The following is a 183,157-nucleotide window of genomic DNA, read 5'->3' as shown; positions in this document are numbered from 1 at the left end:
ATCTATATTCTCAGTTTTGGACCGGCCACCTTCGTTTTTGAAAGATTCGACGCAACGTTAGCGGTGCAAGAGTCAGCCCAGACATTTTACGCGCCGATTAGGTGGCTGCAAAAGCATACGGTTTTGAAACAACCACTCGAAAGCTATGCAGGGTGGTGGGTGAAATTGGCCGCAAAAAGTAACAAGAGAGAGCTCTGGCCGAGCGAAGAACCTGGGCGATAAAGCGCTTCACGTTGGCCGCTCCAATTACTCCCCAAACAACGGAACCCCCAGCTTCTTCGCCAGCCGCCTCGGCCTGCGCATCGCCTCCGTCATCCTCTGCGCCTCATCCGCACCCCGCAGATCCTTGCAGTCCGGATGCGCTTCAGGGGATTCAATAAGCCCGAGCTGGTGCAGCACATGCGCGGTACTGTGCTTGTAGGGTGAGGCGCTCATGCGGTCGTCCAGGCGGAAGACGAGATCTTCGAAGGACTGGAAGGCTTCGAAGAGTTTATAAACGCGTGTGTCAAAGCGGCCGGTGCCGGTCTTGAATTTCTTGTCGGCCACGCTGTCGAGCAGCCACATGTCGCGGGCAGCGCAGATGAGCGGGCAGGCGCTGACGCCCGCACCGATGAGCAGGGGCAGGCCGAGCTTGATGGCGGTGGCGATGCCGTAGTCATCGCCGCTGTGCGGGGAGAAGGGCAGGTTCAGCCCTTTGCACATGGCAGCCCAGTAGTGGAAGTGCGGCTCGTCGAGCGTGCTGACCTTGCCACCCACATAACTCGGGTGTAGCGCGATCTCATGGAACAGCCACGGATCAAACGGCGTGGCCCATGGCACAAAGGAAGGCTCCAGCGCATGCGCGAGGCCGGGGCGGATGAGATGCTCGGCGATCTGGAAGTAAGCATCGCGTCTCGGCTCGTTCTCCAGTGTGTTGAGCAGCTTGCTGGTCATGATCATCATCTCGCAGTTGTCATGCTCCTGCGCGATGTCGAGCAGCGGCCAGTAACGCTCCGCTTTGAATGCGGTGTCATTCTCCGCGCCGCGTGCCGTCACTCCCGCGATGAAGCGCTGCTCGGGAAACTCCGCGCGGAAACGCTTCAGCACCTCGGCATACAATTCATTGCTGAGGTCAAAGATGTACCCGGTGTCTGCGTTGAGCACAAAGACCATCTCCACGCCATAATGCGCGGCGCACTGCTGCATCCAGCGCACGCTTTTGGTGAAGCCGTCCCAGTCCGGTTTCTTGTCCTTGAATGGCAGCAGCGTGGCCACGCAGAGGCGCGCCTTCGTGGTGTGATCGACGAGTTCCTCCTCGCTCGTGTAGGCCCAGACTGTTTCGTTCCAGGCGGTGGAGGGCTGCAAGTCTGCGGGATTCGAAATGAGGGCGCGATGGTCTGCCATGCGGCCAGTAGAGCATGGCCATTCCAAGGGGCCAAGACGAATTGCGAATGCCCGGGATCGGAAATTCTGATTACCGGATGATCTTCAGCGTGCCCGCTTTGCCCGTAGGCCACGCCGCACCTTCCTTGACCCACTTCGTGAGGATCGCGTATTCATCTTTCGTCAAACGCTCGCCCACAGCTGGCATGACACTGGCATGTTGATGAGCGGTCTTTACATTGGCCACGAGCAGGCTGCTCTCCGGGTGACCCGGCACGATGTAGGCACCCAGCGCCCCTGAGCGCACCGCCTCCGTGCGGTTTTCGAGACTTCCATGGCCGGGCAGCGCTTCGCGGTTGTGGCACATCACACATTTCGCCTCCAGCACCGGCTTCACATGCGCCGTGAAATCGACGGGGCCGGTCTTGGCCGCATGGATCGCCTCCTTGCTCAGCACATTCTCACCCATCGGCTTGGTTTCCGAATCGGGGGGCGTGGAGCAGGATGCGAGGACCAGGACGCAGAGAAAAGAATACCAGTGGCGGTGCATGGGTGAAACAGAACTCAGGATGATGCGCATGCAATGGGGAGAACTGCTTATTTCTTGAAGGCTTTCTCCGCCTTGACGCCCTTGCCTTCGTTTTTGAGCTTCTCAGACCAGGCGGCGCGGTTGCCCAAATTGTTGGCGTCCAGCTTGCCACGCACGTTGAAGAGATAGGCGTCCTTGCCCTCGGGTTTGCCGGACATCTTGCTGTCACCGGTGACATTGCCGTGACCAGGGAAAATGCGGCCTTGCTGGGCGGGAGCAGGTGCGTTCACTCCCCGGTTCAGGGCACTTGCAGCCAGCGGCATCAGGTTGCTGCTGCTGCGAAAGACGGCGTAGCGGGAGTCACCTAGCTTCACAACGACGACGGCCTGCCCGTGGATGCCGGAGGCATTGAAGGCTCCGCGTGGATCAGTGCGGCCCTTCTGCGGTTGTGCGGCACCGCTGGTGTCATAGGCGGCGATGTCGGCATCGGCCACGTAGGCATTGCGCACGGTGTCGCGCACCTGCACGCGCACGGCCCCGTTCTCGGCGTCCTCGTGCACCTCCATGTCCAGAGTGGTGATCAGCACGAGGCTGCTGGTCATCTGTGAGTCGCCGCGGCAGATCACGAGGTAGGCACCCTCCTCCTTCAGCGGCAGTTCGATGCTGCGCTTTTTCCAGGCGTAATCCATGCCATCTCCCAAAGGCACCTTCATCTCTGCCTGCGGGGTGATGCCGGAGAGATTCACGCTGCCGACGCTATTGAGATCCTTCTGCCGCTCCTGCAGCTTCATCAAATCCACCCGGTAGATGAGCAGCGCAGCCTCCTTCACATTGCGGTGCTCCAGTTCGATCTTCACCGGTTCACCGGGCTTTGTCCGCGTGGCAAAGGGAAGCTTCACGGCTTTCTCCTGCAGCATGGTGATGGACTCGCGGGCGTCATCAAAGTCGTCCTTCACTTTTTCATACCAGTGCACTGCCTCGGCAAACTTGCCCTGCGCGTGATGGATCTGCGCGGTGATGTAGCGCGCATTGGGCGCGTCATCGCTGCTGCCTGCGGCCACCGGTGCAGCGGCGGCGAGGGCTTCGGGAAACTGATACTGCCAGAAGCGGCCCAGCGCCGTCATGTAGTGAAAGTTGTTCAGGAAGCTGCTTTTCGTAAACGTCGCCGCAGCATTGCCTGCCGTCTGCACCACGCTCTTGTAGTCCTTGAGATCAAAGAACACATTGGCCAGACTGAAGGCGGCATCGTCCGCCAGATCATCCTTGGCATAGAGTGTCAGGACACGACGCAGCAGATCCCGACTGCGCTCCAGCAGCTGGTTCTTTGCCCACTTTGCTGCTCCAGGGCGCAGTGGCACCGTGGTGGGATTGGCGGCAAATTCTTGAAAGCGCTGCGCCAGACTGAAGAAGGCCAGCAGGCTGTCCGCGCCGTCCGGGTATTCCATCCACAGACCGATCTGATGCTCCGCGCTGCCGGGGAAATCTCCCGCTGTTTCCATGGCCGCACTCACGCCTGCATCACTGACAAAGCTGCTCTCCATCGTGGCGCGATAGACCAGCCATGCCCGTTCAAATTCCCCCATCTGCCGGTAAGCGGCCGCCACTTTCAGAATCTTGTCGAAGGGAATGACAATGTCCGGATGCCTCTCGCTGAGTGCTTCGAACAACTCCACGATCTGCTTGGCATCCATGCCCTCGCGTGAGGTGTGAATCCACAGCAGCATGCGCGCGATATCGCGTTCGTGGTATTTCATCGCCTCGGCATCATTGCGCAGGAGTTCGAGGTGCGTGCGCGCTGTTTCCAGCTCGCCTTCAACAAACAGCAGCTCCGCCAGTTCCAGACGTTCGAAGCCGTTCATCACATGCGGATCGGTGGATGGCTGGCCCGGAGCGAGAATGGTCAGCTTGCCATCGGGGCCCGCGTTGAAGCGTTCGTGCTGGCAGGCATCACGCACGCGGGTGTGTGCGATGCGATAGCTGCCAGGGTGCAAGGCCATCAGCTCATAGCTGATCTGCGTGTCTGCGGTGAAGGTTCCCGGGATGAACCACAGCCGCAGCATGCCCGGGAGCTGTTCCAAACGGGCATGCTCTGCCTCCAGCGAACCGGGGACAAACATGCAGCCGCCTGGAAGCGGTTCATCAATGATGACGTAGCCGTTCTGCGCCTGCTTCGGTGCCTTCAATTCCAACCGCACACGCAGGCGCTGCCCATGCGCCGCCACGTTCACCGGCGAGCTGCTCTCTGCGTCCAAGGGCTTGTCATGATGCCGCAGGCCTTCATGCAGCCATGCACGTTTGGCCACCGTTGGCAATGAACCCACCGGGGCTGCTTTCGGATCAATGGCCTTCTCGTTGACGAAGGTCGAGATGATGATGGGAGTGGCCTTGTCGGTCTTGAAGTTCACGCTGACATTGAACTTGCCGTCCGCGCCTGCCTTGGGGGTGGGAATGCGAATGACTCCGCCAATGCCGGCTGTATGCTGCTCACCATTCAGCGTCAGCTTCAGTTCCTCCGCCTGAGGTGTCTGGTGCATGCCACTGCTGATGAAATGCTCCGCCAGTGCCGCTGTCCAAAGTCCCTGCATAGCTGAGTCAGCTCCCAGTGAAACGCCAAGCTGCTGCTGCAGCGCATCCGCCGCCTTCTTTGCCAAAGCAGAGCCGGGTTGGGTCTTCGCTACGGCGTAAAGCAGGATGGCAGTCGTGTCGTCTTTGCTGCTGAGCCGGGAGGTGGTTTTGCTGCCGGTCCAGGTGGGCTTGGCTTCGAGGGCCTTGAGCAGTTCCTTTGCTTCCTCGATTCGGTTCATCCGTTGAAATGCGGCTGCCAGCCATGCAAGTGCTGGGTCATTCAGCTTCACGCGGTCGCGGTACATGCGATTGGCCACGGAGAAGTCCGCCTCATTCACACAAGCGAGTGCATACAAGATGACGGCTGCTTTGTCCGGCTCATCTGGCGGAATGATCGCCAGCGCCTTCTTCAAATAAGCAGTCGCTTTTTTGATCGTGGAATCTTCGACATCAAAGCCAAGCGCTCTCGCCTCCACCAGTGCCCACAGCCCAAGACTCGTCACGACGCTGTCGTGCTGCCATTTGACATCCTGCCATGTCCAGCCGCCATCCTGCTGAGTGATCTGGAGCTCAGCGATGAGCAGTCGGATCGGGCTTTCATCCGCAGATTTGCCAGCACGTGCGGCCGACACATGGCTCAGCAATCTGCTGGCAGCCGTCTGTGAAGAGTGGCCCATGGATTGCAGCAGCGTCAGAGGCGATGAAAAAGCAGACACCAGAAGCTGCTGGGAAGGAACGAGCGTGAAGGCTGCTTCTCCAGGTGCGGAAACAATCTTCAGCGCATGACTGGTGCTTGATTCACCGAATGGCAGCACCATGAAGTTTGAGGATAGAGTGAGTGTGTCCTTTGCCGTCTTGATTAAGGCGGAGGAGATGCTCTGGCCCGGCATGTCGGGGACTTTGACTGGATCAAACACCACTTCAGTGGAACCTTGGGGTTTGAGGGTTGCGGAGCGCGTTTGCCCTTTCGGGACACCTGCGGTCTCAAAGCTGGCCTGAGCGGTCGTTTCGTTTTCGGGTGCACCGTGCAGCAGCAGGCATGGTGTGAAGGTGTCTCCTGAAACGAGAGTGGTGGGCATCCGCACTTCCGCCATGAATTCCCACTTTGTCGTCAACTCCTCCTCGGCCTGTCCTACACTCGTTGTCACTGTGCAGCCACGGCTCGTCAAACGCCATGCGCCTGCCATGGCCGGTGCCGTCAAAGTCACTTTCACTTTGCCGGAGGCATCGGTCACAAGCGGGCAGTGCCACTGTGCGTCAGGCGCATAGGGCTGGCCATTGGTTTGTCCACCTGCGCTCGGGAAGCCCGAGCCGAGTAACATATGAATGGTGGCGTTGTTGATGCTATAACCTCCGGATCGATTTCCGGCCGTTATCGGGCCGCCTCCGTATGGAAATGGAGCAGCCCCTGTCATTGAGTAAGCATTCGGCGAAGTGGGGTTGTTGAAGGCAGACAGATTGTCGATCATTGCGCCGCCCATGTTGCCAGTGACTATGCCGGATCCTTGCACACTGAGGGTGTTGTTGCCTCCGCCGTACGTGCTCGATCCACCGAGCACTAAAGTTCCGCCGTTGGCTACAAGCATGCCGCCGCTGCCGATGTTCAGCGAACGCCCCCCTTGTGACCCGTCATTTTCGGCCAGGTTGGAAGATCCGTTCATGTTCATAGGGCCCGATCGTAACCGCTGCTGTAAAGCCGCCTGCTCGTACCACACGCTCTGTTCCCTTTGCTCCATCTGACGCAGCAGATCGATGTGGGACTGCGCACCGTCTGCGATGGCGATGACATTGCCAGATTCATCCTTGGTGAGAAGCTGGGAAGAAGCGCGGTGCTGGAAGCTCGCGTTGCTGCCGATGCGCAGGCTGTTGTAACAACGCAGGCTACCGTGAAAATATTCGTCGATGTCTTCGGTGTCGTCAGAGTATTGCGCAAACAACGCCGCGCTGGCGAGCGCTAGGCTGAGCTCTGCGGACACAGGTTTGCCATTCGCGTCGGTGGTGGTGAGCGTGATCTCGGCGGCCTCACCGGGTTTGACGAGCTGGGCTGGCGTTTGGATCTCGATCTTGAGCGGGCGCTTCACCACAAAGCCGCTGTGCGCGCTGTGCAGTTTGTCGCCATCAAAAAAAGCCACGCTGACCTCAAACTGCGGCCAGTGTGCGGTTGCCACGGTGACAGGCAGTTCATTGTGACCGATGCCCAGTTTGATGATGCGATGCTCGATCATGTCTTCACCCGCGAGAGTGACGAGAGCCAGCGGTGTGGTGACGCGGCTGTGGGCATCGACTTTGAGCGTGCTGCCTTCGTTGACTTCGGTTTGGTCGCTGAAGAGGCGCACTTTCGTCGTATCCTCGGGGCCGGAGACATCGAAGTGAGCTTTGCTCTCGACGACGTTGCCGCGGGCGTCGGTGGTTTGAGCCATGAGTTGATGACGCATCGCGGACTGCACCACCACATTGGAGCTGCCCATCCCCGTCTTGGCATCTGTCTGCACCGTGAACTCCGCGATGCGTGCCGGTGCGCTGGCCGTGGGAATGTACACCAGCCCGGGCAGGCCGGAGAGCACCGGGTTCTGCGGCTGATTGTCGAGACGTGAGAGAGTGACCTTCACTGTGGCCGCCGTGGGTTTGCCGTGGTGATCCAGCGCCTTGATGCGAATGAGGGAAGGCTCTCCCGTGAGCGCGGGATCAGGCAGGCGATCCCACGCGAGCTGAATGCCGGAATGCAGCAGGCTCACCGCGTGATGTGCGCTGCGACGGCGCGCGGGCAGGTCGGTGTCAAAGCGGAGGAACTCACCCGGCTGAAATGCGGAGGTCTCCTGCGTGAATGTGAAGGCGCCTGCGGCATCGGTTTTACCCTCTAGCAGGCGTCCGTCGGGCATGCGCAGGCGCACGGGTTCGTCCACAAGCGGAGCTCCCCATGAGTAGTTCACGCGCAGGGTTCCTTCGATGCGGTCACCACGAAACACCGCATCTGGCTTCGTCTCGATCTCGGCGGTGATCTCCGCTATCTCAAACTCATGCACGTTGAACCAGGCTTCGTGTGTTTCATCTCCCTCCACGGCTTTTGCAGTGATGTGGTAGCTGCCCGTGGGAGCGGAGGCGGGCAGGGGAACGCTGTGGGTGAAGGTGCCGAACTCGCTGAGCTTTGATTTCATGCGGCGCAGGACACGCTTCCGTTCGTCGGTGATGCTGATCTCATACTCGCGGCCGACGGGAACGCTGTAAGCGCCGTCCTGCACATCCCGAATGATACCGCGGAAGTGGACGACGTCCCCCGCGCGGTAGGCGGATTTGTCGGTGTAGATGAAGCCGCGTCGTGAAAGCTCCACGGAAGTGCGGTCAGTATCTCCTCCGGTGATCTCCTGCGTCATGCCGCGCAGATTCAGACGCTGGATGGCCACGCCTGCGTCCGTGCGCACGTAGGCGCAGAGATCTGCCGCAGCGCGGATCATTTCGCCGCGCAGGCGGAACACACCATCTTTGCCCGTGCGGCCCTGGCCGAGGATTTCCTTGCCATTGCTGAGCAGCACCTCCGCATCCGCCACGGCGGTGCCTTTGATGCGGTCCTGCACAAACACCAGTGCCTCTGTCCATGCGGACTGCACGATGAGATCAATGTCACTGCGGATCACGATGGTGCTGGCCTGCCAGTCCTCGCCCTCGACGCGGATGAGGCACACGCCGGGCTTGGCGCCTTCAAACGGCACATCAATGGCCTGCTCGATGAGCTTGAGCCGGGTGTAGCCTTCGATGTTCACCTCCCATGTTTTGTCGGGTTGTATCAAATCGATGTCGAGGGAGCCGATGCCTGATTCACCATCAAGGCGATGACGGCTGCGGAAGAAATCTTCCAGATTAAGGATGTAGCGCGAGACCTTGAGCTTTTCGATGTTGCGCACGTTCACGCGCACCTGGGCGGTTTCATTGCTGCGGAAAGTGCGCGGTGTACGCAGCGCCAGCGAGCGCTGCGGCATCATGGCTGCGCGTTCGGCCGCGAGCTGTTTCCATCCGCCCCAGGTGAGTCTTTGGAAGGTGTTCAGCGCCTCTTCATGCCGGTCAAGGTGCTCGGCCTGAATGATGCCGCTACGGTAGAGCGCCAGGGAGGCCTCCTCGCTCTGCGGATGTTTGATGATCAAACGGGCCCACTCGGTGATGGCGTCTTCAAACAGCTTGGTCAGCTCAGGCGAGCGTGGCTTGCCGGCCTCCTTTTTGGATAGTTCCTGCGCTGCGGTGAAGTGCCATTGACCATTTAGAAACAGGAGCTGCGCACAGCGTGGGTCCAGCGGGTGTGCAGCAATGAAGGCATCGAATCGCTTGGCCGCCTCCTCGCGGTTGTTGGTGGCCACGGCATCGAGGCAGAGCTGAAACTCGGCCTCCATGATGCGCGCCTGCGCCTGCTGCCACAGGCTGCCGTCGGGATGTTTGGCGATGTAGGCGCGCCACTGCTCGATGGCCTGCGGATACTGCCGAGCGGCAAAGCGAAGGGCGCCGATATGGAAGAATGCCATCTGCCGCCATGATTCGAGGCGCTCGGCCGGTGTGCGTTTGTCCTCTTCATTCGCCGCAGGAGAAGGCCAGTCCGCGCGGTCATACAAGGCTTTGCAGGCTTCCAGGGCCTCATCGCTTTTGTTTTGTAAAGCCAGCACCTGGATCAATGCGAAGGCAGCTTCCGCCGATCTAGGGTGGGATGGATGCACCTGTAAAAACTGCCGCAGGCTGGCGATGTGCTTCGCAGGATCTGTAGATGGAATGGTGGTGACCTGCTCATTCTGCTGCACGACCTGGGTGCCTTGCTGCATGTCATTGTTGCTGTGCGGCAGTTGTGCTGAATGAACAGGTTGAACCATCAGCGCTCCATGGCTGCGACAGATCAGCCACTCGATGTCGCCTTGATCCGGTTTCGTTCCTGCAGCTGGAGCCTTGGTCTTCCACTGGGTCAAAACATCCTCCGCATAGCGGCGTGCGGCGGCGCTCCCACCTGTTTGCAACATACCTTCGATGAGCATCTGGCGCACCTCCCAGCGGTGGGTGCCGGTTTCCTTCGTGGCGGATGTCGGCGGTGGGCTGCCCATGAGGCCGCGCCAGTCGGGATCAAACTCACGCAAGTAGGCATCGCAGGCCTGTGGCAGTTCATTGCGTTGGTTCAAGTCGCGCACGCTCACCACGGTCTGAAAGAGGAGCTGTTCGCGCATCTTGGGGCCGGTCTCCAGTTCCTGTGCTTTTCTATAAAGAGCCAGCGCCTTGTTCTGTGCATCGCTGCCCACGCTTTGGCCTGGCACGGCCGGTTTGGTGATCTCCTGCGCCAAAGCAATGAGCGCCTCCGCCAGCTTTTCTTTGCGCGTCGTTGCAAACAGTCGTGTGGCTTCCGAACTGTAGATGGCTTCGGCTTCCTGATGGCGTTTCAGTTCAGCAAGGCACTGAGCTTTCAAAAACAACGCCTTGCGCTGCCAGACATGGCCTGCGGGAACGGCGTCACAGTCGGTGATGGCGGCTGTAGGCTGTTTAGATTCCGCACGGGCAACACCCCGCAGATAATGCGCATAGCCTGCGTCCGCAGAAGCTGTTATTACGGCATCGGTCAGCGTGGTGGCTGCTTCGGCATAGCGCTGGCGTTGCAGCAGCACCTCCGCGTCATCGACCGGTGTGGCTGTCAGGGTTTGAGCAAAGACAAGGAACAGGATGATGCGGTGATACATGGCGGTCTCCAATGATATTTCCTTATTATGCGCAGCCGGAAATGCCGATGGCAAGATGCATGAATGAGTGGCAGTCAATTTACGTTCCGTTTACAGACAAGCCGCATTACCTGCCAATCACCCATGAACCGTCGCCATTTCATTTTCTCCGCCGCCGCTCTGCCCTTTATCTCCGCCATCGCGGCAGAGAATCCCAAGCGTCTCATTCTGAGGTCCTCATGGCAGACGGTGAATATCGGTGACATCGCCCACACGCCGGGCGTGCTGGCGCTGCTGGAAACACACCTCCCAGACGTAGAGGTACGGTTGTGGCCGAGCAATCTGGACAACGGCGTCGGGGAGATGCTCGCGGCGCGTTTTCCCCAGGTGAAGGTCATTCGCGGTGAGGACGTGAAGAAGTCCTTCGAGGAATGCGACTTCCTGCTCCACGGCTCCGGCCCCTCGCTGGTGGCACAGGCAGATGTGGTGAAATGGAGCCAGGCCACGGGCAAGTCCTACGGTGTGTATGGCATCACTTTCTCAGGCCAGCAGAATCCGAAGGTCATCAAGGACAAGTCCGTCAAGCCGGTGCAAACCATCGACGTGCTCAGCGGTGCGAAGTTTGTCTATTTCCGCGACTCCGTGTCGCTGGAGCTGGCAAAGAAGATGGGCTGCAGCTGCCCGCGCATGGAGTTCGGCCCCGACGGTGCCTTTGCGGTGGACCTGAAGGACGACGCGAAGGCCGAAGCCTTCCTGAAGGCCAGCAATCTCGAAGAAGGGAAATTCCTCTGCTGCATCCCACGCCTGCGCAACACCCCCTACTGGACCCTGCCGGAAAAGAAAGCGGCGCTGGATGAGAAGAAGGACGCACGCAACAAAGCCATGATGGACCACGACGGCAAACCGCTGCTCGATGCCATTGTGAGTGTGATCAAAAACACCGATCTCAAAATACTGCTCTGCCCGGAAGACAAGACGCAGATGAAGATCGGCAAAGAGATGCTCTACGACAAGCTGCCGGCGGATGTGAAAGCACGCGTGGTGTGGCGCGAGAACTACTGGCTCACCAATGAGGCTATAAGCACCTACCGTCGCAGTGCCGGACTCTTTGGCCACGAGATGCACAGCCCCATCATGTGCATTGGCAACGGCATCCCCGCAATCGTCTGCCGCTGGGCCGAGCAGACGAGCAAAGGCTATATGTGGCGTGACATCGGCCTGAACGAATGGCTCTTCGACCTCGACAAGGAGGACGAACTCCAGCGCGTCGCCGCCACCGTGCTGGCGATGGCGAAAGACCCTGCTGGCTCCAAAGCAAAGGCAGAAAAAGCGCGTGAAGTGGTGATGGCAAAGTTTGCCGCCAGCATGGAAGTGCTGAAAGGCAATCTCCCGGCGTGACAAGGCCAGGGCTTTTCGGGTACAGTCGTTGATTAATTCAATCACGGCTGATCCCAACCATGAAGCCTGCTTTGCCATTTCTCATTGTTTGCGTCTGCACATGCGCCGTGCGGGGGGAGGATGTGACATTCTTTGAGTCCAAGATCCGCCCGGTGCTGGTGAAGCAGTGCTACGAGTGTCATTCGGTGGAGTCAGGAAAAACAAAGGGCGGGCTGACGCTGGACACGAAGCAAGGGATTCGCGCCGGGGGCGATACCGGGCCAGCGGTGGTGCCGGGTGATGCGGCGAAAAGCCTGCTGCTTGCGGCGATCAAGCACAGCGATCCGGATCTCGAAATGCCGCCGAAGAAGCCAAAGCTGCCGGACGCGGTCGTTGCGGACTTTGAAACCTGGATCAAGGCGGGTGCAGCGGATCCGCGTGAATCTGCGGTGAAAACAGAGGAACGTCCGCCGGTGGATGTGGAGTCGGGCAGGAAATTTTGGAGCTATCAAAAGCCGAAACAGGTCGCTGGTTCGATTGACGAATTCATTCGAGCGAAGTTGAAGGAGCAGGGGATTGAACCTGCCCCTGCAGCGGAGTCCGTGGTGATGCTGCGCAGATTGTATTTTGATCTCATCGGCCTGCCGCCGACACCTGAGCAGGCGGCGGCCTTTTCAATGGAGAAACTCGAGGCAACGGTGGATGAACTGCTGCGAAGCCCGCGCTTTGGCGAGCGCTGGGGCCGCCACTGGCTGGATGTGGCGCGCTATGCGGAATCCAACGGTCGTGAATCCAACCTGACCTTTCCGCATGCGTGGCGTTATCGTGATTACGTCATCGACGCGGTGAATGAGGATGTGTCCTTCGACCGCTTCATCACCGAGCAGATCGCGGGAGATCTGCTTCCTGCGAAGGGAGATGCGGAGCGCGCAAGGCTTCTCACTGCCACCGGATTTCTCGCTCTAGGTGCGAAAGGTCTCAATGAAATGAACCCGGCGCAGTTTGCGGCGGATGTGGCCGACGAGCAGCTCGATACCGTGACGCGGGCGGTGCTCGCCAGCTCCATCGCCTGCGCTCGCTGCCATGATCACAAGACCGAGCCCTTCAGCATGGAGGACTACTACGCACTGGCGGGCATTTTTAAAAGCACGCAGACCTTTTACGGCAACTGGATCGACTCCGAGAACAACAACCACGGCCATCTCATCCGCCTGCCGGAACTGCCGGGGCAGGTGATCCCAAATCGTGCCATGACGGCAGACCGTGTGAAGCAGCTCAAGAATGATCTGGCCAAGCTCAACGCCGAGGAGATTGCGCAGAACACATACATTGCCAAGGCGAAGCTGGAAGGCCGCGACATCAGCGCTGAAGCCAACAAGCTCCTGGGAAATGCGATCCGCATCCTCTGGACTCGCGGCGGCATTGAAGGACAGCTTGAAACCGTGGATGACCAGGGGCATGCGCTGCCCTTGTGCATGGGCGTGCAGGATGCAAAACGCATTCAGGACTCCCAGCTTTATGATCGTGGCGAGATCGCGCATCCGGTGAAGCCGGTATCGCGTGGCTTTCCTCTGGTCATGGGGATCATGTCTGTGCTGCCAAAGGCGCAAAGCGGACGGGTCGAGCTTGCGCAGTGGCTCGTCAGTCGTGACAATCCGCTCGCCGCCCGCGTGATGGCAAACCGTGTGTGGCGGCATCTCTTTGGCGCGGGAATCATCCGTACAGTCGATAACTTCGGCTTCAGTGGCGAGCGCCCCAGCCATCCGGAGCTGCTTGATCACCTCGCGCTTCGCTTCATGGACGGCGGCTGGTCGGTGAAAAAACTGATCAAGGAGATCGTGATGTCGGAAACCTACCGGCAGGCTTCCACGCATCGCAGTGAAGTCTTCAACAAAGACCCGGACAACCGCCTGCTCTGGCGTGCGAACAAACGCCGTCTCGATGCAGAAGTGATTCGTGATTCCATGCTTGCGGTCGCAGGTGTGCTCGATAGCTCGCGCAGGCCCGGATCACTCGTGGCGGAGCTTGACGGGCAGTCGGTGTCGCTCATCAGTTTTAACACCAAGTTGCCATCCGATCTCGATGGCTCGAAGCGTCTTTCGATCTATCTTCCAGTATTGCGGGATCACATGCCGGACGTGCTGGAGCAGTTTGACGTGGCCAATCCCAATCTCGTCACCGGCGACCGCGACGTGACTAATGTGCCGCTGCAGGCGCTCTACCTTCTCAATGGTCCCTTTGTGCAGGAACAGGCGGCGGCGCTGGCAAAACGGATTCAATCATCGCCCGACCGTGTGCAGGCGGCGTTTCAGTTTTGCTTCAATCGCAAGCCAGATGCCAGAGAGGTTGAGCTGGCCGAAAAATTCCTTCGTACCCGATCCGCAGACGATTTGAAATTGCTGACGGCATTCTGCCAGTCGCTGTTCGCGAGTGCTGAGTTTCGCTTCGTTGATTAATCACCATGAACACGATCCATACACGACGTGAGATGCTGACGACGCTGTCCTCAGGCATCGGCTGGCTGGCCTTTTCAGCGCTGGCGCAGGCGAAGAGCGGACTGGCCGCGCAGCAGCCGCATTTTCCTGCGCGTGCAAAGCGTGTGATCTTCCTCACCATGCGCGGTGGCCCTTCGCACGTGGATCTGTTTGATCACAAGCCGGAACTGATCAAACGCGATGGACAGACTGCGAGTTTGGGCCGCGATTCGTCGGGAGCCAAGTTGTTTGGCCCAGTGCATCCGCTGAAGCAGTTTGGGAAATCAGGGCAGTGGATGACAACACTTTACCCCAAACTGGCGCAGCACGCGGATGATCTGTGCATCATCAATTCCATGCACACCGATCTGCCGAATCATGCTCAGGCCTTCGGGCAGATGCACACCGGCAGCTTTCAGTTTGTGCGGCCTTCAATTGGCGCATGGACACTCTATGGCCTCGGTACGGAAAATGAAAATCTGCCAGGCTTCATCACGCTGAATCCTCCAGCGGACAATGGCGGCGCGCAGAACTATGGGAGTGCCTTTCTGCCGGCGATCTGCCAGGGCACGCGCATTGGGGGATCACAGCTGCCGGAGCTCTATGCCGCGCTGTTTAAAAAGGATGCAGCTCCCGGTCCACCAATGAAGAATATCACGAATGCCAATGTGCCGCGTGACCTTCAGCGGGCGCAGATCGATCTCATTCGCGGCCTGAACGAGCGCAAACTGAAGCGTGATGGGGTTCATCCTGACATCGAAGGCGCGATCGAATCCTTTGAGCTCGCCTTCCGCATGCAGAGCGAAGTTCCCGAAGTGCTCGATCTCCGCAGCGAACCGGAGCACATTCTTAAACTCTATGGCATCGGGCAGGGAAAAGATCAGTTCGCACGGCAATGCCTGCTGGCACGGCGCATGGCTGAGGCTGGAGTGCGTTTCATCGAAATCGCATCTCCTGGAAATTGGGATCATCACAATCGTTTGCGCGAATTGCTGGCCACGAACTGCGTCTCGACAGATCAGCCCATTGCCGCCCTGCTGACGGATTTGAAATCACGCGGCATGCTCAAGGACACCCTCGTCGTGTGGGCTGGAGAATTTGGTCGCACGCCGTACGCGCAGAGCGGCGATGGCCGCGATCACAATCACAAAGGCTACTCCATCTGGATGGCGGGTGGCGGTGTGAAAGGCGGCCTCACGTATGGCGCCACGGATGAGGTGGGCCACAAGGCCGAAGTGAACCCCATGCACATCCACGACTGGCATGCGACGATCCTTCACCTCCTTGGTCTGGATCACACCAAGCTCACGTATTCGTATGGCGGTCGAAACTTCCGTCTGACAAACGTCAGCGGCGAGGTGGCCTCGGGCATTCTAGCCTAAGATTAGGATTGCACCCGCCCCAGAGTGCGCGGTAATATCGAACCAATTCCCATGCAGGTTTGTCTGTGTGGATCAGACTGAATCAAACCCCGAAAATGCCATGAGCGACGGTTCCTCTGATGATCCTGCATCCTCTGCCAGGCGGCCCGCTGGATGGGGCAAGCTGTTCACAGGCCTTCTTTTGGGAGGAGTTCTTGGCGCCGGTGCTTTGTATGTGACGAAGGTGGATCCATCCTTGCTGGCAAAGGCGACACCGTCAGCGCAACCGCCCGCCGCTGCAGTTCCGGGCGAGGAAGTGGAAGTGCCGGTGAAGCATGAGGGGCTGCCACGCACTCCATTTGAGAAAGGCACGCTGCCGGCGGACGAGCCGGTGGAGTCGATCAAGATCACGCTGGGCGTTGGCACGGATGGTACCGCTTTGAGCGAACCTGTGGATGTGCACCTGGGCCTCGGCTTTCCGCTGCGCTTGTATCCGCTGGGTGGTGTGAAGCGGGAGCCGTCGTTTGCGGCATTTCCGCACAAGTCATCGCTGGAGGGCATGTCGGATGCCATTCAGCCGGGGCAGATGGCGACATTTGAATTTTCCGCAAAGGATGATGATGCCGGACTCGATGCCCTGCGCACTTCGCAGCAATTGCTGGCTGACGTGAAGTGCGGGGACCTGCAGCGCATTGGCTTTGCTTCGCAGGGGCGCAGCGACTGGGTGCTGGCGGGGTATCGCATCGAGGTGAATGGCAAGCTCTTTGCTGCGAACGGTCTGGTGGATGCGCGGGCGCAGGAGAAGCTGGCATCCAGCCGTGCCAGCCTCATGAAGCTGCTGCCGGACTATGAGGCGAAGACGAATGCGACGAATTTGAACGATCAGGAAAAAGCAGAGCTCAAGACCACGCATGCGCTGGTTCGCGCTCTCAGTGGACGCGTCGTGGGCGCGGTTCCATGGTTTGAAGAAAGCGATGAAGCTTTGAATGCTGCAAGACCGGCGGGCACCAAGGTGGAGAACCTGCGCATCACACTCACGGGCGGCAAAGGACCGCAGCAGGGCACACGCAATCCGGTGTATCTCGTGGCCGGTGCGCGGAAATTCCTGCTGTCTTCTGAGATGGATCCGCTGCGTGATGCCAACGAGCCACAGCTTTTTGACCTCGCGGCATTTGAGCTGGCGATGAATCCGCTCACCAAAGAAACTTTGACCACACCCGGCGTGGGCATCATCGGTAGCGGCGCTCCCACGAACAAAATTCCGGATCGTGCGCAATTGCAGAGCGTGAAGATCGAGGCCGACGGGCAGGTGGTTTATGACAGTGACAAGCAGCCTGAGGATCAGAAGACACTGCCTGCGCTCTGGCTCACTCCTGCTGCCTATTACAATGAAGCGGGAGATCTGATGCGGCCCCCGGCTGCAGCCACGGAGGTGCCGGTGTGGAAATCAGGCATGACGCTTCCTAGCCCTCCTCCTGCAGTGCCTTTGCCGCCTGAACCTCCACCATTGGTGGTAGTGCCCCCGATTCCTCCGCTCCCACCGCCACCGTTGCTGCCCCCCGTGCGCACTATTTTGCCAGGTGGCTTGCCGCCTCCGGGCGGTGGACTGTTCCCGCTGCTCAATGCACTGGCACAATTGCTCTTCCCTCTGCCACCGCCTGCAGCACCCCTGATCAGCGGCGTGCGCATTGCTCCTGCCACACCGATCGTGTGTGATGGCGATGCGGTGACGGTGACTTGGAACGTGGGCGGCAACACTTCCAGCATCGCCTCCTGGCGCGTCGATCTGTTTGCCGTGCTGCCACACAAAGCCGCGCCGGTGCTGATCACGCCCATGGCGACCAAGATCGGTGGTTTTCCCGGAGCCACCAGTGCGGTGATGCCGCCCATCAACCGTGCTGCCATCGCGGGTCTGCTGACGGCGGGTTCCGCCGAGGCGCTCTACCTCTATGTGCAGCCGCGTGTCACCGCGCTGGGCCCCTTGGGGAATGTGATCACTGCGGCCAATGGTTCGCTGCTGCCTTTGTTCCCGGCGGGTACGACGACGGCCAATGTGGGGCTGAAACGCGGAGGCATTCTGCCGCCCTTTGGAATCGGCAATGCACCCGCACCAAGCTTTCAGGTCACACCCACGGTAACGCCGCCATTTTTAAAATGGAAGGGCATGGCCTTGGCGGATCCGCTGGCCATTCGCAATGCCTGGAGCCTCACCGCCGAGCATGGCAGTCATTTTGGTCTGCTGTTTGCCAGTCATGAAAACATCCCCGGCGCGGTCACGCTGCCCGCGTGGAGCACGGCGGCCCGTCCCACTGGCAATGGCAGCGAGATGATCACCGTTCGGTTTGAGGGATTGGTGCCGCTTCCTGCTGCGGCCAATGGGCTGCGTGCCGTGGCGTACATCGCCTTTGTGGGTGGTTCTTCGCCTGCCACCAAAGCGCAGGTGCTCGCGCGTGCAGAGCTCAGCAGCGGACCCATCCGGCGCAATACTGCGGGCAATGTGATGCCTCTGCCCTTTGGTGCGCAGCCGTTCTTCACGCTGCAAACCACCAGTCTGGTGCCAGCGGTTCCCTTGGCCAAATCCCAGCCATTGCTGCTGGTGGACATGCCGCTGCGGTTTGACCGCATGGCGGCAAATAATTTCGTCGGCTACCCGCTCGATCCTGTGAATGGCGCCAGCTATTCTTTCGCGGGTCCGCCCGCCTTCAATCCGGCCGCCTACATCGCTCAGGCCGGCACCGGCACGATGTACGTCACGCTCACCTACATGGTCACGCTGAACACTGCGGATGCGACGGACGCCGTCGGTGTGCTCGGAGTCCGCCTTGTCCCTGACAACACGCCATGAAAACGCTCCTGCCTCTTTTCATACTCCTCGCTGCGCCGCTGCTGCATGCGGCGGATGGCAGTGTGCATGGTCGTGTTTACGGTCAGAATGAAAAGGGCGAAAACCTCGGCCCGGTGGCCCATGCGAAGATCGAATTGAAAAGTGAGGCGGGCGCCGCTTCCTCGACTGTGACGACCAACGAGTACGGCTACTACCAGATCGCCACGCTGGCGGCGGGGGCTTATCGATACAAAGTCTCCGCAGCTGGATTCCGTGATGAAGATGAAATGCGCGGCTTTGCCATGCCGCAGGACACACGTGAGTTTGTGCATGACTTCCTCCTCACGAGCGAGGCAAAACCCGGCAGCTCGCCGCCGCAGTCAAACATCGTCCAGCCTGCCGTCCATGGCCGGGTCTATGGTCAGACGGAAAAAGGCGACAACCTCGGTCCAGTTCCCGGAGCGAAAGTGGAACTGCTCTCCGGCGGCAAGGTTGTGGCGAATGCCACGGCCAGTTCACCCGGCGGTTATTATGAGATCAAGAATCTGCCGCCTGCGGACTACGCCTATCGCGTCACAGCAGCCGGCTTTGCACTGGAAGATGCCGGACGCGGGTTCACCGTGCCCCAAGGCACCCTCGAATACGTGCATGATTTCCTCCTGTCAAAGACGCCGCCTAAACGAGAGAAGTGCGATCTGGCCGTGCTCGTCGTGAAACGCATCAGCAGTGGCAATGACCGTTCGACTGATGCTCGTGTGCCGGTGGCGAATGCCAGGCTCGTGCTCCAGCCTGCGGGAAATCTTCCCACACCGCTCAATCAACCTTTCGTGACGGATGCGAAGGGCGAATACAGTGCGAAGGATCTCGCGGAGGGAAGATACACCGTCGCTATCGACGCCCCGGAGTGCGAGCCGTTCACCGGAGATTTGACGGTGAAGTGCGACAAGGATGGAAACGTCATCTTTGAACTCAAACCCTGCAATGAACTCCTCCATGGCTATGTGCGAGCCATCGTGAATGAAGGCTGGGGGCCGTCGCCACAAGCGAAAGCCGCAGCGGAGCGGGCCTATCAGCGTGCGATGAAGGCGGATGCCAAAGATGGAAGCGTGAACTACGCCCATGCGCTCGCCTTGCTCAGTGCGGGGGATTACACCGCAGCGCAACAGAGCCTCTCGGCAGCGATTGGCAAGAAAAGCGACAGCACCACCTGGGACCGTGCCTGTGAGGCACGGCTCTGGATGAACCTGTGCCTGCACCAGCCGGTGCAGGCTGCACGTGAGATGCGCTCACTGGCGCAGAATCATTATTCGACTCGTGCATCCACTCAGGCGGCGAAGGATACGGCGCATGTCTGCGGCATTGGGCTGGGTTTGATTCAGGGGCCGTGGAAAGATCTGGTGAGTGCTGGCGATGCCGTGCTGCTGGAGCGCGAATTGCTCGCGGCCTTCAAAGGCGACCTTCTGTCCGAATGCATGAAGGCGCGTGACCACGTGGCGGCTGAATACGGAAAGCTCAAAACTGCGGAAGATGCTGCGCGCAACACGCTGATGGCAGGCATTACGGAAAAGCGTAACGCGGAGATCGCACGCCTGGCGGAGCGGCAGACTGCAATCAGCAAGGAGGTTGCCGCGCTTGATCCCGACATTCAGACACTTCAGGCCACCGTGAACCAGTTTGACCAGCAGTACCGCATTCAGGTGGCCGGGTTCACGCAGCAGCAGCAGGCCAATGCGGTGCAACTGCAGGCGCTGAACGCAAGATTGCAGCAGATCAGCATCTGCATGGCGCAGGACCAGGTGCAGCTTCAGGGGGCTGCGCAGCAGCAGCAGATGCCGCAATCTCCCACGATGAAGCCGGGCATGCGCCCCGGCATGCAGCAGCCGGGCGCTGGCACGCAGGCCATCATGGTGGAAATCCAGCAGCATCAGGTGGAGATTCAGCAGATCCGCCAGCAGATGCAGGTCATTCAAAACCAGAATGTGCAGATGGGCGCAAACGTGGCGAATTTGCAGGCGCAATTCAATCGCAATGCCGGAGCGGCACAGACGGATCTGAATCTCAAGCTGCAGCGCCGGGGAGTGCTGACTCAGGAGTTTGAAACGCTCGACCGCCAGCGCACGGCGCCGTTTGATCCCAATGCTTTCAGTACGCCTGAGATTGATGATCTTGTCCGGCGCGGGCGCTCTCTGAAAACCTACCGCGATCTGCCTCTGGAGGTGCGCCGCGAGGAGCTGCTGGATCAGTTTGACTGCGGTGCGGCGAAGGAGCCAAAGCGTCTCGCGAACACAGCCAGTGCGGCTGAAATCAAGGAGCCAGCGTTCATCACCGCCAGATCTCCTGCCTCGAATGCACCAGCATCGGTGCCCTCTGTCATGCCCGCGCAGCCGGTTCCGGAAAACTCCGGCATGCCTCCGCTCAAACCGCTGCCGCCAGAGGCCACCGCCATCAAACCACCGCCTAACGCGGGTGATCCCGCCGAGGTCGTCATCACCAACAATCACACAGGGACGGTGCGTATCTTTGGTCTTTCCCCGGGCGCAGACAACGAACTCTTCGTACGCTCGCTGGAGGCGGGCGAAGAAGCCATGATTCCCGTCCGCATTGGCCAGACGTTGATCATGCGCCCCTCAGCCGGCGGGCGCGAACTGCAACGCCACAAGGTGGGCAAGAAGCTGGAAGTCTTGAAATTGGGCGGTGTGCCGCCGTAAAGCCGTCCAGTTGCGCCGCAACTGGAACCCCGTTGCGGCGCGACGGATCAACTCTACGCATGCCGCCCTTTAAAGGTGAGTTCGGCAATGCCCGATTTATCGAGTCCGCCTAGGCCCAGCGCGACCATCTTTTCATACTGCGCCTTGGTGGCGTCATTGAGCGGCAGATGCAGGCCGACGGTCTTCGCCACTTCGGCTGCAATCCCGCTGTCCTTGGCGGCATGCTCGGCGGAGAACCAGCAGTCGTGCTCGCGGGCCACCATGTCAGCGCTGTCGGTTTCCAGCACACGAGAATTCGCTCCGGTCTGGCTGAAGACTTCGCGGATCATGTTCAGATCGTGACCGAGCGCGGCGGCGAGTCCCAGACCCTCGGCCAGACCGGCGGTGTTGATGTTCATGACCATGTTGACGAGGGCCTTGACTTCGGCAGCGCTGCCTGGGCCTCCGACGAAACGGCGGTTCATGCTCATCTGCTCGATCATGGTCTGCACCCGCTGGTAGGTGGCTTCGTCACCGGCCAGCATGAGGTAGAGCTTCCCCTCACGCGCATGACTGATGGAGGAGGCCATGCAGGCTTCCAGACTGTGAGCACCGACAGCCGCAGCCGCAGCATACACTTCACGATGGATCGCTGGAGACAGCGTGGCGCAGTTGACGAAGATCTTGCCGCTTGCGTTGTTGAGCAGGCTGTCCCCGCTGCCAAGGAAGATGCCGCGCATCGCTGCATCATTGGTGACGACGGTAAAAATGACATCGGCGGCGGCGGTGACGTCCGCAAGCCGGGTGCAGGCCGTGCAGCCGAGCTCTGCGGCCAGATCGGCGGCGGCCTGGGTGTTCACATCGAGAACAGAAGTGATATTGTAACCACAATCTTTGAGGCGGCGGGCCATGTTGGCCCCCATTTTACCGACTCCGACGAAAGCAACGGTTTGGGACATGATGGGTTGGGCTAGTTGGGTTTACTTGAACTCAGGATAAAACGGATTGTGGGCTTTTTCTTCTCCGACGGTGGTCATGGGGCCGTGGCCGGGGCAGATCACCGTGTTGTCTGGCTGGGTGAAGATCTCCTTCCGGTTGGTGGCAAGGGCATCGGCATACGAAACCATGCCACCTCCCATGCTGGAGGCAAACAGGGCGTCTCCCACGATAGCGATGGGGTGCTTCAAACCGCTGACAAGATAAGTGATGCCGCCTTTCGAGTGGCCCCAGGTGCTGCGTGCCTCAATGCGCAGGCCGCCCGATTCCCATGCTTCGGTGTCGCTGAGCTGGAAGGTTTTCGCACCGGGGCAGGGTTCCTTCTCATGGGCAAAGACCGTGACTGCACCGTCAGCGGACAATTTGGCGAGGTCGAGAATGTGGTCCGGATGCGTGTGCGTGAGGAAAATGAGGCTGAGATTCAGCCCTTTCTTCTGGATGAAGTTGATCATGGGGGTGGCGTCCGCCCCAGTATCAAATGCCACCGCGTTTTTCGTTTCAGCGTCCCAAACGAGATACGCATTCACCGTCATGTCGTGGTACATGGTGTTGAACTGTTCCAGGCCGGACACGTTGACGGGGATTGGACGCCATTCATTGTGTGCCATGGCCACCAGCGACAAGCCTTCAAGCTGCAGGTGGGGGGCGATTTTGCGCAGAACAAGGTCATCCACCTTGCCGGATTTGGCAGCGGCGATGTCTTCGACACTGGCGCCGGAGCGGGCGGCGAGGTCGGCATCGGTAATGCCCAGTCCACGCATGGACTTGGCGATCACATCATTAAACAGGTCTTCGAGAGGGAGCAGCATGGGTGGCGAATTCAAGGCGTTCTGACGGCGAAGGCAAGGGCTATGTGCCGCCGACCCGGCACAAACCAAAGCGTCATCTGCCAGTGGCGAGCTCTTGCCACCCACAGAGTCACAGGTAACATCGGCCCGCTATGACAGATCTCGACATTCGTGAAATTCACTTTCTCCGCGGACCCAACATCTGGACGAACTATCCAGTCCTGGAAGCCTGGGTGGATTTGGGTGGCCTGAAGGACACGTCATCAGACATCGTGCCTGGTTTTTCCGAACAGCTCAAGACGTGGTTCCCCGGCATGATTGAGCACCGTTGCAGCATCGGCGAGCGCGGCGGCTTTTTTCAGCGGCTCGACACCGGCACCTGGCCGGGGCACATCCTTGAGCATGTGACCTTGGAACTCCAGACCCTGGCCGGACATACCGTCGGTTTTGGCAAGGCGCGGGAAACCTGCGTGGAGGGCCTGTACAAAGTGGTCATCGAGTATCTGGATGAGGTCGTGGCGGAGGCCTGCATGCGCGAGGCCCGCGAGATCCTCCTGGCCGGATATGCCGGCAGGGACTATGACATCGCTGACGCCGTGGCGCGCATGAAGCGCGTGGTGGACCGCAACGCGCTGGGTCCCAGCACGAACGCCATCATCGCCGCAGCAGAAAAACGCGGCATCCCATGGCGGCGGCTCCGTGAGGGCCGCAGTCTGGTACAGCTAGGGCAGGGGGTGAACCAGCGCCGTATCTGGACCGCAGAAACCGATCGCACAGGGGCGATTGCGGAGCACATCGTGCAGGACAAGGACCTGACGCGTACCTTGTTGAGTAAAGCAGGGGTTCCCGTCCCTGAAGGGCGGGTCGTTGCCAATCCTGACGACGCCTGGGAGGCGGCTGAGGACATCGGTACTCCCGTGGTGGTGAAACCGCAGGACGCTAACCACGGACGCGGCGTGTTCATCAACCTCACCACGCGTGAACAGGTGGAGAGCGCATTTCAAACCGCCTCGACCGAAGGGGACGGAGTCATGGTGGAGCGCTTCATTCCTGGCAATGACCATCGTCTGCTGGTCGTCGGTGGGGAGCTGATCGCAGCCAGCCGTGGCGATCACGCGGTCGTCATGGGCAACGGCACCGACACGATCAGCGTGCTGGTGGACACCCAGCTAAACACCAATCCGCTGCGCGGTGTGAGTGACTTCTGCCCATGGTCCAAGATCGACACGGAAGAGTGGGATCCTGCGATTCTCTCAGAGCTGGAGAAGCAGGATTACCAGCCGGACTCGATTCCCAATGCCGGAGAGCGTGTGCTGATCTCGCGTTTTGCCAACTGGTCCACCGAGGTCACGGGTCTGGTGCATCCACGCAATCGTGAACACGTCACCATCGCTGCGCAGGTGGCGGGTCTGGACATCTGCGGTGTGGATGTGGTTTGCACGGACATCGCCAAACCCCTCGAAGATCAGGGCGGTGCTGTGGTGGAGCTGAATGCCAGCCCGGGGCTCATCATGCACCTGCGCCCGGCCATGGGTGAGGTGCGGCCTGTGGGGGAGGCGATCATCAACATGCTGTTCCCTGCTGAAAAAAACGGCCGCATTCCTGTAATTGGAATTACTGGCACCCATGGCAAGACCACCACCGCCAGGCTCCTGGCGCACCTGTTGAAAGCCACTGGAAAGTTTCTCGGTGTGTGCCACAGCGGTGGATTACAGTTGGGAGAGCGCAGAGCTTGCACGAATAAAGGTGACCGCACCAGCGGCACGCACGGGATTTTGCTGCACCCATGGACTGAGATTGCCATTTGCGAGACCAGTGCTGAATCAATTCTGCTTGAGGGCCTCGGCTACGATCGCTGCCAGATCGGTGTGGTGCTCAATGTGGGCACCGAACACCTTGGGCTGGGTTACATCGACACCCTGGAGCAGATGACAAAGGTGAAGCGCTGCGTGGTGGATGTCGTGCTGCCAGAGGGGACTGCCGTTCTCAATGCTGATGATGCACTCGTGGCTGGCATGGCTGAGTCAGATTACTGCCGGTGCAGTGTTATGCTCTTCTCGCACGTGGCGGATAATCCTGGGGTCATTGCCCATCGCGCCAAAGGTGGGCGCGCAGCCTTCGTGCGGGACGATGCGGTTTATCTGGCCGAAGGAGACAATGAGCGCCGTCTGTGCGCACTGAGTGAGGTGGCCATGCCGCTCGCCGGTCATTTTACCTTCAATGTTCACAATGTTCTCGCCGCCGTGGGCGCCGCATGGTCCTATGGACTCGAGGATCAGGCGATCATTAAAGGTTTGGGCAGCTTCGAATAAATTCGTGGGCTTCACATCACCTCAAACCAAGGGGATCAGGATAATACCCTCCGTTGGCGCACCTGTTTCAACAAACCATGGCCTTATAGTCTGATGTAAATCTTGCGGCGGTACATCCACAACGCCACCAGCCAAAAAGCCACGAAGGTGCAGAATCCAATGGTGACCGGCCTGAGTTCCTGGCCAAAGACATCAAAGACGCGAGTGCCGAAGTGTTTCTGAAGAGTTTCGGAAAACCAAATGTCCAGTGTGTGGCGCATCACATAGAAGGCCAGCGAGTTCACGCCGACGACAAGGAAGGGGAAGGACCAGCGCCGCCATTGCCTGACATCGATGATTTGATACAGCGCTGCTAAAATCAGCAGGCAACCGCCGCCGCTGAAGAAGACCCAGGCCGGTGTCCACAAACGCTTCACAATCGGGCAGATGCCGCCGAAGTGCAGCACAAAACTGAAGGCCAGGCAGGCCACACTCGCCACCATGAGCTGCCTGGCCGGCTGGTCTCCTCGCTTGATCCAGGTGCCTGCCATCACTCCGAGGATCATGGTGGCGATGGTGGGAATGAAGTTCAGGGTCGTGTATCCTCCGAGATAGCCCACGTAGGGGCGCTCACGCGGGAACTCGTTGAGCAGCCAGCGGTCAAAGCTCCAGCCCACATTGCGGTTGTGATTCCAGTGGGCAAAAAAGCCGGTGAAATCATGCTGCCAGCCTTCCGGGGTGTTGAAGTCCATCGGATTGGCATGCGGCGGCATGATGGGATAGCAGGCATACATCAGCCATGAGGCGGTCAGGATGAGGCCAAACCAGATCCACCGTGTCCGTGTGCTGCAGTAAGCCAAAGCATACACCGCCATGTAACCCAGACCAGTCTGGGTCAAAGTCTCGTCAAAGGTCCAGTGCGTCATGTCACGGTCCACACTGCGCAGGAAAATCCCCAGGAATATCAGCGCCACTGACCGCCACAGCGCATGCAGTGTCATGTGCCACTGCGACTGGCCTTTTCGCGAACGTGCCGAAACAGAGAACACCAGCGACGCCCCGGTCAAAAAGGCAAACGACGGGTGGATCAGGTCGTTCAGTGAACAGCCCACCCATGGAATGTGGGAGGAATGATGACCGAGAAACTGCCAGATCGCGCTGTCGGGAAAGAGCACCGATACGTCATCCAGTTGCAGCAGACGCAGACCAAGCAGAAACATCACGATGCCTCGATAGACATCGAGCGAGCCGATACGTGGAGGCGTGGCGGGCGGGGTGTTAACGGAGTTCAAGGTCAGTAGTAGTGCTCCAGCTTGCGTTTGCTGATGCGGTCCAATCTGGCGACATTGGGTATGAGATAGCGCGTGTTCCCCCGGTCCACAACGACCAGACGACCATGGCCGAGAGGCTGAATGCTTTCATCCGTCTCCACTTCAAAGCTGGTGTCGCCCCGATCCGTGGTGACATGCCATTCGTGACCATTCGCCAGACGCACGATGCGGTGGATCACCTGAATGATGGGGACGAAGTCGCGCCGGGCCAGTGCCTCCAGCAGCAGGGTGCGCGAAGGTTCGGACAGGCTTTGCGGATCCTCGATGCACAGAATCTCACGCGCGCCTTCGGACTGGATGGAGATCCAGTGGTCCTTCTCAGTCAGCGGGAAAAGTTTGACGGGATGCACATTCGTATGCCGGATGCCGTTGCTGTCCACCAGTGCCAGCCGGCCCTGGCTTTCCTTGGCAAATTCAATATTCAGTGGCTGTGGCGTGCTCATGCGTGATTCACCTCCAACATGGCCTGATGCAGGCGCGCATAGGTGCCGCTGCTCTCCAGCAGTTGCTCATGAGACCCAATTTCCTTGATGCGGCCTTCCTCGATCACCACCAGCCGGCTCGCCTTGCGCAGGGTGCCCAGGCGATGCGCAATGGCAATGGTGGTGCGTCCTTTGACAAGATGATCCAGCGCCGCCTGGATTTCACGCTCGGTCTCAGTGTCCACGGATGAGGTGGCCTCATCCAGGATCAAAATGGCCGGATCCACGAGCAGCGCACGCGCGATGCTGATGCGCTGCCGCTCACCGCCAGAAAGCTGCTGGCCGCGCTCTCCCACCAGCGAATCGTAAGCATCCGCCAGCCGCATGATGAAGTCATGCGCACGTGCCGCACGCGCCGCGGCGACGATCTCCGCACGTGTCGCATTCGGTTTCCCATACGCGATGTTTTCCGCGATCGTGCCATAGAAAAGATACGGCTCCTGCAGCACCAGCCCGAGGTTTCTGCGGTAGTCCATCACATCGACGTCACTCAGATTGTAGCCGTCCACCAGCACCGCGCCTTCGCTCACCTCGAAGAAGCGGCATGCCAGGTTGACCAGCGTCGTTTTGCCGGCGCCGCTTGGCCCCACAAATCCCACCATCTCACCCGGGGCGATTTTCAAACTGATGCCTCGAATGATTTCACGTGATCCGTAGCGGAATTTCACATCGCGGAACTCGATCTCGCCACGCAGGCGGCCCACCTTGATCGCATTGCGCTGCACGGGCACGTCAGGTTTCACATCCAGCACATCAAAAACGCGGTGCGCACTGGCGGCTGCCCGCTGCATGGAGGCGGTGAAGCGGCTCATCGAGTCCATGCGTTCGTAGAAGCTGCTGATGTAAAGCACGAAGCCGGTCAGCACCCCCACCGTGATGCTGTCATGTGCCACACTCCAGGCACCTACCGCCCACACGATCAGCAGGCCCAGGTCCGTCAGCAGCTTGATCATCGGTGTGAAGAACGACCAGGTCTTGTTCACGCGGTCATTGGTGTCAAAGATGTGCTTGTCCGCCACGCGGAAGCGTTCGATCTCACGCTGCTCCTGGGCAAACGCCTTGACTACGCGCACGCCGGGGATCGTGTCCGCCAGCACGCTGGTGAGCTGGCTTCCCGCACGGCTGGCGGCGGCAAACCCGCCGCGCAGATGCTCACGCACGCGCTGCACCAGCCAGGCAACGATGGGCACTGGTCCCAGTGCGGCCACGGCCAGGATGGGATTGATGCTGAACAAGATGACCGCCGTGAAAATGAACTGCAGCACGTCACAGAAAAAGTCGATGAAGTTCACCGAGATGAACAGGGAGAGATGCTCCGTGTCCGAACCAATGCGTGAAATGAGGTCGCCGGTGCGCTTGCGGTTGAAGTAGGTGAGGGAGAGCCGCTGCAGGTGCTCAAACGTCTCCCTCCGCATGCGGCTGGTCACATGCTCGGCTATGCGCGCCACCACGAAAGTTTTCCCCCAATTCAGGGCCCAGGTCAGCAGCGCAGCCAGAGCCAGTTCGGTGATGAATACATAGACCTTCCGCACATGCACCAGTTCAGTCTGGCTTTGCAGCGGGATGAGCACGTCATCCACCAGAGACATGGTGAGCCAGGGCGCTATCATTTGCGCCCCGGTACTTGCCATCGTCAGCACCAGTCCGAGAAACAGCAGCCGGTACCATGGACGGGCAAAACTCAGCAGTCGCAGCAGCGGCTTCCCTGGCGGTATGTACCCTTCGGCATCTTCAGCGGCAAAGATCTCCTCCTCATCGTCCTCTTTTTCATTGCCGCCATTTTCGGAACCAGCAGCATCACCGCTCAGCGTCCGGCATTGATCACGGAACCGGGCCAGAAATGCTTCTGCCTGGCGCAGGCAGCCGGACGTCACCCGCCACTGGCCGAGGAGCGTTCCGTTTCCCATGAGGTGCAGCGCAATGGTCGCGCCCATTTCCTCCAGCTGAAATTCCTGCAGATCTGCCAGCTTCCAGGCGACGAAGCGCGGCTGGCTCGTACCCTCATCCTCAAAATGCAGCAGGCGGGTGTTGGTTAGCACGATCAGTCCATGCCTGAAATGCAGCCCTGCATCCAAATCCGTCATCAGACGGGCGATCGTGCGTTCACCGGATGCCAGTTTGGACTCGGCATGCTGAAGCAGAAATTCGGGAAGATCTTGGAAAAGTGGACGCGGCAAAATGGAGGCGGATCGTGGAACCCGCCGAAAGTCCGATGTTACCGTAGCTTGTCAAACTGGGGCGGTTATTTCCCCTAACGCGGCGCAGGAATGCCCATTCCATCTCATTTCATGCCGATGTTTCCCTTGACCTCCCGCAGGCATGTGGACAATTCCGCGCTTTCCTTTCCTTTCCTTGCTTGCCTAACACTGCCCCATCCAGCGAACTCCGCTCCACCATTGTTCGCAAAATCCTTGCGCTGCGCGGCCCGAATCTCTGGGCGCGTGAGACGGTTCTGGAATGCAAGGTGGAGTTTCCCGAGATGACCGACCACGTCGCAAACTGGCGTTCCTGGCTTCTTTCCTGGCTGCCGACTTTGGAGCCGCAGCTTAGCGAAACCAGCATCACTCCGCAGGCGGAGTCCCTGGCGGCCCTGCTGCAGTCAATCACCCTGCATTTGCAAAGTCGCTCCGATCTTCAGGTCAGTTTTGGCAAGGTGATGCCCACCTCCCAGCCTCTGACGTATCGTATCATCACCCAGTTTGATGATGAATCCATCGCCCGCGCAGCCTTCGAACTCGCCCGGCGTTTGATCGAAGCCGCGCTCTTTGGCCAGACCATGGACGTCAATGCGGCCATCACAGAACTGAGCGAGCTTGCTCAGGAAGTATGCCTCGGGCCCAGCACCCGGGCCATGGTGGATGCCGCACGTCTGCGAGGCATCCCGGTGCTTCGGCTCACCGAAGGCAGCCTGGTTCAGCTTGGCTGGGGTTCGAAACAAAAGAAAATCCTCGCCGCTGCCACCAGTCAGACGAGCGCGATCGCTGAAGACATCGTGCAGGACAAAGACTTCACCCTGCGAATGCTCAATGAGATCGGTCTGCCGGTGCCGCAGGGCCGGCCTGTGAAAAACGCTGACGATGCGTGGGCTGCCGCCAACGAAATTGGCCTGCCGGTCGTCGTGAAACCTCTGGACGGGAACCAGGGGCGTGGCGTCGCCTTGAATTTATACACCCGCGAGCAGGTGGCCACCGCCTACGCTGCAGCTCGTGAGGAAAGCCGGTCGGTCATTGTGGAGCAGTTCGCCGAGGGGGAGGACTACCGCGTGCTCGTCATCGGACGTGAACTCATCGCCGCCTCCCGTCGTTACCCTGCGCATGTCATCGGCGACGGTGAGCACACCATTCAGGAGCTCGTTGCCGAAAAGAACCGCGATCCCCGCCGTGCTGCCGATCACGCCGCCGCCCTGAGCCGCATTCGCATTGATGCCGTCGCCATGGCCGTGCTTGCCGAGCAGGGCGTCACTCCTGAATCGGTCCCCGAAAAAGACCGGATGATTCTCATTCGCCGCAATGCCAACCTCAGCACCGGCGGTACCGCCGTGGACTGCACCGCCGAGGTTCATCCCACGATCTGTGCTGCCGCTGTCGAAGCTGCCCAGATGGTCGGCCTCGATATCTGCGGTCTCGACATGATCGCGCCCGACATCACGCAGCCCCTGAGCGCGCGCAATGGCGTCATCATTGAACTCAATGCGCGTCCGGGACTGCGCATGCACCTGTATCCTTCGGAAGGCGAGCCGCGTCCTGTGGGCAAGGCGGTCATCGACACCATGTTTGCTCCCGGCTGCCGTGGTCGCATTCCCATCGTCGCCGTGACTGGGGTGAATGGCAAAACTACCACCACACGCTTCATTGCGCATCTGCTGACTCAAAACCAATGGCGCGTGGGCATGACAAGCACGGACGGTGTTTTCGTCGGTTCGCGAATGATCGACAGCGGCGACTGCAGCGGCCCCAAGAGCGCCCGCAGCGTGTTGTCTTACCCGCTGTGTGATGCCGCTGTGCTGGAAACCGCCCGTGGCGGCATTTTGCGCGAAGGTCTGGCTTTTGACCACTGTGACGTCGCTGTTGTCACGAACATCGGTGCTGGTGACCACCTTGGCATCAATGACATCGACACTCCGGAGCAGCTGGCCGAGGTGAAGCAGTGCATCGTCGCCGCCGTGCCTGCAGACGGTACCGCCGTGCTGAATGCCGCTGATCCGCTCGTCGTGAAAATGGCGGACACTTATCCTCGCAAGACCATCTTTTTTGCTCTGGATGCGGAAAATGCCATCATCGTCCGCCATCGCATTCAGGGAGAGCGCGCCATTTATGTGCGGGATGGGAACATCGTGCGCGCCACGGGTCCGAATGAGGATGTGTTCATGCCGTTGAGCGAAATCCCTCTCACCCATGGCGGGCGCATTGGCTTTCAGGTGGAAAACACCCTCGCCGCCGTGGCGGCGGCATGGGCGCTTGGCGTGGATGATGACCTCATTCGCCAAGGGGCGCGTAACTTTGTCCCCAGCCTCGATCAAAATGCCGGTCGTTTTAATGTGCTCGACCTGAAAGGCATCACCGTCATCGTTGATTACGGCCACAATGTGGATGCTCTTCGCGCCCTGCTCGACGGTTTGCGCCAGTTTGACAATGCACGTCGCATCGTCGTTTACAGCTCCGCTGGAGATCGCAGGGACAGCGACATCATTGAGCAAGGCAGAATGCTGGGCGCAGAATTTGATGAAGCCTGGCTGTATGAAGGCGACTATGTGCGCGGCCGAGAATCGGGCGAGATTATGAAGCTGCTTGCCGCTGGCTTGGAAAACGCCAAACGCACTCGTCGCGTCGAGTCCATTATCGGCCATCTCAAGTCGGTTGATCTCGCCCTCGAATCCGCACAGGCGGGGGATTTGGTGATGATTCAGGCGGATACGGCGGATGAAACTGTGCAGTATCTCAAAGAAAAGTACGGCGCAAAATGACATCCGGCAGTTTCGGCCTGATGAAATGCTTGCCAGAGCAGGCTGAATTCGGCTACTAGGAGCCTGATCAAGCCATGACCACAACCACCGCCACACTCCTCAGCATCGCCTGCGGCTATCTTTGCGGCTCAGTGCCCTTTGGCTATCTTGCAGGGCGCTTGAAAGGCATCGACATCCGCCAGCACGGCAGCGGCAATATCGGCGCCACCAATGCCATCCGCGTGCTGGGGAAGGGGATTGGTATCCCTGTCTTCATCCTCGATATGGTCAAAGGCTGGTTGCCTGTGTGGCTGGCTGCTGGCTGGATCGCGCAGACGGGCACTGCGGTTGAAATGGTCTCGGCCGGCAAGGTGCTGACTGGTTTTGCCGCCGTAATCGGCCACATGTTCACCTTCTGGCTCGGCTTCAAAGGCGGCAAGGGCATCGCCACCACCGGCGGCGTGCTGCTCGGCATTTCACGGGCGGGAATGCTTGGCGGCTGGATTGGTTTTCTCTCCTTTCTCTTCGCTTTCCGTTATGTTTCGCTCGGCTCGCTGGCAGCGGCCATCGGAGTACCCACCGCCATGGCCGTGCAGATGTGGCGTGAGGGCCGCTGGGATTTTGTGACTCTGGGCTTTGGTATCGTGGTGATGATTCTGGTGTTCATCCGGCATCGCTCCAACATTCAGCGCCTGATCGCAGGCACGGAGAGCAAGGCCTTCACCAAAAAGAAGCCGCAGCCATGATTCAGTCCGCCACAGTCATCGGTGCCGGCAGCTGGGGCACCGCACTTGCTGCAGTGTTGTCCTGGCGCGGGCTGAGCGTTCAGTTCTGGGGGCGCGATGCCGAACTCATGGCGCAGATTCGCGACACCCGCCGCAATGTCCGTTACCTGCCTGATCTGGAACTCCCTTCCCAGATCACCGTCACCTCTAATCTGGATGCTCTGCAACCTGCGGACATGCTCGTCTTCGTGATTCCTTCCAAGGCCATGCGTGGCACGGCGGAACTCGTCGCACAAAGCCAGGCGTCCTCCAAGGCGCGGGTGCTGGTGTCCTGTTCCAAAGGCATCGAACTCGAAACCGGCCACCGCATGAGCCAGTTGATCGGTGAATCCATCCCCGGTGTTCCGCTGGCGGTGCTGACCGGTCCGAATCACGCTGAAGAGGTGGCGCGTCAGCTTGCCACCGCTGCCGTCGTGGCCTGCGCAGATGATGAAATTGCCAAGGCGGTGCAGGCCTGCTTCACGCTGCCGTTCTTCCGCACCTACACCACCGACGACATCATCGGCGCCGAGTGGGCCGGTGCGATGAAGAACCCCTATGCCATCGCCTCGGGCATTGCCCATGGCTTGAAACTCGGAGACAACACCCTAGCCGCGCTTGTCACGCGTGCGCTGGCTGAGATGGTGCGCCTCGGTGTTGCCGAAGGCGGCAAGGTGGAGACTTTTTATGGCCTCAGTGGCGTGGGAGATCTCGTGGGCACCTGCTACTCAACGCACAGCCGCAATCACCGCGTCGGTGTCATGCTCGGTCAGGGCCGCCCTCTGGATGAAATCATCGCCAGCACGCGCATGGTCGCCGAAGGTGTGCCAAACACCGCCAGCATGCACCGTGCAGCCCAGACTCGGGGGGTGCGCATGCCGTTGCTCGACGAGATCAACGCCGTCCTTCATCAGGGCAAATCCCCCAAGGAGGGAATGAAGGCCCTGCTTTCACGCGACCCACGGCCCGAGGCCGACTAAATTTCCCATGTCTGATTCAAACGGTTACGAACTTCTCGACAGCGGCTCATTTCAGAAGCTGGAGCGCTTCGGCAGCGTCGTGCTCTCACGGCCCTGCGCGCAGGCGGTCTGGCAGCAGACCCTGCCCAAGGCCGACTGGCAGAAAGTGACCGCCACTTTCTTCCGCGACGGCGGCAATCAATGGCGCGGTCGCGACAAGCTCCCCGAGACATGGGCCATTGAGGTCGATGGCACCAAGTTCCAGCTCAGCTCCACCGATTTCGGCCACCTCGGCATCTTTCCTGAGCAGCGTGACCAATGGCGGCGCATCCGCGAAGTCTGCACGGAATATGCCAAGCACTACAACCGCCCGGCACGGGTGCTCAATCTCTTCGCCTACTCCGGTGGCAGCACGCTTGCAGCAGCTCATGCTGGAGCGGAGGTGTGCCACGTGGACGCCTCCAAGGGCATGGTTGACTGGGCACGCAAAAATGCCGCCATCAATGGACTCGAAGAAAAACCGATCCGCTGGATCGTGGATGACGTGACCAAATTTCTGGAACGCGAACTCCGGCGTGACCGGCAGTACGACCTGCTCATCCTCGATCCGCCGAGCTACGGCCGTGGAGCCAAGGGGGAGGTCTTCAAAATCGAAAACGACCTGCCTCCTCTGCTCTCACTGCTCGGCAAACTCATGTCTCCTGAACCTCTCGGCGTGCTGCTTTCCTGCCACACGCCGGAACTCACGCCCATTTCTCTGCATCACCTCCTCCAGCAGCAGTTTGGCCGCAAGAGTGGCAAAGTGGAGCATGGCGAAATGCAGCTTCGCGGCGCGGCCGGTGTTTTGCCCGTGCCCAGCGGCAGCTTTGCATGGTGGCTGGCGTGATTGAGCATTCGACATTCCGCCTTCGTCGTTCGACATTTCCGCGATGTTTCCGTTCCTCCTCCGCCGCGCCTTCAGCAGCGTGATCGTGATCTTCTGCGTGATCTCGATCACGTTCGTGCTCGCACGGATCACGAAAGGCGGCCCCTTTGACAAGGAGAAGGAACCTCCGCCACACATCAAGGAAGCACTCCTCACGCGTTACAAGCTCAACGGCACCGTTTGGGACCAATACACCGCCTATGTCGGTTCTCTCGTACGTTTTGACCTCGGCCTCTCCACCCGCTATCGCGACTGGCGTGTCTCAGAATTGCTGCGGCAAAAGATGCCGAATTCATTCGCGTTGGGAACCCTTTCCTTCCTGATCGCGAGTTGTGCCGGGGTGTTCCTTGGCAGCCTGGCCGCAATGAAGAAAGACACTTGGATCGACCGCTCGGCCATGTTCGGCGCACTGCTCTCCATTTCCATTCCTTCCTTCATCAGCGGGCCATTCCTGATTGCGGTCTTCGCGCTGTGGCTCGGCTGGCTCCCAGTCGGCGGTTGGGGCACGGTGTCGCAGATGATCCTTCCTGCGGTTTGCCTTGCCGCTCCCTACATCGCCTACGTCGCACGCTTGATGCGCAACAGCCTGCTGGATGTGCTGAAAAGCGATTTCTTGCGTACCGCACGTGCCAAGGGCCTGACCGAAACACAGGCCGTGGCCCGGCATGCCATCAAAGTGGCCATCCTGCCCGTCATCACCTTCCTCGGCCCGCTCGCGGCGCATCTGCTCACCGGCTCGATGATTGTCGAAAGCGTCTTCAACATCTCCGGTGCCGGCATGATCTTCGTAAACTCGATCCAGAACCGCGATGTTTTCCTGCTTGGCGGTGCCGTCATCGTTTACTGCGTGCTGCTTGTTCTCTTCAACCTGTTCGTGGACGTGATCTACACCCTGCTGGACAAACGCATCAAACTCTATGCCTGAAGCCGCCGCTCCAGCATCCATCGCACGGCCAGACGGCTGGCAGGTATTGAAGCGCAACCGCGCGGCGCTCATTGCGCTCGGTTTTCTCGTGGGCCTGTCGCTCATCGCCATCGTCGTGCCGCTGCTGCTGCCGGATGAACTGAAATCCACCAGCAGCGCCTCGTTTGTGCCCCCCATGCAGCATGCCGCAGAAACCCATGCCACCCATGTTCTCGGCACGGATGTGAACGGACAGGACATGCTCTACCGCCTGCTCTCCGGTGCCCGCGTGTCACTGGGCGTGGGATTGGTCGGCGCACTGATCAGTCTCTGCATCGGCACGCTCTATGGCATGATCAGCGGCTACGCAGGTGGTCGGATCGATGGCGTGATGATGCGCACGGTCGAGGTCCTCCAGTCCGTACCGCGTATCCTCTTCATCATGATCCTCATCGCCGCACTCGATGACTATGTGAAGGAATGGATCGACGGCTGGCGTCTCGCCGCGCAGGCGCGCAATTGGACGGATCTGGCTGCCAACATCAGCGAGGTAAAGGCCTACTCCAAGGTGCTGGTGATGATCGTATCGCTTGGTCTTGTCGAATGGCTCACCATGGCGCGCATCGTTCGCGGTCAGGTGCTCGTGCTGCGGGAGATGACCTTTGTCACCGCCTCGCGCGCCATGGGCCAGAGCCCCGTGGGCGTGCTGCGCCGGCATCTGCTGCCGAACCTCAGCACCATCATCCTCACCTACCTCACCCTCACCATTCCCGCCGTCATCCTCGACGAATCCTTCCTCAGCTTCCTCGGCCTCGGCATCGAAGACCCTGCCGCCAGCTGGGGCTCCTTGCTCAAGGACGGCGCGCAGGTCATCAACCCGCTCGAAAGCAAATGGTGGCTCCTCGTTTTTCCCGCCCTCCTCATGTCCGCCAGCCTCCTCGCCCTCAACTTCCTTGGCGATGGCTTGCGTGATGCGTTTGATCCAAAGAGCGGGGATTAGTTCAATGCGCCTGCAGCCAGTTTAGCCCCGTTCCTGCCTCAACCTCCACAGGCACACCCTCGAGGAGCAGCGCATTCTTCATCGCATCAAGAATAATCGTCCGCGCCTGCTCGACTTCGCTCTCGGGCATTTCAAACAGCAATTCATCGTGAACCTGCAGCAGCATGCGGGTTTGCAAACCAGCTTTGGTTAGTGCGGCATCGACGTTGATCATCGCGAGCTTGATCATGTCTGCTGCAGTGCCCTGGATGGGAGTATTCATGGCAACACGCTCTGCCGCACCGCGCACCGTGGCGTTGCCGCTGGTGATGTCGCGGATGGTGCGACGGCGGCCGGTGAGGGTTTTGACATATCCGCATTCTTTGGCCTCGACGATGATTTGCTCCATGAAACGCTTCACGCCAGGGAACTGCTTGAAGTAGTTTTCGATGATGGTGGCCGCCTCGCCGCGCGGAATGCCCAGACGCTGACTCAGTCCGAAGGCTGAAATGCCGTAGATGATGCCGAAGTTGACCATCTTGGCGGTGCGACGCATCTCGGGCAGCACGCCGTCGAGTTCGACGCCATAAACGCGGGCGGCGGTGGCTTGATGAATGTCGAGCCCATTGGCAAAGGCTTCGATCATGGCCTTGTCACCGCTGAGTGCCGCCATGACGCGGAGTTCGATCTGCGAGTAGTCGGCACTCATCAGCACCCAGCCTTCCTCTCCAGGGACGAAGGCCTTTCGAATTTCGCGCCCGAGGTCGCTCCGAATCGGGATGTTTTGCAGGTTCGGATTGCTCGATGCCATGCGGCCGGTGGCGGCCATCAACTGATGAAACGTCGTGTGAATGCGGCCGGTCACGCGTGAAACGGCATGCGGCAGTGCTTCGACATAGGTGTTGTTCAGCTTGGTCACCTCACGGTAGTCGAGGATGTCCTGAATGATGGGGTGCAGGCCCATGAGAGACTGCAGCACCTGCTCGTTCGTCTGATATTGGCCTGTGGCGGTTTTCTTCGGCTTCTCAATGAGCTTGAGGCGATCAAACAACACTTCACCGAGCTGTTTGGGACTGTTGAGGTTGAAAGGCCCGCCTGCGTTTTCCTGAATGCGTTTTTGCAGCTCGGCGGCTTTCCTGTCGAGTTCGACGCCGTATTCACGCAGCGCCTGAACGTCGATCTTCACACCGTAGTTTTCCATCTTGGTGAGCACGGGCAGCAGCGGGCACTCCACCTTGTCGAACACATACTGCTGCTCCTTCAATTCCGTGCGCATCTTCGCGGCAAGCTGCCACGTCACATCCGCATCCTCAGCAGCATAGTCGGCCACCTTGCGGGCATCTTCTGCCGCGACATCGGCCATGGTGGCCTGGCTGAAAAGATCGTTCTTTTCCGTGCCGATGAGCGCGGTGATCGGCACCGGCGTGTAGTGCAGATACGACTCCGCAAGGTAATCCATGCCGTGGCGCTGATCCGGATCGATCAGTGAATGCGCCAGCATGGAATCGAAAAACGGTCCGCGAACTTCAACGCCATGCGCAAGCAGCACGCTGAGGTCGAATTTGAGATTGTGGCCGATCTTCTCGACACCTTCTTGCGTGAGCAAGGTGCGGAATTCCTCCAGCACGGCCTTCGCGGCCGCCTTCTCGCGCGGGAAAAGCACGAACCAGCCTTCATGCATCTGCCAAGAAAAGGCGATGCCAACGATCTGCGTATCGCGTGGATCGAGCCCGGTGGTTTCGAGATCGAAGCAAAAAGATTTTAGCTCAGCGAGCTGTGCGATGATTTTCTGCCGCTCCTCAGCTGTCTCCACGAGATGATAAACGTGCGGAGTGTCTTCAATGGTGCTGAGCTTGGCGGGAGCAGGAAGAGCAGGAGGTGCAAAGAGATCCTCCGGGGAGGACGATGCTTCAGTCGACTGGCTGGCAGCCTGTTCCATTTTCCGACCGCGACCGGCTTTGAATTCCTCACCGTAAAGACGGCGGCCCAGGGCGTTGAATTCGAACTCTGTGAAGAAGGCTTTCAGCGCCTCGTCGTTGTGAGGCTTGATCACAAGATCAGCCACTTGAGCTTCATAAGGCACGTCCACAAAAATGGTGGCCAGCTTCTTGGAGAGCAGCGCGTCCTCCTTGCTGGCTTCGAGTTTTTCCTTCTGCTTGCCCTTGAGCTGATCGATGTTGGCGAGCAGGTTTTCGACGCTGCCGAACTGCTGGATGAGTGTTGTGGCAGTTTTTTCACCAAAGCCTTTCACGCCTGGGATGTTGTCCACGGCGTCGCCCATGAGCGCGAGAATGTCGATGACCTGCTCTGGGCGTTCGATGCCCCAGCGTTCACAGACCTCCTTCACACCAAGGATTTCCACATCAGCCCCGGAGCGGCCCGGCTTGTAGATTTTGACGTGCTCCGAGACGAGCTGGCCGAAGTCCTTGTCCGGTGTGACCATGAAGGTCTCGATGCCCTCCTTCTCAGCACGCTTGGCCATGATGCCGATGATGTCGTCAGCCTCGTAGCCATCACGCACGAGGATGGGCACGTTCATGGCCTCCATCAGGCGTTTGATTTGCGGGATGGCCATGCTGATGTCCTCCGGCATCTCTTCGCGCTGCGCCTTGTAAGCCGGGAACATCTCATGGCGTGGCGTCGGCGCGGAAGTGTCCAATGCCACGGCGAGATGCGTAGGCTGCTGGTTCTTGAGGATGTCGAGCAGCGTGTTGGCAAAGCCGTAGAGCGCTGACGTGTTCAGGCCGTCACTGGTACGGATGGGTGCTTTGATGAAGGCGAAGTGCGCGCGGTAAAGCAGCGCCATGCCGTCGAGGAGGAAGAGGCGTTGGGACATTTGCCCTCAGACTAGGCGGCATGAGGGCCTGCGCAAATGATGCTCAGGCTCCCTGCAAAGTGATCGCCGCATCTTCCATGGCCCGGCTGGCCTCGGTTTCGTCGTTGACGACCTGCGTGGCACCCAGACGCTTCAGACGCTCGACATCGGAGCTGAAGCGTGCACGGGCCAGTACCGAGATGTCCGGGCGATGCTCACGGATCATGGCCAGAGCCTGGGCATTGACCGTGGCATCAGGGAAGGTCAGTGCCACCATGCGTGCATGCTTCAATTGGGTAAGCTCCCAGGTTTCCTCGTGGCTGGCATCCGCAAACAGCACGGCCTGGCCCTGGCGCTTGAGTTTTTGCACAGTTTCGGCATTAAGCTCCACCACGAGTGTGCGCACGCCTGAGTCGAGCAGCGCCCTGTTGAGCTTTTCGCCCACAGGGCCATGTCCGCAGATGATGGCGTGGTCGGTCAGGCCGCTGATGCGCTGGCGCAGGTTGCCGGCATCAGCTTTGACGGGCTTGCCCCTGCCCCAGCCGCGTTTCACCAGCCATTCGCCGAGCGGTATGCCAAACTTCAGCAGGGCAGGAAGGAGGCCCATGGAAAGCGCGCTCGCGGCCAGGAGCGTCTGCTGGATGTCATTGCTCCAAAGATGGGCGCTGCTGGCGTTCTGCAGCAGCACGAGTGAAAATTCCCCCGCACTGCAAAGGCCGATGCCTGCCATCAGCGCCTGCTTGTGAGCCAGGCCCAGACGACGGGCGATGATGGTGATGAGGCCTGCTTTGGCGAGCATCAGTGCCGCTGTAAGCATGCAAATCGGCATCCACAAAACCATGGCAGCCTTTACGTCGATCATGAGTCCGACGGACACAAAGAAAAGCGTGAGGAAGAGATCCTTCAGCGGCATCACATCCGCCAGAATGCGGTGCTTGAAGATGGACTCGCTGACAGCCAGTCCTGCGACAAACGCGCCCAGTGCCAGCCCCAGCCCCAGCAAACCACCGACAAAGGCCAGGCCGACACAACTGCCGATGACCGAGAGTGTGAAGAGTTCACGGCTGCGCGTGCGCGTTACAGCGTTCAGCAGCCAAGGGATGACCCATCTTGCGGCCACGCCCGCCAGAATCACAAAGGCACCACCTCGCAAGGCCAGCGAGCCAAGGCGTGGCATCAGCGCCGTGGCAACACCTTCATGAGGCAGGAGCAGAGGCAGGAACAAGAAAAAGACGATGATGAAGAGGTCCTGAAAAATCGCCACGGCCAGCGCCATGCGCGCACCAGGGCTGGCTTCGAGACCGAGATCTTGAAAGCTCTTCAAGCTGACCGCTGTGGAGCTCATGGCAAGCGCGACGGAGACAAGCACGGCTCCCTGCCACGACGTGGAAACCAACCCTGCCGAAGCAGCAGCAGCCACCGCCATGCAAAGCCCCATCTGCCAGCCGCCGCCCGCAAACGCGAGCCGGCGCAGAAAGCGCAGTTCGCCTAGCGAGAACTCCAGCCCCAGCGTGAACATGAGCAGCACCACGCCAAACTCAGCCATCTGGGATACCTGCTCGTGTGACTCACCACCGCCGAGCAGCGCCAGCACGCCGGAATTGGCGATCAGCACGCCGCAGATGAAATACCCCGCCAGCATCGACTGCCGCAAACGCAGCAGCAGCAGTGAAACCATGACCACTCCAGCAAGCATCAGGGCCAGCAGCGCAAACAGCGGCGGGATGGAGGCAGATGCGATGGTAAATCCTTGGATCATGCAAGAAATCTCCTTCGCAGTTCAGGCGCGGCAGATCAAGTTCTGATGCAGGCATTCGCCTCAAACGTATGAATGCGCTGCGGTAAAGAGATTGCTTGCCAGGCGCATAAAAACATCGGACCACTCATGGCATGCCGCTCCTCGGCTGGCTCCTTCATACTCCTTGCGATGTTATGCCGGAGCCGCCTTGGTGGATGATATGAACATTCAGGTTTCCCGCCGTTCATCAGAACTGAACTGTAGTTTATACAGATTCTGATACACCGGATTGCGGCCCAGCAGTTCGGCATGCGTGCCGCGATCTAGGATTCGGCCCTGGTCCATGACGATGATCTGATCTGCTTCGAGAATGGTCGAAAGCCGATGCGCGATGGCGACGACCGTTTTACCAGCAGACAGAGTGTGAATGGCGTCCTGAATGATTTTTTCGCTCTCGGTGTCGAGAGCGGAGGTGGCTTCATCGAGCAGCAGGACCGGTGCATCGCGCAAAATCGCGCGGGCGATGGAAATGCGCTGCTTCTGGCCGCCGGAGAGATTGCACCCGCCTTCGCCGACGATGGCATCGTAGCCATTGCTGATCTGCTCGATGAATTCATGTGCATGAGCTTTTTTCGCAGCCGCGATGATTTCTGACTCGCCGGCATCAAGACGACCATAACGGATGTTTTCACGGATGGTGTCGTGAAACAAAAAGGTGTCCTGATTGACGATGCCAATGTTGGAGCGCAGAGAATTTTGCGTCAATGAGCGGATGTCGTGTCCATCCAGCATGACAGAACCCTCGTCCGGATCGTAAAAGCGCAGCAGAAGAGAGAATAGCGAGCTTTTGCCGGCGCCGCTGCGACCGACAAGGGCGTAAAATTTGCCGGGATCGAGTTTGAGGTTGATGTTGGTTACGGCCGGGGCCTCCTTTTTCTCACCATTGGTTTCACGATAGTAAAGAGCGGTGTTTTGGAACTCGATTTCACCACGCGAACGTCCGATGTCTTTCGCATCTGCTGCGTCTACAATGTCAGGGGTTCGTTCAAGCAGTTCAAACACCATGCCTGCAGCCACGGTGGTTTTTTGCAGCATCATCTGCACACGGCTCAGTTCCTTCACGGGCGGATAGATCTGCGTGAGCGCCATGACGAGCAGGAAGAAGTTCTCCGCTTCAAGCCCGCGATCCCAAGCATAGACCAGGCCTGCGGCGATGCCCAAAGAGGCAATAGTTTCCACGCAGGGACCGACAAATTCGACAGCTTTGGCCCAGCGCACCATGTTGCGGGTCATGCTGGCGTTGGTGCGTTCGAAGCGCTGTTCGGCATGTTTTTCGCCGGCGTAGGCTTTGACCAGCCGGATGCCCGAAAACGATTCCTGCATGGCCACCATCAGCTCTCTGGAGTCATATTCCTCACGCGCACCTGATTTTCGCACCCGCTTGCCGATGCGAATGATAGGCAGGAGGCAGGCCGGGAAGACGACGAGTGACATCAGGGTGAAAAACCAATCCTGAGCAAAGAGGACAACAAGAATGGAGATGATGGTCAAGGGACGCTGCGCAAGAATCTGAATCAGCTGCATGGCATTGCGCTGGACCGTGGCGGTTTGGTTGGTCACCGTCTGCATCAGTTCGCCAGTTTTCGCGGAATTGAAAAAGACGGGTGACTGCCTCATCACGCAATGAAAGGCATCATTGCGAAGCTGAAAGGCCACCCTGCTTGTCACCCACGCCTGCATGTAGCTGGAAAGATAACCAAAAAAGCCGCGCAAAAAGATCAGAACTGGTATGAAAGAGCAGGCGATCATGACGCCCGTCAGACCAATCGGGGTGTCAGCGTCGAGTCCGAACATCTTTGCCAGATTGATTTCACCAATCAAAGGCAGTTCGGTCCCCTCTCCCAGGGTGCGTGTCTTGCCTTTCAAAACCAGTGAGAAGATCAGCTGGAAACCAATCAGCATGAATCCGTTGAAGACAGCGCTGAGCATTCCAAGCAGGACACTCAATGCGAAACGACCGCGATAAGGAAGGACATACTTCCAAATGGATGTGAGCGTCTTTTTTACCAAGGCTGCGAACTGTAGGTCTTCCGTAAGGTGCATGAACGATAATGTATCAGGGAGTGGGAAATGCCGGTGTCTTTGTTATACACTAGCCGGTGAAATGGCACCAGCACAAGGCTCAACGCTCACCGAGATGCTGCCGATAGATGGCATCCAGACGGTACAGCATCGTATCAAGACTGTGATGATTCACGATAAACTCCTGTCCGGCACGACACATGGCCTGGGTTCGGGGTTTTTCCTCCAGTGTTTCACGAATGGCGGATGCAAGCGCGGCGGCGTCATGAGGTGGTACGAGCCGGCCCGTTTCACCCTGCTTGATAATGCTGGGAATGCCACCGACGTCACTGGCTACGACTGGGACTCCAATGGCCAGGGCTTGCAACCCTGACTGGGGGATGGCTTCGTGGAATGAGGGAATGGCAATGATGTCGAGTGCCCGCATGATTTCGGGGACGTCTTCCCGATGGCCTAAAAACGTGAATTGATTCCCCACCGAGAATTGTTCAACCACGGATTTCACGTATTCAAGCGCCGGCCCCTCTCCGGCGATGATGCAGTGCACATGAATCCCGTATTGAGTTTTGAGCAGATGTGTGGCCTCTGCCAGGACCTGAATACCCTTGGCGGCGCGAATCACCGTGATCATGCCAATGAGCGGTGTCTGCGGGGACGGCAGGTAAGTGGAAAAATCTGCTTTTGGCCCCTCCGGCTTGAAGCGTTCGAGGTCGACCCCCGTAGGCAGGGTGGTGATTTCTCCCGCGTCCAGACCAAAGGTGGAAATCAGCGAACTGGTGATTTTAGGGCTGGTCGTAATGATGTGATGACTCCACTCTTTATACATCAGGCGGCTGAGCGATTTGTTCGGAATGGGGACGTCAAAATGGCGGCTGCGGATGATCAGCGGCACTCGTGCGATGCGTGCCGCGAGGGTCAGCATCCAGCCATCCCGTGAACTGTGCGGATTCACGATTTCGATGCGCTGGCGATGCAGCCACCACGCAAGTCGGAGGACGTGAAACGGCAGCAGGCAGCGCTGATTGAAACGCTGGGCCAGGACCTGCACCCCAGCCTGGCTGGCGCGTTGATAAATCTGGCTGTTCATGGGTGCGATCAGCCAGACCTCGCTGCCGCGACGGCGGAATCCGTTTATTTCCGCAAGAATTCGGTGTTCCTGTCCTCCCCAACCAAGGGAGGCTTCGGAGTGGGCAATGCGCCAGACGCGTTTGAGAGAAATTGAATCAGCCATGAAATCCACGCTGCTCTATTCCTCAAGCAGCATGGAGCCAACACCTTTTTTGGCGCGAAATTCCTTGCAAACACCGCCCCTGCTGGGGGACGGGGTGCTTTTACACTGCTTCTCTTTCAATATGGCGCGTGGATGTCATTGAGACAATCCAGCATGATGTCGAGGCTGTGCTGGTTTTTCCGCCAGTCGCTTCTGCGATGCGTGCGGCGAAGGCCACCGCATCGTCTGCTTTTTACTGGCGCAGCCGCATTGCTTGAAGCCGATCAATTCTGCCATGACACAGGTGTTCCAGACCTTCCCCCACCAAGGGAGGCTTCGGAGTGTAAAATACGACGCTGTTGGGACTGAGTCGCAAGCCATGGTTTTAAACTCTTGAAGAATAGTTTGTTGTGACGGCTGCCTAGTGAAAGATGTCCACGAATTAATATATCACCCTCATTGGTATAATAAATATTATACTTAATATTTGATTGCCAATAGAGTGTAATGCTGAGCATCGCAAAAAATCGACAACGCTTTTTATTCATTTCATGAGATCGCGAAAACTGTCATTAGAGAAACGATCCATTTCATATGTCATGGATGGCTCTTCATGAACTCGTTGGGCCCTCCTTTTTGGAAAAAAGTTCTCGCAAGCCCCCTGCCTTGCCTTCATATCCAGTTTTTCACATTTCTGATCTCTACATGACGTCATCAACCATCGGTATCATCGGCTTGGGCTATGTGGGCCTGCCTTTGAGCCTACAGTTTGCCCGGACAGGCAGTACAGTGCTGGGATTCGATATTGATCCCGCCAAAATCAAAGCCTTGGACGCAGGAGAGACCTACATCCTCCACATTTCCTCTGAAGCCGTGCGTGCTCAGCGGGATGCGGGGCGCTTTTCCGCCACCACGGATTTTTCTCGTATCTCCGAATGTGAGGCCATCATCATCTGCGTACCCACTCCGCTGGCGAAACATCGTGAACCAGACCTCACCTATGTGCTCGACACCGGTCGCTCCATCGCTCCCCATCTGCAGCCTGGCCAGTTGGTGGTACTGGAGTCCACCACTTACCCCGGGACAACGGACACCGAACTGCGTGCGGTGCTGGAAGCGGGTTCCAACCTCAAAGCCGGGGTGGATTTTCACCTCGCCTTCTCGCCAGAACGTGAGGATCCTGGCAATCCTCAGAGCGATGTTGCGGTGATTCCAAAAATTGTCGGCGGCTTCACTCCTGAATGCCAAAAGCATGCACTGAGTGTTTATGGCCGGGCGATCAAGACACTCGTTCCGGTGGAGTCCTGTCGTGTGGCGGAAGCGGTGAAACTGACAGAAAACATCTTCCGGGCTGTGAACATCGCCATGGTGAACGAACTCAAGGTCGTCTATGCCGCGATGGGTATCGACATCTGGGATGTGATCGAAGCGGCCAAGACAAAACCGTTTGGCTTCATGCCGTTTTATCCAGGCCCCGGGCTTGGCGGACATTGCATTCCGATCGATCCTTTCTACCTGACATGGAAGGCACGTGAATACGGCCAGGAGACGCGTTTCATCGAACTCGCTGGCGAGGTCAACACCGCCATGCCTGCCTACGTGATTCAGCGTGTGGGGGAGGCGCTGGCCTCGCTGCACCTGACCATCCGCGACAGCCGCATCCTCATGATTGGCATCGCTTACAAGTCCAACGTCGATGATGATCGTGAAAGCCCGGCCTATGTGCTGTGGGATCTGCTGGAACAGCAGGGCGCGGAAGTGGATTATCACGACCCACATGTGCCGGTGATCCGCCCCTCACGTGAGCATACTCATTTTGCCGGACGGCAGAGCGTCGCTCTGGCGGCAGGCACTCTGGCAGATTACGATCTCGTGCTGGTGGCTACCAATCACAAGGCGGTGGACGCAGCACTCATCGCAGAATATGCGCGGCTGGTGGTGGATTCACGCAATGCGCTCAGTACCCTGATGAAGGGCAAACCCAATTATTTTAAAGCATGAAGGCTCTCGTTACAGGTGGTGCAGGTTTTATTGGTTCTCACATTTCCGAGGCACTCTGTCGCAGAGGTGCTGAAGTCATTGTGCTGGACAATCTTTCTCTCGGCAATACAGCCAATCTTGATTGGAAAAAACCGGGGGACAAGATCGACCTCGTTGAGGGCGATATTCGCGATCAATCCCTGCTGGCAAAACTGATGCCTGGTATTGACTGGGTGTTTCATCAGGGTGCGCTTCCCTCGGTGCCGCGTTCAGTCGCTGAACCGCTTGAGAGCAATGCGCAAAACTTGGATGGCACGTTGAATGTGCTGCTCGCTGCCAGGGATGCCGGCGTGAAACGTTTGATGTTTGCGTCTTCGTCCTCGATCTACGGGAACGCAGACGTCCCAGAAAAACATGAAGGGCTGCCCGTGCAGCCGCTTTCCCCATACGCGCTGCAAAAGTACGGCGGCGAGCGCTACTGCCAGCTCTTTTATCAGCTCTATGGCTTTGAAGCAGTGGCGCTGCGCTACTTCAACATCTTTGGGCCGAGGCAGGCTTTTGATTCGCCTTACTCCGGTGTGATTGCAAAGTTCTGCACTTTCATGCTGGAGGGCAAGCCGCCGGTGATCTTTGGTGATGGCAGCCAGGCACGTGATTTCACCTTTGTGGACAACGCCGTCTCCGCGAACCTCCTCGCCGCCGAGGCACCTGCGGAGAAAGCCGCGGGCAGGGTCTTCAATGTGGCCGCCGGGCACTCCATTGACCTGCTCCGCCTCGTGAAAGACATCAACCAGCTGACTGGCCAGGAACTTCAGCCAACGTTCGAACCGGCACGTGCAGGAGACGTTCTGCATTCGCTGGCAGATATCAGTGCCGCCCAGAAAGCATTGGGCTACCATGTGACTGTCTCGTGGGAGGAAGGTCTGGCCCGCACCCTGGATTTCTACAGGGCAGCCCAAGCGTGAAGGAGCGCGACCTGATGGAGAAACAGAAAGCCAATCCGAAGATCCAATTAAAGTAGAACCAGATTAATGACCATCTTAGTTACAGGAGGTGCCGGTTTTATTGGAGCCAATCTGGTGCGTCAGCTGATTCTGGAAACAGATCACGAGATCGTTAATCTTGACAAGCTGACCTACGCGGGAAATCTAAGTTCGCTGGAGGGCGTGCTCGATCATTCCAGGCACCATTTTGTCAAAGCGGACATCAACAACGCTGACGCCGTGGAGGCGGTCTTCAAGAACTTTGGCATTAATGCGGTCATGCATCTGGCGGCTGAAAGCCATGTGGACCGTTCGATTGACGGCCCGCAGGAATTCATTCACACGAATGTGTTGGGCACGTACAACCTGCTTCAGTCTTCACTGCGCCACTGGCAGGCAAAGCAGGGCAATGAGCACACGGACTTCCGGTTTCTCCATGTTTCGACCGATGAGGTTTTCGGCTCGCTCAAACCCGAAGATCCCGGCTTCACGGAAACAACCCCGTACAAGCCGCATTCGCCCTACAGCGCCAGCAAAGCTGCATCGGATCATCTGGTCAGGGCCTGGCACGACACGTATGGTCTGCCTGTCGTGGTGACCAATTGCTCCAACAACTACGGCCCCTACCAGTTTCCCGAAAAGCTCATCCCCGTGGTCATACTCAAATGCCTGCGGCGCGAGCCGATCCCCGTCTACGGTAAAGGCGAGAATGTGCGCGACTGGCTGGCTGTGTCAGACCACTGCAGAGCACTGCGGCTGGTCCTCGAAAAGGGAAGGCTTGGAGAGACTTACAATGTGGGAGGAAACAACGAATGGAGCAATCTTGAGCTGGTCAGAAAGCTTTGCCAGCTCGTGGACGAATTGATCGAGCCTCCTTCCCCCAGTGAAAACCTCATCACCTTCGTCACTGACCGGCCCGGCCATGATCTGAGATATGCCATCGATTCGTCAAAAATTCGCTCGGAGCTTGGCTGGCAGCCCCTGGAGTCGAGAGAGGATGGGTTCCGTGAAACGGTGCGCTGGTATCTGAAACATCGTTCCTGGTGGGAGGATATTTTGATGAAAAAGAATCAGGGATTGCAACGAATCGGTGCTGCCGAAAAAAACATGGCCAACAAGCCCTCCTAAATCACCTATGAAAGGCATTCTCCTCGCCGGTGGCTCCGGATCTCGACTGCGCCCCGTGAGTCAGGCTGTCAGCAAACAATTGCTGCCGGTTTATGACAAGCCGATGATTTACTACCCTCTTTCCGTGCTGATGCTCGCCGGAATTCGCGAAATTCTGGTGATCTCAACTCCGGAAGACCTGCCCCTATACAAGCGACTGCTAGGCAACGGTTCACGTTTTGGCATTCAATTGAGCTTTGCAGAGCAGCCACGCCCAGAAGGTCTGGCGCAGGCCTTTCTCATCGGCGAAGACTTCATTGGCAGTGACGGTGTAGCGCTCGTGCTTGGAGATAATCTCTTCTATGGCCAGGGGTTCTCACCTAAACTTCACGCAGCGGCTGCACGGCGGAAAGGAGCAACCATTTTTGGTTATCAAGTGAACGACCCGGAACGTTTCGGCGTGGTGGAATTTGATTCGAATGGGGATGCCAGATCCATCGAAGAAAAACCCACCCGCCCCAAATCCAACTTCGCTGTCACCGGATTGTATTTTTACGACAACGATGTGGTGTCGATTGCTAAAACGGTCAAACCTTCAGCACGGGGCGAGCTTGAAATCACTTCCGTAAACCAGGAATACCTGTCGCGCGGGCAGTTGCATGTGGAGCGGCTTGGACGCGGTCACACCTGGCTGGACACCGGCACTTTTGATTCGCTGCTTGAGGCCGCTCAGTTTATTCGGACGATTCAAGAACACCAAGGATACTTGGTGGCCTGCCTGGAGGAGATCGCTTTTCAAGCTGGCTGGATCGACAAGGAAACCGTGCAGGCTACTGCCGCTGAGATGGGTGGAAACGCCTATTCGCAGTATCTGCTCAGACTCATCTTAACCCACTCACCGGCCTAAAAATGCGTCTCGCCGTCATGCAGCCCTATTTTCTGCCTTACATTGGTTATTTCCAACTGATGGCGGCTGCGGACCGGTTCGTATTTTTGGACGACGTCAATTATATCAATCGTGGCTGGATCAACCGCAACCGTCTGCGCACACCGCAAGGCCCCGCATGGTTCACCCTGCCTTTGATCGGAGCCAGCCAGAACCGGCTGATATGTGAGCTGGACATCAAGCCCGATGACGGCTGGAAGCGGTCTTTGGAGCGCACTATTTCGACGACCTATTCGAAGGCTCCCTGCTATGCTGAAGTCTTCCCGTTGTTTCAGGGTTTTTTGGCTGCCGCCTCCGGAAATCTGGCGCAGTTTTTGAGCCAAAATTTGCAGGAAGTTGCCGCATGGTTGGGACTGGCCACGCAGTTTGTGCCCTCATCAAGCATTTACCCCAAGGGGGAGTTGAAGGGCCAGCATCGCATCCTGGACATCTGCCTCCGTGAAGGCGTTGACACCTATGTCAATCCACCCGGTGGCCGTGAGCTGTATGACTCCCCCGTTTTTACCACTGCTGGGGTGGAACTGCAGTTCCTCAAACCGGAGCTGAAAAATCTGCAGCTTGGCTCAGTGGGGGACGACGGGCCGGTACTTTCTATCCTTGATTTGATGATGTACAACTCCCAAGAGTTGCTGCGTCAGGCCGCATGCACTTTCCAGGTGGAAACAGCCTGCCCGACTTCTCCTTTATCATGACTCTTGAAAAAATATTCGCCGAGGTGTTCGCCATCCCTGAGAGCAGTGTCGCAGACACGCTGGAGCTGCGACAGATCAGCAGCTGGGACTCCATGTCTCACATGTTCCTCATCACTCGTATTGAGGAGATTTTCGCCGTGCAGCTCACAGGTGATGAAATTGCCGACATGAAGAGCGTCGGTGATGCTCGTCGCGCGCTTCAAGCTCATGCCGTCGCTGTATGATCGTCCAAGAAAGTGCAGTTTTAATCACTGGCGGTGCTCGCGGCATCGGCCGGCATCTGGCCGAACGTTTTCTGGCTGACGGAGCCCGGGTGGGCGTGATTGATCGTGATGAAGCATCCTGCGCCGAACTGCGCGAGGCCAGCGGCGGCCAGATCCAGGCATGGGCCTGTGACCTCACGGATGCGGATGCCGTGGACGTCACCCTGCGGGCCATCTTCGATGCAGGGCTGGTCCCGGACCTTCTCGTCAACAACGCCGGTATCATTCACAGCGAGCCGCTCGTGAATATGCTCTCTCGTAGTGATCGCGTTCATTCGCGGGACGCCTGGCGTCGCGTCATGTCTGCGGATCTCGATTCTGTTTTCTACGTCACCAGCCGCACTGTGGACCTCTGGCTGGCCCGCCGGCACAAAGGAACGGTCGTTTCCATCAGCTCCATCTCCGCCCATGGCAACCCCGGCCAGTCCGCTTATTCCGCAGCCAAGGCGGGCGTCAACGCCCTGACCCAGACCTGGGCCAAAGAGCTGGGACCTCTCGGCTTCCGCTTTGCCGCCATCGCTCCCGGGTTCCTGGACACTCCTTCGACGCGCGCAGCCCTGAGCGAAGCCATCATCACCCGCCTTCAGCAGCAGATCCCACTGCGCAGGCTCGGCGGCGTGGAGCACATTTACCTGAGTGCTCGGCACATTTTGGAAAACGACTACCTCAATGGCCTGATCCTGGATGTGGACGGCGGACTGGTTCTTTAACCCTTGAATCGAATGGCCTTCATTTCGAATCTCCCCATCGCCTTTGCCGAGGTCATTCGCAACCAGCCAGAGCGCATCGCCCTGTGCTATCCTGCCACCGGTGAAAAGGTGACGTATGCCGAGCTCGCGACGAACGCTGAGGCCATCGCCGGAGTGCTGCATTCGCGTGGATTGCGGCAGGGAGATGTGGCGGCGTTTTTCCACGACAAAAGCCCCGCCGCCTATGCTGCCATGCTGGCCTGCCTGCGGCTCGGCATCATCTATACGAATCTGGATGCGGACAGCCCTTGGGAGCGGCTGCGGAAAATCTTGGGCAGTTGCGAGCCGCGCCTGATCATCAATGCGTTCGAGCAGCTCCCGCATGCGGAGGCTCTGAACCTCGCCGGCCATGCCGATGTGCTGCATCTGCGGCAGCACCCTTCGGGGCTGGCATCTGCGGAAACCCTGCCGGATGTGCGGGGGATCAGCGGTGCGTTTCCGGCCTACATCATGTTTACCTCGGGCTCGACCGGCATGCCGAAAGGGGCCGTCATGTCTCATGCCAATCTGCTGCTGTTTATCGCGTGGGGCAGGGACCGTTTTGGCATCACGAATGAGGACGTGCTCACGAACGCCAATCCCATCTATTTCGACAATTCGGTCTTCGACTTCTACACGGCCATCTTTTCCGGCGCCACCCTGGCTCCCATCACCAATGCGCAGGCTCGAGATGCCCGCCTGCTGGTCAAACTGATCAACACGGCGAACTGCACGGTGTGGTTTTCAGTGCCCTCCCTGCTGGTGTACCTGCTGACCACACGTGCGCTGGGCGCGGCGGATTTTCCCAGCATCCGGAAGATCATCTTTGGCGGGGAAGGCTTCCCCAAGCCGAAGCTCAAGCAGCTTTACGATCTTTTGGGGCACCGCTGCGATCTTGAAAACGTGTATGGTCCGACCGAGTGCACCTGCATTTGCTCCGCCCACACCATCACGGCGGCAGATTTCGAGGACATGCAAAACCTCGCGACTCTAGGTCCGCTGGCGCAGAACTTTGACCACGAAATCCTCCCGCTGGATGAGTCGGACCCACACTTCGGCGAGCTCTTCCTGCGCGGCCCCCAAGTCGGCCTGGGCTACTACCGCGATCCCGAGCGCACCGTCCGCGCCTTTGTGCAGAATCCGCGTCACCAAGATTACGCGGACATCGGCTACCGCACGGGGGATCTCGTGCGTCGGGACGAGCGCGGATGGTTCCACTTCAAAGGTCGTGCCGATTTCCAGATCAAGCATATGGGCTACCGCATCGAGCTGGAGGAGATCGAGGCTGCCTTGTCCACGCTGCCCGGAGTCCGCGAATGTGCGGTCATCTATCAGCGCCTGGGAGACGGCATGGGGCAGATCCTCGGCTACGCCGCCATGCCTGAGCAGCTGCCTACGGATGAGCTGGTGCGGCAGGTCGCGGCTATCGTGCCCCCTTACATGGTTCCACGCCGCATCACTGTGCTGGACACCTTGCCAAAGAACGCCAACGGTAAGATTGACCGCGTCGCCCTCTTGGCCCTCGCTTCATCCCCTTCATGAAACCGATCATTCTCTTTGGCACCGGCAAAATCGCCGAGATCATCCTGTACTTCCTGCGCAATGATAGCGACCGCACCGTGGTCGCCTGCACGGTGGACAGGGCCTACATGCCGGGCTCGGAGTGGCAGGGGCTGCCCGTGGTGCCGTTTGAAGAACTGGCCGCGACTTATCCTCCCGACCAATACGAAGTCCTTGTTGCCTTGGGCTATCAGGACATGAACGAACTGCGTGCCGGCAAATGTGCCGCGGCGCGCGCTCTCGGCTACACGCTGGCCTCCTACGTGCACCCCCAGTCCGGCGTGCCGAAAGATTTGGTGCATGGAGACAACTGCTTCATCATGAACCAGGTCATGATCCATCCCTGCGTGAAGCTCGGCAGCAATGTCTTCGTCTGGAGCGGAGCGATGATCGGCCACCACAGCACCATCGGAGACAATGTCTGGCTCACTTCCTGCGCAAATGTCTCAGGCGTGGTCACTGTGGGTGCCGGTACCTTCCTTGCTGTGAACAGCACCATCGGCCACGGCGTGAAAATCGGCCAGCGCTGCTTCATCGGCGCCAATGCCCTCGTGACTCAGGGCACGGAAGATGATCAGGTCTTCGTGAGCGCAAGCACCAAGCCATTCCGCCTGAGCAGCCAGCAGTTCATGCGCATGTCGCGCTTTTCCGATCTCTAAAACACGCTCCGTTTTGCCTATGAATCCTTCCGAACTCAAATTTTTCATCAGCCCGGTCACCAAGCTGCCTCTCACCTTGGATGCCTCCAAGAATTCGCTATCCACAACGGCGGGTGAGCAGTTTGGTTTCCTGGACGGCATCCCCGATTTCGTGCCGGACGAAGGGCTGGCAGCCAAAGCACGTCAGGCGCAGTCATTCTACGATGACCGGTCTGAAAACTACGACCAGTATCTTCATCTGACCTTTTACACCCACGGCGAGGATGAAGGCGTCGTGCGTAACCGGCTTGTGGACAATCTTGAATTGAAGCCAGATTCCAAGGTGCTCGAGATTGCTGCCGGCAGCGGCCGGGATTCGGTGATCATCGCTTCCCGCCTCAACGCCAGCGGGCTGCTCTGCCTTCAGGACATCTCCGCAGGCATGCTGGCCAAAGCGCGTGCCAAGCTCACCGACGTCGAGGTTCCCGTTTCTTACTCCCTTTCGGACGCCACCAGCCTGCCATACGCAGATAACAGTTTTGATGCTGTCTTTAGCTTCGGCGGCCTCGGTGAGTTCCCAGACATCGCCAAAGCTCTCGCTGAAATGGTTCGCGTGTGTCGTCCCGGCGGCAAGGTGGTTGTCGGCGACGAAAGCATCCCCGTGTGGCTGAGAAAAACAGAGTTTGCGAAAATCCTGACCACGACCAATCCGCAATTCATGGCGCCGCTGCCTCTTGAGCATCTGCCAGTTGAAGCACGGGAGGTCTGCGTGCGCTGGATCATCGGCGGCGTGTTTTATACGATCGACTTCCGTGTTGCAGAAGGGGAGCCGTCGGGAAATTTCGACTACCCTATTCCAGGTCCCCGTGGTGGCACCCTGCGTTCACGATATTTGGGCCAGCTGGAGGGAGTCAGCGTGGAGACCAAAGATCTTGCACACAAGGCCCGTCTGAAAAAAGGGCTCAGCATGCATGACTGGCTTGAGTCCGTTGTCCATGAGGCTGCAGTGCGAGATCTCCAAGAATGACGTCTTGAATTCATGAGCATCAATTCGACACCCTTGGAATGGCATAAAATCGGGCGCGTATTCGGTCCTGCGGAGGGGGCTCCGTGGATGAAAAGTCATGCCCAGGTCCCCACACCTCTCGTCATTGAGAAAGAGGGAGTCTTGCGTGTTTATTTTTCGTCCCGCCCAGATCGCGGAATGAGTTTGACCAGTTACGTGGATCTCGACCTGGCAGATTTCACGAAGATCGTGAACGTGAATCAGCAGCCATTGCTAGAACTTGGCCGACCTGGCACCTTTGATGAACACGGGATCATGCCGTCATGCGCTGTTCGCACCGGTGACCTTGTTTACCTGTATTATAGTGGCTGGAGCCGCGCTACTTCCGTTCCTTATACCAATTCCACCGGGTTGGCGATCAGTGAAGATGGCGGCAAAACTTTCCGTCGTGCTGGAGAAGGTCCTGTTCTCGCGAAATCGTTGCATGATCCCTGGTCAGCCACCTCTCCGTTTGTCATGAAAACCGGCGATCAGTGGCGAATGTGGTACTGCGCTGGCACAGGCTGGGTGCAGGTGGATGGAAAGTACGAGCATGTTTATGATATCAAAGAGGCTGTCTCTTCTGACGGTATAGCCTGGACCCCTCTTTGCCGCTCTTCCATTCCAGCGACGGAGGGTGAAGAGGCGCTGACCCGGCCATGGATCATGCCTTTCGGTGATTCGTGGCGCCTGTGGTACTGCCATCGTCGTTCCAAGGACTTCCGGGATGGGGCTGGTGCCTACCGCATCTCATCTGCAAGCTCGCCGGACTTGAATTCATGGACGCGCATCGGTCGTGACGGCCCGGTGGGAGCAGGGGAAAATACATGGGACTCTGCAACACAAGCCTACCCGGCTCTCTTTGAGTTTAACCAGAAGCTCCATATGCTTTACAATGGCAACGACTTTGGCGCGGATGGCTTTGGCATTTGTACAGCCCAACTGGCATCATAAAATGAAGATAGCATTAATTACAAATGCGGGTGGAGGGCAGTTGCAGACATGCCTTTTGGAAGAGAAATTTAGGTCTCGGATCCAGGCGGTCATCTCCGATAAAGACGACAAAAATTTGGAAATTGCAAAATCGCATGGCATTCAAAGCCTCGTCGCGAGAGGCGAGACCAGTTCTGAATTCAACGAGGCATTGTCGACTCTGATGAATGAGCACAAGTTCGATGCGCTGATCTCTTTCGGATTCACCCGGCTGTTTTCAGCCGCCTTTCTTGCCTCCTTCAAAGGGACTGTATTCAACTCTCACTTTTCGCTTCTTCCGTCGTTTCCAGGAAAGAGGGGGGCGGATTGGACGACAAATGTGCTGCCTCCCAAGGCCATTTTTGAACGTGCAATCCTGTATGGAGCACGGTTCATCGGAAACACGATTCACATTGTGGACCAGTCAATTGATGGCGGGCGGCCTGTGATGCAGTCCTGTCTCCCAGTTCCTTATGAATATAAGAAAAATGAGCTCAGGCACGAGTTGTTCATTCAGGAATGTCGATGCCTGATGCAATTCGCACTGTGGTTAAGTGACGGGCGGATTTTGATCTCCGAAAACGAGGCTGTTGTTGCCAATGCTTCATTCGATCAGGGGTGGTACTCTCCGGCGCTCGAAGAAGAATGGATCAAAAGCTTCACGCCCGTGAATCGGGCAGCTTAGAAGCTGTTATAAACAGCCTGTTATTAAATAGTTTATCAATAGAGTTCATGAGTTTCAATCAAGGCAATTCACTGTTTGTCGGAACGCCGAACATTGGAAACCAGGATGTCTTTCTTTCGCGCACGGTGGATGCTTTAAAGCGCCGCTGGCTCTCCAATAATGGAAAATATGCGCAAGAGTTTGAGGCGGCTGTATCCAAATTTCTGGGGGTGAAGCACTGCATTGCCATGTGCAATGCCACAGTCGGGCTGGAGATAGCCATTCGTGCGCTGGGGCTTTCTGGCGAAGTGATTGTGCCGTCATTCACATTCATTGCCACGGCGCATGCACTGCAATGGCAGGAGATCACCCCGGTGTTCTGCGACATTGACCCCGTGACGCACAATATTGACCCCGCAAAGGTTGAGGCGCTTATCACACCGAGAACAACGGCCATCATGGGGGTGCATCTCTGGGGTCGTGGTTGTGACGTGGAGGCACTGCAAAGGATAGCTGACAAGCACGGCCTGAAGCTTCTGTTTGATGCTGCTCACGCTTTTGGTTGTTCGCACAACGGGCAGATGACAGGTGGTTTTGGCAATGTTGAGGTTTTCAGCTTCCATGCCACCAAGTTCATCAACTCATTCGAGGGCGGCATGGTGACCACCAATGATGATGAGCTTGCGCTGCGCCTGCGGCGAGTGACCAACTTCGGATTCTCGGGCTATGATCAGGTGGACTGCATAGGCACCAATGGCAAAATGAACGAGATCTCTGCGGCCATGGGGTTGACTAACTTGGAGAGCATTGATGAGTTCATTGCCATTAATCGTGCCCATCATCGCCGGTATCAGGAGTTGCTGGACGGCCTGCCGGGTCTCTCGGTAATGCCCTACGGTGAAGCTGAACGCGGCAATTACCAATATGTGGTCATAGAAATCGAGTCTGATATCGCCGGTATCAGCCGCGATCTGCTGGTGTCACGCCTGCACGAACAGGGGGTTATTGCCCGACGGTATTTTTATCCGGGCTGCCATCGCATGGAACCTTATCGCACTTTGTATCCGCTCGCAGGGAATCATTTGCCGGAAACAGAGCGGCTTACGCAACGTCTTTTCTGTCTTCCTACAGGAAGTGCCCTCACTGAAAATGATGTGGAATCTGTATGTCACATCATCGGTAATATCATGTCTGAGGCTCGCAATGGACCGGGGAGTTGTGAGCCGTGAGATTTATGAGCTTTTAGCTTGGTGAGATTGCGTCTGGCCGCTGGTGGCGATGGGTTAATGCTGAAGTCTCGGGGCAAAATCCAAAGCACGTCACTGGCGGTTCATGGCTTCCTAACAGACAGCGACCAGTGTCATCATTCACATCTGGCCGCGCATTTCCAAGGGGAGTTCCCCGATCGCATGTTGAGGGGGCATCGGTGATATGAAAACTGAGTTCCGGTTGAGGGGGCTGATATTGGCCGCCGGTGTGTTCGCATCGGGCAAGTCACGAACATGCCTCCAAGGTGTTTGAAAACTGCCGCGGAATGAATTTATGGCCGATGGCTCATGGAAGGGGTGGATGCTTCCTGAAACAGCCAGCGTGAAGCCGGAAGTCATTGGACAAGTAAGCGGCATTGCTGCTTCTTTCGTTGCAGCAGGAAAACAAAAACACCACAAGAACATGAATCAGTTGGCGCCAATTGGCATATGTACTTACTCAAGACTGGATAAGTTGAAGCTGACGATTGATGCCCTGAAGCGTAACACTCTGGCAACTGATTCAGAGTTACACATTTTTTCAGATGGCCCCAGGCAAGGTGACGAGGAGAAGGTTGGAAAATTAAGGGGGTATCTTGAGACTGTGGATGGTTTCAAAAAGGTCGTTCTCAATCTTCCGACCGAGAACAATCAGTTCCAAAACACCCACATGGCCCATCGCAATTTAACGGAAATGTATGGGAAAAGCATCTTCATGGAGGATGATAATATCACGTCCCCGCATTTTCTTGAATACATGAACAAGGCCCTGGCATTCTATAAAGATAATCGCCGGGTTTTTTCCATAGGCGGGTACGCTCCTCATGGGGTCTTCGACAAGAAAGCCTCCGCAGATGTGTTTTTCTCAAGAATGTTTTGCCCCTGGGGGGTGGGTATTTGGGCGGAGAGTTTCCAGTTATTTGGCGACATTAACTGGGGCGAAGTGTTTGAGAGGGAAGCTGACAACCAAAGGCTGATCGCGGAATTGTCCTATCTCGGCAAGCATCTATCCAAGAGATTTAAAAGGTGGCGGGACAAAGGGATGAAGGCGGATCAATACCACCTTGCCGGGGATCTGCTCATGACGATAACGATGATTAAGAATCGGATGTTCACGGTAGTGCCTGCGAAATCGTTGGTGAAAAACATCGGTCTTGATGAGTCGGGCCTGCATAGCGGCGTTCATGATGTCCGCTTCGATGTTCCCGTAGATCCTAATTTTGTGCCCAAACAATTCACCGCAGAAGCGGTGGCTAGCAGAAGGCTCTGTGACGAGCAGTATATTCTGAACAGCTATTCAAAAAAGCAAAAAAGCGCCATCCGTTTTTACTATCTGCTGATTCGTGAGATTAAAATCCGTTTCAGCCGTTCGCTTGGATCATCAGATGCTTTTTTGAAGTCTCACTAGGACGCAAATTACAGCTGATTTCGCAATGCGCTTTTAAGCCTTAAAACCAGAGAGAAGATTGATTGGTGCGATGTTATTGAACATCCATTTGCTCACGCGGCGTTTCAAACGGGAGCTGGAGAGGGTGTTGAACTTTCGCATGCGCCGCTTGGCCGCTCCTTTGTAGTGCAGGGCCAGCGCGCGCACCCACTGGTTGCTCGTTAGAAATCGGAGGTAGGGGACGAGTTTGCCGCCTTCTTCGCGCCACTGCACGCGCTTCAGTTTTTTGGGGCCGGGCCAGCGTTCGTAGCCGTCGGCCTCAGACATGGTCTGCTCTAGAATGGCATCATCCCAGACCATCTGGCTGCTGACCTGCTCCGGGTGCAGGCGCCGGTGTTCACCCAGCCCCGTCATGTCGCAGAAGTACTGCCGCGCCGCAAGCCAGTCGGTTTTCACCCAGTCGCGATGGAGTTCGGAATCAAACAGGCCGGAGAGGGTGGCTGTGAGACCGGCGATTCCTTCTTTGCGAAACACCGCCACATGCGGGTTGCCACTCGTTCCGTAGTAGCACACCGCTGGCGGAGGCAGCAGCCTTTGGGTGAGGGCCTGCGCCGTGTCAAAGATCAGGCAGTCACTGTCGAGATGCAGCGCGGTGTCAGAGCCGCAGGCCAGCATGGCTTCTTTGAGCAGGAACCACCGGCTGAAGCAGAACCGCTCAAAGCCTTCCGGATTGCCGGAGGTGTGGACGTAGGACTTTTGAAAAGCCTCCAGCTCAGTTTGCGGCAGGTCCTTGATAGGGACGAGCGTGACCTCCAGCCGGTCAAACTGCGCATGTGAATGATCGCCGATCAGGAACAAGCGCACGTCAGGATTGAAGACCCGGGTGTTCTCCAGGGAGCAGAGGAGATAGCGTGGTATGGGGCCGCGATGGACGTAGTAGATGTCCGTCGGCGCGCTGTCCGTGGGGCTTGGCGTGGCAGAGCTCATGGGGCCAGGATGCTTTGATATAAACGGCTGTACTGCACGGCTTGAATTTCCGGCGCATGATTTGCATGCGCATAGGCCTGAGCCGCTGCGCCCATCTCCTGCAGGGGCCATAGGCCAGCGCGCGACTCATTGATCAGCCGGGCCAGTTCGGTCGGTTCCTGGCTGGGAAACAGCAGGCCGGTGAGGCCATGCTGGACGCGTTCAGGGATGCCGCCAATCCGACTCGCCAAGGGGGGCGTCCCTGAGGCCATCGATTCCAAAACGGTCAGCGGACCCGTGTCTCCCTTCGTTGGGCAGATGAAGAGATCCATGGCGGCATAGAGCGCTGCCATACGGGCCGGGTTGCTCACAGAGCCGAAGGTGCGCAGCGTCAGGCCCGGCAGGGAAGGGGACTCGGGCTCCTGCCCCCAGATGGCGAGACCGAGTCCCCTGCAGTCGATGCCGGTCAGAGCTCTCCAAAGCACGTCCATGCCTTTGCGGTTGTTGTTCCAGGTGGCGCCGACGCCGAGCCAGAACAGATCCTTGCTGAGGCCCAGCCCGGCACGGCTTGCTTCACGGGAGGGGGCGCTGAGAAACTCCGGCCGCACCACATGGGGAATCATCTCTTCTCGTGTTTTAAAGCGGGAAATCAGAGGGTGCATGACGCGGTTCACATAGTCCGAAGGCGCCACCAGCGTGAGGTTGCGGCGCTGCAGCAGCAGTTCATCGCGTGCCCGCAGCAGTGTGACTCTTTTTCTGCTGCCGATTTCATAGCGGTCTCGGAGGCCCGTGGTGTGCTCGATCCATGAGCAGGCATGGCCTTTGATGGGCCAGAGATCGTGGATGGTCCAGATCAGCGGGATGTGCGGCTCAATCTTCAAAAGGGAGCCGTGGTAGAGATCCGCCGAGTGGATGTTGTGCACATGGATCAAATCCGGGCGTGCTGTCTTGATGGCCTGGTATAAAGCCTGTTCATGCCGCTTGGTGCGCCAGCGTGCTGCGAGGGAGCGGGAGATATTCTTGACCAATCTCTCCAGGGGCGGTCGCTTCGCGGAAGATGCCAGTGAGCGCTCGGAGACCAGCCCTGTGAACAGCCCCGCTTTAGCAGGAGGTGAAAAATGCCAGCGTTCGATCTGATACTCGGCGCGCTGCGCGAGGTCATTGGCCAGCATGTTGGCCAGTGTGGCGGCTCCGCCATTGATGTGGTCGGAGAGCAGAACGATTTTCGGCTTTTTCATATCCCCATGAGATAAGACTTCCACAAGGGGTAGGTGCTCGTGGTGGAGTAGTGCGCTTCGAATGCCGCTCTGGCATGGCGGCCCAATGCCTCGCGCTTGGGGGCGTCAGTGACCAGGGAGGTCAGGCAGGCGTGCCACTCGGCGGGTGTTTTGGCGAAGGCAATCGCACCTGATTCGCGGTCCAGTTCCAATGCGCCAGCCTGCGGGGTTGCCACCGTGGGAATGCCGGCCGCCATGTACTGCAGCGCCTTGATAGGGGACTTGCCCTGAGAGAAGGCGTCCACGGGGAGCGGTAGCAGACCGATGTGGAACGTTTCGACCGCCGCAGACTCGCCGCCCTGGCGCCATGGCAGATGGATGTAGGGCGTGGCGGCAGAGAAGTCAGGCTTCTTGCCGCAAAACACGGCCAGCTCCACCTCGGGGTGCTCGCACATGATCTGAGCGAGCACTGGCTCCAGCGTCTCCAGGTAGCACAGATTCACCGGCGCACCTGACCAGCCGATGCGGATCCTGCCGGTGGATTCGGTGGCGGCAGGAGGCGGCCAGTCTGCCGGGTTCAGAGCCATGGGCAGCACCTGCACATTGGCCCCGAGTGCGGAGAGATGATGGGCGATGTAGTGATTGGCCACGAGGGCCACATCGGCTGCACGAACGATGCTCCGCAGCCGCCGGTTGGTGCGCCAGCGTGTCCACCAGCTATGCTTGCGCCCATGGGGGTGCCAGGTCGCGTCATCAATGTCGAACAGCAGCCTTTTCGCATGAGCCCTGAGGGTCCGCACTTGGGAGGTGGAGAACAGTTTTTTCTGCACCAGCACGGCGTCGTAGCCTGCGATCTCAGCAGACGGAGGAAGCGTGCCCGGAGGGGCCACATCATACCTGATGCCATCCGCCTTCAGCATTTCCAGATACTGGATCACCCGGTAGTGGGTGCTGGCGCAGGACGTATCGCCAAAGGGGAGGACGAGAATTTTCATGTGCGTTGATAAAGGGCGAGGGCGAGCACCTAACCACAGTCCGCCGCAGGCTCACAGCAATATCGCTCCGTGAAATCCTTAACGCCAAGTCTCCGGCCATCCCTTTCTGTTGACCAATACACAAGCCATGGCTGGGCAGTTTATGAAAGGAGATTCAGGTCCGTTGCTTTGTGGCGGAGAAGGCCGCTCTTCAGGGCTACAAATCCAGCTGGCAGGTATTGCGGCAGATGACGACGACGTAGGCGGAGTTCAGGGTCTTCGCGATGTAGGATTTGTAGCCGTTTTGCTCCAAATAGGAGCTGAGCAACTCCCACATGTAGACGTCCCGGAAAGCAATGTCCTCAATGATGACCACGCCGTCCGGCTTGATCATTCCCAAGCCGAATTTGAGGGTGAGAAGGTTGGCGTGGGCCATGTGGAACCCGTCATCAATCACGACGTCGAATTTCTCAGGTGACAGGCTTTTTTCCAGATCTTGGAAAGTCGACCACTTGGTTTGATCGACATAAAACGTTTTGATTCGATCTTCGGTAAAGAGGATCCGCTTGTCGATGTCGGCGCCATAAATACGCGCATTGGGCATGAAATCCCTGAAAGCTCTCAGGGAGGCTCCGGGCTTGCCCTTTTCGCCCATGTTGGAGAGAACATCGATGTTGTTGGTTCCCAGCCCGATCTCCAGCAGCCGTGTGTCAGGACTTGACCGGATCTTGGACAAAATGCGTCCATAAATTTGATGGTAATTGTGTTTGGTCGTTTTGTCGCTGCCATGCTTGCCCAGGAGGGCTCCCAGCTCAGCCACATCGACAGGCTCCGTGGCTTCCCGGGCGGAATAGTCAAGATGGCACGCGGGAGTGGGAGCTTTCTGGGAGATGAGGTCGAGAACACCTGCAAAATTTGTCAGCGTGTCTTGATGAATGGCCTGAATTTCTTCGTCGGTGAAATCCTTGTACCGGACGTCATAAATCATGGTCTTGACGAATTTGGCGAGCTTCGGCGGGTTGATCAAAAACCCGCTTAGTCTCTTAAAATTCATCGCCGATAATAGTAAATCCGTGCGTCCCATAGAAGGGGCAATAGTTACTGGATGAAGGGTTTGTCAACCTTTCAGAGCGGGTATTAGAGGTGGCAAACTTCAAGCCTGAGCAGGCTTGTCTCTTAAATGTCGGAAGGACGACATTTTAGAGGGCTGAGGGGGGCAGGGAGAGGAAATTCGCCGCGGCGGTTTTCACCTCCTGAAGCGCGGAAATTTCGTCCGATTTGAAGTGAACGATTTGATGCCGGGTTTTCCAAGGGTGCCAATTGCAGGCGGCGGAGTCCGGACCAAACAGGGCCACCGTGGGGCAGCCCGTGGCGGCGGAGAGATGCATCGCTGCGGTGTCGACTCCGACAAACAGCCGGGCCTGGTACATCAGCCAGGCCAGATGATGCCATTGGATTTTTCCTGCGGTGCTCGTGCATCCCGCGCCGATGGCCTGCGTCAGGCGCTCGCCGAGGGCAATCTCCTCCGGGTCTGGCCCTACACTGATGACGATCTGGTGATTTTGCGCGATCAAGGATTTCCCCAGACTGGCCCAATGAGCGTCCGTCCAGCGCTTGCGCTGCCAGCGTGTGCCTGGATGAAAAATGACCAGAGGTTTTTCCAGAGAAAGCTCAATGGGTGGCGGACTGGTGCGGCTTTTTTCAAAGATCAGCGGACCCGGCTCCTGCTGCGGGAGGTCGATGAAGTCTTTGGCGTTCAAGAAATCAGCCTCCACCCGGTGGATGAATGACCAGTCGCTCTGACCCAGATGAGTCAAAAGCTTTTTCCAAGGCCAGCCGATCTTGTACACGAAGGCGTTGGCGCAGCGCTTTTTGGCGCCGCTCAATGCGACGACGGTGCGTCCACGGTCGTTGTTGCCCAGCTCAATGGCCACGTCATAGCGTTCACGCCGTATGGCGGCCTGCAGACGCAGCGCGTGCAGAAAGCTCAGGGCGGAGCGTTTGCTCTTCTCAGGCGAGGCGGTGGTGTAAATCTTGTGGATGTCCGGGCAGCCTTTGAGAATGCTTTCCGTGCCTGCGCGTACCACGACGTCAATCTGTGCCTCAGGGAAGGCTTCTTTCACCGCCTTGACTGTGGGGGTCAGCAGCAGAGAGTCTCCGATGTGGCGGAGTTTGACGAGGAGAAGGCGCATGGGGAAAGGGGCGGATGGATAAGGCTCGAAGCAGGGAGAAGCGGCTGGAAACCACTACTGAATGAGCCTCTTCACATTCTCAAGCCTCGCGTGGAGATCCTCCCGTGGAAAGAGAAAGGAGCCGTCCGCAGTGCGTGGGGTTTTGGAGTACAGCGAGAGGCCCTGATTGCCGCAAATGTTGGCGACGTCACGGAAGGCATCTCCCCATGAGTCGGGGCCGTGGCCGCCATCCAGATTGATATAGACCGAGTTTCTCGCAAACAGCGCCGTGGCCAGCGCCTGTCCCAGCGGACCGACGACCATCGGTGCTGCTGAAATCAGGGCGATCTGCTCGTCCAACGGGGTTTTGGAAAGCTGGATGGAGCGGCATGAGCCAAACACCCTTTCGACCTCGGCGACCGCTTCGTCTTCATTGAGCAGGTGGCGGTTGGGCGCATCTTTGCGGGACAGGAATAGCGTGGGGCCGGTTTTGGCTTGGGGACGGTGGAAGTACTCGTTCATGGCCCGGTAGTCCTGCGGGCGGGAGAGGCAGTCGTGCTTCCCCCGCGGCTGGGGGATGTAGTAGAGATCGTTGCACCGCGTGGTGCCGTCTCCGCATTCGATCATCTGATCCGGGGCGCCGCCGGTTCTTGTCAGGTAGCGGGACTGCCACTTCAGATGCCCCTTGGCGACGAGGATCTTAAAATCCGGACTCAGCTCCTGCATCTTTTTCTGGGCGGCCAGCCAGCGGGGCATGTGCTGAAACAGGAAGTGCCCATGGTTTTCGTGGTCCCGGCCGGAGAGATGGAACAGCGGCATGCTCAGCCGGTTGGCACCGAGGTAAATGGGCTGCCGCACCTTTTTAAGGGGAAGATAATCGAGGCTGGGGCAAACGCGCAGCCACCTGCCGTCCGACGTGAAAACATTGGCCTGGTCGCCAACGATGGTGGCGTTTTGGACGCGGTACAGATTGACGGTGGGCCAGCGAATCAGCGTGGACATCGCCGTTTGGTTGTTCAACCGCGCCTCCAGCTCGCAAGAGACCTCCTCCGAGCCTGCTTCGATCAGCGGAATCACCGTGACGTCCTTGGAATTCGCCGGAGCAGATTCGATCTTGGGATAAAGATGAACTGCAGACCGTAGATTCGCATAGAGATCATGTATGCGGCGACGGAAGGATTTCATGGCATGGATGGAGGTGCATCAAGGGAGGGGGCTCCCATTCCCCCTTTTTTCACAGGGTTGAAAGATGAATGGATGCGGCTGAAGTCGATGCGTGAGATGGGCGGTTCCAGCATTACTACAAAGCAGACAATCCCCCCCGTGCAACCAATTAACAGTTTGCGGATTGTGCCTCGACGTATTCAATTGATTGCCCGTCTTCATGTCATCGATCCCCAACACGCAGAATGCTGCCACTGTCATCTCGTCTTGTGATGCCTACTCAGATTTGTGGCCCATCTTTTTCCACTTTTTCTTTAAGCATTGGGGGAAGCCATCCTTTCCGGTTTATCTCATCACCAATCACCGGCACTACAAAGATCCGCGGGTTATCAGCATCCCGGTGGGCGAGGACAAGAGCTGGTCTGACAATCTCATCAATGCGCTGAAAAGCATCCCGGAGGAAAACCTCTTCGTCTGGCTGGATGACTTTCTGGTGGATCGCGACATCGACAGCGCAGCAATGACCGCGTGCATTGAGCAGCTCGACCAAGTGGGCGGCAAGTATCTGGCGGTGGACCAGTTCGGTGATCTGGGCGCACCAGTCGAGAACAGCTGGCTGCGCTTGATCGAAGGGGGCAATCTCCGCGCGGGCCTCAATCTGTCACTGTGGAAGAAGACCTTCCTGAACCAGGTGTTGGAGCCTGCCTGCTCGATCTGGGCTGCTGAAAGCCGCCTGCGCAAGCTCAACCGCGAAGGCGAGGCGGGTTTGTATTACTTGAAAACCGAGACCCCCAAAGTGGTGTCCTATGTGGAGGGTGTCCGAGGGCAGTTTTGGAAACCCCAGGGCGTTGCCTATCTGCGGGAGCAGGGCATCAAGGCGAACTTGAAGCGGCGGCCGTTTCCGCCGCAGGGAAATGATTTCCTGTCCAAGTTTTTCAGAAGCTGCTACAAGCGCAGGATGAAATCTCAGTCGGGCAAAGAGGTCCGTGCGGCGTTGGAAGGGAAGGGGCTTGAAGTGCTTCCTTTGCAGGGCGTGTCCTGATTTGACACAGGACGTTGGCTGCAAGCTATTAAGAGATAGAGACCGCATCATCATGGAAGGCGAAACAGACAACTCATCATTTGAACTCCTCGACAGCGGCGGCGGGCGTGTGCTTGAAAAGCTCGGGGCGCTGGTGTCCTCCCGCGCCTGCCAGCCAGCTTGGTGGCGGCGCAAACTTCCTGGAGCGGAATGGCGCAAGGCCGTGGAACTGAAGCGTGAGTTGAAGGAGCCGCTGAAACTGCGCATCGGAACGCTGCGCTTTTTGCTTTCTCCCCTGGGTGGCGTGCGCGGCCTGGCTCCTGAATTGCAGGAACTGTGGGGCAAGGTTGGCGCGCAGTGTTCCGCCTTTGCCGTGCAGCAGCGCCGTCCGGCGCGTGTACTGCATCTCTTTGGCGGGGCCGGCGGTTTCACGCTCGCAGCTGCGCAGGCCGGTGCGGCAGTGGCCCATGTGGATGTTTCGGCAGATGCGATCAAACGCGCGCGTGAGCACGCTGCGCTCAACACGCTGGCCAATCGGGACATCCGCTGGGTCGTGGATGATCCGGTGAAATTCGCGCAGCGTGAGCGCACACAAACGACCCGCTACGATTTGATCGTGATTGATCCGCACACACCCAAGGATGCCAAGCGTGGCGGCTTTGAGCTTGAGCGTGATCTCGGCGCCTTGCTCAGCACGGTCAGCGGTTTGCTGTCCGACAAGCCCATTGGCGTCCTGCTTTGCTGCCGTCAGGGGGCGGTATCGTCCACGACATTGCAGAATCTCATGCGGCAGGAATTCAACGTTTTTGGCGGTGCCGTCGAGAGCGGGGAAATTTTGCTCAAGGGGGCTGAGGGGGTGCCTGCGGTGCCGAGTGGAGTTTTTGCCAGCTGGCGCAAAGCAGCTTGAGGAAAAAGAGCGTGTAGTTTGTCCTGACCATCTGGCCTGCTTGAAGCCAGTGCATAGTGCGACTATCAGCGTGGCTTAAGCGCATTTGAATAAATACGAAATAGAGGCGCTTGGGAACGAGGGAAGCTTTGAAGGTGGAAATGACAGAGGTGCCAGATCCTTCAACCAGTCTCATTCCTCAAGTCCATGAAAACCAAACAAGTGGCTCGCCGCCCATCTGGGTTCAGTCTGATTGAACTCTTGGTTGTGATTCTTATCATCGGTTTAATCGCAGCGATCATCGTGCCGAATATGGGGTCTCTTTCAGGAGAGGCGGACAAGGTGAAAGACAAGCGCAATGCGCAGAATATCATACTGGCCTACACCACGGGTGTGGCGGCGGGGGTGGTGTGGCCTGAAGGAGATGTGGCAACCCAGGTGGCCGCTGTGATCGAAGGACGAAAACCGGCCAGTGGTTCACTGGCCAGCATGATGTTTCAGTCGTCCGTTGCTCCTGACACCGTGCCAGGGACGTATCTCTACATTGGCATCAAACCCAGTGGAGAACTGTTCTTTGATTCCTCAGGTGGGCAGAATCCCGCCGGTCATTGAGTTGAGCGGGGAAATCTAACAGACGGCAACTCATGGTTAAAAACCGCGCAGGGCGGCGTTTAAACATCTCCATGAAATGTTTTCTTTTTCTCTTCCTGTGGGTGGCCGCCGCTCATGCGCAGCTCAGTCCCAATGGTGCCACAGCCTCTTTCAAAGGCAGTCTGCCGCCCAAACCCACAGCGGCGTTTTCAGCAGAGCAGGAGGCGGGCATTGCCAAAGAGCTGGCGGCGGTGATGAAGTCCTTCCAGGCAGTGAAGAAGCACCCGCGTGCCGCTGATGCAGACATCTTTCTCAAGGCGGTGAGCTACGCACTGGAGTTCGACGAGTGGTATGACAAAAAGCCGGAGGACGGCGTGAAAAAGGCGATGGCGCTGCTGGATGAAGCCAAGAAGCGCATTGCAGCACTCGGAAAAAATGAAACGCCATGGATGATCGGCAGCGGACAGAAGGTGCTGGGCTTCTATTCCAAGATCGACGATTCACCGCAGCCCTATGGAGTGGAAGTGCCTGAAGGCCTTGAGTTTGGCGCGGGTAAAAAGCCGGTGCCCATGTGGATCTGGCTTCATGGCCGCGGTGACACCTCCACGGATCTGCCGTTTGTGTATTCGAAGCTGATGGCGAAGAAGCCGGGGCAGTTTCAGCCGGCGGGCACGATTGTGATTCATCCCTTCGGACGTTACTGCAACGGCTGGAAGAGCGCGGGTGAAACGGATGTTTTTGAATGCCGTGATGACGCCATCAAGCGCTTCAACGTAGACACGAACCGCGTGGCGCTGGCGGGCTTCAGCATGGGCGGCGCAGGGGCCTGGCACATGGGCGCGCATTACCCGGACCAGTGGGCATGCGTGCATACGGGTGCGGGCTTTGCGGATGTGAAGCGCTATCAAAAACTCACGCCGGAAAAGTATCCGGTCTGGTATGAGCAGACGCTGTGGGGTGTGTACGACGTGCCGGACTATGCGCGGAATTTTTTCAACGTGCCGCTGATCAGCTACAGCGGCGAGGTGGATGCGCAGCGTGATTCGGCGGAGTACATGATGGAGGTGCTGGCCGGGCAGGATCTGCACCCGCCGCATCTCATCGGCCCCGGCATGCCACACAAGTATCATCCTGAAACGATCAAAGAGGTGCAGGCATGGATTGAAAAAGCTGTCGCCAAAGGCCGCGATCTGTTTCCTGACGAAATCCACATCCAGACCAAGACACCGCTCTATGGCCGCGTGAAGTGGCTGAACCTGCACGGCATGGAGGAGAGCTGGAAGGAGGCACGGCTCGATGCCAAGGTCATCGACGGGCAGACGATCGAGATGAAGACACAGAATGTGACGCGTCTCGTGTTCTATCCACCACCGCAGGCACGGAAGGGCGGGGGATCGCTCCAAGTGAACATTGATGGCACCACTCTGAAACTCACGGTGGGTCCAGAGTCGCCTAAATTTGAGACCTTCATGAGTCCTGGTCCGAAAGTGGCGGGAGCTTTCTGCCGACTGATCAAGGAGAACGGAGTCTGGCGTGATTTTGGCAATGCTGAGCCGTTTCAGCACGACACACCCGCTGGAGGCAAGCCGGGCGCCCATCCAGGGCCGATGGATGCGAGCTTCATGAAGCGCTTTCTGGTGGTGCTGCCAGACGGAAAATCATCGTCTCCTGCAGTGGATGAATGGGTGAACGCAGAGGCGGCGCATTTCCTCAAACGCTGGAAGGGCCTCATGCGCGGCGAAGCCCGTGTGGTGAAGGCCTCGGATGTGGGAGACATCTACGAAGCAGGCAAAACGCAAAGCCTCATTCTCTGGGGCACGCCAGAATCCAATTCTTGCCTTAAGCAGCTTGCCAAATCGCTGCCGGTGCAATGGGACGCAAAGAAAGTGGACATGGGCGGGCAGTCGTTTGACGCGAAGACCCATGTCCCTCTCATGGTTTATCCCTGTCTGAAATCTCCGGGCTTTGAAGCGGTGATCAACTCCGGCCTCACATTCCGTGAGGCGCATGACAAGACCAACTCACTGCAAAACCCCAAGCTCCCCGACTGGGCCATCCTGGACATCACGCAGCCGCCGAGTGCCGAGTCTGCCGGCAAGGTGGTGGCTGCGGACTTCTTTGATGAGCACTGGCAGGTGAAGAAGAAATAGCACCTGCGCACGATCAAGCCGAGCGATTGCGCGGCATGCAGGGTGGCAGCGGCGGGTACAACATGTCGAGTGTTGATTCGCGCAGCCACCCGCTCAGGGAGGGCTGATTCACGCCTAGCCGCTTGGCGATGTCTTTGCAACTTTCTCCCAGTCGGATCCGGGAACGTGCGGCGGCGACGATGGCGGCCTTTTCAGCAGGGGAGTAACGTGATGGGCGGGGCATAGTGTTGTCGTGTTTGAGGGTGGCTGAGCCGTCCTTCCTTTTAGCAAATCCGAGCCCATCACCCCTGGTCTCGCAGTCCCCAAATCGCGCAAAGCAGACGCAATTTGTGCATGCTGGCTAGGCTGCCGCACGAAACGCTGCTGGTCTGCCTTCCAGCATTTCAACACCGGTAAGATCTGCGCCGCAGAGGTCTGCACCCAGCAGGTTTGCCCGAATCAGACGTGTGCCGCTGAGGTCTGCTCCACATAGGTTTGCGTTGGCAAAATTGGCCCGCCGCAGGTCGGTGTCGTGGAAGTTCACTCGGCGCAGGTCCGCGCCCAGAAGCTGTACCCCGGTGCATTTGGCTCCGCGCAGGTCTGCTCCTTCGAGATTTGCCAGGCTGAGATCTGCGCCGTTGAGATTCGCACCTCTGAGGTCGGCCAGGCTGAGGTCCGCGCCCCGCAGATTTGCCAGGCTGAGGTCAGCCCCGTTGAGATTCGCCAGGTGCAGATCTGCCTGGGCCAGATTGACTCGCCGCAGATCTGCGCCGCCGAGGTTCGCCTCACTCAAGCAGGCGGATTGCAGGCCTTCATCCAGAAGAAAGCTGTTCCAGGCGTAGGTCCCTTGTTTTAGAACTTCCAGACATGTTGTCTTTTCCATGCAACAATTTTCACCCAGTGCCAAAGCCGGTAAAGGGGCGCATTGTAATGTGTTTGTGCGCTGTTTACGCTTTTGTCACACTTGGGCCGACTTGGGAAGCGACTACAAAAAGAGACGCGTTTCGCAGGTGCGCCGCACGTATCCTTGTATCATGCTCACATCGTATTTTTCTCCCACCATGAACACACTCACACGCCGTTTCTTCCTTCCTGCTCTCGCTGCCACGCTTCTGCTCGGCACCGCTGGTGCACGCGCTGCTGCTGGCGGAATTCAAGATGACGGAGCCTTCTTTTCCGAGTTTGCCAAGGTGAATGCCACCGGCACGATCAACGACGTCTCCGCCCGGCTGCACAAGGACATCGCTGTGCAGACCTTCGCCACAGTGCCTGAAGACATGAAGGCCACGGTGATTCATCCGGACAAGGCCGCCACCAACCGTGGCTTTTCCCAGTGGGCGGAACAGCTCGCCCGCACCAAGAAAGTGAACGGTGTCTTCATTCTGCTCGTCAAACAGCCTGCGCATCTGCAGGTGGTCGTTGGCACTGACACTCAGCGTCAGGCTTTCACACTGACGGACCGGGTGACGCTGATTCAGCGCATGCTCGAACAGCTGCGGAATAAAAAGAATGATGACGCGCTGATGTATGCCGTGAACTTCATTTCCACGACCATGAGCGCGCATCGCAACGGCGCTGCTGCACCTGTCAGTTCCAAAACGCGCGCCTTGCAGAAGGAGGGGGGCTCATCATCCTGGCTTCCCACGATCGGCATCGTGCTGCTGATCTGGGTGGGATTCAGCCTCATTCGCGGGCTCTTCCGCTCCATGTCCGGAGGCGGCGGTGGTGTCGGCGGCGGCATGGGGCAGCCTGGCTATGGTGGCGGCGGAGGCTTTTTCCAAAACATGATGGGCAGCATGTTCGGCGCTGCCGCAGGCATGTGGATGTATGACAATTTCTTTGGCTCGCACAGCTCTGCTTCTTCCTTGGGGGCTGATCCCACGGACACCTCCCACAGTGACGGCGGCTTCTCCGGCACCGATACGGACTACACCAGCTCAGGCGGCAGTTTTGGCGATGACTCCGGCGGCGGTTTCGACAGTGGTGGTGACTCGGGTGGCGGCGACTTCGGCGGTGGCGGTGACTTTTAATCCGCCACCTTGCAGCCATGAGTCGTTACGCCAGCAATCAGGATGTGGTGCGCTTCTTTGCCGCCCACAACATCGAGGTGACCAACGTTCGTCGTGAAGGGGCTGTGCGCCACTTGTGCGTTCAGTCCCGGCCGCTCACACTGCCCATGGATGCCAGTCCGGACGAGTGCCTGCGCCGGGTGCGCGAGGGCATGGCTGCGCCAGCGTCGGCGGAAGGCAAATAGGGATCACATCAAACTCAGCAAAGCTTCGCGCACCTGCGCCTGCCATTTGCCGAAATAGGCCAGACGGGCCTGGAGGATTTGCAGGTCGGCGAGGGCGGTGGTGTCGCCTGCGCTGAGGCGGGAGTCAAAGGCGGGTAGGTCTGCCAGCAGGGCGGTGCGCTCGGCATCGAGCGTGGTGCCGAGGGCTTCGAGATTCTCACGCAGCCGCATTTCATCCGGAGCCAGCAGGGCCTTGGCGAGTGCTGAAGTGGCGGTCTGTTTGCGCTTGAGAAAAGCAGCGACGCTTTGCAGTGCCGGGCCCAGCTGGCCAAAGAGCGACATCATCGCGTCGTCGATGGGAATGGCACGCCAGGGCACGGCATGCAAATCCAGCAAATGCTTGATGCGTTTCTCGGGTGCCTGAAGCGTTTCGTAGGCGTTGTTGATCTCAGCGGCGTGAGAGGCATCGCCACCGGGTTGATCGGGGTGAGCGCTGCGGCTGGCTGCCAGCCAGGCCTGCTGCAGCGCCTCGGCATCGAGTGCGGCAATGCGTGGCAGGCCGAGGAGGGCAAAGGCGTTCGACATCGGTCTCAGGCGGAGAAGCTTTCGCCACAGGAGCAGGTGACGACGGCATTGGGGTTCTTCACCTTGAACCCACCGCTCTGGATGTCGTCACTGTAATCCAGTTCGGAACCGGAAACGAAGAGGGCGCTCTTGGGGTCGATGACGACGCGCACCTCGCTGGAGGTGACCATGATGTCTCGATTGGCCGGGCCATCGACAAGATCCATCTTGTACTGCAGGCCGGAGCAGCCGCCTCCGACGACGGCCACGCGCAGGGCGCCGTTTTCAGCGCGGCCCTGCTTTTTGAGCAGGCCAAGAAGACGGTTGGCGGCGTTTGGCAGCACCTTGATGAGCTTTTCATTGCCAATTTTGAAACTTGGGGCGACGGCGGTCATGGGGAGAGATAGATAGCGCAGAGGTGGACGAAAGAAAGCAAAGGGTCGCAGTGTCAAGCGAGCAGGGGATTTCTATTTTGCCTCATCCGTGGATTGTGCTTGCCTCATCAGCCGATTTTTGAGACGTAAGAGGGACAACTTCAATATCCCCATGAGCGAACTCGAGGTAATACCTCTCCCCTTGCAACTCTTCACCCTGAAAGATGGGCTCGTCTCCAGTGACAGCGGTCAGGAAGCCGTGAACAACTTCGCCGCTGATTTCCAAGGGCTCCGGCACTTTGGACTGAAGGTGGGCGAGTGCCTGGAACTCGGAGCCCCATGGATGGGGACGCTGCAAGAGGATGATTTCACCCTGAACTTTGCCTATTTCGACTCCGGCACGGATGCCAAAGATCCCGGTGCTGGCGCCCACATCGGCGAACGCGTGCCGATGTTTGAACTCCTCACCCGTGCCAATTCCTTGGAGGCATAAACCATGGCTGCATCTATCACACCCTCCCTACGGTCTGCCCTCGAACGTCTGAAGCATGCTGGTTCGGTCAATGGCCTGCTGCTGTGCTGGCGGCGGCAAATCCTGATCAACCTGCTGCCCTTTGAGGAGTTTCGCGCCGAGCGTCTCCTGCAGGCCCTGCATGACGCGCGTGCGCACTTTGGCAGTGGCGGTGACCGTGACGTGAAAACGTTTTGGTTTGGCTATGAGGGGGTCTTCGTTCTGGCCTTGTTTCAGGGCGAGTGCCTGCTCATCACATTGCACACGCATGCCTCGGAGGTGGATTTTTTGCGCCGCGCCGGGCTGACCTTTCTGGAAGACACGCAGCTCCTGGTGGATGCGCTGCTCCAGCCTTCGCCAGACGATGAAATCAGCCGGGTGGAAACACAGCCGCTGAGCAACCTCGACAACGATGGGCATCCGCCTCAGTCAACCGGCCTGACGAAGATCATCCCTCGGTATTCTTGAGGCGGTATTAGCACCCTGCCGGGCGATGTCTGATCGTTGCATTCATTAGGGGCTTCCTAATGGCCTGCTGATGGGGTGGGTAATCCGTCCTTTCGCTGAAAGGTTTGCCTTTCCCGTGCCGAAATCTCAGCTCTGTTTGCAAACACTCTCTGTACCTATGTCTGACCCAGCCGTTTCTGCCTTCTCACGTCGTCGTTTTCTCAATGCCAGCGGTGGAGCACTCCTCGCTCCGGCAGTTTTCACTTCCGCGGGAAGCTTGCTCGCGCAGCAGAAGGCGGATTCGAACGAGACATTGAAGATCGGCCTCATCGGGTGCGGTGGCCGTGGCACCGGGGCGGCGGCGCAGGCGCTGGGCGCGGATTACAATTCGAAGATCGTCGCCATGGCCGACGCGTTCGACACGCAGATCGAGAACAGCATCAAGAATCTCTCCGCGAGTTTTCCAGACCGTGTCGATGTGAAGCCGGACAAGAAATTTACGGGTCTGGATGCGTATCAAAAGCTCATCGACTGCGGCGTGGATGTGGTGCTGCTTGCCACTCCGCCCGGGTTCCGCCCTCTGCACCTCACCGCAGCGGTGGAGGCTGGGAAGCACATTTTCTGCGAGAAGCCGATGGCGGTGGATGCTGCTGGTTATCGTGTGGCCCAGGCGGCGGTTGAGAAGGCGAAGCAGAAGAAGCTCAACCTCGTGGCTGGCTTCTGTTGGCGCTACTCCACCAGCCGCATCGAATGCTACAAGCGCCTGCATGAGGGGCAGATCGGCGACATCACCAGCATTCTGGCGACTTATTACGCAGGCCCGGTCAAAGTGATGCCGCCTGCGGCAGGACGTCCCGCCGGCATGGGGGATGTGGAGTGGCAGGTGCGCAACTGGTACAACTTCTCCTGGCTCAGCGGTGACAGTCTCGTGGAGCAGGCGGTGCACAGCCTCGACAAGATCTGCTGGGCCATGAAGGACACTCCTCCTGTCAGCGTCATCGCCACTGGCGGGCGCCAGCGTCAGGCGGAAGGCGGCAACATCTTTGACCACTTCCACTGCGCCTTCGAATGGGATGGCGGCATTCTTTGCCACATCACCAATCGTCAGATCAACGGCTGCCACAACGAAGTCATCGACAACATCCAGGGCTCCAAAGGCAAGCTGGTCATCGGCAAAGGTTCCGCGCCATTCATCGACGGCGAAAAGCGCTGGCGCTGGCGCGGTGAGGAAAAGAACATGTACGATCTGGAGCATCAGGCGCTCTTCAATGCCATCCGCAAAGGGGAGGTCATCAATGACGGTGACCGCATGATGAGCAGCACGCTGATTGCCATCATGGGCCGTGAAGCCGCCTACACAGGGCAGAAGATTCTTTGGAAGGAAGAGGCTGCACCTGCGGATCAGGGCGGAGGGAAGGATAAAAAATCCGCGCGTGTGGCGCTGGCGATGCTGTCCTCCAAGCAGGACCTCGCGCCTGACAATCTTCAGTTTGGCGACAAATTTGAGCCCACTCCGATGCCGGTGCCCGGGGTGACGCAGTTCACTTAAGCTCTCAGCGTCTGGTGCGAAGTTCCTGGCGCAGTTGCTCGACTTCATCGAGCAACTGCGTGAGCATTTTGAGGCCGCTGAGATTCATCTCGCAGGCTTCGCGCAGCGCCTCGATGCGGCGCAGCGTGCGTATGGTCTCGTCATCGAAGTCCGGATGGATGATGCCATGTTCCTGATACTGTACGATCGTCTGCGTGGAGACACCGGTCGTCTCGGCGAGGATTTCCAGCGAGTAGGTTTGAGGTGTGGAGTCGCTCATGTCAGGCGCGTGGGTTGAAGGTGGAGGCGCTGCGCAGTTGTTCCCACAGCGTGCGCTCGGCATCGATGAGCTTGGTTGGCAGCACGATCTGGAGTTTGACGAAGAAATCGCCGCGTTCGGCGGACTTGCCTTTGGGCAGGCCGCGACCGCGCACGCGCAGGCTCTGGCCATTTTCGCTGCCTGCGGGGACGCGCAGTTTGATGGAGCCGTCGAGTGTGGGGACGATCACCTCCGCGCCCAATACGGCCTCCCATGGCGCGAGGTCCAGGTCGTGATGGACATCGGCCTCTTCGGTGGTGAATTCTGGATGAGCGGCGTGGCGCACACGCAGGTAGAGATCTCCTGCCTGGCCGCCATTGTGGCCGGGTTCGCCCTGGCCGGGGACGCGAATGCGGCGTCCATCGGTGGCACCGGGCGGGATGCGCACTTCGAAGCTGTGCGTCTGCACCGCACCGGTCTGGCGGTTCACGGTTTGCAGTGAAATCGGCCGCTGGGTGCCGTGCATGGCTTCCTCTAGAGTGACAAGGATGTCGCCTTCGATGTCATGGCCACGACGAGCGCGGCCTTTCTTCGGGGCCCCGGTGGGGATTTCCTCTTCGAAGCCCTGAGGGAAGCCATAGCGGCTGCCCCCACTGAAGTATTGTTCGAAGAAGTCGCTGAAGCCAGTGCCACCAAAGTGGAACTCCTGTTCATGGCTGCCTGCTCCTTGCGGCGGAGGCCTGAAATTTCCCTCGTCCTGCCAGTTGGCACCCAGGGTATCGTACTTCCTGCGCTTCTCCGGATCGCTGAGCACCTCGTTGGCCTCGTTGATCTCCTTGAATTTGGCTTCGGCAGTTTTTTTGTCCTTGGCGGTGTCGGGATGGTAGAGGCGGGCCAGTTTGCGGAAGGCCTTCTTGATCTCGTCCGCGCTGGCATCGCGGGCGACGCCGAGCGTGGCGTAGTAGTCTTTAAATTCGGCGGGCATGATGTGGAGTATTTACGTCGCGTAGTGACATGTCGTTGTGAATCGTGCTGCATTCTTTGCAGTCAGCGCCAGAAGGCCAGTATGGCCGCGCCACCCGCGACTGACATGAGCAGACCGAGCAAGGCTGGTTTGATGTAAGCCCGTGAACCGAGGGCGATCACAAAGAACATTTTGAAACACAGGTTGGCCATGCCGCCGACGAGAATCATGCGCCAGGCGACGGAGGTTTCAAGGTGTCCCGTGTTGACCAGTCGTGAGGTGGAGAGCGTGATGGCCGACATGTCCGGCAGGCCGGAAAGAAAGGCTGCCACGTACAATCCTGCGGAGCTGTTGTGCTGGCGGGCATAGGCCACGATGACCAGCACCAGTGCATACAGCAGACCGAGGACGACGGCATTTTTCAGTTCGGACGGCGGATGCTCATCCACGGGTTCTGAGTCGGCATTTTCTGCAAGGCGATGTGCGACGGCGGCGATCAGCCCGACCCAGAACATCATGGCAACGAGTGGCGGGAGAAGCTCTCGAATGTGATCGGAGGCGACGATGATCACCTCCGCCAGCAGACGCACAAAAGCCACGGCGGAGGCAATCAATGCCATGGAGGCTAGTGACAGGCTGCCTGCACTGGAGATTTTGCTGCGGCGTGCGCTGCTGGCTGTCGTGGCGGTGCTGGACACCAGCCCGCCGAGAATGCCCGCCACCGCAGCTCCTTTGGAGCCTCCCAGAAATTTTTCAGCCATGTAGGCCGCGAGGCTGATGCCCACGATGAGCACCACGATGAGCCAGATGGCGAAAGGATTTAGCACACCGAGGTAGCCCATCTCGCGGTTTGGGAGCGCGGGCAGAATGACGAGACCAAGGAGCACGAGGCGTACGATGGCGCGCAGTTCCTCCTCACCGAAATGCCGCACCATGGCATGCAGCCCTTTTTTGCTTTGGAGCAGCGCCATGACTCCGCCTGCGATCATCACGGCCAGAAGCCGCTCTCCGAGCATGGTGATGATGCCCACTGCAAACATCACCAGCATCGCCATTTCGGTGGCGAGGCCGGAAACCGGCGGGCGTTTTGCCTGCCGCAGCCAGCTGCCCAGCACCACAATGCAGGCAAAGGTGATGAATCCTGCGGCAATCACCCAGCTGCCATAGGCATTTCCCAGGAGACCGGTCAGCGCGCCGAAGAGCGTCAGCAGGGCAAAGGTGCGGATACCTGCGACGCGATTCTGCACCCATTCGCGCTGCAAGCCGACGAGGAGCCCCAGCCCGATGGCGGTGCCGAGGGATTGCAGCAGTTCCGTGGTTTCAGGCAGCGGGGTGGGCATGGCAGTAAAACGAAGTCTCAGGGAGACTTTACACGGACTTGCCATCGTCGCCATCCCAGTCCAAGAAAAGGACTCCAAGCCACCAACCATGTCCATCTGGAACTACGCCAACCCACAGCTCAAAGACCTCGTCGCTTACGAACCCGGCAAACCCATCGAAGATGTGGCCCGTGAACGCGGCTTGAAACCGGAGGACATCATCAAGCTCGCCTCCAACGAGAACCCTCTCGGGCCGTCGCCCAAGGCCATCGTGGCGATGCAGGAGGCCGTCAAAGAGGTCAACATCTACCCGGACGGCGCTTCGTGGAAGCTGCGCAATGCGCTGGCGGAAAAATTCGGCCTGGAAATGGGCAACATCATCATGGGCTGCGGCTCCAATGAAGTCATCGAATTCATCGGCCACGCCTTCCTCAAGCCCGGCGACAACATCATCACCGCCGAGCACGCCTTCCTTGTCTACAAGCTCATGGCCAAGGTGTTCGGTGCTGACACCATTGAAGTGCCAGATCCCGGCTATGTGCATGACCTCGATGCGATGGCCGCCGCCATCACGCCGAACACGAAGGAAGTCTTCATCGCGAATCCGAACAATCCCACGGGCACGCTCGTCACGCAGGAGCAGATTGACCGCTTCATGGCCAAAGTTCCCGCGCATGTCGTCGTCGTGTTCGACGAGGCCTACTATGAGTTCCTCGACAATCCGCCGGACACGCTCAAATACGTCCGTGAAGGCCGCAACGTCGTCGTGCTGCGCACCTTCTCGAAGATCCAAGGCCTCGCAGGCACGCGCGTCGGTTACGGCATTGCCAACAAGGAACTCATCGACGTGCTGCAGCGCACGCGGCAGCCTTTCAATCTCAACTCCATCGCACAGGCAGGCGCACTGGCAGGCCTGCTCGACGAAGAGCACCAGAACAAGACCAAGGCCATCACCGACGAAGGCCGCGCCTACCTGCAGCAGCAGTTTGGCGACATGGGCCTCGAATACATCCCGAGCTACGCCAACTTCGTCCTCGTCAAAGTCGGCGATGGCAACGCCGTCTTCAAATCCATGATGGACAAGGGCGTCATCGTCCGCGCCATGGCCGCCTACAAGCTCCCCGAATGGGTGCGCATCAGCATCGGCACCATGCCGCAAAACGAGCGCTGCATCGAGGTGCTGAAGCAGGTGCTGGGGAAATAGAGAGGGCTTGCAGAATGCATTCTGTGGCGCACACTTTGTCTCCATGACGCTGACGCTTCAGATTCCTGACGAATTCGCGGCCTTCCTGCCGAGCAAAGCATCCGATATGGCTGCTGTGCTCTCCGCTGGATTGAGGTCATGGCAAGGTCGCAAAACCGGTGAAATCCAGGCATTGGATGACGTCATCGAGACTCTGGCTGATCTGCCTTCTGCTCAAGAGGTTCTGGCGCTGCATCCTTCCGAACAACTGGCCGAGCGCACCGCATACTTGTTGGAGAAAAAACGTCAGGAAGGTTTGGGGGATAGTGAGCAGGCGGAGTGGGAACAGATCATGCGCGTTGAGCATCTCGTGCGCATCGCCAAGGCCAGAGCCCGAGTGAAATTGCAGGCGGCATGAGCACTGCGCATATTCCGGCAGAACTGCGCCGTCAGGTGCAGGCCAGAGCTGGAGGATGTTGTGAGTATTGTCGAGCTCCGGCAGAACTGGGCTTTCACGCACATCAGGTGGACCATGTCATCGCTCAAAAACACGGCGGGGAGACCGTCGCAGAAAATCTCGCCATGTCATGTATCGCCTGCAATCAGTTCAAGGGCAGCGACCTGTCCTCTCTGGATCCAGCCACCAAGGAGCTTACTGCGTTGTTTCATCCACGCCAGCAAGTCTGGCGGGATCATTTTGAACTGCGCGGACTGTTTATCATTCCCAAAACAGCCGTGGGGCGCGTCACAGTGAACCTGCTGCAGTTTAATGCTCCAGAGCGGATCATTGAACGTGAATGGTTCATAGCCGCCGGGGCGTTCCCTGATATTGTCCAGTGATGTGAAGTCATGGTTTTCACCGCACTGGTGTGAACAGCGACTTGTGAATGCAGCAAATGCGGATTGAATGCCGCATGATGCTGAAACTTTTGCCATCGAAGATCGCATGGATGTCTTGTGTGCTGGCAGGCTGCCTGCCCAGCACGATCATGGCTCAGGTGGAAACGGTGAAGCCTGCGATTCCCACCATTGAGCCCGGGTTGGATCTGGCGGTGAAGTGGCCTTGGCAGGTGGAGCCTTCTGATGCGGCTGCGTGGGGCCTGCCTGTTGACGTGCCGGTGGAAGCTCCTGTGGCAAAACCCGGTGGACAAACCGCTTCTGAAACGGGGGCCAAAGCGCCGTCTGCAACCAAGGTCGCTCCCAAAGGTCCACCCGCGACGATGATCGAACACGTGGTGGCCAAGGGGGACTCTCTCACCAAGATCGCGCATGCCAATGGCGTCACGGTGGACCAGCTCAGGATTTTCAACGATCTGAAGAACGACAGGATCGTCATCGGTCAGGTAGTGAAAGTTCCGGGGGAGAGTGACATCAAGGCAATGATCGACGCCGCAGTCGCCGCCGAAAAAGCCGCAGCCAAGGCTCCGGCCAAGGAGAAGCCCAAAAAAGCACCCTCTCCCGTGAAGGAGGAGGCGCCGGTATTGATCGCCACCAAACCTCACCGCGCGCTGCCACCTGCGGCCTGGGGGGCTGCATCTTTGGTGCTCATCCAGGCTTTTCTGGACCGGCAGGGATTCACCATCGGTCCGATTGATGGCACGGCGGGGCCGGTGTATGACGCGGCGTACAAGGCGTTTGAAAAAGCACATCCCGGAGAGCTGCACACTCCTGAAGGCCAGCCCTCCGCAGCCATGAAAGCCATCGGCGGCCCCTACGTCGAGTATGTGCTCACGGCAGCGGACATGCGCTGGATTTCACCTCATCCCGGCAGTGCGGCCACAGGCAAGTCGAAGGTCAAGGCCGTGGAGCCACCACCCACCTTTGAAGAACTGACGCATGAGACTTTCATGGCCTACCGCTCTGGCTGGGAATTTGTGGCCGAGCGCTTTCATGCTGCCGAGTCATTCCTGCGGCACATCAATCCCGGCGTCAAAAATCCCAATGTTCCCGGTGCAGTGTTTCTGGTGCCGAATGTGATTCCATTCGAAATCGAAAATGCGCTGTCGGAGCCGATGCAGCCTGCGGCCGATCCTGCAGCGCCAGTCACCGCCAGCATGCTGGGAGTCAGCCGGTTGATTATTCGCCGGGGAGATGCTGTTATTGCCAGTATGCCGGTCTCAGCGGCGCGCCCCGGATTGCATGGGCGCAAGACGTGGAAGATTCTCGATGTGGTTGCGCGCCCCCGTCTTTCCAGCACTGGCGATCCTGCGGCACCCATGACTGTACCCTACCGGCTGTCTGCCGGCCCTAACAATCCAGTGGGCATAGTCTGGATCAATCTGGCCAAGGGCAGTGATCCCAAACCGCTGCCCTACGGTCTGCACGGCACCAGCATCCCCGGTATGATGACGAAGCAGGAAAGCATCGGCGGCTTTCGCATGACGAACTGGGACATCGCCCGCGCTGTGCGTCTGCTGCCTGCGGGCACCGAATTGAAGTGGGAGTAAAGAGCTGTGGATGTTCGCGTGGCACGAGCCTCCGGCTTGTGTGTTCTGCCATTGCCGCTGCAAGCGTGACGCTTGCACTACGGATCAGCGCTTCGCGCGGCGTCTGCGGATGGCGAGAACATCCCGTGCCATGCGGAACGAGTCACGGATCAAATGCACATGGCCGCCTGGAGTTTCGTGCCAGGCGATGGATGCCTCCTCAAACTCGCAGCCGCTGTCATGCAGGGCGGCGAGCAGTTCCACATCAAAGGCAAAGCCATGAATGCGCAAGGTTGGGGCGATGCGCAGATAGGCTGCGCGCGGCACGAATTTGAGCCCGCACTGACTGTCGTGAATGGGGATGCGCAGCAGTGTGGAGACCAGCGTGCCAAAAATACGGCCCATGAGCCGGCGCTTCCACTGTCGCTGTACCTTGGAGCTGGTTTGATCCCAGCGGGAGGCAAACACCGCTGTCAGGGGGGCTGGTTGCAGGCGGACACGGCGGATGAGATTTTCGACTTCGGTGGCAGAGCAGGAGCCGTCAGCATCCACGAAAGCGAGCCAGTCCACCGGAGGGGCCTGATCCCAGCCGGCATACACGGCACCGCCTTTGCCCAAATTCTTCGGCAGAAACATCGGAGGGAGCAGGTGTTCGTTTTGGTGGCAGAGAGGGGTGATGATCTCCCGCATTCGGTCAGTCTCCGCCGCATCTGAGCCGTCTTCCACGACCTGAATGCTCACACCACCCAGCGCATGCGTCACCGCGCACAATTCCGTGAGGAACGGTCCGATGCGCCCGCTTTCCTGATAACAGGGAATCACGAGATGAACGGTGGCTGGTGGCATGAAAGGACTGATGACCGATGTTCGGCAGAAACCATGGACGGTAAAAGCTAAATCCGTGGAGGCGGCGCATCTTTTGTACGGCTGCGATGGTCTGGTATTGCGGAGCAGTTGGGTTCTGTGGCTTTATCGTGGACACATCCACCATGCGTTTTCCGCACTTCATTTTCGCACTGCTGCTGGTGCTGCCTGCCTGCAGTTCGACGAATCGCATGCTCAAAGCGCAGCCGGTCGGTCTGTCGCCGTTTTTTGAGCAGCCATGGCTGGCGCAGGATGCGCGCGCCCAGCTAGGGTTTCAAAAAATCTGGACCACGCCTGATCCGCAGCTGCTCGCGCAGGGAAAGGCCAAGCGAAAACTCTACATCGCTCCTGTGACGCTGCATTATTTGCGACCGCTCAACCGGGCATTTTCTTCCGGCGAGGTAGCCTGGGGCGGAGTGCAGCGCCAGGAAATGGATGTGGCGGTGCGCCTGCGTGAGGAGTTTGTGGCTGCCTTTCGTCACTCGCCGACGCCACTCTACCGGCTCGTGAACCAGCCCGGCAAGGATACGCTGACGCTGCAACTCGCCATCACTGAACTCAATCCCACCAGCCCGAAGGGAAACGCGGTGGTCACCGTGCTGAAGTTTGTGGTCACGCCTGTCATCGGACTGGCGGCTTATTTCACCAAAGGCAACATGGCCATCGAGGGCAAGGTGGTGGACTCCGTGTCAGGCCGGGCCTTCTTCCAGTTCGCGGACAACGAGAGCGACAAGCTGACTTTCATCAATCTGCGGGATTACCAGCCCTACGGCCATGCCGTGAACACCATCCGCTACTGGGCCACGCAGTTTGAGCAGATGACACGTTCTCCGCGCGGATGGAAGGTGAAGGATTCGGGCTCCTTCACGCTGCGGCCCAATTGACAACCACCTCTATTTCCTGCCGAACAGCCTGGAGAAGAAGCCGCGCTTGGGCTCGGGCGGGGGTGGGGCAGGGGCCACGGGCTGCGCCTTGGCGATCACGACCGGACGCGGCTCAGGGGCCGGGCCTTCAATGATCACCGTCATGCCCTGGGTGATCTGTTTCACCAGCCGTACCACGTCCCAGTTGGCCGTGCGCATGCAGCCATGGCTGGAACTGCGACCGATGCTTTGCGGCGAATTCGTGCCGTGAATGCCGATGCCCGGACGGTTCAGGCCGATCCACATGACGCCTACAGGGTTGTTCGGGCCGATGGGCAGTTCGTAAAAGTTTCCGCTGCGCACGCCGTACTCGAGCACGCTTTTGTCCCAGCGGAAGGTGGGCAGCTGCGTGATGCCAAGAATACGCCAGGTGCCGGGCGGTGTGGCGAGGTGGCCGCTGCCGGGGGTGATGGGCAGGCTGGCCAGCAGCTTTTCACCATCCCACACATCAAGCACCTTTTCCCGGGTGTCGATCTTGATGACACGCGTGAGAAATTCCGGCACCTCCGGCAGCTTGGGAATTTCCGTGAGTTCTTCGATGATGAAGGGCTGCACCGCAGGGACTTTGACCACATCGCCCGGTTTGAGCGCGCTCATCTTCAGAGGCTTGTTGATGAACTCCAGCAGCTCCGGAGCGCTGTGAAAGCGCTCGGTCAGAAACTCCAGCAGGGAGTCGTAGGGCAGGTACTTCTTTTTGCTCTGCGCGGACGGCTGCCGGGGCACCTCGCCGACGAATTTCAGGTCTTCCTCGCGGATGGTATAGGTGGTATAAATCTCCGGCACGCTGGAGAGGTCCAGCGTGTTGGTTTCGACCTCGCTCTCAGGCATGCCATGAGAACGCTGGTAACGCTTCAGAGCCTTCGTGGTGAACTCACCGGGGCGGCCATCCAGCTTTCCCGGTCCAAAGAGCTGCGTATCCAAAAAGATCTGCAGCCGCAGGATGTCATCGATGGGTTCAGGTGCCTTCGGCAGCGGATCAGGGATCACCGCCGATGCGGAGGCGCAGGCCAGGAAGACCAGGGGAAGAAGACGAGAAAACAGAGGGTTCATAGGGACTTGAAAAGCCTGCCGCATCTGCGGCGGCCTTTCGGGGAACTGAGCACTGCAAAAAGTATGGTTACGTCCGAGTCCGCAAGTAAAGATGCGCTCCATCTGGCAAATGCGCGCAGAAAGGGGGCCATTCTGGAGGCCGAAGGGCGCGAGTGGTCAGTATACTCTGGGCTCTGGGTGCGGTGCCTGGCCGGATTTACCCGCGCACCTGCCCGCTGCCATCCACGAGATATTTATAGCTGCACAGTTCGGCCAGGCCCATCGGCCCTCGCGCATGCAGCTTGTCCGTGGAGATGCCAATCTCGGCACCGAAGCCGAATTCGCCACCATCATTGAACCGTGTGCTGGCATTGTGCAGGACGACGGCGCTGTCCACTTCATGCTGGAAGCGTTCGGCGGCGGCGCGGTCCTTGGTGATGATGCTGTCCGTGTGGTGGGAGCCGTAGCGGTTGATGTGCGCGATGGCTTCGTCCAAACCGCTGACGGTTTTGGCGGCGAGGATGAGGTCGAGGTACTCGGTGCTCCAGTCTGCCTCCGTCGCTGGATGCGCTGCCACGCCGAGATGCTGGAGGGCTGTGGCGTCCGCATGGATTTCGACCCCGGCCTCGTAAAGACGCTGCCCGATGAGCGGGTAAAAGGTGGCGGCGAGATCCTCATGCACCAGGATGGTTTCGAGGGCATTGCACACGCCGGGCTTCTGGCACTTGCTGTTGACGATGATGTTCGCGGCCATGTCGAGATCCGCATCCACATGGACATACACGTGGCACACGCCGTCGTAGTGCTTGATGACGGGCATGCGCGCGGTGGCCACGACTTTTTCGATCAAGCCTTTGCCGCCGCGTGGGATGATGAGGTCGAGGTACTGATCCATCTGCGCCATGTGCTCCACGCTGGCGCGGTCAGTGAAGGGGATGAGCTGGATGCTGTCGGGCGGGAGTCCGGCGCGTTCGCCGCCAGCCTGCAAGGCGGCGGCGAGAGCACGGTTGCTGTCGATGGCCTCGCTGCCACCACGGAGGATGGTGGCGTTGCCGGTTTTAAAGCAAAGGGAGGCGGCGTCCGTGGTGACATTCGGGCGTGACTCGAAGATGATGCCGATGACGCCGATGGGTACGCGGACTTTGCGAATGTGCAGGCCGTTGGGGCGGGTCCAGTCGGTGAGCTTTTCACCCACGGGATCGGGCAGCAGGGCGACCTCGCGCACGGCATCGGCCACAGCTTTGAGGCGCTTGGGATCGAGCGTGAGGCGGTCGATCATGGCCTTGCTCAGTCCATTTTGCTCCGCCCGGGCGAGGTCGAGGGCATTGGCGGCCAGGATGGCATCCTGACGGGCCATGATCTCGTCAGCCATGGCCACGAGGATGGCGTTCTTCTGCTCGGTGGTCAGCTTGACCAAGGCATAGGAGGCTTCACGGGCACGGCGGCCCATGTCGAGGATGGCGGACTTGATTTCGGAATCGGTCATTGCAAAAAGTAGGGGGCAGCTGGGACGGTTGCACGGCTGGGATGAATCAGCAACCGGGACGGTTGCGCCGGGTGTTTACTTGGAAGGAACGGCTCCTTCGGGGATTTGGACGTCTTTGCCCTGCAGATGGCGGGCATTGAAGGCAAACATGCGTTCGAAAAGCGGACCGCTCAGGAAGACGTGGCCGCCATCCGTGCCGGTGAGAAGAGTGGAGGGGACGTGCGCTGCTTTGAGGGCGGCATCAAATTCCGTGGCCTGGGAATAGGGGACGAGGGTGTCCTTGTCCCCATGGATGATGAGGAAGGGGGCGTCGTCCGGAGTGATGTAAGTGACCGGTGAGGCCTTGCGGCCCTCTTCTTGGCGGTCCTTCAGCGGTCCGCCAATCAGCTTGGCCAGAGCTCCTTTGGGATCGTCAGGGTCAATGACGCTGCCTTTGCCACCGAAGGTGAGGAAATCCGACGGGCCGCAGAAGTCGAGCACGCAGGAGACGCGGCTGCTTTGGTCCAAGTGTTGGCCGAGCTCCCCTTCGAGTTCCTTCACCCCGCCGGTGACGCCGAGCATGCTGACGAGGTGTCCGCCTGCGGAGATGCCAAAAACGGAGATCTTGTCGGGGGCGAGGTTGTATTCCTTCGCATGGGCGCGCAGCCAGCGGATGGCGGCTTTGCAGTCAAAAATCTGCGCAGGCCATGGGGCCTGGTTGGTCAGGCGGTAGTTGATGCTGGCCCCGGCGTAGGGCGTGCCTCCTTTAATGAGTCCCAGCAGCACATCCGCCTCATTCTTGCTGCCATCTTCCCAGCCGCCGCCATGGATGTAAACGACCAGCGGGTGCGGCTTGTCCGTCTTGGCCTCAGGCAGGTAGAGGTCGAGCATCTGGCGCTGATTGCCTGAGCCGACATAGTCGAGATCCCGCACCGCGCGAAAACCCGCCGGGGGAGTGGAAATTTTCTGACATTGAGCCAGCAGTGGGAAGCTGAGAGCCAGAATGAGTAAAAAGCGCATAATGCGGTGTCCTTTAGTCTGGGGGAAGGGGCAAAACAAGGGCCGTCAAGGGGCGGTGAGACAACTGCGTTGCCACCTTGACGCAAGCTTAACCAGAACTTACTATCCCGGCGATGAAATTCCCCCTCCACGCCCGCCTGCCAGTACTTCTGGCATGTGCCGTTTCATTTCTTGCTTTGACGACTCCATCCTCTGCGCTCTGGCCATTCTCTGGCAAGAAGGACAGAGTGGTGCCTGTGGACAGCGAGCGTGAGTCGCAGGAACTTGCCGCCTCCGCCATGCTGGCGCAGGCCCGTCAGGCGGAGAACGCTGGCAAAGTCGGCAAGGCGCAGGGCCTGTATCAGGCGATCGTGAAGAAATACGCCTTCACTCCGAGCGCGGCGGAGGCTTCCTTCCACAATGCCGTCATCATCCGCCACAATGGCAAGATGGATGATGCGTTTGAAGCGTTCCAGACCTTCATCCAGTCCTACCGCGACAGCCCGCATTTCAGTGAGGCCATTGAGAAGCAGTATGAGATCGCTGAAGAGGCGAAAGGCGGCAAAAAGCAGCGAGGGATGCTGCTGATCAGCATGAAGATGAACTCGTCTGAGGTCATCAAATTCTACGAAAAGATCATCAAGAACGCCCCCTTTGGTAAATATGCCCCCCTGGCCCAGTTCAGCATCGCTGAAATCCAGCAGGATCTGAAGGAGAAGGACAAGGCCGTCGCGGCCTACAACAAGGTGGTGGAAAACTATCCTCACACCTCACAGGCGGCTGAAGCCCAGTTCCGCATTGGTTCCATCAGCAACATCGCTGCACAGCGCAGTGAAGACGCCTCCAACCTGCTGGCCGCACGTGATGCCTTGCGCACCTACATCGCCACCAATCCCGGAGGAGAGCGCAAACAGGAGACTGAAATGATCCTGCATCAGGTCAACACAGCCGAGGCCAATCAATCGCTCACCGTGGCCAAGTTCTACCAGCGTGTGGGCAAAACCAAGGCCGCTGCCATCTACCTCAATGAGGCGCTTAAGTTTGGTTCCCCCGAAGTTTCCGCCCAAGCGCGCACCATGCTGGCTGAACTCGCCGCCGCTGATCCTGCGGGTGTGGAAGATGCCAAGAAAGGACCGGGTCAGGACTACACCTCGCTGACAGCGGAGAACTTGAAGGCGCGTGATGATTATGTCGGTCCGCTGGCTCCCGAGCTGGCCCGCCTCAGCCAGAAACCGAAAATGCGCACGGGAGACGAAGGCTTCGTGCCGATTCCTTTGCAGGAGCCGACGCTGCCGCTCCGTCCCGGTGCCACCACGCCTGGAGCAGGCTCCCTGCTCCCGCCTGTGCCTGAGACTGAAAAGCCCGCACTGCTGCCTGTGCCACCTTCTCCAAGTGTGCCTTCCATGCTGCCGCGCGCACCGGGTTCGGCGCTGCCTGCGCCGCCAGTTCCGCCTGTGCCTTCCACGACGAAGCCTGCGTCATAATTCTTGCGCGGGCATTGCAGCACTCCATTACTGAGCTGGGTCACTTCTTAAACTATTTGGATGAAATCGCTTTTTCTTCTGCTGGCAGCTGGCTGCCTCCTGCTCTCCGGTTGCGCGGGCTACACTTTGGGCGCACAAAAACCTGCCCACCTCCGCCACATCACCAAGATCGCGGTCCCTACCTTTGAAAACCTCACGCTGGAGCCCCGCCTGGCCTCGCTTGTGACGAACGCGGTTATCAAACAGCTGCAAAACCATGGCTCATATCAAATCGTGGCCAAAGGCGAAGCTGAAGCGGTGCTGCAGGGAAAAGTTTCGAACATCAACCGCACGCAGTTCCGTTCTGACCTGAACAACGTCCTGCGCAGCTCGCAGATCATGGCCACTTTGACCTGTCTGTTTACCATCACGGACACCGCCTCTGGCAAGGTGCTCCATTCCGGCAACGCCACCGCTGATTCTTACATCATCCTCGAGGCGAATCTTCAGCTGTCAGAAACTCAGCTCTTGGAAGACGCTGCTCAGCGTCTGGCGAACAATCTCGCGGACCAGGTCTCCGAAGGCTGGTAATCATCTGTCCGCACCATGTCGTCGGATCCGGATTCAGCCGCTGAACAGTTAGACGGTGCAGATGATGAATTGCTTGAGCCAGTGGTCGCCACGGGGCGTTTGACGGCTGGCCTGCATTTGGTGGCCACGCCCATCGGCAACATGCGCGACATCACGCAGCGTGCGCTCGACACCCTGCGTATCGCCGACTTGGTGGCCTGCGAGGACACGCGTCATTCCGGCATGCTGCTCAAACATCATGACATTCGTGCGCGGCTCATCAGCCTCAATGAGCACAATGAAGCGCATCGCATCCCCCAGTTGCTGGAGCATATCCGGCAGGGTGGGAGCGTGGCCCTGATTTCGGATGCGGGCATGCCCACGGTTTCTGATCCCGGGCAGCGCCTCGTCGGGGCCGTGGTCGGTGCTGGTCTGCATGTGGAGAGCATCCCCGGTCCCAGCGCCGTTCTCACGGCATTGGCGGCGTCAGGTCTGCCCACCACACCGTTTTATTTTGGTGGTTTTCTTCCACATAAAAAAGGGGCGCGCACCACCATGCTGACCGCCGCCTTGCAGCGTGACTGCACCAGTATTTTCTTCGAAAGTCCCTACCGTCTGGTCGATACGCTGGCGATCTTGGCGGAGGCTGCGCCGGACCATCGGGTGGTCGTGGCGCGGGAGTTGACGAAAAAGTTTGAGGAATTCAAACGTGGCCCGGCAAGCATCCTGCTATCTTATTACCAAACCAAAACGCCCAAGGGGGAAATCACTCTCCTCATCGCGCCGGTCGATCCCCCCAAGTGGTTGACTTGGTAACTCATTCTCAACACTGCCTATCCCATGGAAGCCCTCGCCAACTGCGCCGTCCTTAACACCACCGACAGCCTTAAACTTTCGATCACCAATCACCTGCGTTTTACCCTGGGGGCCTACATTGAAACAGCCAGTGAGAATGACTGGTACGTCGCCACCTCGCTCGCGGTAAGGGATCGCGTCATGGAGCGCGCTACGCAATCACGCCGTCAGCATCGTTCCCAGGGCGTGCGGCGCGTGCATTATCTCTCGCTCGAATACCTCATGGGCCGCCTGCTTGAGAACAATCTGCGCAATGCCGGTATCTACGATGCCACCAAAGTGGCGCTGTCTGAAATGGGCAAAGATCTCGATACGCTAGTGCAAAAGGAGCCCGACATGGGCCTTGGCAACGGCGGCCTGGGGCGTCTCGCCGCCTGTTTCATGGATTCGCTCAGCACAATGGATCTGCCCGCCATCGGTTATGGCATTCACTACGAGTTTGGTCTGTTCCGTCAGGAGTTCGTCAACGGCAAGCAGGTCGAGCATCCTGATGCATGGATGCGTGATGGCAGCCCGTGGAAGATCGCTCGTCCATCCTATCGCCAAGCTGTCAAGCTCTACGGTCATACCATCCAGAAATTCGACGAATTCGGACGTCCGCACCACGAGTGGGTGGAAACCAAATGCCTCCTCGGTCTCCCGTGGGACATTCCTATCGTCGGCTATGACAGCAACACCGTGAACGTGCTGCGTCTCTGGCAGGCGCAGGCGGATGAAGACTTCAACTTCAAGGTCTTCAACGAAGGCAGCTACATCGAGGCCCTGCGTGAAAAGGCCATCGCCGAAACCGTCTCCAAGGTGCTCTACCCGAACGACGCCACCGAGAGCGGCAAGGAACTGCGCCTGGTGCAGCAGTACTTCTTTGTCGCCTGCTCGCTGGCCGACATCGTACGCCGTTTCAAAGGCGGTTACGATCTGCCATGGAGCGAGTTTCCTGCCAAGGCAGCCGTGCAGCTCAATGACACGCATCCAGCCGTCGCCATTCCAGAACTCATGCGCATCCTTATCGATGAAGAGAAGCTCGAATGGAGCCAGGCTTGGGAAATCTGCCAGAAGACCTTCTCCTACACGAACCATACGCTGCTTCCCGAAGCGCTGGAGACCTGGAGCGCGGCGTTGTTTGAGCGTGTGCTTCCGCGTCATCTGCAGATCATCTATGAGATCAACAAGCGCTTCCTCGAAGGGGACGTCGAGGCGCGCTGGCCGGGCGATGGAGAGAAGAAGCGTGCGCTTTCCCTCATCGAAGAGAGCGGCGGCAAAAAAGTGCGCATGGCGCACATGTCCGTGCTCGGCAGTCACGCCACCAACGGTGTGGCCGCGCTTCACACACGCCTGCTCTGCGAGCGCCTTTTCCCGGAGTTCTTTGAGCTGTATCCCGAGCGCTTCCTCAATCTGACCAACGGCGTCACCTTCCGCCGCTGGCTCGATGTGTGCAATCCGCAGCTCTCCTCCCTCATCACCGAATCCATTGGTGCCGGCTGGTTGAAGGATTCCACCAAGCTCATCGCGCTCGACAAGTTTGCCGACGACGCTTCATTCAAGGAAAAATTTCAGGCCATCAAGCGTGGGCACAAAGTCCACCTCGCCAAAATCATTCAGGACACCTGCGGGGTCAGTGTCAGCCCTGACGCCTTGTTCGATGTCCAGATCAAGCGTCTGCACGAATACAAGCGCCAGCACCTCAACCTGCTGCACATCGTCACTCTCTATCGCAAGATCATTGCCGATCCGAACTTCGACATGGCGCCCCGCGTCTTCATCTTCGGCGCCAAGGCTGCTCCCGGCTACTACCTCGCCAAGAACATCATCCACGCCATCAATGCCCTTGCGGCCAAGGTCAATCATGACCCGCGCGTGAATGGAAAGCTGAAAGTCATCTACATCCCGAACTACGGCGTCTCCATCGCCGAGCGCATCATTCCTGCGGCTGATCTTTCCGAGCAGATCTCCACCGCCGGCAAGGAAGCCTCCGGCACCGGCAACATGAAGCTCGCCCTCAATGGCGCGCTCACCATCGGCACGCTCGATGGTGCCAATGTGGAAATCCTCGAAGAAGTCGGCCCGGACAACATCTTCATCTTCGGCCTCACCGTCGAAGAAGTCACCGAGCTCTATGCCAAGGGTTACAATCCTTGGGATTTCTACCACGCCAGCAAAGACCTGCGCCTCAGCATCGACTGGCTGGCCTCCGATTATTTCACCGGCAACCAGGACGAATTCAAACCGTTGCGTGACAGCCTGCTCTCCCATGGCGATCCCTTCCTCGTCATGGCCGACTATGACCGCTACGCTGCTTGCCAGATCGAAGTGGACAAAGCCTACCGCGACCAGCCCCGCTGGCAGAAGATGGCCATCCACAACACCGCTCGCATGGGCAAGTTCAGCAGCGACCGCACGATTTTGGAATACGCCAAGAACGTCTGGAACCTGCCGCAGATTGGCGTCTAAAACAGGTTGATACCCAGGCGCTTTTTTCTCAAAGCGCTTGGGCGTTCCTCTTTTCAGATTTGTACCGCAGCGGCCTAATCAACTGCCGGAAATCACATCGCTTCATGCACCGCCAGTGCGGCGCGTGTGTAAGCTCCACCGCTGCCCAGCGTGGCCACGACCTCCGCCAGCTCCTGCTGCAACTGCTCGCGCCTGACATCGTTGGTGAGCAATTCGAGAGTTGCTTCGGCGAGTGTCTGCGCGTTGAGATCTCCCTGCACCAGTTCCTGCACCACCTCGCGTTTGGCGAGGATGTTGATGATGCCGAGGTGCTTGATGCGCACGACCAGCTTGCCGATGACGTAGGTGGGCCAGCTGACGTTGTAGACCAGGGTGTAGGGCAGGCCAAAGCAGGCGGCTTCCAGCGTGGCGGTGCCTGAGGCAACGGCTCCGGCCTCGGCGCGCTGCATCAGATCATAGACGGTGCCGGTTTCGATCCAGCGCTTGGCTTCAGGCATGCCGTGTTCGTCGGTCATGTTGCGCATGAATCCGGCAAGTGTTTCGTTGGCGGCGGAAACGGCAAAACGGGCGTTGGGCACGGCTTCCTTGATGATCTTGGCCGCGTCCATCATGATGGGAAACAGGCGGCGCACTTCATTGAGACGACTGCCGGGGAACCAGCCGACGAGGCCGGGTTCACGTTTCCAGTCACGTTTCAGCGTCACCACGCGGTCCACCATGGGGTGTCCGCTGAATTCGGTGCGCAGTCCGCTCTTCTCATAAAACTCCTTCTCAAAGGGGAAGATGCAGATCATGAGGTTGAGCACCTGCGCCATGGTCTTCACACGGCCTTTTTTCCAGGCCCAGACCTGCGGGCTGATGTAGTAGAGGATGCGCCCCTTGTAACCGGCGGTGCGCAGGCTTTTTGCCAGGCGCAGATTGAAGCCGGGATAGTCCACGAGGATCACCGCCTCAGGCTTTTGATCAAGGATGGAGTCCAGCACGGCATCCATCTTTTCTTTGAAATAGCGGTACATCTTCACCACCTCCCACAAGCCGACAACACCTGCGGTTTCGACCCAGTCTTCGACTCCTTCGCCGACGACCTCGCGCATCTTCGGGCCGCCCAGGCCGATGACCTTCATGTCAGGCTCAAGCAATTTCAATTCACGCAGGAGTCCCGCAGCATGGGTGTCGCCGCTGACTTCGCCTGCAATGATGAAGATGCGGTTCATGAGGCGCCCAGCGCAGCGTTCTTCTCGATTTGATCGGTGATTTCCAAGGCGATGCGCACGGCTTCTGCGCCTTCCTGCCCAGTGACGACCGGACGGCGGCCATGACGGGCGCATTCCACAAAGGCGGCGATTTCCAGCTTCAGAGGTTCGTCCTTCTCCACTTCCACCGCTTCGCGCACGATCTGCATGCCGTCTTTGCGATAGATCCAGCCGCTCTGCTCCTGGTAGTCCAGGCTGAGGTAGCTCTCGCTCTGGAAGACGCGGATTTTACGCATCTTTTCAGGGCTGATGCGGCTGGCGGTGATGTTGGCGATGCAGCCATTGGCGAACTTGAGGCGCGCATTGGCGATGTCCTCGCGTTTGGTCAAAACGGGGATGCCCACGGCATCGACCTGGATCAGCTCTGATTTCACGAGATGCAGCACGATCTCGATGTCGTGGATCATCAGGTCCAGCACTACACCAATGTCGATGCTGCGGTTGGGGAAGGGGGAGAGGCGGTGCGCTTCGATGAAGCGCGGGTTGTCCATGCGCTCTTCAAGCTGGAGCAGCACCGGATTGAAGCGCTCAATGTGGCCCACCTGCAGAATGACGCTCTTGGCTTTCGCGAGTTCGATGAGAGCCTGCGCTTCAGAGTAGGATTCGCTGATGGGTTTCTCCACCATCACGTGAATGCCGGCCTGCATCAGCGGTTCGGCGACTTTGCGGTGGAAGATCGTCGGCACAGCAATGGTGGCGGCATCCACACGCTGGGCGAAGTCGGCAAGGTCACTGGCGGCCTGCGTACCGTACTGTGCGGCAAATTCAGCGGCGCGTGCGGGATCGGCATCATACACGGCGGCGAAGGTGATGGCACCCTCGCTCTTGGCAGTGATCTCGGCCATGATGCGTGCGTGGTTTTTGCCAATGGCGCCGACTCCGGCGACTCCGATGCGGAAAGGGGAACTCATATTAAGTGTAATGATAGCGGCAGGAGGCTATTTCAATGCCAGCCTGAGTCACCGCATAAACCAGACGATGCTCGCTGTCCACACGGCGTGACCAAAAGCCTGCCAGTTGGTGACGCAGGGGCTCGGGTTTGCCAATTCCAGCGAAGGGGCTGCGTTTGATGTCCTTGAGAAGCTCGTTCACTCTGCGCAGCATGCGGCGGTCGGTCTCCTGCCAGTGTTGATAGTCTTCCCATGCGCGGTCAGAGAAGATGAGATTCATGCTTCCAGATCAGGTTCGCGAACCGTGCCTTTGCCCGAGCGCAGTTGCTCGATGGACTCCAGCAGATGGCGGGCGTTGGCAGGACTGCGCATCAAATGGCTTGTTTCGTTCAGCGCCTCATATTCCTCCAGCGGCAGCATGACGACTGAATGCTTTTCGTCGTGGATGATGACCAGAGGTTCACGATCATCGCAAACTTTGAGAATCGCCTGGATCAGACTTTTATCGGCGTTGGCGCTGGTGATGGCAGTCATGTGAACAATAGAGCACAGCAGGCCGTAAAATCAAAATTTGCCGGGGAACTTCATGCCTGGTGGAAGCTTGGGCATTTTGCCACCGCCACCTCCGAGCATTCCACCCAGACCACCGAGGCCTCCCATGCCACCACCGCCGCCGCCTCCTCCCATCATGCCGCCCATCATCTGGGCCATCATGCCTTTGTTGCTCATGAGCTTCTTCATCATTTCGAACTGCTTGAGGAGCTGGTTCATTTCCATCACCGGGCGTCCCGCCCCGTTGCAGATGCGCTTGCGGCGCTGACCGTTGATGATTTCAGGACGCTGCCGCTCCTTCGGCGTCATCGAAAGGATGAGCGCCTCGACGTGTTTCATGCGCTGGTCGCTGTCGGGACCGATCATGTCCTTCATCTTGCCCATGCCCGGGAGCATGCCGAGGATGCCGCCGATGGGGCCGAGCTTCTTCATCATGCGCAGCTGCGCGAGCATGTCGGTGAAATCGAATTTGTTCGACTGTATGCGGGCGGCCAGCTTCATGGCCTCCTTCTCGTCGATCTCTTCGGCGGCTTTCTCCACCAAGCCCACCACATCGCCCATGCCGAGGATGCGCTGCGCCATGCGGTCGGGGTGGAAAACTTCGAGCTGCTCGACCTTCTCACCCACGCCGAGGAATTTGACCGCGCAGCCGGTGACCTGACGCATGGAGAGCAAGGCACCGCCACGGGCGTCACCATCCAGCTTGGTCATGATCAAGCCCGTGATGCCGACGGCGGCATTGAATTTCTGCGCCACGCTCACCGCCTGCTGACCCGTGGCGGCGTCTGCCACCAGCAGGACTTCATTCGGCTCCACCACGGCGCGCACGCGCTTGAGTTCCGCGAGCAGATCTTCGTCTAGATCCTGACGGCCGGCGGTGTCGAAGATGGCGATGCCGCTGCCTTGTTCCTTCAGCCAGACCATGGCTGCCTTGGCGGCTTTCACCGGATCGGTTTCACCTTCGGCAGGTGCAAACACAGGCACATTGAGCTGCTGGCCGAGCACCTGCAGCTGCTTGATGGCGGCCGGGCGGTAAAGATCCAGCGCGAGCAGCAACGGGCGGCGGCCCTGCTTCTTGAGCCAGTTGGCCAGCTTGGCGGAAGTCGTCGTTTTACCAGCGCCATTGAGGCCGGTCACCAGAATGCGCTGCGGTGGCTCCAGATTCAGCGCGCTGGCATCACTGCCCAGCAGTTTGACCAGTTCATCGTGGAAAATTTTGACGATCTGTTGTCCGGGCGAAACCTTGAGCAGCACTTCAGCGCCGACCGACTGCTTGCTGACGGTGTCGACGAGTTCTTTGGCGACTTTGAAATCCACATCCGCCTCCAGCAGGGCCATGCGGATTTCCTGCATGGCATCGCTGACATTGGATTCACTGATGCGGGCCTGGCCACGCAGCTTTTTAAAGGCGCTTTCGAGTTTTTCAGAGAGGGCGGAGAACATCGGGAGAAAATAAGGGGCGCTGGATAGTCGGCAGCAGCCCACGCATGGCAACTGCGAAGGCGCGACGAATCAAGGCTGTGAAATGGGCGCTGTGGAGGGGGGCATGTATGCCGCCTCAAGGTCAATCTTGAAGCGCCAGCTCACCACCTCGGCTGGCTGGGTGGCGTCACGCTGGAAGCTGAGGCTCAGGGCGCAATCCTCCCGGCGCAGTTTGTAGGGGAACTGGAAGCGCACGATCATGGTGGCCGGGTCATAATCCACCGGCACGGTGCCGAGACCGGCGATGCGCAGCTTGATGCTTTCCGGCAGTATGGTGCCGATTTTTTTCAAGTCCGCTTCGATGAGGGGGCGGCGCTCGGTGATGACCGCATCAGGCTTGGGCTTCAGTTGAATGAGCTGCTCGCCTTTGTCGTTTTTGGCATCGGCCACGAGGAATTTATTGGAGCCCACATCACCCCGGCCGCGGAAGCTGGTGGCGAGCTTGAAATTGATGTCGTTGTCGCCATGCACAATGTAGCGGCCCAGCTTGCCGTTGGGCGTGTCCCAGGTGACTTTTTGACCGTTGACGGTGACGAGGGATTCGTAGCCGATCTGCAGCGCGGTTTCCATGATGGCGTCGTCGAAGTTGCCGTAGGGGTAGGCGAATGAGAGGCATTTGGTGTGCAGGTTTTGCTCCAGAAATTCGCGTGAGTCCTTGAGCTCGGCCAAGACCCACTGCTGCTTGTCAGCGTCCGTCTTCAGGTTCTTGGGGGGGCTCTTAAGGCTGGCGTGGGAGACGCTGTGACTGCCGACTTCACAGCCGTGCTGCATCATCTCTTTGATCTGCTCCCAGCTCATCGAACGTCCTGCGCCGCCGACATAGTTCTTGTAGAGGTAGATGGTGAAGGGAAAGCCAAACTCACGCAGTACAGGGTAGGCATAGGTGTAAACCCCCTCCCAGCCGTCATCCATCGTGATGACGATGGCCTCTTCGGGAATGTTCTTCTCACCCCGCTTCCAAGCCATCATTTCGCTGTAAGAAATGACGGGGATTTTGGAGTCCTTGATGGCCTGCATCTGCGCCCGGAATTTGGGTGCGGCGATGAGCATGGGGCTTCCGCCACGGTCCTTGAAATCATGGTAGCCAAGGATGGAGACGACGGAGGATTTGTTGAGCTCAAAAGCCGGGGCCGCCGGGACCTCCGGCACAGGTGCGGCGGCTGCCAGCAGGGCGGTCTCCTGCAGCTTCTTTTCGATCGCCTGCTCTTCGGCGGTCAGCACGGGCTCCTCGGGTTTGGGCGGCGGCGGTTTCGGGGTGACGCCGCTCTGCTCGGCAAGGCGGCGCAGTTTGGCCTCGATTCGCTTGCACGAAGGCAGCGTGCCTAGAGCGAGGACAACAAGGAGGAACGGAAAGACAAAACGCATGGCGCTAAGGATTGAGGGCGGGAGGTCGCGGCCGGGTGATGAGCAGGCTTTTGACGATGAGGTGAGGGCTGGCTTTATCACCGGCGCTAAGCCGCAGTGTTTCGCCGCGAAGGTCGCTGGTCAAGGTGAGGCTGCCGAGTCTCAAGATACGGAAAGACTGGGCATCCTTGGTCACTCGCTCGACCCCGAGTTCCTTTTCGAGCCTCTGACCGTTGCACTCGACCACAATTTTCAAAGGTTCCTCCACTTCCGTGCAGGCATAATGCAGCAGGATGTCGTAGGTGCCCGCAGCGATGAACTCGATTCGCCATGTGATCTCGCCGACGGTGGCTGTTGGCGCATCTGCCGGTGCTTTGGGAGTGATCTCCTGAGCCAGCGCGGGTGATAGGGCGATGAGGGCCTGCTTTTGCTCGATGGGCACCGGTACTGGCAGGGTGGCAGGCATGGGCATGGTGCCGGACTGCGCCTGCTGGGTGGCGATCAGATCCAGCACGCCGCCTGCACTGATGATCTGCTGGATGCGGGCGATTTCAGCGGTGTAGGCCGACTTGTCAGCGGCGGCGGCGGCCTGCCTCTGCAATTCGAGGAGATACTTGCCCAGCAGAGGAATATGCCGTGCGCTCAGTTCCTTCTGGTAGATGCTTTCCATCTGCTGGAGCCGCGCTGCAGATGGCGGTGAGGCCGCGCCATTAGTCGCAGTGGCAGATTGCTGGGCTTCGGCACGGCCGGCGAGCAGCAGCACTGCGGCGATCATGAGCAGGTGCTTCATGGCTGCTTCCCTCCTTGGTTCTCAGCCGAGAGCGCCCAGGCACCGGGCGCGGGCCGGCGATTGCTGGCGGCGTTTTCAATGGCGCTCAGTGTGGAGAGGAAAGCCCGCTCCATGGCATTGCGCTGCTGGTCACGAGAGGGCGCGACCACTGCGGCAAGCCCGTGATTCACGAGCACGTTTTGATACAAGCCCACGTTCGGCAGAAACAGCAGCGCGGCCATGGTGCCGTCTTTATCGCGGTCCGGGCGGATGAGCAGGCGCAGGGGCTTGTTGCGCAGGTAGCTGGCGGTGAATTCGCGTGCGGTGCGACCCACGGAGGGCACATCCTCTTCCTCGATGTTGAAATGCTTGGCGAAGCGTTTCACTCCAGATTTGTCGTTCTCATCCACCGGCGCACAATCGATCCACAGCAGGCGCATCATCACAGTGCGACCTTCATAGACCACCTTGAACCGTTCACCGGAAATCGGCTCTTCATCCGCAAGGCGCGCTTCACTGATGTCTTCAAATCCACTGAGGCCCCCACCTGACGTTGTGATGGCATTGATGCCAGTTTGACCCGCCTTCTGATCTGCCAGTCGCTGCACCCGGCGGATTTCGGCATTGATCTGTCCTTTCAGCGCGGGCTTGGTCACGGCGAGATCATTCAATTCGTCGATGTACTTGGAGGTCGCCGCCACCCTGGCTGCGTCGATGGCGTCTTTCAGCGCCGTGCTGGCCTGCTTCATCGCGGTGGTCGAACCGGTCTGGGGGAGTGTGGTCGGGCTTGTGCCCGAGGCGTCCGTGACAGGCACCAGACGCAGATTGCGAATACGGATGATGTTGGCGGGATATCCATCCGCGGCGGCGAAGCGCAGAGTGACTGGATTCCGGCTGAAAGTCAGCGGCCCGACACGCACGGTGGTGAATGTGGTTTCATCCGTGCTGCGGGTGATTTCAAAAGAGCGGTGATTTTCCGCCGCGATGCCCAGCAGCGTGACCTCATCAAATCCGAACAAGGCGGTCTGCTGGGGCTGAAATTTGGAAGAGGCATAGATGCTGCCAGCCACGGGGGCATCACTCATGTTGGCTTCAAATTCCAGATGGTAGCTGCCCGGCATCAGGCGGAAATTTTGCCACTCCGCACCACTGCCATTGGAGCGCCAGCCGCCGAGCGTTTCCCCCGAAGCCTGGGCCGAACCCATCATTCTGGCCTGAGTCAGGGGCAGGGGAGTAGCGAGGCTGGATACCGTGCCTGCATACAGCGCCTGCAACTGTTCGCGCCGCTGGCGTATGGCGCGCGCCTCCTCGTAGTCACCCGCTGTGGCGACTTCCGTTTCCACTTTGGCTAGCGCGCGCTCATACTGCTGGGTGAGCAGTTGCGACTCCGCCATCACCTGGCGCATGAATGCCGTGCGTGTGGCGGTGAGTGCTGCCGGCTCCGGTGCGGGCGTCTGCGCCAGCAATGCCGTGCAGGCATGCAGCGTGAAAATCAAAACTGGCAGCGAGAACTTCATCGGGTGGCCGGCACGAGTTCCACGGCCAGCAGTTGCATGAGATTGTCTGTGATCAGCGATTGTGCGGAGAGTGTCAGCGTTCCTGAGCCGTCGCTGATCTTGAGCGTGCCTGCACTGCGCTCCTCCGGCCCCTTGATCGTGGTTTCGATGCTCGTCGTAAGGGTGAAACGCGCTTCTTTGATCAGCAGTTTGCCGCCCTCCGCAGTGCCACAGCGGTAACGCAGCATCACTTCATATCCGCCGGGCGGCAGCGCAGGCAGCTTCCAGGTGGCGGATGCACCGACCTTGGACCATCCGGTGATGGCGCCGCCTTCGAGCCGCAGGCCGCTCAGAGTGGCAGTGTCGATCGGGAGCTTGATGCGGTCCGGCAGCAGCGAAGTCTTGAGTGCCTGCTCGCGCGTCTGCAGCAGCAGCAGTTCTTTGTCGAGCCGGGCCAGTTCGTTTTGCAAACGTTTGCGTTCATCGCGTGCGGTGATGGCGTCGTCGTAGTCACGCTCCGCGGCGAACTGCTTTTCCAAGGTGCCCAGCGTGGTGATCTGCTCTTTGACCGGTGCCAGGCTGGCTTCGATCAGATCGCGTTCATAGCTAAGGCGCAGCAGGGAAATCTCAGAACTCGCCCCCGGATCATCCGTGCGCTTCTCCGCCATCGGGGCCGACATGGCAAGCCCCGCGCCGACGAGTGCGCAAGCGAGAACGAAACCGGGTTTCAAATGGATGATGGACGGGGGTGAAATAAGCTGCCCCATGCTAGCCGGAGCCCACGCTGAAACAAGCCCGAACTCAAGGTCCTGGCATAGGTGTTTTATTCATGGCATGGCGCGCATAAATTCAGGCTGGCGGCCCGTGGCCGCCTCTGCCAGCATGGGGGCATGCGTTTCATCCTCGCCAGCCTTCTTTTTTCTCTCACGGCATTCACCGCCGAGCCGGATTTTCCCCTCACGGAAGATTCCAAGCCGCAGCCGAGTGTGCCAAAAGGCACCCTCATCAAAGAAAACTACACTGCGAAGGAGGGCAGCCTCTTTCCCGGCACCCAGCGTGAATACCAGATCTATCTGCCCGCCGGTTTTGACAAAACGAAGCCCGCTGCCTTCATGGTCTTTCAGGACGGCGTCATTTATCAGGCTCCCGTCGTCTTCGACAATCTCATCGCCAAAAAGGACATCCCGCCGCTGGTCGGCATCTTCATCAAGCCCGGCGTGGTGCCCGCCGCAAATGACAAGGCCCTGCCGCGCTTCAATCGCAGCTACGAATACGACAGCATCACGCCCACCTACTCCCAGTTCCTGCTCGATGAGTTCCTGCCTGCCATCGAGAGAAAGCACGGCATCCAGCTCAGCTCAGATCCCAATCACGCCGCCATCTCCGGCAACAGCAGCGGCGGCATTTGCGCCTTCATGGTCGCGTGGCACCGCCCCGATCGCTTCCGCCGCGTCTTCACCGGTGTGGGCACCTACGTCGGCATCCACGGCGCAGACCAGCTGCCCGTGCTGGTGCGCAAATTCGAGCCCAAGCCCCTGCGCGTTTTCCTCCAGTCCGGCACGGGCGACAACAACCTCTACTGCGGCGACTGGTGGATGGCCAACCAGATGATGGAACGCAGCCTCACCTGGGCTGGCTACGACGTGAATCACGCCTGGGGCGAAGGCGGCCACAACGCCAAGCACGCCTCCCAAATCTTCCCCGACGTCCTCCGCTGGCTCTGGCGCGACTGGCAGACGAACATCGAGATCAAAGCGAACGCGAAAGGAGAGTCCAAGTGGAAGGGCTATGAGGTGGTCGGGGCGGGGGAGTGGCAAGGCATCTTGCACGATCCCAAAAAATCTGAGTCCGAAGAACCGTCCCTGATATCTGAAATGGCCGCATGCGCGGATGGCACGGTGTATGTTCGCAAACGCTCCACTGAAAAGGATGCAGTGCTCTTCTCCCGACTGGACGTCTCAGGCGGAAAAGCCGAAACCAAAGCGCTTCTGAAGGGCGACCTCGCAGGCTTCAAAGCAGGCCCGAATAACTGTCTGCGACTGTTCATTCATGCCCAGCATCCCAGCAAGGCCGCCAAGATTGTGGATGTCACACCGAGCGGCAAGGTGGAGCGAGAAATCACATTTGGAGACAAGGGCAACAAATACGACGTGCCCTACACTCGCCATGGTGGCATGTGCTGCGACAGTTCAGGCCGATTGTATTTTGCCGGTGGCAATGACGCTCTGATTGGTCGTGTCGATATGGACGGGAGCTACCATTACCTTCATGGCTCAACGCTTCATTCCGAAGTTTTAGGTTCTTCGGGCGGATCAATCTGCCTGTCGCCTGATCAAAGCCTGCTTTACGTCACAGGATACCATGGGCGAATAGATTGCCTTCATCTGCGCTCTGAGCCGCCTTTGTTTGAGCATGCACAGCACTTTTACCTCACCGAGAATCCATACGGTCTGATGTTTCCTGTGGAAGTCCGTGCGATGTGCGTGGATGCGAACGGCTGGCTCTACGTCGCCACCTCGCTCGGTGTTCAAGTCTGTGATCAGGCCGGTCGCGTGAATTTCATCATCCCGACGCCGGAGCAGTCGAAGGATATCTGTTTCGGTGGCAAAGACCTTGGCGAGCTTTTCGTCGCCTGCGAAGATAAGAATAACAGGACCCACATCTACAAGCGCCCCACCAAAGCTCACGGCATCGTCAGCGGCCAGATGGCACCGATCAAGCCACCATTGCCAAAGCTCTGAAACTTTTGCGCAGGGACGCTAAATTCGGCGTGTGCAGTCGCTTAAATCGGCGTGTGCCAACCATTCCCCTGTGCAAGGGCGCTCAAATACTCTTTGCAAGGTAGGTTTGCCTCAAACTACCGCAAAAAATGAAGATGATTCAGATTGGAGGCACGTAGTTTGTATGGCACTTAGTCCGCCCCCCAAAAACTGAATGCAGAGTACTGAAGCAGCGCCGTCCAAGTCGAAGACATTTTCCAAGAAAAACCTCCAGCACGCTGCTTTGCTGATCATAGGCGTTCTGCTGGGTGCCGTGCTCATGAAATGGTACGACCGTGCGGAAATGTCCGGAACAGTCACGACCACCACTCTGGGCCACCCCTTGCGTCCCGGGCCCTGGGGAGAGGTTTATTCCACGCCATTCACCATCGCCGCTCCGGAGGAGTTGCTGCCGATGCGCAAACTGGAAGAAAATGGCACACGGTGGATCTTCCCCAATGCGCATTACAGCGATGTGGTGCGTTTGCTGGAATCTACCGGGATGCAAGCCAATCTGCAGGCGGAATTGATGGCGCCCGAGACGCTTGTGCAAACTGCCAGCGGCATGGAAATGCTGCCTTCTTCCAAGACCCTGCTCGCGCTGCCTGTCGGACCGCGCAAGAAGCTCTATCAGGCTCTATTACAATATCCTGAAAATCGAGGCCAGATCACCTTCATTCACAAGGACACGCTGGGAGATCGCTTTGGGGCTTCTCACAACGGCGAGCATACACTGATGCTCTTCAAGCAGCTCTGCTGCGAACATGGCGACTACCTCGTTTTCAGCGGCTTGTCCGTCGTCCTTGCCCAGCTGCCGACGTATGAGGAAAAGCGGGACTTCATGCGGGGGCTGACCTGCCAGCGGACTCTGACGATGTGGTTCCGCGTCAAACAGGGCATGGATATCAATGCTCTGGCAAACTACTGGGGCAAAGGAATCAAGGGCACCGATGTGCGCACCATCTTCGAATCCATCGCGGATGCTCCGAACGGCGGCACGCTGGGGGTCATCAACGTCCTGCCGCCGCTGCCCTCTTCCCAGATGTTTGTTTATCCCACGCCGGACAATCCTTTGAACGGCCCCGCACCGGTGCGCGACTGCCACTGGACCTCCTTTAACTTTTTTCAGGATGTGCCGGACCAGCAGATGAGTGATCCTGCTCACTTCATGCAGAAGCTGAAGGAAGATTACATTCCTGCGGCTGGGGACCCCCGCTATGGTGACATCGCCCTGTTCTCCAAACCTTCCGGCAATATCGTTCACTCGGCGGTGTACCTGGCGGATGACATTCTCTACACCAAAAACGGGGCCACATTCACGTACCCTTGGATGCTCGAAACCTTGCCGGACCTGCTCAAGCAGTATTCTTTTCAGGTGGAACCGGGTGAAAAACTGGTGGTGAGTTATTTCCGCCTCAAGAACATGTAGGCATGACATCCTTCGATTCACTGCGCATTCTCCTCCAGCGTCGGCTTGACCTCATCGCCGACCACACATTTCGTGACCGTGATCCTGCGGCGCATCTGGAGGCGTTGAAGCAGGTCTCGGAGGAGCTTGGGACCGAGCATCTCAAATTGCGCGCCCAGCTGCCGCCGCGGCTCAATCATTTCCTCACCCAGGCCAGCTTCTCAAAAGCGCTGGAATATCTCGATAGCTCGGAGGGCTGAGCGCGTTGAAAGCGGTTCCACCATGAACCGCTTTCTTTTTCTCAAGACCCTGCTGTGTCTCGCTCTCGCCGTCACGGCCAGCGCCGGCGACCAACCCAACATCATCTTCATCCTCTGCGATGATCTTGGCTACGGCGATGTGAAATGCCTGAATCCTGACGGCAAAATCGCCACACCGAACTTTGACCGCCTCGCCGCCGAGGGCATGAAGTTCACGGATGCACATTCCGGCTCCAGTGTCTGCACACCCACACGCTATGGTGTGATGACGGGCCGCTACGCCTGGCGCTCAAAGCTGCAAAGCGGCGTGCTCGGGGGACTCAGCCCGCGGTTGATTGAGCAGGGGAGGCTGACGGTGCCAGCGATGCTCAAGGCTCAGGGCTACTCCACTCACTGCGTGGGCAAATGGCACTTGGGCATGGACTGGGTGCGCACGGGTCCCACGGAGGAGCTGAACATCGAAAAAGCCGAGCAGGTAAACAACGTGGACTACACAAAGCCGATCACCAACGGTCCTACGAGCGTGGGCTTTGACACCTACTTCGGCATCAGCGCCTCGCTCGACATGGTGCCGTATTGCTTCATCGAAAATGATCACGTCGTGGCCAATCCCACCGAAAAAATGAAGCTCGCCATGAACGCAGGTGGCCGCATGAGCTACACCCGCGAAGGCCCCGGCTCCCCCGGCTTCCGTGGTGAAGACGTCCTGCCCACCTTCACCCGCGAGGCGAAAAAGGTCATTGAGTCGAAAGCAAAACAAGGCTCCCCATTCTTCCTCTACCTGCCGCTGAATTCCCCCCACACTCCTATCCTGCCCAGTGAAAAGTGGCAGGGCAAAAGCGGCATCAGCCTCTACGCCGACTTCGTCATGGAAACCGACGACGCCATCGGCCAGATCATGAAGGCCACGGAGGATGCAGGCGTCGCCAAGGACACGCTCATCATCGTCACGAGTGACAACGGCTGCTCACCCAGTGCCGACTACCCCAAGCTGCTCGCCGCCGGCCACAATCCCAGCTACAACATGCGTGGCCACAAGGCGGACATCTTTGACGGCGGCCACCGCGTGCCCTTCATCGTGCGCTGGCCTGCAAAAGTGAAAGGCGGCCAGACCTCCGCACAGATCGTCTGCCTCACGGACTTCATGGCCACCGCTGCTGATGCCGTAGGCGCGAAGCTTCCTGAAACCGCCGCCGAAGACAGCTTTAGCATCCTGCCCGCACTGCTCGGTGAATCCGGCAAACCGACACGCCAGAGCGTGATCCATCATTCCATCAACGGCTCCTTCGCATTGCGTGAAGGCGACTGGAAGCTCGAACTCTGTGCCGGTTCCGGCGGCTGGAGCGACCCTCGTCCCGGCAGCCCCGGCGAAAAAGGCCTGCCCGACACCCAGCTTTACAATCTGAAATCAGACATCGCGGAGAAGGACAACGTGCAGGGCGCAAACCCCGAGATCGTCACCAAGATGACTGCCGAAATCGAGCAGATCATCACCAGCGGCCGCAGCACTCCCGGGGCCGCGCAGCAAAACGCAGTGCCCGTCATCCTGCGCAAGCCCACGCCTGCCGCTCAGGCCAAAGGCAAAGGGAAGAAGAAAGTGAAGTAATACTCCCTAAGCCTCTCCCTGCTGAAATCACGCAACTTTGTTCGTGCGTTCCCAAACCTTCCCGCTAACCTCGCGACCTCGCTTCCCAAACCAAGCAATCACCATGAGCTACTCCTCACCCAAACTTCACAATGCAATGTGGCCCGGACTCGTCGGAAAAGGCGATGGCGAAGGCCAGGAACCACCGATCAGCCTCGAAAAGATGCTGGATCTGACCGCCGCAGCCAATGTGAACGGCCAGAAGTTTGAAGGCATCGACTACTTCCTCTTCCTCCCTCACACCAATCCTGAGGCCAGCGACGACGAGCTCAAGAAGATCGCCGATCTCATCGCCAGCAAGGGCTTCAGCGTCGGTTCCCTCGTGGCCCCCGTGTGGCCCGGCACCGTCGGTGACTCCGCCATGGGCGACGACGCCCAGCAGGAAAAATTCCTCAGCGCCGTGAAAATGGCCTGCCGCATCGCCAAGATCTTCAATGCACATGGCGTGCGCAAATACGGCGTCATCCGCATCGACTCCGCCGAATTCGGCGTGTCCAAATGGCGTGAGAACCCCAAGGCAAACACCGCCCGCATCGTGGACACCTTCAAAAAGGCTGCCCAGATTGCTGCAGACAGCGGTGAGCGCCTCGCCGCCGAAGGCGAAATCTGCTGGGCTGGCATGCACTCGTGGAAAGACATGCTCGATGTCCTCGAAGGCGTCGGCATGCCAAACGCTCTCGGCTTCCAGGCCGACCTTGCCCACACCTACCTCTACACCCTCGGCTACAATGCTCCTGAGCATGCCCTCCTCAAGGAAGGCTACAGCGACGCCGAGTTCTGGGCCGCCTACGAGAAGATGACCGACGCGCTTCGCCCTTGGACCATCGACTTCCACGTCGCTCAAAACGACGGCACCGTCCACGGCGCCGGCTCGCACGACAAGACCGGCAAGCACTGCCGCGCTGACGATCCGAATGGCAAGCTCGACATCACCAAGGCCTCCGGCTACTGGCTCAAGGATGCCGCCGCCCGTGGCATCCAGCACATCTGCTGGGATGGCTGCATGTTCCCGAACGCCGTGCTCGAAACGCCGGACACCTGGAACAAGATCCTCGCCGCGATGATCAAAGTCCGCGACGCCCACGGCTGGTAACAGCTCGGTGGTCTGATCCACTCCTGAGCGCCGCAGAGTTGCAAAACTCTGCGGCGTTTTCATTCCCACCCGCCTCTCGCATGCATCGTTTTCTTGTCATGCTCCTCATGCTCGCCTCCTGTGCGCGCATGACCGTTCCCGTGAAGCTGCCCGCAGAAATCACCGCAGTGCTGCCGTCAAACTGCCGGCAGGTGCTTTATGTGACGGCCGCAGATCAGCAGACGACGGCGGCGGAACTGAGGATGCTCGAACGCACACCGACGAATGACTGGCAGGCTGCCGGGCCTGCCATTCCCTCCCGCATCGGCCGCAATGGCATGGCATGGGGACATGGCGAGTTTGCTCTCGCGTCTCCGTCAGGCTGGCGCATCAAAAAAGAAGGAGACGGCTGTGCGCCGGCGGGCGTCTTCCGCATCACCCAGGCTTTTGGCGATGGACCGCAACTTGGCTGGATCAAGCTTCCGTATCTTCACTGCACCGCGCATCACTGGGGCATCGATGACGTCCGCTCCAAGCACTACAATCAGATCGTCGATGATCGTACCGTGGCCTGTGACTGGACCGGTCCCGAAACCATGGTGCCCAGCATCGGCTGCTACAAACTCGGTGCCGTCATTGCGCACAATCCACGCAACACACCCGGTCTCGGCTCCTGCATCTTCATGCACATCTGGCAGGGGGAGAATGTGCCCACGGCGGGATGCACAGCCATGTCCGAAGCAAATCTGCGCAAGGTTCTCGCATGGCTGGAACCCCACGCAAACCCATGCCTCGTGCAGCTTGTTCAGCAGCCCTGACGGATCAGCGATGCTCGATCACATCACTGCTCTTGAAACGCACTTTGGGCAGCGAAGCATAGCGGTCATCCGCATGACGATACCCCGCCGGGCATAGCACCGCTGTGGTGAATCCCTGCGCTTCGAGTCCCAGCACCTCGTCATATTTGGCTGGCACAAAGCCCTCCATCGGACAGGTGTCGATACCGAGCAGCGCCGCCGCCGCCATGAACTGACCGAGCGCGATGTAGGCCTGCATCTTCGCCCACTCGGAAGTCATATAACCCTGCTCCAGCGTACCCACGAGCATCTTGCGGAAGCCCGCCAGTGAATCCGGCGTGCCGCCACGCACTTCAGCAATGCGCATGAGATTGGCGTCGATTTCTACTTCGGACATCGTACGCCGCGTGGCCATGACGACCAGATGCGAGCAGTCCACCACCTGGCGCTGACGCCACGAGTGACCGCTCAATTCCTCCCGCAGGTCCTTGTCCTGAATGATGATGAACTTCCACGGCTGCAGGCCATAGCTGGACGGCGTGAGAATCAGCGACTCCTCCAAGGCCGCCCAAGTGTCTTCAGGGATCTTCTTCGTGGAGTCGAAGACCTTGGTGGCGTAGCGCCAGTTGAGGGCAGTGAGAAGTTCAGCAGGAGTCATGGGGTAGGAGACTATGAAGTTACACGTCTCAGGTTTAAAGTTTAAAGTTGGGGAAGCGCGGATGCTGCAGCGTGGACGAAATGCGCCTGTCACTCCGAAGGCCATGGGGGCGTATTGTAGTCCCGGCTTCAGCCGGTTCTGGATAGAGCGTCCAGAAACCGGCTGAAGCCGGAACTACAATACATGCTCTCCGACCTACCGACCGCCTGCCTCACTCCAGCTCCGGCAGCACATTGCCGTAGGTCCAAGGCTTGCCGAACGGCGGAGCCTTCGGCGGCTCGGGCTTGGGCTCTGCAGCCATTTGGTTCGCCAGCTCGACGCCCTTCTTCGCCATCTGCGTTCCCGCAGTGATTTCGAGATTGGAGTAAGCGGTCAGGCGTGTCTCATAGCCGCCGCCATGCGGGCCAAAGGCTTCTTCCGTGGGCACGTAGCCGACGATGCCGTTGGAAAGTTCACACGGGAAGGTGAAGGCGTGGTGGCTGCCCTTTTTGATGTCCAGGCCATACTGCACGAAGTATTCGGCCGGATCGGAAACAAAACACGCGGGCCCCACTTTGATGCACTGCACCTCGCAATCGACGAGGGGCATGGTCTTGTTGAGGTGGTCAAGCATGAGGATTTCCTTCGCAAACAGGTAGTCGGTGCTGTCTCCTGCCACTCTCGGTTTGCTCGCGATTTCAAGGCTCTTGGCAACACGCTGCGCCGAAGGCGGCCGGCGTTTGATCCTCAAAACTTCCTGACGCGTCTCGATGGGCGCGGCGGTGATTTTGGGCATCGACAGCAAAACGCGGATGGCCTCCGCGCCGACCCGTCCGCCGACTAGCTGGCTCCATTCCTCCGGCTTTGGGCGTTGGCTGGTGCTGAGGTTGTCCACCTGCGTGATGTCACCACAGGCCCCTTGCATAAAGACCACCGGCGCATGCGTGCCGAGTCCTCCCTGGATGGTTTTTTCGAGGTATTGAATCCAGTTGGCCGAGATGCCGCCGGGATTGGTGGTGGCATGGCAGGCAAAGTTCACCACCACACCGACCAGCTGCCCCTGTATATCCCACGCGCCGATGACACCGACCTGCGGGTCGATGGGCCCGGCGTATTCGAGGATGTCCGGATTGCCTGCTCCGGGGTGGCTCCAGCTCTGCCCGTTCTTCATGCGCAGGCGGCGATTGAAGGACACCTTGTCCTCATGGCCAAAGCCGCAGCCCAGTTGCACCGGCACTTTGTTTTGATTGGCGGCCACCACTCCGGCGACAATTTCATGCGTCAGCCGCAGCAGGTAGCCCGGATCGGCACAGGAGGATTCCTCATAGGCCAGCTTTTTCACCAGATCAGAAGCTGTGTCATATTCACCCGGCATGACCATGCCCACAGGGCCGGAACTGTGCGAATGCGAAGCGCAGATGAGCACGGCGTCCCCGGTGATTCCGGTGGCTTTTTCAATCTGCGCGCGGGCATCCAGCACGATCTGCCGTGGCACGACCAGCGAATCGAGCCCGATCACCACCGCCGTTTTTTTCCCGTCATCAAACAGGGCCACCCGCACCTTGCAGGCGTCGTGGAAGGTCCGGTGGAAGCTCTTGCCGTAGCCGCCCGGCTGCTCCATGCCGATCCCCGGGGTGATGTCCCGCTCGGCAAATCCGGCCTTGATGCTGGAGGTGGTGGCAGGGGGCAGGGCGTGCAGAGTCAGGGTGGACAGGCCGGCAAGGAGGGGGAGGAGGCGCATGATTGGAGTACGCGCACACCGGGCATGTTTGAATATAAAAAACTTACAATACATCTTGGTGCGGTTATTGCATATTACCCGCACTCCGAACTAACATAGAGCCGTTGGTTCCTTACAGATTCGTGCATGCCGCTTATTACATCGCCAAAGGCCAGAAGACACTCGGACCGTGTTCAAAGGACGACCTGCGCAATTTTCTCGCCTACGGTTCGATCCGGGACAGTGATCTGGTGAAGCGTGAAGACGAGGAGCAGTGGCGTCCCGTTTCATCCCTCCTCGAACTTCATGCCGACGGGTTGGTCGTTGCGGATGGATTGACCGTGCTGCCCACCCGCCGCCGGGTGGCCCGCTATCGTGACTACAATCGAGTGCCTTACAATCAACGCGGTGGCGCGGTGATGCGGCGCATGATCATGGGTTTTCTATTTCTCCCTCCGCTGCTCTGGTGGGCTGCCGTGGCCTTGTATTCAGACCATATTTTCCGCCAGAAGAAGGATGAAAACGGCTACCTCCTCGTCTGGGGTCGCTGGGTGGAGGTGCTGGTTACGGGCATGATCATTGTGAATGCCGTCGCCTGGTGGATGGCCATTGCCTACGCCTCCTGGATTCTGGGGCCGGGGCTTGCCGAACTGATGAAGGGCATGGGGGAAGCTGTGGATGTGGTCAAAGGGCTGCTCAATGACACCTCCGCGAAATGATTTTCTCGTGCCTGCTCCGTTGCCGTCATGGCTGGCAATGACTGGATTGCCATTTGGTGTGCAGGATTTGGCATCCTGAAGCGATGCTGACATCTGCCTTCGGAGCGCTGCGTTGGTTCTGGCATGAAAGCCAGCCACACACTTTCGATTTTCACCACCACCTTGTTCGCCGTCGCGCTGCATGCCGCCCCTGTGGACACCACTGCCGCTTCCAAGCAGGTCGATGCACTGCTCGCCAAAAGCTGGCAGAAGCACCAGATCATGCCGAACGCCCTCGTCGATGACGCCACCTTCCTCCGCCGTGTGTATTTGACGGTGGTGGGCCGCATCCCCACGCTGGATGAAGCCCGTGGCTTCTATGCCTGCCAGATGCCGGACAAGCGGGCCAAGCTCATCGATTCACTCCTCGCCAGCGAAGGCTATGTGCAGAACTTTTTCAACTACTGGGCGGATGTGCTCCGCGCACAGAGCCAGGGCGTTGCCGGCAGCACCACGTCGCTGAATTACCTGAACTACCTCCGCGCCGCGCTGCGGGAGAACAAGCCGTATGATCAGATCGCCCGCGAGCTCGTCTCCAGTGAAGGCTCCTGCTTCGACACCGGTGCCATCGGCTACTACATGCGCGACCGCGGCATGCCCTTGGACAATCTCTCCAACACCACCCGCATCTTCCTCGGCACCCGCATGGAGTGCGCTCAGTGCCATGATCACCCCTTCGACAAATGGACGCAGAAGCAGTTCTACGAAATGGCGGCCTTCACGCACAACATGAGCGCCTCCAGCTACCGCTCCAAGAGCGGAGACGAAGTGCAGAAGATGATCCGCAATGACAAGTCCCTCGACAACGACACCCGCGATCTCATGCGCCAGGCGCTCAACGAGGCCACCCGTTCGCTGCGCGACACCTTGGTGGTGCAAAACAAAGGCCAGCTTCGTCTGCCGCACGACTACAAGTACAAGGACGCCAAGCCCAAGGATGTCGTTCAAGCTTCCGTCATGTTTGGCAAGCCCGTGGCGCTGCAGAAGGAATCGAACACCATCGGCGAATTCGGCCAGTGGCTGACCTCTCCCGAAAATCCGCGCTTCACCACCATCATCGCAAACCGCCTCTGGCAGCGCGTCTTTGGTGCCGGCCTCTACGAGCAGGTGGACGAAATGATGGATAATAGCGTCGCCTCCAATCCCGAGCTCATGCACTTTTTGGAGCGGCAGATGGTCGCGCTGAAATACGACATGAAGGCCTACCTGCGCCTCCTGCTCAACACGCAAACCTTCGCACGTGAGAGCACCAAGGAAGTCTCCCCCGGCACCCCCTACTACTTCCAGGGCCCGGTCTTCCATCGCATGCGTTCAGAGCAGGTGTGGGATTCACTCGTCACCCTCGTCAGCCCTGATCCCGATCAGCCCAACTGGAGCAGCCGCGAGCGTGAGCGTCGTGATCTCGAAAACCGCCATCATCTGGCCCAGCTTCTCGACAAAACCGAGGCTCCGCTGCTCTACGAAGCCGCCAAAGAAGTCGCCGCCGCCATGCGCGAGCAGAACAAGGAATTCGACAAGCTGCGCAAAGAGTTGGATGAGGCGCGCAAGACGGACGACAAGGTCAAGGCCCGCGACATCCAGCGGCGCCTGGGCGAAAGCCAGCGCATCCTGCGCGAGCAGGTCTCCAAGTGCTTCTACGCCGCCGCGAAAAAGTCCGGCAATCAGGAGATCCAGAAGGAACTCGCCGCCGTCAGTGGAGACGGCCCCATGGAAATGGCGATGATGAATCTCATGGAAGACAGCCGTGTGGACGCCAAGGCTACACCGCTGGATCCAAGAGTCATGTCCATCATCAAGGCCGACGAAGCCGTGCTCGGAATGAAGGATGAAAAAAGCATCAAGGGCTTCGAAAACTTCCAGCGCTCGCTCCACCAGACCTGGAGCCGTGCCGCGGAGCTGCCGTCTCCCGCACCGCGTGGTCACTTCCTGCGTGAGTTTGGTCAGAGCGACCGCGAGATCATCGAAAACGCCAGCGACGAAGCCAGTGTGCCACAGGCGCTGACGATGATGAACGGCTCCCTGCTCAACCAGCTTACCAGCGCATGGTCCACGCTCAGCATCAATCTCCGCAAGGCCAAAACCAACGACGAGAAGATCGATACGCTCTTCCTCAGCCTCTACTCCCGCACACCGAACGCCAAGGAGAAGGCCCACATGCTCCAGACCGTGGAGAGCTACGCCTCCTCCAAGACCCTGTGGGAGGACATCACCCTCGCAGCGCTCAGCACGCAGCGCTTCATCTTCGTCGAATAATTTCCGCACTGCCTCAGCCACACCTCATTTGAATTCACCATGAAAACGCCAAACAACGATCTTTCCCGCCGCGCTGTGCTGACTCGCATGGCCCAGTCCTGCCTCGGCGTCGGTATGCTGCCTTCCATGGAGCATCTTTTCTCCGGCAAAGCCCTCGCCGTCGGTGAAGGCAGCGCCACCGCCAAGCAGGCGGCCACCGCGCGCAACGTCATCTTCCTCTACATGACCGGTGGCCAGAGCCATCTGGACACTTGGGATCCCAAGCCCGACAACAAAGAGGTGTCAGGCCCCGTGAAGGCCATCAAGACCAGCGCCGATGGAGTGCAGGTCAGCGAATACCTGCCGCGCATGGCCAGGCAGATGCACCACGCCTGCGTCATCAATTCGATGGCGACCAACACCGCCGCGCATGAACAGGCCAACTACTTCATGCACACCAGCTTTGGCCTGCGCAGCACCATCAAGCATCCCGGCATGGGCGCATGGCTGAGTTTCTTCCAAGGCCCCGGCAATCCCGCACTGCCGCCGTATGTGTATGTTGGCAATGACAGCCGTCATCCCGGCGCAGGCTTCTTCGCGAAGAGGCACGGCCCTCTCATGGTAAACAATCCTGAGGCTGGTCTGCAAAACGTCTCTCCGCAAAAAGGCGTGACCGATGAACGCTTCGGCATGCGCCGTGATCTTGCTCACTCATTGGATGCTGAGTTTCAGGGCAAGTGGGACACGCGTGGCGTCAAAGCCTACTCAGACGTTTATGACGACGCGGTGAAGCTCATGAAGAGCGAAGACCTCGTGGCCTTTGACCTCACCAAGGAGCCCGACGCCGTGCGTCAGGCCTACGGCAAGGACACCTTCGGCCAGGGCTGCCTGCTTGCGCGTCGTCTCGTAGAACACGGTGTGCGCTTCATCGAAGTCAGCCTCGGCAGCTGGGACACGCACGTGGCCAACTTCATCAATGTCCCGCAGCTTTGCAATACGCTCGACACCGCACTCGCGGCGCTCATCACCGATCTCGAGCAGCGCGGCATGCTGGACAGCACCATGATCGTGGTCAGTTCCGAATTCGGCCGCACGCCCAAGATCAATCAGAACCAGGGCCGCGATCACTATCCCATCTTCTCCTCTGTCATCGTCGGTGGCGGCATCAAAGGCGGCATCAAATATGGTTCCACCACCCCCGACGGCGCTGGCATCGCTACAGACAAAGTCGGCCCGCCCGATCTCAATGCCACCATCGGCTACGCCCTCGGCCTGCCGCTTGATCAAGTGATCTATTCCCCCAGCAAGCGTCCCTTCACCGTGGCCGACAAAGGCCAGCCCCTCACACATCTGTTTGCATGAGGCTCTAAAGTTCACAAAGAAAACGCCCGGCAGTGTGAACTGCCGGGCGTCGTTGTTTAGATTTGGCGCATCAGGCCTGCCGCCCGATTAGATGGACTTGTAATCCCAGCCCTGGCGGTAGGCCGCACGGGTGATGAGCTTGTTCGCATCCGCATTGTCGGACTCCTGCTTGGCCGCGTCCCAGTTGATGACTTTGCCGGGATTGGCGATGGCCAGATTGCCGAGGAGACAGAACTTGGTCAGCGGCACGGAATAATCAAAATTGCTGCCGCAGATCTTGTCCTGCTCGATGGCGCGGATCAGTTCGAGCTGCGGTTCGCCTTCGGCCAGCGCGCCTTCCAGCTTCAGCTCGGGCTTTTTGCCGCCGAGGAAATCCGCCATCTTGGTGCTCGGGATGAGGCGTGGGCTGCCGCAATAGTCGTCGGTGTTGAGGATCACGCCGGCATCGCCACGGAGGAGGAAGCCGCCCTTGATCTTGTCCCAGTCGCGGTCGGCTTCCAGTTCAGCCGGACGCTCAGGCTTCAGGCTGCCTTCATACCAGTGCAGTTTGATCTCGCCGTATTTCTCGGTCTTGAAGTAGAACACCACGTGTGAGGACTTTGGCCAGCTCACGTCCGTGAGTTCGTTGCACTCAGCTTCCATCTTGTAGGGTTCGCCCAGGCCGCAGGCCCAGAAGGGACCGTCCAGCAAATGGCAGCCCATGTCGCCCATGGCACCCGCGCCGTACTCACGGTGACCGCGCCAGGCGAAGGGATGCAGACCATCGGTGAAGGGGACGGAAGGGCAGGCGGCCAGCCAGTGTTCCCAGTTGAACAGATCCTCGGCGGTGTCGACCATGATGTCCTTGCCGTCAGGGCCCTTCTTCTTCTCTTTGATCTTCGGCACCGTGCCATTGATGTACTTGGCCTTGGCTTCGTTGCCCTGGGGCCAGATCGGGCGGTTGGTCCAGACGTGGATTTCTTTGACGTTGCCCACGATGCCTTCGCTCACCCACTGCTTGAGGAAGCGGATGCCCTTGCCAGTGTGGCCTTGGTTGCCCATGTTGGTCTTCACGCCTTTCTTCTTGGCGGCTTCATGAAGCTGGTTTGCTTCCCAGATGCGGTTCACCAAGGGCTTCTGCACGCACACATGCTTGCCGCGCTTGATGGCTTCCATCGCTGCCGGGTAGTGCGCGTGGTCCGGGGTGGACACCGTGACCATGTCGATCTTGTCGCCCATCGCTTCGAACATCTCGCGGAAGCTCTCGAACATCTTCGCGTCCGGATACTTCTGCTGCGCCTGCTTCAGGCGCTCACGGTCCACGTCACAGATGGCCACGATGTTGGCACCCTTGGCGGAGATGCCCACGTCAGAGGCTCCCTTGCCACCTGCACCACCGATGCCGGCCACATTGATTTTTTTGACGGCACCTTCCTGGCCAATCAGCAGATTGGGGAGAAAAATGCTGCCGGCAGTTGCGGCGGTGTTGCGGAGGAAAGTACGGCGGTTGGGGAAGAGAGAGGGCTTCATTTGGATGGATTGGGGCCACAAAGATAGCGGATTGGCGCTGAAATACGCAATGGGAATGTCGCCTCCCCCAAAAAACGTCTTCGAAGAGGAGAAATGCGCCTAGGGCATCGTTTCTGCTTGGCGGAAGACATCTTCCCCCCTAGAAGGCTTTATGGACTTTGCCAAAATTGCTTCCGACCTCTCCGGTTTTGTCTGGGGGCTGCCCCTCATCATTTTGCTGTTTGGCACTCATTTGTTTCTGACCGTGCGCACTGGCTTCATCCAGCGCTTCCTGCCGCAGGCGATCAGGATTTCCTTTTCGCGTGAAAAAGAAGGGGAGGGGGATGTGTCCCAGTTCGGCGCGCTGATGACCGCCCTCGCGGCCACCATCGGCACCGGCAACATCGTCGGCGTGGCCGGCGCCATCACCATGGGCGGTCCCGGTGCCGTGCTGTGGATGTGGCTGACGGGCGTTTTCGGCATCGCCACGAAATACGCCGAAGCCGTGCTGGCCGTGAAATATCGCATCACCATGCCAGACGGCAGCATGGCCGGTGGCCCCATGTATGCGCTGGAGCGCGGTCTGAAGCAGAAGTGGCTCGGTGTCCTGTTCGCCATCTTCACCTGCATCGCCGCCTTTGGCATCGGCAACATGACCCAAGCCAACAGCATCGTGGAGCTTCTCCGTGAGCATATCAAACCCGACTCCGATGTCGTGCTGCGCTGGGTGGCTGGCAGTGTGATGGCCGTGCTGACTGCCGCCGTGGTGCTGGGCGGCGTGAAGAGCATCGCCAAAGTCTGTGAGCTTCTCGTGCCCATCATGGCCGTCGGCTATGTCTTTGGCTGTTTGCTGGTGCTGATCAAAAACTATGCCGCTCTGCCGCAGGCTTTTGCAGACATCTGGAATGGGGCATGGAGCGGTCAGGCCGCTGTCGGTGGTTTTATCGGAGCCACTTTGAAGCAGGTGGCGCAGGCGGGGATCGCCCGCGGTTTGTTCTCAAACGAATCCGGGTTGGGCAGCGCCCCCATCGTGGCTGCGGCGGCTCAGACTCGCAATCCCGTCCGGCAGGCGCTTGTCAGCAGCACCGCCACCTTTTGGGACACCGTCGTGGTCTGCCTCATGACCGGTCTGGTCATTGTCAGCAGCGGTCACTGGAAAGACGGGCTGCCCAAAGGGGCTCTCACCAGCGCAGCGTTTGGGGATCTGCACGCAGTCGGCCCCATCTTTCTGCTCTTCGGCCTTATGACATTCGTTTTCTCCACCATTCTCGGCTGGGGTTACTACGGCGAGAAGGCCGCAGAGTACCTCTTCGGCACGCGCGCGGTGAAGCCCTACCGTCTTCTCTGGGTGCTGGCCGTTCTGTTTGGCTCCGTGCAGCCAGCCCAGGCTGTCTGGGACTTCGCAGACGCCGCCAACGGCCTCATGGCCATTCCAAACTTGATCTGCCTGATCTGCCTCAGCGGGGTGATCGTGGCCGAAACCAAGGCCCACAAAAAAGAATTGACCGGACGGGGTTGAAAAAATCTGCCCTCGCACTTGCAAGAACGTCGGGTGCCTCTATTCTCTCCGCCCGCCACTCACTGCCTCATGGTGTAATGGTAACACAGCAGATTCTGAATCTGTTATTCAAGGTTCGAATCCTTGTGAGGCAACCACTCCTGCCACAGGCAGGATAGACAAAAGAAAACGGCACGTGCATCTCAAGGACGCAGCGTGCCGTTTCGTTAAAACAAGGGATCAACAACTCAGGCTTTGGCCTGGGCGGCTGCAAGGATCGCGGAATCTAGGCGGGCCAGGCGATGCGCGCTGGAGGCGCTTTCGATGCCTTCGAGGGCGCGGTAGGTCTTGCCCACCTTCTTCACCAGACCGCAGTTGGTCAGCTTGAGGATCTTTTCATACGAACGGAGGCGCAGCATCTCTTCGCCGCCGCTCACCGCATTCTTCAGCTTCAATCCTTCAAAGACTTTCGAAAACAGGGCTTTAAACTCGAAGGTTTCACCGGTAGAAAGTACGTTCACCAGTTCATCGGTGACGTGATCAACTACCCGGCGGGAGAAAGGCGCTTTTTTCGTGACTGCTTTTGTGGTGACCATCTTTCCCTGTACCACAAAAAAGGCTCGCTGTCTCGGAAACCCTTCGCAAATGTCACATTTCTCCTGCGTAAATGCGCATCATGCCGCTAGATACGCATCTTTCGCGCATCGACTAAGTTTTTTGAAAGAAAATTCAGCTCTTAAGGCTGCTGATTTGCTCTTCTGCGGCCAGGAGCGCACCAGACTCACCGGCCCGCGGCCACGCGTGTAGCGCGCTCCCTTGCCGGCATTGTGCTGGGAAATGCGGCGCTCCAGATCATTGGTGATCCCGCAGTACAGCGTCCCGTCTTTGCACAGCAGCACATAGAGCTGCCACTTTTTCTTGGCAGGCTTGGCTTTGGCGGCGGGCTTTTTCTTTTTCGTCGGCACGGCGCATCATAGCCGGTGCGGCAGGAAATCAAAACAGCTCGCTGATCGTCGAACCTTCTGTCAAGGCCACAGGCCGCCCATCCGCCGAGGTGTAGCTGATCTCGCGGTAGTCGTATCCCAGCGCCGAGTAGATGCTGGCATGAATGTCGGCCGGTGTGATCGGACGATCTTTGGGATAAGCCCCGCTGGCATCCGAACTCCCGATGACCTGGCCGCCGCGCACCCCGCCTCCGGCGAGCACGACGCTGTAGCAGCCCGGCCAGTGATCACGGCCGGCGTCGGTGTTGATCTTCGGCGTGCGGCCAAACTCCCCCATCCAGACGACCAGCGTGCTTTCCAGCAGGCCGCGTTCTTCCAGATCGTCCAGCAGCGCGGAGTAGGCCTGCTCCATCGGCGGCACCAGCCGGTTCTTGAGCCCGTTGAAGTTGTCCTTGTGGGTGTCCCACGTGATGGAGGGGCCGTTCACCGTCGTGACAAACCGTGTGCCGGATTCCACCAGACGACGCGCCAGCAGGTGAGACTGCCCCCAGCTGTGCCGGCCATAGCGCTCGCGCACCTTGTCCGGCTCCTTGGTCAGATCAAAGGCGTTCGCAGCCTTGCCAGACTGCAGCATTGCCGTGGCCTGTTCATTGAAAATGTCCATCTGGGCCGTCTGAGTTGAGGCGATGGGGCGTGCGGCGGCGCTCATTTGATTCAGCAGCGCCAGGCGCTCTTGAAAACGTGCAGGGGTCAGGCTGGCATCCAGCCCCATGTTCCTTACTCGAAACGCAGCGGCGTTCGGATCATCGTCCAGCACATAGGGATCAAAGCGCGTGCCCAGGCAGCCGCCAAACTGGCCCGGTGTCAGGTACACCTTGCTGTCGCAGTGTGGAAACGGCGTGATGACATACGGCGGCACTCCCTTGCTGAAGCCATCCCGCTGCGCCAGCCAGCCGACAAGCGTGCCTACTCCGGGCAGATCCGTAGGGCTGGGCGTGATCAGCGTGCTGTCCACCCGATAGGGCCGCCCCGTGGTGGCCCAGTGCATGCCGCCATTGTGACTGCTATGCCCATGATGCACGGAGCGGATCACTGCCAGCTTGTCCATGCGTTTTGCCATCTGCGGCAGCAGCTCCGTCACATGAATGCCGGGAACGTTCGTGCGGATCGTTTTGAATTCGCCGCGAATCTCCACCGGCCCGTCCGGCTTGGGATCCCAAAGGTCGATATGGCTCGGCGCACCGCCATTGAAGATCATGATCACCGACTTGGCCTTGCCCAGCCCGATGCTGCTCTTGTTGACTGACGCACCCAGCGCCGCGAGCTGGTTCAGCCCCATGCCAAGCATTCCCACGCCACCGGCATGAAGGAAGCTGCGTCGCGAAAGGCGAATCTCTGGAACGGAAGTGCTCACGATTCACAACCTACGGGGCCAGGAAGAAGATCTTGCGAATGCGAAGTTATTTGCGTCGCCTGCTATACCCGCCGCCGCGCTCTCGTATTACTCTCATGGATCGCCGAGACTTCATCAAAACCACCAGCGCCGTCGCAGCCATGACGGGTGCACGCAAAGTATTTTCCGCACCTGCTGCGAAACGTCAGCCTGATCTGATCAAAACCGAAAACGCCAAACCCGGCGCAAGCTTCCAGCTCACCCGCATGCGGCCGGATGGCGCCAAGTCCTACCGCACCTCGCTCATCGAAGGCTACTGCTCCCGCCAGTCGGTCAAGGCCGGTGAAAAGCTCGACATCTTCGTCAGTACCAAGCCAGTCGCAAAATTCACCATCGACGTCTTCCGCATGGGCTACTACGACGGCGCAGGCTCACGCCTGATGACCACCCTTGGCCCCTTTGAGGGCAAGGTGCAGCCCGTGCCCGAGATGGCCGACAAACGCCTCCGCGAATGCCAGTGGGAAGCCTCCACCACCCTCACCATCCCCGCCGACTGGCCCAGCGGCGTCTATCTCGGGAGACTCTCCACCGTTCCAGAAGCCGCCGACAAGCCCTACTGGCAGAGCTACATCATCTTCATCGTCACTGACGACCGCCCCGCCGACATCCTCTTCCAATGCAGCGACAACACCTGGCAGGCCTACAATCGCTGGCCCGTCAATGAATCCCTCTACACCGATCCTCGCGCCGCCCATGCCCCCGGTGTCAGCGTGAGCTTTGACCGCCCTTACGGCAAATACGTCCAGATCTTCGACAACCCTCAGAGCATGGGCAGCGGCGAATTCCTGCTGTGGGAATACCCCCTCTGCTACTGGCTCGAAAAGGAAGGTTACGACGTCACCTACTGTTCGAACGTGGACAACCTCAACCCCGCCAATCTCGCCCGCGTCAAAACCATGATCAGCATCGGTCACGACGAATACTGGGACATGCGCCAGTACACCAACGTCAAGCAGGCCATCGCCGACGGCCTCAGCGTCCTATGGCTCTCCGCCAATGACGTTTACATGGTTACGCCCTTCACCCCGAATGCAAAGGGCACTGCCAACCGCCGCCTCACCCGCGAAACCTGCTACGGTGAATTCCGCGAGGAAGAAAAAGAGGCCTATTCCAAAGTCCTCGGCCCTTTCGAAAACCCCGGCCCGGATGAGCGGGACATCATCGGTGCACGCACCATCGTCCCCTTCAATGGCGGTGGCGACTGGACCTGCGCCAAGCCCGATCACTGGCTCTTCGAAGGCACCGGCATGAAGCGGGGCGACAGCATCCCCGGCCTCGTCGGTTGGGAATTCCACGGCGACCCCGACACCGCCCGCCCCGGCCTCGAAGTCGTCGCTGAAGGCAACGTTTGGGCCAGTGGCGTCCGCCTCGGCAAATACGCCGCCACCCTCTTCGAAGGCCCGAAGAAAAACATCGTCTTCAACGCCACCACCATCTTCTGGTCCCAGGGCCTCAGCGATCCCCCCGGCCACATGATCCCCTGGAGCCACTTCTCCCGCCCCCACGGGCCCGATGAGCGCGTGCAGCGCATCACAAAGAATGCACTGAAGCGGGCGATTGGATAACGACGCAACGACGCGCGCTCCTTTTTGGACTGCGGTTGCGCAGTGAGGCTCGAACGAAGCTACCGCTTTCGCAGGGCTCTCAGTACGCGCATGCGATGAAACATCCGGCACCAACCGCAGGTGATGGTCGCAGGCCGGTCAGCACGCACGTGCCGCGAGACATTCGAAAGTGGCAGCTCTCGCCGCCGCACTCCGAAACCTCACTCAAACACAATCAAACTCCGCGCCACCTCGCCTCTCTGCAGCGCATCATACGCTTCATTGATCCCTTCCAGCGGATACCGCTTCGTCACCAGCTCATCCAGCATCAGCCGCCCGGACTGATGCATGCCAATCAGCAGCAGCAAATCCGTGCGCGGCTGCGTGCTCCCATACAGGCTCCCACGCAGCGTTTTCTCTGCATACACCAGCTGGTTCACATTGATGGACGCCCGATCCGCCGCGCTGGTGATGCCCACCATCACGCACATGCCGCCCTTCTTCGTCGCATCAAATGCCTGCTCGGCAGTCTTCCCGGAACCGAACGCCTCAAACGCATAGTCCACGCCCTTGCCCTCCGTCAGGTCCTTGATTGCCTGCACCGGATCACCCGCATTGATGTCCACATAATCCGTCGCACCAAACTGCCGCGCATCGCCTTCCTTCCGGCTGAATTTATCCACTGCAATGATCTGCCGCGCTCCCGCCATCCGCGCCCCCTGCACGATGTTCAAACCGATCCCGCCGCAGCCGATCACCGCCACCGTGCTGTTCGGCTGCACCTTTGCCGCACGCTCCACCGCACCCACGCCCGTGATGACCCCGCAGCCAATGAGCGCCGCTTTCTCAAACGAAAACTCCTTCGGAATCTTCACCACCGAAGCCTGCGGCATCGTCGCCAGCGAAGAGAAGGCCGAAACCCCCGCGTAATGCCGGATGCTCTCGCCCGCGGAGTTCTGAAAGCGTGTCGTGCCATCCGGCATCAGCCCTGTAAATCGCATCGCCGTGCCCATGTCACACAGCGCAGGGCGTCCGCTGCTGCAGTATTCGCATTTCCCGCAGGAGCCGCGCCAGACCAGGATCACATGATCGCCAACCTCCACTGAAGTAACACCTTCACCCACGGCTTCAATCACACCGCTGCCCTCATGCCCGAGGATGATCGGCATCGGCATGGACAGGTCACCCTTCATCACATGCAGGTCGCTGTGGCACACGCCTGCTGCCTTCATTCGCACCGTCACTTCACCCTGCTGCGGAGGAAGAACACGCACCTCTTCGATGCGCAAGGGTTGCTTGGCTTCATACAAAACGGCGGCTGGGGCGAGGGTGGACATGGCAGGATGAGAGAGCATTCAGGCGTGCGGGCAAGCGATTCGTTGGGGGAGTTAACCTGCGCCGGTAGAGCTTGCTTTGACCTGACGGTGCCCGAAGCTGGAGACTAAGCCCGATGGCTTAAACTTATTCCCTAACTTAATGAAACATACCCTCTGCCTGATCGCCGGTCTCTTCACCCTCTCCCTTCTTCCGGCGTCTGCAGCGGATGAGAAAACTTATCCTGCCAAAGATCCCATTCTTAAATACGAGGTTCCTGCCAAGTGGACCACTGAAGTGGACCCCAAGGATGGAGACGTCGCCATCACTTCCGACGATGAGCGGATCGCCGTGAACATCGTCGAACTGCCTGTGGCGGCCTCAGTTGAGATGATCGAGACCCTGGTGCCTGACATGATCAAGGAATTCGAAAACCCCAAGCTGGTGGAAGCTGCGAAGGAGCAAACCGCAGACGGCCTGACGGGCTATGTCGTCACTTACACCGCGACCTCTGATGGCAGCCCGGTGGTGATCAACATGGTGCTCTTCAAGGCTGGCAAGGAGCGCTCCGTCCTGGCAAATTTCGTCCTGGATAATCCCGCCACGATGCCGAAAGAGCAGAACGAAAAATTTGCCGCCTTCATGAAGTCGCTCCAAGGCTTGGCGAAGTAACAGGTCGCATTTGAAGAGCTGTCGGTGGTGGAAAATCAGGTGCCAAACGGCTGCCTGCCATGCCTGCGACTGCGCACTGGCAGTTCATTCATCCCTCCACTCCCCGGTTGCAGGCATCGCCGGTCTCGCTGAGATAGCGTCCGCATGTTTTCCAACCGCAAGACATTCTTCCACCTCGGCGCTCTGGCGCTGCTGGGCGTGACCGGTCTCCGGGCGCAGGCTCCGTCTGCCCCCGCTCCGGCGGCTCCTGCGCCTGCTGCTGAAACTGTGCCGGACCTTCCGGCGCTGCAGGCGGCGGCGCGCGCCGTTGAAGAAAAGCTGCCCACACCGGTCGTTTTGCCGCAGACCTATTTTGATCTCACTCCCGTGCAGCGGGATCGCTGGCGGAAGTTTCTCCCGCAGACCCTGCTGAAACTCACCCGGCGTGAGCGTGTGGAGATCGTGGTGTTGGGGGATGCGATCCTCGATGGTGCCAAGGCCGAACCCGGCGTGGACCCGGTGCTAAAAAGCTTTGCAGGCGTGTTCGCTAAAAAGCTCGCGGCCCAGTTTTACTACACTGGCGGCGTGCGCGTGGTGCGGCCTGGCGGCAAATTGCGCGACAAGGAATCCAAGATCTTGGGTCCTGAGATTTTGATCCAGCCGGTGCAAACCTCCAGCATCATCTCGGCGGCCTCGGCCCTGTCCACGGTTGGCTTTCAAGGCCAGCCGGATGTCGTGCTGGTGGCGCAGGGCTTGGAAGACGGGCTGGCTGGAGTCTCTGCCACAGATGTGGCGGTCGCGTTTCGCAGTCTGCTGGACACCGCACGCGGCAAACGTCTCGAAGTCATCGTCGCCGGACCCATTCCGCAGGCGGCAGATCCTGAGGAGGCCAGTCTGGCACTCACGCGCGGCCCCTCCAGCGTGCTGCGTGAAGCCAGTGCCAGGGCGGATGTCATTTTCTCAGACCTTGGCGATTTGTCCCGCCTGCTGCAGACACCTCCCGGCACCAAAGGGGCGGATCAAATCTTCCCCGCGCTGATGCAGGAGTATCAAAGCCTTCTCAATCTCCTCCCCTCCCAAGGAGTGATGACGCCAACGACCGGCATGCACGCGGAGATGGGCCGCATCTTGTTTCAGGATGTGATGCAGGGCGCACCCGGTGTCCCATGGAAGATCAGCGCCGCCAAGGCAACGCTGGCGGGGCAGGGCCAGCTTAAGCTGGAGTTTGAACTGGCCAACACCCGTCGCGAACCCCTGGCCATGACTTTGCTGCCCCTCGTCCCCGCCGGGTTGAAACCCAAGGACACGAATCCCGAAATCCAGCTGGCTGCTGGCGCTAAACAGACGGTGAAGTTGACCTACGCCATCACCGACACCCGCCATCTGCCGCTGACCGATGGCGAAATGCGCCTGCCCGTGCTCGTGATCGCGGGCAAACAGTCGCGCATCGAGGACATCGTGGTGCCTCTGCGTCCTTTCAGCATCACTTGGAACGCGCGCGCGGCCTTCAATCAAGAAGCGGAGTTTTCGCCCGAACTCGAAATCGAAAACAGCACCGGATCCAGTCTCTCGGCATCCTGGGAGTCGAACTGGGGCGGTAAATCTCAGGAAGGCAAGATCGCTCTGGAAGCCGACGGTTCGGAGGTTCTCAAGCTGGCTCTGCCGCTGCCAGCCGATGGGCGCCTGCCTCTGCGCCGTGTGCTGCCGCTGAAGCTGGCGCTGAACTCCAATGGCGTGAGACAGATTTTCGACCGCGACATTGAAATCACCCGCAACATGGGCCTCAAAGAATCGGTGCCCCTCACTGCGGCAGATGCCCAGGAGAGTGCCGTGACTCTGCGGGCGGATGCCGACAGCATGAAGCTCTTCCTCACCCTTGATCTCACCGGTGTCAGTCTTATGGACGACTCTTCCGGCAAGGCCTTTGAACTGCTGCTGAACCTCGACGCTCGCAGCTACGGCGAAAGACAAACTCCAGGGGCCACGGCTGCACTGCGCATCACCGGCAAAGCGGCCGATGGCGATGCGACGGTCGATCCCATCGCACCTTGGGCCTTTGGCAGCGGTTATGCTGCGGTGTTCGAACCGAAAGAAATCCACGCGACACTCACCAGCTCCGCAGGCGGTGGCCGCAGGCTCACCATCACCCTGCCGAAAAGCTATCTCTACCGCCACGAATGGGCTTTGGGGAATGGCAACAGCCAGCTGGGCCTGAACGTCCGCTTCAATGGGGGCGGCCGTGGCTATTTCCTCACCCGCAGCAGGCGGCAGGGGGATGATGCAGAAAGTCTGAGCGTCTTGGAATTGACCGATAAACCAACGCAGCGCTGGACGGTGCGCGTGGAGTAGAAGAAAACAAACATGGCTGAAGAACGAGCGAGTAAAAAATTGTGGGACCGTGCAGCGTGGAAAGACGCTGGCTTTTTCCTGACCTACCTGCGTCCGCATTACAACGTCTTCATTCCGGCGCTCATCGCGCTGGCGATCACGGGCGGCATGACGATCATTTTTATCAAGGAGCTCGCCGCCGTGGCTGGGCGGGGGATCGGTGGTGCCCATGGACCGGAGTGGATGGCTGAATTGAATCACAGTGTCTGGTTTCTGGTGTCCATCGTGGCAGTGCAGGCGTTCATCGCGTTCTTTCGCATCCTGCTCTTTGCCAAGGCCTCCGAGCGTGCGCTGGCCGCCCTGCGCCTCGACACCTTCAGCCGCATCATCCGTCTGCCCATGGCCACGCTGAATCAGCGCCGTGTCGGTGAACTCGCTTCCCGCCTTGCCAACGATGTCGAGGCCATGCGCGAAACGCTGGTCGTCACGATTCCAATGCTGATCCGCCATACCGTGATGCTCTCACTCTGTCTGGTGCTGATCCTCAATATGTCGGTCAAGCTGTCGCTGTTCATGGTGGGCACCATCCCCGTGGTGATCGTGATGATCGCCATCTTCGGCTCGCGCATCCGCAAGCTGACCAAGCGCGCGCAGGACAACCTCGCCTCCTCCCAGGTCGTGGTGGATGAGAGCCTCCAGAGCATCGTCAGCGTGAAGGCCTTCCGTAACGAGGCCTATGAACTCGCGCGCTATGAAAAAAATCTCAGTGAATACCTGCGCACCGTGCTGCGTGCTGCCGTGCCTCGGGCCTCGTTCATCGCCTTCATCATCTTCGCCTTCAGCGTGGCCTTGATCCTCGTGACCTGGTTCGCCATGCGCATGCTGAACGACGGCGGCATCGGCAAGGAGGAGTTGACCCAGTTCGCCGGCCTCAGCGGCATGATCGCAGCCTCCTTCGTGCAGTTCCCAGAACTGATCACCCAGCTCCAGCGCTCACTCGGCGCCACCGAGCGCGTGCGTGAAATCCTGCGAGATCAAACCGAACCGGACGACACCGTCGGAGCCTCGAAGCTGCGCTTCAAAGGCGAGATCGACATGCACGATGTCAGCTTTGCCTATCCCACACGTCCGGAAGCCATCGTTCTGCGGGATTTCAATCTGCAGGCCAAGGCAGGCCAGCGCATCGCCCTCGTCGGTCCCAGCGGCTCCGGCAAATCCACCAGCGTGTCACTGCTCTTCCGCTTCTACGATCCGACCACCGGCGAAATCCGCATCGACGGCCAGCCGATTCGCGACATGTCCCTCACCACGCTCCGCCGCAATCTCGCCCTCGTGCCGCAGGAAGTGCTTCTGTTTGGCGGCAGCATCAAAGAAAACATCGCCTACGGCAAGCCTGAGGCCACCGAGGAGGAGATCATCAGCGCCGCGAAAAAAGCCAACGCTCACGATTTCATCGTCAGCCTCACCGAAGGTTATCAGACCCTCGTCGGAGACCGCGGCACCCAGCTTTCCGGCGGCCAGCGCCAGCGCATCGCCATTGCCCGCGCCATTCTCGCAGATCCGGCCATTCTGATCCTCGACGAAGCCACCAGCAGCCTCGATGCCGAAAGCGAACGCCTCGTGCAGGACGCCCTCGACAAGCTGATGGAAAACCGCACCAGCATCATCATCGCCCATCGCCTCAGCACCGTCCGCCGCTGCGATCAGATCCTCGTCATGTCCAGCGGCGCCATCCTCGAACGCGGCACCCACGACGAACTCGTCGCCAAGCCCGGCAGCCTCTACGGCTCCCTCGCCAAGCTGCAGCTCGAATAGCCTGAAGTACGACAGGCACTCCTGCCTGTCGGCCAGCGCTTTCCAATCATCCCAGACTCTCAAGCTCCCCACGCTCGTCAGCGCATTGAAGGCATTGCCTTCAATGCTTCCTGCTGGCGTAGCCATCCCAGCCAGTAGCAAGGGGTTGAGCGCAGCGACACCCCTTGTTTACAGAGCCATCTCGCCTCACATCCATGCATCGCGTAGCGATGCCAGCGCTCATCTCCCCACCACTCCCTGCTCCAGATCCTCCTCAACTCCTGAACACCATCGCCGGCTCCAGCTTGCTCACGCGCCAGATCCCCATCAGCGCCGCCAGCGTGCAAATCATCAGCACCACGCCCAGCACGGCAAACGGCACAAACTCCGGCATGTAAAAAGGCGGCTGCTCGTTCTTCAGCGCCGCCATCGCGAAGCCGGACGTGAAGAACAGCCCGATGCCGTACCCAATGAGGCCCACCGTAAACGCCTGCGCAATCAGCATCAGGCACAGCGTGCCATTGGAAGCACCCATCGCCTTCAGCGCACCCAGATGCCGCATGTTCTCCAGCACAAACGAGTAAAACGTCTGGCAGCTCACCGCCATCCCCACCAGCAGGCCGATGATGACCGTGGTGCCAAAGGAAATCGGAATACCGGTGTTCTTCACATACCACCACACCGTCGAGACATTGAAGTTGTCCGTCTTTTCTCCGCCACGCTGCTCCCAGAATTCGCCAAAGCCCGCTTCACGGTTCACAAACGCCTTCAGCCCTGTTTCGCGCTGAATGTCCGCCACCGCCTGGTCCAGGCTCACGCCCTCGCGTGGCGCGCAGATCACCGCCTGCAGCATCTTGCGCTGGGCAGGCACATATTGCAGCGCCCGCTCATACGTCGTCCACACATACGGACCGCCAGTGAAAGACGTCGCTGCATCCGCGATGCCCACCACCCGTGCCTCCTGGTCATTGAGCTCAAACACATCGCCCACCTTCACCTTTTCCCCGCGTTTGCGTGCCAGTCGCGTCACCCCCAGATCATCGATGATCACCGAATGCGGCAGCCTCAGTTTCATCAGGTTGCCCTCCAGCATCTTCGCCGGTGCTCCCGCCAGCGTGTTGGCATCAATGCCGATGAGCTGGATCATCTTGAAGTTCCCGTTCTCCAGCCGCACCCGCTGGATGCCCGAATAGATCGGCGCAGCCCACGCCACGCTGGCCACACTGCGCACGCGTGCCACATCCGTGTCCAGCAGCGGATTCGTCTCATTCACCTGCTCCACTTTTTCCTCCACCACCCAGATCGGTGCCGGGACGTTTTTCAGCGTCGACTTCGTCCAGTTCATCAGCCCGCAGAACACCGCCGTCTGCTGCGCCATCAAAAACGTCGCCACCGCGAGACCTGCCACCAGCATCAGGTACTTGGCCGTGTCACCAAACAGCATTTTCAGGGCAAGGCGGAGCATGGCAGGTGTTACGTGTGGGATTCGCGCCGTGGCGCAGCCATCAGCGCCCTCCGCCAAACAATCCGCCGAGTCCGCTGCTGATCACACTGGTCAGCACGCTTTGAATCTGGCTGCCGCTGGGGTTGTTGTCGTGAATGTGGCCCTGCGGCGTCAGTTTGTCGATGATCTGCGGCAGGAACTGCGTCAGCAGCGGCTGCACCGTGTGCACATGCATGCCCACTTTGCCAGCAAGCGCCTGCAGGTTTTCTTCTCCCACCGCGGCCTTCATCTGCTCGGCATTGATCGGCAGGTTCGTTCCCGTTCCGACCCAGGAGGCAAAAATCTCAGTCAGGCCCGCTTTCTCAAACTGGGCCATCATGCCGTTCAAGCCACCCGCTTCATTCAGCAGACCGGACAGCATCGCTGCGGGGTCCATTTTGGCAGAGCCGCCGAGCATGCTGCCCAGCGCGTTTTTGGCGAGTGAATCAAAGAGTCCCATAAGAGCGGCGATTGTGGGGGAGGGGATTCCAAAGTCAAGGCTGCTCCATGCGTCCTTTCGCCCCTCGGTCGTCTTCTGGCATCCGGCCAATTTGCAATTCTCAGTTTTCAGTTCCCAGTTTTCAATTCCTCATGCCCCCTCTTCACCACGTGCCAATGGGAGCGTAGCACACTTGACCTCCCACCCCCATCCGCTACTCTCTCCGCCCCCAAACCCACGAAAAACCACACAACCATGAGCCAGACCCACGAATTCCAGGCCGAAGTCAAACAAGTCCTCGATATCGTCATCCACAGCCTCTACACCGACCGCGAGATCTTCATTCGCGAGCTCGTCTCCAACGCTGCCGATGCGATGGAAAAGATGCGCCTCACCCAGCTCACGGAAAAAGAGGTCTTCGACCCCTCCGCCGCGCTGGAAGTCACCATCACCACCGATGAAGCCGCCCGCACCCTCACCATAGCTGATCACGGCATCGGCATGACCCGCGCAGAGCTCGTCGAAAACCTCGGCACCATCGCCCACTCCGGCTCCAAGGCCTTTGCCGCTGCTCTGAAGAACGCCGGCAAACAAAACGACGCCTCCCTCATCGGCCAGTTCGGCGTCGGCTTCTACTCCGCCTTCATGGTCGCCGACAAAGTCGAAGTCCACACCCACTCCTGGCGCAATGACGGCGAGCACCTCGTCTGGACCAGCGATGGCAGCACCAGCTACACCATCGACGAATCCACCGAAGAAGCCCGTGGCTGCAAAATCGTGCTGCACCTCAAGGAAGACGCCGCCGAGTTCGCCACGAAACACCGTGTGAAGCAGATCCTGGAGAAATACTCCAACTTCGTCACCTTCCCCGTCATCCTCGACACCGAGCGAGTGAACACCGTTGAAGCCCTCTGGCTCAAGTCCAAGGACAGCATCACCGAAGAGCAGTACACCGAGTTCTACCGCTTCGCCGCTCACGCCTTTGATGACCCCAGCTACCGCCTCCATTTCCAGGCCGAGTCCCCCATCGCCATCAATGCGCTGCTCTTCACCCCCACGCAGAACATGGAAGCCTACGGAATGGGCCAGATGGAGCCCAACGTCGGCCTCTACTGCAAAAAAGTCCTCATCGATCCAAAGCCCAAAAAGCTCCTCCCCGAATGGATGCGCTTCGTTCGCGGCGTCATCGACAGCGAAGACCTGCCGCTGAACATCTCCCGCGAGTCCATGCAGGACAGCGCTCTCGTCCGCAAGCTCGGTGACGTCGTCGCCAAGCGCCTCCTCAAGCATCTCGACAAAGAAGCCGTCGAAGATCCGAAGAAGTACAACGAGTTCTACTCCAGCTTCAGCCGCTTCTTCAAGGAAGGCATCGCCACCGATCACACCAATCGCGACGCCATCGCCAAGCTCCTCCGCTTTGAATCCAGCATGACTGAGCCCGGCGAGACCGTCAGCCTCACCGAGTACGTGAAGCGCATGAAGGAAGACCAGAAGGAGATCTACTACCAGGTTTCCACCTCCCGCAGCACCATCGAAAGCGGCCCCTACGTCGCCGCCTTCAAGGCCAAGGGCTTTGAAGTCCTCTACATGTTTGAGCACATCGACGAGTACGTCATCTCCAGCCTCAGCAAGTTCGAAGACAAAGACCTCAAGTCCGTCAACGCCCCCGACATCGATCTTGGTGACGACACCAGCGAAGGCGAAGCCCTCCCCGAAGCAGACGCCACCTCCCTCTGCGACTGGATCAAAGAACGCCTCGCCACCCAGGTCGAAACCGTCCGCACCGGCAAGCGCCTCGTCGGCAGCCCCGCCCTCGTCCTCACCCCCGAAGGCGAGATGAGCCCGCAGATCCGCCAGATGATGAAGGCCATGGGCAAAGACGGCGACATGCCCGGCTCGAAGGTCATCTTCGAAATCAATCCGCGCCATCAGCTCGTCCGCAATCTCTCCGCCCTCCGCGAGAAGGACCCCGAAACCGCCGGCCTCATCACCGAGCAAATCCTGGACAACGCCCTCCTCTCCGCCGGCCTCCTCGACGAGCCCCAGCGCATCATCGAGCGCACCCAGAAGCTTATGGAAAAGCTCTCCGCATAAAAGAGGTCGTCAGCCCGCCGCCAAACTCATCACCTCGTCGCGCAGCCGCAGCTCCTATTTGGACTGCGGTTGCGCAGTGAGGAACGAACGCAGCTACCGCTTTCGACATGCCTGATGGCTCGCACGTGCCATGGAATGCTCGAAAGCGGGAGCCTGTGATCGTCCGCTAGCCAAGCGATCTCACGCACACCATGTCACGGTCGAAAGCAGCAGCTAATCGCATCCGCACTCCAAATGCCTTGTGTCATGCTCAAGATCCTTTTGGATTGCGCCGAAACATCCGCATAGGTGCGATGAACACAGAACTGCCTGCGCCTCTGTTTTTTCAAACCTCTGTGTTCATCGTGCCTCTGCGGTAAAAATTCCGCGCCTCTGTCTTCCAAAAAAACACCATAATCATGCGCGCAGAAAAGCAGTGGTCGCCAAACTCATCACCTCATCGCGCAACCGCAGCTCCTATTCGGACTGCGGTTGCGAAGTGAGGAACGAACGCAGCCACCGCTTTCGACATGCCTGATGGCTCGCACGTGCCATGGAATGCTCGAAAGCGGGAGCCTGTGATCGTCCGCTAGCCAAGCGATCTCACGCACACCAAGTGAGGCTCGAAAGCGGCAGCTTCGCGTGCCGCACTCCAAATGTCATGTGTCATGCTCACGACTCTTTTGGATTGCGCTGAAACATCCGCATAGGTGCGATGAACACAGAACTGCCTGCGCCTCTGTTTTTTCAAACCTCGGTGTTCATCGTGCCTTTGTGGTGAAAATTCCGCGCCTCTGTCTTCCAAAAAAAACGCCATAATCACCCCCGTAGCAAACCTCCGCTTGCACCTTCGCGCCCTTCCGCCTTCATGCCCGCATGATCGCTTTCCTTCGCGGCCTCCTCGCCGAAGCCCTCCCGCACCGCGCCACCATTGACGTCAACGGCGTGGGCTACCTCGTCCTCATCCCCCTCACCACCTTCGACAAACTCCCGCAGCCCGGTGAAAAAGTGCAGCTCCTCACCCACTACCACGTCACCGACCGCGACCACACCCTCTTCGGCTTCATCACTTCAGACGAGCGCGATCTCTTCCGCCTCCTCATGGACCGCGTCTCCGGCATCGGCCCCAAGATGGCCCTCAGCGTCCTCAGCGGCATGCCCGTCGCCGCCTTCAAAGACGCCGTCATCAGCGGCGATGTAAAGGCCCTCTCCCGCATCAAAGGCGTCGGCGGCAAGACCGCCGAACGCATCGTACTCGAACTCAAGGACAAAGTCGGTGTCGTCGATGCCTGGCAGGCCTCTCGCACCGCCAAAGGCGCCCACGACCCCAAACAGGAAGCCCAAACCGACGCCGTCCTCGGCCTCATCGCCCTCGGCTACAAACAATCCGAAGCCATCAAAGCCGTCAACGACCTCGCCAAAAACCCCGGCATGGACACCGCCGACAAACTCATCCGCGAAGCCCTCCGCAGCATGAACTAAATCAAGGTGACGGGGTCTCCCGACCCCGTCTTTTCTGAAGATCGGACCGTGTAGCGCGCTCCAATCCTTGAAATGCAGACGGGGTTAGGAGGCCCCGTCACCATTGGAGATGGGCACCTCGCCACCCTGGGGTCACTTCAAACTCTTGATATACAAAATCAGACTCTCAATCTGCGAGTCATTGAGAATGCCATTGTAGATCGGCATCCCCGTATCAAACTTTTCAAACCCCTTCACGACCTTCGCACTCGGATTCGTGATCGACTCACGCAGATACGCCTCATCCGCTTTAAACTTGCCCTTCTGCCCCTTGGCAATCTCGCGCTCGCTGCCAAACAATCCCTTCCAGCTTGGCCCCACCTTGCCCACCAGCGTCCCATCCGTGCTGTGGCACGCCATGCAGCCATACATCTGATACAGCCGCTCGCCTTCCTCCGCCGTAGCCTTCACCGTGGCCACTGCTGCCGCTTTGCGCGGCGTCAGATCCACCTTCAGATTCTCATCAAAGCCTTCCTTCTTCGCATCAAACTTCATGAGCTCCCACGGAGAAAAGTACGCCGTGTTCTCCGCCTTGTCACCGTCCACGCTCTTCAGCCCCCAGCCGATGCGCATCTGGTGCACACCCGCCTTCATGTCAGGAAAGCCCACCAGCACGCTCATCTCATCCTTGCTCAGGTAAGCGCTGCTCGCCGTCATCCATTCCTGCCCGCTGCTGCCATCCAGCTTCAAATGCGGCGAACCATAATCAAAGGTGCGTTTGTAGTTCCAGCGCTCAGCATTGAAGCTGTCCGGATCAGTCGCCAGCTTCGCATCCAGCTTCGCATTGAACTTCAGCAGCAGCCCCTTGTCCGTCGGCGTCACTTCCTTGAGCAGCACCCGCGGCTTGTCCGTGTAGCGCACTCGCGCAAAGCCGCTGATCTTTTTCACCACCGTGCCCCACACCTGGAAGCCCACCACATAGAGCTGCCCGTCCGCCGGATTCACCACCGCATTCAGCGTCGGGAAATCAAAGTTCCGGTTAAAGCTCACCACCGCCGCCTGCGGCTTTTCAAAATGCGAGTTCATCAGCACGCGGAACAGCTCCGGCCGGTTGTAGCCGATGTGGATCAGTTCCCCATTCACCGGTCCCATCTTCGCGCCGATGAGCCACGTCTGCGTCACCCCGCTCGGATTCACCGGGTGCGGCAGCCACGTCAGCGGCTCCGTGATCGTCTCCGGATACTTCTCCTTCGGCGCGATCGTCGGCAGATGTCCGTAGAAGTGATGATCCGAAATAATGTGCAGCGGCGTGGACGGCACATAGTTGCCCTGCTGGTCACTCGCCGTCACCAGCCCCGTCTTCGGGTTCACCCCAATGAACGGCTGCCGCAGACCATACCCAATCACCTCCATCGACTTCCCATCCGCCGCGATCTTGATCACCGTCCCATTATGCTTCCCATAAGTCGTCCCCTCCTGCCCGCCCTTCGAAATATACAGCTCCCCCTTCGGCCCCAGCTTCATCGAATTCGGAAACTCCCGCGTCTCCGCCGTCTGCGCAAAGAGATTGCAGAACATCTCATATCGGTCGCACTCCTGGTCCCCATTCGTGTCCACCAGCTTCCAAATCCCATTCCGATCAAAAACGAGGATGTCGCTACCGCGCACCACAAGGCTCATCGGCTCATGCAGCCCGCTCGCAAACCTCTTCCACGTCACCTTCTCCAAATCCCCCTTCAGTCCCGAGATCAGCCACACATCCCCATCAAACGTCACTCCCGCCGCATCCCCCTGGTCGTTCAAAAACGCCACATCCGCCAGCCTCACATTCCTCTTCCACGGATTGTCCAAAGGCAGGGGAATCTCATCGATGACATAAGCGTCCGGTTTGGTGGAGAGGGTTGCTTTTGGGGACTGCAAAGGCAAACTGTGTAGAGAAAAAGGTTCATTAATGGTTCCTCCTCCGCCGAAGCTTTCTGAACTGTTTGGGGTGAAATTGAGATCGATAATAATCTCAAATGGCTTGTCTGATGGGGGCAAACGCAGCCATTGAACTCCTTCAGAGTTTTGCATTTCCAAAGTCTCGTGTCGATCACCTCCAGGAGGCGTCGGCTTGATTGCTGTCAGGTGATTTGAGGGAAGGCAGGTGCCGCCAATCACCAAAAGCTCGCTTTTATGAGGCGCGACACGAATGGAACGGGTTAGACTTAGACTTTGGATTTCCCCAAGCACCACACCAGATCCAATTCTTTCTGAAACGGGTGTGCCGTCGATCAAATAATCTAGAAACCAACTTCCTGTCTTCCCTTCCTCAGTCATGTGCGTGTAGGAGAAATGGATGTCCTTGAACTGCGCGTTTGCCACCGGTCCTCTCCCCACCTCCTCCGGACTCGCTGTCGGCTCACGCGGATCCACAAAGCTCGGCTTCTCCCCCACCTGCCACCCAGGATAAATCCCGTTCGCCAGCCACACCTTGCCAATCGGCTTCGGCAGATACTCCTGCCCGTCCTTCGTCTTCTGTCCCGCCACATGGTAGGACCCCGGAGCCAGCGCGTCCGCACTCACCGGCGGCTTCCCAGCCTCGCCCTCCCAGATGCACGCGATGCGCAGCAAATCCGTGTCAAAGCACGCCCACAGATTGTGCCCCAGATTCAAAACGATCCCCCGCGGCGTCAGATTGTCCTTCGGAAAACCCTCACCCACCTCGCGCGCATCCAGCACACTGCTAAAAAACGGAAAATCCTTCTCCACAAAATCCCCCCACGGCGAAGGCGTGGTCGGAGCCTCCACTGCCTTGGGCTTCGCAGGTTTGTCCGCAGCGAGCGAGCAGGTGGCAAGAGACAGGAATGCGAGGAACGAGCAAAACTTCATGGGAAGCACAGAACAGGCGCCGCGCGCCCGATCTGTCAATCATGTACGCCCTGCCAAAAGTACGATGGGCATTGCCGCCTCACTGCGTTCGCCCTGCGGGCAGCCTGCGGCTGGCTATCTGCGCTGCGCTCCGGTTCCTGCCCGTCGACCAGCGCTCACACAGTTCCCATCACCTAGGCCTAACCACAAACCGACCGACAACAGCGCCAGCAAAGCAGCCCAGTTGCGCCGCAACTGGAGCTCTCCGCCATCCCTCCGTCTACTCAATCCTCACCGCCGCACACACCATCTCTAGCACCCGGTTCAGCGAAGCGGCACCGCTGCCTTCCATAAACGCATTTCCCGGAATCGGCTGCCAGTTGTCGCGATCATGCTTCTGCTCCGGCTGCGGGATCCGCGTCAGCGTCGGGTCATACTGCCCGTCCTTGCCACCCAGCTTGTAAATCACCAGATCCAGCGACGGCACCACATAGAGACAAAAACCACCCGCGCCCGATTTCCAAAACGCATCTTTCGGCGCACCCGCCACATGCCCGTCCGCGTTGTGCTCAAACTGCAGCGAGAACGGCGTGTGCGGATTGTACGGGCTCCACGTCTGGCACTTCTTGATGTAATCCGCCGGCACAAGTTGCTGGTCCTTCCACTTACCACCATGCGCCAGGCAGTAGCCCATGCGCACTGCATCCGTCGCATGCAGCGCCGTGCTGCCCGCGCCATTCGCGTGCGGCATCACGTAGTCACCCCGGTGCAGGCAGTAGTCCCACGCACCCCAGCCCTGCGGCTTCGCCAGCCGCGCATCAATGTAATCCTTCAGCTCCATGCCAGTCACATGGCGCAGCACGATGCTCGCGATGTGCGGGGAAGGGGATGAATACGAATACCCGGCCCCCGGATTCGTCCACAGCGGCACATTGAGCGATGACTTGTCCAGATCCTTGATGTTCTGCCCCGGCACCGGTTTCAGCTGCTGCGCTTTCGGATCACCTTTCACATACCCCGTCGGCGTCTGCCCTTCACCCCAGTAGCCGCCGGTCATGCATAGCAGCTGCCCCAGCGTGATCTCCGCCTTGCGCGGATCATTCAGCGGAAAAGCCTCCGGCAGATACTTCTCAGTGAAGACCTTCGTGTCCAGCCCCTCGGGGATCTTGTCCTTGAACTCATTCAGCATGATCCCGCACGCGATGCTGCAAAAAGCCTTCCCCGTGGAGGCCATGTCCGGATTGCTGTTGCGGCTCGCACGACCGAAGTACTTCTCGAATACCAGATACCCCTTGTGCACCACCACGAGGCCCCCGTTTCCCGTGGAGCGCTCCGTCATCACATACGCCGGCTCCAGCTTCACCAGATCCATGCCCCCCAGCTCGTGGCATTCCTTCTCACCCTTCGCCTCGCGCCAGCCGCCTTCACTGTCCGGCGGCGGGAAATAAACATCAGCAGCCTGCAGCGCGGCAGTGGCGAAAACGAGTGCGGTCAGAAGTCGAAAGCTCATGGTCCATCACCATGAAATGCCCCGCGTCATCTGGCCAGCTTCATTTTGCCCTCGCTCAAAAACTCCTGCGCACACCAATCAGGACACCCAGCGCATTCAGCCCCGGATTCGGATCCGTCTGCCCTCCGTTGGACATATGCTGAAACATCGCACTCGCATTCACAGACCACTTTTCCGTAAGCGTGTGCGAGATGCCGAGCTGGCTGTACCAGTTCAAAGTAAAGTCCTGCCCCTGGCCGCCGGGCGCACTCTGCGCATCAATCCAGCCCACCCCGCCACCTGCAGAGCCAAAGACATTCCACGTCGCGCTCGGGTTCCACCATTCGATGACACCACCACCGGACAGCCCGAGGTAGCGGTTCTCAGACCCCGTCTCGATGTAATTTGCCATCGCTGAAAACTTCTGCCTCACAACCAGGGCGGAGCCATTGCGAAAATGAAATCCAAACCACTCCGGCGTGCGCCAGGAAACGATGAACGGGATGATGCGATAGTTAAAGGTGGTGTCTCCGCCGACCTTCCACAGCATGCCCGTCTCAAATTCAATGGCACCTTTGTCCCAAGGTTTGAGCTCCACAGGTATCATAGGGGTCTTGGAGAAGCCCGTTGTAGAGACCATCAGCGCGCAGGCAAGGCAGGAAAGAAATCGAATCATCCTTAAATCTAAGCCCTTCCCGACACATTTTCCAGCGAGGAGTTATTTGCCACTGCCCCGTCGCGCTTCATATCTAGCCCCTCCATGCCCGCTCAACCTGCCTACGATCTCCTCTCCCTCGGTGAAGTCCTCCTGCGCCTCGATCCCGGTGAGGGACGCGTGCGCACCTCACGCCAGTTCACCGCCTGGGAGGGCGGCGGCGAGTACAATGTGGCCCGCGGCGCCCGCCGCTGCTTCGGCCTCCGCTCTGGAATTCTGACCGCCTTTGCCGACAACGAAATCGGCCGCCTCATTGAAGACCTCATCCTCCAGGGCGGCGTGGACACCTCCCTCATCAAATGGGTGCCCTATGACGGCATGGGCAAGCGCGTCCGCAATCCCATCAACTTCACCGAGCGCGGCTTCGGCGTGCGCGGTGCCAAGGGCAGCGTCGATCGCGGTCACAGCGCCGCCTCACAGATCAAGCCCGGCGACTTCGATTTCGATCACCTCTTCGGCACCCTCGGCTGCAAATGGCTGCACACCGGCGGCATCTTCGCCGGCCTCTCCGAATCCACCGCCGAGATCACCATCCAGGCCTGCGAAGCCGCCAAAAAACACGGCGTCACCGTCAGCTACGATCTCAACTACCGCCCCTCCCTCTGGCAGGAGCGCGGCGGCTTCGCCGGGTCGCAGGCGCTGAACCGTCAGCTCGCCCCCTACGTCAATGTCATGATCGGCGTCCTCAGCGATGAGCCTCCCGTCTCCTCCACCACTCCCACGGATCCCACCGACATCTTCGCCGCCGAAGACGCCAAGCTGCGCCCCATGATGTTAAAGCTCGCCGCGCAGTATCCAAATCTTCACACCATCGCCGCCACTCTCCGCCGCGTGCACACCGCCAACGTCAATGACTGGGGCGCTCTCTGCTGGCACAAAGGCAGCTTCCACCGCAGCCGCAACTACCCCCGCTTTGACATCCTCGACCGCATCGGCGCGGGCGACAGCTTCGTCGCTGGCCTCATCCACGGTCTCCTCGTGGAAAACGATGCCCAAAAAGCCGTCGACTACGGCGCTGCCCACGGCGCCCTCGCCATGACCACCCCCGGAGACACCAGCATGGCCACCTTCCCCGAAGTCCAAAAACTCGCCGAAGGCGGAGACGCCAAAGTGCAGCGCTGATGAAAGTGTGATCATTCGCTGGGTATCTGTCTGACACCACGGCTCCACCTCCGGCCAATTTGAAATTCTCAGTTTTCAGTTCTCAGTTTACAATCCTCCCCGCCGCCGACTGCGCGCTAGATGCCAGACTAAATTGAGTGTCAGTCATGCATGGAGCATTCGGACTACATTCGTCATTTTCGTCCCTTGCCTCTTCCCTCCATCGTTCCCTATTCCTCGCCCCCGCTCCTTCCCTGAATGGCCTCCACTTCCTTCACTCCTCCCCACGTTTACGAGCAGCCCTTTCCGGCCTTCGACATCAACGCCATCGAAACCCCCGCCTACGTGGTGGACGTCGCGCTGCTGCGGAAGAACATGGAAAAGCTCGCCCATGTGCAGAGTGAATCCGGTGCCCGCGTGCTCCTCGCGTTGAAGGGGTTCTCCATGTTCAGCGTGTTCCCCATCATGCGCGAATACCTCAGCGGCTGCTGCGCCAGCGGCTTGAATGAAGCGCTCTTGGCTCAGGAATTCGGCAAGGAAGTCCACGTCTATTCCCCCGCCTTCAAACCGCAGGAGATGGAGCAGATCATCCCCATCTCGCATCATCTCAGCTTCAATTCCCTCGCACAGTTTCGGAAGTTCAAGCCCATGCTGGATGCCGCCAAAGCCGCCACCGGCCACGCGCCCAGCCCCGGCATCCGCGTGAACCCCGAGCACTCCGAAGTCGAAGTCTCCCTCTACGATCCCTGCTCCCCCGGCTGCCGCCTCGGCATTCGCTCAGACCTCCTCGAAGACGAAGACCTCACCGGCATCGAAGGCCTCCACTTCCACGCCCTCTGCGAACAGGACAGCGATGTCCTTGAGCGCACCGTCGCCGCCGTCGAACAACGCTTCCCCCGCCTCCTTGAGCAGGTGCAGTGGGTCAACATGGGCGGCGGCCACCACATCACCCGCAAAGACTACGATGTGGACCTTCTCATCCGCGTCCTCCGCACCTTTCGCGAGAAGTGGGGCAAGGACGTTTACATCGAGCCAGGCGAAGCCGCAGGCCTGAACACCGGCTACCTCATCGCCGAAGTCCAGGACATCATCGAAGCCCCCACACCCACCGCCATCCTCGACATCTCCGCCACCGCCCACATGCCGGACACCCTCGAGATGCCCTACCGCCCCCACATCTTCGGCGCCGGCCTCTCCGGAGAGCACCCCTACGAGTACAAAATGGGCGGCACCTCCTGCCTCGCCGGCGATGTCCTCAGCGGCTTCTCCTTCCCCGAGCCCCTCCGCATCGGCCAGCGCCTCGTCTTTGCAGACATGGCACATTATACCATGGTGAAAACCACCACCTTCAACGGCGTCCCCCATCCCGACATCGCCATCTACGATCCCGCCACAAAGGAATACCGCGTCGTCCGCAAATTCGGCTACCCCGACTTCCGCAACAAGCTCTCGTAGAGCTGGATAAAAGTACTGCCGAGCCTTTAGCTCGCTCTGGAAGCGCCGCACCTCCATCGCTCCGCAATCCACAGCACACGCATTGTAGTTCCGGCTTTAGCCGGTCTGGTCGCGTTACCCAGCGCCTGCTGCAGCAGGTGCTGTAAATTCTTCCGAAACTCATTCTCGGAAAGCGCGCGAGGAGATGCTCTCCAGCATGTCGTTTGGAAGGCAATGTAACATTCCATTGGCCGCAGAGGAGCAGGGTGACAAAGGGAGTAGAAAGTAAATTCCGTCTCTGCCACCTCTGCACCTTTGCCCCTCTGCGGCAAACCGAATGTCCCCAGGCTCGACCATGCCGGAATGAGTTTGGCGATGCGCTATGATAACGCCCGCTGGGCAGGCGAACCAAATTCAACCAAGAACAAAGAACCAGGAACTCCTTCCCGTCACAAAAGCACCAAGTTTGGCCTCAATCGTGTCTGCATCACACTGCATCACGCCGTAATGATACGCTCACCCCCGCCGTACTCACTTCATGCGCCTCCTTTCACTCCTCTCCGTGCTTTCGATCTGTTCCGCCGGCCTTCTGCCTGCCATCGAACCCGTCAAAGCAAAGATCAACCTGCTCGACGTCATCAAATCCGGCAACGTCGAGTACCACGTCAATCCCAAGGCCGATTTCCACGACGCCCCCAAGGACATCTGGACCTTCGACAAGGACGGCACCTTCCACATCAGCGGCCGTGGCTACGGCTACGTCGCCACCAAGGAAAACTTCCGCGACTACCACCTCGTCCTCGAATTCAAGTGGGGCACCAAGACCTGGGGCAAGCGCGAAAAAGCCGCCAAAGACAACGGCATCCTCCTCCACGCCTACGGCCCCCATGGCGCTTACAGCGACACCTGGATGGCCAGCATCGAAGCCCAGATCATCGAAGGCGGCGTCGGCGACATCCTCGTCCTCTCCCCCAAACTCGCCGATGGCACCCAACTGACGACCTCCCTCTCCGCTGAGTTCGCGCTCGATCGCGACAAGGAAAAAATCTGGAAGAAAGGCGAGCCCCGTCAAACCGTCACCGCGGGCCGCATCAATTGGAAACACCGCGATGTGGATTGGGCCGATAAAGTCGGTTTCCGCGGTCGCGAAGATGTCGAGACCCCCTCCGGCGAGTGGAACCGTCTCGAAGTCATCGCCAAAGGCGACACGCTGCAATACTTCGTCAACGGCACAATGGTCAACGAAGCCTTCGACTGCAAACCCGCCGAAGGCAAAATCCTCCTGCAGACCGAAGGCGCGGAAATGCTCGTGCGCCGCTACGAACTCTACCCTCTCGGCGAGTTCAAAGGAAAGTAACTATTCGGGAGCTTCAGCTCCCTCTGGAACGCCCGGAGCCTTCGCTTCGCCTCGCATCACAAAAGCACCAAGTTTCCCCTCAATCATGTCTGCATCATGTGGCCTCCGGCCGTAATGATACTCTCACCCTCGTCGTAATCACCTCATGCGCATCTTCTCACTCCTCCCTGTGTTTTTCGTGTGTTCCGCCGGCTTTCTATCTGCCATCGAACCCGTCAAAGCGAAGATCAACCTGCTCGACGTCATCAAATCCGGCAACGTCGAGTACCACGTCAATCCCAAGGCCGATTTCCACGACGCCCCCAAGGACATCTGGACCTTCGACAAAGACGGCACCTTCCACATCAGCGGTCGCGGCTACGGCTACGTCGCCACCAAGGAAAACTTCCGCGACTACCACCTCGTCCTCGAATTCAAGTGGGGCGCCAAAACCTGGGGCAAGCGCGAGAAAGCCGCCAAGGACAACGGCATCCTCCTCCATAGCTACGGTCCCCACGGCACCGTCGGCGACACCTGGATGGCCAGCATCGAGGCCCAGATCATCGAGGGCGGCGTCGGCGATATCCTCGTCCTCTCCCCCAAACTCGCCGACGGCACCCAGCTGACGACCTCCCTCTCCGCTGAGTTCGCGCTCGATCGCGACAAGGAAAAAATCTGGAAGAAAGGCGAGCCCCGCCAGACCGTCACCGCAGGCCGCATCAATTGGAAACACCGCGATGTGGACTGGGCCGATAAAGTCGGCTTCCGCGGCCGCGAAGATGTCGAGTCCCCCTCCGGCGAATGGAACCGTCTCGAAGTCATCGCCAAAGGCGACACGCTCCAGTACTTCGTCAATGGCGCGATGGTGAATGAAGCCTTCGACTGCAAACCCGCCGAAGGTAAAATCCTCCTGCAGACCGAAGGCGCAGAAATGCTCGTGCGCCGTTATGAATTGTACCCCCTCGGCGACTTCAAGGAAAAATGGAGCGCCATCCAGGCCAGCGGCGGCAGCGACATCGGTGCCGTGCGCGATGGCCAGTCCAAAGCTCTCTCCCCCGAAGAATCCCTCAAGCGCATCCAGCTCGATGGCGACTACGAAGTGCAGCTCGTCGCCGCCGAACCCCTCGTCCTCGATCCCGTCGAATGCACATGGGACTCCAAAGGCCGCATGTATGTCGCAGACATGCGCGACTACCCCCTCGGCCCGCCAAACCCCGGTGATCCCTGGCTCTCCCGCATCCAGCTTCTTTCCGATGAAGATGGCGATGGCCGCATGGACAAAGCCGTCACCTTTGCCGATCACATGGACAACGTGCAGGGCCTCCTCCCCTACAACGGCGGCCTCATCGCCACCACGCGTTCACAGATTCTCTTCCTCAAAGACACCGATGGCGATGGCAAGGCCGACGAGATCAAATCCCTCATCAAAGGCTTCAATCCCAAGCACGCCCAGCTTCAGGTCAGCGCCCCACGCTGGGGCCTTGACGGCTGCATTCACTTCAACAACGGCCTCGACGCCCGTGAGATCTATCCCGCCGACAACCCCACCGATGTCGTCAATATCCCCGGCAGCAATTTCAAATGGGACCCCCGCACCGACAAGATCACCCCCACCGGCGGAAAAGGCCAGTACGGCGGCGCCTTCGATGACTACGGCCACCACTTCTACTGCTCGAACCGCAATCCCCTCATGTTCACCGTCATGCCTTATGAGGCCATGCTGCGCAATCCCCACGCCGGCATCACGCAGAACTTCGAGGACATCGCCCCCTTCGGCGCGGACACCCGCGTCTTCCCGCTGCAGATCACCCACACCACTGCAGACGCGCATGCCGGCACAAACACCGCTTGTTCCGGTCTGGGAGTCTATCGTGGCCTGCTCATGCCCGAGCTCAAAAACAACGTCTTCGTCCCAGATCCCACAGGCCAGCTCGTCACCCGTTACAAGATCACTCCCAACGGCGCATCCCTCAAAGCCACCCGTGTCGGCGATCGCACCGAATTCTTCCGCAGCAGCGATGAATGGTCCCGTCCCGTGAACTTCACCACCGGCCCCGACGGCGCCATCTACATCTGCGACATCTACCGCCGCTGGATCGACCACGCCCGCTTCTTCCCCGAAGAGTTCGTCAAAACCCATGACATGCGCCAAGGCGAAAACGAAGGCCGCATCTGGCGTGTCGTGCCAAAGGGCACGAAAAAACTCGTCACCAAAACTCCCGGCAAATACCACGCCATTCCCGAAGTCGGCTGGGGCGATGTCCCACCTGAGCACGCCGAGCGCGTCGCCTTTCTCAAAGCTCAGACCATCACCGATGCCAAAGAACTCAGCGCTCTCATCGCAAAATATCCCGAAGATCCATGGATGGCCAAGATGGTCGCCTCCTCCGCCAGCAAGCAAATGGGCCGCATCCTCAGCTCCCTTGGCGACGACTTCTTCAAAACCTTCTCCGAAATCCGCAGCACCACAGTTCGCACCTTCGCTTTGGGTGCCATCGCCGATGCTGAGGCTGAAGATGTGAAGGCATTGCTTTCCCTTCTGCAAAAAGAACCCGGCAAACTCCTCTGGTGGAAGCCTGCTCTGCTGCAAGGTCTCGCCAAGCTGCCGAAAGGCCACGATGACGCCGCCAAGGAGATCGCGATGCTTCAGTCCGAGATCGACGAAATCATCGCCAATCCGAAATCCCCTCTCGATCAACGCCTCGCCGTCATGCCCCTCCTCGGGCAGCGCAAATGGGATGCCGTGCAGCCCGTCGTGAAGACCCTCCTCACCACCAGCCAGCCGCCGGAGCTCTCTCTCGCCGCGCTCGCCTTGCTGCGGAAATACCCCGCCACCACCACCTCGCCTCTCATCTATGAACTCCTGCCCAAGGCCGGACCCGCATTGAAGCGCGATCTCGTCCCCGTCCTCACCGCCAACGCCACCACCGCGCTCGAACTCTTCAAGCGCATGGAGAAAGGCGAATTCCCCACCGCCTGGGTCGATGTCGAAACCCGCTGGCGCTACCAGCGCGGCACCGGCGAAATGCCCGAACTCGCCAAGAAACTCTTCGGCGAAGCCAGCAGTGATCGCGCGAAAGTCGTGCAGGACTACATGGTCTCCACCACCATGAAAGGGAACGCCAAAAAAGGCCAGCAGGTCTTCGCCACCATCTGCATCACCTGCCACAAGCACGGCTCCCTCGGCGTCGATGTCGGCCCTCCTCTCTCCGACGTCAAAGTGAAGCCCCCGGAAGGCCTCCTCTCAGACATCCTCGATCCCAACCGCATGTTTGAAGCCCGCTGGAGCGCCTACACCGTCGAAACCAAAGACGGCCGCACCCTCTCCGGCCTCATCCAAAGCGAAACCGGCGACGGCATCGTCCTCGCCATGATGGGCGGTGCCAAGGAAACCATCGCCCGCACCGCCATCAAGGAAATGAAATCCCTTGATCACACCCTCATGCCCGTCGGCCTCGAAGCCGCCATCACCAAAGATCAAATGGCCGACCTCCTCGCCTTCCTCCTCGGAAAATAGAGGGCAGGGGAGTCCTTGCTTCATCAAGACGGCATAGAAGCAGCGCAACAGCCTTCATTTTTGGACTGCGGTCGCGCAGCGAGGAACGAGCGCAGCTACCGCTTTCCGCAGGCCGGACAGCACACGCATTCCACGAAACCATCGAAAGGGAAGCTTCTACAGTCGCATGCCCAAGAAGCCACGCTTTGTGTCTGCGCGGATGGATTGAAGTACGATAGACACTCCTGTCTGTCGATCAGCGCTGCCCAATCACCCCAGACCGACGGACCATGTCCATCGTACTTAACAGAGTCTTCTGAATGGCTGCGTCAGAATTTAAAAGGCTCCAGAGCGCCTGCCTCCAGCAAACCGCGTAGCGGTGTGGCAAACCGTTCTCTGCACTCAATGCATGCTTTCAATCCCCTCCCTCACTCCCCATCCGCCCCTTCTTCCCCATGCCCCTCCTCCGCCATCCTCTGAATCGTCCCGCTTAGCAGCTCAATATACCCGTTCACATCCATGCTCTCCGCCTCCGGTTCGCCACGCACGCTATACAGCCACCCTTGCTCATACGGATCGCTCCTCACAATGCACGCATCTACCTTGAGCTCCGGATTCCCACCCGCAAACGCGCCGTTCATCACGCAATAAACATCCGAAGCCGCCTTGAAGCCCTCCACCCAGCCGATGTTGTCACCGGGAGCCACAGGGCCGCCTTCAGCAGGCTTCCACTCACAGTCCACCAGCTCACCCAGCATCCGCGTCGCGAACTTCGTGAACCCCACACGCCACAGATTCGTCTCCCCCTCCACCGGCGCCATCCAGTAGTGCGAGCGCGAGTATCGAAAAGTATCAGGGAAACGGGCGGAAAACCGGGCGTGCTTGAAGCGAACAAAATTGAGCATGAAGAAAAGGGGAGGGGAGTAAGAATCGGAGGTCAGGATGGCCGCGCCGTCAAGCTTGCTGCGCAATCAAGCGGTCAAAGCGCATCGCGAATGAGAGCGTCCTCGTCCTCCTACTCGAACTCGTCCTCGATTCTTGCACCTCGCCACACCCAGAACATGCACGTCAAGCCAGGCACGTATTGGAGTCCCACCTGTGTAGGCGGTCCGGTACGCCCATGACCGCCCATCACGCCCTTCGCCACCGCTCCGCCACACACCAGTCCCAACGGGACTGCGCAACATAGCGAAGGGTTGCCGAGCCTGGCGAGGCTACCTTGGTACCCGCCATCAAACCGAGGAAGCAAACCCATCGCCCCGCCACATCCAACGCCCACCAGCAGCGTCTGCAAAGAGCCCCGCCACACACCAGTCCCAACGGGACTGCGTATCATAGCGAAGGGTTGCCGAGCCTGGGCGAGGCTACCCTGGTACCCGCCATCAAACCGGGGAAGCAAACCCACCGCCTCGCCACATCCAACGCCCACCAGCAGCGTCTGCAAAGAGTCCCGCCACGTCAGACCGTGCCGCCAGATCCAAAACCCACAAGCAATCCCAATCCCTCACCTGAATGCCATTCAGGCAAGGATCTCACCTGAAGCCTCAAACACGATTCTTCACCTCCTGCCAACTGCGCCGCCTCACGCCCTCCGCTTCAGCCCCACATACGCCATCACCACGCCCACGAGGAAATGCACCCCGAGCATGCTCATCGCAATATCCGGCGTGGCAAACCAGGTCTTCACCAGTTTGTCGATAGGCTCAAAATAGGCTGTCTTCTCCAGCGAATCGATGATGCCCGACCACCCATAATGCGCCGTGATGAAAGGATGCACCACATGCCCCAGAATCTTGGGGAAGCCCAGCAGTGCACCGCAGAGCAGGACGTTCGCACACAGCAGCGTGAGTGACACACTGTGTGCACGCTCCTTGCTGTCGGAGTTGGCGGAGATCCCCAGACAGAGGGCGGCAAAAGCGGCACCCGAGAGGGCGGGCAGCATAAGCTTGGCCATCCCCGTGCCCGGCAGCACGCCGGAGCCGGAAACGATGTCCAAAAACATCTCCATCCAGATGCTTTGCACCAGAATGATGGGCAGCATGAAGAGCAGGGAACCGATCAGCCATGCGGAGGGTGCCACGCCACCGATGCGCTCGCGTTCATAAATCGCACGTCGTCCGGCGATCTCGCGTGCGCCGAGGCGCAGCGCCATGAACATCACCAGCAGGATCTGAATAAGCACGATCATCGACACCGCATGCGCCGCCGGCCAGACCACTTCAATAGCGGTGCTGCCACCGCGCATTTCCTTGAGCCCTTTTAAATTGGGCAGCAGCAGCAAAGCCGCGACGGCAGGCCCGCCCACCAGCAGCGAGGCATGCACGATCCACTCGCGTGGGCTGCGACGCAGCAGCGACCAGCGGCGTTTCACCAAATGCTGTGCCTGGCTGAAGATGCCCGGCAGAGGAATGATCGGCCTCACCTCGGCTTCCTCAGGCTTTTTGACCTCCTCTTCATCCTCGCCGCCCTTCTGCTTCATGATGATCGTGCGGTCCTCATCACCCGGATCTTCCTCTGCCGCAGAAAGCTTTTCCGCCACGCCACTCCCCAGCTTGAAGGCTGCATAGTACGCATCACGGTGCTTCATCCAGGAGTCGCCCCAGCGCTGCGCCGGGCGCTTCGCCAGACGTGCATAAACTTCGTCATAGGTCGGCACCGTGAAGTAGTGCGGCACGGCGCGCGCAGGACCGTGGAAAGCCACGTAGCCCTCATGCATCACCACCACCGTGTCATACGCCCCCAGATTCGCCAGCGAGTCCGTCGCATGAATCACGATGCGGTCAGGCCGGTCCGATGCCACCAGTCTCAGCAGCGCCTCAAACTCACGCTCACTGCGCACATCCATTCCCACGGTGAAATCATCACACAGCACGATTACCGGGTCCGCCACCAGCGCCAGGCCGAGCTTCAGCCGTCTCCTATGCGGCAGCGCCAGCGCGGAGGTTCGCTCCGTCGCGATGTTCTCCAGCCCCACCGTCACCAGCACATGGGACACGCGGGAGATCACCTCATCCCGATTCCGTCCCGCCCCGCGCAGCATCGCCGCGCTGATCAGGTTTTCCCGCACCGTCAGGTGCTCAATCAAGTTGTCGTCTCCCGCCGGCACCCAGCCCAGCTGATTGGCATACAGCGGCTGCTTGATCAGATCCCGCTTTCCGAAAGTGATCGTCCCCGCCTCAGGCTCCGTCAGTCCCGCCAGGATGCGCAGCAGCGTCGTCTTCCCACTGCCCGAAGGCCCGATCAGCGCCAGCACATGCCCGCCCGGAGCCATGAAACTGACCTGTTCCAGCACGCGGAGAGGTTCTTTGCCTTTTCCGGGAACAACATGGGAGAGATTGTTGATTTCGAGCATAATCCCGATCTAACCCGGTCTGGCAGAAAGCGCAAAGTTCAAAATTCTGCCTTCCCTTCGTCCGCCAACGCTTTATTCCTCCGCAACCATGGCCTCCATCCTCCAAGTCCACCCTGCCGACGACGCCATCGTCGCCCTTTCCGATCTCTCCGCTGGCACCGCCCTCTCCTTGAACGGCCGCTCCTGGACCCTCCGCGAAAAGATCCCCGCCAAGCAGAAATTCGCCGCCCATGACTTCGCCGTCGGCGACATCGTCACCATGTACGGCGTCACCGTCGGCAAAGCCACCCAGCCCATCGCCACCGGCGCCCTCATCCACACCCACAACGTCGTCCACGCCACCTCCGCCTTCAGCGGCAAGCAGAGCGACTACACCTGGACGCCCCCCGATGTCTCCAAATGGAAGACCCGCACCTTCAACGGCTTCAAGCGCTCCGTCGGTCCCGCCGGCACCGCCAACTACTGGCTCGTCATCCCCCTCGTCTTCTGTGAAAACCGCAACCTCGCCTTTATGCGCGAGGCCCTCACCCGCAGCCTCGGCTACGGCAAAACCTCCCCCTACGAGCGCTTCGCCCAGCGCCTCGTCGATCTCCATCGCTCCGGCGCCTCACGCGATCAAATCGAAGCCGCCACCCTCGAAGCCGAAACCTCCGCCACCGCCGCACGCGTCTTCAAAAATATCGACGGCGTCAAGTTCCTCGAGCACGGCCTCGGCTGCGGCGGCACCCGCCAGGATGCCCAGGCCCTCTGCCGCCTCCTCGCCGGTTACATCCACAGCTCGAACGTCGCCGGTGCCACCATCCTCAGCCTCGGCTGCCAGCACGCCCAAGTCAGCCTCCTCGAAAGCGAGATGGCCGCTCTCTACCCCAAGCTCGAAAAACCCCTCCTCATCTACGAACAGCAGAAGAGCAAATCCGAGCGCGACATGATGGCCAGCGCCATCCGCGACACCTTCCTCCACCTCGCCGCCGCGAACGAACAAACCCGCGAGCCCTGCTCCCTCAGCAATCTCATCATGGCCGTCGAATGCGGCGGCAGCGACGGCTTCTCCGGCATCTCCGCCAATCCCGCCATCGGCCACACCGCCGATCTCCTCGCCGCACTCGGCGGCGCACCCGTCCTCAGCGAATTCCCCGAACTCTGCGGCGTCGAGCAAAGCCTCAGCGACCGCTGCGTCACCACCGCACTCGCCGACAAATTCGTTGGCCTCATGCGCGCCTACGAAGCCACCGCCCAGGCCTGCGGCTCCGGCTTCGATGCCAACCCCAGCCCCGGCAACATCCGCGACGGCCTCGTCACCGACGGCATCAAATCCGCCGGCGCAGCCAAGAAAGGCGGCACCAGTCCCATCGTCGATGTCCTCGACTACGCCGAGCCCATCCGCCAGCACGGCGGCCTCACCCTCTACTGCACCCCAGGCAACGACGTTGAAAGCACCACCGCCCTCGCCGGCGGCGGCTGCAACATGATGCTCTTCACCACCGGTCTCGGCACCCCCACCGGCAATCCCGTCTGCCCCACCCTCAAAATCTCCACCAACTCCGACCTCGCCAAACGCATGCCCGACCTCATCGACTTCGACACCGGCCCCATCATCTCCGGCCAAAAAACCGTCGAACAAATGGGCGAAGAAATGCTCGAACTCGTCATCGCCACCGCCAGCGGCACCTACACCCCCAAAGCCGTCTCCCTCGGCCAGGACGACTTCCTCCCCTGGAAACGCGGCGTCTCGCTGTAATTCAGAAGTACGATGGGCAAAAAATAGCACTCGGTTAAGGCTGTGTTTCGTTCGCCTGATGTGAACGAGTGTCACCGCCGCATCAAGCACCAAAGGTGCGGCCTATCGTAGCCCAGGGCAGACGAGCCTCAGCGAGGCCGCCCTGGGTATCGGCCATCATTACGGGAAAGCAAACCCAGCGACTAGACGCACACAGCGTTCACCAGCAGCGTCTGCAACCAGCCCCGCCTCGCTCTTGCGCCATCAATCGCGGAATGTTTACTTAGGTGTTTATTCGTGGACTTTTTTTGCCGCAGCCTGGCTTTCGGGAGAAAGGTTGACCAAAGGCACTTTAAACACTCCACCGTCATTGCGTTGAAGGATGACATTATCTCCCTCTAACCGCAGCATGACTGCTTGGATTGTGCGCCCATCGGCACTTGTCCATGTGGTCGTAGCCGTAACGTTGTCTATTGTGGGGGCCGGTTTGGTGGGCGCGGGTGATGGTAAGGTCTCATTGGCGCGCCAAGGATTCTGATCGCCATTGGCGGCCTCGTGGTCGAGAAGCAAACCTCCCTCAGCATTGAATGATCCAACACCGATCATCCAAGAGTTTTCGGACATGCCACGACAGTTAGAGACAAGCTTGGCAAAGATGGGTGCGGACGATGGAATGCCAATATGCGGACCTGGGTTGGAACGGATTGGGAGAACAGAAGACTTGACGTAGTAACCGAGATTGCCCCGTTCTGTATTTGATAGAGTGTTCCACTCAGACTGGGGTATCCAGAGAGCGACTTTTGGAGTATTGGTTCCCGCACCCCAAACAGAAATTTCGGCTTTCGAGTATTTGGATTTAATACGCTCGAAAACCTTGCGGCCGTCTTCAACCGCACCGGGTGGTATTGATGTTTGCTCAGGCGTCGCAATTTGTGGTTGTATGGTTTGTGGAAGTGCAGGTGACACAATGTGTTCTTGCTTGGGCTTCGAGTCGCGGCAGCCAGTGAAAAAGATGGTTGCCAGAAAAGAGGAGATAATAAGCTTGGTTTTCATGATTCAAAAGAAGCGGGCCGCTCACCCCTCCGTCTCCGCATGCAGCGCAATGCAGTTCCCCTCCGAATCCAGCACCTCCGCACGGAACCCATACTCACCAATCGAGTGCACATCCTGCTGTACCGTCCCTCCGTTCGCCCTCACCGCAGCCACCGCCTCCTTCAGCCGCCCGTTCACATCCAGGTAAATCATGATGCCATCCGCCGAAGGCTTGAAATCCTTCACCACCACCACGCACCCCTGCTGACCACCATCCGCCGTCGGCAGCATCGCGGTGGGCACGCCACCAAAGTTTTCTTCTTTGATCTCCCGGCCCAGCACCGCCGAATAAAAACGAATCGCACGGTCAAGATCGACCGCCGGAATGTCAAACCACACAAGGTTGGGTTTCATTCATGGAGCCGATTGTGCCTTGCAGACGTGCCACCGGCAACCGTTCTCTTAGATGCCGCTCACCGGTCACTCATAATGAGTCCACATACGCAGCACCTTCACGGCATGCTCGGCCTCATACACTTGATAGACGAGGCGATGCTGGATGTTGATTCGCCTTGAATAGGCACCGTCCAAATCTCCCACCAACTTCTCGTAAGGCGGCGGCGTTTGAAACGGGTTCTTCGCCAGAACCTCCAGCAGCTTTTGCGTTTGAGATTTCAAATTCGAAGAGGCGATCTTCTTCGCATCCTTCTGCGCCTGCTTGGTATAGACGACCGTCCAGTTCACCAGCCGGGATTCTTGGAAGCTTTCGACAGCGGCTCGCGCATCCCCTTGCGGATCGACTCACGCATGCCCGGAATGGCCAGCAGATGCAGCGTCTCCTGGATGCTGCGCCAGTCGTCCTCAGATATCAGCACCGCATTGCCACTGCGACCGGTGATCTGAATCGGCTCATGCGAATCCGCCGTCTCCACCATCAACTGGCGGAGCTTTGTGCGCGCTTTGGACTCAGGCAGGGAAGTCATGTTGCAAGAGTGCCGGAAAACCACCTTGCCGTCAAGCCCCCTGCCGTCTCTCTTAATCCACCCATGCGCCCCACCCTCTTCGTCCTAGCCCTCGCCATTCCCGCGCTGGCCAAAGACATCCCCGTCGCAGATGCCGCCGCATTCGCCGCCGCAGCGCAAACAGTCAACGCAGGCGACACCCTCATCCTCAACGACGGCACCTGGCCCGATGCCCATCTCAAACTCCACGCCGAAGGCACCGCCGCGAAACCTGTCACCCTCAAAGCCCAAACCCCCGGCAAGGTCATCCTCACCGGCACCTCAAGCCTCTCCGTCGGCGGCACCCACATCACCGTGGACGGCCTCTGGTTCCAGAACCCCACCAGCGATCAAGTCATCGAACTCCGCCAGGACTCCAAGCACCCCGCCTTCGATTCCCGCATCACCAACTGCGCCGTCACCAACGACACCCAGCTCACCTCCACAGCCTCCTCCCAGTTCGTCTCCATCTACGGCGCACGCAATCGCGTGGACCACTGCTACATCGCCGGCAAGACCACCCAGGGCACCACCATGGTCGTCTGGCTCTCCAACGAATCCACAGACCAGGGCAAACACCAGATCGATCACAACCACTTCGGTCCACGCCAAAGGCTCGGCCAGAACGGCGGCGAAACCATCCGCCTCGGCGACAGCAAGACCTCCATGCAAACCGCCTCCTGCATCGTCGAGCACAACCTCTTCGAGAAATGCGATGGCGAAGCCGAGTGCATCTCCAACAAATCCTGCGGCAACCTTTACCGCCACAACACCTTCAAAGGCGTCTCCGGCACCCTCACCCTCCGCCACGGCAATGCCTGCACCGTTGAAAACAACACCTTCATCGGCGACGGAGCCAAAGGCGCCGGCGGCGTCCGCATCATCGGCGAAGACCACACCGTCACCGCCAACCGCTTCGAAAACCTCACCGGAGACAACGAACGCAGCGCCCTCTGCTTCATGCTCGGCATCCCCGATTCCGTGCCCAACGGCTACTTCCAAGTCAAACGCGCCAAAGTCACCGGCAACACCTTCATCAACTGCCAACACAACATCCTCATCGGCATGAGCGGCGACAAAAAAGCCACTCTCCCACCACTGGAAACCGAGATCAGTGGCAACACGATCCAGACCAACAAAGGAGAAGCCTTTGAAATCAAATGCGCAGCAGAAGGCGTGACCATGAAGGACAATGAAACGGCCAAGGAACTTTCTAAGATCACCGAGCTCTCCGCCGCTGAACCCAGCGGCCCTTCTTGGAAACAACATTAATTCACCTCCGAGTGACATTCGTCAGATTGGATCAACCACGAAATACACTGAATTCACGGAAGCCAGAGTCTGGTTCAATTTCCGTGTATTCAGTGTATTCCGTGGTCAATTCTCTGGTCTTCGCATTGCAAGCCTCTGGCACTGTCATCATGCCGCATTCATAATCCCCCCATGCGTACCAACGTCCTTCTCAAACCACTCACCTGCTGCTGCCGCAAACCCATGACCGGGTTCTACCGCGATGGCTACTGCCGCACCGGTCCCGGAGACGTCGGCCTGCACACCGTCTGCATTGAGGCCACCGAGGAGTTCCTCAATTTCTCCTTCCTCAGCGGCAACGACCTCTCCACCCCCGCACCCCAGTGGGACTTCCCCGGCCTCAAGCCCGGCGATCGCTGGTGCCTCTGCGTCACCCGCTGGAAAGAAGCCCTCGATGCCGGCTGCGCTCCGCCCGTCTCCCTCTCCGCCACCCACGAATCCGCCCTCGAATGGGTCGACCTCGAAGACCTCAAAGCCCACGCCCTCGATGATCCCGGCGAAGAGATCGAGTAGTGAATGATGGAGTCTCGCCAAAGCGAAATCCTGCTCGTCCTCCTACTCGAACTCGAACTCGATCCTCCCGCTCCGCTTCACCGCCACACCCGCACAGCGCTCCGCAGTCCACAGACCATGTATTGTAGTTCCGCCTTCAGGCGGTCCGGTCAGCTTCAGTCTAATTCCAGCATTACGAAACAGCGCCACGTAACTCCCGCGTAGCAGTGGCAGGCGTATCACGCCCCATCACCGCCCGCCACTTCTCCCGCACAATCTCAAACGATCGCCGGATCACCCGAAACATCCGCGGCAGCACCAGCCACAGCACAATGATCACTGCGGTAAAAATACACAGCGCCAGCACCGGCTTCATCACCATGATGAGCGTCCCCGCCACCACCGTGATGTCTTCGGCGATGCTCAGCACCACATTCGAAACCGGTTCCGGCGAATGATTCGCCAGCAGCCGCGTGCCCGCCTTCGCGCTGTGCGTCGTCAGCGCCGCACCACCCGCCAGCAGCGCGCCGATCACCTCCACCTGCGGCGGCATGTCGCCCAGCGCCTGCATCGCCAGGATCGTTCCACCCACGGGTCTGATCAGTGTATGCACACTGTCCCACAGCGAATCCAGCCACGGCACCTTGTCCGCCACAAACTCAATCGCATACAGCACTCCTGCCGCAATCAGCACCCATTCATGCCCCAGCACTTCCAGGGATTGATACTTCGCCGCCAGATGCAGCGCATCAAACCTCACCAGCATTCCCGTGAGAAACACCGTCAGGTAAAGATTCAGCCCCGCCAGCGAAGCCAGACCCAGCGCGAGCCCCAATTGTTCGAGGATGTGCATGAGCGCCCATATACCACAAATCCCCCATCCCGCGAGAAACAAGATGGGCCGCATTTTGGAATCACGCATGCCGGAGTTCCATGGCCACTCAAAATCCCATTTTACACACCTCCACCAAGGCGCTCCGCCACACATCAGCCCCAAAGGGGCTTCGTAACATAGCGAAGGGTTGCCGAGCCTTGGCGAGGCTACCCTGGTACCCGCCATCCGGCCGGGAAAGCAAACCCAAGAATCCGCCCAACCCCAAGCCCACCAGCAGCGTCCTCAATACGTCCCGCCGCACGCTTTACAGCGCCCATACTCCAGTTCTCCCCCCCCTCAATCACCGACTCTCCAAAAACTCCTTCACCCCCTGCGCCAGCACCTTGCTGATCCCCGGCACCTCCGCCATCTCCTCCACCGTCGCCTTCCGCAGTCGCGTCACCGAGCCAAACGCCTTCAGCAGCGCCGCCTTGCGCGTCTTGCTGATCCCCGGGCAGTCATCCAGCACACTCTCCGCCACACGTTTTCCCAGCAGCAGTTGATGGTAGCCGTTCGCCCACCGGTGCGCCTCATCACGAATCCGCTGTAGCAGCTTCAAAGCTCCACGTTCATGCGGAATGATCACCGGATTACTTTCTCCCGGCCGGTACACCTCCTCATGCTCCTTCGCCAGCCCAATGATCGGCAGCGTATGCAGCCCCAGTTTTTGCAGCTCCGCCACCGCCACCCCGAGCTGTCCTTTTCCACCATCCACGATCACCAGATCCGGCAGCGTCACAAATTTCGTGTTCGTTGCGGCCACGCGCTCCAGCGCCTCAGCCGGCTCTTCTTGTGAAAATTCCGCCACATCACCCGCCACCTTGCGCCCCTCCAGCAGGATGCGCGAAAAGCGCCGGCGGATCACCTCCGCCATGCTGATGAAATCATTCTGCCCCGTCACCGATTTGATCCGGTACCGTCGGTAGTTCGAATTGTCCGGCACACCATTCTTAAACCGCACCATGCTCGCCACGCAGTGCGCCGTGCCGATGTTCGCGATGTCAAAGCACTCCATCACCAGCGGTGCCTTTTCCAGGTGCAGCAGCTCCTTCAGCTCCTGCACATCCGCCATCGGATCAATGCTCCGGATCACCCGCGCCCGCGCCCCGCGCTCAAAGGTCCGCGTGGGGATCAGTGTCTTTTTGAAATCCTCCACCATGTCCCGCAGCTCCGCCGCCTTTTCAAAGTCCATCCGTGCCGCCGCATGCAGCATCTCCTCCTCCAGCGCCGTCACCAGATCCTTCGACTTCCCATCCAGAAACTCGCAGGCCTGCTCCACCCGCTTCTTGTAGTCCTCCAGCGAAATGCGCAGGATGCAGGGCGCGGAGCAGTTCTTGATGATGTCGTTGGAGCAGTGCTTGTAGTCCGCTTCGCCGGGCTTCAGCGGGCGGCACACCCGCAGGCCGAATTTCTTGTTCAGCCAGTTCAGCGTCGTGCGCAGCGCCATCCCATGCGGGAAGGGGCCAAAGTAGCGCGCCCCATCCTCCTTCCTCAGCCGCGTGGTGGAAAGCCGCGGGATCGCATCACCAAAATGCACCCGCACCAGATAGTAGCGTTTGTCATCCCGAAAGCTCACGTTGTAGCGCGGGCGGAATTCCTTGATCAGCTTGCCCTCCAGCACCAGCGCCTCCGTCTCATTGCGCACCTCATGCAGGTCAAAATCCCAGATGCTCGCGATCAGCGCCCGCGTCTTGCGGTCCGCCAGTTTCGACCGCGCCGGTGTGAAGTAATTCGCCAGCCGTTTGCGCAGATCCCGCGCCTTGCCCACATAGATCACATTATTGATCCGGTCCCGCATGATGTACACCCCCGGCACATGCGGCACATCACGCAGCTTGGCGATGAGATCAGGTTTCTGGCGGGCGGTGGACATGCGTTGGTAATAACAAATGACGAAGAGAGGCACCCAAAGAGTGGTCCATTTTGTCCATTCAGTCCATCAGGTCCATCCAGCGCCCTCCTTCATTCATACGCTTTCAGCCCCCGCCAAGACAAGAAAAGTAGCCTTGTTGCTGCGCAACAAGACCTCCCTCATCGTCATACTCTTCCCTGAGCTTGGCGCGAAAGCTGTGAAACCACTTCATGGGGGGAACGTCGCCAACGTGACGCAGAGTGAACCCCGCGTCTGGCCGCTTGGTTGCTCAGCGCACGCGTTTCATCGTGTAAGTTCCCTTGTCCATGGAGCACTGGTAGCACGCCTTGAACTCATCCCCCTTGACGGTCCCCTCATACTGGTACAGGCCGCCAGCCCAGTTGGGCATCTTGTGCTCGCCTTTAAAAGTGTAGCTGCCGTCTTTCTTTCTCTCTACATAGTGAATGGCCTTGTAGCTGCCACTGAGAATTTTCTTCCAGGTGGCATGGTAGAAAAAGCTGCGGGGAACCGATGGCAATGGAACTCCCGCACCACAGCAATAGGTGTCCAGCTCATTCATCTCAGGTTTCTTGACCACGCACCGCAGATCCCCATGGTGCCCGGTGGCATCACTGAGCCAGGTGCCTTCCCATTTGCCCTCCACTCCGGAAGTGACCGGCGCTTTTTTCCACGCAGATCGAAACGCAAAGCCGCAGGAGGGCAGGACGGATGTCAAAATCAGACCAAGAGCGAGGCGGAGGATCAAAGCACGTTTCATGGGTAGGAGGGTAGCGATACGAACGTCCAACAAGAGCCGCCTATTGCGCCATTCCTGTCAGGAACTTTTTCTCGATATCATCACCGCCAGCCCAGCGAGGAGTGGACCGCACATTCCATGGGCGGTCCGTCCGCAGTCACCAGACGCCCCTGCCGCCCCGTGGGATGGGTGTGGCGACAGCCCACCCGTCTCTGAGCGTGCCGCAAACACACCACCAATCTACCAGCCCTGCCAGGAGTCGCCACGCCTCCGGCCAATTGACAATTCTCAGTTTTCAGTTCCCAGTTTACAATCCCACCACGTTCACCTCAGCCTCCTGTAACCCTCCTCACCCGAGCCCCCATTTCGCCCATCCCCATCTTGCCCTTCGTAGCGCGCAGCGCGAAGTAGGGACAACCTTCCTCTTGCCCGCGCCCGTATTCACGATACTAACCCCGAAGAACCTCAACCCCACCCACCCTACCATGGCCCACACCCTCCCCCCCCTGCCGTATCCCACCAACGCGCTCGAACCCCACATCGACCAGCAGACGATGGAGATCCATCACGGCAAGCATCACAACGCTTACGTCACCAATCTGAACAACGCCCTCGCCGGCAAGGCCGACCTCGAAGCGCTGTCCATCGAAGACCTCTGCAAAAACATCTCCAAGGTGCCTGCAGACATCCAGGCCCCCATCCGTAACAACGGCGGCGGTCACTTCAACCACACCCTCTTCTGGAACATCATGGGCCCGAACGCCGGTGGCGCTCCGACCGGTGCCCTCGGTGACGCCATCACCTCCACCTTCGGCAGCTTTGATGCTTTCAAGGAAGCCTTCGGCAAGGCTGGCGTCACCCGCTTCGGTTCCGGCTGGGCCTGGCTCATCGTGAAGGACGGCAAGCTCGCCATCACCTCCACCCCGAATCAGGACAACCCCCTCATGGACGGCAGCGGCACCCCCATCCTCGGCTGCGACGTCTGGGAGCACGCCTACTACCTCAAGTATCAGAACAAGCGCCCCGATTACATCGCCGCTTGGTGGAACGCCGTGAACTGGAGCGCCGTCGCTGCCAACTACACCGCCGCCCTCGGCTGATTCCCGCTTCCTGACTCCCCAGTCTTCCCCCAAAGCGCGGAACGGCCCAGCCCGTCCCGCGCTTTGTCGCTTTCAGTCCCCAATGAAACCAACGCGAATGGCCGCGAATAACCACAAATCAGCCCCCCCACCCAGCGCCATTCATTTAAATTCGCGATCATTCGCGGCCATTCGCGTTGAAGTCATCTTCCCTCTCAGTCCTTCTGGTTTCATCATTCCGGTTCCCCCATTCCTCTGCCAAACCATTCCCTTGCCGATCTGACAACCATTCGCATCCCACACTGATTCACTAGCCCCCTTCGGCCTCAGCCATTCATCCTTCATAATTCCTCCTTCATCCTTTCCTAGATGTCCATGGTCCTCCATCGCCTCCGCTCCGGCCTGATCTACTCGCAGGCCTTCGCTGAGTTTCTGGAGTCCAAACACAACATCGAGAGCCTCGGCCACCCGGGGGATGTGCTGCATCTCGACTACGTGCGCTGCAGCCAGGGGGATCTCAGCGGCCAGGAATGGTGCCAGCTCACCTGGATCAGCGGCGCTCAGGCCCCCACCGATCACCGCCATCAAATCGGCGGCACCGAGGTTTACATCCACAAGCAGGCCATTCGCGGCCTCAAAAACCGCCTCCTCCATTTCGACGGCACCAATGTCGTGGTAAAACAATGACGAATGACGAATGCAAAATGACGAATGAAGCCCGAATGACCAAAGTGCCATTCGCAGCCTCTCGCGTTCATTTCCATCCATTCGTCATTCGTCATTCTCCCCTGCTGCTGACCCTAGCCGACATCGGAGAAAACAGCCTCATCCGCAAACTTCGGCGGTCTCCTGGCCGGGCCCCCGCAGCTCCATGCCAAGACACCTCTCACATTCGCCATATTGTGCCGCAGTACACCAGCCCCAACGGGGCTGCGGAATATAGCCCAGGGGTGCCGAGCCTTGGCGAGTGCTCCCCTGGGTACAGCCGCCACAACCGGGAAGCAAACCCAGCGCTCCGCCGCAAACCACGTCCACCAGCAGCGTCTCCCATGCGCCCCGCCACACATCTGCCGCGCCCAACAACACTCCAACCGACCAGCCCACGCTTAGCCCGCTTCACTGCGCGCCACTCATGCGTCCCTGGCGTTTCGCGCACTCGGATGTCATTCGTCATTCGTCATTCATCATTCGTCATTTCCCTCTGATGCCCACCCTAGCCGACATCGGAGAAGACAACCTCATCCGCAAACTCATGCGCGGTGTGAAGCTCGACAGCGATGTCATCGCCGGGGCAGGGGATGACTGCGCTGTCGTCCGCAGCACCAAGGACGAGCACACCCTGCTCAAAACCGACGCCCTTGTGCAGGACGTCCATTTCACGCTCGAAACTCCGCCCAAGCTCATCGGGCGCAAGGCCATCGCCCGCGTCGTCAGCGACTTCGCCGCCATGGGTGGCACACCGCGCCACGCCATGATCACCCTCGTGGCTCCGCCCAGCATGCAGGTTGAGTTCCTCTCTGAGATCTATCGCGGCATGCGCGCCATCGCTAAGGAGTACGGCATCAACATCGTCGGCGGTGAAACCTCCCGCGGCCTCGTCCTCATGCTCTCCATCTCCATGAGCGGCACCGTCCCTTCCAAGCGCTGGCTCTCCCGCAGCGAAGGCAAGGCTGGCGATGTCATCCTCGTCACCGGTCGCCTCGGCGGCTCCATCACCGGCAAGCATCTGAAATTTCAGCCCCGCCTCGAAGAAGGCCGCTGGCTCTCTGAAAATGCCCATCCGCACGCCATGATGGACATCAGCGACGGCCTGGCCAAGGACCTCCCCCGCCTCGCCCTCGCCAGCGGAACCCATTATCAGGTCAATGTCGCCTCCCTCCCCTGCAATCCCGGCTGCACCTTCGACCAAGCTTGGGGCGATGGTGAAGACTACGAGCTCCTCCTCGCCGTCAATCCCCGCAGCGTGAAGTCCCTGCTGCAGAAATGGCGCCTCGCCTTTCCCAAGCTCCCCCTCACCATCATCGGCAAACTCGTCCTCCCCGGCGAAGGCCGCCCCCCCGACTTCGAAAGCACCGGCTGGGACCACTTTGCTCTGAGCGCGGACGCATGATCACCCTGCAGACAGCCGCCGACGCCCTCGCTTGGGGCACCCAGCTCGCGCCGACCCTCACCGCAGGCGATGTCATCGCTCTCTGCGGCACCCTCGGCGCAGGCAAAACACAGATCACTCGCGGCATCGTCGCCGGCATGAATTCCCAGGCCGCCGTCACCAGCCCTACATTCACACTCGTCCACGAATACCTCGATGGCCGCCTTCCCATTTTCCACTTCGACTTCTACCGCATGGACTCCGCCGCCGAAGTCATCGGCATCGGCTGGGACGAATTCCTCACCGAGCCCGGCGTCATCATCGTCGAATGGGCCGACATGTTCCCCGACCTCCTCCCACCCCACACCCGCTGGTTCCAAATCGAACCCCAGCCAGACGGCTCGCGTCATGTTCGAGAAAGCAGTACGGCTTCCGATCCAAAGAAGTCAGCGCTCTGACGGATTCTTTCCGTGTATTCCGTGTTTTCCGTGGTTAAACCTTCTGACCTTTTTCTTTTCTTTCCTCTCTTTCGGCCAATCCCTTCATGCTCCTCGCCCTCGACCTCTCCACCGCCCACGGCAGCATCGCCGTCGTGCGGGGCGATGACGTGCTCTTCCGCTCCACCTTCCAGTCCGAGCGCTCCCACAACGCCCAGGTCTTCGCCCCCTTGCGCGAAGCTCTCGCGGCTGCAGGCGATCAACTCACCGGCATCGTCATCGGCAACGGCCCCGGCTCCTACACCGGCGTCCGCATCGCCATCGCCGCCGCTCAGGGCATCGCACTTTCGCGCAATGTCTGGTGCGTCGGCTGGTCCTCCCTCACCGCGCCGGACCTGGATGCTCCCGCCAGTTACAACATCATTGGCGATGCCCGCCGCCAGAGTTTCTACCTGGCCCGCGTCGAAAACGGCCGCCTGCTGCCCGACCTCGAAATCGTTTCTGCCGAAGTGGCCCGCGAACGCGTCGCCGATTGCGAAATAGTGTACACGTTCGACGCCAAATGTCCGCTCGGCCTGTCCCTCCGTTCCGCCAAACCAGACGCCGCCAAGCTTGCCAAAATCGTCCAATCCTTGCCTGCCGCCGAGCTCGCCGCCCTCATCGATCAGCCCCTCATTCCCCACTACCTCGCCGAAGCTTTCATCACCCTTCCCAAGCGCCCCACACCATGACTCCCGAACTCATCTCCAACCACGTTTCCGAATGGGGCGAAGGCCCAATCTGGCACGGCGACCGCCTGTTGTACGTTGATATTGAAACCTATAAGATCATTTCCCTCACCCCATCGACAGGTGAAGAAAAGATCTGGGACGTCGGCCAGCGCGTCGGCACTGTCGTTCCCCGCGCCAGCGGCGGCTTGGTCTGGGCAGGCGACAACGGCTTCTTCTTCCTCGATGAATCCACCGGTATCAGCACCCTCATCGCTGATCCCGAGCCCAACCTCCCCGACAACCGCTTCAACGACGGCAAGTGCGATCCTGCCGGTCGCCTCTGGGCTGGCACCATTTGCCTCCAGAAGCGTCCTGATGCCTCTCTTTACTGCCTTCATACCGATCTGCGCGTCGAAAAGAAATTTGGTCCCGTCACCAACTCCAACGGCATCATTTGGAACCGTGCTGCAAACACGATGTACTACATCGACACGCCCAGCAAAAAAGTGCGCGCCTTCGACTACGACAACGCCACCAGCGCCATCACCAACGAGCGTGTCGTCTGGGACACCAGCGCCGATCCCTCCTCCCCCGATGGCATGACCATCGACAGCGAAGATCGTCTCTGGATCGCCTTCTGCCACGGCGCCAAGGTGGTCTGCTTCAATCCCGCCACCCAGAAGGAGGAGATGCAGATCGACTTCCCCTGTGTCGAAACGACCGCCTGTGCCTTTGGCGGCCCTGATTTGCGCGATCTCTACATCACCACCGGCAAGAAACCCGACCTTGAAGAACCCCTCGCCGGACGCCTCTTCGTCTGCCGCCCCGGTGCGCAGGGAGTACCGTCCAGCGCATTTGGCGGGTGACAGAGTCCCAAGCTGTGGCCAGATAGGCGGATGATACGCCCTGTTCTGTTCCTATTGGCCCTGCATACAGCAAATGCTCAAGTCACTCCCCAGAGGGTGGATGTGTGCGTGTATGGCGCAACGCCCGCAGGCATTGTGGCTGCTGTGACGGCAAGGCAGGAGGGGTGTTCGGTTCTCATCGTGGAGCCCAGCCGCTGGGTGGGTGGGATTCTCGGTGCGGGGATCAAGCCGATGCAGGACTGTGCGGCACCGCAGGCGGTGGGCGGGCTGACGACGAGCCGTGTTTTCAAACTGGGGAAACAGCCACCTGCCATCCGTCAGGCCTTCGCGGCGTGGTTGGAGGAGGAGAAGATTTCGGTGCTCTTTGAGCATCGTGTGCAAAAGGTGGAAAAGACCGGCAAGGCGATCACGAAACTGGTGCTGGAGCTCGCGCCGCCAGACAAGAACGGGGTGCCTGCACCCAAGGCTGCGCAATTCGATGCCGCCGTGGTCGAAGCGAAGGTGTTCATCGATGCCAGCTATGAGGGCGATGTCATGGCGGCGGCTGCGGTGCCGTATGCCGTGGGGCGCGAAGCCAAGGAGGTCTTCAATGAAGAACTGGCAGGCGTCGGGCCGACGACGAACTGGACGCCCATTGATCCCTATGTAGTGCAAGGGGATGCCAAGAGCGGCCTGCTGCCGCTGGTGGATGCAGATCATGGATTACCAAAGGGAGCGGCGGATGATTACACGCAGGCCTACAACTATCGCTTCTATGTGACGCGTGATTCGGCGAAGCGCATCGCGTTTGAAAAACCGGCGGGTTATGACGCGAAGGATTTTGAAGTGGTCGGACGCTATGTGGAGCACCTCGTTCGCAGTACGGAGGGAGAAGAGAAACTGCTCAAGCGGTTGCGGGACATCTTTCCGGGCTGGCTCAACAGCGGTGAGTACAACTACAAGCGAGACTCTTTGGTTACCATCGCGCCGTTGGGAGTGAGCCGGTATTACCAGGATGGGAATTGGGAAGCAAAGTCGCGCATCTGGCGGCAGCACAAGGACTACCTCAGTGGACTGCATCACTTTCTGAGCACGGACTCACGGGTGCCGGAGAACTTTCGCGCCGAGACTGCGGCGCTCGGACTGGACAAAACGATGCACGCCGAGACCGAGGGCTGGCCCAATCAGCTTTACGTGCGAATCACTCGGCGGATGCAGGGGCCTTATGTGCTGACGCTGGCGGATGTGTGGAACAAGACGCAAGTGGAGGACAGCATTGGGCTGGCTCTTTATGGTGTGGACATCTATCCGGTGCGTCGTTACGCCGTGGCAGATCCCGGCACCGGGAAGATGGGTGTGGCAACGGAGGGCAACATGTTTGTCGGCGGCTCCCAAGGTACGGGGCATCCTTATCCCATTCCGTATCGCGCGATCACGCCGAAGGCAGAGGCTTGCAGCAATCTGCTGGTGCCGGTCTGCTTCTCGGCCAGCTACATTGCCTATGCATCAGCGCGTATGGAGCCGGTGTTCTGTGTGCTGGGGGAATCCGCCGGTGTGGCTGCGGCTCAGTCCATCCATGAAGGTGTGCCGGTGCAGCAAATTAATGCAACGAAGCTCCGCAGCCGCCTGCTGGAACGCGGCCAGATACTGGCTTGGAGCGGGCCTGCGGTCCGACATACAGGCGTGGAGGCGGGAGAGTGGGAATCCAAAGAAGAATGGAATGAAGCCAAGCCCGGCTGGGAGTGGCTGTTTCCGTTCATCGACACCAGCAAGGACGGGAAGATCTCGATTGAGGAGCATGCCGCGTTTCAGGCCTACAAGAAGCAACACCCTGACTGGATGAAGAAGCTCAAGGCGGGGAAAGCAGACTAGAGGCCCCCTCAATAATCACCGGTGCCTTGCGACGAACGCCGATGTAGACAGGGGAGCGCTGGCGTTCGAGCCACTTGTGTTGAAAGGGGAGTTCGGTGTTGAAGGCGTGGAAGTGCCAGGGGCCGTCGTCGGTGCGGATGGAGTATTGCAGGGCGCGGCCGCCGTCGAGGAGGGTGGCATGCTGGACGCTCAGCTTGCGGGCGATCTCGGTGACTTCGCTGACGTTCATGACGCCGCCGTCGCCGGAGAGGACGAAGACGATGGTGCCGTCCTGGCGCATGCCGATGAGGGATCGGTAGCTGATTTTGGAACCGTCGAAGAAGGCGTCGGGCTTCAGATCCACATAGGAAAAAGTGGTGTGGTTCTTCATCACGGAGGGATAGACCTGGCAGCCTTCCTGAATGAGACCGGGGACTTCATTGAGCAGCGACTTCGGCCCGCACCACGGGCGGCCGTCTCTGACGAAGAAGCATCCGCTCCAGTCGCCGAAAGGGGGATTGACCTGACGGCCTTCGTGATAGACCCACCCCATGGGGAGTCCCTTGGGATCGCGAAAGTTCGCGGTGATGGTGAACCAAAAATTGCCGTCTTCCATGCGCTCCCTCGCCGTGGTGAGGGCAAACTTCGGCTGATAGGTCATCATGAAATCAAAGCGGTCAGGCGAGAGGGTGACGATCTGGACCTCCGCCCCGAAAACTCTCTGGGCGATGCTGGCCAGGGTGCCACCCTGGCGCCGGACTTTGAGGGTGGTCCAGCGCATGCCGGTCTCGCGATGGCGCTCGATTTGGGCGGTGTCGAGATCCCCGGCGGTCAAGGCGACGGCGGGTTTCCACTCGCCGCGCTTGGTGAGAATCTGGAGCGGTGCTTTGGAATCACGCACGCTGACGGCGACGACATTGCTGTTCAGATTGAAAAAGACCTCACCGGCAAGCCAGGCCAGCAGCGCGCCGGCAAGGGCGAGCAGCAGAAGCAGCTTGAGGCATCCGCGTTTTCTAATCATGGGGGTGGGGCAGCATGGAGAACAGTGAGTAACGATCAAGAGCCGATGTCATGCCGATGAATGAAGATTGATTCGGGCCCGGCCCTGTTCGAACTTTGAAGGTATGAAATTGAAACTGTTCTCCGCATTGTGGCTTCTCATTTCCCTCGGTCTGCAGGCGCAGACTCCTGCTCCGGCACTGACGCTGAAGGCCAGCACGGATCATCCGGATGCCTTGTACAAGGCGGGTGAGACGGCGACCTTCATGATCGAGGTGCTGCATGACGGCAAACCCCTGGCGGATGGGAAGGTGGTGTGCGTGCTTTCCAAGGATGGCGTGCAGCCGCAACCGCCGCAGACGCTGAATGTGAAGGACGGCAAGGCAACGCTCATCGGAAAGCTGGATGAACCCGGCTTTCTGCTGATGCGTGCCACGAGTGACAAGGCATCAACCATGGCCGGCGCAGGTTATGATCCATTGCTGCTCAAGCCCAGCATGCCTGTGCCGGAAGATTTTGATGCGTTCTGGGATGCCCAGAAGGCGGCGCTGGCGCAGGTGCCGGCGAAGGCGGTGCTCACACCCGTGACGACGGGGGTGCCGAAGGGTGTGGCGGCGTTTGATGTGCAGATCGACTGCGTGGGCAAACCGGTGAGCGGTTACTTTGGCAAACCGCTGCAAGCCAAGGCCAAGTCTCTCCCGGCGATCCTTCATGTGCATGGGGCCGGTGTGCGCAGTTCGACTCTCGGCAGCGTTTCCTGGGCGCTGAACGAAGGCGGAATGTTGTCGATGGACATCAATGCACACGGTCTGCCCAACGGGAGGCCGAAGGAGTTTTATGACGCGCTGGTGGCGGGAGAACTGAAGGGCTATCCGAACGCGAACCCGCAGGACCGCGAAAAGATCTACTTCAAAGGCATGTTCCTGCGTCTGATCCGTGCGATCGACTTTCTCACGGCGCAGCCGGAGTGGGATGGGAAGACGCTGATTGTGTATGGTTCCAGCCAGGGGGGCTTTCAGGCGTTTGCGGCGGCGGGGCTGGATCAACGGGTCTCATTCATCTGCGCAGGCGTGCCTGCGGGCTGTGACCACACCGGCAGCCAGGCCAACCGCATCAGCGGCTGGCCCAAAATCGTTCCCAAAGATGCGGAGGGCAAGCCAAACGCCGCCGCGCTGCAGGCGTCGCGCTACTTTGACAATGTCAACTTTGCCATCCGTGCGAAGTGCAAGGGCGCGGCGGTGACTGTGGGCTTTATCGACACGACCTGCCCACCGACCAGCGTGTATGCGGCCTACAACGCCCTCACGGTTCCCAAGGAAATTCACAATGACATTCTCGCAGGGCATACCAACACACCTGCAGCCAGCAAGTTCATGCAGGCGGCTGCCCTGAAGCATGTTCGCGAGAATAGGCTTAGGTGATTATGTGGTGTTAACCGCCACGTATTTGCTAAATGGGCGTTTCTAAGCACGGGATTCTTTCAAAAAACGCAAAAAACGGTATTATAAAGACTTGGCTAGCATAGTGTTAAGCCTCTGCCTATGACATCCCGACTCCCATTGTTTAAATCCATCGCGTTCATCGCCAGTCTCAGCCTTCTGGGCGTTTCTGGTCTGCCACTTCAGGGCCAGGAGGCAAAAGCCAAGGGTAAGCCTGCCCAGAACAAGAAAGGTGCCCCGCCCACGGCCACCTCTCTGGTGAAAGACATGAAGGCTTCCGTCGCCTTCATCGCCAAGAATTCCAAGGACATCAATCCGAAGTCCAAGCAGGCGGTGCCGTTTTACGCCGCCCTGAAGTCCACCGCGAAGGGGCTCGATCAGCTTGAAAAAGGCATTGCAGACAAGAGCCCTGAGATGCTCAAAGGCCTGGACACCACCGGTGAAGGCGTGACACAGCTTTCCACCACCTGGGCCATCATCCGCGGTGCACATCCGAAGTCCCAGGTGGGCCGCGGTGTGAAATCCCTCGATGCCGCTTATGAAATGTACCTCAGCCATTTCGGCCCTTCCGTTGCCATCCTGAAAAAAGGCGGCAAAAAGGGCAAGCTCACGGATGCTGAACTCGCTGAAATTCAGGCTGCAGGCCCGAAGATGGAAGAGCTGATCGGCAACCTGAAGCAGGCTGCCGCATCTGCGAAACCCAAGTCCTATCAGTCCCGCATGATCGCGGACTTGATCAACCTTGCCACGAAGATCCTGGGCATTCAGGGTACTGATCGCGGCACCTACGCGAAGTATCAGTACCAGACCGCCCGCCTGAGAAACTCGATGGGCGCTTATGGCAACATCTCCCGGTCCTACTACCCGGACTACTACCAGTCCTCATGGGGCAAGCTCACTCCTTTCGTCAATGTGCTGACTTCCATCTTTGGTGGATCGGCTTGGACCTACTATGACGGCTGGAACTACTATGACTCGAGCATCTCCAACTACGGCAGCTACTACGAAAGCACTTCCATCAGCACCTCCATCAGCGTGACTGAAGTCTCCTCCTATGAGGAGTCTGTGGAAAGCTACGAGGAAGAAATCGCGACGGAAGAAGATGCCGAAGACGAAGAGGAGATCGATGAAGAGCAGGAGGAGGAAGAGGACGAGGATGATGAAGAAGAAGACGACCAGTCCCTCGCCGACGAAGCTGCGGACTGCGAAGACGACGACGACGGCGACGGCATCTCCGACGAAGAAGATGAAGATGACGACAACGACGGCGTCAGCGACGAAGAAGACACCGACGACGACGGCGACGGCGAGTCCGACGAAGAAGACGCTGACGAGGATGAAGAAGAGGAAGAAGAAGACGACGACGATTGCGACGGCGCTGCCGATTGCGACGACGGCGGCTGCTGCGAGGAGTAATCCTTCGCAGTGAGAGTTTCTTCCTGAAACAATTCCAAGCGCATGGTCTCCGGACCATGCGCTTTTTTATGGGTGCTGCATGCTGGAGCCATGAGCCGAACAGTCGAACTCAATCAGCGCTGTCTCGGAGCATTTTTAATAATGAGGCATGCGACAAATCCAGAGCGGCGAAAGCGGTTCTCACTCTCCCCGCCCCTGACACACGAAATCAAAAAGTATTTTTTCTTTGGGGGAGAGAGCCGGGGTGAGGTGGCGACAGGCATCCTTCGCCAACTTGGGCTACCCCTCACCTGACCTCTCCCCATAGGATGTTCTGGGCCTTTGTTCTGTCTTCGGTGGGGAGAGGGGATTCGCTTGATTTTCGCGCGAGGTTATGAGCGAGAAAAGCCACGCCATTATTAAAAATGGTAGAGCATTGGTCCTGAACTGCCACCAACGCGCAGCTCCTGATGTGGCGTTCCTTGCCGGATCATTGCCAGTCCGATGGTCTGGCCTGTGGTGGGATGCTTTGTCACGCTGGTGACTTTGCCGAGGGCCTTTTCAATCCAGAGTTCGTCTCCTTCATTCACTGCCACGTCGGATTCGAAGGCGATCATCTCGCGTGGCATTTTGCCGGTGGTTTTGATGCGTGAGAGCACTTCCTGGCCGATGTAGCAGCCTTTGGTGAAGTTCATGGCCCTGGCTTCGAGGTCGGCTTCCGGCGGAAACGTTTCGGTGTTCAGTTCGTGCGGCCAGCGGGGGATTTTCTGCAGGATGCGCCAGGTTTCGAGGTCGGCCTCACTCAAGATGAGGAGTGATTCGAATGTGGGAGCGTCTGCCGATGCGGGAAGCCAGATGTCGAGGCCTTCTGCGCCGTAGCGTGACGAGTGCAGGATGTGGTGCGGGCAATCCTGCGCACAATGAACGTTGTCCATGCGGGCAGGGGCGTCTGCACCACCCCGGACATGCCAGAGCTGCCACTCCTCGGTGACGTCGGTGAGTTCCACGTCATCGGCCACGATGTAGCGCTCAAGACGCATGCCCAGCGTTTCGCGAAGATCGGGTTCGGCGTCCAGCAGCAGAGAGTCGCCCTCGGCATGCACAAACACATCTGCAGCGATGCGGCCCTTCACATCCGTCACGCAGGCATAGAGAGATTCATCGGATTTGACCTGGCGCATGTCGTTGGTGACCTGGCCGTTCAGATAGCGAGTACGGTCGGCGCCGGTGAGCCTGAATTTGGCGCGGGAGGAAAGATTCACGGCGGCTCCGTGGGTGGTGATCTGCTGGAAGAAACTGGCGGTCATGCCTTATGAATGAGCAGACTGTGCGGCCTCGCAAGCTGGCAAAGTCGAGGGATTGTATTGACTCAACTCGGTGGTGAGGCAGTGTCATCGTTCCTCTCATGCGTACACTTTTACTGCTCCTTTCTACTGTTTCCATTTTCAGTCTTGTCCCGGAGGCCGCTGCACAGGCTCCGGCTGCTGCACCAACGGAAGGAAAGATCCGCGTTGTCACCCGCAATCTGGAGCCATTTTCCTTCGACAAGGACGGCCGCCGTCTGGGCTATGCAGCGGAGTTGTGGGACCAGCTGGCACGTGAGACGAAGCTGGACTACGAAGTCAAGGTGGTGAACACCGCAGCTGAAATCATCGAGGAGCTGAAGAACAAAACGGCGGATGTGGGCGTGGGTGCGATCAGCGTCACGGCCAAGCGCGAAGAAGTCATCGACTTCACGCAGCCCTTCTATGAGTCAGGTCTGCAGGTGCTGGTCAATGGCGGCAGCGGCAGCTTTGCTGACAGCATCTTCTCCCTCATCGGCAATCTCTTTAACGTCGAGCTCATCGGTGCTTTCGCCCTGCTCATGGTGACGATGCTCATCATCTCCCACCTTGTCTGGCGCTTTGAGCATCCGTTGAACGGCGACCAATGGCCCGAAGACTACAAGAAGGGAATGTTGGAGTCCTTCTGGTGGACGATCAGCACGCTGCTCGTGGGTGGCGCAGACAACAAGGGCCCCGTTGGCCTTGGTGGTCGTATCGTGGCCATCGTTTGGATGCTGCTGAGCATCGTGCTGGTCTCCTTGCTCACCGCTTCCTTCACCACCACCCTGACCGTCAACACCCTCAAGGGCGACATCAATGGCCCTGGTGATCTGCCCGGCCGCAAAGTGGCCACCGTCAAGGGCAGCACCGCCGAAACCTGGCTCTCCACCAAGGGGGCCAAAGTGGTGCCCTATGCCACGGTCACCGAATGCGTGGCCGCATTGAAGGGTAAAGATGTGGATGCTGTCGTGTACGATGCACCCGTGCTGCAATACGAAGCCGGCAAACTGAATGACGAAAATCTGCAGATGGTCGGCCCCATGTTTGAGAAACAGAACTACTCCTTCGCCCTGCAGCAGGACAGCACACTGCGTGAGAAGCTGAACCAAGGCCTCCTGAAACTCACCGAACAGGGCGTGGGCAACGAACTGCGGAAGAAGTACTTCGGCGAGGACAAGTAAGGTCTGCCCCTTTTGAATCCACAAAAGAGCGACGGCGTGATGCTGTCGCTCTTTTGCTGGGCGCTGATCAGGCTGTGTGATCAAGCTGCTTGCCATTTTGGCCTTCCGCAGACATGAAGGATTGAGCGTCGTATGCCTGCCTCTCCCACATCCACACCTGGAATATTTGCCACCATCGTGGCGGTGTTTCGGCAGAACCGCGTGCCATGCCTGGTGCTTAACGTGTTCGCCGTGGCCCTGGTGGTCAGCTACTATCAGGTGCCGGCGCTGGCGGGCTTTTGGGAGTCGCTGGGGGCGTTCAAGACGCACTGGTCCTTCGCTTTTTCCTGTGTCTCCACCATGTTTGCCGCAGCGCTCATGCCCACGGGCATTCAGCGGATCATGGGCACGCTGCCGAAGGAGGGGGGAGGAAAGCGTCTGCTGCTGCTCATGCTGTTCTGGGGGTATCGCGGCATGGAGATCGATCTGTTTTATCACTTCCAGACCTGGATGTTTGGGGACGCGCATGATGGTGCCACGCTGGTGAAGAAGGTGCTGGTGGATCAGTTCATCATGAGCCCGATCTGGTTTGTGCCCACGTATGTGATCGCCCTGCGCTGGGTGGAACTGGGCGGCTCCTGGGCACGCACGCGGCCGACCTTGAACCGTGAGTTCTGGACGCGCACCTGCCCGACGGTGCTCATCACGAACTGGCTGGTGTGGATCCCTGCGCTGGCCCTTGTTTACAGCCTGCCTGCGGCGCTGCAGTTTCCGCTGTTTTCTGTGGTGATGTGCTTCTTCATTCTGGTGGTGACGGTGATGACGCAGAGGCGAGAAGAGGCTGAAATTTGACCACGGAATACACTGAATACACGGAAGCCGGAGCAGGGTGGATGAATCCGTGGCTTCAGTGTTTTGAATGGGATTTCAGCAGTTCGAGCAGCCGGAGGAGATCGTCTTCGCTGATGTCCACGAAGGAATCGAGGGAGCGGATGGCGGCGATGATTGCCTCGTGAGTGGGAAGTGATTCATCTGTGGGGGCGCTGGGCTTCTGTGCGGGGTGATGGAAGGCGTTGGGGTAGCGGCGCCAGTGGAAGGCGTAGTTGATGAGCACGGCGAGCAGCACCATGATGAGGGCATTGGTGAGGACGGGAAAGAGCACGAAGCTGAAGCCGAGCTGGTGGATGGCGCTGCCACCCATGACAGCGGTGAAGGCGGTGGCGCCGCCGGGCGGGTGGATGCATTTGAGCTGCTGCATGGCCCCGATGGCGAGGCCGACTGCGCAGGCTGAGGCGATGGCGGCGTGAGGGATGAACTGCGCACAGGCGACGCCAATGAGCGCGGAGATACCATGCCCTGCTATGACCGGCCATGGCTGGGAAAGCTGGCCGTGAGGCACGCCAAAGAGCAGCACGGCGCTGGCCCCCATGGAGGTGATGAGAGCGGCTGCTCCGCCTCCTGGGAGGGCGTATGTGGAAATGGCGATCAATGCCAGGATGGCGAGTCCGCCGCCGAGGACGGAGACGGCTTTTTCAGTGATGCTGACTTCGATGAGCTCGATGCCGAGCCATTGGCGCAGAGTGGGGATGGGCACGTGCCTGAGCGGTTTTATTTTGCGGGGTGATCAGCCAGGCCCGCATCAGAAAACTCGGCGAGATAACAGGGCGGGCTGGCATAGCTCGCTGGCTCGTCTTCGAGTTCTTGCTCCTTGGCAAGATGGGCTAGCTGGGCAAGCAAGGCATCTGCGCCTGGGCCCTCTGGCGCACGCTTTGGAGGCGTCACATGGCTGGGCGGATGGGGCTTCATCGGGAAGGAGTGAGCGGGAAGCCAAGGCCCGTGCGGGTGGCTGCGAGCCAGCGGTGACGGTTCCACCACAAGCCGGCGATGATGGCTCCGAGGGCGTATGCGGCCACATCGGCGGGATCTCCTGTTGCGTGCGTGAGCTTGGGAATGAACCACTCGAAGAGCAGGGACCAGAACACGAGATGTCCTGCGATCTCGAGTGGTTGCGGAGGCCCATCCTGCGCGCGCAACCCCAGACGGTGATGCAGCCAGAGCACGGGAGGCAGCGCGCAGGGGATGAGCCAGAGGTCATTGAAGTGAAACATCATGAAGCCCGGTAGTGCATGGGGCTTGATGAAGCAGCGGTTGATGCCGTAGGCCATGCAGGCGGTCAGGAACAAGGCATCACGGAAGTAGTGGAAACGTGGCATGTCAGCAGAGGGCATAAATGACACCGCCGGCACTCGCGGCGATGAGGAGCTTGATCAGCAGTGCTTTGGTGATGAGCAGCATGGTGGGGAAGGGGGCGGCTGCGATTCAGCTCTGATTGGCTGAGAGCCATCGAATGTTGAAGCCGCAGGCAGAAGCGGTGAGAAAATGATCCGCAACGACGTTGTGGTCCGGGCATGGAGGCACAATGCGACTGTCAGGCTTGGGTGGACTGGCATTTTGCAAATAAGTATCGTATTACGATATATGTCAAACAAGGATGGCCCTGAAAATGCTCCACAAGACGGCATGCCCAGACGCAAACCGTTCTCCAAAGCTCAGTATGAAAACCTCGCGGCGTTTCGCTTCGCGTTGAGGAAATTCCTTCGCTTCAGTGAAGATGCCGCAGGAGGGGCAGGGCTGACGCCGCAGCAGCATCAGGCGCTGCTGGCGATCAAAGGGTATCCTGGCCGAGACCGCGTGACAGTGGGGGAACTGGCGGAACGTCTGCAGATCAAACACCACAGCGCTGTCGGTTTGATCGACCGGCTGGTGCTGGAGAATCTGGTGGAGCGGGACACCTCGGCGGAGGACCGGCGTCAGGTGCACATCAGCCTCACCCCGCGTGGCGAGGGCGTGCTGGAGGAGCTTTCATCCATGCACCGGGAGCAACTGCGGCTCATTGGGCCGGAATTGAGCAATCTGCTGCAGAGACTGGGGCAGGGAGATGCGGGGGCTTGAGGGGCTGTTATTTTTCCTGAACGTCCGCCCTACTTCCAAAACTTCTCAATCGCAGCGACGAGGCCGGGGATGCTGTTTTCTTTGGCTTCGACATCGACCTTGAGGCCGTGGGCTTTGATGGCGGCGCTGGTGACGGGGCCGATGCTGGCGATCTTGATGCCTTCGGGCAGGGCGACTTTGAGGTTGAGGAAGTGCTCGACGGTGGAGGCGCTGGTGAAGGTGATCATGTCGGCGCCTTCTTCTTTGAGGCGGGCGAGGGCTTCGAGGTTGTCCTCGGTCTCGGCGACGGTGCGGTAGGCTTCGCATTCATCGACGATGGCGCCCATGCCGCTGAGTTCGTTGGCGATGACTTCGCGCGCTTCCTGGGCGCGGACCCAGAGCACCTTCACGTTGTCCATGTCCTGGTGGTCTTTGAAGGCTTTGACGAGGCCTTCGGCGACGTAGTTCTTTTTGTCGGGCATGAGGTCCACGGCGAGGTGGCGGGCCTTCACCTTTTCGGCGGTGCCGGGTCCGATGCAGGCAATGCGCACGCCGCCGATGCAGCGGGCGTCGTTGTAGAGCTTGTCGAACATGGTGAAGAAGGCGTCCACGCCGTTCGGGCTGGTGAAGATGATCCAGTCGTAGGTGTGGCAGTCCTGGACGAGCTCGCCGAAGGAAAGCTGGTCTTCCACGGGAGCGATGCGGATGGTGGGGATTTCGATGACGTTGGCACCGAGCACGGAGAGCTGCTTGGTCAGCACGCTGGCCTGAGCACGGGTGCGGGTGACGACGATTCTCTTGCCAAAAAGCGGGCGGTCTTCAAACCAGTTCAACTGCGGGCGCTCGGTGACGACGTCGCCGACGACGGCCACGGCGGGGGCTTTGAAGCCTGCTGCCTTCACCTTGGCGGCGATGTCGCTCAGGGTGCCAACGAGGGTCTGCTGGTGGCTGTGCGTGGCCCAGCGCACAAGGGCGACGGGGGTTTCCGGATTGGCGCCGTGCTTGAGGAATTCGCGGGTGATTTCCTCGATGCGCTCCACGCCCATGAGGAAGACCTTGGTGCCGTCTGCCTGGGCGATCTTGGCGTAATTGAGCGAGGTGTCCGGCTTCGTCGGGTCTTCGTGGCCGGTGAAGATGGTGAGCTGGGAGGCGTGGGAGCGGTGCGTGACCGGGATGCCAGCGTAGGCAGGGCCTGCGATGGCGGAGGTGATGCCGGGGACGATTTCAAACTTCACGCCGGCTTCATGGAGCTCGGCGGCTTCCTCGGCCCCACGGCCAAAGAGCACGGGATCGCCGCCCTTCAGGCGCGTGACCGTCTTGCCTTCGGTGGTGAGCTTGACGATGAGTTTGTTGATTTCCTCCTGCGAGAGCGTGTGGTCGCCGGCCTTCTTGCCGACGTAGATGCTGGCCGCGCCGTCCTTGGCATAGCGCAGGTGCTCGGGATTGCAGAGGTAGTCGTAAACGAGGACGTCAGCGGCTTCGATGCATTCCTTTCCCTTGAGCGTGAGAAGTCCGGGATCGCCGGGACCGGCGCCGACGAGATAACAGATGCCAGGGGTGATTTTCTTGGTGGCCATGGTGGGAAAGGGGGCGCTCAAGGTGTCGAAACCACGGCTTACTGCAAGGATGGATGACGGATTCCCTTTTACTGATCGGTGGTCGAGGTTAAATCGTTAAGGATGCCAACCGTGCCTGCCATCCTCTTAAATCTGCCTGCTGCCTGTGATCCGTCTGAACCGGTGCTGCTGGCGATCTCGGGCGGGCGGGACTCGGTGGCGCTGCTGCACCTGCTGCGGGAGGCGGGGTTCACCCAGCTGATTCTCTGCCATTTGAACCATGGTCTGCGGGGCAAGGAATCGATCGACGATGCGGCCTTTGTGCGGCGCATGGCGAAGAAGCTGGGGCTGAAGTGCGAGATCGAGACGGAGGATGTGGCGGCGCTGGCGGAGAAAAGCCGTGTTTCGACCGAGACGGCGGCGCGCGAGGCTCGGCATGCGTTTCTGCTGCGCATGGCGGAGAAATACGATGTGTGGGTCGTGCTGCTGGCGCATCATGCGGAAGATCAGGCGGAGACGATTTTGGCGAATCTTTGCCGTGGCACGGGGCTGGCGGGGCTGGCGGGCATTCATGCGGTGCAGCGGCTGGACTCGGGCCTGCATCTGGTGCGCCCGCTGCTGCAGGCACGGCGCAGCGAGATCGATGCGTATCTGAAATCCAAGCGCTTCAAGTATCGGGAAGATTCGAGCAACACCTCGCCGAAGCACCGCCGGAACCGGGTGCGGCATGAGGCGCTGCCGCTGCTGAATGATATTTTTGATCGTGACGTGGTGCCGCAGGTGCTGCGGCTGGGCTCGCTGGCGGAGCAGGATGATGATGCGCTGCAGCGTCAGGCCCTGGCGTTTCTGATGGCGGACGGGCAGGTGAAGGAGGATCGCTCGCTGGTGATCACGCCGGAGCTGCTGGCGTTGCATCCGGCGGTGTCGTCACGGGTGTTTGCGCTGTGGCTGCGCGAGGCGTGGGAGCTGCCGGGCATCGAGCATGATGTCATTGATGCAGCGATGGGCATGCTGGCGCCGGATGGTGCGGCGAAGATCAATCTGCCGGGGGACAGGCACCTGCGGCGCAAGGCGAAGCGGATGTGGGTGGAGTAGTGGGAAAGTACTCACGAGCTTTAGCTCGTTCCGGATTCTGGGAAGAACGCACGCCATCCAGAGTGAGCTAAAGCTCACAAGTACTTTCCCGGAGCGAGCTGAAGATCGCGAGTACTTTGAAGAAGCTTACCCTTCCAGAGTGTGGATGAACAGGCCGCTGCGGAGTTTGGGTTCAAACCAGGTGCTCTTGGGGGGCATGATCTGGCCGACGTCGGAGATGGCCATGAGCTGATCGACGGTGGTGGGGAACATGGAGAAGGCGACGGTGTGCTCCTTGCCATTCACGAGTTTTTCCAGTTCTGCGGTGCCACGGATTCCGCCGATGAAGTCGATGCGCTTGCTGGTGCGCGGGTCGTCGATGCCGAGGATCGGCTTGAGGAGGCGGTCCTGCAGGATGCTGACGTCAAGCTGGTCGATGGGGCTGGCGTCTTTGGCGGCCTCCCAGGTGAGCTCGTACCACTGGTCCTTGAGGTACATGCAGCACTGGCCGCCCTTGGTGGGGGACTTGAGCGTGGTGGGCTTGATCGTGAAGACTTCGCCGACCTTCTTGAGGAACTCCTCGCGGTCGTTGCAGTTGAGGTCTTTGACGGCGCGGTTGTAGGGCAGGATTTTGAGCTCGTTGCCGGGGAAGAGGACGCTGAGGAACCAGTTGTAGTTTTCCTCGCCGGTGTGGTTCGGATTGGCCTCGCGGCGGAGCTTGCTGACGCGGAAGGCGCTGGCGGCGCGGTGGTGGCCGTCCGCCACGTAGGCGCAGGGGACCTGGCTTTCAAACAGGCCGGTCAGGGAGACGCAGAGGCCCAGTGAGAGGCGCCAGAGCTGATGACGCACGCCATCGGGGGCGGTGAAGTCATTGATGGGCTTCTCGTCCTTCATGAAGCTCTCGATCAGGGCGCTGATGCTCGGACGCTGGCGATAGGTGAGGAAGATGGGGCCGGTGTTGGCGTTGAGAGCATCGACGAGATTGGTGCGGTCGTCCTCTTTGTCCTGACGGGTCTTTTCATGCTTCTTGATGATGTCCTTCTCGTAGTCCTCGGTGTGACAGACGGTGACGAGGCCGGTCTGGCTGTGGCCGGCGATGACCTGGCGGTAGAGGTACATGCAGGGCTTGCCTTCGCGCACCAGGATGCCGTCCTTTTGCAGGCGGTCGAAGTTTTCGCGGGCCTTGGCGTAAACGGGGGCGGAATAGGGGTCGATTTCAGGATCGAGGTCGATTTCGGCGCGGTCCACATGCAGGAGGCTGAAGGGCTTGCCCTTGGCCAGGGCGGCGGCTTCCTCACGGTTCACCACGTCGTAAGGAACGGCGGCGACTTCGGGGGCGTTTTTCTGGGTGGGGACGAGACCTTTGAATGAGCGGATGCGCATGGGGCGGGATAGAGCGAGGGGGGGCGGTTGTCAATCGCGGAGCAAGGCCGGAAGGCTGTCCTGAATGGAAGTTCATCAAAGCTGGGCAAGTGCAGACCGGCAGGAGATTGTAAACTGAGAACTGAAAACTGAGAATTGTAAATTGGCCGGAGAGAAAGCGTGAGCCTTTGTGCGGCGCAACTGGACAACTTTCACTCCGCACTCTTCGCAGCATTCGCCTCATGATTCTCCCGCGCTACTTTGCGCGCTGCTGACACCACATGGGTGCAGGCTTCGATGCAGAGCAGGGGCATGGCGTTGGGGGCGTGGTTGGGCTGCGTTTTGCCTGCGGCGGCTCCGGCCATGGGCTGGGTGGCGGTGAGGGGCCAGAGGATGCGGCGGAGGCACTTTGTATTGGCGCAGGTCTTGCCGATGAGCGCGTGGGCCTGATCATCGGTGATGGTGTTGACGAAGCGGTACATGCCGGTCTGACGGCCAAGGAGATCGCGCAGGGGGACGGCGGTGAGTTTTTCCTGCTCAAGCGCACGCGCCATGCCGATGGCGGCGGGGTAGAAGAAATCGAGCGCTAGGCGCAGTTCGTCGAGGTCGGTGAGATCGAGACGCCACCCGCGATTCAAGGTTGGCGCGGAGTGCAGCGGGCGGAAGGTGCCGCAGGCATCGTTCCGGGCGATGAAGAGGGCATCGTGCGCCTCGTGGTGGATTTGCAGATCCGCTTTGCCGCGATCGGCGATGTGGCAGAGCGAGTAGGTACCGTCGGGGTTGGTGGTGATGAGGATCTCGCCGATCTCATCGAGGCCGGAATTCAACCAGTAGGCGAGGGAGGATTTCACCTCGTCGTTGGGCATGCCTTTTTTGCTCTGCACCTGGTGCTTGGCGTCGAAGTCGTGCACCTGATCGAGGATGACGTCTGCCATGAGGGGTTCGGTGCCGATGGCGCCGCTGTAGTAGATCTGGCGGCCCTGGAGGTGGTGCGGGTTTTGATGGAAGACGCCGCTCTCGCTGAGTGCCTCGCCGACGTCCTCGCGCATGCCGAGGAGGACGGGGATGTCTTGAAAGCTGTGCAGGCCGTCGGCGATGAAGAAGGGGACGACGACGACGTTCGGCGCGGTGGTGAGCGTGGCCCAGTCCTTCACAAAGGGGGCCTCTTCCATGTAGGCGTCGATGACTTCGGCGAAGCCGTAGTGGCCGCCGCGAATGAGGGCGACCTGATCCTGAATGGCCTTGGTGGAGTTTTCGTTCAGGCTGGTGCCGTGGCCGACGATGACGAGGCTGGTCTGATCGCGCGGCACATGGGGGGCGACTTCATCGGCACGCTGAATAAGCAGGCGCGTCATGTTCGGGTGGATGCCCACGGGATCGCAGTAGTGGATCGTTTTGCCATCTCGCTGCGTGGTGGGGCCGTCGAGCCGCAGTTCACGCGGGAGCACCTGCTGGCAGAAGTAGCCTTCGCTGATGAAATTCGGGACGATGTAGATGACCTCGCTGTCCACCATCTCGTACACCTCGCGCATGTTCGGCTCCTCTTTCCAGAAGCAGCAGACGACTTCGCGGAAGAGACCGCGACGGCGGATGGAGTCGGCGTGCAGATGCGTCGGGGAGCTGGAGTCCGGGTTCGTGGTGGAACCGTGACCGACGATGATGAGGGCGGCGTGAGAGTAAGAGTTCAAGAAGAGATGAAGTGGTGTGTCTGGTTCGTCCTCGTCCTCCTACTCGAACTCGTCCTCGATCCTAAAGTACACGTAGGGTGAGGCGAGGCGGAGAAACTGAAAACTGGGAACTGAGAATTGAAAACTGAAAATTGAAGAGGGGATACGCGGAGTGATGGAGTGGTGCGATGCGAATGGCCCGTGATTACGTCACGGGAGGCGCGGTTGGAAACAATTCGTCATGCGAGTTTCCTCATTTCTCATTCAACCGTGGCGGAAGCGCAGGTCTTTGATCTTCGCATCGGGCAGCTTCTCCTGAAGGCGTTTGAGAATTTTCACTTTCTCCTGCATCAGTGCGTGGTGGGCTGTGGGCTGAATGAGGCGGACGCTGAGGATGCCGCGCTCGAAGGTGTCCGGGCGGGTGAGTTTGAAAAGGAACGCGCCGACGATCTCCTGCCAGGCGGCGAGGATGTCCTCCAGCTTCACGCGATTGGACATGCCGGCCTTGGCCATGATCTGCGTGGCGAGGTCTCCCACCCTCAGCGTGGGCAGGTCCATCAGCGGCCCGTCCTCCACGCCACGCCACGCCGAGATGAGGTTGTGGCGCCTGCGCATGGCGGCGGTGGGCTTGCGTTTATCCATGGGCGCACCCTAGACGGCAATTGGCGGGTGCTAAATCGCAAATTTCAAATCTCGCATTTCCGGCAGGCCGCCGCTAAAGATGCCCTCTCCCCCGACCAACCGCCATGTCCGCCGCCACTCTCCCCACCGACCATACCGACCCGATCAACGCGCAGATTCTCGCCGTGAGCGAGGACCGCATCAAGGGCTTCACCCCCACGCCGTTTCAGGACATTGCACAGTTGAGCGGCCTGCCGCTGGAGACGGTGGTGGAGCGCATCCAGGCGATGCTGAAGGCCGGGGTGATCCGCCGCGTGCGTCAGACCCTGCTGGCCAACAAGCTGGCCGAAGGCGCGCTGGTGGCCTGGAAGGTGCCCACGGAAAAGCTGGACGCCGCCTTTGAATTCCTCTTCAAGCAGGACCCCTTCAGCGGGCACGTGGTGCTGCGCTCCACGGACCGTGAGGTGAGCGGGAGCGACTACCGCCTGTGGACCACGCTGAAAGTGCCGCAGGGCTATGACATCAACCAGCATTGCGATGTGCTGGCGAAGCTGATCGGTGCGGAGAGCTACTACACCATGGAAGCGCACGGCATCTTCGCCCTGGGCGTGGGCCATGTGCGCCGCAAGACGCTGGAGCCCGGCGAGCGCGCCGAAGTGCCTGCCGTGATGATGACCACCAACATCGCCGAACTGGATGAGGAAGAGTGGAACGTGCTGCTGCACCTCAAAGGTGACCTGAGCGTGGACGAAGTGGGCCCAAACCCTTGGGAAGGCCGCGCCAAGGCTGCGGGGGTCTCGTTTGAGAAATTCTGTGAAGTCGCCAAACAGCTCGATAAAAAAGGCGTCATCGGCCGCTTCTCGACCTTCCTGGAGCACGTGAAGCCCAGCTCCACAGGCGTGCGCGTCACGCGCTTCAATGCACTCTTCCACTGGAAGGTGCCAAAGGGCATGGAAGAACGTGCAGGCGGCGAAGTGGGCCGCCACACCATCATGACCCACGCCTACTGGCGTGAAGGCGGCGACCGCTTTGCCAACGTGAACATCATGGGCGTCATCCACGGCACGGACAAAGAAATGGTGCTGGCCCACAAGGCCGCCATCGACAAGCATCTGGCCGAAGAAGGCATCCCGCTGGAATACACGAATGTGTTCTGGGGCGGTCGCAGCGAAATCAAGCCCAGCGAGATCTCACCGATCGTGTTCAAGGAATGGCACGCGAAGTGGAAGGATGTGGCGGGGCCGGTGGTGTGAGGGCTGTGCGTGATTTTGTTTACATTGAAACGCCCGGCGCGGCTCGTGTGAGGATTTCCTCCACCACCGCGCCTTTGGCGTTTGCATAGGCGTTCATGTCCGGCCAGTCCTGCTGCGCGAGCCTGCGTTTGACTGACTCATAGAGCTGCCGGTCTGCGGCGTGGGTGCGCAGCCAGTCGCGAAACAGCACATGCCGGGTGTGCTCCACGCAGCCGATGGTGAAGACATGAATGTGAACATCCAGCTCCGGGGTGCGGAGCATGCGGTGCTCATGCCAGTCCGGCTCACGCACGCGGAGGAGGTAGCCTGCGGCCACCAGCGCATCCAGGTAGGCGGCTTCGTCGGCGGAGTCTGCGACGAGCACGTCGATGTCGATGATGGGCTTGGCGGCCAGTCCGGGAACGGAGGTGGAGCCCACATGCTCGATGACGAGTGCCTTGGAACCCAGGGCCAGGAAGATGCGCGCGGCATGGTGGTCAAACTTCGACGCCCAGCATGGGTCGTGATCCACGATCACGATCTCGCGCTTTTCAGTGCCGCCGATCAGGACTTCGCTCATGGCCGTCGTTTAGAATTGATGATGGGAAAAGTTCACGGGAGTTTCCAGCCTTTGGGCTTTCGTCATTTCTCAGAAGTTTATTGATGGTTATCCTTCACCCAAATGAGGGCATACGTGAAGCCCAGGCCAATGCCCTTTTCAGCCATGAAAATGTCGTAGTCGAGGCTCCCGACTCGTCCGGTGGCAAAGGAGCGTAGCATGTCCGAAACCCCGTAAAACTGTCCGAGGGGGCTGCGGGGCATTTTGTGGCCTTTTTTGGGATGGGCCAGAACATCGAGTGCGGCGTCCATATTGTCCGCGCATTGGAGGAGATGGCGGCTGAGGGCGACAGTGATGGCAAAGGTGGTGCCATCACGAGCGCCGGCGGCATCACGCTCGCGCTCATAGTCCGGCAGTGCGGTGTACAGTTCCGCCCAGGTCTGGGCCAGCACATTGAAGGCAGGCTGGTAGGCCGGGTCGAGTCCGGCATCATGCAAGGCGGCGGGCAGTGAGGGCGTCTTGAGCACGGCACCGGCCGCCACGCGCGCAGGGTCGGCCAGGCCATTGAGCGCTGCGACGAAGCCGCTGAAATCTTCGTTCCCGTAGGCGGTGGCCGCCACCTCGCGCAGGTTCGATCCGCGCGGAATCGTCACGCTCACGCTGGCCGGGGCGGGGACGTCTTCCATTTTTACGGAAGGCAGCGGCGGGACGACGGCCTTGGGCGGCTTGCGGTTGCAACCGGGAGCCAGCAGGAGAAGCGAGAGGATGGGGATCAAGAGGTGACGCATAACTTTCTGTGGCAGGCCTTGCCTCAGCATGCATCGCCGAGAGGTGACGTGGGATTGCTCACTTCTTCGGCTGCTTGGGAATGGCGATGGTGACGGAGTAGTGTCCGGCGCCGTTGGGAGAATCGGCCAGATAGAGAATGAAGCCGTTGCTGGTGGGCTCCAGGGCCACGACGTCGCGGCCCTTGCGTTTGACGATGGTGGCATGGGGGAGGTCCAGGCTGGCATACTCGGCCCACTGGGCCGGTGTCTTGCGCGGGTTGTTCCAGGGCTTGCCCTTGAACGTCATGTCATCGGGCTCGGACCAGTGGAGGTGCGTCCATTTCACACCGTCTTGGGTGAAGGTGAACTTTTCGCTGCCGTCGATCTGTCCGGAGATCGTCAGGTATTCATAGGGATCCACCGGGCGCTTGGGGGCGGAGGAGCAACTGCTGAGGATGACGAGAAGGAACAGGGCAGAAGCAACAGCGGGCAGGGACTTCATGGGATGGGCGGAATCGTGCAGGGAGTG

General features: G+C 59.3%; 153 protein-coding genes and 1 tRNA gene. 83 read left to right on the top strand and 71 right to left on the bottom strand.

Annotated features, from left to right (window positions below):
- Window positions 1-222, top strand: a 222-nt coding sequence (locus tag AC24GY_RS20175; RefSeq protein WP_487686668.1) for a hypothetical protein, incomplete at its 5' end; no start/stop codon positions are given.
- Between the two features lie 24 nt (window positions 223-246).
- On the opposite strand, the gene AC24GY_RS20170 is transcribed toward AC24GY_RS20175, so the two are convergent.
- The 3 genes from AC24GY_RS20170 to AC24GY_RS20160 form a co-directional block, all read right to left on the bottom strand.
- Window positions 247-1,383, bottom strand: a complete 1,137-nt coding sequence (locus AC24GY_RS20170) for a hypothetical protein (RefSeq protein WP_487686667.1) — start codon at window positions 1,381-1,383, stop codon at window positions 247-249.
- Window positions 1,384-1,453: 70 nt separating this feature from the next.
- Complete coding sequence (locus tag AC24GY_RS20165) at window positions 1,454-1,942, bottom strand: c-type cytochrome domain-containing protein (protein WP_487686666.1); 489 nt, start codon at window positions 1,940-1,942, stop codon at window positions 1,454-1,456.
- Between the two features lie 17 nt (window positions 1,943-1,959).
- The gene (locus AC24GY_RS20160; RefSeq protein ID WP_487686665.1) at window positions 1,960-10,152 is read right to left on the bottom strand and encodes an MG2 domain-containing protein; all 8,193 of its coding nucleotides are present in this window, start codon (window positions 10,150-10,152) and stop codon (window positions 1,960-1,962) included.
- A 123-nt stretch (window positions 10,153-10,275) separates the two neighbouring features.
- On the opposite strand from AC24GY_RS20160, the gene AC24GY_RS20155 reads away from it, so the two are divergent.
- From AC24GY_RS20155 to AC24GY_RS20135, 5 genes are all read left to right on the top strand, one after another.
- Window positions 10,276-11,529, top strand: coding sequence for a polysaccharide pyruvyl transferase family protein (locus AC24GY_RS20155; RefSeq protein ID WP_487686664.1), 1,254 nt, complete (start codon window positions 10,276-10,278; stop codon window positions 11,527-11,529).
- A 59-nt stretch (window positions 11,530-11,588) separates the two neighbouring features.
- On the top strand, window positions 11,589-13,964 hold the full coding sequence (locus tag AC24GY_RS20150; protein WP_487686663.1) for a PSD1 and planctomycete cytochrome C domain-containing protein: 2,376 nt from the start codon (window positions 11,589-11,591) through the stop codon (window positions 13,962-13,964).
- 5 nt (window positions 13,965-13,969) lie between these two features.
- Window positions 13,970-15,364, top strand: a complete 1,395-nt coding sequence (locus AC24GY_RS20145) for a DUF1501 domain-containing protein (protein WP_487686662.1) — start codon at window positions 13,970-13,972, stop codon at window positions 15,362-15,364.
- A 100-nt stretch (window positions 15,365-15,464) separates the two neighbouring features.
- Complete coding sequence (locus AC24GY_RS20140) at window positions 15,465-18,188, top strand: hypothetical protein (RefSeq protein WP_487686661.1); 2,724 nt, start codon at window positions 15,465-15,467, stop codon at window positions 18,186-18,188.
- A complete protein-coding gene (locus AC24GY_RS20135; RefSeq protein WP_487686660.1) occupies window positions 18,185-20,875 on the top strand; it encodes a carboxypeptidase regulatory-like domain-containing protein in 2,691 nt (896 codons plus the stop codon). The genes AC24GY_RS20140 and AC24GY_RS20135 overlap by 4 nt, the downstream gene beginning before the upstream one ends.
- Before the next feature lie 53 nt (window positions 20,876-20,928).
- Here AC24GY_RS20135 and AC24GY_RS20130 read toward each other — a convergent pair whose 3' ends face one another.
- Complete coding sequence (locus AC24GY_RS20130) at window positions 20,929-21,813, bottom strand: NAD(P)-dependent oxidoreductase (protein ID WP_422319153.1); 885 nt, start codon at window positions 21,811-21,813, stop codon at window positions 20,929-20,931.
- Between the two features lie 21 nt (window positions 21,814-21,834).
- Entirely contained in the window at window positions 21,835-22,659 is an 825-nt protein-coding gene (locus AC24GY_RS20125; RefSeq protein ID WP_422319151.1) for an MBL fold metallo-hydrolase, read from the bottom strand.
- Window positions 22,660-22,790: 131 nt separating this feature from the next.
- Between AC24GY_RS20125 and AC24GY_RS20120 the strand changes: the two genes are divergently transcribed.
- Window positions 22,791-24,950 (top strand): cyanophycin synthetase, encoded by a 2,160-nt coding sequence (locus AC24GY_RS20120; RefSeq protein WP_487686659.1) that lies wholly within the window; start codon window positions 22,791-22,793, stop codon window positions 24,948-24,950.
- Between the two features lie 83 nt (window positions 24,951-25,033).
- Here the strand turns inward: AC24GY_RS20120 and AC24GY_RS20115 are convergent, their stop codons facing one another.
- Genes AC24GY_RS20115 through AC24GY_RS20105 form a run of 3 tightly spaced genes read right to left on the bottom strand, consistent with a single transcriptional unit; the run spans window position 25,034 to window position 28,919 of the window.
- The gene (locus tag AC24GY_RS20115) at window positions 25,034-26,221 is read right to left on the bottom strand and encodes an acyltransferase family protein (protein WP_487686658.1); all 1,188 of its coding nucleotides are present in this window, start codon (window positions 26,219-26,221) and stop codon (window positions 25,034-25,036) included.
- A gap of 2 nt (window positions 26,222-26,223) precedes the next feature.
- Window positions 26,224-26,703 carry a DUF1854 domain-containing protein gene (locus tag AC24GY_RS20110; RefSeq protein WP_487686657.1) on the bottom strand — a complete coding sequence of 160 codons (480 nt, stop codon included), beginning with the start codon at window positions 26,701-26,703 and terminating at the stop codon, window positions 26,224-26,226.
- Window positions 26,700-28,919: a cyanophycin metabolism-associated ABC transporter gene (locus AC24GY_RS20105; RefSeq protein ID WP_487686656.1), complete on the bottom strand. Its 2,220-nt coding sequence runs from the start codon at window positions 28,917-28,919 to the stop codon at window positions 26,700-26,702. Before AC24GY_RS20105 ends, AC24GY_RS20110 begins: the two co-directional genes overlap by 4 nt.
- Before the next feature lie 179 nt (window positions 28,920-29,098).
- Between AC24GY_RS20105 and cphA the strand changes: the two genes are divergently transcribed.
- The 6 genes from cphA (at window position 29,099) to AC24GY_RS20075 (ending at window position 36,236) form a co-directional block, all read left to right on the top strand.
- Window positions 29,099-31,705, top strand: coding sequence for a cyanophycin synthetase (gene cphA, locus AC24GY_RS20100; protein WP_487686655.1), 2,607 nt, complete (start codon window positions 29,099-29,101; stop codon window positions 31,703-31,705).
- 74 nt (window positions 31,706-31,779) lie between these two features.
- Window positions 31,780-32,430 (top strand): glycerol-3-phosphate 1-O-acyltransferase PlsY, encoded by a 651-nt coding sequence (plsY, locus tag AC24GY_RS20095; protein ID WP_422316483.1) that lies wholly within the window; start codon window positions 31,780-31,782, stop codon window positions 32,428-32,430.
- Window positions 32,427-33,428: an NAD(P)H-dependent glycerol-3-phosphate dehydrogenase gene (locus tag AC24GY_RS20090; RefSeq protein WP_487686654.1), complete on the top strand. Its 1,002-nt coding sequence runs from the start codon at window positions 32,427-32,429 to the stop codon at window positions 33,426-33,428. The genes plsY and AC24GY_RS20090 overlap by 4 nt, the downstream gene beginning before the upstream one ends.
- 7 nt (window positions 33,429-33,435) lie before the next feature.
- Window positions 33,436-34,293 carry a class I SAM-dependent methyltransferase gene (locus AC24GY_RS20085; RefSeq protein WP_487686653.1) on the top strand — a complete coding sequence of 286 codons (858 nt, stop codon included), beginning with the start codon at window positions 33,436-33,438 and terminating at the stop codon, window positions 34,291-34,293.
- Window positions 34,294-34,336: 43 nt separating this feature from the next.
- The gene (locus AC24GY_RS20080) at window positions 34,337-35,257 is read left to right on the top strand and encodes an ABC transporter permease (protein WP_487686652.1); all 921 of its coding nucleotides are present in this window, start codon (window positions 34,337-34,339) and stop codon (window positions 35,255-35,257) included.
- Window positions 35,250-36,236, top strand: coding sequence for an ABC transporter permease (locus AC24GY_RS20075; RefSeq protein ID WP_487686651.1), 987 nt, complete (start codon window positions 35,250-35,252; stop codon window positions 36,234-36,236). Before AC24GY_RS20080 ends, AC24GY_RS20075 begins: the two co-directional genes overlap by 8 nt.
- 1 nt (window position 36,237) lies before the next feature.
- Here the strand turns inward: AC24GY_RS20075 and polA are convergent, their stop codons facing one another.
- From polA to AC24GY_RS20050, 5 genes are all read right to left on the bottom strand, one after another.
- A complete protein-coding gene (gene polA, locus AC24GY_RS20070) occupies window positions 36,238-39,051 on the bottom strand; it encodes a DNA polymerase I (RefSeq protein ID WP_487686650.1) in 2,814 nt (937 codons plus the stop codon).
- A gap of 43 nt (window positions 39,052-39,094) precedes the next feature.
- Window positions 39,095-40,789, bottom strand: a complete 1,695-nt coding sequence (locus AC24GY_RS20065) for a cation:proton antiporter domain-containing protein (RefSeq protein ID WP_487686649.1) — start codon at window positions 40,787-40,789, stop codon at window positions 39,095-39,097.
- Window positions 40,790-40,996: 207 nt separating this feature from the next.
- Window positions 40,997-42,757, bottom strand: a complete 1,761-nt coding sequence (locus tag AC24GY_RS20060; protein WP_487686648.1) for an ABC transporter ATP-binding protein — start codon at window positions 42,755-42,757, stop codon at window positions 40,997-40,999.
- Window positions 42,758-42,950: 193 nt separating this feature from the next.
- A complete protein-coding gene (locus AC24GY_RS20055) occupies window positions 42,951-44,081 on the bottom strand; it encodes a glycosyltransferase (RefSeq protein WP_487686647.1) in 1,131 nt (376 codons plus the stop codon).
- Between the two features lie 263 nt (window positions 44,082-44,344).
- Window positions 44,345-44,608, bottom strand: a complete 264-nt coding sequence (locus tag AC24GY_RS20050; RefSeq protein ID WP_487686646.1) for a hypothetical protein — start codon at window positions 44,606-44,608, stop codon at window positions 44,345-44,347.
- A gap of 157 nt (window positions 44,609-44,765) precedes the next feature.
- On the opposite strand from AC24GY_RS20050, the gene AC24GY_RS20045 reads away from it, so the two are divergent.
- From AC24GY_RS20045 to AC24GY_RS19980, 14 genes are all read left to right on the top strand, one after another.
- Window positions 44,766-46,061: a nucleotide sugar dehydrogenase gene (locus AC24GY_RS20045; protein ID WP_487686645.1), complete on the top strand. Its 1,296-nt coding sequence runs from the start codon at window positions 44,766-44,768 to the stop codon at window positions 46,059-46,061.
- Window positions 46,058-47,005, top strand: a complete 948-nt coding sequence (locus AC24GY_RS20040; RefSeq protein ID WP_422316461.1) for an SDR family oxidoreductase — start codon at window positions 46,058-46,060, stop codon at window positions 47,003-47,005. Before AC24GY_RS20045 ends, AC24GY_RS20040 begins: the two co-directional genes overlap by 4 nt.
- A 66-nt stretch (window positions 47,006-47,071) precedes the next feature.
- Window positions 47,072-48,151 (top strand): dTDP-glucose 4,6-dehydratase, encoded by a 1,080-nt coding sequence (gene rfbB / locus AC24GY_RS20035; protein WP_422316459.1) that lies wholly within the window; start codon window positions 47,072-47,074, stop codon window positions 48,149-48,151.
- A 7-nt stretch (window positions 48,152-48,158) separates the two neighbouring features.
- Window positions 48,159-49,037, top strand: a complete 879-nt coding sequence (gene rfbA, locus AC24GY_RS20030) for a glucose-1-phosphate thymidylyltransferase RfbA (RefSeq protein ID WP_487686644.1) — start codon at window positions 48,159-48,161, stop codon at window positions 49,035-49,037.
- Between the two features lie 17 nt (window positions 49,038-49,054).
- Window positions 49,055-49,768 (top strand): WbqC family protein, encoded by a 714-nt coding sequence (locus AC24GY_RS20025; protein WP_487686643.1) that lies wholly within the window; start codon window positions 49,055-49,057, stop codon window positions 49,766-49,768.
- A complete protein-coding gene (locus tag AC24GY_RS20020; protein ID WP_422316453.1) occupies window positions 49,765-49,992 on the top strand; it encodes an acyl carrier protein in 228 nt (75 codons plus the stop codon). The genes AC24GY_RS20025 and AC24GY_RS20020 overlap by 4 nt, the downstream gene beginning before the upstream one ends.
- Window positions 49,989-50,741: an SDR family NAD(P)-dependent oxidoreductase gene (locus AC24GY_RS20015; RefSeq protein ID WP_422316451.1), complete on the top strand. Its 753-nt coding sequence runs from the start codon at window positions 49,989-49,991 to the stop codon at window positions 50,739-50,741. The genes AC24GY_RS20020 and AC24GY_RS20015 overlap by 4 nt, the downstream gene beginning before the upstream one ends.
- Window positions 50,742-50,753: 12 nt before the next feature.
- Window positions 50,754-52,301: an AMP-binding protein gene (locus AC24GY_RS20010; RefSeq protein WP_487686642.1), complete on the top strand. Its 1,548-nt coding sequence runs from the start codon at window positions 50,754-50,756 to the stop codon at window positions 52,299-52,301.
- On the top strand, window positions 52,298-52,978 hold the full coding sequence (locus AC24GY_RS20005) for an acetyltransferase (RefSeq protein WP_422316447.1): 681 nt from the start codon (window positions 52,298-52,300) through the stop codon (window positions 52,976-52,978). Before AC24GY_RS20010 ends, AC24GY_RS20005 begins: the two co-directional genes overlap by 4 nt.
- Window positions 52,979-52,997: 19 nt before the next feature.
- A complete protein-coding gene (locus AC24GY_RS20000) occupies window positions 52,998-53,984 on the top strand; it encodes a methyltransferase domain-containing protein (protein ID WP_487686641.1) in 987 nt (328 codons plus the stop codon).
- Window positions 53,985-53,996: 12 nt separating this feature from the next.
- Window positions 53,997-54,956 carry a hypothetical protein gene (locus AC24GY_RS19995; protein WP_487686640.1) on the top strand — a complete coding sequence of 320 codons (960 nt, stop codon included), beginning with the start codon at window positions 53,997-53,999 and terminating at the stop codon, window positions 54,954-54,956.
- Window positions 54,898-55,659, top strand: coding sequence for a phosphoribosylglycinamide formyltransferase (purN, locus tag AC24GY_RS19990; protein WP_487686639.1), 762 nt, complete (start codon window positions 54,898-54,900; stop codon window positions 55,657-55,659). The genes AC24GY_RS19995 and purN overlap by 59 nt, the downstream gene beginning before the upstream one ends.
- 47 nt (window positions 55,660-55,706) lie before the next feature.
- Window positions 55,707-56,867, top strand: coding sequence for an aminotransferase class I/II-fold pyridoxal phosphate-dependent enzyme (locus AC24GY_RS19985; protein WP_487686669.1), 1,161 nt, complete (start codon window positions 55,707-55,709; stop codon window positions 56,865-56,867).
- 340 nt (window positions 56,868-57,207) lie between these two features.
- Window positions 57,208-58,293: a hypothetical protein gene (locus AC24GY_RS19980; protein WP_487686638.1), complete on the top strand. Its 1,086-nt coding sequence runs from the start codon at window positions 57,208-57,210 to the stop codon at window positions 58,291-58,293.
- A gap of 33 nt (window positions 58,294-58,326) precedes the next feature.
- On the opposite strand, the gene AC24GY_RS19975 is transcribed toward AC24GY_RS19980, so the two are convergent.
- From AC24GY_RS19975 to AC24GY_RS19950, 6 genes are all read right to left on the bottom strand, one after another.
- Entirely contained in the window at window positions 58,327-59,259 is a 933-nt protein-coding gene (locus tag AC24GY_RS19975) for a hypothetical protein (RefSeq protein WP_487686637.1), read from the bottom strand.
- Window positions 59,256-60,476, bottom strand: coding sequence for a glycosyltransferase (locus AC24GY_RS19970; protein ID WP_487686636.1), 1,221 nt, complete (start codon window positions 60,474-60,476; stop codon window positions 59,256-59,258). Before AC24GY_RS19970 ends, AC24GY_RS19975 begins: the two co-directional genes overlap by 4 nt.
- Window positions 60,473-61,450 (bottom strand): glycosyltransferase family 4 protein, encoded by a 978-nt coding sequence (locus AC24GY_RS19965; protein ID WP_422316433.1) that lies wholly within the window; start codon window positions 61,448-61,450, stop codon window positions 60,473-60,475. Before AC24GY_RS19965 ends, AC24GY_RS19970 begins: the two co-directional genes overlap by 4 nt.
- Before the next feature lie 196 nt (window positions 61,451-61,646).
- Window positions 61,647-62,483 (bottom strand): hypothetical protein, encoded by an 837-nt coding sequence (locus AC24GY_RS19960; RefSeq protein ID WP_487686635.1) that lies wholly within the window; start codon window positions 62,481-62,483, stop codon window positions 61,647-61,649.
- Window positions 62,484-62,628: 145 nt separating this feature from the next.
- Entirely contained in the window at window positions 62,629-63,621 is a 993-nt protein-coding gene (rfaQ, locus tag AC24GY_RS19955; RefSeq protein ID WP_487686634.1) for a putative lipopolysaccharide heptosyltransferase III, read from the bottom strand.
- Between the two features lie 54 nt (window positions 63,622-63,675).
- Window positions 63,676-64,785, bottom strand: coding sequence for a glycosyltransferase family 61 protein (locus AC24GY_RS19950; protein WP_487686633.1), 1,110 nt, complete (start codon window positions 64,783-64,785; stop codon window positions 63,676-63,678).
- 199 nt (window positions 64,786-64,984) lie between these two features.
- Between AC24GY_RS19950 and AC24GY_RS19945 the strand changes: the two genes are divergently transcribed.
- From AC24GY_RS19945 to AC24GY_RS19930, 4 genes are all read left to right on the top strand, one after another.
- Window positions 64,985-65,806 carry a hypothetical protein gene (locus tag AC24GY_RS19945; RefSeq protein ID WP_422316425.1) on the top strand — a complete coding sequence of 274 codons (822 nt, stop codon included), beginning with the start codon at window positions 64,985-64,987 and terminating at the stop codon, window positions 65,804-65,806.
- A 52-nt stretch (window positions 65,807-65,858) separates the two neighbouring features.
- Window positions 65,859-66,692, top strand: a complete 834-nt coding sequence (locus AC24GY_RS19940) for a class I SAM-dependent methyltransferase (RefSeq protein WP_487686632.1) — start codon at window positions 65,859-65,861, stop codon at window positions 66,690-66,692.
- 186 nt (window positions 66,693-66,878) lie between these two features.
- Window positions 66,879-67,283, top strand: coding sequence for a prepilin-type N-terminal cleavage/methylation domain-containing protein (locus tag AC24GY_RS19935; protein WP_487686631.1), 405 nt, complete (start codon window positions 66,879-66,881; stop codon window positions 67,281-67,283).
- 71 nt (window positions 67,284-67,354) lie between these two features.
- Entirely contained in the window at window positions 67,355-69,412 is a 2,058-nt protein-coding gene (locus AC24GY_RS19930) for a prolyl oligopeptidase family serine peptidase (RefSeq protein WP_487686630.1), read from the top strand.
- 13 nt (window positions 69,413-69,425) lie between these two features.
- On the opposite strand, the gene AC24GY_RS19925 is transcribed toward AC24GY_RS19930, so the two are convergent.
- Both AC24GY_RS19925 and AC24GY_RS19920 read right to left on the bottom strand, forming a co-directional pair.
- On the bottom strand, window positions 69,426-69,635 hold the full coding sequence (locus AC24GY_RS19925) for a transposase (RefSeq protein ID WP_397381936.1): 210 nt from the start codon (window positions 69,633-69,635) through the stop codon (window positions 69,426-69,428).
- A 117-nt stretch (window positions 69,636-69,752) separates the two neighbouring features.
- Entirely contained in the window at window positions 69,753-70,274 is a 522-nt protein-coding gene (locus tag AC24GY_RS19920) for a pentapeptide repeat-containing protein (protein ID WP_487686629.1), read from the bottom strand.
- Between the two features lie 178 nt (window positions 70,275-70,452).
- Here AC24GY_RS19920 and AC24GY_RS19915 point away from each other — a divergent pair, with 178 nt between their 5' ends.
- Together AC24GY_RS19915 and AC24GY_RS19910 are read left to right on the top strand one after the other, a co-directional pair.
- On the top strand, window positions 70,453-71,421 hold the full coding sequence (locus tag AC24GY_RS19915; RefSeq protein ID WP_487686628.1) for a hypothetical protein: 969 nt from the start codon (window positions 70,453-70,455) through the stop codon (window positions 71,419-71,421).
- A 17-nt stretch (window positions 71,422-71,438) separates the two neighbouring features.
- A complete protein-coding gene (locus AC24GY_RS19910; RefSeq protein WP_422322082.1) occupies window positions 71,439-71,645 on the top strand; it encodes a hypothetical protein in 207 nt (68 codons plus the stop codon).
- A 3-nt stretch (window positions 71,646-71,648) separates the two neighbouring features.
- Here the strand turns inward: AC24GY_RS19910 and AC24GY_RS19905 are convergent, their stop codons facing one another.
- On the bottom strand, window positions 71,649-72,209 hold the full coding sequence (locus tag AC24GY_RS19905; RefSeq protein WP_487686627.1) for a hypothetical protein: 561 nt from the start codon (window positions 72,207-72,209) through the stop codon (window positions 71,649-71,651).
- A 5-nt stretch (window positions 72,210-72,214) separates the two neighbouring features.
- Window positions 72,215-72,583, bottom strand: a complete 369-nt coding sequence (locus AC24GY_RS19900) for a HesB/IscA family protein (RefSeq protein WP_395731794.1) — start codon at window positions 72,581-72,583, stop codon at window positions 72,215-72,217.
- Between the two features lie 151 nt (window positions 72,584-72,734).
- Here AC24GY_RS19900 and AC24GY_RS19895 point away from each other — a divergent pair, with 151 nt between their 5' ends.
- The 3 genes from AC24GY_RS19895 (at window position 72,735) to AC24GY_RS19885 (ending at window position 75,069) form a co-directional block, all read left to right on the top strand.
- Window positions 72,735-73,055 carry a hypothetical protein gene (locus AC24GY_RS19895; protein WP_422322085.1) on the top strand — a complete coding sequence of 107 codons (321 nt, stop codon included), beginning with the start codon at window positions 72,735-72,737 and terminating at the stop codon, window positions 73,053-73,055.
- A gap of 3 nt (window positions 73,056-73,058) precedes the next feature.
- The gene (locus AC24GY_RS19890; protein WP_487686626.1) at window positions 73,059-73,541 is read left to right on the top strand and encodes a hypothetical protein; all 483 of its coding nucleotides are present in this window, start codon (window positions 73,059-73,061) and stop codon (window positions 73,539-73,541) included.
- A 157-nt stretch (window positions 73,542-73,698) separates the two neighbouring features.
- A complete protein-coding gene (locus AC24GY_RS19885) occupies window positions 73,699-75,069 on the top strand; it encodes a Gfo/Idh/MocA family protein (RefSeq protein WP_487686625.1) in 1,371 nt (456 codons plus the stop codon).
- A 4-nt stretch (window positions 75,070-75,073) separates the two neighbouring features.
- On the opposite strand, the gene AC24GY_RS19880 is transcribed toward AC24GY_RS19885, so the two are convergent.
- From AC24GY_RS19880 to AC24GY_RS19870, 3 genes are all read right to left on the bottom strand, one after another.
- The gene (locus AC24GY_RS19880) at window positions 75,074-75,328 is read right to left on the bottom strand and encodes a chaperone modulator CbpM (RefSeq protein WP_487686624.1); all 255 of its coding nucleotides are present in this window, start codon (window positions 75,326-75,328) and stop codon (window positions 75,074-75,076) included.
- Between the two features lies 1 nt (window position 75,329).
- Window positions 75,330-76,292: a DnaJ C-terminal domain-containing protein gene (locus AC24GY_RS19875; protein WP_487686623.1), complete on the bottom strand. Its 963-nt coding sequence runs from the start codon at window positions 76,290-76,292 to the stop codon at window positions 75,330-75,332.
- A gap of 62 nt (window positions 76,293-76,354) precedes the next feature.
- A complete protein-coding gene (locus tag AC24GY_RS19870; RefSeq protein ID WP_422322090.1) occupies window positions 76,355-77,611 on the bottom strand; it encodes an MgtC/SapB family protein in 1,257 nt (418 codons plus the stop codon).
- An 88-nt stretch (window positions 77,612-77,699) separates the two neighbouring features.
- Between AC24GY_RS19870 and hisC the strand changes: the two genes are divergently transcribed.
- The 4 genes from hisC (at window position 77,700) to AC24GY_RS19850 (ending at window position 81,220) form a co-directional block, all read left to right on the top strand.
- Window positions 77,700-78,794: a histidinol-phosphate transaminase gene (gene hisC, locus AC24GY_RS19865; protein WP_461523622.1), complete on the top strand. Its 1,095-nt coding sequence runs from the start codon at window positions 77,700-77,702 to the stop codon at window positions 78,792-78,794.
- A gap of 43 nt (window positions 78,795-78,837) precedes the next feature.
- Window positions 78,838-79,191 carry a hypothetical protein gene (locus AC24GY_RS19860; RefSeq protein ID WP_487686622.1) on the top strand — a complete coding sequence of 118 codons (354 nt, stop codon included), beginning with the start codon at window positions 78,838-78,840 and terminating at the stop codon, window positions 79,189-79,191.
- Window positions 79,188-79,613, top strand: a complete 426-nt coding sequence (locus AC24GY_RS19855) for an HNH endonuclease (protein ID WP_487686621.1) — start codon at window positions 79,188-79,190, stop codon at window positions 79,611-79,613. The genes AC24GY_RS19860 and AC24GY_RS19855 overlap by 4 nt, the downstream gene beginning before the upstream one ends.
- 74 nt (window positions 79,614-79,687) lie before the next feature.
- A complete protein-coding gene (locus AC24GY_RS19850; protein ID WP_487686620.1) occupies window positions 79,688-81,220 on the top strand; it encodes a L,D-transpeptidase family protein in 1,533 nt (510 codons plus the stop codon).
- A gap of 84 nt (window positions 81,221-81,304) precedes the next feature.
- On the opposite strand, the gene AC24GY_RS19845 is transcribed toward AC24GY_RS19850, so the two are convergent.
- Window positions 81,305-82,045: a glycosyltransferase gene (locus AC24GY_RS19845; RefSeq protein ID WP_422322094.1), complete on the bottom strand. Its 741-nt coding sequence runs from the start codon at window positions 82,043-82,045 to the stop codon at window positions 81,305-81,307.
- A gap of 143 nt (window positions 82,046-82,188) precedes the next feature.
- Between AC24GY_RS19845 and AC24GY_RS19840 the strand changes: the two genes are divergently transcribed.
- Complete coding sequence (locus AC24GY_RS19840; RefSeq protein WP_487686619.1) at window positions 82,189-82,947, top strand: DUF3313 family protein; 759 nt, start codon at window positions 82,189-82,191, stop codon at window positions 82,945-82,947.
- Window positions 82,948-82,956: 9 nt separating this feature from the next.
- On the opposite strand, the gene AC24GY_RS19835 is transcribed toward AC24GY_RS19840, so the two are convergent.
- The 3 genes from AC24GY_RS19835 to AC24GY_RS19825 form a co-directional block, all read right to left on the bottom strand.
- The gene (locus tag AC24GY_RS19835; RefSeq protein WP_487686618.1) at window positions 82,957-84,036 is read right to left on the bottom strand and encodes a L,D-transpeptidase family protein; all 1,080 of its coding nucleotides are present in this window, start codon (window positions 84,034-84,036) and stop codon (window positions 82,957-82,959) included.
- Between the two features lie 196 nt (window positions 84,037-84,232).
- Entirely contained in the window at window positions 84,233-85,501 is a 1,269-nt protein-coding gene (locus AC24GY_RS19830) for a glutamate-5-semialdehyde dehydrogenase (RefSeq protein ID WP_487686617.1), read from the bottom strand.
- Window positions 85,502-85,576: 75 nt separating this feature from the next.
- Window positions 85,577-86,500 carry an alpha/beta hydrolase fold domain-containing protein gene (locus AC24GY_RS19825; RefSeq protein ID WP_487686616.1) on the bottom strand — a complete coding sequence of 308 codons (924 nt, stop codon included), beginning with the start codon at window positions 86,498-86,500 and terminating at the stop codon, window positions 85,577-85,579.
- A gap of 113 nt (window positions 86,501-86,613) precedes the next feature.
- Between AC24GY_RS19825 and AC24GY_RS19820 the strand changes: the two genes are divergently transcribed.
- The 4 genes from AC24GY_RS19820 to AC24GY_RS19805 are packed head-to-tail and all read left to right on the top strand — an operon-like array spanning window position 86,614 to window position 91,815.
- Window positions 86,614-87,963, top strand: a complete 1,350-nt coding sequence (locus AC24GY_RS19820; RefSeq protein ID WP_422322099.1) for a tetratricopeptide repeat protein — start codon at window positions 86,614-86,616, stop codon at window positions 87,961-87,963.
- 60 nt (window positions 87,964-88,023) lie between these two features.
- On the top strand, window positions 88,024-88,533 hold the full coding sequence (lptE, locus tag AC24GY_RS19815) for an LPS assembly lipoprotein LptE (protein ID WP_422322100.1): 510 nt from the start codon (window positions 88,024-88,026) through the stop codon (window positions 88,531-88,533).
- 15 nt (window positions 88,534-88,548) lie between these two features.
- Window positions 88,549-89,328: a 16S rRNA (cytidine(1402)-2'-O)-methyltransferase gene (gene rsmI, locus AC24GY_RS19810; protein WP_422322101.1), complete on the top strand. Its 780-nt coding sequence runs from the start codon at window positions 88,549-88,551 to the stop codon at window positions 89,326-89,328.
- A gap of 24 nt (window positions 89,329-89,352) precedes the next feature.
- Window positions 89,353-91,815 (top strand): glycogen/starch/alpha-glucan phosphorylase, encoded by a 2,463-nt coding sequence (locus AC24GY_RS19805; RefSeq protein WP_487686615.1) that lies wholly within the window; start codon window positions 89,353-89,355, stop codon window positions 91,813-91,815.
- 92 nt (window positions 91,816-91,907) lie between these two features.
- On the opposite strand, the gene lpxB is transcribed toward AC24GY_RS19805, so the two are convergent.
- The 9 genes from lpxB to AC24GY_RS19760 form a co-directional block, all read right to left on the bottom strand.
- Complete coding sequence (gene lpxB, locus AC24GY_RS19800) at window positions 91,908-93,029, bottom strand: lipid-A-disaccharide synthase (protein WP_487686614.1); 1,122 nt, start codon at window positions 93,027-93,029, stop codon at window positions 91,908-91,910.
- The gene (locus AC24GY_RS19795; RefSeq protein WP_487686613.1) at window positions 93,026-93,979 is read right to left on the bottom strand and encodes a Gfo/Idh/MocA family oxidoreductase; all 954 of its coding nucleotides are present in this window, start codon (window positions 93,977-93,979) and stop codon (window positions 93,026-93,028) included. The genes lpxB and AC24GY_RS19795 overlap by 4 nt, the downstream gene beginning before the upstream one ends.
- Before the next feature lies 1 nt (window position 93,980).
- A complete protein-coding gene (locus AC24GY_RS19790) occupies window positions 93,981-94,238 on the bottom strand; it encodes a Txe/YoeB family addiction module toxin (protein ID WP_461523609.1) in 258 nt (85 codons plus the stop codon).
- Complete coding sequence (locus AC24GY_RS19785) at window positions 94,235-94,492, bottom strand: type II toxin-antitoxin system Phd/YefM family antitoxin (protein ID WP_461523608.1); 258 nt, start codon at window positions 94,490-94,492, stop codon at window positions 94,235-94,237. Before AC24GY_RS19785 ends, AC24GY_RS19790 begins: the two co-directional genes overlap by 4 nt.
- A 30-nt stretch (window positions 94,493-94,522) precedes the next feature.
- The gene (ffh, locus tag AC24GY_RS19780; protein WP_487686612.1) at window positions 94,523-95,953 is read right to left on the bottom strand and encodes a signal recognition particle protein; all 1,431 of its coding nucleotides are present in this window, start codon (window positions 95,951-95,953) and stop codon (window positions 94,523-94,525) included.
- A 69-nt stretch (window positions 95,954-96,022) separates the two neighbouring features.
- Complete coding sequence (locus AC24GY_RS19775) at window positions 96,023-97,357, bottom strand: polysaccharide deacetylase family protein (protein WP_487686611.1); 1,335 nt, start codon at window positions 97,355-97,357, stop codon at window positions 96,023-96,025.
- Window positions 97,358-97,361: 4 nt separating this feature from the next.
- Window positions 97,362-98,126 carry a hypothetical protein gene (locus AC24GY_RS19770; protein ID WP_487686610.1) on the bottom strand — a complete coding sequence of 255 codons (765 nt, stop codon included), beginning with the start codon at window positions 98,124-98,126 and terminating at the stop codon, window positions 97,362-97,364.
- Entirely contained in the window at window positions 98,123-99,622 is a 1,500-nt protein-coding gene (locus AC24GY_RS19765; protein ID WP_487686609.1) for a hypothetical protein, read from the bottom strand. Before AC24GY_RS19765 ends, AC24GY_RS19770 begins: the two co-directional genes overlap by 4 nt.
- Complete coding sequence (locus AC24GY_RS19760) at window positions 99,619-100,281, bottom strand: hypothetical protein (protein ID WP_487686608.1); 663 nt, start codon at window positions 100,279-100,281, stop codon at window positions 99,619-99,621. Before AC24GY_RS19760 ends, AC24GY_RS19765 begins: the two co-directional genes overlap by 4 nt.
- Window positions 100,282-100,491: 210 nt before the next feature.
- Between AC24GY_RS19760 and AC24GY_RS19755 the strand changes: the two genes are divergently transcribed.
- The 6 genes from AC24GY_RS19755 (at window position 100,492) to AC24GY_RS19730 (ending at window position 107,563) form a co-directional block, all read left to right on the top strand.
- Window positions 100,492-102,342 carry an alpha/beta hydrolase-fold protein gene (locus AC24GY_RS19755; RefSeq protein ID WP_487686607.1) on the top strand — a complete coding sequence of 617 codons (1,851 nt, stop codon included), beginning with the start codon at window positions 100,492-100,494 and terminating at the stop codon, window positions 102,340-102,342.
- Between the two features lie 298 nt (window positions 102,343-102,640).
- Window positions 102,641-103,789: a hypothetical protein gene (locus AC24GY_RS19750; protein ID WP_487686606.1), complete on the top strand. Its 1,149-nt coding sequence runs from the start codon at window positions 102,641-102,643 to the stop codon at window positions 103,787-103,789.
- A gap of 2 nt (window positions 103,790-103,791) precedes the next feature.
- Window positions 103,792-104,028, top strand: a complete 237-nt coding sequence (locus AC24GY_RS19745) for a hypothetical protein (RefSeq protein WP_487686605.1) — start codon at window positions 103,792-103,794, stop codon at window positions 104,026-104,028.
- Between the two features lie 22 nt (window positions 104,029-104,050).
- Window positions 104,051-105,634, top strand: a complete 1,584-nt coding sequence (locus AC24GY_RS19740; RefSeq protein ID WP_487686604.1) for a sulfatase family protein — start codon at window positions 104,051-104,053, stop codon at window positions 105,632-105,634.
- 103 nt (window positions 105,635-105,737) lie between these two features.
- Window positions 105,738-106,766, top strand: coding sequence for a sugar phosphate isomerase/epimerase family protein (locus tag AC24GY_RS19735; protein WP_487686603.1), 1,029 nt, complete (start codon window positions 105,738-105,740; stop codon window positions 106,764-106,766).
- An 80-nt stretch (window positions 106,767-106,846) separates the two neighbouring features.
- The gene (locus AC24GY_RS19730; protein ID WP_487686602.1) at window positions 106,847-107,563 is read left to right on the top strand and encodes a L,D-transpeptidase family protein; all 717 of its coding nucleotides are present in this window, start codon (window positions 106,847-106,849) and stop codon (window positions 107,561-107,563) included.
- 4 nt (window positions 107,564-107,567) lie between these two features.
- On the opposite strand, the gene AC24GY_RS19725 is transcribed toward AC24GY_RS19730, so the two are convergent.
- Together AC24GY_RS19725 and AC24GY_RS19720 are read right to left on the bottom strand one after the other, a co-directional pair.
- Window positions 107,568-108,200 carry an NAD(P)H-dependent oxidoreductase gene (locus AC24GY_RS19725; RefSeq protein WP_487686601.1) on the bottom strand — a complete coding sequence of 211 codons (633 nt, stop codon included), beginning with the start codon at window positions 108,198-108,200 and terminating at the stop codon, window positions 107,568-107,570.
- Between the two features lie 211 nt (window positions 108,201-108,411).
- Complete coding sequence (locus AC24GY_RS19720) at window positions 108,412-109,920, bottom strand: hypothetical protein (RefSeq protein WP_487686600.1); 1,509 nt, start codon at window positions 109,918-109,920, stop codon at window positions 108,412-108,414.
- A 122-nt stretch (window positions 109,921-110,042) separates the two neighbouring features.
- Between AC24GY_RS19720 and AC24GY_RS19715 the strand changes: the two genes are divergently transcribed.
- The 3 genes from AC24GY_RS19715 (at window position 110,043) to AC24GY_RS19705 (ending at window position 114,251) form a co-directional block, all read left to right on the top strand.
- Window positions 110,043-110,618, top strand: a complete 576-nt coding sequence (locus tag AC24GY_RS19715) for a DUF4339 domain-containing protein (RefSeq protein ID WP_487686599.1) — start codon at window positions 110,043-110,045, stop codon at window positions 110,616-110,618.
- Between the two features lie 123 nt (window positions 110,619-110,741).
- Window positions 110,742-112,910 carry a DUF1549 domain-containing protein gene (locus AC24GY_RS19710; RefSeq protein WP_487686598.1) on the top strand — a complete coding sequence of 723 codons (2,169 nt, stop codon included), beginning with the start codon at window positions 110,742-110,744 and terminating at the stop codon, window positions 112,908-112,910.
- Between the two features lie 39 nt (window positions 112,911-112,949).
- Window positions 112,950-114,251 carry a DUF1501 domain-containing protein gene (locus tag AC24GY_RS19705; RefSeq protein WP_487686597.1) on the top strand — a complete coding sequence of 434 codons (1,302 nt, stop codon included), beginning with the start codon at window positions 112,950-112,952 and terminating at the stop codon, window positions 114,249-114,251.
- Between the two features lie 87 nt (window positions 114,252-114,338).
- Here AC24GY_RS19705 and AC24GY_RS19700 read toward each other — a convergent pair whose 3' ends face one another.
- Window positions 114,339-115,760: a Gfo/Idh/MocA family protein gene (locus tag AC24GY_RS19700; protein ID WP_487686596.1), complete on the bottom strand. Its 1,422-nt coding sequence runs from the start codon at window positions 115,758-115,760 to the stop codon at window positions 114,339-114,341.
- A 151-nt stretch (window positions 115,761-115,911) separates the two neighbouring features.
- Here AC24GY_RS19700 and AC24GY_RS19695 point away from each other — a divergent pair, with 151 nt between their 5' ends.
- Together AC24GY_RS19695 and AC24GY_RS19690 are read left to right on the top strand one after the other, a co-directional pair.
- On the top strand, window positions 115,912-117,258 hold the full coding sequence (locus tag AC24GY_RS19695; protein ID WP_487686595.1) for an alanine/glycine:cation symporter family protein: 1,347 nt from the start codon (window positions 115,912-115,914) through the stop codon (window positions 117,256-117,258).
- A gap of 63 nt (window positions 117,259-117,321) precedes the next feature.
- A tRNA-Gln gene (locus AC24GY_RS19690) sits at window positions 117,322-117,395 on the top strand.
- A gap of 90 nt (window positions 117,396-117,485) precedes the next feature.
- On the opposite strand, the gene AC24GY_RS19685 is transcribed toward AC24GY_RS19690, so the two are convergent.
- The 3 genes from AC24GY_RS19685 to AC24GY_RS19675 form a co-directional block, all read right to left on the bottom strand.
- Window positions 117,486-117,833: a hypothetical protein gene (locus tag AC24GY_RS19685; RefSeq protein WP_300195954.1), complete on the bottom strand. Its 348-nt coding sequence runs from the start codon at window positions 117,831-117,833 to the stop codon at window positions 117,486-117,488.
- 78 nt (window positions 117,834-117,911) lie between these two features.
- Window positions 117,912-118,202 (bottom strand): GIY-YIG nuclease family protein, encoded by a 291-nt coding sequence (locus tag AC24GY_RS19680; protein ID WP_487686594.1) that lies wholly within the window; start codon window positions 118,200-118,202, stop codon window positions 117,912-117,914.
- A gap of 28 nt (window positions 118,203-118,230) precedes the next feature.
- Window positions 118,231-119,595: a DUF1501 domain-containing protein gene (locus AC24GY_RS19675; protein WP_487686593.1), complete on the bottom strand. Its 1,365-nt coding sequence runs from the start codon at window positions 119,593-119,595 to the stop codon at window positions 118,231-118,233.
- A gap of 95 nt (window positions 119,596-119,690) precedes the next feature.
- Between AC24GY_RS19675 and AC24GY_RS19670 the strand changes: the two genes are divergently transcribed.
- Entirely contained in the window at window positions 119,691-121,199 is a 1,509-nt protein-coding gene (locus tag AC24GY_RS19670) for a N,N-dimethylformamidase beta subunit family domain-containing protein (protein WP_487686592.1), read from the top strand.
- A 200-nt stretch (window positions 121,200-121,399) separates the two neighbouring features.
- Here AC24GY_RS19670 and AC24GY_RS19665 read toward each other — a convergent pair whose 3' ends face one another.
- Window positions 121,400-122,515, bottom strand: coding sequence for a zinc-binding dehydrogenase (locus tag AC24GY_RS19665; RefSeq protein ID WP_487686591.1), 1,116 nt, complete (start codon window positions 122,513-122,515; stop codon window positions 121,400-121,402).
- Between the two features lie 139 nt (window positions 122,516-122,654).
- Between AC24GY_RS19665 and AC24GY_RS19660 the strand changes: the two genes are divergently transcribed.
- The 3 genes from AC24GY_RS19660 to AC24GY_RS19650 all read left to right on the top strand — a co-directional run bounded on the left by AC24GY_RS19660 (window position 122,655) and on the right by AC24GY_RS19650 (window position 127,286).
- Window positions 122,655-123,164 carry a hypothetical protein gene (locus tag AC24GY_RS19660; RefSeq protein WP_487686590.1) on the top strand — a complete coding sequence of 170 codons (510 nt, stop codon included), beginning with the start codon at window positions 122,655-122,657 and terminating at the stop codon, window positions 123,162-123,164.
- Between the two features lie 144 nt (window positions 123,165-123,308).
- Window positions 123,309-125,492, top strand: coding sequence for an SGNH/GDSL hydrolase family protein (locus AC24GY_RS19655; RefSeq protein ID WP_487686589.1), 2,184 nt, complete (start codon window positions 123,309-123,311; stop codon window positions 125,490-125,492).
- Window positions 125,493-125,504: 12 nt separating this feature from the next.
- Window positions 125,505-127,286 carry an ABC transporter ATP-binding protein gene (locus AC24GY_RS19650; protein WP_487686588.1) on the top strand — a complete coding sequence of 594 codons (1,782 nt, stop codon included), beginning with the start codon at window positions 125,505-125,507 and terminating at the stop codon, window positions 127,284-127,286.
- 253 nt (window positions 127,287-127,539) lie between these two features.
- Here AC24GY_RS19650 and AC24GY_RS19645 read toward each other — a convergent pair whose 3' ends face one another.
- A complete protein-coding gene (locus AC24GY_RS19645) occupies window positions 127,540-128,730 on the bottom strand; it encodes an ABC transporter permease (RefSeq protein WP_487686587.1) in 1,191 nt (396 codons plus the stop codon).
- A gap of 40 nt (window positions 128,731-128,770) precedes the next feature.
- Window positions 128,771-129,298, bottom strand: a complete 528-nt coding sequence (locus tag AC24GY_RS19640) for a YidB family protein (RefSeq protein ID WP_422315080.1) — start codon at window positions 129,296-129,298, stop codon at window positions 128,771-128,773.
- A 144-nt stretch (window positions 129,299-129,442) separates the two neighbouring features.
- Here AC24GY_RS19640 and htpG point away from each other — a divergent pair, with 144 nt between their 5' ends.
- Complete coding sequence (gene htpG / locus AC24GY_RS19635) at window positions 129,443-131,281, top strand: molecular chaperone HtpG (RefSeq protein WP_487686586.1); 1,839 nt, start codon at window positions 129,443-129,445, stop codon at window positions 131,279-131,281.
- 855 nt (window positions 131,282-132,136) lie between these two features.
- Entirely contained in the window at window positions 132,137-132,742 is a 606-nt protein-coding gene (gene ruvA / locus AC24GY_RS19630; protein WP_487686585.1) for a Holliday junction branch migration protein RuvA, read from the top strand.
- Window positions 132,743-132,874: 132 nt separating this feature from the next.
- Here the strand turns inward: ruvA and AC24GY_RS19625 are convergent, their stop codons facing one another.
- The 3 genes from AC24GY_RS19625 to AC24GY_RS19615 form a co-directional block, all read right to left on the bottom strand.
- Window positions 132,875-135,592 (bottom strand): DUF6797 domain-containing protein, encoded by a 2,718-nt coding sequence (locus AC24GY_RS19625; RefSeq protein ID WP_487686584.1) that lies wholly within the window; start codon window positions 135,590-135,592, stop codon window positions 132,875-132,877.
- Between the two features lie 259 nt (window positions 135,593-135,851).
- Window positions 135,852-137,081 carry a serine hydrolase domain-containing protein gene (locus tag AC24GY_RS19620; RefSeq protein ID WP_487686583.1) on the bottom strand — a complete coding sequence of 410 codons (1,230 nt, stop codon included), beginning with the start codon at window positions 137,079-137,081 and terminating at the stop codon, window positions 135,852-135,854.
- Window positions 137,082-137,136: 55 nt separating this feature from the next.
- Window positions 137,137-137,736, bottom strand: a complete 600-nt coding sequence (locus tag AC24GY_RS19615) for an acyloxyacyl hydrolase (protein ID WP_487686582.1) — start codon at window positions 137,734-137,736, stop codon at window positions 137,137-137,139.
- A gap of 84 nt (window positions 137,737-137,820) precedes the next feature.
- On the opposite strand from AC24GY_RS19615, the gene AC24GY_RS19610 reads away from it, so the two are divergent.
- From AC24GY_RS19610 to AC24GY_RS19595, 4 genes are all read left to right on the top strand, one after another.
- A complete protein-coding gene (locus AC24GY_RS19610; RefSeq protein WP_487686581.1) occupies window positions 137,821-138,897 on the top strand; it encodes a sugar kinase in 1,077 nt (358 codons plus the stop codon).
- A 237-nt stretch (window positions 138,898-139,134) separates the two neighbouring features.
- Window positions 139,135-140,331 carry a carboxynorspermidine decarboxylase gene (gene nspC, locus AC24GY_RS19605; RefSeq protein WP_487686580.1) on the top strand — a complete coding sequence of 399 codons (1,197 nt, stop codon included), beginning with the start codon at window positions 139,135-139,137 and terminating at the stop codon, window positions 140,329-140,331.
- A 517-nt stretch (window positions 140,332-140,848) separates the two neighbouring features.
- Window positions 140,849-141,667: a 3-keto-disaccharide hydrolase gene (locus AC24GY_RS19600; protein ID WP_487686579.1), complete on the top strand. Its 819-nt coding sequence runs from the start codon at window positions 140,849-140,851 to the stop codon at window positions 141,665-141,667.
- A gap of 145 nt (window positions 141,668-141,812) precedes the next feature.
- Complete coding sequence (locus AC24GY_RS19595) at window positions 141,813-145,163, top strand: PVC-type heme-binding CxxCH protein (protein ID WP_487686578.1); 3,351 nt, start codon at window positions 141,813-141,815, stop codon at window positions 145,161-145,163.
- Window positions 145,164-145,570: 407 nt separating this feature from the next.
- Here AC24GY_RS19595 and AC24GY_RS19590 read toward each other — a convergent pair whose 3' ends face one another.
- A complete protein-coding gene (locus tag AC24GY_RS19590) occupies window positions 145,571-146,047 on the bottom strand; it encodes a glycine cleavage system H family protein (RefSeq protein WP_487686577.1) in 477 nt (158 codons plus the stop codon).
- Between the two features lie 677 nt (window positions 146,048-146,724).
- Complete coding sequence (locus AC24GY_RS19585) at window positions 146,725-148,494, bottom strand: ATP-binding cassette domain-containing protein (RefSeq protein WP_487686576.1); 1,770 nt, start codon at window positions 148,492-148,494, stop codon at window positions 146,725-146,727.
- An 88-nt stretch (window positions 148,495-148,582) separates the two neighbouring features.
- Between AC24GY_RS19585 and AC24GY_RS19580 the strand changes: the two genes are divergently transcribed.
- Window positions 148,583-150,232, top strand: coding sequence for a UxaA family hydrolase (locus tag AC24GY_RS19580; protein WP_487686575.1), 1,650 nt, complete (start codon window positions 148,583-148,585; stop codon window positions 150,230-150,232).
- Between the two features lie 270 nt (window positions 150,233-150,502).
- Here AC24GY_RS19580 and AC24GY_RS19575 read toward each other — a convergent pair whose 3' ends face one another.
- The 4 genes from AC24GY_RS19575 to AC24GY_RS19560 form a co-directional block, all read right to left on the bottom strand.
- Window positions 150,503-151,264 (bottom strand): hypothetical protein, encoded by a 762-nt coding sequence (locus tag AC24GY_RS19575; protein ID WP_487686574.1) that lies wholly within the window; start codon window positions 151,262-151,264, stop codon window positions 150,503-150,505.
- A 21-nt stretch (window positions 151,265-151,285) separates the two neighbouring features.
- A complete protein-coding gene (locus AC24GY_RS19570) occupies window positions 151,286-151,657 on the bottom strand; it encodes a VOC family protein (protein WP_487686573.1) in 372 nt (123 codons plus the stop codon).
- Between the two features lie 66 nt (window positions 151,658-151,723).
- Complete coding sequence (locus AC24GY_RS19565; protein ID WP_487686572.1) at window positions 151,724-151,987, bottom strand: Txe/YoeB family addiction module toxin; 264 nt, start codon at window positions 151,985-151,987, stop codon at window positions 151,724-151,726.
- Window positions 151,984-152,226, bottom strand: coding sequence for a type II toxin-antitoxin system Phd/YefM family antitoxin (locus AC24GY_RS19560; protein ID WP_487686571.1), 243 nt, complete (start codon window positions 152,224-152,226; stop codon window positions 151,984-151,986). Before AC24GY_RS19560 ends, AC24GY_RS19565 begins: the two co-directional genes overlap by 4 nt.
- A gap of 63 nt (window positions 152,227-152,289) precedes the next feature.
- Between AC24GY_RS19560 and AC24GY_RS19555 the strand changes: the two genes are divergently transcribed.
- Window positions 152,290-153,516, top strand: coding sequence for a polysaccharide lyase 6 family protein (locus AC24GY_RS19555; RefSeq protein ID WP_487686570.1), 1,227 nt, complete (start codon window positions 152,290-152,292; stop codon window positions 153,514-153,516).
- A gap of 171 nt (window positions 153,517-153,687) precedes the next feature.
- The gene (locus AC24GY_RS19550; protein ID WP_487686569.1) at window positions 153,688-154,068 is read left to right on the top strand and encodes a DUF2237 family protein; all 381 of its coding nucleotides are present in this window, start codon (window positions 153,688-153,690) and stop codon (window positions 154,066-154,068) included.
- Window positions 154,069-154,240: 172 nt separating this feature from the next.
- Here AC24GY_RS19550 and AC24GY_RS19545 read toward each other — a convergent pair whose 3' ends face one another.
- The 3 genes from AC24GY_RS19545 to AC24GY_RS19535 all read right to left on the bottom strand — a co-directional run bounded on the left by AC24GY_RS19545 (window position 154,241) and on the right by AC24GY_RS19535 (window position 157,551).
- Window positions 154,241-154,900 carry a DUF4126 domain-containing protein gene (locus AC24GY_RS19545; protein WP_487686568.1) on the bottom strand — a complete coding sequence of 220 codons (660 nt, stop codon included), beginning with the start codon at window positions 154,898-154,900 and terminating at the stop codon, window positions 154,241-154,243.
- 322 nt (window positions 154,901-155,222) lie between these two features.
- Window positions 155,223-156,794 carry an excinuclease ABC subunit UvrC gene (locus tag AC24GY_RS19540; protein WP_487686567.1) on the bottom strand — a complete coding sequence of 524 codons (1,572 nt, stop codon included), beginning with the start codon at window positions 156,792-156,794 and terminating at the stop codon, window positions 155,223-155,225.
- A 268-nt stretch (window positions 156,795-157,062) separates the two neighbouring features.
- Window positions 157,063-157,551 (bottom strand): hypothetical protein, encoded by a 489-nt coding sequence (locus AC24GY_RS19535; protein WP_487686566.1) that lies wholly within the window; start codon window positions 157,549-157,551, stop codon window positions 157,063-157,065.
- A gap of 464 nt (window positions 157,552-158,015) precedes the next feature.
- Between AC24GY_RS19535 and AC24GY_RS19530 the strand changes: the two genes are divergently transcribed.
- The 7 genes from AC24GY_RS19530 to AC24GY_RS19500 all read left to right on the top strand — a co-directional run bounded on the left by AC24GY_RS19530 (window position 158,016) and on the right by AC24GY_RS19500 (window position 164,562).
- Window positions 158,016-158,630, top strand: a complete 615-nt coding sequence (locus AC24GY_RS19530; RefSeq protein ID WP_487686565.1) for a superoxide dismutase — start codon at window positions 158,016-158,018, stop codon at window positions 158,628-158,630.
- Between the two features lie 348 nt (window positions 158,631-158,978).
- On the top strand, window positions 158,979-159,296 hold the full coding sequence (locus AC24GY_RS19525) for a hypothetical protein (RefSeq protein WP_487686564.1): 318 nt from the start codon (window positions 158,979-158,981) through the stop codon (window positions 159,294-159,296).
- Window positions 159,297-159,813: 517 nt separating this feature from the next.
- Entirely contained in the window at window positions 159,814-160,719 is a 906-nt protein-coding gene (locus AC24GY_RS19520) for a thiamine-phosphate kinase (RefSeq protein ID WP_487686563.1), read from the top strand.
- Window positions 160,716-161,156, top strand: a complete 441-nt coding sequence (tsaE, locus tag AC24GY_RS19515) for a tRNA (adenosine(37)-N6)-threonylcarbamoyltransferase complex ATPase subunit type 1 TsaE (RefSeq protein WP_487686562.1) — start codon at window positions 160,716-160,718, stop codon at window positions 161,154-161,156. Before AC24GY_RS19520 ends, tsaE begins: the two co-directional genes overlap by 4 nt.
- An 86-nt stretch (window positions 161,157-161,242) precedes the next feature.
- The gene (gene tsaB / locus AC24GY_RS19510; RefSeq protein ID WP_487686561.1) at window positions 161,243-161,866 is read left to right on the top strand and encodes a tRNA (adenosine(37)-N6)-threonylcarbamoyltransferase complex dimerization subunit type 1 TsaB; all 624 of its coding nucleotides are present in this window, start codon (window positions 161,243-161,245) and stop codon (window positions 161,864-161,866) included.
- Window positions 161,863-162,711: an SMP-30/gluconolactonase/LRE family protein gene (locus AC24GY_RS19505; RefSeq protein WP_487686560.1), complete on the top strand. Its 849-nt coding sequence runs from the start codon at window positions 161,863-161,865 to the stop codon at window positions 162,709-162,711. Before tsaB ends, AC24GY_RS19505 begins: the two co-directional genes overlap by 4 nt.
- 30 nt (window positions 162,712-162,741) lie before the next feature.
- Complete coding sequence (locus tag AC24GY_RS19500; protein WP_487686559.1) at window positions 162,742-164,562, top strand: FAD-dependent oxidoreductase; 1,821 nt, start codon at window positions 162,742-162,744, stop codon at window positions 164,560-164,562.
- Here AC24GY_RS19500 and AC24GY_RS19495 read toward each other — a convergent pair.
- Window positions 164,540-165,562, bottom strand: coding sequence for a phosphodiester glycosidase family protein (locus tag AC24GY_RS19495; protein WP_487686558.1), 1,023 nt, complete (start codon window positions 165,560-165,562; stop codon window positions 164,540-164,542). The genes AC24GY_RS19500 and AC24GY_RS19495 overlap by 23 nt on opposite strands.
- A 103-nt stretch (window positions 165,563-165,665) precedes the next feature.
- On the opposite strand from AC24GY_RS19495, the gene AC24GY_RS19490 reads away from it, so the two are divergent.
- Window positions 165,666-166,961, top strand: coding sequence for an acetylxylan esterase (locus AC24GY_RS19490; protein ID WP_487686557.1), 1,296 nt, complete (start codon window positions 165,666-165,668; stop codon window positions 166,959-166,961).
- A gap of 120 nt (window positions 166,962-167,081) precedes the next feature.
- Window positions 167,082-168,395 (top strand): hypothetical protein, encoded by a 1,314-nt coding sequence (locus tag AC24GY_RS19485; RefSeq protein ID WP_487686556.1) that lies wholly within the window; start codon window positions 167,082-167,084, stop codon window positions 168,393-168,395.
- A 398-nt stretch (window positions 168,396-168,793) separates the two neighbouring features.
- On the opposite strand, the gene ygfZ is transcribed toward AC24GY_RS19485, so the two are convergent.
- On the bottom strand, window positions 168,794-169,681 hold the full coding sequence (gene ygfZ, locus AC24GY_RS19480) for a CAF17-like 4Fe-4S cluster assembly/insertion protein YgfZ (protein WP_422321339.1): 888 nt from the start codon (window positions 169,679-169,681) through the stop codon (window positions 168,794-168,796).
- A gap of 98 nt (window positions 169,682-169,779) precedes the next feature.
- Between ygfZ and AC24GY_RS19475 the strand changes: the two genes are divergently transcribed.
- Together AC24GY_RS19475 and AC24GY_RS19470 are read left to right on the top strand one after the other, a co-directional pair.
- Complete coding sequence (locus tag AC24GY_RS19475) at window positions 169,780-170,880, top strand: transporter substrate-binding domain-containing protein (protein WP_422321338.1); 1,101 nt, start codon at window positions 169,780-169,782, stop codon at window positions 170,878-170,880.
- A 132-nt stretch (window positions 170,881-171,012) separates the two neighbouring features.
- Window positions 171,013-171,711 (top strand): hypothetical protein, encoded by a 699-nt coding sequence (locus tag AC24GY_RS19470; RefSeq protein WP_487686555.1) that lies wholly within the window; start codon window positions 171,013-171,015, stop codon window positions 171,709-171,711.
- A gap of 55 nt (window positions 171,712-171,766) precedes the next feature.
- Here AC24GY_RS19470 and AC24GY_RS19465 read toward each other — a convergent pair whose 3' ends face one another.
- Both AC24GY_RS19465 and AC24GY_RS19460 read right to left on the bottom strand, forming a co-directional pair.
- Window positions 171,767-172,453: an HPP family protein gene (locus AC24GY_RS19465; protein WP_487686554.1), complete on the bottom strand. Its 687-nt coding sequence runs from the start codon at window positions 172,451-172,453 to the stop codon at window positions 171,767-171,769.
- Window positions 172,454-172,661: 208 nt separating this feature from the next.
- A complete protein-coding gene (locus tag AC24GY_RS19460) occupies window positions 172,662-173,072 on the bottom strand; it encodes a hypothetical protein (protein ID WP_487686553.1) in 411 nt (136 codons plus the stop codon).
- A gap of 307 nt (window positions 173,073-173,379) precedes the next feature.
- Between AC24GY_RS19460 and AC24GY_RS19455 the strand changes: the two genes are divergently transcribed.
- Entirely contained in the window at window positions 173,380-173,811 is a 432-nt protein-coding gene (locus AC24GY_RS19455) for a MarR family winged helix-turn-helix transcriptional regulator (RefSeq protein ID WP_487686552.1), read from the top strand.
- Between the two features lie 29 nt (window positions 173,812-173,840).
- Here AC24GY_RS19455 and cobA read toward each other — a convergent pair whose 3' ends face one another.
- Window positions 173,841-175,367: a uroporphyrinogen-III C-methyltransferase gene (gene cobA, locus AC24GY_RS19450; protein ID WP_487686551.1), complete on the bottom strand. Its 1,527-nt coding sequence runs from the start codon at window positions 175,365-175,367 to the stop codon at window positions 173,841-173,843.
- Between the two features lie 111 nt (window positions 175,368-175,478).
- On the opposite strand from cobA, the gene tilS reads away from it, so the two are divergent.
- A complete protein-coding gene (gene tilS / locus AC24GY_RS19445) occupies window positions 175,479-176,441 on the top strand; it encodes a tRNA lysidine(34) synthetase TilS (protein ID WP_487686550.1) in 963 nt (320 codons plus the stop codon).
- 126 nt (window positions 176,442-176,567) lie between these two features.
- Here the strand turns inward: tilS and AC24GY_RS19440 are convergent, their stop codons facing one another.
- The 3 genes from AC24GY_RS19440 to AC24GY_RS19430 form a co-directional block, all read right to left on the bottom strand.
- A complete protein-coding gene (locus AC24GY_RS19440; protein ID WP_487686549.1) occupies window positions 176,568-177,803 on the bottom strand; it encodes a DUF1015 domain-containing protein in 1,236 nt (411 codons plus the stop codon).
- Between the two features lie 191 nt (window positions 177,804-177,994).
- Entirely contained in the window at window positions 177,995-179,470 is a 1,476-nt protein-coding gene (locus AC24GY_RS19435) for a CbiX/SirB N-terminal domain-containing protein (RefSeq protein WP_487686547.1), read from the bottom strand.
- 243 nt (window positions 179,471-179,713) lie between these two features.
- Window positions 179,714-180,091 (bottom strand): DciA family protein, encoded by a 378-nt coding sequence (locus tag AC24GY_RS19430; protein WP_397385693.1) that lies wholly within the window; start codon window positions 180,089-180,091, stop codon window positions 179,714-179,716.
- A 104-nt stretch (window positions 180,092-180,195) separates the two neighbouring features.
- On the opposite strand from AC24GY_RS19430, the gene AC24GY_RS19425 reads away from it, so the two are divergent.
- Entirely contained in the window at window positions 180,196-181,323 is a 1,128-nt protein-coding gene (locus AC24GY_RS19425) for an Lrp/AsnC family transcriptional regulator (protein ID WP_487686545.1), read from the top strand.
- Between the two features lie 19 nt (window positions 181,324-181,342).
- Here AC24GY_RS19425 and AC24GY_RS19420 read toward each other — a convergent pair whose 3' ends face one another.
- From AC24GY_RS19420 to AC24GY_RS19410, 3 genes are all read right to left on the bottom strand, one after another.
- Window positions 181,343-181,882 (bottom strand): GrpB family protein, encoded by a 540-nt coding sequence (locus AC24GY_RS19420; protein ID WP_487686543.1) that lies wholly within the window; start codon window positions 181,880-181,882, stop codon window positions 181,343-181,345.
- A gap of 77 nt (window positions 181,883-181,959) precedes the next feature.
- Window positions 181,960-182,649, bottom strand: a complete 690-nt coding sequence (locus tag AC24GY_RS19415; RefSeq protein ID WP_487686541.1) for a hypothetical protein — start codon at window positions 182,647-182,649, stop codon at window positions 181,960-181,962.
- Between the two features lie 58 nt (window positions 182,650-182,707).
- Window positions 182,708-183,157: hypothetical protein (locus tag AC24GY_RS19410; RefSeq protein ID WP_487686539.1), on the bottom strand; the 450-nt coding region annotated here is incomplete at its 5' end.

This window comes from Prosthecobacter sp. Pr1, from assembly GCF_057652315.1.
The sequence above is the reverse complement of the archived record's forward strand: the minus strand, read 5'-3'. Positions and strand labels throughout refer to the sequence as shown.

Coding starts and splice junctions, on each gene's coding strand:
- AC24GY_RS20010 (WP_487686642.1), top strand. CDS start 50,754: ATGGCCTTCATTTCGAATCTCCCCATCGCCTTTGCCGAGGTCATTCGC.
- AC24GY_RS19805 (WP_487686615.1), top strand. CDS start 89,353: ATGGAAGCCCTCGCCAACTGCGCCGTCCTTAACACCACCGACAGCCTT.
- AC24GY_RS19545 (WP_487686568.1), bottom strand. CDS start 154,900: ATGCACATCCTCGAACAATTGGGGCTCGCGCTGGGTCTGGCTTCGCTG.
- tsaB (WP_487686561.1), top strand. CDS start 161,243: ATGCTCCTCGCCCTCGACCTCTCCACCGCCCACGGCAGCATCGCCGTC.
- AC24GY_RS19550 (WP_487686569.1), top strand. CDS start 153,688: ATGCGTACCAACGTCCTTCTCAAACCACTCACCTGCTGCTGCCGCAAA.
- AC24GY_RS20050 (WP_487686646.1), bottom strand. CDS start 44,608: ATGAATAAAAAGCGTTGTCGATTTTTTGCGATGCTCAGCATTACACTC.
- AC24GY_RS19490 (WP_487686557.1), top strand. CDS start 165,666: ATGAAATTGAAACTGTTCTCCGCATTGTGGCTTCTCATTTCCCTCGGT.
- AC24GY_RS19825 (WP_487686616.1), bottom strand. CDS start 86,500: ATGCGCTTTTTACTCATTCTGGCTCTCAGCTTCCCACTGCTGGCTCAA.
- AC24GY_RS19475 (WP_422321338.1), top strand. CDS start 169,780: ATGCGTACACTTTTACTGCTCCTTTCTACTGTTTCCATTTTCAGTCTT.
- AC24GY_RS20160 (WP_487686665.1), bottom strand. CDS start 10,152: ATGTATCACCGCATCATCCTGTTCCTTGTCTTTGCTCAAACCCTGACA.
- AC24GY_RS19850 (WP_487686620.1), top strand. CDS start 79,688: ATGATGCTGAAACTTTTGCCATCGAAGATCGCATGGATGTCTTGTGTG.
- AC24GY_RS19580 (WP_487686575.1), top strand. CDS start 148,583: ATGGCCTCCATCCTCCAAGTCCACCCTGCCGACGACGCCATCGTCGCC.
- AC24GY_RS19650 (WP_487686588.1), top strand. CDS start 125,505: ATGGCTGAAGAACGAGCGAGTAAAAAATTGTGGGACCGTGCAGCGTGG.
- AC24GY_RS20125 (WP_422319151.1), bottom strand. CDS start 22,659: ATGCTGCTCCCTCTCGAAGACCTGTTTAATGATGTGATCGCCAAGTCC.
- AC24GY_RS20135 (WP_487686660.1), top strand. CDS start 18,185: ATGAAAACGCTCCTGCCTCTTTTCATACTCCTCGCTGCGCCGCTGCTG.
- AC24GY_RS20040 (WP_422316461.1), top strand. CDS start 46,058: ATGAAGGCTCTCGTTACAGGTGGTGCAGGTTTTATTGGTTCTCACATT.
- AC24GY_RS19870 (WP_422322090.1), bottom strand. CDS start 77,611: ATGCCCACCCCGCTGCCTGAAACCACGGAACTGCTGCAATCCCTCGGC.
- AC24GY_RS19615 (WP_487686582.1), bottom strand. CDS start 137,736: ATGATTCGATTTCTTTCCTGCCTTGCCTGCGCGCTGATGGTCTCTACA.
- AC24GY_RS19910 (WP_422322082.1), top strand. CDS start 71,439: ATGAGTCGTTACGCCAGCAATCAGGATGTGGTGCGCTTCTTTGCCGCC.
- AC24GY_RS19875 (WP_487686623.1), bottom strand. CDS start 76,292: ATGCCCGCCGAATTTAAAGACTACTACGCCACGCTCGGCGTCGCCCGC.
- AC24GY_RS19570 (WP_487686573.1), bottom strand. CDS start 151,657: ATGAAACCCAACCTTGTGTGGTTTGACATTCCGGCGGTCGATCTTGAC.
- AC24GY_RS20060 (WP_487686648.1), bottom strand. CDS start 42,757: ATGCTCAGCGCTGTCTTCAACGGATTCATGCTGATTGGTTTCCAGCTG.
- AC24GY_RS20085 (WP_487686653.1), top strand. CDS start 33,436: ATGTCTGATTCAAACGGTTACGAACTTCTCGACAGCGGCTCATTTCAG.
- ygfZ (WP_422321339.1), bottom strand. CDS start 169,681: ATGACCGCCAGTTTCTTCCAGCAGATCACCACCCACGGAGCCGCCGTG.
- AC24GY_RS19775 (WP_487686611.1), bottom strand. CDS start 97,357: ATGCGTTTTGTCTTTCCGTTCCTCCTTGTTGTCCTCGCTCTAGGCACG.
- hisC (WP_461523622.1), top strand. CDS start 77,700: ATGTCCATCTGGAACTACGCCAACCCACAGCTCAAAGACCTCGTCGCT.
- polA (WP_487686650.1), bottom strand. CDS start 39,051: ATGTCCCAACGCCTCTTCCTCCTCGACGGCATGGCGCTGCTTTACCGC.
- AC24GY_RS20005 (WP_422316447.1), top strand. CDS start 52,298: ATGAAACCGATCATTCTCTTTGGCACCGGCAAAATCGCCGAGATCATC.
- AC24GY_RS19835 (WP_487686618.1), bottom strand. CDS start 84,036: ATGAACCCTCTGTTTTCTCGTCTTCTTCCCCTGGTCTTCCTGGCCTGC.
- AC24GY_RS19600 (WP_487686579.1), top strand. CDS start 140,849: ATGCGCCTCCTTTCACTCCTCTCCGTGCTTTCGATCTGTTCCGCCGGC.
- AC24GY_RS19730 (WP_487686602.1), top strand. CDS start 106,847: ATGCATCGTTTTCTTGTCATGCTCCTCATGCTCGCCTCCTGTGCGCGC.
- AC24GY_RS19915 (WP_487686628.1), top strand. CDS start 70,453: ATGAACACACTCACACGCCGTTTCTTCCTTCCTGCTCTCGCTGCCACG.
- AC24GY_RS19665 (WP_487686591.1), bottom strand. CDS start 122,515: ATGTCCACCCTCGCCCCAGCCGCCGTTTTGTATGAAGCCAAGCAACCC.
- AC24GY_RS19750 (WP_487686606.1), top strand. CDS start 102,641: ATGAAATGGTACGACCGTGCGGAAATGTCCGGAACAGTCACGACCACC.
- AC24GY_RS19610 (WP_487686581.1), top strand. CDS start 137,821: ATGCCCGCTCAACCTGCCTACGATCTCCTCTCCCTCGGTGAAGTCCTC.
- plsY (WP_422316483.1), top strand. CDS start 31,780: ATGACCACAACCACCGCCACACTCCTCAGCATCGCCTGCGGCTATCTT.
- rfbA (WP_487686644.1), top strand. CDS start 48,159: ATGAAAGGCATTCTCCTCGCCGGTGGCTCCGGATCTCGACTGCGCCCC.
- AC24GY_RS20145 (WP_487686662.1), top strand. CDS start 13,970: ATGAACACGATCCATACACGACGTGAGATGCTGACGACGCTGTCCTCA.
- AC24GY_RS19975 (WP_487686637.1), bottom strand. CDS start 59,259: ATGAGCTCTGCCACGCCAAGCCCCACGGACAGCGCGCCGACGGACATC.
- AC24GY_RS19895 (WP_422322085.1), top strand. CDS start 72,735: ATGAGCGAACTCGAGGTAATACCTCTCCCCTTGCAACTCTTCACCCTG.
- AC24GY_RS19525 (WP_487686564.1), top strand. CDS start 158,979: ATGTCCATGGTCCTCCATCGCCTCCGCTCCGGCCTGATCTACTCGCAG.
- AC24GY_RS19755 (WP_487686607.1), top strand. CDS start 100,492: ATGCGTTTCATCCTCGCCAGCCTTCTTTTTTCTCTCACGGCATTCACC.
- AC24GY_RS19460 (WP_487686553.1), bottom strand. CDS start 173,072: ATGCCACGTTTCCACTACTTCCGTGATGCCTTGTTCCTGACCGCCTGC.
- AC24GY_RS19710 (WP_487686598.1), top strand. CDS start 110,742: ATGAAAGCCAGCCACACACTTTCGATTTTCACCACCACCTTGTTCGCC.
- AC24GY_RS19685 (WP_300195954.1), bottom strand. CDS start 117,833: ATGGTCACCACAAAAGCAGTCACGAAAAAAGCGCCTTTCTCCCGCCGG.
- AC24GY_RS19945 (WP_422316425.1), top strand. CDS start 64,985: ATGTCATCGATCCCCAACACGCAGAATGCTGCCACTGTCATCTCGTCT.
- AC24GY_RS19760 (WP_487686608.1), bottom strand. CDS start 100,281: ATGTCGGCCCCGATGGCGGAGAAGCGCACGGATGATCCGGGGGCGAGT.
- AC24GY_RS19505 (WP_487686560.1), top strand. CDS start 161,863: ATGACTCCCGAACTCATCTCCAACCACGTTTCCGAATGGGGCGAAGGC.
- AC24GY_RS19740 (WP_487686604.1), top strand. CDS start 104,051: ATGAACCGCTTTCTTTTTCTCAAGACCCTGCTGTGTCTCGCTCTCGCC.
- rfaQ (WP_487686634.1), bottom strand. CDS start 63,621: ATGCGCCTTCTCCTCGTCAAACTCCGCCACATCGGAGACTCTCTGCTG.
- tsaE (WP_487686562.1), top strand. CDS start 160,716: ATGATCACCCTGCAGACAGCCGCCGACGCCCTCGCTTGGGGCACCCAG.
- ffh (WP_487686612.1), bottom strand. CDS start 95,953: ATGTTCTCCGCCCTCTCTGAAAAACTCGAAAGCGCCTTTAAAAAGCTG.
- AC24GY_RS19645 (WP_487686587.1), bottom strand. CDS start 128,730: ATGCTCCGCCTTGCCCTGAAAATGCTGTTTGGTGACACGGCCAAGTAC.
- AC24GY_RS19725 (WP_487686601.1), bottom strand. CDS start 108,200: ATGACTCCTGCTGAACTTCTCACTGCCCTCAACTGGCGCTACGCCACC.
- AC24GY_RS19430 (WP_397385693.1), bottom strand. CDS start 180,091: ATGGATAAACGCAAGCCCACCGCCGCCATGCGCAGGCGCCACAACCTC.
- AC24GY_RS19965 (WP_422316433.1), bottom strand. CDS start 61,450: ATGAAAATTCTCGTCCTCCCCTTTGGCGATACGTCCTGCGCCAGCACC.
- purN (WP_487686639.1), top strand. CDS start 54,898: ATGGCAACGACTTTGGCGCGGATGGCTTTGGCATTTGTACAGCCCAAC.
- rfbB (WP_422316459.1), top strand. CDS start 47,072: ATGACCATCTTAGTTACAGGAGGTGCCGGTTTTATTGGAGCCAATCTG.
- AC24GY_RS19495 (WP_487686558.1), bottom strand. CDS start 165,562: ATGATTAGAAAACGCGGATGCCTCAAGCTGCTTCTGCTGCTCGCCCTT.
- AC24GY_RS19925 (WP_397381936.1), bottom strand. CDS start 69,635: ATGCCCCGCCCATCACGTTACTCCCCTGCTGAAAAGGCCGCCATCGTC.
- AC24GY_RS19765 (WP_487686609.1), bottom strand. CDS start 99,622: ATGAAGTTCTCGCTGCCAGTTTTGATTTTCACGCTGCATGCCTGCACG.
- AC24GY_RS19735 (WP_487686603.1), top strand. CDS start 105,738: ATGAGCTACTCCTCACCCAAACTTCACAATGCAATGTGGCCCGGACTC.
- AC24GY_RS20110 (WP_487686657.1), bottom strand. CDS start 26,703: ATGAGCACGCCACAGCCACTGAATATTGAATTTGCCAAGGAAAGCCAG.
- AC24GY_RS19620 (WP_487686583.1), bottom strand. CDS start 137,081: ATGAGCTTTCGACTTCTGACCGCACTCGTTTTCGCCACTGCCGCGCTG.
- AC24GY_RS19455 (WP_487686552.1), top strand. CDS start 173,380: ATGCCCAGACGCAAACCGTTCTCCAAAGCTCAGTATGAAAACCTCGCG.
- AC24GY_RS19935 (WP_487686631.1), top strand. CDS start 66,879: ATGAAAACCAAACAAGTGGCTCGCCGCCCATCTGGGTTCAGTCTGATT.
- AC24GY_RS20025 (WP_487686643.1), top strand. CDS start 49,055: ATGCAGCCCTATTTTCTGCCTTACATTGGTTATTTCCAACTGATGGCG.
- AC24GY_RS19670 (WP_487686592.1), top strand. CDS start 119,691: ATGGATCGCCGAGACTTCATCAAAACCACCAGCGCCGTCGCAGCCATG.
- AC24GY_RS19560 (WP_487686571.1), bottom strand. CDS start 152,226: ATGACTTCCCTGCCTGAGTCCAAAGCGCGCACAAAGCTCCGCCAGTTG.
- AC24GY_RS19590 (WP_487686577.1), bottom strand. CDS start 146,047: ATGCTCAATTTTGTTCGCTTCAAGCACGCCCGGTTTTCCGCCCGTTTC.
- AC24GY_RS19660 (WP_487686590.1), top strand. CDS start 122,655: ATGAAACATACCCTCTGCCTGATCGCCGGTCTCTTCACCCTCTCCCTT.
- AC24GY_RS19555 (WP_487686570.1), top strand. CDS start 152,290: ATGCGCCCCACCCTCTTCGTCCTAGCCCTCGCCATTCCCGCGCTGGCC.
- AC24GY_RS19705 (WP_487686597.1), top strand. CDS start 112,950: ATGAAAACGCCAAACAACGATCTTTCCCGCCGCGCTGTGCTGACTCGC.
- AC24GY_RS19840 (WP_487686619.1), top strand. CDS start 82,189: ATGCGTTTTCCGCACTTCATTTTCGCACTGCTGCTGGTGCTGCCTGCC.
- AC24GY_RS19695 (WP_487686595.1), top strand. CDS start 115,912: ATGGACTTTGCCAAAATTGCTTCCGACCTCTCCGGTTTTGTCTGGGGG.
- AC24GY_RS20170 (WP_487686667.1), bottom strand. CDS start 1,383: ATGGCAGACCATCGCGCCCTCATTTCGAATCCCGCAGACTTGCAGCCC.
- AC24GY_RS20020 (WP_422316453.1), top strand. CDS start 49,765: ATGACTCTTGAAAAAATATTCGCCGAGGTGTTCGCCATCCCTGAGAGC.
- AC24GY_RS19920 (WP_487686629.1), bottom strand. CDS start 70,274: ATGGAAAAGACAACATGTCTGGAAGTTCTAAAACAAGGGACCTACGCC.
- AC24GY_RS19540 (WP_487686567.1), bottom strand. CDS start 156,794: ATGTCCACCGCCCGCCAGAAACCTGATCTCATCGCCAAGCTGCGTGAT.
- AC24GY_RS20130 (WP_422319153.1), bottom strand. CDS start 21,813: ATGTCCCAAACCGTTGCTTTCGTCGGAGTCGGTAAAATGGGGGCCAAC.
- AC24GY_RS20140 (WP_487686661.1), top strand. CDS start 15,465: ATGAGCGACGGTTCCTCTGATGATCCTGCATCCTCTGCCAGGCGGCCC.
- AC24GY_RS19900 (WP_395731794.1), bottom strand. CDS start 72,583: ATGACCGCCGTCGCCCCAAGTTTCAAAATTGGCAATGAAAAGCTCATC.
- AC24GY_RS19985 (WP_487686669.1), top strand. CDS start 55,707: ATGAGTTTCAATCAAGGCAATTCACTGTTTGTCGGAACGCCGAACATT.
- AC24GY_RS20120 (WP_487686659.1), top strand. CDS start 22,791: ATGACAGATCTCGACATTCGTGAAATTCACTTTCTCCGCGGACCCAAC.
- AC24GY_RS19415 (WP_487686541.1), bottom strand. CDS start 182,649: ATGCGTCACCTCTTGATCCCCATCCTCTCGCTTCTCCTGCTGGCTCCC.
- AC24GY_RS19440 (WP_487686549.1), bottom strand. CDS start 177,803: ATGCGCATCCGCTCATTCAAAGGTCTCGTCCCCACCCAGAAAAACGCC.
- lptE (WP_422322100.1), top strand. CDS start 88,024: ATGAAATCGCTTTTTCTTCTGCTGGCAGCTGGCTGCCTCCTGCTCTCC.
- AC24GY_RS20055 (WP_487686647.1), bottom strand. CDS start 44,081: ATGGCTGATTCAATTTCTCTCAAACGCGTCTGGCGCATTGCCCACTCC.
- AC24GY_RS19425 (WP_487686545.1), top strand. CDS start 180,196: ATGTCCGCCGCCACTCTCCCCACCGACCATACCGACCCGATCAACGCG.
- AC24GY_RS19890 (WP_487686626.1), top strand. CDS start 73,059: ATGGCTGCATCTATCACACCCTCCCTACGGTCTGCCCTCGAACGTCTG.
- AC24GY_RS19500 (WP_487686559.1), top strand. CDS start 162,742: ATGATACGCCCTGTTCTGTTCCTATTGGCCCTGCATACAGCAAATGCT.
- AC24GY_RS19485 (WP_487686556.1), top strand. CDS start 167,082: ATGACATCCCGACTCCCATTGTTTAAATCCATCGCGTTCATCGCCAGT.
- AC24GY_RS19625 (WP_487686584.1), bottom strand. CDS start 135,592: ATGAAGTTTTGCTCGTTCCTCGCATTCCTGTCTCTTGCCACCTGCTCG.
- AC24GY_RS20000 (WP_487686641.1), top strand. CDS start 52,998: ATGAATCCTTCCGAACTCAAATTTTTCATCAGCCCGGTCACCAAGCTG.
- AC24GY_RS19520 (WP_487686563.1), top strand. CDS start 159,814: ATGCCCACCCTAGCCGACATCGGAGAAGACAACCTCATCCGCAAACTC.
- AC24GY_RS20015 (WP_422316451.1), top strand. CDS start 49,989: ATGATCGTCCAAGAAAGTGCAGTTTTAATCACTGGCGGTGCTCGCGGC.
- AC24GY_RS19995 (WP_487686640.1), top strand. CDS start 53,997: ATGAGCATCAATTCGACACCCTTGGAATGGCATAAAATCGGGCGCGTA.
- AC24GY_RS20150 (WP_487686663.1), top strand. CDS start 11,589: ATGAAGCCTGCTTTGCCATTTCTCATTGTTTGCGTCTGCACATGCGCC.
- AC24GY_RS19880 (WP_487686624.1), bottom strand. CDS start 75,328: ATGAGCGACTCCACACCTCAAACCTACTCGCTGGAAATCCTCGCCGAG.
- AC24GY_RS19420 (WP_487686543.1), bottom strand. CDS start 181,882: ATGAGCGAAGTCCTGATCGGCGGCACTGAAAAGCGCGAGATCGTGATC.
- AC24GY_RS19595 (WP_487686578.1), top strand. CDS start 141,813: ATGCGCATCTTCTCACTCCTCCCTGTGTTTTTCGTGTGTTCCGCCGGC.
- AC24GY_RS19830 (WP_487686617.1), bottom strand. CDS start 85,501: ATGACCGATTCCGAAATCAAGTCCGCCATCCTCGACATGGGCCGCCGT.
- ruvA (WP_487686585.1), top strand. CDS start 132,137: ATGATCGCTTTCCTTCGCGGCCTCCTCGCCGAAGCCCTCCCGCACCGC.
- AC24GY_RS20090 (WP_487686654.1), top strand. CDS start 32,427: ATGATTCAGTCCGCCACAGTCATCGGTGCCGGCAGCTGGGGCACCGCA.
- AC24GY_RS20075 (WP_487686651.1), top strand. CDS start 35,250: ATGCCTGAAGCCGCCGCTCCAGCATCCATCGCACGGCCAGACGGCTGG.
- AC24GY_RS19585 (WP_487686576.1), bottom strand. CDS start 148,494: ATGCTCGAAATCAACAATCTCTCCCATGTTGTTCCCGGAAAAGGCAAA.
- AC24GY_RS19575 (WP_487686574.1), bottom strand. CDS start 151,264: ATGAAAACCAAGCTTATTATCTCCTCTTTTCTGGCAACCATCTTTTTC.
- AC24GY_RS19820 (WP_422322099.1), top strand. CDS start 86,614: ATGAAATTCCCCCTCCACGCCCGCCTGCCAGTACTTCTGGCATGTGCC.
- AC24GY_RS19885 (WP_487686625.1), top strand. CDS start 73,699: ATGTCTGACCCAGCCGTTTCTGCCTTCTCACGTCGTCGTTTTCTCAAT.
- AC24GY_RS19905 (WP_487686627.1), bottom strand. CDS start 72,209: ATGTCGAACGCCTTTGCCCTCCTCGGCCTGCCACGCATTGCCGCACTC.
- cobA (WP_487686551.1), bottom strand. CDS start 175,367: ATGGCCACCAAGAAAATCACCCCTGGCATCTGTTATCTCGTCGGCGCC.
- AC24GY_RS19785 (WP_461523608.1), bottom strand. CDS start 94,492: ATGACTGCCATCACCAGCGCCAACGCCGATAAAAGTCTGATCCAGGCG.
- AC24GY_RS19655 (WP_487686589.1), top strand. CDS start 123,309: ATGTTTTCCAACCGCAAGACATTCTTCCACCTCGGCGCTCTGGCGCTG.
- AC24GY_RS19855 (WP_487686621.1), top strand. CDS start 79,188: ATGAGCACTGCGCATATTCCGGCAGAACTGCGCCGTCAGGTGCAGGCC.
- AC24GY_RS20045 (WP_487686645.1), top strand. CDS start 44,766: ATGACGTCATCAACCATCGGTATCATCGGCTTGGGCTATGTGGGCCTG.
- AC24GY_RS19470 (WP_487686555.1), top strand. CDS start 171,013: ATGCCTGCCTCTCCCACATCCACACCTGGAATATTTGCCACCATCGTG.
- AC24GY_RS19745 (WP_487686605.1), top strand. CDS start 103,792: ATGACATCCTTCGATTCACTGCGCATTCTCCTCCAGCGTCGGCTTGAC.
- AC24GY_RS19950 (WP_487686633.1), bottom strand. CDS start 64,785: ATGAAATCCTTCCGTCGCCGCATACATGATCTCTATGCGAATCTACGG.
- htpG (WP_487686586.1), top strand. CDS start 129,443: ATGAGCCAGACCCACGAATTCCAGGCCGAAGTCAAACAAGTCCTCGAT.
- AC24GY_RS19795 (WP_487686613.1), bottom strand. CDS start 93,979: ATGAGTTCCCCTTTCCGCATCGGAGTCGCCGGAGTCGGCGCCATTGGC.
- AC24GY_RS19980 (WP_487686638.1), top strand. CDS start 57,208: ATGCTTCCTGAAACAGCCAGCGTGAAGCCGGAAGTCATTGGACAAGTA.
- AC24GY_RS19940 (WP_487686632.1), top strand. CDS start 65,859: ATGGAAGGCGAAACAGACAACTCATCATTTGAACTCCTCGACAGCGGC.
- nspC (WP_487686580.1), top strand. CDS start 139,135: ATGGCCTCCACTTCCTTCACTCCTCCCCACGTTTACGAGCAGCCCTTT.
- AC24GY_RS20080 (WP_487686652.1), top strand. CDS start 34,337: ATGTTTCCGTTCCTCCTCCGCCGCGCCTTCAGCAGCGTGATCGTGATC.
- AC24GY_RS19535 (WP_487686566.1), bottom strand. CDS start 157,551: ATGAAACGTGCTTTGATCCTCCGCCTCGCTCTTGGTCTGATTTTGACA.
- AC24GY_RS20065 (WP_487686649.1), bottom strand. CDS start 40,789: ATGATCCAAGGATTTACCATCGCATCTGCCTCCATCCCGCCGCTGTTT.
- AC24GY_RS19970 (WP_487686636.1), bottom strand. CDS start 60,476: ATGAAAAAGCCGAAAATCGTTCTGCTCTCCGACCACATCAATGGCGGA.
- AC24GY_RS19530 (WP_487686565.1), top strand. CDS start 158,016: ATGGCCCACACCCTCCCCCCCCTGCCGTATCCCACCAACGCGCTCGAA.
- rsmI (WP_422322101.1), top strand. CDS start 88,549: ATGTCGTCGGATCCGGATTCAGCCGCTGAACAGTTAGACGGTGCAGAT.
- AC24GY_RS19960 (WP_487686635.1), bottom strand. CDS start 62,483: ATGAATTTTAAGAGACTAAGCGGGTTTTTGATCAACCCGCCGAAGCTC.
- AC24GY_RS19845 (WP_422322094.1), bottom strand. CDS start 82,045: ATGCCACCAGCCACCGTTCATCTCGTGATTCCCTGTTATCAGGAAAGC.
- AC24GY_RS19720 (WP_487686600.1), bottom strand. CDS start 109,920: ATGCGCCTCCTCCCCCTCCTTGCCGGCCTGTCCACCCTGACTCTGCAC.
- lpxB (WP_487686614.1), bottom strand. CDS start 93,029: ATGAACCGCATCTTCATCATTGCAGGCGAAGTCAGCGGCGACACCCAT.
- AC24GY_RS19930 (WP_487686630.1), top strand. CDS start 67,355: ATGAAATGTTTTCTTTTTCTCTTCCTGTGGGTGGCCGCCGCTCATGCG.
- AC24GY_RS20165 (WP_487686666.1), bottom strand. CDS start 1,942: ATGCGCATCATCCTGAGTTCTGTTTCACCCATGCACCGCCACTGGTAT.
- AC24GY_RS19770 (WP_487686610.1), bottom strand. CDS start 98,126: ATGAAGCACCTGCTCATGATCGCCGCAGTGCTGCTGCTCGCCGGCCGT.
- AC24GY_RS19790 (WP_461523609.1), bottom strand. CDS start 94,238: ATGAATCTCATCTTCTCTGACCGCGCATGGGAAGACTATCAACACTGG.
- AC24GY_RS19700 (WP_487686596.1), bottom strand. CDS start 115,760: ATGAAGCCCTCTCTCTTCCCCAACCGCCGTACTTTCCTCCGCAACACC.
- AC24GY_RS19860 (WP_487686622.1), top strand. CDS start 78,838: ATGACGCTGACGCTTCAGATTCCTGACGAATTCGCGGCCTTCCTGCCG.
- AC24GY_RS20155 (WP_487686664.1), top strand. CDS start 10,276: ATGAACCGTCGCCATTTCATTTTCTCCGCCGCCGCTCTGCCCTTTATC.